Here is a 230,686-nt window from a genome sequence, read left to right as displayed (position 1 = left end):
TAAAGAAACGGCAAAAAGCGGCTCCGAACCGGAACCGCTTTAATGTTCGTTCGGGCTATCACGCTCTGCATTGCTTCTGTACCTGCTCGGGGTCATGGCCGTCCAGCGCTTAAATTGGCGGCTGAAGTGGGCGCTTGTTTTATACCCGAGCATCAAGGCTATATGATCTATGACCAGGTCCGTCTGAAGCAACAGGCGCTGGGCCTCACTTAACAAAATTTCCGACATATATTTGCGGGGAGCTTTCCCGTAAACCTGTTGAAATATCCGATTCACCTGGGACGGACTCAATTTTAAGGATTTGGCAATATCTTGGACGAGTGTTCTTTCGCTGTCTTCCATTTGGCCATGAAGCAGGCTGCTGCGGATCGAATCCTCAATATTTTCGGCGATGCGACCGGCCAATAATTCCTTTTTCGTAAGCACGACGTTGTCGGTTTGTGACAGCTGCTCCACCAACGTTCCCAAAAGCTCAAAGACGGCTGCGTACACCTTCATGCTTTTTGCGGCAGAAAGCGAACGACTCTTGTATTCAGTCGCAAGATTGCATAAGTCAGTTAGGAAGGGGGCCAATTCCTTGACAAGGGGAGAGGGGGCGTCGAAGCAGACGGCTTGATGGCGCTCCAGCTCCTTGGAGAATGCGGGATCTGCTACGCTGAAGTGCACGCAAAAATAAGTGAAGCCATGCGAGCCTGCCGACCTGCACGAATGGATGATTCCCGGACGTATGAAAAGCAGGTCTCCCTTTTTTTGATCATAAATCTGGCCTTCGACGACCATCTGCATGTCCCCATCGATCATCCAATGAAGCTCGTACATAGGGTGTTCATGGGATGGATATGTCCACCGAGGATCCACTTCGCGAACATGCAGCCCCATCAGATGAAAGGACATTCGAACGTCGGAAAGCCTGCCAAGTTCAATTGAATCGGCGATCATTACAGACATAGTATACATCCCCCTTGTTCATCCAATCTATTCCCAAACTCATTATACAGCGTTTTCAATTGTGAGGAAATGCAAGAAATGGGTAAATGTTTTTCGCGATAAGCACATCGTCAACTCCTCTGTAATGGTGGTATGTTAGTATTATCAATAAACAAAGTCAGCAAAAAAATCTATCCGCAAGTTGTCATCAGCATATGGTGGCTGGAAGAATGAATCCATGCAAAGAGGATGGCCGTTTCAGCTTCATAAAGCTATCCGGTTCACTCCCCTTAAGCTAGTATACTAGGGTAACTAGTCATCCTATTTTTTTTGTAAGCGCTTAAAGGATGGGTGGGACTCGTCTTTCCGCGGGCGGGAGGGTCTTATGAGTATTCAGATTGACGCTTTAAGAGACAAAAGAGGACTCATACGGGATTTCGTTTACGAAACCTTGAAGAAAAACATCATGGAGCTGCGACTCGAGCCGGGGAGGTTTATCTCGGAAAAAGAACTCGTCGAAATGCTCCAAGTGAGCAGGACGCCGATTCGTGAAGCATTGGTTAAACTCACTCAGGAGGAACTAATCGCAACCACTCCTCAGAAGGGCTCCATCATATCGCATATCGATTTGCAGCATGCGGAAGAATCCCGGTTTGTCAGAGAAACATTGGAATCCGCCGTTGTTCGGGAAGCATGTGAGCTGCTCAGCAAGGAACAGGTGCTTCATCTGCAAAATCTCATCTCGCTGCAGGAACTGTGCGAATCCGAACAGAATTACGGGCGTCTGTTTGAGCTCGATGAAGAGTTTCACAAATCGATTATGATCGGCTGCGGCCGGGCCCGTACGTGGGGACTTATTCAACAAATGGCAACGCATGACAATCGCATCCGGTTCTTACGGCTCGCTTCCGATTCCGATTGGCAAATCATTCTTGCCCAACATCATGGAATTGTTCGCGCCATCAAAGAGAAGAATCCCGACCAAGCGGAAAAAGTACTGAGGGATCATTTGGAGCTGGTAGTGATTGAAAAAGAAAATTTAAAACAGAAGTACGCCAAATTTTTTAAATAAATCTAAGGAGTGAAAGACGATGATTAAAGTAGCTGTTATCGGTACCGGCGGAATCGCAAATTCGCATCTAGAGGCGTATGTGTCCTCGTTTAAGGGAAGATGCCAAGTCGTTGCGTTATGTGACATTTACGAGGAAAAGGCAGTCCGGTATAAAGAGAAATTTCAGCTCGACTGTAGGGTCGAACATGACTACCGTGAACTGCTGGACAGCGATATCGATCTGGTGTCGATCTGTACTCCGCCGTATACGCATGCTCAAATCGCTATCGACTTTTTACGCTCCGGAAAGCATGTATTGGTAGAGAAGCCGATGTCTTCTTCCTTGGAAGAATGTGACCGCATGTTGGAAGCGGCTTCAGAGTCGAAGCGGATTTTGTCAGTAATCGGGCAAAACCGGTTCAGGGATCCGATCATGAAGCTGAAGCGCACGCTCGACACCGGAAAGTTAGGTAAAATCGTGCATGCACAGGTCGATTCCCACTGGTGGAGAGGGCACTGCTATTACGATCTGTGGTGGAGAGGCACTTGGGAAAAGGAAGGCGGCGGCTGTACGCTGAACCACGCCGTTCATCATATTGACATGCTGCAGTGGATGATGGGGATGCCGGACAAAGTCCATGCGGTAATGAGCAATACGTCGCATAATAACGCGGAAGTCGAGGACATTTCCGTAGCCATTCTTTCTTATGGCAACGGAAGCCTGGCGCAAATTACAAGCTCTGTCGTGCATCACGGAGAGGAACAGCAGCTTATATTCCAAGGGGAAAAGGCAAGAATTTCCGCACCCTGGAAGGTATATGCATCCACCTCCAAGGAAAACGGATTTCCGTCTCGGAACACGGCGCTCGAGGAGGAGCTTGAGAACACGTACAACAGCATGGCGGATCTCCCGTATACCGGGCACGCCGGACAAATCGATGATGTGATGAAGGCGATCGAAAGCGGCTCGCTTGAGGTGCTCATTGACGGCCGTGAAGGACGCAAAACGCTGGAGCTGATCACAGCTGTTTATGAAGCGGCGGCTACAGGCAAGAGCGTAAACCTGCCTTTAACGAAGGACAGCCTGTTCTATTCTAGAGACAGCTTGCTCGCGAACGCTCCGCATTTTTACGAGAAGACCTCGTCGGTAGTTTCTTTCTCGAAGAACGAGATTACGCTCGGTAGCAATTATAATAAATAACATGCAGCATGGTGGGCGACAACGGTTACACGGGATACTTATATGTCGATTGGTTGCTTTGCTTGACGGCGCAGCGTGATGCCAAAATGATTGAAGGCGTGTAAAACAATAATACTTGAGTATTGCGGACGATAATATGTCCGGTTTTGTAACCGGTATCACGGTGCCATTGGTTGGGAGACCTTCATTTTACAATTCCTCTCTACGGTTTTTTATCCCATCTTATGAGCTGCTTTTTAAACAGGCTCTATAAGAGTTTTATTCTAATTACATGATTACTTTCTGTGCGAGTTGAGAAACAAGTAAAATGGAGGTTGTAGTTTATGAAAGCAATGAATAGTAGTGTTGCTCTGGATAAAAGGGATAGCGTTGGAAAGGCTTTGGAGAAAAAGAAAGGATTGTTTTACTACATCAAATATGATTTTATACTTTACCTTATGTTGATTATCCCTGTTGCATATATATTGACATTTAAATACGCTCCCATGTATGGCATACAGATTGCATTTAAGGATTACAACATTTTTCAGGGCGTCAACATGAGTCCTTGGAATAATTTTGAAACCTTCAAGCAAATTTTTTCATCCGTACAATTCTTTCAGGTTGTTAGAAACACGCTGCTGCTTAACGGTTTGGATTTGCTTGTGGGATTTCCAGCGCCGATCATTTTGGCTATTTTAATAAATGAACTGGTATGGAATAAGTTTAAAAAGGTGAGCCAGACAATACTGTATCTGCCGCATTTCCTTTCCTGGGTTATTATCGGCGGAATTGTTGCTCAGTTGCTTTCTCCCACAGGCATGTTAAACTCCTTAATTAGCGATATGGGGGGTCAACCGTTACCGTTCCTCACGAACAAATTTGCATGGGTTGCAACTTATTCTTTAGTTGGAGTATGGCAGAACGCAGGATGGGGTACCATTTTGTATCTTGCCGCAATGACGGGAATTGACAAGCAGTTGTATGAAGCTGCAGATGCAGATGGCGCAGGGAGATTCAGGAAGATTTGGCATGTCACGTTGCCAGGTATCAGACCAACCATTGCGATCCTACTGATACTGCAGCTCGGTAATATTATGGCTATTAACTTCGACCGTCCATTCAACATTCAAAACAACCTGGTTATGGACTTTGGTGACGTTATCAGCACCTATGTTTATCGTGTCGGTATACAATCTGCGAACTTTTCAGTTGGTGCAGCTGTCGGACTGTTCCAGTCTGTTATTTGCTTAATATTCTTGGTAACTTCCAACTACATTACCCGCAAATTGGGCGAAAACGGAATATGGTAAGGAGGTACTGACAATGAAAATGTCACAAAATTCAAGAAATAGAATTGTTGACTATACAGCAGCATTTATTATTTTAATTGCGGTTTTTATATGCCTGGTTCCTTTTCTCTATATTCTTTCGCAATCACTAAGCTCAAATAGGGCGATTATATCCCATGCTGTTACCATCTATCCTATAGACTTTAATATAGAAGCCTATAAAGTTGTATTCGGGGATGCCGGTATGTTGTACTCGTTGTTCTATACGGTGATCCTGACGGCTGTATTTGTGCTCCTTGCATTGACCGTTACCATATTGGCGGCGTACCCGTTAACTAAAAAAAGACTCAAGGGCAGAAATGGTTTATTGCTAATGATGCTATTTACCATGTATTTTAGCGGTGGTTTGATTCCGGATTATCTGAATGTAAAGAATCTGAGTCTTTTGAACACTCCATTGGCATTGGTTCTTCCGGGTATGATGAGCGTCTACTATATGATCATATTGAAAACGTTCTTCCAAAGCTTGCCTGAGAGCCTAGAGGAAGCTGCACACCTGGACGGATGCAACGAACTGCAGATTCTGCTTAAGATTGTGCTGCCTCTTTCCAAGCCGGCACTTGCCACAGTCAGTTTACTATATGCCGTATTCAGGTGGAATTATTTTCAGGATGCTCTGTTCTACATTACAGACCAGAATTTATATACGATACAGCTTAAGCTGTATAACGTTATCAATATTTCGCAGCAAATGTCTGGTGAGAATGTCAATGTCAATCTGCCCTCAGAGGCATTGAAAGCGGCAAGTATTATGTTTGGTACCGTTCCGATTCTTCTTGTGTATCCGTGGCTCCAGAAATATTTTGTATCCGGTATTATGATTGGCGCTGTTAAAGGCTGATATAGGTACGTGAAATGGGATATTTAATCTATTTCGCGAATTTATAAATCAATTTGCTAAATATTAAATTTCAAAAGGAGTGGTTTCTTTGAAGACAAAGGCAAAAAGATCTATCAGTGTTTCTTTGGTGGCGCTAACTTTCGCGTCTACATTGGCCGCCTGTCAGAGTAATTCAAATTCATCAAGCAGCACACAAAACGATACAGCAGGCACTACAAAAGAACATCGAACATTAACTGTCGAAGTTTTCGACAGAGGCAAACCCGGACAGCCGGATTTGAATAATAACTTCTGGACAAAGTATATCAACGATAATTTTGGCAAGCAGTTTAATGCCACAGTAAACTTTGTTTCAGTTCCTAGGGCCCAGGAAGTAGACAAGTTGAACGTATTGATGGCAGCCGGCCAGGCACCTGACATTTCTTACACCTACACGCAGGGTGTTGTTTATAATTATGTACAGCAGGGTGGTTTGGCAGAGCTGGATTCAGTTCTCAAGCAGCATGGAACTACTCTTACAAAGTATCTTGGTGATGATGTATTAAAGTATGGTAAATTTAATGGCAAACAGTACTCTGTACCGGGCAAGAGGACTGTTCTTGCAGGTTCGAATACGTTTATCCGTAAAGACTGGCTTGATAAACTGGGACTTCCTGTTCCTACGACACCAGAACAGTTCTATAACACCATGGTTGCATTTAAAGAAAAGAATCCCGGAAATGTAAGCGGTGTCATTCCTTATGGTTATTCCCTGCAACCTTCAGGTCCCGGGTTGGGCTATATACCAGAAGCCTTTAAGCCATCTAATCTTACTGAAGAACAGTTTGCTACACTTCAGCCGCAAGCTATCTGGTCGACAAACTGGAATATGCCAGGGTTTGATAAAGCTGTTCAATATATGAACAAGATGTTTAATGCAGGCTTGATTAGCCCGAATTTCGCAACTGACAAGGATGGAAAACTGCTGGACGCGGATATTTCCAATGGAAAAGTCGGAGCCTTCCAGACTAACTGGGACGGTCCGTACAGGACAGCTCCCGGCACCTATGCCAACCTTACAAAGAACGTTCCTGGTGCTCAGCTTATTCCTATCGATCCATGGCAGAATGATGCAGGTAAACATCCTAAGAACGTGTACAGCCCGAATGGTATGTATATCATTATTCCTAAAACAAGCAAGAATGTTGACCTTGCAATACAATACCTCAACTGGATGGCTGATCCCAAGGTAACGCTCTTTCTCCAGAACGGTCAGGAAGGCGTGGACTACAATTTGGTTAATGGTGTTCCGAAACAGACAGGAACAACAAATTCCGGGGATAAAATGATGACCGTTGCAAACAACCTCGACTATGATATACTCTCAAACGGTATCGAACTTGGTGATCAGCAGAAGAATACTGCAGCCATTTCTGCAGGATATCCCGGTTATGAAAAAGATGTAGAGAATGCTTTAAAGGTAGGTATGGTGGACAATTATACTACCTACTTCTATTCCATACCGAATGCAGCTGATGCCAAAAGCAACACAGAGCTTAAGAATCTTTCAGCTCAAATGCTGGCAAAACTAATTGTTGCTAAGCCTGCCGAAGTGGATAGCCTGTATAAAACACTGGTTCAACAGTACATGGGTCAGGGTGGCCAGGCAGTTCAAGACGAGTATGTAAAAAATTACAAGACTCAGAATGGTAAATAACAAGTTAATAAATAATCTAGAAACTGCTTCATTATGAAGCGGTTTCTTTTTTTCAATAAAGCAAGAAATTATCACACTGTTAAAAGATGTTATGATTATTGTTTCCACGGCGCGACCGCCTAGAGCGGCTAATCAATTTGCCCATTTTTGCGCTTTTTACATTCCTTTAAATAGGCAGTTGCATAGGATAAAGCGGTAAATAATGAAATAAATAAGAGGAGAATGCAAATGTACAGTAATTCTTGCCGTCACTATCAGCAGCATAATCCACTGCATAACAACTGGAATAATTATTTGAGTAATAATTGGAAACCTCATTATTACAATTGGAACATTAACAACTGGAACTCTTATTATAGAAACATCACATTACAAGATTATGGAACAAGACCATTTGTAGTAAATATTAACCAAACAACTAAGTCAAACAATAATTATCGCACCGCTTTATGGACAGGGAAAAACTTACAGGTGACTCTGATGAGTATTAACGTTGGAGATGACATCGGTTTAGAGGTCCACCCGACAACGGATCAATTCATACGTATTGAAGAAGGTCAGGGACTTGTACAAATGGGAGATAGCAAGGATAAATTAGATTTTCAAGAAATGGCCTATGATGACTATGCGATTATGATACCTGCTGGGAAATGGCACAATGTAACCAATACGGGAAATAAACCACTTAAAATTTATGTTATCTATGCGCCGCCTGAGCATCCATATGGTACAGTTCACGAAACGAAAGCAATTGCAATGGCTTCTGAGAGAAATTACTAACATTAATCTAATGATTGAACTAACAGGTACGATAGCTCAACATAATCATCATAAGGCCGCCACGAATCAATCGGGCGGCCTTCTTAAGTTATAGGGTAAATCAGTGCAACCTTCCATTATTTGGCGCGTCTAAGTAATTGAAACGGATGGGACGAACGGTTAAATAGTGATGATCGAGAAAACGTTTAGGAGTGAACAAATGTGAGGATGTATTCTAAAGGCAACAAAATATTGATTGGTGTGGTTTTGATTGTTTGTATAATGGGAGGTGCAATAGCATTCCAAAGCACATATGCTAAAAGTGCGACTAATCAAAGCCATACTCACACCTATCCTGAAAATAAAAATGGACAAACTTACGGTTCTAAGGAAGAAGCCACTCCCGATGAAATGCTACCTGACTTAATCCATGCAGGAAGTGTGGATGGCATTGCAGGATATGTGTTGAAAAAAGATTATCTCGAAAAACTTGGCCGTGATGTCCCGCTATATGATGTTGATGGGAAAACCATAATTGGTTCTGTTCATATTAGCGGTGCTAAGAATATGAACTTCTATCCTAAAAATAAAAACGGGCAGACATACGGTTCTGCCACAGATGCTACTTCTCCAGAAACGGAACCTGAATTAATCAGTGCTATAGGTGTGGATCGCACACAAGGATATGTACTGAAAAAAGACTTAGACGGTGAGCAACCAAAATCACCCGAGGAAGCCATTGCGATACAGAACAGCAGGTCACCAGGTGGTCGTGATATTCCCCTGTATGACGTTGATGGCGAAACCGTAATTGGTGTGTTTCATGTTGGAGGAAAGTAAGTATGTTCAAGTGTTATGCTAACGGGTACGATAATGGAGGAGATTTAGCACTTAGCAAGTTCCTCGGTTTTGTTTATTAAAGTATTGGGAGGATTGTTTAACCAATAGTAGAAAGAGGAATACCCATGAAAACCTACCGATTCTTAGCATTCTTATTAGATCATTTGATACTCTCATTTGTTTATTCTGCTGTGTTAATTTTTCTTAGTTGGGAGTCTCTAATAACTCCCAATGAATCTAATTTCAATAAACCGTTTGAAATTTTTTATCCGTTGTTAGCTGTAACACTACTTACTTCCTTCATGAAGGATATTTTTAACGGGAGAAGTATTGGTAAGAGGATTTTTAAACTTGCAGTAAGAGATGCTGATAATTTAAATCAAGTACCAAATAAGTTTAGGTTATTTATACGAAATATTCCACTAGTTATTTGGCCTTTAGAAATAATCCTTTTACTTATTATTAATAAGAGGATAGGGGATCTAATTGCAAGAACACAAGTAATTAGAACGGAACATAAATGAAGCGGAAGAGTGGATAGTGTTCCGCTAACGGGTACGATAGTATGGAGCTGCCGCAAAGACAGCTCTTCTTCGATGTTCATTGAAGTAACGGGCAGTTATGCAGAATACGTTAGGGGTATAATGAATTTAGTCGAATTTAGCTTTTAAAGAAAGGAAGTCTAGAATGGATAACAAAACCGAGAAAGAAAAAATGTTAGCAGGAGAATTATATCTTGCTTCCGACCCACAGTTAACCAAAGACCGTGAAAATGCCAGGAGAATGACTCGATTATTCAATCAAACCTTTGAGACCGAGTATGAAAAGCGAACAGAAATCCTCAAGCAGCTTTTCGGATCAACAGGCATGAGCCTCTATATTGAACCCACGTTTCGTTGTGATTACGGCTACAATATCCATGTAGGTAATAATTTTTATGCAAATTTTGACTGTGTGATTTTAGACGTATGTGAAGTCCGTATCGGTGAAAATTGTTTTATAGCACCAGGCGTACATATCTATACAGCCACACACCCACTAAACCCTTTTGAACGGATTTCTGGTGCTGAATTCGGGAAGCCTGTAACGATCGGTAACAATGTTTGGATAGGAGGGAGAGCGGTAATAAATCCTGGTATAACAATCGGTGATAATGTAGTTATAGCGTCGGGAGCAGTAGTAATAAAAGACGTTCCCAATAATGTTATCGTAGGAGGGAACCCTGCAAAAGTTATTAAGAACATTGATGTATAAATTGACCCTTACTATCTGGTTGTTACGCTAACAGGGTACGATAGTGTTGAGCTGTCGTCAGGATAGCTCCTTTTGAAGTAACGGGAGGAAAGTTTAAGATCAAGTGAACAGAACAAGAAAACCGATTCCTTACGCGAAAAAGACGGGTTCCGTTTTTTCCTGATTACTCGACATAGCTGCCCAAATAATTTATAAGGGGTGCAGGCCCATAGCCATCAAGCTAGGAATTTACTATACACCCCCAAACGAAAACAAGCTATTCTTTTTGTGAATACAAGATAGCTTGTTTCGTTTAGGACATTCAAAAATTTTCTACCAACCATTTCACTACGTAAAAGCTTTTTGATAAAGAAAAGCAGCGCTCTTATAGAGATTGAAGAAGGTTCAATATTTCATTAGGCTCCGTCCGTTTTGTGTAATCTGGGTCCACACTCGCAAAACGGATAACCCCCTGCTTATCAATGATAAAAGTGGCAGGTACAGGAAGCTCCCATGAATCGTCGCCGTTATGTTCATCTAATGCAGCGCCGAGTGATCGATGAAAATCATGCAGATCGTCCCGGAGCTTGAAATTAATCTTATAGTTCTTCGCCACCTGATTGTGCAAATCACTCAAGACATGAAAGCTCAATTCGTTCTTTTCATGGACGCTTAACGAATGGTCCGGTGTTTGAGGACTGATGGCCAACAGTTGAGCGCCGGCTTCATGAATGCGGTCAATGATTCGCTGATAAGCTCTTAATTCTAAATTGCAGAACGGGCACCATCCCCCGCGGTAAAAGGTAAGGATAACAGGACCCTTCGCGATTTTTTCTGATAAAGTAATATTATTCCCTATTTGATTACCTAAGGTGAAGTCAGGCGCGATTGCTCCAATAGCCAAACCTTTAGCGGTACCCGATTCCCGAAGCTCCTGGGTCGAATGCACGAAGGCCTCAACGACCTCCCTAGGTAGAACCTCCAGACCATGCTTCGCCTGCGCATCCAACTCATCTTGCAATTTTAGATATTTTGCCACTGTCCATCTCTCCTTCCCTAATATATGTAAATCGTAACATTCTCCTAACCTTGCTTCTACCTGTAGGCGGAGACAAGTGCTGGTTAGCGGGATTATTTGCATCATTACAAACAAAAAACTATTTCAAGGAGTGTTTGGGGAAGAACTTAGCGGACGTCGAACAAACTGGCCTGGGTTGAAGCCATATTTCTCACGAAATACTTCCGCAAAATAACTGGGATTCGAATAACCCACGGCGTAAGACACCTCAATCACGCTGGTGCTACCATTCTGCAGCAAGCGATACGCTTTTTCCAGACGTTGATCCTTTAAGTAGCCGAACACCGTTCTGCCATACATTTCTTTGAAGCCAATTTTTAATTTATAGTCATTCAGGCCAATCAATCGAGACAGATCCATAAGTGAAGGCGGGTCCGTCATCTGCTCCAAGATTATTGCCCGAGCTTGTTCAATTTTCGCCATATCGGTCCTGGATAACTTGGTTGATGCTGGCTTATCGTCCATTAAGAAGGAGCCAAAGGCTAAAGACATCAATTCGAGCATTTTACACTCTATCTCAAGGTTTCGTATGCCTTGACCTCTGGCGGATTGCATCATATGTTTGAGGAGGACGAACGTCGCCGGATCTATAGTTTCCTGGAACATGCGGTATGGCTTCTCACCGATGATTCGATTAAATTCGACCGATCGAGCACCGCTTGTCTCTTCCACAAAGTGATGAAAGGTAGACACGGAGATACCAATACTCAGCATATTAACTGATTGATCTTTGTTAAAATACATGCTTGCCTCTGCAGGATTAGCAAATTGCAGAGTGTAGCTGCCAGGGGCTACCTCGTACTGCACACCAGCGACTTGGATTTCTCTAGTGCCTTCCAAGCAGTAGCTCAGCTCCACCATGGGTACCTCTGTGTGAAAGTTCACTTTACTGTCGTGATGCAGCTTGAACTCAGCAATTGCTAACCCAACATCAGAACGGGGTACAAAGCGATGAACAGAGCCCACGCCTATCCTTGAATGGAGCTTCATCTGTTCAGTTCGGTTATCCGTATGCCTGTGCATTTGAAGACCGTCGAAGAGAAGATTAAAGTTCTGATGAAAGTCAGTAGTACCCATAGCTCAGTCACCCCTCATGCAAATAATTATTAATAAATTATAAGTGTTAGTTAGCAACATGACTATGGCGGGTTGACGGACATTTGGATGGGCCTTGCTACGCTAACGGGCAGTTATATTATGTTGGACGACAAGAACATGACCCGTAAAACCAGTTCCTGAATACTTATTTCTTGGTTATAATTTGGAGTATCAAAAACAATGTGCTTCTTTTGCTAAATGTTTGATTTTATTTGATGGGGGTGTTGTTTATAAGGGACCAAGAATTGAGCATGTGGATGTCGACTTAAACGAACAAGAGGTCAACCAATTTCGTTCTTTATTTAACTCTGTGCCAGCGGATAGCTTAAGAGCTTGTACTAAGCTTGCTACCAAAAGTAGAACAGAACACTCTAACAGCTCAGGTTATGAAATTATGATGAAATTTCAAATATCTTCGTAAAAAAGATGTTTTACAGCTTCCAGTTTTAATACAAGACATGTAGGAGGGAGTTTCATTGCTTCTTCGCAGATTTCATGAGACGGATATTGACCAGATAATCACTTTATTTTATGAGACAGTACACACGATCAATAAGCAAGACTACACTCAAGAACAAGTAAATGCATGGGCTTCCCCGGCGGATATGAAGCAGAGGAAAGAGGTCTGGTTGAAAGCTCTAACTACCAATATTTCATATGTTGCTGAAATGAATGGTTATATCGCGGGCTTTTCTGACATGAGTCCGCAAGGTTACCTGGATAGACTATTTGTTCACAAAGAGCATCAAGGGCAAGGAATTGCTTCTGCGTTAGTAGACACGCTTGAATATGAAGGCAAAAAACTAGGTTTAATCGATATAGAAACCGATTCGAGTATTACCGCTAGACCCTTTTTTGAAAGAAAAGGGTACATCTTAGTAAAATCGCAAATCGTTGAACGCAATAACACTCAGCTAATGAATTTCAGAATGAAGAAGTCTTTACTTTAACAGGCACGATAGCTCAGTAATAATCCTGCCGAAATTGCGGCCATCCGGAGCGTTTTCGAACTGAAGCTTCAGCCCATCGGCTTTCACCCATTGTACATTTTCCTCCTTCCTCATCTGTTTATAACCGCTTACCAACCTCCCATTGATTAATTTATATGGAGCAGTTTGCCGACGGCAGCTGCTCTATTTCATTTAAGCTAAAGGGCAGTTTAGAGTGGAAGACATCAGGATTCTTTGAAGGAAAATAGGGCTGACTGTAGAAGAGACATTGGAAACGGAGAGAGTTTACTTGAAGAGGCGCTTTTCGGTAGGTAAGGCCGAATGGTCGGACACAAGAGAAGATCCGTTTCGAACAGACTGTCTGGACATTGTCTTTAGGATCGGTGACTTACTGGAAAGAACGGACACTACTGTTTTTATAATAAACTACGGGGTTTAGCGTTCAACTTACAGGTACGATAGTTGCAGTCATTGCTCGCGATAACCCTGATAATGACAAATTCTCGAGGTAAACAACATTAGATATTCTAATGGTCGTTTACTAAAAAAGTATATAAAACGAGGTCATTACGCTAACGGGTACGATAATTTAATAAACAATAAGGACGCGGTTCCCGGCATAAATCGCAGCCGCGTTATGCTAGTGGGCATTTTTCGCAACAACTTGGAGTTAACTTGAGTTGCCGCCGGAATCGTGATTCGTGCGCTGCTTATTAATTATTTTATTCATATTATGAAATTTTTTCCACCATTTGTCGTCTAAATTTATGAATCTAATATAGTTAACTAAATAAAGTTAAGGAGTTGAAGAAATGAAAAAATTAATCGTTGGACTTACGGCAGGGATAATGATCGGCTCGGCTGCAACGGCGTTTGCTGCGGAAGATATCGACAAGGAGGTGAAAGCACTGCTGGGATCGTTCAACTTTAAAGTGAACGGAGTGGAGAAGAAGCTGGAAAAGACACCGCTTGTTTATGAGGGCACAGCTTACTTGTCTGTGCGGGAGGTTGCAAAACTAACGGGGTATGAGGTGGATTACACGGAAGAGACTCGTACTATTGATTTGAACTCTAACCCCCCGAGTTCTCCTCCATCCGCAGATGCTGCGCAAAAAAAGCCGGAGCCCGCTTCTGAGGAACAGGCGAAGGGCAATAGTCAGGAAAACAAGCGGGTACCCAAGGCTGGAGAAGCCAACTGGGTCTATGCTTCCTATCTGGAAAAGGCATTTATAAGCAATAAAATTTCTTTTGGACTTGGCCCAGTTAATAATGAGGAATTCTTTGTCAGTTTTTCGCTTTCCGAAAGGCTAGGTATGTTTAAACTGGAACATTCTTCTGATTTGCTCGATATAACACCATTAATTAGAGCGGGTATAGTGAAATTGGAAGCCGGAAAAATCACGGATGTGGGGTTGGACAAGGCAGCAAAAATAGAAGATCGGCCAGAAGCTAAGGTCGGTAACGGCAATTGGGTCGAATTCTTCGATCTGATGAATACGTTAGATCAAAAAAAAATTAAAAGTTTTGGCGGCGGAGGAGGCAGAACAACCACCTATACAATTAACGGAACCGAATATAAGCTGCAGCAATCGCAAAGCGGCGACGATACTATTTTGTTCGATATTACTCCATTAATTGAAGCGAAAATTGTTACATTAGATGAAGTGAAAAACAAACCGGTACCCCAAACAAATCATTTGCCGAAAGTCAAGACTGGTGAAGGCAACTGGATACTTTATTCTGATCTGCAGGATGCAATCCGGAGAAAGTTTGCAAGGGCCGGAGGCAGCGGAGGCGGTGGAGGCGGTGGAGGAAATGTTATCCCTGAGTTTATCTCCGTAGGTATTGATCGTAAGGAATTCAAATTAAAAACAGGACTCAACGAGAAGGGGGAGCTCATGGTCGATATGACTCCTTTGATCGAAGCAGGAAAACTCTCATTATTTGAAGTGGCGGGCAGAAAATAACGTTACCTGTCTTGGCGGTCATCTTTTTGGCCGCCTTTTCGAGAAAAAATGATTTTTCATTCGCAGTGACTCGAAATATGTTAGTTGTCAGACGGCACAAACATTATCCGTTTTTCAACATGTAATCAGGATCCATCAGTTCACCGATCGACGGGATCGTGTCCAAATGAAGCATTCAGCCAGGGGAGTTCACTCAGACGGGAATTGCACTGCTGACCAATGTCAAGATGGACCAGGTTCAAGTAGAGCTTAGCGTACCAGAGGTACAGAACAGCAAGATCAAAACCGGCTACAACATCGAAGTGGAAGTCGGCAATCTGCCTGATAAAACATTCACAGGAAAAGTTACGGAATTCAGTAGTACAGCTGGAGAACGCTGTTTCTTTATAAATGTGCCGGTTGATGTCCTTGCTGCAATACCTAGCTTCTTTTTCCTAAGTCTATGTTAATCCTGATGTAGATTTTTACGATAAGAAAACCGCCTCGTTGAAGAGGCGGCTTATTGAGCTATCGTATCCGTTAGTTGAGTCCCTTTAATTTGGTTTTGCATTGATTTCCATTAAAGTTCATGCATCACGAAGTCCCATCCGAGTTAAGGCAGCTTGCTGCCGGCCGCGATGCGGTTAGTCGTTGCGGATATGTCCCGGCAGTTACTTCCTCGTTCCTTGTTTCCTGGACCGAGGGTCACCAAGACCCGGAGCGTGAATGTGGTGTTTTTTTTGATGCACCCGACTTCTTAAAGATACTTTCACACTGTATTTATGTTTCTATTTTATTTTTTACCGAGTTGTTCCGCCAAACCGATTAGAAGTCCTTCATTTCCACGAATGTAGCAGAGCCGATACGAGTCCTCGTACTGAACCACTTCGCCAACGAGCTGAGCACCATACTTAGTGAGTCTGGATACCATTTCGTCAATGTCTTCAACGGTGAACATGACGCGTAGATAACCGAGGGCATTTACAGGAGCAGTTCGGTGATCTGATATTGTAGGCGGGGTGAGAAATCGTGAAAGTTCAAGTCGGCTGTGGCCATCAGGGGTAACCATCATAGCAATCTCTACACACTGTGAACCCAGCCCGGTTACGCGACCAGCCCATTCCCCTTCGATAGTAGCCCGCCCTTCGAGCTTCAAGCCAATCTCCTCGAAGAAAGAGATTGCTTCATCAAGGGATTCTACAACAATGCCAACATTATCCATTCTTAGTAATTTGTTTTCTGCCATAGTTTTATCTCCTTATGTGTACAAATTTATTACCTGATCATCTTCAAATTTATTCTATCAAGAATTACACTGACGGTCACGGGCAACGAGTACACATACTTGGTCATTATTACTAATACCACGAAATTTGGCTTTTCCGCCGCGTTTACGTGGATTACGTTCGGTAATATTCCGTTTGCCCTTTTCGGAGAATAAGAAATACGTTTCGTCCAAAATCCATGGGTAAATCATCTCCGAACAATGATACCCCCTAATTATAGAACAAATGTTCGTTTTTATCAATATCAACAACAAAGTTTAAGATAGCCTTTCCTAAAAGACGGCGTGAAGCAGACCAATCTGAAATTCGATACGCTTGGAGCTGCAATGTCGGTCATTGGGGATCTCTGCTGCTTGCCTTGAGTAAAGGACAGACGGAAGGATAGACTTCGCAGTATCTCGTCACCTTATTCTTCATTTCGGCAGTAAGCTTTGCACTGCTATTATTGGTTGCTTAATTTGAACTTACGGATATCTTGACGCTCACCGTGGTTACCCCGCAGAGCAAAAACAAGGACGCTGCCATGAAAGTCGTGGAAGTGATGACCTCCGATGAGGTCCAGCTTAAGATTGCACGGAAGTACGGCAAGATGTCGCCGCTCAAAAATCCTGAAATCAAGAAGCAGTTGGCGGCAGATATAACGGGTATGATAACTCAAGGTGCCTTCCAGGAGCGATTGCAGATCGGCCCTCGTACGGTTTATATGAGTTGTTAGCAACAAAAGCTGAGATTACTTAAAAGTGGATAGAAGGCGCTCTAATTGTAATCGGCGTGCCTTTTCTTTATAGATACAATATCTTCTTTTTTAATGAGTAAGCACTAATTCAAACTTTAGAGATTGCTTGATTACACATGAAGAAAAAATGAAAAAGCGTCTTGACATTAGAGGTTACTCCAATGTTATTTTTAATTCATGGAAAAACATTATTCGATACAAGAGGTTTCGCAGAAGCTTGGGATCCCGAAGGATACGCTTCGGTACTATGATCGGATTGGAATCGTTTCGCCGTCCCGTGATGGCAATCGATACCGCAAATATTCGACGAACGACCTCATCGACTTGATGAATATTCAAATCATGCAGTATGCAGATTTTTCTCTTGACGAAATCAAGGGGAAGTTTGCGTTCCACAGGCTGGGGAATGTAGACCCCGATTATTGCAGGGAGGTTGCTGAATTCATCGATGCCAAAAATGCGGAAACTCGCAAGAAGATTGCCCATCTAGAAAAGGTTAGTCAGTTGCTCGACTTAGCAGCCGAGACGCTAAGGGACTATAACCATGAAAGCGATCAGCGTCTGGCAAAGACCGTTCGAGAGATTTACCTGGATATTCGTAAGAAGGAACCTGAAATACCAGAGGAGGGATGTCATGGGCATCAGGGTTAGAAATTTATATTATCTGTTTGCCGGGGTTCTTGCGGTACTGTTTGCCATTACACACGTATGGAACGGGCAATCCACTGTGCTGCCGGCGCTTCAGATGAGCTCGATAGCCATGGATACCCGGATAGTATTCATGTACGTCTGGCACATGATCACGGCGGAAAATCTGGTCTTTGGCATTGTCTTCATTTTCATGTCATTGCAACGCGAGCAATCGAAAATCCGGTCTGCCGCATGGACGATCGTGTTGCTTCTGCTCGTTAGGTTAATGGTCATTCTTGGTATTACAGCATATCAGGATGCTTCGGCACTTATGGATACGTTAATTGATTCGATTGCTATCGTAATCTATGTCGTTATCATTTTACTGGGTATAAAAACGAAGAAAGAAAAGTTTAGAGAGTTACCACAGTCCAATACGGTAAAGTGAAGATAAGACAGATCGAGAGGAAAGAGAATTGCGCCCCTCTGCTGCAGACTGGTTATACGAAAGACGGATTTCGACAGCTAGAATATCGCTAGCCGGTGAGGAATTTATGATATTTTTGCGAATCCTTATAATAAAAAAATAAGGGATGGTGTACGATGAGCTATGAAGCGAATAGTACCATTTTGATCGTTGGTGATGTTGAAACCGTATGGAACGCTTTAACGGACCAGCGCAAACTTACCCAGTGGTATGTGCCAGGCTCACCATGGGAAATTCCCAAATTGAAATCTGGAGAAAAAATGACTTTTACTTTAAAGCCTAATGCTCATAACAAGCTAACCGAGAAGCTGCCAATGTCCTTAACCATTGAAAAGGTCATCCCATTACATGAATTTTCGTTTTATGTGGATTCCAATCAAACGCTTATTTCCTTCGTTCTAGAAAGAGAAAACGGCGGAACCCGAGTTTCGACCAACATGAGGGGCTTCGATGAGTCACTAGCCAATTTAAAAGCTTTAGTAGAGGGAAAGGAAATTCCCTATATTTAGGCAAAAAGCTTGGTCGAAAAGTGTAAGGGTCATCTGCGTTCTGCTGATTCTTCACATACTGCGAATGGCTATATCGTCTAAGAATCCGACGCAAGACCGGTCAAGTTACTTGTTTGGCAATGAACGGTACTTTGCTGTATTCCCTTGGAGGTGCATCAGTGAAACGTAATGACCAATATGAATCAATGATAAAAGATCAGTTCCCCGATATGAGCATTCAATCCGTTGAATCGCTTGGCGAAGGCTTCAGGAACTACGCAATCCTGGTTAATGGAGAGTGGGTATTCCGTTTTCCGAAAAGTCAACAAGGAGCAGATGAGTTGAATAAAGAAATTCAATTGCTACCTCTGCTGGTCGGTTGTGTTAAGGTTAGCATTCCACAATTTGTATATATTGGAAGACAAAGCGATGGATCTCCCTTCGTAGGCTATCGGAAAGTCCAGGGCGAGATATTGGGGGAGGACGGAATGAACACTCTCCTTGATTATGTAAAAGATCGATTCGCTCTGCAGCTTGCTGACTTCATGAATGTATTGAGCTCATTTCCCGTTGAAATTGCGCTTCATGCTGGTGTACCTATTCGTAATCCGATGAAAGAAATTCTCTTGCTAAAAGAAGCGGTGGAGCGGCAGGCGTTCCCACTTCTTAATGATTCTTTACGAGACTATCTTACCCTCCGCTTCCAATCCTATTTGAAGCATCCGGGATTTCATCGATATACACCGGCGCTTATTCACGGCGACTTGTCGCCGGATCATTTTTTGATGGATCCACATCTGACATCATTAACTGGCATCATCGATTTCGGAGATGCCGCGGTAAGTGATCCTGTTTACGATTATGTATATCTTTTGGAGGATTGCGACGAGCCGTTTACACGGCAAGTGATGGCTTGCAGAGGTGAGGTTGGCTTGGACGAGCTGATGAGAAAAGTCTCCCTTTTTGTAACATTCGATCAAGTAAGTTATCTGATAGAAGGCCTAAAGGCCGGGGATCGTGACTGGATTAACGAAGGGTTGGATCTATTGGAAGAAGATAGGGCTACCTGTAAGGGCTAATTTCGAGACGAATGACGTGATGAGAAACTACCTGTTCAATTTTACATTAAAGTAACCGGCAGATTGCTTCAACAACAACAAGAATCACAGCTACTGTAATAAACTTGAAATAAACTTGAAATCATTTATTCACGTTGCTTTAATAAATACAGCCTATAATAAAAGTTAACCCCCTTTTTAAATATAAATCTTAGCCCCACAGCCCGTTGCTGTGGGGCATTTTTTTCATAAAGGCTAGCAATATATTCATTGGATCAGAATATGGGAAAATTGGTTCGAACGCCGTTAGCGGGAGTTACAAGCCGTGCTCCTTCCTGTACTGCATAGGCGTCATCCCGCAGTTGTTTTTGAACACGCGGCTCAAATAGAAACCGTTCTGATAGCCGCAGCATTCCGAAATTTGATCCAGCGTCAAAGTTGTCTCCGTGAGCAGCTTTTTCGCTTTGTCGAGACGAAGCGAGGTCAAATATTTGCTCGGTGTCGTTCCGAGCTCATCGTGAAATTTTTTGCACAGCTGAAACCGGCTTATTCCAATCGAAGCGGCAATATCATACAGATGAAGCCGTTCGAACGCTTGTGATTGCATTTGCTTGACTGCCTGCTGAATGAGCGGATCGATCGGTCGGACTTCCGTCACGGTTGGAACCGGCTCTTCCTGTTCACAAATCATCATCCATATATGATGGAAATAGTGATTTCTGCTGATCATCCCCCGTCTGTCTTCTTCGGCGAATGGCCTCTTTAGATCGGCGTAGTCTTGAGTGAGACGTCCAGTATCGTGCAAGCTGATTTTGCCGATCGGAAGACGGTTGAGTGTTTCCGGACGAAAAGGATGCCCGCTATCGTCTTCCCAGTTCATCCGCAGCACGAACAGTGTAACGGGAGAAATAACAACCCGGCGGAACGGGACGTCCGGCGGACAGAAGACGAGATCGCCGAACGAAGCGTTTCCTTGCCGATCTCCGATTTCGTAATAGAACGAACCATCCTCGACAGCAAACGCCAGCCATTCCTTCTGCACGCTCTCATACTCGAAAAATTGTTCGCGCCGCACATGACGACGGTAGTACGTTAGCTTCGGAATATGCTCGTACAACGCATAGCTGTTCATCAATATTAACCTCCACTCGGCTGCGCTTTTCAAACAGATCGGGCTCCGATACATCGCAAGCACAATCGTATATAGTTCAGTTTACAATAGTGCATGGCTAAACGAAAGCGCTTCCCGCTACAATAAGGATGGGAAGCAGGCCTGCGGACCCCGATAATCGTTAGGGAAAGGGAATGGTCGAATGAATAAAATAGGGGCGGTCGCATGCGGCTTAGGGCTGCTGCTGTCTTGCGCAGTAACTGGATGTTCCGGGGGCGGCAGTGCCGGGAATTCCGTAGTCAAGCCGGCAGAGAAGGACAAAGAGGAAGCGGCTATAGCGAATGCCAACGATCCGGCTGAGCTAGTTATTTTCGGTCAGGTTGGCAACACGGAGCAAGTGTGGAACGAACGGTTCGGCGCGGCGTTGAAACAGAGGTTTCCGAATTATACGTTTAAGTATATTCAGAGGAACAGTCAGAACACGATCCAGAACATGATTGCCTCTGGTCAAACAATCGACCTCATCCACGATTCGATCGGCGGCATCAATGCCGACATTGTCAACACCGGCTACGGCTACGATTTGACGGAGATGATCAAGAAGCATCAGGTCGACTTGAACCGGCTGGAGCCTTCTGTTCTGCAATCGGTATCCGTGCAGGGGAAGATTTACGGTCTTCCGCTTCATGACGGCGGATTAGTGCTTTATTATAACAAAGATATTTTCGATAAATTCGGCGTGCCTTATCCGAAGAACGGTATGACATGGGACGAAGCGATCGAGCTGGGCAAGAAGCTAACCCGGTTCGACGGGCGTCAATATGTTGGTCTGGGTATTTCCGTCGATCATATGCTGATGATGAATCCGTATTCGCTTCCGTTCGTGAACGAGACGACAGGGAAGGCAGCGTTGAATAACGAGGTTTATCGTAAGCTTGTCAGCAAGTCGATCATCGACCCGATTTCCGGAGAAGGCTACCAGCAGCATTTGGCAACGCTCAAACGGACGTTGAACAACGACGATTTTATGAAGGAAAAAAATGTCGCGATGTTCGTCATGAACTTTTATTTACAGCTTCAGCCCGACTTCGATACGTTCAATTGGGATATGGTTTCTCTTCCGGTATTCCCGGATTTGCCTGGTGTCGGCACTCAGCCTTACCCAAACGGCTTGTTCCTGACGAATAACAGCAAATATAAGGACCAGGCGATGGAAGTGTTGAAATATACGGTTTCGGATGAGTTCCAAACGATGCTGTCGCGCAAAGGGTTCGTCCCTGTCGTCAAGAGTGAGGCGGTCAGGAGCGTGTTTGCCAAAGATACGGCATTCAAGGATAAGCAGCTAATACCGGCGATGTTCACGAATAAGCCGGCTCGTCCGATCTACCATTCCGATATGGAAGGGCTTGTTACCGCTCCTCTCAAATCCAATTTAATGAAGGTCATGATGGGCGAAATCGATTTGAATACGGCGCTCCGAGACGCCGAAGAACAGGCGAACAAGGCGATGGAAGCGGTGAAGAAATGATTCGGATTAGCAAGCAGCCGGTAACGGCCGGCGATTCAATTACACGTTTCGCAATGGACGTAACCGTTCATGAAGAGTATGACGTTATTGTGTTCGGAGGCGGCAGTGCAGGCTGCACGGCGGCTGTACAGGCGGCCCGGGCAGGTAGACGAACCGCGCTCGTCGAGAAAAACGGCGTGCTTGGCGGTACGACAGTCGTCGCCTCCGTTAATTTCCCCGGACTGTTTCATGCCTGGGGGAAGCAAATTATCGCCGGCATCGGCTGGGAAGCGATTGAGCGAACGGTCGAGCTGGGCGGTGCTGAGCTACCGGACTTCACCGTCGTGCCGGCCAAACATTGGCAGCATCAAATATTGGTCAATCGGTTTATCTACAGCACGGTGTTGGATCGGCTGTGCCTAGACGCAGGCGTCCATCTGCGGCTGCATGAGATGCCTTCGCTCATCGAAGAGACGGAAGACGGCGTCTATGTCGCAGTAACCGGCAAGTCCGGATTGAAATGGCTGAAAGCTCTCAAGCTGGTTGATGCGACCGGCGATGCGGATGTGACAGGCATGATGGGCTACGCGAGAAAGAAAGGAGACGTTCTGCAGCCGGGGACGCTCATAAACGATCTAACCGGCTTTGAACTGGCCGATATCGATCCAAAGCTTCTTGATCAGATATATGAGAAGGCGCTGCGCAGCGGTCAATTAGGCGCGAGTAGATTCGGATTGTACAACGAGCTGAAGGCGGGAAGAATCAGTATGCATGTGCAAGGGATAGATGGCTCGAGCTCCGAATCGAAGACGATGGCGGAAGTTCAGGCCAGGCGTACGCTGTTGGACACTGTTACGCTGCTGAGACAAGTTCCGGGATGCGAGCGGCTCGTCGTCCATTATTTCGCAAACGAATGCGGTATCCGCGAGACGTGGCGCATCGAAGGAGAAACCGAGGTCGACGAGCAATCTTACACGAGCGGATATGTATGGCCGGACGCGATCAGTTACAGCTTCTATCCGATCGACCTGCACCATCACAGCGATCTTCGTATCGAGCAGAAAAAGATCGCTCCGGGCATCGTGCCGACGATCCCGTACGGGGCGCTTATTCCAAAGGGAAGCGACCATCTGCTCGTAGCCGGCCGCTGCGCAGCGGGAGATCGGATGGCTAATTCCGCCTTTCGCGTGCAAGCAAGCTGTATGGCGACCGGCCAGGCGGCGGGAATGGCTGCGGCAATCGCAGCGGATAGAAACATATCTGTACGCGATGTGCCGCTCAGTGAGCTTCGCGAGCAACTAATGGTTTTCAGGGCTATAGTCCCGGGTGCGACACACAGCGGAAAGTAATTTTGTTGCCATAATAAATGGAAATGGATAATTTTGAGGCGATGATGGCTCGCAAAGAACTAACATAAAAAGCAGAAAGCAGATGTTTTCTGCTTTTTTTTGCTATTGAACTAAAGACTTCGAAAAAAAGTTCTGGAGTGACAAATATCACATTTTAAAAATAAATATCCAGTATAATGATGTTAAGCAGCACAATATACATAATCAAAAATGTTCTTTTCTAAGGGGGGGTATGAATGGCTAAAAACGAAATTTTGATTCCTGAGAACCCGGTATCGAGCTTTTTATTCAGCAGCACCAGAGCTGGAGTGATATGGCTGATAGTCCGCTTATATGTCGGATATTCGTGGGTTACTTCAGGCTGGGGTAAAGTGACCAATGAGGCTTGGACGGGTGCTAAGGCAGGTACTGCATTGCAAGGCTTTATAAAAGGGGCTTTGACCAAAGCAGAGGCTGGCAAGGATGTTACAGGCTGGTATGCACATTTTCTTGAGAATGTGGTGCTTCCTAATGCGAAGATAATGGGATTTGTAGTCGCCTTTGGGGAGCTGCTTGTAGGACTAGGGTTAATTTTAGGGCTTTTAACGGGAATAGCGGCATTTTTCGGCGGAGTAATGAATGTCAGCTTTTTATTTGCAGGTGCCTTAAGTACGAATCCGATCCTGTTCATCTTGGCAACCTGGCTCGTGCTTGCATGGAAAAATGCCGGCTGGTACGGTCTGGACCGTTGGGCATTGCCTTATCTCGGAACGCCTTGGGGACGTAAAGCAACAACTCCTGGCAGTCTGGAAAGACCCTCAATACCTAAATAACACCTTGTGAAAGCAGATCCACTATAACTTTTGTGTTGCAGGATTAGGTCAGCCAGAGGCTTCTGGTTGGCCTTTTTGTTTATCGCTCCACAACCCCAAGCAATAAAGTCAAACAGCCCCTACATGAATGTAAGCAAACTTATTTGATGCTGTGTTATGACTGCTGACGGTAATGAGCCGGAAGCGATGCTGACCATGGCATGAAAGGCTCCATCTCCTGCGATTCGAGCGGGCCTGTTAGCTGAGGCAGCTGCTCAAAGAGAACCATTAAATAGTCGAATGGTATTAATCCGTTTTCCTTAGAAATGAAAATGAAGCAAGGATAGGTAAAAAGGACAGGGCTGCCGCCACAAACCGGCGGCCTTGTTCCGTTAACGGGCCGCTAGCCAGCATGTCCCATGCACTTGTAAGGCCAGTCAATGCGGACATTCCCGCTATATCCGTTTTATTACTTAAACAAAAATGAAACTGGATGCGATTTGAAATATGCATATAAAATGAGTAACAGATGAACGAGCAATTATTCAAACGCATAGCAGCTTTACGGCAGATATGAAATCACAGTATACGGGAGAGTGTATCGACTATGATTCAGCAAGCAGATTTGTTCGTATATGGCGGAACACCAGCGGGTATCGGTGCGGCGATAGCGGCCGCAAGACGCGGGAAGCAAGTTCTCCTAGTTGAACCATCGGCTTTCATCGGCGGCTTGATGACAAGCGGTCTGGGAGAGACGGACATTCGCTCCGTCGATACGTCCGGATCGATATTCGGGGAATTTCTGTCTCGAGTTTACGGGCACTACGTTTCCGAATACGGGGAGAACTCGCATCAGGTGGAGGTATGCAACAGAGGGCTCAGATTCGAACCTTCCGTAGCAAGAAAAGTCATGCATCAGCTTCTTGGCAACGAGCCGCGCATCGAAGTGCTTTGTTTAAGGGAGCTTGCCTCGGTGCAAATGGAGGATAACCGGATCGTACGTGTAGAGACGGAGAATCTTCAGTCCGGGGAGAGGGCGGTCTACGAAGCGAATCAGTTTATTGACGCTACGTATGAGGGGGATATGGCTGCTATGGCAGGCGTCCCGTACCGGCTCGGCCGCGAATCGCGGGACGAATGGAACGAAGAATTCGCCGGAACGCTGTACTGTGAGTACCGCACCAAGGAGGTGCTGCCGGGAAGCACGGGCTATGGAGACGATCTGCTGCAGGCGTACAATTTCCGGCTGTGCATGACGGATCAAGCGGACAATCGCGTGCCTTTTTTCAAGCCTGACAATTACGACCGCAGCGACTATACCAGCCTATTGGACGATATTGCAGCTGGCCGACTAACTTCTTTCGGCGAGATCGTCAAGCTGTCGCGGATCCCTAACGGCAAAACCGATACGAACAATCATCATAACTGTTCGTGTTCGACGGATCTGCCCGGCGAAAATCTCGGTTATCCCGAAGGCAATCGAGAGGCAAGGGAGCGGATCGTAAGGCGTCACAGAGAATATATTCAAGGGCTGCTCTGGTTCTTGCAGGAGGATGAAGCGCTGCCGGATACAATCCGGGCGCAAGCGCGACAGTGGGGCTACGCGGCGGATGAATTTCCAGAGAGCGGCCACTTTCCGCCGCAAATTTACGTGCGGGAAGCGCGACGAATTGTCGGTCGGTACGTGTTTACAGAGAATGACGCTCGCCTTGCTCCCGGCATGCAGCGTTCGCCCGTTCATTATGACAGCATCGCAACCGGCGATTATGCGATCGACTCGCACGCGACACGCAAACGGGAACCGATTGGACAAGACCGTTCGCTTGAAGGGTTCCTCGGCTTTGGCGCACTAACCGAGGTGTATCAAATTCCTTACGGCGTCATGGTGCCGGAACAAGTAAGCAATCTGCTCGTACCGGTAGCTGTATCCGCAACCCATATGGGCTTTGGAACGATTCGTATGGAGCCGTTCTGGATGCAGCTGGGCTTTGCTGCGGGAGTTGCCTCATCCATGAGCCAAACGTCAAATGTACCGATCCAACGACTGTGCATCGACCGGCTTCAGGACGAACTGATCGAAGCCAGTCAGCTCATTACTTTCTTCCGGGATGTGAAGGCCGATCAGGAAGCACATCCGGCGCTGCAATACTTCGGTACGAAATCGTTTTTTACCGGCTATGAAGCAGAGCCTAATGCCGCTTGCACCGTCGCCGATGCCTCGATATGGTTAAACATGGCCAGAGCGCTGCCGGGCGGTACCGGTTTGCCTGCCCTTCCGGCTACGGATCGAATAGCTCCGGCTGGAGTGGATATCGGGCCGAGAAAGCTGGCGGATGAACAACCGTACCGATTGTACTGGGCGGAGAAACCGGAATTATCCCGAACTATGGCTGCTCGTTGGCTGGCTGCAGCGTGCCGAGCGCTCGGCGTCGATTACCACGGACGGCTTGAAGAGCAGAGCGAGGCCGCGGTAAGCCGGGGCGAATTCTTGGCAGCGTTGTACGAGCTGCTGAAGCTTTCGCGCCGGAAGCAGGCATTTGGTTAACGGCATCCGCAGTGTATTCAGAGCCTATACGACGGCAAAAGTGTCATGAGCGAAGCACTGAGAAAATGTGAATGAAGCTACGCAAGTCAACAAAGTACCCCTCCATAGTTCGAGAGAACCGGGTAAACCGGTTTTTACGAGCAGGAGGGTTTTTGTATATAGGGCTCTCGGATGACAAGAGGAGACTAACTGACATGATGGGCTAGAAATACTCAGTAATCTGGGATACGACATTTATAGCTTAATACCATTGATCATTCAAAAACGTTTGACAAACTAATTGCAATTTGAGATGATATCGTAATTTCTATTTGTCAGTTACGAGATCATTTCATTAGGTTTGACTCAATTGCTTCGTGCTGCTACATTACACCAATAAAGGGAGTGAAATTGGGGATGGGAATTGATGAGATTATTAGTGTAATTCCTTATGATGAAAGGTGGACTACTTTATTTCAAAACGAAAAAGTAAATCTTCTTAAAGCTTTCGGAGACGATGCTATCGATATACAGCATTTCGGCAGTACCTCGGTACACGGGATGTTTGCAAAACCGATTATTGATGTATTGATAGGCGTGAAAACGCTTGAGTTGAGCAACTCCGTAACTGATAAACTAACACAGCTTGGTTATGAAGGATTCGGAGAAACTGGTGTAAAGGGAACTTAAGAGAAAACCCGCATGTAGCCAAGCAATATTGTGAAAGAAAACTCAACGCCATCAAAAAAGGATATACTACACTGCTGTCTTATTCGGACGAAAAAGCAGATTATGTATCCTATTTACTCGAGCAAGCTAAGAAAAGTATTGGATAGAGGCAGACAGAACAGTTATTCCATTTTGAGAAATAAATTAAAAAATGGAGAGATCAATAAACTATGGGGCGTTGATGCTTTTTGAAGTCTGCTGCCTCTTTTTTCCGAAGCATCTGCTCTTCATGCACGGCCACTGGTTTATGCGTGAAATTGTGGAATATGAACCGGAAAAGTTAGGCAAGAAGCAAGATCAAATAGGGTAGGGTATCATCTTGCATATGCAACAAGGATATTCAGAGGCGCAATCTCACCACAAATAAATAATATAGTAAAACAGGTAATCCTATTGCTGATAGTATTGTGATTGCAGTACGCACATTTTTCCCATCTCGTAATATAAACAATAAAAAATTATACCCTAAAATACCAACGAATCCACCCAAACAATTTAAAATTATGTCATCAATGTCTGATGCTCCAATGCCTAAGAGACCCTGAATGATTTCAATAAACAAACTAACTATGAATATATATAGCAGATTGGTTATTACTTTTTTATCGTTTTTGAATAATGATAAATATGTGCCAAGAGGAATAAAGATAACTATATTGCCAACCACATTAGCAAAAGCGAAATTTTTTATAGTGGCAGAGTTGCTAAATATATATTCCTTTATACTATAAAAAGGAATGAGATTGATTGACCTTTCTAAAGTCCTTTGACTATTTAACAAATCCCAAAGTGAAGCTCTTGATAAGAACAATAATTTAATTAAAAAAAGTATGTAACAAATGAAAACTCCATATAAAAAGACGGTTTCTATTCTCTTTTGTTTATCCATAATACTTCCATTTTTCATTTCATTCCGCCTATTCTCTGACGTTCAGTTTATAAATTCGCAACGGCATTGACTATAAGCCGACCTAACGTGTAAAATCAGGGCGGTCGAAAACGGTCCTTATCATACAACCCCCATCAAACAGCACTATTATAAAGACGGATGAAGGACGCTCTTTATATCAGGGTTAGGCGGCAATTTGTCTACTGTCTTATAAAGATGTATTACGAACGCAAGTTCTGATATAGCTGCAAAAGGAATTATGAAAAAGCTGCAGAATGGATCTGCAGCTTTTCGGATTTATGCTTTATTTTTGGGATCCAAGTTCTTTAAGTGCTTGTTCAACGAACTTGCTTTCCAGTACCTGAGACGTATCGAGCTTTTTATTAATCGCTCCTGAGGAATAAAGGAAATCAGCCTGTTCCTGATGGGCTTTGGCAAAATCGGGAGTGATAGGCGACAGCAGAGGAAAGGAGTTTTTTAGAACCGTGTCGATAATCGGCCGATCGAGCTTTTGCGTCTTGACGAATTGCTCCGCCACTTCGTTTTGATGGTCCAAATAATATTTGCGTGCTTGCTCATACGTTTTAAGAAACAACACAGTCAAATCAGGATGCTCCTGTGTGAATTTACTTCTTGCAATCAAGAAGCCAGGGGCATTAATGTTTAAATCCTCACCGGATACTAAGATTTTCGCGCCGGTTTGAAAAACAGCTATTGTTGCATACGGATCCCAGATCGCCCAAGCGTCGATGGCACCACTATCCAGAGCTGGCCTTGCCTCATCTGGCTGAAGCTGGATCACCTTAATGTCGTCGCCCTTAAGGCCAGCTTTATCGATAGCCATATATAAGAAGTTATAAGCGCTGCTTCCTTTAGCCACGGCGATTTTTTTACCTTTCAAATCTTTAGGATCTTTAATGGGGCTGTTCTTCGGAATGACGATCATATTGCCTCTCTTACCATCTCCCGTAACGGCAACCGCCCGGAAATCAATGCCGCCGACCTGCCCAGAAATAACCGGTGTGCCTCCTACGCTGCCGAAATCGAGCCTACCAGATGCCAATGCTTCAAAATGCGGTGGTCCACTGGCAAATTCATTCCACTTGACATCAGCTCCTACAGCTGCAAAAGCTTTTTCAAAAAATTCGTTTTCACGGGCATAAACAAGAATCCCGGTTTTGCCCTGTACTCCAATATTGACAGTGATTTTTTCCTTCGGTTTGGCATTGACATTATCTGCTTGAGTCGAGATGCCTTGAGTTCCTCCGGGTTCTGTTGAAGCAGTTGAACCTACTTTGCCGCAAGCTGCAAGTACCAATCCCAGCACAAGAATGGTTAGGAAGGGGAAGCTGATTCTGAACAATTTTGTCTTCATTAGTACATGACTCCTTTTAGATCATTTTGTGTTGAAATCTGAAAAACTTCTATCGAAGTCCTTCGAGGGTGAGCGACCCGCTTTAGCAGCAGTTTTTCTTGGTTATGAAATTTCTCGTTGTCGCTTTTGCAAACTGAAACTTTCTTTAACACTAAAAAAGACTCCGCACACGTGCCAGACGATTGAAGCCGGCAGTGGGAGAGCCTTTGGTGGACCAATGGGCCATAGTTGCTGTTAGAAAATTATGTTAGCAGTTTTAATCCTATTATACAAGTGGGAAAAATGAGAAATATTTTTTTTTTTACAAATAAGGGTATTGACCTATTCACAAACAGGGTGCTATTATTCTCAATAAGATTTTTAATAACCAAGTAATTCAATTAGAATTTACGATTTTAAAATTACATCCATGTCTACCGGGCCACTGGAGACTTCCTCTTCGTTCCTTTAAACGAAACAGGAAGTCTTTTTTGCTTGGTGAATCAAAGGGAGGGATTTGGCAATGAGCATCATTTCTCTTGACATCGATTTACCGCACAAATGGTTTCAGACGCCGAATGGCGGTCGTATTGAAGCACTCAGAGACATTAAGTTGGCCGTCAAGCAAGGGGAATTTATTACCGTCATTGGACCAAGTGGTTGCGGGAAAAGCACGCTGCTGAAAATCATTGCCGGGCTGGACACGGATCATGAGGGAAAAGTCCTTCTGGATCAAAGACAAGTGACCAAACCTGGCATCGATAAAGGATTCATTTTCCAGGAGCACCGCTTGTTTCCTTGGTTGACGGTGGAGAAGAACATAGCTGCCGATTTATCGCTTGCCGATGAAGCGGTCCGCAAAAGAGTGGACGAACTGATTGAACTCGTTAAGTTGAAAGGATTCGAGAAATCATATCCCCGCGAGCTGTCCGGCGGTATGTCGCAGCGGGTGGCAATCGCACGGGCACTGCTCCGGAATCCGAAAGTGCTGCTGTTGGATGAACCCTTCGGGGCCCTTGACGCATTTACTCGTTCTCACCTTCAGGAAGTGACCTTGAACATTTGGGAGGCGAACCGAACGACGATGGTGCTCGTCACACACGATATTGATGAAGCCGTCTTCCTTGCGAACCGCGTTGTTGTGATGAATGCACGACCAGGTACGATCCGGAACATTATTTCAGTCGATCTTCCATATCCACGGAGAAAAACGTCGTCGTCGTTTCAGGAGCTGCGGAAACTGGTGATGAGCGAATTCGAGCGTGTCGAAGAACTAGAGCTTATAGACAGCTCCGGTATTTAATCTACAAGGAAAGGGTGAGTTTATGAGTCAGACAGATACGGTCATTGGATCGGGAGCAGGGACTGGACAAAGCCGAATACAGAAGAAGCGGATAGAGGATCAAGTGCCTACACTTCAAGAGGTGCGCACCAAGACGCAAAGAAGGGAAAGCAAATGGCAACTTGTTGTGAGAGGAGCAATCCTGCCAGTAACAGTGCTGGCAGTATGGCAAATTTGCGGCTCGATGGGTATTGTTTCCAAGACGCTTTTGCCGACTCCTTTTGAAATATGGCTTGCTTTCTACGATTTACTGGTCAGCGGTCAGCTGTTCACGCATTTGGAAATCAGCATTTGGCGCGCTGCCGTCGGATTTTTGATTGGTGGAAGTTTAGGATTGATGCTCGGCACGGCAGTCGGTTTATTCCGCAAATTCGAGCAATCTGTTGATCCGTCTGTTCAAATGCTGCGCACCATTCCCCATCTTGCCATCACACCGTTGTTCATCTTATGGTTTGGATTCGGGGAATTTTCCAAAGTATTGCTTATCGCCAAAGGAGCCTTTTTTCCTCTTTACGTCCAAACGTTCCTTGGCATCCGCAATGTCGATTCCAAACTATTTGACGTCGCTCGTGTTTTGGAGTTCAGCCGATTCAAACAAATTACGAAGCTTGTATTACCGGCGGCGCTGCCCAATGTGCTGTTAGGGCTTCGTCTCTCGATCGGAGTTGCATGGCTTGGTTTGGTCGTTGCGGAAATTATGGGCTCAAGCGAAGGCATAGGATATTTGATCATGGATGCCCGTCAGTTTTCTCAAACGTCCGTTGTCTTTGTAGGAATTTTGATTTTTGCGTTTGTTGGCAAGGGCTCAGATTCGCTGGTGCGCTTTCTGGAGAAAAAGCTGCTCAAATGGCGCGACAATTTTAACGGATAATCAAAGAAATCATGGGAGACTCAATATTTTGGAAAAGTTAATAATATTATATCAGGAGAGGTGTAGTCATGAGTAAGTCTAAACGTCAATTGCATTTGAACGCTTTTTTGTCCGGAACTGGCCATCACGAATCTTCTTGGCGCCATCCCGAATCGCAGCCTGAACGGGGTTTCGATATTCAATATTATAAAGAGCTGGCGCAGACCGCCGAACGTGGATTGCTCGATTCCTTGTTTTTGGCTGACGGCTACACGGGGCGTTTCGGAAAGCTGGAGCCGTTCACGATGTTATCCGCGCTCGCAATGGTGACCGAGCGCATCGGTCTCATCGCGACTGTTGGAACGACGTATAACGAGCCATTTCATGTGGCTCGGAAATTCGCCTCACTCGACCATATAAGCGGAGGCAGGGCGGGCTGGAACATCGTGACTGGCGCGGGGTCAGCGGCTTTCAACTTCGGGCGGACGGAGCATCCGGCGCACTCTGTACGCTATGAGTATGCGGACGAATTCGTCGAGGTCGTCAAGCAGCTATGGGATAGCTGGGAAGATGATGCGCTTATTAATGATAAGAGAGCCGGTATACAGATTCAGCAAAATAAAGTGCACGAAATTAATTTTAAAGGAAAGGCATATTCCGTGCAGGGACCGCTAAATATTCCAAGGCCTCCTCAAGGATATCCGGTGCTCGTGCAGGCCGGTTCCTCGGAAACAGGACGTGAGTTTGCGGCACGGACGGCAGAAGTGATTTTTACGGCACAGCAGACACTGGGGGATGCACAGGAGTTTTACCGCGATGTCAAATCGAGGCTGGCGAAATACGGCAGGACGCCGGATCAGCTCAAGATTATGCCAGGGCTCAGTCCGGTCCTTGCAGATACGGAGGCGGAAGCCCGGGATAAGGAAGCGGAATTGCATGCCCTGACGACACCGGAGCAGGGGGCTCGCTCGCTGTCCTCATGGCTAGGAATAGATCTGACTAAATATCCCGTGGACGGACCACTTCCTTACGATGATTTGCCGGGCGTGGAAAACATTAACGGGCACAAGGCTCGATACGAAGTTATGGTAGATCTGGCGCGAAGGGAAAATCTCACCATCCGTCAACTGTCTCTTCGCATAGCCGGCGCCAGGGGGCATGTCACCTTTGCCGGAACTCCTCTGCAATTTGCGGATTTTATCGAGCGATGGTTCAGGGAGGGAGGCGCCGACGGCTTTAACTTGATGCCGCAAATATATCCCGGCGGGCTCACAGAAATCGTAGATAAAGTAATCCCTGAGCTGCAAAATCGCGGATTGTTCCGTACAGCATACGAAGGCTCGACACTTCGGGAGCACTTGGGACTGGCGCGTCCGCTTAATGTACTTCATCAAACGGCACAATCAATCTAATAGTATGGCAGTATATGTATGTAGCCACATTGACAATTGACACTGGTAGGAACTAATACTGTCATCCTGCAGCTGCATGAAAACAATGTTCAGTTAAGCACAACAGTAGAGCAAAGAAATTTATTTTTATAATTATTTAAAAGCGATACCACCTCTCAGCCCTGTAACATGGCTATGGGGTGGTTTTTTCACATCGTATATTAAAGCGGCTGCATAAAAGATTCAAATGGAGTAAATTAACATTATTTCAGTTAAGAATAGACATAGTTATTTATAGAAAGAAATGGTATGTTTGGGAAGTAAGCGCTTTAAAACACTGTGTTAAGAAAGGTTGTGAAAATCGAAGGACACGAACGAAGGAACCGTGGTTTATTATTATAACTCGCAAATTTAAAATGCTCCAGCCAATGGAGTAAGCAAGGGGTGGTATTTATATTTACGTATTATGTAATTATGGTATGTGTTAGTGTATTGCTCGTATGGATAATAGGAAGGAAGCAAACTTCGCTCTTCTCGGAATCCCGCTTAGCGGTCGCCTCCGGTCGGGTATCTGCACTGCCCAAAAAGCAATTGCTGTACAGTGCATTAATTGCCGGTTGTATCGGTTTTTTGCCTGGAACGCAAGCTTTGGGAGCGATGGTGGTCGAAGAATATCACGGTCCTATCACACAGAACGATATTAATTCCTTCAAAGAGCACATGATGATCGAGAAGCCGAAGGTTTGGGCCGCACCAATGGATCCGACTACGGAAAGATTTCAGACCGAATATGCTCAAGGAAAAAGCGGTGAAAATATTAAAGCGCTCGGCCTGATGTATGAATTAACCGGCGACACGGAAATTCTCGACCGGATGATTTATTTCACGGGCACACTTTTAACTCAGCGCAACGACATTCTTCCGGCTCCATACGGACAAAGAACGATATGGACGGGCACGATTGCGCCGGTATGGCCTGGCCCTGTTGAAGAGTGGGGAGTTGCCGCTGACTCCGCCCAGGGAGATTCGATCGGACATTTGGCTTATACGGGCAGACTTATTTTGCAAACGCCATGGATTTTAGATACAGTCGTGCCTGACGGCGATCCATATGGACACGGAGCGACTTATCGGGAGCGCGCGTCTACTTTCGTTAGAGAAGCTGAATACGTTGTTGACGAATTTATTTTCCCTTATCTCATTGATCTTTCGAGAGACAATAAGCTTTATTTTTCAGGCTTATCGCCTTACATGAGTAACGGGGTTATGCCTTGGAATCAAATTATGATGATTTTGTATCCGTTCCAAAATTTGGCGGCAGCTCATGAGATTTTGGGCGATAATCCGTCTCTTGTCACTAAGTATGACGGCATCGTTCAAAGAAACATCGATTGGTTTTTCAAAGACGATACGACGAAAGCAATCATTCCTAGTAACAAAGGAAATCCATCTTACTCATGGGGATATAATCCGGGAAGATTGCCTCGGCCTGGAGTTAGTCCTGAAGACTCCAGCCACGGTCAACTGGATGTAGCGGGCTTTTACCGGGCGTACTTGATCGGCCGTTACGGTGTTACGGAAGACATGCTGAAGCCGTTTGCCAACACGTTTGCTGATAACATTATGCGCTCGCCAACCGACTACGCCGGCCGTATTGACGGAACGGACGGTTCGGGCAACAGTGCAAAAACTTCAACTCCTCGTTCAGGCTATTTGTTCTTGGCTGCGCTTCGTCCGGATAAATATGACGATTTGGCAGGCACGGTTATGAAAGCGAACACAAGTATGGATATGGCATCCGTATCCCGGTTTTATTGGGCAAAAAACAAACTGAGCAATAACAACGATACCGGCGCTCCGACCGTACCGGTAAATGTGAAAGCCGTAGCGGCATCCAGCAGCCAAATCATTTTGAGCTGGTCGGAGTCAACAGACGACACGATCGTAAGAAACTACAATATTTACAGGAACGGGACGTTAGTCGGAACTTCGACGACAACGTCATTCACCGATAAAGGACTAAATACGGAAACGGCATACAGCTATACGGTGAAAGCGAAAGATGCGGCGGGCAACTTATCCGCAGCGAGCAGCATAGTTAGCGCGAAGACATGGGATCTGAATCGCCGTGATACGGAAGCGCCGACTGCTCCCACGAATTTGAAGGCTGCCGTTCCATCCAACATGCAAATCGATTTGAGCTGGAATGCCTCAACAGACGATGTTTTTGTTGCGGGCTACGAAATATACCGGAATCTCACAAAAATCGCGACGGTAGATACAACTTCCTTTAGCGACAATGGTCTTACCGGCGGAACAACGTACAATTATGAAGTCAAAGCGATCGATTTGGCAGGCAACCTATCGGCAGCCGGCACCATTAGCGCAACGACGCTAGTGAATTTAGCTTTAGGCAAACCGGATGCATCGTACTTTGCTTCGTCACAATGGAGTACGACATATATTCCGAGGAAGGCATTTGACGGAAGCGTCTCAAATTCCCGCTGGTCCTCGGTAAAAACGGGCATCAACAACCAGTATCTAGGGGTTAATTTCGGTACGTCTACCACATTCAATCAGGTAGTAATTAAAGAAATTTCATACCCGCGAGTATCGTCGTACGTATTGCAATACTCCAACAACGGTGTGACGTATACAGATATTGAAGGTATGGTGGGAACAACGCTTGGAGCGAATAAAACGCTTGTTTTTGCTCCTGTTACGTCCCAGTATTTCCGGCTAAACATGATTAAGAGCAGCGCTGAACCTACAATCGATGAAATAGAAATATACTATGTTACAGGCGGTCCGTCGCCGAGCACGGCTCCAGCGGGTTTAAGCGCAACAGCGGGAGACAAGAAAGTAACGCTTGGTTGGAGGAAAGTTCCGGGAGCCACGTACTACGACGTAAAGCGCAGCACGTCGGCAAACGGGCCATTCACAATCGTTGGTCTTCAATTGAATTCGATCAGCTTTACTGATTCAAGTGTACAAAACGGCACAACGTATTACTACACGGTCACAGCCGGTAACGTTGGTGGCGGCGGTCCGGCAGCAGGGCCGGTGAACGCGATGCCTAAGGCTCCTCCTCAAGCAGCGCCTACAGGCTTGACAGCCGTTGCGGGTGACGGGCAAGTAACGCTCACTTGGGATACGGTAACGGGAGCAACGTATTCCTACAACGTGAGCCGCAGTACGGCAGCGACAGGCGGATTTGAAGAAATCGGTTCCGATTTGAACACAAACAGCTTTACGGACGAGGAAGTAGAGAATGGCAAGACATACTATTACATCGTTAGAGCGAGCAACGAAATTGGCGAAGGCCCGGCGACAGCGCCAGTAAGCGCGACGCCAATGGATTCGACTCCTCCGGTTACTACGGCGGTCGTTGAAGGGACGCAGCAAAACGGCTGGTATTCGGGTGCTGTCAGTGTAAGACTGGAAGCAACGGACAACTCCTCGGGCGTACCCTCGACCTTTTATAAGCTGACCGTTACCGGTGCGACGTACGGTTCGACCGTTACGCAAGCGACGTATGGATGGCTGCCGTACACCGGTCCAGTCTCGATAACCGAGGATGGAAAATTTACGTTCCATTATTACTCGCAAGATAAGGATGGCAACGCCGAAACGGAAAAAACGTTAAACATTCAGCACGACGCAACCGGTCCTGCGATTCAGTCGATCGCACCGGTGAACAACGGACGTTACAGCGATTCGGAGCAATTGACGATTCAAGTGAATGTCGGGGACACCGGTTCAGGATTGAATCCAGACTTGACCGTCATTACTCTTGACGGCAATCCGGTACAACAAGGAGCGGTAATCCAGATGTACACATTGCCGTTAGGAGCGCATACATTGAACATTACGGCAAAGGATATGGCGGGCAATACAAGAAGTGTCGCCGTTCCATTCACGACAGAGACGAGTATCGCTTCGCTGAAAGCAGTAATAGCTAAATTTAGGGCAAACGGTTGGATCGACAATGGAGGCATTGCGAACAGCTTGGAGCAGAAGCTTGAACACGGTAACCGGGACAGCTTCATTAACGAAGTGGAGGCGCAAAGCGGCAAACATATTTCTGCAGCAGCAGCTGCAATTTTGCTTAGGGATGCGAACAAGCTTTACAGTCAGCAGTAGGTTTGAAGCTTGAGTTCAGACAGTAATATAGTTAAGCTCCAAACGGCATGAGTTCGGTATTGCACCTTGCTCATGCTTTTTCAAATTTCATGTCGAGTGTCAAGAATATAGTCCGATCAAGATCCGCTAATGCGACAATAGCTTAATAAACAAGCAAGACGCGGCTTGTGGCATCGATCGGCAGCCTTACGCTAACTGGCAGCTTCAATAAAATGTTATATTAAAGTCAGAGGAATTGATAAATAAGAATTAATCATAACAAGGAATTGCGGTGGGTTTGATGGAAATTCATTACCGCCAAATATTAGATATTACTCATGATGGAACCAACTATCTCGATAGTACTGAGCAAACACAAACAATAAGTTTTATTGAATGTTGGAAGTATTGGGTAGCTTACTGTTATGAGACAGACGGGATAAAACGCACTTTCAAGGATTCATTTTGCGTTGGTTGGCGAGATTGGTTCTGTCAAACTCAATATTTTGAATTCTTTTCAGAACCAAAAGTTAAGGTAATGTTCCCGTATAGTAAAAAATGGTTTTTAATATTTAGGAATGAAAGAAAGAAACATAGGGATGAATTCATTAAATTACAATGGAAGATTATTAATTGTGGACATACTACATATGATTTAGGCTAATTCTATCATTTCGCTAACGGATACGATAGCTAAATAAAAACTAAAACTGCCGGCATTGATCGCAGCCGGATCATGCTAACGAGCATTGCCTAACAATTTCACTAATACTCTTTTCATTAAGTGAAAATTCGGAAGCCTCTATGTTAGTTTTTTTGAAAGGAGAATTTGAATGGAAAGAGTCTCTATCTTTTCAATTCATACAATAAATCCTGGTTCAAGCCCTGAACACAGAATTATAAGTGGTAGAGCTTTTTGAGGGTAGGAAGTAAATTATTTATTTCGGATTCTGCCTTAGATGAAAAGTACTGCACTGTTGAGGAGATTGAGAGTGAAACCAAAAGTGTCTCATCACTTGAAATTATGATAGTTCAATCAGACATGACGGCAGCCGGCTAAACGATCGGTTGCCGTTTTCGTTGAAGTAACGGACAGATTAGTTTAATGGGTTAAAGCGAAAATATGGTAATCTGTATTTAGACATTAAATCATGAGGAGTTAGAATCATGGGAAGAGTTAGTGCTGTAATACAAGATCCATATTTTGAGCAGCCCTCTTGGATATCAAAAGTTGAATACAAGGAAACCACTTATCTTTCCAGATTTTCTACGTCGGAAGAAGCCGCCCTGTTTTTGTCGTTGGTTTGCGGGTATAACAACATAGAAGTGGATAGAGAGCCTGCTGAGGTATTAAATGAACTTATAACCTTTGGTGAAATTGCATTAAGTGGTGGAATAGCCTTTGCGGATAAAAATAAAATAATACTTCCGAGTTGTTGTTGTGGACTTGAGAATTGGAGAGACGTACTAGAAGCAGTCCAAAGTAAAAAGGATGTATGGCTTGGTCATGATCCATTCCCCACTTTGGAATACTTAAATGATTCGGTAAGAGTTTGGTCTGACGATTATACTGGCACATTTAGAAAAGATTTGTCGGAGCGAGAATTACAGAAAATGTTTTATATAGAATACAACCGGAATGATTTAATTATTAAGCTACAAGCCATTGAGACAGATTTGTTGGAGTTGAGCATTCATTGGAAAAGGTATTATGCATGACTGATGATAATCTTAAAGAAATGTTATTTCTGAAATATTGAAGGTGGTTCAATCTGAAGGTAAGTTAAAGACCTCAAATGATTGAGTTAACGGGTACGATAGTCAATAGAATCCATCGGGCGGCCGCAGCGGATCGAAACGGGCATTCTTATAAAGTTATAAGCAGGGTAGTTTTAATAATTTCTCGAATACTCTAAATAAGAAATAAATTACGAAATTCAAAAATAAGACGTTAGGCGAAATATCGCATTGATCTATAAAAATCGTAAGTAGTCAGGGTGAAATATGAGGATATTTTCAAGTAAAGATAATGAAATTAATCAGGATATATTATCTATTGATATGGAGATAGAGACTAGAAAGGAATACAAAAATATAACAAGAGTAAAAGGGAGAATGGTTCCTGTTGTTGATTGGAGAATCTCCCTATATATCAACGGTAATAAGTTGAATGAAGACGAAGTGTTTGTAGAAGAAGAGTTTTTTAAGTCTTTACTTAATCCAGGGAAATACCCTTTGTTCACATGTACCTGTGGAATATTTGGTTGTGGAGGTTATTATGTTCAAGTAATCCACGATGGCAATAGTTGATTTGGGTAACAGAGCAATCCCCTTTTAAGGATCGAAGTTTCAAAAGTTCGAATAAGTTTGTCTTTTCATGGGATCAAATTATTAGTTTCTCTGAAGAGTTAATACAAAATTTTGTGAATCTCAAAAGTATAATGAATATTAATGACTTAGATTTTAGTTTTGATATTGAAAGATATAACGGGATAATAAACAGAACTAAAGAAAGAAAAACAATCAATAAAAATTGTTAAAGGAAATTGAAGAGTGCTACATTGGGCTGCCGCAGTAAAAATTTGGGCGACTCCTTATGCTGTCGGGAGGATACTTGAAGTATAAGCATACGGATTTAGGGAGATAGGAAATGACGATAAACAATAAGAGCTCTAGAAAAAAATTGTAGTGAATGAAGAACATTTCGTTTGGACTGTTTCCCCTGGAATTGGATATATCATCATGATAGCAGAGCTTGAATCCTGTAAAAGGAAGACGGCTTGAAGTGTATATCGCTTCAGATATAGATAACCTTTAGGTTAACTTCCCTAACACAGAACATCTGAACATAAAAGTCTTTAGACCTAAAGATGAGACAAGCGTTTGAACAAGGATGGAATCCTAAAGAAAAAGGTGCACCCATAGTTTTGAACGAGTAGTTCAAAGTTGAGTTAAGAACTTGTTACGCAAACGAGTACGATAGCTGAATGTGACACTGCAGCAGCTGGTCCCACGATCGGCTACTTTTTCATTGAAGTGACGGGCAGAATAGTTTAGTTGTTCGTCACCTGAGATTGCATTTATAATGATGGGTATTAGTAATAGTTAAGAGGTGCTTTAATGTCCGAATATTCTCAAATACAAACTTATATCAAGAGTATTCCGGAAAATTTCAAGGACGTTATAAGGCAATTTGCAGAAGTGTTAAACTCTCTTGGACTTGATTCTAAATACTTTACATCTGAGCAGAAATGGGAACACTTACACACTCTGTGGGTAGGTGGTGATGCGGAGGAACAGATATTTGATAGTGGTGGGTACCAACTTCATATTCGTCCATATGTGACGGGGTGGAGCCCAGAGGAAAGAAAAGAACTCCAAGATACTTGGTTAGAATTAAGTTTACTATTCTTTACAGTAGAAATTGAAAATCGAATAGGAGGGTTAAAAGATGAACACAAATCCCTCGTATGGGTATTCATGCAGAAGTTTTCAGAAGAGTTTACCGATAGTGGAGTGTATTTCACAAACGAAGTTACGGATGGAAAACCGTGGGAAGCATTAATTTGTGGAGAAGAAGAAGGGATGCTGCCATTCTGCCTAAATATTTGTCACATGAATTTAAGGATTATTCTGCTGAAATGTTCTTTAACTTTAACGAGAATTCAATATTTGTTGCCAGGAAGGCTTTCTGGCGAACTGAACCTTGGTTGATAATTGATTAAACTAACGGGTACCTTAGCATAATAAACCTATGACGGCAGCCGCGATCGGCTGCCGTTTTCTCAACTAACCGGCAGGTTTATCCAGTATGTGGTATAGTGTTATCGAAGTGAAAAAAGTGGGGTTAGAGGAGGATACGCAGTGGTGAACAGAGACGATATTGTAATTAATCAAATGACGGAGTTAGATAAATTGGAAGCTATAAAATCATTACAATCGACAATCAGTAAACTCGAGAATGCCTTGTCCCAGATGACTCAAAACGGAACAAGTACAACCCTAGTAAAGAAGCGACTCAAAGCTGTTAATATCGGCTTAGCCACGCTAGAAAACGTTTGGATTCAAAAACCCCATAATTACAGTCAGGAAGATCTAGCAGAAGCTCGTAATGTTATTACCGGTTTATTTCCATCGATTGAAAACAGTTATGTTAAGTCAAAGGATGGTAGTCCGCAAAGAACGCTTTTAGAAAGTAGAATTAAAGCGTTGGAACTAGCTGTTCAAGCGATTGATGAACTTTCCGCTAAATAATTCATAATGAAAACGAGGAGTTAGGAACAACCTTAGTTGACCCACTGAAGGTCTACAATTAATTAAGTTAAAGGGCAGGATTAGTACTGGATCATTTGCTGATGCAAAGGAGATAAGGACCGCGTGTAGATCACTGAATACCAGTACACCTTCGGAAAGTGACTTCATTGACGCGAACGGTTCAAACACTTTGACCAATTCCCCTTTGGATGAAAAAATCTTGTCGACATACCCCATCGTCGATACCGAATTCGACCGTCGAAACCGGTTCATTTTCAGCTTGTTTAACCGCGTTAAGCAAACGCTTTCGGTAACTTTCACAGCGGGTTACAGTGTATCATTGTACTTGTTCGATCGCGATCGCAACAACCATCCTAATATGCCGGAGGTGTACGGAACTCATGCGCGCTGCTAAAGGAATCGGCTTGAAGTTAACGGCGCTTGTTCTCATGCTTATGCTAACTCTGACTTCGTTTGGGGCTGATGATTCGTCCGCCGCATCCACTTCGACCTACTCGAATCCGATCAATACTGCCGGTGCGGACCCTTATGTGATGCTGCATAAGGATGGATATTATTATTATACCCGCACGTTAGGCAACAGATTGGATATTTGGAAATCGAGATCGCTGACCGCAATCGATCTGGGACAACGGAAAACGGTATGGACACGCCCTTCCGGATTAAAAGACATCTGGGCACCGGAGATCCATTATATTGCAGGCAAATGGTACATCTATTATACGGCGAATACGGGCTGCGGAGATAATTGCCGTGGAGTGTACGTCTTGGAGAATGATTCCCCGGATCCGTTGCAGGGGGAATGGACCGACAAAGGAAAGCTGAATACGCAGTATGCTGGTCTGGATGGCACGGTATTTGACCATAACGGCCAGTTGTACTTCCTGTATGCGGCATACGGGAATTGGTCCGGCGCACATGGAAGTGCGATCGCCATTGCGCCGATGTCCAATCCGTGGACATTGGACGGCGACAACGTGATTTTGACGAAGCCCGAATACGGCTGGGAAAAGAAAGGAATGCCGGTAAACGAAGGGGCAGTCATCCTGAAACGAAACGGAAAAATATTCCTCGTTTATTCCGCGAGCGCCTGTTGGGAGGACGATTATTCGCTCGGTATCCTGACTGCGAACGATACAAGCGATTTGCTTGATCCCGCATCGTGGACGAAGAGCGCGAACCCAGTATTTGCCAAATCTCCGGAAAACGGTGTATTCGGCCCCGGCCATAACTCGTTCGTCCAATCCAAGGACGGCACGCAAGATCTGATCGTATACCACGGCAACAGTGGTCCCGGCCAAGGTTGTGGCGCCCGTCCGACCCGTGTGCAGCCTTTTACATGGAACGATGACGGTTCTCCGATTTTCGGCGTTCCGACGAACGGTCCGCTTTCCGTTCCGTCCGGCGACTACCGGATAGAAGCGGAGGAAGGCACTACGGTTAAAGCGGAACTGAAGGACAAGGCAACCGCTTCCGGAGGTAAAATCGTTCGTCTGAATAATGCGAATAGCTCCTTGACGCTCAAGGATGTCATCGTACCGGAGGAAGGGGACTACACATTATCGGTTCGATATTCGAGCACCGCCGGCCCTGATGCTACAGTACAAGTTTCGGTGTACGGCCAGCAGACGACGATGTCCTTCCCCCATACGGGAAGTAACCAGTTCGCAAACGCTTCAATTCAAATCAATCTGAAAAAGGGCAACGATAACCTCATCGAATTCACGAAGGGCAAACATGCCATCGATATCGATTATATCGAGATAACGGGCAGTAACACGTTCTTGGTCAAGTCCGGTGCCGAATATAAGCTCGTTAACCCCAATGGCGGCAAAGCGCTCGATGTGACCGGAGCGGGTACGGCCGATGGGACCTGGACCCAGATGTCGAGTGATACCGACGGCGGGGCAGCACAGCGCTGGAAAATAGTCCAGAACTTGGACGAAACTTATTCGTTGATCAATTCAAACTCCGGCAAAGCACTGACTGTTATGGATCCAGCTGCTTCTTGGGGAAGAGTGGCAGTATCAGAGGATAAGGGACTCGACACTCAAAAATGGAAACTCGTCGACACCGGCAACGGGTATTGTAAGCTGCTAAACGTGCGGACGGGCAAAGCACTAGATGTAGGCGGAGCCAGCATCGACAGTGGAGCAAGCGTAGGGACTTGGCAGGAACTCCCCAACGGGATCGCGCAATTTTGGCTCATGTACCGGTTAAACTGAAGTTGTAAGCGCGTCCAGAATCCATTACAATTAGGGGGAAGCCATTAACTTTAAAGGTATGGGATTCCCTATGAGCTACGGATTTATGGAAAGCGTCGAACATTTTGCCCCTCATTGCTTTACGGGAGAGCAGGGAGCAGGGTTGTTTCGTTCTCATTCGCATGGTGCCGACGAAATTACGCTTATTCTTGAGGGAGAAGGCTATTACACTTCAGCGGGTCAAAACGTATCGGTCGCGGCAGGCGATCTGATCCTGATTCCGGCCGGCATTCATCACGGATTCGTGTGCCTGAAAGCATGGGCAGGTATCTCGGTACACTACGATTTCCGCGAAATCCCGGCCTACTGCCAATATTTGCTTCAGCATGCATATAAGCAGCGTCCGGATCAGATTTTGAAATCGCGATTATGCGGGACTCATCTCCATAGAGCCAAAGCGGCATTGCTGCAATTGGAAGAGGAAGGCATGCGGGAGCGGCTGAACGAATTTTCGGACGATCTGATGCGCAATGCGCTAGAGACACTGCTGCTAACCTATCATTCAAACGCGCTCAGCGCTTCGGAACCAGCTCTTACTGATGGGGATAGCGACGAACGGATGGTCCAGGACGTACTGCAAGAGATTCACAGGACTTTTTTTACCTCCTTGAAGATAGCCGATTTGGCGGCGCGCCGCTTTCTATCCGAAAGCATTTTTCGCAAAAAATTTACGGAGCGGGTCGGTGTACCACCGAAGCAATACATCATCACTCTTCGCTTGAACGAAGCCAAAAGGCTGCTGAGAAATACCGACAAGTCGGTTGAGTTCATCGCCTCCGAAATCGGATTTACTTCCTCGAGCCGCTTTCACGATTTGTTCATCAAACATGTTGGCAAGACACCTCTGGAGTGGCGCAAGAACTTCGATGCAAAATAGCTTGGTCTGGATGTGCGTCGGACTGAGCTATTTTTATTGCTCTACAATATCAATGGCAGGATGAACGAAGACAAATTAAACCGAGCGGCGGTCTCATTGGTAGATGCCCCAAATTTGTTCATGTAACTGCACGCCCAATTGTTAGACTGTGTCCCACACCACAATTGGGGGTGCAGTTCCAGGGACAGCTCCTATTTGATTTATAGAAGTAACTGGCAGGATAACGTGTTTGTCTAGTGTTTGAAAAAATGTTAATATCCAAATGATACGCATACTTACGAGTCTAAGAGGCTGATGTTATGCCTCACTAGAAAACTTGAGAGGTTGCCACATGTCAAAAACTATACTGATTGTAGAAGATGAGCGTATATTACGGGAAATCATGAAAGATTATTTGCTTGAGGAAGGTTTTAAAGTATTTGAGGCGGACGATGGCAAAAAAGCTCTGGAGCTATTTCAAGAACATGAGATAGATCTGATCATTTTGGATATCATGCTCCCTGAATTGGACGGATGGTCCATATGCAAACGCATCCGAAAAGTGTCAAACGTTCCGATTATCATGTTGACGGCCCGTGCGGATGAGGATGATACATTGATGGGTTTTGAACTGGGAGCCGACGACTACGTAACCAAACCATACAGCCCTCCAATACTGCTGGCACGTGCGAAACGTCTTTTGGAAAGCAGGCAAATCAGGGAACAGGAGGATCACACAATGTCCAGCAATGGGATTTTGGTCCATTTTCCGTCCCGATCCGTTTCGGCCGATGGGGAAAATTGCAGCTTAACGCACACGGAATTCGAAATGTTGGCTTATCTAATGAAGAATAAAGGAATCATCATAACGAGGGAACAGTTGATTACAAGAATTTGGGGATACGATTTTGTCGGTGATGATCGCACGGTCAACAGCCATATTCGCAATCTGCGTTCCAAGCTGGGAGAGCATGCCAAGCATATTGTCACGGTCGTTCGCTCAGGTTATAAATTTGAGGAACAACCATGAAAAGAGGCATTGTATTTAAGCTGTTTCTATTTACGACGGCATTATGCATGTTCATGCTTGCCGTCATTTTTATCGGGCAAACTATATTTTTCAAACAGTTTTATGTCAATCAAAAAGTAAAGGACGTTAAAGCAGCGTTTCAGACTTATAAACAAGACTACCTTAATCATGCTACGAACACGCAGGCTATGGCAGAACTGGAGCAAGACTTTTACCAAAAATATAACACCTGGATTACAACGTTGGACGCCGAGGGGAATTTGAAGCATACGGACGATTTTTTCATGCAAGTCAAGCTGAATCGTTCGAATGATTCTGAACTTTCCAATAAAACGATAACCGTACCTCTGTACACTGTTATTAATGTTGAGGACTTCAGTACGGAGAATCCGTTCCACAAACCTTGGATTCAAGAAGGTGAACCGATTGCTATTGAGGGCTTGATCATGAACAACCAGCCGGTTATCCTGCGGATGGGGAGGAACGTATCTAATCTGAGAGAGGAAAACCAACTGGAAAATCGTCAGATGGTGAACAAAGAGTATGAGGTCGTCACTCGATATCCGAAGCCGAACCAATATCATGAAAAATACCCACCATTTCTGGTCACCGGCACCATTACAAGAGTTCTGACACCAGAAGGTGCGGGTGTTTCACGCTATACAAACCACTTGTTTCTGGACCGCATTCAAGCCTTTCAAGCAGACGTGCTATATGGTGACTATGATCATACTGCAAATACAAATCTAACTGAAGATTATGTAGAAAATCAGGTGAATTACAAAGTTTTCGTGGAACGTATCCAAGATCACGACGGTAAACATGCATACCTATTTGCAATGACCTCACTTCAGCCGGTAAGTGAAGCTGCTGGGATGATTCAAGAATATTATGCGTATATCGTTATAGCCACTTTGCTTCTTGCACTGCTTGCATCGTATTATTATTCTCGTCGTATCGCTCGCCCGTTGCTTCGCATCAACCGAACGACGCAGCAAATGGCAGGTCTTGATTTTTCGGAGAAAATCCACATTACAACGAAGGATGAAATCGGCGACTTGTCGCGCAACATAAACGAGCTTTCCGAGCGTCTGCAAGCCCATATCCTTCGGTTAGAGAAGGACATCGAGAAAGAAAAGCAGCTGGAGCATACGCGAAAAGAGTTTATATCCGGTGTGTCGCACGAGTTGAAAACCCCGCTGAGCGTTATTCAGAGCTGCCTTGCGATTCTGAAAGACGGGGTTGCCAATCACAAGCGCGATTATTACTTTAATGCGATGGAGGACGAAGTCAAGCGGATGGATCTGCTGATCGTCGATATGTTGGAATTGGCAAAATATGAATCGGGAACGTATAAAATGAATATGAATTCTTTTTGTATCGACGATGTCATCGCGAGGACATGTTCCAAATTAGCTCCGGAAATCGAAGCGAAGCAATTGCAGCTTTACACTTCCCTGAAACCTGCCGAGGTTATGGCGAACGAGCTTCGGATTGAGCAAGTCATTGTCAATTTTCTCACTAACGCGATTTGTTATACTCCAGAGCAGGAGGCCGTTCTTATAACCACTATGGAGGATGGCGACACCGTTAAAGTATGCATTGAAAATAAAGGAGCCCACATTCCCGACGAACAGCTTGAAAAGATCTGGGACCGGTTCTATCGTGGGGAATCTTCCCGCCAACGGTCGACCGGGGGCACTGGGCTTGGCCTCGCTATCTCCAAAAAGATTCTGGAAATGCATAGCGTCCCTTATGGTGTAACCAATACTCCCAATGGAGTCCTGTTCTATTTTTATTTGAATAAGAAAGCGTAGAACCCGGTTCTGCGCTTTTTTTAATTTATGTTTATTTCATCTGCACCTTTTCAGCATCTTCCCCCATTATTTTTTTTGAGAGAGGGGATAGGATCGAAAATGACAGCAGGGACAAATCTTGGCCAGAATCAAAGATAGATGCATGGAAAGCCGCAAACGATACAAGTTCTTCCGGAGATCATCGAATTTTACCGAGGAGAAGGCTACCAATTTAGTGTTTACGACGATAACAAGCATTTTCACTTGATTTTTCAGAAAGATCATTGCTTGTAGACATTAGCACTGCAGCATTCTTGGAACAGGGAGCTATCTTTGAAGGTCTTTTTCGAACCTTCCAAGAACAGCTCCTTTCTGTTGGTATGCAGCCTAATATTAATTCTATACGACAATTTGATATCATCTGCATCTTATCTTTATCTCCAGCAATTACACTTTTTCAGGAGGAGGAGAGAACGTATGAAGAAAGGCCGCTCGATTATAATCATCCATTTGTCTGTGCTGGTGATCGTTCTGCTGAATCACCTTGTTTTCGGGAAAGGGACAACAAGCGACCATAAAGCCAGCCGAAGATTTCTTCGTCTTGAAGGATTTCGAGCATGCCAGCGCTTCTAATCGAAATGGGATTCTTGACGGAATTAAAGAAGCTCTATATTTAAAATAATGAGAGGAACATGAATATGAAAAAAATCGTTGCAACACTACTCCTTGGGAGTATTACACTTGCCTGTGCAGCATGCGGAAACGAATCCAAAAGCTTGAATCTGCAGCAATCGGCCCTTCAAAACCAAGAAAAGACAACGGAATCTAAAGGTTCAGTAAAAACTGCGTATCAGGCACTCTTTCAGAACAGCGTATTTTTGGGGGATTCTATTACGGAGGGTTTATCTTTTCATGATGTGCTTAAAGCGGGAAATGTTCTGGCAGGCGCAGGAAAAACGGCGGAGTTTGCACTTCAAGATATTGATGAGTTGATCAAGCGGCACCCGGAACATATATTTATCCAATTGGGTTCGGATGACATTTTATGGCCTACGGATAATCCCAAAGAATATTCCATGAAAAACTATGCGAAGCTGATTGGTACGATCAAGGAAAAACTTCCACAAGCAAAAATTACGGTTTTAACGGTAACCCCGGTAACGGCGGAAGCGGAAAAACAAGAACCCAGATACAAAAATATCAAGGATTATAACCAAGGTTTAAAAGAGCTGGCGAAGGAGAAGAACATTGGATTTGTTGAATTGTCCCCAATATTTTCAAACGGCTCAGATGATTTGTACGACTCGGACGGCATTCATTTTAAACCGAAGTTTTACACAAGAATGCTGGAACTGCTGAAAGATCAAGTGCAATAGCTTATAAATGGGTCAGCCAAGAGGGGGTGTAACTATTGGTCTTTAGCAGTCTTATATTTCTGTTCCTATTTCTGCCGGTTACCATACTGATCTATTACGTATCTCCGATGAAGCTTCGAAATGCTATCCTGCTTGTCGTCAGCCTAATCTTTTATGCATGGGGCGAGCCGCTATACATTTTCATCATGATATTCTCTACTGTCTTCGATTATTTCAACGGGCTGCTGATTGACAAGTATAGGCATCGGAAGCTGATCGCCAGAGCTGTATTTATCGGTTCGATGGCCGGCAGTATGGGAATTCTCGGGTTTTTCAAATATGCCGATTTTGTCGTGGTCAACATCAATCAGTTGTTTCATATGAATATCCAAGCGGCTGATCTGCCGCTGCCTGTGGGCATATCCTTTTATACCTTTCAAACGATGTCTTATGTCGTTGACGTTTACTTGGATAAAGTACCGGTGCAGAGGAATATCATCTCTTTTGGGGCATACGTAACGATGTTTCCGCAGCTTGTTGCCGGTCCCATTGTCAAATACGACGATATCGCGGGACAGCTTGTTTCCCGTAAGGTATCGCTGGACCGTTTTGGCGAAGGGGCGGGGCTGTTCAGCAGAGGTCTTGCTAAAAAAGTGCTGTTGGCCAACAATATCGGATTATTGTGGACTAGTGTTAAAGCGACGCCGATCGAGGAGTTGAGCCTATTATCAGCCTGGCTTGGCATTACCGCATTTACACTACAAATTTATTTTGATTTCAGCGGTTACTCTGATATGGCACGTGGACTAGGCAAAATGTTCGGATTTGATTTCATGGATAACTTTCGTTATCCCTACATCTCTAAAAGTGTAACAGAATTTTGGCGCAGATGGCATATTTCGCTCGGTAGCTGGTTTCGAGAGTACGTATATATACCGCTTGGGGGTAATAGGTCAGGGCTCATGAAGCAGCTCCGGAATTTACTGGTCGTATGGTTTTTAACCGGCTTATGGCATGGAGCCAGCTGGAATTTTATTGTGTGGGGCTTGTATTTCGGTTTCTTTGTGCTCATCGAGAAACTATTTCTTTTGCAAAGTCTTGGACGGAGACCCGCTATTGTCTGTCATGTCTACACGCTTCTGGTCGTTATGATCGGCTGGGTATTGTTTGAAATGGAGCATTTGGCTTCCGCGTGGCGTTTCATCGGCGTGATGTTCGGTTTCGGCGGGCAAGGTATTGTGGATCAGCAGGCGCTCTATGATTTGTCTACGAATGTTGTATTGTTTGTCGTACTGGCAATCTGTGCAACTCCGCTTCCGAAAAAGATGTTAACCTGCATAATGGGAAAATGGAGAACTGCCGGCGTGATTACTGTTCCACTTATCTATTTTCTATTCATGGTCCTGTCCACGGCTTATCTAGTTAATGAGACCTATAATCCGTTTTTATACTTTCGATTTTAAAGGGGACAGCCATGGAAAATGAAACACAACTCACAAGTAAATTGTTGTCCTTATTGTTGCTCCTGTATATAGGCGTAATCGCAGTTCTTAATCTTTTGGCATCGGATCGTTCATTTTCGGAGTCGGAGAACCGGATGCTGAATCAGCTGCCGCATTTCTCGCTGAAAGCATTGCTGTCAGGGGGTTTCACGGCTGATTTCGAGAAATATGTGTCTGACCAATTTGTTTTCAGAGACTTTTGGATTGGAGCAAAAACCGATACGGATCAGCTAATGGGAAAAAAGAAAAGCAATGGAATTTATCTGGGAACAAACGGGTATCTAATTCAGGATTTTATCCCCCCGGCGGAAGAGAATTTGAAGGAGAAGCTTGATGCCATTCATGCGTTTGACCGGGCCACGCCGGAAATGAAAAAAAATGTGATGCTGGTACCAACGGCAGCAGCTCTATATAAAGACAAGCTCCCGAAATATGCTATCATCGGCGATCAAGTAGCATACATGAAAAAAGTACAGCAATTGCTGCATCCCAATATACGTTATATCGATGTTTTTCCAAGTTTATATACTGAGCGAGATCAACCTATTTTTTATAAGACCGATCATCATTGGACAACCCTAGGTGCATATGCAGCCTACCTGGAGCTTTGCAGGCAAATGGGGCTGACACCACAAAATGAGGAAGAGTTTACTATCCAGCAAGTAACTGATGAGTTTTATGGCTCACTTTATTCGAAAAGCGGTTTCAGACATATACAGCCCGATCGTTTGGAGCTTTATTTGCCAAAGGATCAAGAGAAATATACTGTAACATATTTCGATGAAGAGAAGACCACGGATTCATTGTATACGACGGAGCAGCTGCAAAGGAAGGATAAATATGCGGTGTTTCTTAACGGTAACCATGCATTAATCCAAATTAAAACGGCTAATCCGAGCGGTAAAAACCTGCTGGTGGTCAAAGATTCATACGCTAACAGCTTCATCCCTTTCTTATTAAAGCACTTTAGCGAAATTGATGTGGTTGACCTTCGGTATTATGAGGAAGATTTGGCGTCGTTCGTGGAAGAACAGGGGATCCAGGACATGCTATTGCTTTATAATGCGAATACTTTTTTTGAAGACCCATCCATACAAAATTTAACGGAGTGATAAAATGAAAAAATACTGGAGAGGTAAAAGAAGCTTTTACCCCGTTATACTTGCATTAGTCGTTATGATTAGTGCTATGTCCGGATGCTCGGGCAAGGATGACAAAACTTCGGAACAACTGTCAGCCACTCAAATCGGAAAAAGTATCGAACAGGTAGTGAACTTAAAAGAAATGAAAAAGGGAGATCTGAATAAGCTGCAGAAATTGTATAAGATTGATGCTGACAGTGTTGATGATTTTATTCTCTATACGTCTACATCGAATGTAAAAGCTGACGAATTGGCCGTCATCAAGCTGAAGGAAGAGAGTCAGGTAGAAAGCGTCAAAAAGAAGATTAAGCAGCGAATCGAAGAACAAAAAATGAAATTCAAGGACTATCGCCCGGATGAATATTTTCTGGTCGAAAATCATTTGTTAAAGACGAAGGAGCAATATGTCTTCTTCGCGGTTTCTAAAGAGGTCGATTCAATGGAACGTACATTTGACAGCGCATTTTAACGAAGCACAATTCAAGATCCTATGTGTTGGTTGGAATACAAAAACATCAAAACAATGGGATGATTGGAACCTTGCAATAATAATTATCGGATCTTTACAATGTACTACTTTGTTCGTTATAATGAACATGCGGTCCAACTTTACTACTTGATGGAGGGATTCCTATGACAAAAGAATCATACGAAATGAAAGAGTATGAAAGTCCTAAAGTCCTGAATCACCAGCCTATTCGTTTTGAAACAGCTCAAAGCTGGAATAAAGGCCGCGGTAACCTCGATCACCCTGGTACAGGGAATGGTGGTATCAATTATCCCAACCCTCCATACAGTGGGCCACATAACGGAAATGGTGGCGGGAACGGTAAGGGAAACGGTAAGGGATAGGGGAAGCAAATGTTTCAAAGAGGTCAATGGAAGGGAAGCGCCATTGACCTTTAATTTCAATCAATTAAACCCCGAGGGGTGAACGAATGGAGCCCATCCTTACAACAATTGGCGAATATGATATTCAAATAGTATGTCAATCAGATTCGTTGATGACCTGGATTCAAAGGAACTTTCCAGCCAATGTTCTGGCTAAGGCTAAACCCGATCTTTTTATTCATCTTATTGAAGGGTATGGGGTTCCTTTTGTTGATTATAACGTAGAGATAGTTAAAACTACGAGTAACATTTCCTTTCATAGAGCTGATTATTTGATAGAGACGGATTTGGATTATCATCATGCCAAGGTTTCAGTACATAATGAATTGGCTTTAAAGCATGCATTGATGAATTTATTCAGTTCCTTCCTAGTTCGCCGTCAATGGGGACTGATCATTCACTCCTCTTGCGTAGTTGAACAAGGCAAAGCACATATATTTGCCGGTCATTCAGGAGCAGGCAAATCCACCGCCGCCAAATTATCCTCCCCGCGGGAGCTTCTTTCGGATGAAGCCACCCTGGTGAAAATATCGCCTAATGAAATCGTGGTATATAATTCTCCTTTTCGAAGCGAACTCGATGTTACTCATGCAGGGGCATATTGCCCGCTAGCAAGTATCCAACTATTGAAGCAGTCGCAAACCAATTCCAGAACAAGCATGGGAAAGTCAAGCGGACTCCTTCATTTAATGGATAAGGTGTTTTATTGGACACAAGATCCTGAAGAAACAAGGACCATTATGAACCTGCTGGCGATTTTAGCGGAAGCAATACCGATTTATGAACTCCGGTTTCAAAAAAACGATACGTTTTGGGAGTTGATGTCATGATGACGAAATATGTTAGAAAAAACGATTATGAGGCTATCCAATTGGATGGAGAATGGATCATTTTGGATGCGGATAACTATACCGTAACGAAATTAAATGAAACGGGCGGTTTTTGTTGGTCACTCTTTACAGAAGCCCAAAGCATAGAAACTCTAATGCACGCCGTTCGAAATCGGTATAAGCAGGTTGACGAAACGATCGAACAGGATTTGGAAGCGTTCTTATCCGACTTGTATCAATGTGGACTGATTGAAAATGCAAGCTGACGAAGGAAGCCTCCGTCTGATCACCAAGGTGATCATCGAGAAAGGGTTTATTGACATCCCGGCAGAAGGAACCAGTATGTTCCCGTTGATTGGGCATGGGGATATTTGCCGGTTCGTTTCATGTGAGACTTCCATGCTTAAGAGGGGTGATGTTGTTTTATTTCTCGCCCCATCCGGTCCCTTCGTTGCCCACCGATATTATAAAACGTTAACTGAGGGTAATCGTACACTGTACATGTTCAAAGGCGATACGAATATTAGCTTTGACGAGCCGATAGTTCGGGAACAGATCATAGGAAGGTTGGAGTTTGTTCGGAAAGCAAAGAGAACGATTTATACAGCCCGCTTAGCCGCAAATCTGTGGAGCTTCCTCATCCTTTTCTTTCCGTGGTCGTCGCGATTATTAAGGGTGCATCTGATTCGGAAAGGACGCCTGCAGTCATAGACATAAGGAGAAACTGAACTTTTAAAACGTACACTTATACTGGAGTGTCCCTTACATGGAACAGATCAGACTTCGCATCATCGGTTTAGTGAAGCCTTATTTTTCGATGGACAGCGTCATCAGGATGTACCGGTTTTTATGGCCGTACCTTCTTCGTCGTTGGAAAGCCTATTCGGTGCTCTTTGTCATCTTTTGTTTGGATGTTACCTCAACCCTTGTCTTCGCCTGGTATTTTGGCGCTCTAACGGATGCGGCCATACGTACCGATTTTGATCAGTTGAAATGGCTTGTTGCTCTGGGAACAGCGCTAATAACGGTTAGTGTAGGGATAACCTTTCTGAATACTTTTGCAGAAACGGTCGCCACGAACGGGGTCAAAAGAGACTTGGAGGTTCGACTATATAAGCACATTCTGCTGCTAGCCACACCCAGCATGACAAAATACCGTTCGGGAGATCTGATTTCACGTTTCACTAATGATATTCATAGTCTAGACGGTGTGATCGGAAGCAGCCTGATCGAGTTGGTCAAGCTTCCGATCATCTATTTGGCCGTATTTATTTATTTGTATCAGTTGAACAGTACTATTGCTTTATTTAGTATTTTCGTAGCCCCTATAGCTCTATCCTCAGGGGTAGTGTTCGGTTTTCTTCTCCGCCGCAACGGTAGACTCATTCAGCAATTACTCGGGAATATGAGCAGCCTGCTTAACGAAACGTTCCAGAGTCATATTGTCGTTCGCTCGTTCATTATGGAACGATTATTTTATAAGAAATATGGCGATCAGAACAATCAACTTTATGGGCTGGAATTACAGAACGCCAAATTGCGGGGATGGTTTCAATCGGGAGGGTACGCGGTCAGCTCCATTGTTTTTCTGAGCAGTCTCTGCTTAGGTGCCTATTTCATTTCTAACGGCACGATGTCGGTCGGTTCATTATTGACCTACTTAAACCTTGTCAACCATTTGGTCTACCCGCTTACAGGCTTTGCCGGGCTATGGGCCGGTTTCCAAAGATCCGTATCGGCGATGGAGCGAATTTCTACGATTTTTGAACAGCCTGTCGAGTGTACCGAGCTGCCGGAATACTTGGCGCCCATACGGTTAATGAAGTTCATCCGATTACAGAATCTTTCATTCGGCTACGAAGAACAGCACCGTTTGTTCGATCGTTTCGATTTGCAGATCCCGGCAGGGAAAGTAACAGCTATCGTAGGCCGAAGCGGCGCAGGCAAAACAACGTTGTTTCACCTGCTTCAAGGGTTTTATAAGCCTCAATCAGGTAGCATATGGATCGATGATCGCCAGGCGGCATCGCTTAGTTCTTCAGAGCTCAGAAGCATCTTCGCTCATGTCTCTCAAGATCCCTTTCTTTTCGATGGGACGATAAGAGAAAACCTGTCCTATGCCCGACCGGGTGTAACGGACGAGGAAATGAAGCAAGCGGCCGTACATGCCCATATTCATGATTACGTGGTATCCCTCCCGGACGGCTACGATACACAAATTGGGGAAAGAGGAGTCCGTTTATCCGGAGGACAAAAGCAAAGATTAACCATTGCCCGTGCCATACTGAAAGATGCTCCTGTTCTGCTGTTGGATGAGGCGACATCCGCTTTGGATACGGAAACCGAACAGCGAGTGAAGTCAGCCTTGGAGCAATTAATGAAAGGCCGTACTACACTTGTGATCGCTCATCGATTAACCACAGTTCAGCATGCCGATAACATTATCGTCTTGGAGAAGGGGAGCATTGTCCAAACCGGCTCCCATAAGGAGCTCATGGCTCAGGATGGACTGTATCGCCAGCTGCATCATATGCCGCTTTTGGCGGAGGAAGGGGCGACAATCTTTTGATTATTCCGATGCTTCAAGCATTATATGACCCGCGATCGATGCTACCCTTGCCGACCGATTCAGCCTTCTATGAGCAAGCCAAAGAGGATATTGCCTTCTTCGGAATAAGTTCACAAGTTTATTATTTGTTAAAAAAGCGGGGGCAGTTGGACCAAACGCCACTATTCTTTCGAACTTGGTTGGAACAGAGCTATACAGAAGCCCTGTATTTAAATCTCTTTATTGAGCGCCAAATGCATCAAATCCTGAGTCTCTTTGAGGAACAAGGGATCGAGGTCATTCCGCTTAAAGGAGTCTTATTGGCCGAACGATACTTTGGACATGTGGGGGCAAGAGCAACCTCGGATATTGATTTGCTAATTCATCCTTCCGATCTTGAAAGGGCAGTCAATTGGATAAAATCACTCGGATTTATATTGGAGCAGGAGAGGATCCCTTCACATTTTCATATAAGCTACAGTAAACCTCTGCCTAACAGTCCGATTCCTTTGACTATTGAGCTCCATTGGGATTTACTGAAAGAAAGAACAGCCAATTTAAATATCAATGAATTCTGGGAAGAGGCACGTCCCTTAGAACCATATAAGCATATCAAGGAATTATCATCATATCATACGTTTTATTTGATTTGTCTTCATGGCTGGAGACATAATTTGGATTCTTTAAAGTACTTTATCGATATGATTCAAATGATTCATGTTCTGCAGGATGAATTGGACTATTCGATTTTTTTAAAAAATGCCGCTTCCCATAAAACTCTGAAAAGAATCACCAGGACAATAGCGATTGTCTATCACTACTTTCCGCATTTGACACGAATCAAAGAATTCCCTGTTAAATCAACGAGGCTATGGTGGGAATACGAAGCAGTAAGACAACAGAATGACAGAACTTTGAAGCAATATGTGAACTGGATTTATTACGAATTATTTGATTTTGATTCGATGAAACATACATTGTGGGCCATGGTTGGATTAATTTCAAGGTAGTTTCTCCACAGCATAAACTGTCGTTTCGGAGAAACCGCAGCCGAGGAAGCCTTCCTGCAGGATGGCGGCTAATCAGCTCGCATATAAATACGCCCTAGCAGTGTGGGGTGAAAATACCGAGGAGTTGGAGTTGACATATGGGGTATTAAGTGATATTTTTATAAAAATTACATTATTCCATAAAAAGGTTATGATATAAAAGGCTGGCCGGTCAACCGGAAGCGTGGAGCTGGAACAGTTCCATGCTTTTTTCTTTTTTACAATGCAGTCGGTCGATTTTCATTCTTTAGAAGGACGGTGATTTCGTTTGAATATTGTATTTGCTTTTGCGGATGATTGGGGCCGCTATGCTAGCATTTATGCGGAGCACGAAGGACCGGAATCTATCAATCGATTAATTCATACGCCGCATATTGATCGGATTGCTAGAGAAGGCGCGCTTTTTAAGAATGCTTCAGTCCCCGCACCGAGCTGCACTCCATGCCGCAGTTCGATACTATCAGGCCAGTATTTTTGGCAGACAGGATTGGGAGCGATATTGATTGGAGCAGTGTGGGATGAGCAAATACCCTCATACCCTCTTGAACTCGAAAAGACCGGCTACCACATCGGGCACACCTATAAAGTATGGGCACCAGGCAAAACAAATAATGCACCATATGGTGGCCTGCGTACGGCTTACTCTTCGTACGGTAATCGTTTCAATCAGTTTTCCCATCGAGCGACAGCGCGAGCCATAGAAATCGGCGTGGATGCTGCAAAGAGAGAGCTGCTGGACGAGGTTCGTAAAAATTTTGATTCCTTTATCGACTCACGTCCGGTAGGTAAGCCGTTTTGTTATTGGTGGGGCCCCACCAATACTCATCGAACTTGGGAACAGGGGTCAGGCAAGGCGTTATGGGGACTGAATCCGGATGATTTGCAGGGACGCATGCCCGTTTTTTTGCCGGATGTTCCTGAAGTGCGGGAGGACTTCTGCGACTACCTCGGCGAGTGTCAGGCGTTTGATGCCGGACTCGGCGTCATTCTTCAGCGTTTGGAGGAAATAGGGGAGCTGGATGACACACTTGTTGTCGTGAGTGGCGATCACGGGATTCCAGGGATGCCGAGAGCTAAGTGTAACCTGTACAATATTGGATGTGAAGTCGCACTGACTATGCGCTGGCCGGGTCATATTCAAGCAGGCCGAGTGATCGAGGACTTCGTGAATCTAATGGATCTCGCCCCTACGTTTATGGAGGCGGCAGGAGCTGATGTGCCGAAATCCATGAGCGGACGAAGCTTAATGAAGATTTTGCTTAGTGAGCGGAACGGTCAGGTTGACAGTAAACGTACTTTTGTTATCACAGGGCGAGAAAGACATGTTAACAATGCTCGGGAGGGAGACCTGCCCTATCCTCAACGGGCTATTCGAACACAAGATTACCTTTATATAATAAATTTTGAGCCGGATCGGTGGCCTATGGGCGACCCGAAGGGCTTAGATCAGCACGATGCCGTCGCCCCCACGTATGAAGAGCTAACAAATAACACCCGGATAGCCTATGCTGATATGGACGCAAGCCCAACCAAAGCTTGGATGATTCACCATCGTAATGAGAATCAGGTTAATTCACTCTTCAAACTTGCGTTTGATAAGAGACCAATCGAAGAACTGTATGACTTGAAGAAAGATTCTTACTATATGCACAACGTGGCCGAAGAGCCGCAATATGCAGAAGTGAAACACATTTTGAAAACAGCATTGATGACTGAGTTGTTCCACCAGCAAGACCCTCGAGTAATCGAGTCGCCTTGCAGATTCGAACAAGCGCCTTATGCCGGCAAGCTCCAGTCTTTTCAATTATGAGCACCATGATACCAGCTCAGTGGTAGGGGATTATTCGATTATCACGGATTAAGGAATAGTGCCTTATACGATAAAGTTGATTGAGTAGTAATAGAGCAGTTGTCTCGGAATCCTGTAACCAAATATTTATTTAAACGCGGCTGCCGGTATGAATCGGCGGCCGTTTTACGCATAAGGGCAGTTATTTGAGCGGAGCATTTACCGGCTGCCGGAGTCTAGAGGCGGAAAAGTTAAGAGCTTCGGTCTTTTTTGTAATTCAGCGGGGCTTCAATAATTTGAAAAATAGCATTGACAAAAACGAGGTATGGGTGCTATGATCCATTTATCAAATTCATAGTAAACAAATAGGATTAAAGTGTATTTAACAAACTTCATATGCCCGACAGTCTACTGGTCAACCAGAGACACGACATTATCTATCCAATGTTGTGTCTTTTTTTGTTCCTCATACTGGCGAAAGCATAAGCTTTTTACTTACAAGGGAGGGATGGACGGCGTGTCCATGGTCAACAGTAATTATCGGGTCGAAACCGCAAAGCGCACCCCGAGCCAAGAGATAGGCAGCAAGAAGAAGCTTTGGCGTTACATATGGTTCCATCGTTATTTATATTTAATGCTGGTTCCGGCGCTGGTGTATTACTTGATATTTCACTACATTCCAATGTACGGCGCGATCGTCGCGTTCAAAGACTTCAGCATTACGAAGGGCATTCTCGGCAGCGACTGGGCGGGCTTCAAGCATTTCGCCTACTTGTTCTCTCAGGATAAGTTTTGGCAGGTGATCGAGAACACCGTCATCATTAGCCTGTATCGGCTTACCTTCGGATTTCCTGCGCCGATTATCGTCGCTTTGCTTCTGAATGAAGTCCGATCCAGGCTGTTCAAGCAGACGGTTCAGACCGCCATATATCTGCCGCATTTTATTTCATGGGTCATTCTCGGAGGCTTGTTGCTCAATCTGTTATCAACTGACAATGGGGTCATTAATAACATCATCAAAGCATTCGGCGGTGAACCCGTCGGCTTTATGAGTGATGAATCTTATTTTCGCAGCACGCTCGTATTCTCGATGATTTGGAAGGAATTCGGATGGAACACGATCATTTACATGGCGGCATTGGCGGGAATAAATCCCCAGCTGTATGAAGCGGCATTGATCGATGGAGCGAACCGGTGGCAGCGGCTGCTGCACGTGACGCTTCCGCTGATGCGGGGTACGATTATCCTGCTGCTGATCTTGCGCCTCGGCGGCATTATGGAAGCCGGCTTCGAGCAAATTTTCGTGCTGTATCACCCCGGCGTCTACAGCGTCTCGGATATTATCGATACGTACGTATATCGCATCGGTTTGACCGAAGGACGGTTCAGCATTGCGGCGGCGGTCGGATTATTCAAGTCGTTGATCAATTTCGTACTGCTCATCCTGGCGAACCGGTTAGCAAGGATGATGGGAGAGCAGGGCGTATATTAATGAAGAAAGAGGAAGCGATATGCACCGTACAGGAACCGCAGGCAAACTGTTTGACTCCTTCAATTACGTGCTGCTAGCATTGCTGGCACTCATTACGCTTTATCCATTCTGGGATACGCTCATCGTTTCGATAATCCCGCTGGATGAATATTTGAACGCGAGCATCCATCTGATTCCGAAGAACCTCACCTTCGGATCGTATGAATACTTGTTTTCCATGAAAGAACTATGGAACTCCTACGGCGTGACGCTATTCGTAACGATTGTAGGCACAGCCGTCAATATGCTGCTTACGGTCACGGCCGCCTATGCGCTGTCGAGAAAGGAGCTCAAGGGCTACCGCGTCATCATGTTTCTCATTGTATTTACAATGATGTTCAGCGGAGGTATTATTCCGACCTACCTTATCGTCAAAAACCTGGGAATGATGAACACCGTCTGGGCGTTAATTATTCCGAGCGCTATCAATACCTATAATTTGATCATCATGAGAAACTTTTTTTCTTCGCTGCCCGACGGCTTGATCGACGCTGCACGAATCGACGGCTGCAATGACTTGGGCGTATTGTTCAAAATTGTCATTCCGCTTTCCATGCCGGCCATTTCGACGATTACGCTGTTCTACGCTGTGTCGCGCTGGAACGAATTTTTTAACGCAGTGTTCTTTATAAGCGACAAAAATTTATGGCCGCTGCAGCTGTTCCTGCGAAGCATGCTGTTTGAGAACGAATCGTCTTATTCCGGCGGCGGAGACAGCCTGTTCCTGCTGGGGCCATCCATTAAGATGGCAACAGTGATGGTGGCGACAATCCCGGTTATGCTCGTGTATCCTTTTTTTCAAAAATATTTCGTTAACGGGGTCATGATCGGCGGGATCAAGGAATAACCAGCCAGATCAACATCAATAAAAAAATGAAAAGTGATGGTGGAGGAAACGTACTATGGGGACTAACAAAGGAACGTGGAACAAATGGATTGCAGGCGCAAGCGCAGCTTCTTTGCTGCTGGCGGCAGGCTGCTCGAATAAGCCGGCGAGCTCCGAGGCGGGCAGCGCGAACGAGCCTTACGAGCTGACGTACTTGACGACGGGGGACCAGGGCGCAAAACCCCTGCAGCCGAACGACCGCATAATAGCGGAAATTAACAAACGGCTCAACATTAAGCTTACCGTGAAAATCGTTCCGGAATTTTCATATGACAAAATCAATGTAGCGATCGCGAGCGGTGACTTGCCCGATGTCGTCACGACGCAATATCCGTCCGAATCGGTATCGCAGTGGATCAAGGAAGGCATTATTGTGCCGATCAACGATTACTTGAAGGATACGCCGACGTTAAAAGGAAAGCTGGAGGGTGACTTGAAATGGACGGCCATCGACGGCAAATTTTACGGCTACCCGTTCATCAGTGGCGTGGAGAAGTCGAATTACACGCTGCAGTTTAGGCAGGATTGGCTCGATAAGCTCGGACTAAAGCCGCCACAAACGCTCGAAGAGCTGCATACCGCACTCAAGGCGGTCGTGGAGAAGGACCCGGACGGGAACGGCAAGGCGGACACTTATGGCTTTATTACGAATAAGCCTAACGCAGGAGACGCGCTAACGGCTTTCGATTTTGTGTTCTACGCTTATGGCTTGCCTTATGGAGATTATGCCAAGGATGACAATGGAAATATCATTCCTAAGTTTGAGCACCCCGCTTTCAAGAAAGGCTTGGCCGATTTGAGAAAATGGTATGACGAGAAACTGATCGATCCGGAATTTATCGTATACGATCGGCCGACTAAGGAGCAGAAGTTTTTCCAAAGCAAGGCGGGCTTTATGGACGGACCGTTGTTCCGTCATGTGAGCCGAATCGAGGGCAGCCTGCAGCAGGTCATTCCATCGGGAAAACTCGGCTACACGGCACCGCCAACCGGACCGGAAGGGAAGCAGGGGATGGCGACGAAGTCGAAAAACGCCTTGTTTACCTCGGTAACGAAGAGTGCGAAAAACCCGCAAAAGGCGGCGCAATTTATCGACTTCTTACTGTCCAAGGAAGGGCGCGAACTGCTTCAGCTAGGTATCGAGGGCGTCCACTATACGAAGCAAGGCGATAAACTCAACTACAACGAGCCGGAACGTGAAAAAGACGGCTTTGCCCCGAACGGCTGGGCGCATCCGATCGCCTGGGGCAACGTCACCTGGCCGATCGACGAGAGCTATTTGCCGCAAACGGAGCCTAGAATCGAACGAGCGCTCGATTCGGTACAAGTAGCTTCCAAATACATTATGCCGAATCTGGTTAACAAAAAGACCGACGCCGAAATCGAGTTCGGCAAAGCGGCCAACGAGGTTTTCAACCAATATTTCGTAAATTTGTTAAACGGCAAGCTCGACGTCGACAAAGGCATTGCCGAATTGGGACAAAAATGGCGTCAAGCCGGCGGAGACAAGATTTTGAAGGCCGTCACAGAAGAATACAAGAAAAACGGCGGCAAATAGACCGGATGCAAGATAACAGAGTGTGACTGTGTGTTTACTGCCGAAAGGCATAATATAATCGTCTATTTGAGAGGAGAATTTCATATGAGTGAAGTAGTAGCTAGTCAGGATCGCCCCTTGCAACTGCCTGATCGAGGCCTGAAGAGCGGCCCGCGCATCGTTCGCCGTCTGCCGGAAGGGGTAGAGCCGCAGCCGTACACGCTGTTCACCGTTAAGCCGCTCGGTCCGATCATCGGCGCGGAAATCGAAGGAGTTGACCTAAGAAGTCCGGTAACGCCGGAGCTGCAAAAGGAATTGAACCGCGCTTTGCTCGAATGGAAAGTGATCTTCTTCCGAAATCAGCATATTACAAGCGAGCAGCAGCGGGCCTTCGCCCAGCTGTGGGGCGAGCTGGAAACTCACCCGTTCCTGCCGGCAGGGGATTCGGAAGAAGTCGTCCGATTCGCCAAAAACGAGAATGCCGTCGGCAGGGAAAACAGCTGGCACTCGGACGTGAGCTGGCGGCTCAACCCTGCGCTTGGCGCAGTGCTTCGGCTCATTGAAGTGCCGGAGGCGGGAGGAGACACGCTGTGGGCAGACATGGGAGCCGCTTACGACAACTTGCCTGATGAAGTGAAACAGCGCATCGACAGCCTGACGGCGATCCATGATTTTACACATGTCTTCGGCGTGAGATTGCCGGAGGATCAACTTGCTGTGAAACAAATCGAGTTTCCCGCAGCCGAGCATCCGGTTGTACGTACTCATCCGGAAACCGGGCGGAAGACGCTGTACGTGAATCCGAACTTTACGGTGCGCATTGTTGGATTGGACGTCGAGGAAAGCGAAAAGCTGCTGCAGTATTTATTCCTGCAAGCGCAAATTCCCGAATACCAGGTGCGTTTCCGCTGGGAAGCGAACTCTATCGCATTCTGGGACAATCGAGCCACGCAGCATTATGCCGCATCGGACTACTATCCAAGCCCCCGCATTGCGGAGCGGGTTGCTATTGTCGGAGATCGTCCTTATTAATAGAAGCAAGTAATATGAGCAGGGAGCTGGCGGTATGCTGGTTTCCTTTTGCTATTGAGGGGAGCGCTTAACATTGACGAATTCTGCAAGAAAACCGAACATCATTTTTATCTTGATTGACGATATGGGCTGGACCGATCTTGGATGTTACGGCAGCACATTTTACGAAACGCCGCATCTGGACGCGCTGGCCGCCGAAGGAGTGCGATTCACGGAGGCGTACGCCGCCTGCCCGGTATGCTCCCCGACACGGGCAAGTATTATGACGGGCAAATATCCGGCAACGCTTGGCGTAACAAACTGGATCGGAGGAAAGGCGCAGGGCAAGCTGATCGATTCGCCTTACGTCAACCATCTGTCCTTGGAAGAAAAATCGATCGCCACAGCACTCAATGAGGGCGGCTACCGTACATGGCATGTGGGCAAGTGGCATCTAGGCGGACGTGAGTATTATCCCGACAAACACGGATTTGACGTAAACATCGCGGGCTGCGATTGGGGCGCACCGAAAAATGGATACTTCAGCCCATACGGGATCGAAACGCTGGAGGAAGGGCCGGAAGGCGAATATTTGACAGACCGGTTGACGGACGAAGCCATCCGGCTCATTCGGCAGAACGACGGTTCGCCGTTCTTCCTGAACTTATGGCATTATGCGGTACATACGCCAATCCAGGCGCATCCGGATCTGAGCCGGAGATTTGCAGCGAAAGCGAGAGAACAGGGACTGGACGAAACTGAGTCGGTCGTGCAAGGGGAACTGTTCCCGTGCGAGCATAAAAAGCATTTGCATGTGCAGAGGCGAATCGTCCAGTCCGACCCGGTCTATGCGGCAATGGTGCACAATCTTGACGCAAACGTCGGGAGGCTGCTCGAAGCGTTAAAGGAAACAGGGCAGGACGAGAATACAGTGATTATCTTCACCTCGGATAACGGCGGCCTATCTACCGCGGAAGGGTCGCCGACCAGCAACCGTCCGCTGCATGAGGGGAAGGGATGGATGTATGAAGGCGGTGTCCGGGAACCGTTCATCGTCAAGTGGCCCGGTGTCAACAAGCCCGGGACGGTTTGCGACATTCCGGTGACAAGTCCTGATCTGTACCCGACGCTTCTGGACATTGCCGGATTAGCACCGCTTCCCGAGCAGCATGTGGACGGCTGCAGCCTGGTTCCTTTGCTGCAGGGAGAAGGCTCGTTAGAACGTGAAGCGATATACTGGCATTACCCGCATTACGGCAATCAGGGAGGAACCCCGGGTTCGTCCATTCGTATGGGCTATTACAAACTCATCGAGTTCTTTGAAGATGGACGGCTTGAACTGTATGATTTGAGAAACGATATCTCCGAGACGCACGATTTGTCATCACAGCTTTCAGAACGGACACAGCTTATGCAGGACAAACTCAGGCAATGGCGTGAGCGCGTCGAAGCTAAGATTCCGCAGGAGAATCCGGATTTCATTCCGTGGCTTTTGTAGGCTAATGGTGTCATGCTCATAGCCTTTCGGAATTTGGCAGTCGCGTTGTGCGGCTTTATCATCCCTGGAATCCATAAGCGCAGGTGAAGCTTGATCAGTTGAACATTCAAACAGCGATAAGACTTCCTTCCTAAAAGCTAAAAAACCATCGAAATAACATTTCGATGGTTTTTATAATTAGCTAACCCAGAAAAGCGATAGAACGTTTTACTTTCTTTGCAAATTCAATAGGATTATCAATCGACTCCCAATGAATATACATAAGACGCGGATTTTCGAACAGCCAGTGATTATGAACCGCTGTTACTTTAATCCCGTTATTGCGAAGATTTGAGAGCAAGCGGTTTACTTGGTTTTGGAAAAGAGCCGTTTCCCCTAAACAGAGTGCGCGCCCCGACTTGTCCAATGATTCAAACGAAAACAGCTGATAACGGACTAAAGGAGATGTTGTACGTCTTCCTAAAATAGCTGCGTTTACTCTTCTATTTCTAGTAACAAAACAAACCGGACCTTTGGTAATTTCATGCTCGGTTCCACCTAGTATGGTTGAAAATTGATCACATAGTCTTCTAAAGGCAGGACTTACCTTTACTTGCTCCGTCATATGAAATCATCCTTTCATAATAAGATACGAACAAAACTCAAAAGCAATTAACCCAAGAATGCAATGGACTCTTTGGTTCTTCTCGCAAAGACGACTGGATTCATGATTGCTTCCCAGTGCATATACATTAATCGAGGATTTTCTTTTAACCAGTGATTATGAATTGCTGTCACTTTTATCCCGCGTTTACGGAGGTTCGTTATTAAACGATTAACCTGATCTTGATGAACGGCAGTCTCACCCAAGCAAAGAGCACGACCCGAACTATCTAGCGATTCAAATGAGAACATTTGCATTTGAACTAGAGGGGATTGCGTTCTTCTTCCTAAGATCGTTTCTTTTAAATTCGTCATTCGCGTCACAAAACAAACCGGACCTTCTTCAATTTCCGATTCGCCTCCTAAGATTTTGCCAAATTGCATACAAAGTTTTCTAAATTGCGGACTTACTTTCACTTGTTGTGCCATATAAATCCTCCTTTAGTCATGTTCACCATAACGTATGATCAAAGTAGTAGAGAGAATTGGACCAATCACTATTGTTTAAAAAAATGTACGAATTCCATAGACCAGAAAAAACACGGAAAAAAGCACTCTGAGCGTAGAGTGCCTTTATGAATACTGAACATACTTATTCTTCGTTATTTTCGCATCCCTCTCGAAGCTTCCTTCGTTGTTTCCTTTTATCTATCCATATGACTTGTTTAGCGATCGTATATCCGATTAGATAGGCTGCCGCTGAAGTATTTCCATCCACTGTAAATGGGATGATTGAAGCATCTGCAACAATTAAATCTTTTACACCGTGAACGTTTCCCCGCCGATCAACAACCCCTCCATTTTTTAAAGGAGCCATACGAAGCGAGCTTTGTTGGTGATGATTGTGTTCGAAATTTTCTTTGATAAATTGCTCAAGTTCGGTATCATCATCTATCGTTTCAGGAGTTGGTGAAATGAGTCGGTATGTTGGATCAATGGAGAATAGCTCAGCAGCTATATTCTTTACATAGATCTTATAAATGTTTTTTACGGCTTCCATATCAATTGGATTATCGAGAAATCCTTCATCTGCGAGCACAATTTTAAGCGGGTCTTTGTTTTGGATTCTAACGGAACCGCGACTCTTCGGACGCAGATAAATCAAACCTAACGTTAACGTATCACCCTCAGAACCAATACCCAAAATTTGAACCGCTCGACGCTTTCTATCTATTTCTAAAGGGTCAGGCAGGAAAGCGCCGCCAGCATAAAGGGCATTTGGATCATTTGAAGGTAAAGGTCTGTCGCTCGGATTCGATTGAAATACTGCAAAATTAAGTGTGTGGTTTCTTAAGCTTTTCCCCACGTTTGGATTATGAAAGATGCAGCGAATACCAGCTTCCTTAAGTATTTTTGCAGATCCTATCCCGGATAGCATTAAGAGCTGAGCGCTGTTAATACCTGCTGCAATAATGACCTTTTTCCTTGCGTGTGCGGTTATGCGCTTACCATTTCTTAGACATTCCACTCCGCGGGCGCGCTTATTAGAAAATAGTACCCGTAAAGCGGTCGAATTAGTTAATAATCTTAATTTACGACCATTTACTCCCCGACCATTCAACGCTAAGACATCCGAAGACAAAAATGCAGTGGAGGAACTTTCTCTTCTGCCATTTGGTTTCTGATATAATTGCCATCGAGTAAAGGGGCCAATAGTGGTTTTCGGGTTATTATAATCGAGAATTTCAGGGAAGCCGGTAGCTCTCTCGATTGCTGTAACTAATTTTTTTGCCATGGATGTCGGATTTAGAGGAGCCTGACGAATGTCAATGCGCCCACGATACCCGCGTGCAGAGGCATTATTTGTTTTCCCATTATATTTTTCAAGTCTTTTGAATCGCAGAACTGCTCGATCAGGAGACCAGAGAGGCCCGAGCAGCCTTTCCCATTCTTTAAATACCTTGCCTGTTGGGCGCACGTACTGTTCTCCGTTAATCGATGAACCGCCGCCTAAGAGACGTCCTGTTGTCCATTCAAACGTTCGATCGTCCAGCCCCGCTTGCGGGACACCTTCTCCTTGCCAAAAATACTGAGGGAAGAACTGTTCTTCCAGCTCGGAAGCCATCGTCGAGTCGCTAATTGGTTTGTCTTTATCGTTGTTTCCGCCCGCTTCTAAAACAAGGACAGATGTTTTTTTATCGTCGGATAGGGTTTTCGCGATTACCGCTCCTGCGGGTCCTGTACCCACAATAATGTAGTCAAACATTAATTTTCTTTCCATCAAAGCTCTCCTTTAAATAATGGGCTAATGTAGGATATTAAGTTTTGTTGTCTCATGTGTCGAAAAAACAACTTGCCCTGTACACCCTACACCCAGAGGGAAGATAGACTTTGAAAAGTAAAGTGCAAAAAGGAGCAGTTAGCCGATGGCTTGCTGCTCTAAGACGCGGCTGTCGGCATTGATCGGCAGCTTGCCAAACATTAAAGATAGCAATCTAAAAGAAACTTAGAAAGATTTAGTTTCATATTATTGAGGTAATAATGACAATCCCAAAGGGAAATCTTGAATTTGAATAATACAGAGACGCTTCAGGACACAGAGGAGGCTTGAACATGAGCGATGGAAAAAGCGGTTATAAGAAGGTAAATGGACTCAATATGTACTTTGAAATCCACGGGAGCGGTAAACCGCTACTTTTGCTCCATGGCCAGTTTGCGACTGCCAGCATGTTCTATCCAATATTGCCAGAGTTAACTCATCATCGTCAGGTAGTTTTGATTGAACAGCAAGGACATGGCCACACTGCTGACATTGACCGTCCTTTAAGTTTTGCGCAAATGGGCCAAGATACCGCTGAATTATTGAGACAATTAGGAATCACTGGAGCGGATGTATTCGGATACAGTGGCGGCGGAACAGTCGCATTGCAACTAGCAAAATCGAATCCTCAACTTATACGTAAACTGGCGCTAGCGTCAACTGTTTATAGTATGGATGGCTATTTTCCCTATATTGTTGAAGGCCTTAAACATGCTTCAGCCGAAGCTTTTCCATCTCAGATGAAGCAAGAATACGAGCGTGTAGCCCCGCATCCTGAAAACTGGCCCAAGCTTATTGCCAAAGGCGCACAGATGGCTAATAAGTCGAATAAAGAGGATTTTCTGGAACCGGCGCAGCTTCAGCAAATTACTCTGCCCGTCCTGCTCATCATCGGAGACAATGATATTATTCGCCCAGAGTACGCCCATGAAATGGCAAAGTTGCTTCGAACCAAACCAGTAGTAGTGACTGGAGATCATGCTTCTTATATTACTAATCAACCTCAATCTTTACTCGATCATCTGATTAAATTTTTCGAGTTTCCCGTTAACTAGTAATTCCATTTAGATTATGAATGTACACAGATATTCCAAATGCTAAGCCTACAAAGGATTAAACAACGGGTACGATAGTTTTGCGCAACATTGTTGTCTTCAAAAAAATTCAGATTTCCATTTGAACCTTACGTAACGTAATGATTTATAATGAACGCATAACAGCAGGATGAAACGTGAGCCAACGGCCAAAAAAATTGAACAAAATAAATTCGAAATCGGAGGAGAAACGGACATGAGAAAACTCGTATTGTTCATGCATGTGTCGCTGGACGGGTATGCGTCGGATTCGAACGGAGGACTCGATTGGATTCCGTACAACGAGGAATTAGAGAAATACGCCGAGGAGATCGTAGCCGAAGTCGGAGCTCCCGTTTACGGACGCACGACGTATCGCATGATGGAGAGCTACTGGCCTACGGTGCTGGACAATCCGAATGCGTCGAGGCACAGTATGGAGCATGCCAAATGGCTGCAGGATGTTAAGAAGATCGTCATTTCCGGCACGATGGACAAGGTGGAATGGAACAATACGATGCTGATCAAGGACAATATCGCAGAGGAAATCAAGGTACTCAAGGAGCAGCCCGGCAAAAATCTCGTTATCTTCGGCAGCCCGGGAGCGGCGAAGACGCTGCTTAAGCTCGGCCTGATCGACGAATTCCTGCTTACAATTTGTCCGGTCGTCCTAGGCGGCGGAAAATCGGTATTCGACGGCGGCGGCGAGAAAATCAGGCTCAAGCTGCTGTCCAGCCGAACGCTCAAGTCGGGCATTATCGCGGCCCGCTACGAGTTGGAGAAATAGCCGTACAAGATGTTCCGCTAACGTGTGCGATAGCTTAATTAAAAAACGCGGCTGCCAGCATGGATCGGCAGCCGCGTTAACTTAATAGGCAGCTTGGCATTTTTGAAAGGAAGCATACTGTTACGGTTGTAATGACCTGGGGAAATACTTCCCTCCGCAATGAGACGTTTGATTAGTTTCAACGTTTCGGCTCGTTATCCTATCCTGAAATCAAGCATGTGTCGGAGTTCTGGATTACGCCGCGGTCGGGGTTATATCATTCAGCATAAAATTTCCAAACCAGGGTAGTCTAAATAAGAAAAACTGGAGGAGGTAATTTTATGACTGAGAAGACTCAGAAAGACGTACATCGCGAAACATTGACGACTCGCCAGGGCCATCCTGTAACGGATAATCAGAATATCAGGACCGTCGGTAATCGGGGTCCAGCCACACTGGAGAATTATCATTTTGTTGAAAAAATTTCTCATTTCGATCGGGAAGAAATACCGGAGCGGGTGGTCCATGCTCGTGGGACGGGGGCATTTGGATATTTTGAAACATATGGGAAGGTCGGGAACGAGCCAGTAGAGAAATATACACGGGCGAAAGTCTTCTCCGGGGCCGGAAAGCGAACGCCGTTAATGGTCAGGTTCTCTACGGTAGCAGGGGCGAAGGATTCGCCGGAGACTGCAAGAGATCCGCGCGGCTTTGCTGTAAAAATGTATACGGAGGACGGTAACTGGGATCTGGTAGGAAACAATTTGAAAATTTTCTTCATTCGCGATGCGATGAAATTCCCAGATATGATCCATGCATTTAAGGCGGATCCAGCTTCGAACGTATCCAATCCTCAGAGGATGTTTGACTTCGTTTCCCGTACACCTGAGGCTACGCATATGATTACATTCTTGTTCTCCCCCTGGGGGATTCCCGCAACATACCGCCATATGCAGGGGTCTGGCGTAAACACCTATAAGTGGGTAAATGACAAAGGCGATGCGGTGTTGGTAAAGTATCACTGGGAACCGAAGCAAGGGATCCGCAATTTAATCCAAGAAGAGGCTGACACCATACAGGCGACAAACGTTGGTCATGCGACACAAGATTTATATGAGGCCATTGAGCGAGGAGATCTTCCGGAATGGGAACTTTTTGTGCAAATCATGGAGGACGATTACCATCCGGAACTCGATTTTGATCCGCTTGATGATACGAAACTTTGGCCGGAAGATAAGTTTCCATGGCTGCCGGTGGGTCGAATGGTTCTTGATCGCAATCCGGTGGATTTCCATGCGGAAATTGAGCAGGCCGCTTTCGGTACAGGAGTTCTTGTTGATGGAATGGACTTCTCCGATGATAAAATGCTACAAGGCCGTACCTTCTCTTACTCTGATACGCAGCGCTATCGTGTTGGGGCCAACTATTTAAAATTGCCTGTGAATGCGCCGAAAGTGCCAGTTCGTTCGAACCAGCATAGAGGACAAATGGATTTCCGTGACCCGAGGGAGTCTGGAGAAAATCCGCATATTAACTATGAACCGTCCATGATCGGCGGCTTTGAGGAAGCAAGTAAAGAAGATCGTCCCCCGCACAGACCTTCTTATAATGCGGCGGTGATGAGTGCACCTATCGATCGTCCGAACAACTACGGTCAAGCGGGCGAGACGTACCGTAAACTTGAGGATTGGGAACGCGAGGAATTGATCAAAAATCTGTCCAAAGCGCTTGCGGTATGTGAAAAACGTATTCAAGATGCCATGATCGAACACTTCACGCAAGCGGATGAAGACTACGGTCGACGTGTGAAGGAAGGCATCGAAAAGAAAATGAAAGAAGCCGAACAAATGAAAACGGAATACAAAGTTCCAGGCCGTGATGCGGGTATTTCAAAATATGGCCAAGGTTCGTTAGATGCGAATCAAGCGGTAAAAGACGCGGTGAAAAAAAGCCACGCAGCAGATCCTTATTAATATCAAGTCTATGATAGCGAAAGAAGGTTACCCTATTGACTCGTAAGGAGCATCAACAGGTAACCTTCTTTTTCACTGTTTGAAGGGTTACGGAGAACCTAATCACAATTACTTGGCTTTCTATTTAGCAATATTGTCCGTTTAGTCCATAAATCGAGGATATTAAATTTGAAATCAATAAATGGTTAAAAGCTCCTTAGAATATTAAAAAGTAGCCACGATTCCCGCTTCTTGTAAATCTACCGTATTGGAACAACTTGGTGGACGGACGTATGCGATTTCAGTGTTTTGAAAGACTACCGGTAACCGGTAGTGGGGAGCTTGCCACGCTGCAGCTCCTTTTCGTTCATTAAAGTAACGAGAAGGATAATACAGTATTTAGTAGAATTATTTAGAATATTCAATGTTTTTAATATCGGTAGCAGCGAAGATTAATCAATTTAATATCACGAGAGGATTGAAATAATGAAAAAAGTGTTACCGAACACAAAAGTGCTTTGTGAGGGTAAGCATGGTCAAAATTACTGGTTCCACGGCTGTATGGAATATTTGATGGATTGCCTTGGTGAAAGTAAAGAATATAATTATTGGTTTTTCTCTGGGATTACGGGTGACAGTTTTGCTCAGCTGTATAGTAAAAATATCTATACCACTGCTTGGTATTATACGTACAATCTATTTAGCTATGATATCGTCAAAAAAGCTTTTGATGCCTGCGGTTATGATTTTGAATATATTAGCGGCATAACAAACGAAAACCGCCTTACCTACATCCCGCGAATAAAAAAGTACATCGACAAAAACATACCGGTTATTGCGCGAGGCGGAAAAGACACGTGGGAGTTTTGCAATATCTGCGGTTATGATGACAACGATCTATACTTTCTTATATGTGATTGTGCTGAACCTAAAAGCTATTCGAATGAATTTTGTGAGTTGATTTTCGTTGGGAATAAAAAAGAACAGCCAGCATTGGCCGATGCTTATAGACAAGCGATTTTAAATATACCCTCGTTAATGACAATGCCCGCAACATCCGAGTATTCTTTTGGCAAACAGGCCTTTTTGGACTGGGCTGACAGTTTTCAGACCGGAATATTTGACTACGTTCCCTCCGAAAAAATCAATGTTTGGAACGTTCACGGAACCTATCTTTGTATTTCAGGGACAAACGGTTGTTCAAGGGGATTTTTAAACAAAGCATTAGAATTAAACCCTGATATGATCTTTATTAATAAGCTTGAGCCGCTTTATGCAAAACAATTTGATGTTTTTGAAGTGCTAGCCTATCGCGATCAGAATGGAAATAACGATTACCAGAATGGTGGAATGCAGAACGGATTCAAGATTAAGCCCGAAGTCATCTCAAATATAGAACTTATGAAGCCAATCAGTGATAAGATTATGGAGTCGGTTAAATATTGTGACGAAATACTTAAGATATTTTCCGAGTGTTTTCATAGGAAGATCCATCCGAATGGATAGTTCAGGACAGGGGACAGAAGACCGATGCGGTCCTGATCCCTGTTCCATATTAAACATGGCAGCACTGGAGGAGCAATCAAAGATGGGCCTCTGGTGTATCCGAAGGGCCTAATGGTTGAATCATGCGATATAGATAGTAGAGACCTTGCATCTGCAGTCTGATCGATTTGTGCAGGTAAGTTTTGATACTTACAGCAAGCTTCATCGTATGCTCGATGTTCTGTAATTCTAAACTTGCAATCGATTGTTTTAGGTTCACGGTCTCCTCGGAATAAACAGAGCTTTGCAGAATCTGAATCATCCTTATTCTAAAGAGATGCGCTTCATTATAAAGACGGTATTCGTTATCAGGGTCTCGCTCAGTTGTGATCAGTCCTATTTTCTCCCAATAACGAATTGCCGATTTAGGAGCTCCCGTCCGTCTGGAAACCTCGTGGATGCTGAAGCGTTGGTTAAAGTCTTGACTGCCTTCAGCGTAGGACTTCAACTCCCCTATCAGTTGATCTATACTCACTTTATCCCGATGCAGCATAACCTCGCGATCTCGGACGATCCACAAGGCGTCATCCAACTCATTTCGCCTAATACAATGCAGTACCTCGCTCGTCACTTCCATCCCAAATGCGGGGGTCATGGCTTGAATACATGCCAGATACGCATCGTGCCGCTGCGTATATATGCGGTATCCATTTGAGGAGCGAGCCGCAGGAGGAATTAGCCCTTTCGCTTCATAGTTCCGTAAGGTGTTAGCGCTCAATTTATATTTATCTGCCAGTTTTTTTGGCCCATAGTACATGCTATCCCACCTTAGTGAATTATGCGTAAACATTAAAACCATTGTAAGGTTATTCTGGACAGTTTATAAATTCCCTTCAAGAACTATCCCGAAAGCTTCCAATTGGCTTGCATGTTGTATGATGGAGTTAATCCAAACTCAAGGAGGAATAAGTATGACAGCAAAACCAGGATTCCGTTACGACATGACCATTGAGGACATTGGCGAGGCAGGCAATCAGTATATTGAGTTGGTATGGAAATCATTATACGATTCGATGCATGATCAGTTAACGATCGCTTTTCGTGAAATCGAGGATGCTGCCTATGGGCTGTATCTGGACCAGTTGATGCCAACGCTATTTGATAGCCTTGAGGAGTCTGGATTCGAAGCAGCGGAGCCCCTCAAGGAGGACGATTTCGTCATCGGGAAATGTTTGCTATTCCGAAACTCGCTTGAGAAATGGGGAACCGAGGAAAAGAGGTTCAGGATTTTCTGGAATGTTATACGTCGTAAAAATAGTCAGCAACCCATTGGAACCTTGTTGACAGAAATCCCTCATTCTCATCTGAAGTTCGACATTCCTGTGGCACCTGTGCTCTATTCGTTGAGAGAGTGGGAGAGGGAACAGATCGCTCAAGGGATTCGACGGATCAAGGAATAAGAATAACGTGAAGGAGAGATTGCCAATGTTAGGTCCAAATCCTGAGCCAACTGGAAATTGCAGTTGGCTCTTTTCGTTCAATAAACCGAGATTTGATCATATTTTTCTTATATGCTAAACATTATGAAAATTGTCAATTTTCAAATAAATTTGACGCTACGTTAATATCAGATTAACTTGTCCATAACAAAGTGAGCATAATATGGTCCTTGTGACACAAAACATCCAAGGCGATGCGTTTTGTAACTTTGACCCGATCCATGGACAAGGGATGACCGTAGCTGCGATTGAAGCTGAAATATTAGACATTTGTTTGAGCGAACAACGTCATACCTCGCAACCAAACTTTGAACACAAAGTACTGCAACGCATGCAAGAGGCGATTGAACCGGCATGGTGGTTGAGTTCGGTTGCAGATTTACGTTGGAACGGAGTCACACATGTGGGAGCTGAGCCATTAAAAGGTATGTCATTTGCGCAAAAATATTTCGATTTGTATGTCAAACAGGCCGTGAAAATGGCAAACGAGGACAAAAATCCTTCTCTATTCATACGATATTTTATGATGAACGCATTAGTCCTTTCGCCTCGTGAAATCATCAATCCACATATGCTGAACATGCTATTGACAGGGGATGGATCTCTAGAGGAGAAGCAATTGTTAGCTGAACTAGGGAATGTAAATGAGCAACAAATACAAAAGAAATTAGATGAACTGATACCTTCCTTTTCGTTGGCATTTGATTCGAAGGCACCCATTTCATTCTCTTCCATTTGTCCTTCTAGTATCGAGGCAAGAAATGAAGAAAGAGGATAGAATTAATAGTATAAAACAAATCCATTGAAGTAGGTTGTCGATGCAAATCGGCAACCTTTTTACATTAGCAGGAAGTTCACTCAACAATTCCATGTGTAAATGCGTCGTTACCAATGCAGTTATTTTGGAAATTCTGGTGAATGGTTACATTGTTCAACGAAACTTTTCCCATGATATGGAAGTATATATGGTGGGGGTGAATGATTTGAACAACACTAAACGAATTGTATTGAGTCTGATCCTTGGACTCATAGTCATACTGTTCATGTCAGGAGCGACTTGTTATGCCTGCAGTTGTATGCCGCTAACTTTAGAACAGAAGATTGCGCGTGCGGATCGGATTTTCACAGGTAAGGTGGTGGGCATTTGGCACAATAATCAGTTGAATCAAGCTGCAGTTGAGTTCGAGATTTCGAGTGTTTATAAAGGGGACGTCCCATCGGTTACGCGCGTTATTTCCAATACTATTAGTTCGATGTGTGGCATCTCTTTTCAGTTTGGCAACACCTATCTTGTATTTAAAAGTTCCGATGGGACGACTTCGTTATGTTCAGGTACTGGAGCCTTAGATGAGAAAAAGCCGTTGGACGAAAGCTTGGGCAATCCACTAAAAATGTATGAGCAGGTCTCCTCGAGGGCGGTTAAAGACGTCAAATTGCGCTATTATGATGAAATAATAGGTGCTGTCCATATCGATTCGAGAAGTAGGGCGCTCATACCTCTTCAGGATAGCTTGTTAATGGAAATGAGAATTGAGCGATTAAGTCCTCAGGAAGACCGAGAGCAAATTCGTTTAACCAAAATGAATAAAAGGCAAGCATCTTTACAGGAAGTAACATCCTCTTGTTGAACCATGGTCCGATCTATATGGACACGATAACCTTTCGGGATAGCGGTACGGTTTATGCTCCGCTTCGTGACCTTTTGGAGGCACTGGATTTTAGCGTGATCTGGGATGAACAGGATCGATCTATAACACTTAAAGACAACAATGCGGTTTTCAGCACGATAGGTAAAAAAGAAAACTATCGCAAGCTGGAAGCATTTCAGAAACATGTGAGTAATCAGGTGCCCGATACCATGCGTATAATTCGTTATTCTATAGATTCTGGCCCCATCTATATCGACCTGGACTATCGGAGAGATAGTGACAGCATCTGGATGCAATTTGATCCTTCTCGGGACCGAATGACTGCCGAGAAAGCCTATAAGGTCTCCTGTAAATCCATGATATGGGAGGAGGACCCATGGGGAGGAAAAGTGCTTTATCTAGACAAATGTAGTGATGGCCAAAAGCGATACTTACTCAGTATTCATCCTAATTTATATGTCAATTGAAAAACCCTGTCTAAGTAATTATGAGACATAAAGCTTGTTAAGGAGGAATCAAATGAATATCTATGTTATCTCTGGCCCACTTGGAGTAGGGAAATCGACCGTCTCCAAGTCACTGGCGGATGGGATGAACCAGTGCGCATTGATTGAGGGTGATCTCCTTCTCCATGTATACCGCGGGGAAAACGAACCGCCCTGGGAAGAACGACTCCGACTGGCTTGGCTTAATATAACTGCAGTAACCCGAAATTTTCTACGCCACGAACTTAATGTGATTATCGATTTCGTCGTTGAAGATGAGCTGCAATGGCTCTATGACCAACTGACGGATCTTGACGCGACTATCCACTACGTTGTCCTGCATGCTGAACCGGAGACACTCGCCGCTCGCCTCAACCAGCGAGGAGATGCTCAATACATCCAACGTTCGCTCTTCCTTCGGAACAAGTTAATGACATCACCGACTAATAAACCATTCCTGCTGGACGCCAACTGCAAGCGTCCAGAGGAGCTCGCTGAGGAGATAGTAAAGGATGCCAAATTTCGGATAACTCTAAGTCAGAAATTATCTTATGACAATTGAAGTAACTGGATATGATGGCTATAAGACATAGATTGGAAGCCGCGTTAAGCTAACGGGGACATTATTTAGTGCTATGGAAATGGAATGTGCACCAAGGTCATTGGGGTCAGACTAACGGTAGGATTCGCGACACATAGTTGATCGACCTTCCTCACCAGCCGTAAGAATAGTATAAAATATTTTCATCATTTGGTGGTGCTCCGGCAGGGGCATGGATAGCTAACGGGTACTGATAATGTGGAGCTGCCGCATAGTAGCTCCACTTTTTTTCTCATTGAAGTAACGGGCAGGATACAAATAAAAGCAATAACTGCAACATAGCAATCCAGAAGAAACTACTATATTCATCATATGTTATCGTAAACATCAAACATAAATTATTGCAGTTAGAAAGGAGTTAAGCATGGCAAATATCGAGCACTTACAAACCGTACATGTCCCAGCGTCGAAGGTGTATGAAACTTTAACCACCGCTGAGGGACTGTCGGAAGTATGGACAAATGAACTCATAATTAATAATCAGATTGGCTTTATTAATGAATTTCGATTCGGCAGCAATGACATAACTAAGATGAGAATAGAGGAATTGATCACTAATAAAAAAGTTGTTTGGCAATGTATAGATTCAGATCCAGAATGGATTGGTACGATTATTTCCTTTGATATTGAAGAGAAGAAAGGGAAGTCTTTTATTACTTTGCGTCATTCGAATTGGAAAGAAGTAACGCCATTTTATCGCTCCTGTAACTACAACTGGGCTATTTTCCTTTATAGTCTCAAATCCTACTGTGAAGATGGCGATGGTATCCCCTATCATAAACGTAAGTTTTAATAAATTGAGTTATATTGCTCATTTCGCTAAAGGTGAACGTTAGTTCAACCGATAAATGGGGCAGTTTGCCGATGGTAGCTGCTCCATTTTCATTAAGCTAAAGGCAGAATGGCTTGACTTGATGTAGAAAGTGTAAGTATATGGAACTTTTTGATTTTGGAAGGAGACGTGAGATCAAACAACCCGCAATCAGCCATATTCAAGTTCCGGTAAGATTTGGAACTAGCAGCCCGATGGTACTCCGACGTTTCTACTGCCGTCTGGAAGGGAATTTCGGTGTATTTGTTCAGGAACAACGTTAACCTGTTTCCATGGAAGACGGAAGATAAGACGACTTTAGCTATCACGATTGAAGGATTAGGCTAACGGGTACGATAGCTTAAGAAACAACTATGACGCGGCTGCCGGCATCGATCGACTGCCGCGTTACGCTAACGGGCAGGATAGTTCAATCATTTCGCGAATACATTTGGAAATGACATATTTACGCAGTTCGTAATTAATATTTTATTTTAAACCTCAACAAGAATGAATAAAACCAAGAAGTTCGGAGGGAATCATTTTGATTACGGTCCCTGAGATTCGAAAATTTATCTTTTCTCTACCTGAGTCAATTGAAATTGAGCATTGGGGGAAGCCTTCTTTTCGGATTAATAATAAGATTTTTGCTGTACTACAAGAAGATGGGGTAACTCTAACAATAAAAACTTCACATGAAGACAGAAATATATATACACAAATGGATCCTAAAATATATAGAGTTCCAGAATCATTTTCGAGCTTGAATTACATGCATATGAACATAGAACTGGTAGAAAAGTTAGAAGCTCAGATGTTGATCTATAAAGCATGGAGTATCGTGGCACCGAAGAAATTAGTAAAGACATTTGATGGCGGGAAATTCGAAGATGGCCGAGGCATCACATAACACCGTATTCACGCTTCAGGACATTCGGCACTCGGTCCGGCCGGGTTAGAAGAGGAATCGGAGAGACATTTCGTGATAAAGCCTAACGGGTACGATAGTTTAATTAGTTTAAATACAACTAAGACGCGGCTACCGGCATAGATCGGCAGCCGCGTTACGCTAACGGGCAGGTTAACGTAACCATCACCTAGATTTAGATGGTTATAAATCTACTTTCGAATAATTTGGCACTAATTAAAATTTATCACTAACTTTTCTAATTAGATGGATCAAAACAAAATTGAGGGTGATCAATCTGAGTCAGCAATATGTGGAGAGATTAATCTCGAATTTCGGGAATTTAGGTTTCTTTATCGGAGAAACGATTAGTGAGCAGATTTTAGAAATAGATAAGGCCTTAAAAACAAAACTTCCGGATAGTTACAGGTGGTTCGTTAGGAATTATGGCTATGGTGGAATTTCGGGTCGTTGAGCACGTGGGTTACCAGAACACCTTGTAGTAATAGAAAATTGCGATGAGTATGTAACTTGCTTAGATCTAACAACAATAAATAATGGTGATTGTAAAGTTGTGTCGTGGTCAAATCATGATAAAGATGGGATTCTACCTCAGACATCATCCTTTTATGATTACCTGTTATGCATTCTATAGTGAAGACGATATGGATGATGACGAGTTGTATAGTGAATGGTTAAGAATATTTAATGAAAGAAAGTGATCTTAGCTAATGCGAAACTTCAACTAAATTGTGGATGTTGATTAAGCTAACGTGTACATTAGTGCACTGACTAGGAAGCAGACCGCCGCGGCAGCTGTTTCCTTTTTCGTTGGCTGGTATACTGAAACATTGCCACTGGCTGTTCCATTACCTTCAGAATCACACGAAGTACACACTACTTTTTTTAATGGAGTGCGGATCGATGTATTACTGTCTACGATGTGAGAAGGTTCTTTCAATTACTAATCGAAAGGGTGAATTTATCTATTCATCCGGATTTAGCTATGTAATGGAATATTTAAGCTTAATTGCTGTCATTGTAAAATCCTCAGTCAACCTCAGCCAACGGGTACGAAATAGCGTAGAAAAACATCTTGAGGACGCTGCGGATGATATTCGGGCGGCCTCATTAGCTATCAGGCAGGAACGAGATGAAAGCATGGAGTACGAAGGGATTGCTGATCTCAAGCAGAGGAGAGTAAGCCAATGGAAAATATTACAATAGATGCGTACAAACCCGAAAGGGATAAAGCCGCTATTAGAATAATGTTATCTGGAGATGAATACTTTGGTGAGACGTTTCAAGAGAACGAAGCAAATTTTCAAGATGGTATATTTGTTGCTCGTTACAACGACTTAACAATTGGCTTTCTTTCCTTAAATAATTATAAGCGAGGGCGAGGAGCCGGAACAACAATATTTGTCAGCGAGGAATACAGAAGAGTGGGTATTGGTACCAAACTTATTAATAAGGCGGATAAATTGCTTTCCCAATACGATGCAGTAGAACGTTCGATAGGTGCATGTATAGATGGCGATCGTTTCTCTTTGCAATTTTTATATAAGAATGGTTATTATATAAGTCATTCTATGTACTTCATGGAACGTAAAGGGGGACCTCTCACAGAGAGTATTTTTTTAATTAGGCACTATGAAGATGATGATTATCTGACATGGCATAGTATTAGCCAAATGGCTTTTTACAAAATGCGTGAACACGTAGGTATTCTTCCTTCATTTTATTATACTTCTTCAGAAAGTGAACGGAAGAGTTTTTTAGAAAACAAAAACAACAGATTCGTGATGCTTGTAGACGGTGAAATCGTGGCAGTCGGAGTTATTGCCGGCAATGAGGTGCAGCTTGTTGCTGTTCGGATTGATCTTCAATCGCGAGGATATGGAAGAGCTTTTGTATCTTTTCTTGTAAATGAAATTATACGTCGCGGCGAAAAAGTCGTAAAGCTCGGGGTTGTCAAAGGCAATCCTGCGAAAAAATTATATGATCATCTTGGTTTCAATGAAAAGTCACTCTATCATATTATGAATAGATACTACAAACCAGAAAGTCGAATGAGCAGACCGCCGAACGAGAACATGTGATGACTAGCATACATGCTAATTAATGCTCAATGAGAGATCTGAATGATATTCGCAAGTGAGATAAGATAGTTATTTTTATTAAGCTAACGGGTACGATAGCTTAATAAATAACCTTGCTACGAGCGTTATGTTCATTAAATGAGGTTTCTCTCATTTAGTTATCAGTCGTTTGTAATAGCACTAATATTCCATTTATGGAATTATATCTTATATGGAGACATTTCTTAAATAGTAGCGATGATTGCACTCATCTTAAGAAAACAGGGGGAGGATATGTTTGGCCTTTAATGACACTTTTAGATTCGGCGCTCATGCAATTATATTTAATTCTAAAAGTCAGGTACTATTACTAAAGAAGACATATGGGGATATGGGATGGAGTTTACCCGGTGGTAGTGTTGATCCTGGCGAAACCATTCATCACGCATTAATTCGTGAATGTCATGAAGAACTTGGAATAGAAGTTCAAGACATAGTATTAACGGGATTTTATTATCATAGTAAAATCAATGCACAGGTTGGTATATTCCGTTGCTCCATTCCAGTAGAAGAGGAAATAAAACTTAGTTCTGAACATTCGGAATACAAATGGATGTATTTATCGGAATTAAGCGAGGTTCACAGAATTAGGGCATTAGATGCACTAGAGTTTCAAGGGCAAGTAGCAAGTCGTGTTTTTTAATATTCTAAAATTTACAATGGGTGGAAAGGTAATGAAGCCATTTGCTTTTAGAAGAGGAGGTTCCCAAATTATTGAGGGTAGGCTTACTTGTTGTAATGCTCCCTGTATTTGGAATATTAATTAGCTTCTGTTTTAAATACAGAAGACATGGGTATGGTTGGATTCTTAGTCATTTGGTACTTTTCACAATGTGTGCATACTTTTTTACTAGAATACTCGAATCAAGAGCGTTCACTAGCTCTGCATATAATTCGTTGGCATTTGCGACGATAGGGATAATCTGGGCTATAAGCATATCTTTTGATTAAGGATCATCTCGGGATAAGCAAGAGAAGTAGAAGCAATAGTGATTAAGCTAACGGGTACGATAGTTCAATCTGAGCAGGGAGCGGACCGCCGCGGTGTTTCATTAAAGTAACGGGCAGTTTACTTAATCTTGACAGACAGTTTGATAAATGTTATACAACATATAACCGCATAATTAACCTCATAGGACGGGGGCAGTTTTCACCATTTTTGGTGTTAGTAGTCAATCAGTGGTGACACTGATAATCAGTGGTGACGCTGATTCAAACTGGGATTTAGGCCTATGTATGCACTCGCATACATCAGGCCTTTTTTATTTGTATCTTAAAAATATGCGGATTTTATAAGAAGGAGATGATAAAGGATATTGATGAGAAGAGGTGAGTAGAAAACACGAGAAAGGCAGGTAATCGAATTGTTAACAACAATCATTTCATCTGTTGTCGCATTTGCTTCTACGAACGTTGATGATATCTTTATTCTTATGGCATTATTCTCGCAAGTGAGGGCGGCTAAAGTTTCTGGGGGAAGTGGAGAGGCGGCTGTTCTTATAAACACTGGCTTACAGAGCCGGCATATTGTAACTGGTCAATACCTTGGTTTTATTTCATTAGTTGTTTTAAGCATTATTGGTGCACTTAGCTCGTTCTTCATCCCTGTTCCATGGATTGGAATTTTAGGTCTGGTTCCAATTTACATGGGGGTAAAGGGGTTGCTGAACCTTCGGAAGGAAGAAGAGGATGACGACGATGGTAACAAAATATCAGGAACTGGATCAGCATTAAAGGTAGCAGCCATTACATTTGCAAATGGTGGGGATAATATTGCGATATATATACCGATATTTGCAAGTCAGTCAATCGTTAATAATGCAATCACTCTAGTTGTGTTCATTATCATGTTGGCGATATGGTGTTTCCTTGGCTATAAACTTGTTAAGGCGCCAGTAGTAGCAAAAGTCTTGGAGAGATACGGACATGTCGCAGTTCCGATTGTATTAATGGGTCTCGGATTGTTTATTCTTTATCATAGCGGTAGTTTCGATTTATTAGGTTTGTAATTACCAAGATCATTCAACTAACGGGTACGATAGCGAAACAATAAATCCGTAGTTGCCTGCATTAATGGCAGCCGCGTTGTACTAACGGGCAGGATAATAGAATAATCAAATAGAAATCCCTATTAGTGGAGAAATATTGTTTGATCGAAGAGGAGAGTCCGGAATGTCATTAAGACCTAGTGTATGTGCTGCAATTATTATAAAGAACCGTATATTAATGGTTTTTCAAGATCATGGGGATCGTAGTTTCTGGACACTTCCAGGGGGAGGGGTTGAGAATGGAGAATCGCTCGAGGAGGCAGTTCTACGTGAAGTCCGAGAAGAAGTAAAACTGAATGGCCGAGTCGAGCGTCTTTTATTCGAAGCAACCTATGCAAATGGACCTGATTATTGCTTCTTGGTAACAGTTGATCATTATGAAGATGCGCAATTAGGCGAAGATCCTGAATTATTACCTAATGAGCAAGTTCTAAAAGACATCTCATGGTTTACACTTGAAGAAAAGAAAAATGACATTCAGATTAGTGAGGTAATTAAGAGTTTGAACTATACTAATTGAAAGATCGAACTAACAGGTACGATAGTTTAACTGACATATTCGTTATACTTAACAACGTATCCGTATGCCACAGCGATTTGTGATCGTATTACACCTAGAATGTCTGGACATGTTCGCTGTTTCATCATGGCGCGCCTGTGGCAGCCGAACAACTGAAGCTCGTCATCCTATAAAGATTTCTCGGACTAATTAAGTAATTTCATATAATGACTTTTATGACGCATTTACTGAATTTCTTGAAGCAAAGGGATGGGGCTTTGGCGGTGAAATTAAGCAAAGAAGCACCCTGATTGAAAAACCAAAACGTTAATGGGATAAATGCATGATAGATCGGAAGTTATTGAACAAACGGGTACGATAGCTGAATAAACAGCTTACACGGCTGCCAACATATCATTGTATCGGCACCGAATTATAAATCGAATATGCGTGCTAATGATCACAGCCTTCATCTAACACACATCGTGTCATAACATATTAAAGTGACGGTGAAAGCAAGCATTATTCGCTGTTAACTGGTAATGAAAGCGTATACGCCCATAGTTTAGCTCTACCATCAATTCAATTATGAAATGAATTCATATGAAAGCCTGCTTTCCGTTTTCTATTTTCGTCTTCCAAGTAATGATATATATACCTGATATTATCCCTACTATTTGGTGGTGATTACTGTTAGTTTTAAATTCGTATCAGTAATGATATTGTCCTTGATATTAGTTATAGGGTGTAATGAATCAGGAAGTGAGAAAAGCTTTAACTTTGATATCATGGAAATGAGAAGAATAGCATGGAACAGCATATCGGAAACGCAAAAGCAAACGGTGCTTACTTCGGTTGATCTAGCAGAGGTATTAATGTACAGACCGGAAGATAGACAAAATATTGTATGGATAGATGAACCATTCAAAAATAAAAGGGATGAATTTATATCCGTGACTTTTAAAACCAAGGATGACGGAAGACTTGGGCCAATCATTATATTTATCGACCCTAAAACGAAGGAAATTATTGGGCGGCAACTTAGGTTTTAGGCAAAACATGGCTTATAAGAACATTATCTAGCGATTGCTAGAATGAGCGATATTAAGCTAACGGGTAGATTTGCTTAATCTAATAATTCGAAAAAGATGGCATTTACATAAGAACGTACGTACGATATGATGGTTCTGCATATATATCCCATAATATTGTTCAAATTGGATTATTTGGTTATATTCAGTAAATTTTATTTGGGGAGGGCGACGGCATAGACAAGAATTCTGTTTATAGAAGAAATATTATAAGCGGTGGTGAGTTTGACGCCATCTCGGTCGATATGGATAAGAGTGTTGTTCATGAAACAAACAGCTTATTCTGGGATACAAAAGGAAATGATGTATTAGGAGCAATCGTACTTCCGTTCTATGGAGCATTTGTCTCGGAAGAAAAGTGCCAGCTTTTGGGCGATGTCTCGGGAAAAAAGATGCTAGAAATAGGCTGTGGAAGCGGTCAATCCTTGCAATATTTGGGGGAACGCGAAGCATCTGAACTATGGGGGATGGATCTATCGGAAAACCAAATCGAAAAGACAAAGCAGCATTTGACGGCGTGCGGTCTTTCAGCGACATTAATCTGTTCTCCCATGGAAGAAGAATGTGGCATCCCAGAGGATTATTTTGACTTTGTTTATTCGATTTATGCTATAGGCTGGACCACTGACCTTGAGAGTACTTTTCGCCGAATTGCTTCTTACCTAAAAAAAGACGGTGTATTTATATTCAGCTGGTCCCACCCGATACACAAATGTGTTGCTGCAGAATATGATAGGCTTGTTTTTAAAAAATGTTATTTCGATGAATCATGGTATTCGGTATCTCTTGACGGAAGTACGCTAACATTATCGGACCGTAAACTATCAACCTATGTGAATGCGTTGGCAAAAACGGGATTTGTCATTGAGCAAATGATTGAGCAATCAGATGATGAAATTATAAAATCGAGTAACAGTGATTTTGCAAAAAAAGCAATGATGCTTCCTGTAACTTTTGTAATCAAGGCAAGAAAACTATAATATCCGTTAGTTCAATAAACAAGCGGCAGTCTAGGACATTATTTTCATTCAAGACTGCTGCTTGTTTTATATTGAAATCAGTCTAATACTTTTTTTCTTCAATAAACAACAATTACAAGCGGCAGCATGCATTAATCAGTAGCGGCGTTAAGCTAATGGGCAGGATAGTTTAATGCCAGCATAGAAGTTATGTCAGTGTTAATGCGCGAGGAAAATAAAGCTTTAGACTGGACTCGTAGATTTTAGGCTATTTATATACACATAGAACCGTCAGCTTTTTTAATAAATAAGTGTTAGACTATTCTCAGCAATAACTAAAGGCAGTCTGTTGACTTGGAATATAAAGTCGTAGACTGCCTCTTATTATTGAGAAATAACGAGAGTTTGAAGTTCTAGAGAGAATTATCCATAATATACCATTTCTGGCTATCGATCCCTCCTGAAATTCCTATTTCTTTTTGTAACTCTGGATCTCGCCTCTATTTGTAACACGGAGAGGATGATTAGAAGAATAAATGGCACTACAAACACCAACCAGACATAGATGGGTTTGTTGTAATCTTCAAATATGTTCATCAATGTAAAAACAGCCGAAAACAAAATGACGCTTGCAATTAAACTTGAGAAACTTAGGATTGTACCCAGCACTGAGTTCCTCCTATGGGAGTTTTCGAATATCGTATTTACACTGTACGCCATCAATGCAACGGATAGAGTGGGCAGCAGCAGAAAAGCCGTAGGATAAACCTGCCCCAATAAAAGGGGAACGATACAAATTATCCAGCATATTACTAATCGCTTCATTGGATTCTTCATTATTTAACCCCCAAGTAGATCGCAATAACATAATTGTAACAATATTCCATAAATTTGTGTACTATTAAAAGATACTGCTCGTCCCTCGGTTTAGCTTAACGCCTAAGTCGGTCTAATACTTAATTACTCCGGAAGTTAATTGGGTAGGAAAGAGCAACTGGTTATAATTTAAAACCGTGTGATTGCAGAGCGAATTAAATATGAAAGAGAGAAAGGTTGAAGTGGTTCAACTAACGAGTACGATAGGTCAATTCCATCCAGGAGCCCGCCATCATAAGTTTCCGTTCTGGTGATTGTCGGATGACAAGAACTTGATATCATTCCCATCTGGTGACAAGAACCTTATAACATTCCCGACAAAACAACGGATTCTGTAATAGGAACTTCAAGCTTGCACGAATACTTCTGTTAAAGTACTTAAAGAAGCTAAAATTGATTAAGCTACGGGTACGATAGTTTAATCAGCCAGGGACCTGTTAGCCGCGGCAGTTGCGTAACTGGCAGGATACTTCCAATTGGTGGTATTTCTACATTAAAATTTAACTATCATTTTTAGAGTTGAAATAGAGGAGGCAATCCATGAAGAATGAAGCTGAAATTTTGAAGAATCATATTGAGCGTGAGACTAATCCATTGATAATCGCTAATAAGATATCGTATTTTCTATCCGATTGTTTAAGGGATGGTAATATTAGTCTTTACGAAGCATTCATGCTCAATAGCGAAGAAATTAAATTCAGAAGAATGGGCTATACAAGACCAGCGTGGAACGGCATGGTAAGAATAGGGACTTGCCTTGCGATCCTAAATCAGAAACTCATAGCACATATTTTCAAAGAACAAACTGAAATTAATAAACTTAAAGCATGGGGACAAGAAGCATATAACCAAAATACTGAGGTAAGAGCACATTACATATTGGACAGATACGCTCAATATCTTGACGAAACTGATTCACCAGTATACCTGGAAAACTTACTGTCTATTAGGAATAGTTATGATCAGTTAATTCCTGATGCTGGACCATATCACACTGAAATGTTCCCATATCATTTCTTCAGTCCTGAAGAAATACTACTCAAAAAAAACAGTAAGGATGAATATAAGAAGGATCTAGTAGGAGAGATTGAAGACATGATTGTTGAACTTAACCTCAAATCAGGGGAAATATGAAACGAGTAAAGGTGATATTTTCACTAGACACATTGAGCTAACCGGTACGCTAGCTTAATGTCAGTCTAAAACCCTCCATAAGAAGCAAACTAGATTTAAGCTATCTTACTGATTTGATTTTTTAAAAGCAGTAACGAATGTTTCAACTATACGATAAGTTAACGTTACTTCTCTTTGGAGGAGCAAGTATTATTGGGAACATTTTCACAGGAAAGCTGCTTACTAATAGTCCAACAAAATCTATAATAGCGTATCCAATAATATTAGGCGCGGTTTACTTCAAGGTCCTTTTGCAACAAATCTGATAATGAATGCCAAATGCTACATAGCGATAATGGCGTAATATTGCTGCTTGCATCAGGTTTCCAAAACGCGTATTTAATCAAGCACTAGACAATATGATAAGTCGACTCAACAAAATGATTATTCTAATATGAAGAATAATAGAGTATACTCAGATTAATCCAATTATATTTGTAGGAATAGTTGTCTTTGATAAATATATATCCATAACATTTTAACGGCCAACCGGACAGCCGGAGACCCCCCCATGAAATATTCATAGGGGAGGTCTCTTTTTTTGTCCAATTTGAGATTTCACGCATAGGAGATGATCATGGTGCTTAACGAAAGACCCAATATTCTTATTTTTATGACTGACCAACTACAGGCGCAAGTGATTTCGCCGAGCCATCCTTGTCAAATGCCCCATGTGAACCGGCTCGCTTCAGACGGGATTACATTTTCTCATACTTATACAACCATGACCCATTGCTGCCCATCAAGGGCATCCTTTATGACTGGCAAATATCCTTCCCAGCATGGAATATTTAACAACGTCAGCAACAGAGCGGCACTTCGACGCGGACTGCTGCCAGGAGTAGAAACATTTGGAGAGAAAATGAGAACTGCAGGATACGACCTTTATTTTTCCGGCAAATGGCATGTGTCTGCAGAAGAAAACCCATCCGATCGAGGCTGGGAGGAATTATTCGTGGTAGCCTCGAAGGACGTTCAGATGGGACTGACCATCGACCAGTGGCGAGGCAGAGATAAGGATGAAGTGCCGGTCGAAACAAGAACTCAAGGATTGGTGCTCCGACCTGGCTGGGGACATTACAAGCTATACGGAACGTCTGGTAAAACGTATGAGGAGACGCGTGATTACCAAGTGGTGCAGCATGCAGTGAACAAACTCCACGAAATTAAGGATGATTCGAAACCATGGTGCATGTATGTGGGGGTGACAGGACCCCATGATCCGTTTATCATTCCGGAACGATACGCAACTTTGTATGATCCGAAAGAGATTCCTTTGCCGCCTAATTACTATGATTCTTTGGTTAATAAACCAGGGGTATATCGCAGGATGAGGAAAGTATGGGATCAATTATCAGAAAGGGAAATCAAAGAAGCGACTGCACACTACTGGGGTTACTGCACAATGGTCGATCATATGCTTGGAGAGGTGCTAGACGCATTAGAAGCGAACGGCCAAGCGGATAATACACTGGTCGTCTTTTTGTCTGATCACGGGGAAAGCGGCGGAGCACACGGTCTTTATCTAAAGGGGATTAGTCCTTACGAGGAAACATACCGGCTGCCATGCGTCGTCCGTTGGCCGAAGGGAATATGTGAGCCGGGAAGAGTGGTCAGTGATCTTGTGAGCATCATGGATTTTGCCCCTACTTTCGCAGTGCTTGCCGGTGCTGACCAGCTTCAAGGCGTAATGGGGCAGAGCTTGACGCCTTGGTTCAAAGCGGTGCGACCAGAATTATGGCGGGATGCGGTATTCAGCCAGTGCAACGGAGTGGAGGTGTACTATACACAGCGAATGGTTAGAACGTCCCGTTACAAGCTGGTGTATCATCCTACTGATGTTGACGAACTATACGATTTGGTTGAAGACCCCTATGAGCTTCATAATTTAACCGAGGAGGCGGATAAGCTTGAGGTGAAGCGGTCATTGTATTTGAAATTGTGGGAGGAGGCGGCGCGTGCCGATGATATTATCTTCAACCAATATCCGACCGTAGCAACAGGAGATTGGGGACCGGCATTAGCAATCGGGAAAAAGGCATAGCACTAATTTGACCGGAACACAGTTTGGATCGACACATCACTAGGCTCAATTAAAATAAACTTTTTTAGCAGAAAGGAAGTGCCGCTTGATGAGCAATAGGCCGAATATTTTGCTGATCACGAGCGATCAGCAGCATTGGAATACAATAGGAGCATTTAACAATGAAATATCCACGCCAAACCTGGACCGCCTCGTCCGTGAAGGCACTACTTTTAACAGGGCTTATTGCCCGAATCCGACCTGCACGCCAACACGCAGCTCTATCATTACTGGTCAGTATCCGAGCCAACACGGAGCATGGACGCTGGGAACCAAGCTTTCGGAGAAAGCGCGAACCGTTGGAGAAGAGTTTCTCGATGCGGGCTATGAAACCGCCTTGATAGGGAAGGCGCACTTCCAACCGCTCGTCTCCACGCCTGAATATCCGTCTCTAGAAGCTTATCCTGTTCTGCAGGATCTCGACTTCTGGAAGAAGTTTGATCAGACCTATTATGGCTTCCGTCACGTGGAATTGGCTCGCAATCATACGAACGAGGCGCACATCGGTCAACATTATGCCATATGGCTGGAGGAAAAAGGGTGTACCCATTGGCGGGACTACTTTCAGGCACCAACCGGGACGATGGATAAATCCGTGCGGCATAAATGGACGATTCCGGAAGAGTATCACTATGACGCATGGATCGCCGAACGGACCAATGTGCAGCTGGAACGGTATAAGCAGGAAGATAATCCGTTTCTGCTATGGGCGAGCTTCTTCGATCCGCATCCGCCGTATCTGGTGCCGGAACCATGGGACACGATGTACGATCCGGAAAAGCTGACCATTCCAAGAGTTCTTGCCGGGGAGCATGACGTCAACCCGCCGCATTTTCAACTAGCGCAGCAGGAAAAGCCTGATTTCTCCGCTTATAAAGAATCGGGCTTCGCCAACCACGGATTGCACTCGCATAAGCACAGTGAGGCCGGATTGCGCAGAAACATCGCAACTTACTATGGCATGACCAGCTTGATGGATAAATATATCGGACGTATTCTCGATAAGCTGGATGAGCTCGACCTCGCAGACAATACGCTGGTAGTGTTTACTTCCGATCACGGTCATTTTTACGGTCATCATGGCTTAATTGCTAAAGGGCCGTTCCATTACGAGGATTTGATCCGTGTGCCTATGCTGGTACGCTACCCTGGGCACGTTCCGGCGGGACATGTGAATGCTTCGATGCAATCGCTCGTCGACTTTGCGCCGACCCTGCTCCGGTACGCGGGGCTGGCGATCCCATACACGATGTCCGGTAAGGATCAAAGCGAAGTTTGGAATGGACGGCAGGATGCCTTACGCACTCATATTTTATGTGAGAACCATCATGAACCAACGACCATTCATCTGAAGACTTATGTAGACGAACGTTACAAGCTAACGGTTTATTTCAACCAAGAATACGGGGAAATGTTTGACCTCCATCAGGATCCAGAAGAGCGATATAATTTGTGGGACAAACGGGAGTACGCTGATTTGAAATCAAAGCTGTTATTGAAATATGTATGGGCTGAGCTCGGAAAAGAACCGCTGTTCATGCCCCGTGTAGCGAATGCGTAAGGAGGTTGGACAGGATGTCTTCTTTCATGCAAGCGGATGATCAAGCCGCAAATGACATCACATCGCCGCTTCGTTTGACTCTCAAGCCACCCCTCGGCTGGAACAGCTTCGATAGCTACGGATGTGCGGCATCGGAGACGGTACTGCTGGCGAATGCCGAAGCGATGGAAAAAAGGCTGAAGCCTTCGGGCTATGAATATTTTGTCGTGGATAACGGCTGGTTTGCTGAATACGAGCTGGAGACGGGATCGTATTACCCGAAGGTTCGCCATGCGGACGATGTTCATATCGACGAATATGGCAGATACCAGCCGTCGAAGGTGTATTTCCCTAACGGCTTGCAGCCGCTGATCGATCGAGTGCATGAGCTTGGTCTCAAGTTCGGCATCCATCTTATGCGCGGCATTCCAAGAAAAGCGGTTGAACGGAATGTAGCGATATACGGAACCAACGTACATGCAGCGGATATTGCCAATATAGACGACACGTGCTCGTGGTGCCATTATAACTACGGTGTCGATATGAGCAAACCTGGAGCGCAATCGTTCTATGATTCGCTCATTCATATGCTGGCCGCTTGGGGTGTTGATTTCATCAAAGCCGATGATATAACGGGGCATCCGCAGGAGATTAAGGCATTAGTTACTGCGATTGCTTCATCCGGCAGAGATATCGTGCTCAGCCTGTCGCCAGGAGGGCAAACGAACCCCGTCCATATGAACGTGTATCAGCAGGCGAATATGCTGCGAACGACAAAGGACATTTGGGATAACCGGTCCGACCTGGATAAAGCGTTCAACGCCTGGCATGCTTATAACGATTATCGGAAGGAAGGCTTCTGGCTTGACTTGGATATGATCCCGTTCGGTCATCTGCAACTTTGGAAGCCGAGAAGACCCGGAGAACAAGCGGAGACCTCACCCGAGAAGGAACTTAGCGGCAAAGGATTCGAACGAATGGACGGACTGAGCATCCATCAGAAATATACGTTCATCACGATACGTGCTCTTGCTGCGTCTCCGTTATTTATGGGCGGCGATCTGTTAAGCTCCGATGAATTTTCTTACGAGTTGATTACTAACCGTGGCATGCTAGCGTGCAATCAAAACGGCGTTATGGGAGCCAGAGTTTACGCAGAAGACGGAGTCGAGGTGTGGGCGGTATCTCATAGAATAAGCCCGGACGATGGCTGGATCGGCATTTTTAACCGTCATCAGGAAAAAAAGTCAGTTCGGTTTACTCTAGATAAGCTGTCCCTGAAGCAGGGGAGGGATTACACTCTCGACAATATTTGGAACACGCCTGACTTTCTTCTGACTGATAGGGTATTGTCAGCCGTCATTGATGGGGACGGCGTCTTGTTTCTACATTACCATTCATCGACATAGTGGGAGAAGAGCCGATGAAGGAATACAGTCATGAATTTGCCGAGTATTTATTTCATACGCCAAGTGATTTCGAAAAAACAGGCGGATTATGGATAATTCGCGCCGGTCGAAACAAAGCGAAGGCGGATTATCAGGTTGGCCCCAGAATGATTGAGTGTTATTCACTTCACTTTATCATCAGCGGGTCCGCCACCATCCTGTATGGCAATGATACAGTAACGTTGTCCAAAGGCGATTTGTTCTGCTTATTTCCACACCAGCGATACAGTTATCATGTGAATGCTTCAGCATCCGATTCCGATCTTCGCATGTATTGGCTCGCTTTTGATGGAGGGCAGGCTCAGTCTGTCCTTAAGCGGCTAGGGCTTACTCCGGAGCTGCCCTACCTAAGATCTATCCAATCCTACGAGCACGAGCCGGTGATCGTGCGCATTCATAATTTGCTGCGCGAGAAGAAGAAAAACGCCGGCGAATTGGAGCTGGTCTCGCTGCTCTATCAATTATTTGCGCACCTTTCTGAACAGCCTTCCAGCTCTTTGAGCACTTTCGGGAGCGTTGACTGGCTTAAACGAGCGGTACAGTATATGGATACACACTATATGGAAGGGATTACAGTTGCTGATGTTGTGGAAGTAGCCGGGGTGCATCGCTCGCATGTTTACAATGAATGCATCCGTCTGCTTGGACTTAGCCCGCAGCATTACTTGACCAAGCTGCGGATGAATCGGGCACTGGAGCTTCTTTTCGATCACAAGCTGAGTGTTACGGAAATTTCATTATCGCTTGGGTATCCCGATTTATTTGCCTTCTCCCGAGCTTTCTGTAAGTACTACGGTAAGTCGCCAACCCGCTATATAGCGGATCGGCGTTGAGTCGACTAAATGACAAAAGAAACCGACAACATGATATTCACATTGGTATGGAAAGTCATATAAGATAAGCATATTAATTCCGGTAATTTTTATTGGAATAATGCAATATTGAATCTTGTATAGCTGACCAGCCGTCTGGAGGCCTCGGAACATTCAACGTTGTTCCAGGCTTCTTTTTTCCAAATGGCGGCGGATGGCCGAATAACAACCATCCTACGATCCAGTATTTGAACCAAAAGTTCAATACGATTCTAATCGAGCAGTCTCTGGCCGCTGCAAGTATTTTTACGTCAAATGCTGATTCAGGACGACACTAACGTCGGTCGATCACGGGTGCTGCTTGGATCGGTTAAGGGCTGACAATAAGTTCAAAGGAAGGAGTACCACGAATTGAGTAGACCGAATTTTTTGCTGATTACGAGTGATCAACAGCATTACAGTACGATCGGCGCTTTCAACCCGGAGCTGCGGACACCGAACCTAGATCGGCTCGTGCGGGAAGGAATGACCTTCACGCGCGCATACTGCCCGAACCCGACGTGTACGCCAACACGCAGCTCTATTATCACCGGACAGTATCCAAGCCAGCACGGAGCCTGGACACTAGGGACGAAGCTGCCGGAGGATAGCCTAACGGTAGGCGGGGAGCTTCTGGACGCCGGCTACAGGACTGCACTCGTCGGCAAGGCGCATTTTCAACCGCTGGGACAGACGGAGGAATTTCCTTCTCTGGAATCGCGAGCCAAGGTACACGATTATGAGTTTTGGCGGTCGTTTAGTGAAGTTTATTACGGCTTTCAGCAGGTTGAGCTGTCGCGCGGGCATACGAATGAAGCAGCCGTAGGGCAGCATTACGTCCTCTGGTTGGAGGAGCAGGGTTGCGCGAACTGGCGGGATTATTTCGTAGCGCCGACCGGGACGATGGATGCCGAAGCCCGGCATCAATGGCCAATTCCGGAACGATATCACTATAATGCCTGGATTGCAGAACGGACGAACGCATTGCTTGAGCAGTATAAGTCGGAGGGGGAGACGTTTTTCCTCTGGGCCAGCTTTTTCGATCCGCATCCAAAATATTTGGCTCCGGAGCCGTGGGATAGGATGTATGACCCGCAGGCAGTTAACGTTCCGGGATTGTATCCAGGAGAGCATGACCGTAATCCGCCGCATTTTGCCTTAACCCAACAGAAACAGCCTGATTTCGGGGCTTATCGGGAATCAGGATTTTTCAGTGCCGGACACCGTACTCATGTGCATGACCCGGAGAAGCTACGAAAGGACATCGCCGTATATTACGGGATGATCAGCCTGATGGACAAATACATAGGCCGTATCCTCGATCGGTTGGAGGAGCTGGGGCTAGCCGAAAATACGGTGGTCGTCTTCACCTCCGATCATGGGCATGTGTATGGACACCACGGATTGACATCGAAGGGACCGTTCCACTATGAAGATTTGCTTCGGGTCCCTTTCATCGTCCGGTATCCGGGCAGGGTACCGGCTGGCGCCACGTCGGATTCGCTGCAATCGCTGGTAGACTTGGCTCCAACCTTTCTGTCGATCGCCGGACTATCCGTTCCCCGGAGGATGACGGGAATAGATCAGTCGTCTGTCTGGAATGGAAAGCAAGCAGCCTTGAGAGACCATGTCATTTGCGAGAACCATCAGGAGCCGACTGTAATGAACTTGCGAACCTACGTGAATGAGCGTTACAAACTGACGGTATATTTTAATCGTACCTACGGAGAGCTATTTGATTTGTGGAAGGACCCCGGCGAGGTGCATAACCTATGGGACGATCCCGAACATTTAGAAGTCAAGCAAGAGTTGATGATGCGGTATATTTGGGCTGAGCTCGGCAAGGAGCCGCTTTGGATGCCGCGTATATCAGGTGCTTAAATAAGCTTCGAAAATTTGAAGGGCATAACCATGAGAAAATGGAGAATGACGCTGCTTTCCTTTGTTATCGTATTCACTTGGAGTCTTGGGTACGGTGCCCATTCCGCTTATGCTGTTCTAACGTTCAAAGGAGCGGGTTTGGACGCCGGTGGCTTTAAGTCGTGGGAGATCCGCAGCACTGCGGTGAAGTTCGTCGGCAGCAACACGGACGGATCGCTACCGAGCCTGCATCCACGCTCCACGGGTAACCTGATCGCCCTCGATGAAGCCAACGGAATCATTTACACGGGCACCTATAAAGACGACGTATACCGGATTTCCTATGGATATCAGTGGAGGCGAAAATGGCAAAGTGTATGTCTCGCTGAACGGTCAGGGAATCATGGTGGGAAATTAAAAATCGGAATTGAAACAGATCGACGGCCCTTGAGTTCGGATGCTTTACGCCGAAGCAAGGGCGTCGATTATATGGATCTTATAATCCATGAATTAGTAGCAGTGTGGGCGGAATCGTTCTGAATAAGCATAGTTCAGCTTTTGTCCCCGGATTTCAACCGCAAACCCCGTGTAAAATGAAATGAATCTGAGGACAACAGCGATCGATAGAATATTCGGTTTACATATTCAGCAGTCATCTACTTACAGAGTCAGGAGGAGACCTATGAATCGGAAAATTCAAGCGGCCTTAGTAGGAGCCGGCAAAAGGGGAAGGAACGCCTACGGCACCTACGCTTTGCAGCGACCGCACGAGATTGAGTTTATAGCGGTTGCGGAGCCTGATACAGAAAAACGCGAGCTGTTCGCTAAGCAGCACGGCATTCCGCCGGAACGACAGTTCGCCTCATGGAAGGAACTGCTGGCACAGCCTAAACTGTGTGAAGCACTGCTCATATGCACGATGGACCGGGAGCATTATGCGCCGGCAATGCTCGCCTTGGACATCGGTTATCACATTTTGCTTGAGAAGCCGATGTCACACGACCCGTTGGAGACGCTGAGTCTTGCGGACAAAGCGGAACAGAGCGGCCGCATTCTGAGCGTATGTCACACGATGCGTTACAATCCGTATTATCATGAATTGAAACGGCTGCTCGATTCCAAAGTCATTGGCGAGCTAATCTCGATTCAGTGGGCGGAACACGTCTATTATGAGCATTATGTTACAAGCTTTGTCCGGGGGAATTGGAGGAACGCCGGGGAATCGAGCCCGATGATTTTACAAAAAAGCTGCCATGACTTGGATCTACTGCAGTGGCTAATCGGTTCCAGCTGTATCTCCGTATCTTCCTTCGGTAAACTGACATACTTTCGCAAAGAAAACGCACCCGTCGGTTCGAAGGAACGGTGTACGGATGGCTGCGCAGTTGAAACGACCTGCCCGTATTCGGCTATTAGGAATTATTACCATACAAAGCAGGGGGGCTGGTACAATGCGGTTAGTCTACAGCCGTCCTTAGAGGCTCGGTTGAAGGCGATTCAGGAAGGTCCGTACGGACGATGCGTATTTCACTGCGACAATGACGTCGTGGATCACCAAGTGGTGAATTTGCTGTTCGAGAATGATGTTACCGTCTCGTTCACGATGACCGGTTTTGCCAGCGAGGGAACCAGGTCGTTCAAGCTTATGGGGACTTTGGGTGAAATCCGTGGTTATCGAAAGAAAAACGAAATCACCTTAAACTACTATAACGGCAAACAAGAAACGATCTTTCCGGAAAAGGTTGAAGGAGGACACGGAGGCGGTGATTTTCTGATCATGCGCGATTTCTTGACCCAAATTCGTACCGGTAATTTGATAAGCAAATCTGGTGCAGCAGTATCAGCCCAAAGCCATATGATCGCTTTTGCCGCAGAGCACTCTCGGGTGACTGGACATACTGTAAAGCTGTCCGATTATGCTCACTCGATAAGATCAGGCAGACCGGATGATGGTCGGGAACCTAACCGGGAGGAGGTGCGGGTATGAGCAATCCGGTAGAAAAGCAAGCTGAGAAGCGTACAAATGTGCTCATTCTATTCACCGATCAGCAGCGATTCGATACGATTCAGGCAGCAGGGAACCGCCATATGGAGACGCCGAATCTGGATCGTCTGGTTGCTCAGGGATGCCTGTATACGCATGCACACAGCTCCAATCCCGTGTGCATGCCGGCCCGGCACGATCTGCTGACCGGACTCCCGGGAAGGGCCCACGGCTATTTCACGAACGACAAAAGCCGTCCTATTAAAGACTACAGTATGCCGACCGTCGCCCGTATTTTTTCTGAAAATGATTACAGAACCGCAGCCATCGGCAAAATGCACTTTCGTCCGAGCCGGATGCATCATGGGTACAATGAGTTGATTCTAATGGAAGAAATCCCAAAACGTCGTCAAGACGATCAGTACGCTTCTTACTTGGCAGAGCAAGGTCTAGGGACAATTCAGAACATTCACGGGATCAGAGCAAATTTGTACCATATTCCCCAGCAACCGCAGATGGAAGAAGCGCATCATCCGAACCGATGGGTAGCGGACAGAGCGATGGATTGGTTGGAACAAAACGGAGAGGAACCATTCTTTCTGTTCTGTTCATGGATCCATCCTCATCCGCCGTGGGCCGTGCCTAACGAGTATCGCGAACTTTACCGGGACCGAGAGATTCCTCAGCCTTCTCCAGTAACGCGCAGCTATCCGTTTGAGGAGCCTGGGAGTGTCTGGTATGGGGATGATGAGAACCCGGAAAACATTCGGGAAATCCGAGAAGCCTATTATGCTTCCGTCACGCACGTGGATTTTCATATTGGACGACTGCTCGATTACTTGGAAGCGAAACAAATTCTTGATAACACGCTCGTTATTTTTGCATCAGATCACGGAGATATGTTGTATGATAAAGGTTTTTTTCAAAAATCGCTCCCCTATGACGGCTCCGTGCGCATCCCGTTCATTGTCCGCTATCCGGAAAAAGTAAAAGCCGGGACCAGTTCGGAGGCGTTTGTCGATTTGTTGGATATAATGCCCACGTGTTTGGATGCGTGCGGCTTGGCGTATCCTGACTCACCTTATGAGCTTCCCGGTGAATCGCTCTTTGCCCTCCACCCTCGACGCAATCGAGAACTACAAACTAGTAGTTTCGGTGAAGGGAAGAACCGCTGGGTGATGGTACGGGAACGACAGTATAAGTATGTTTATTTTTATAATAAAGGAACCGAACAGCTATACGATTTGGAGAACGACCCGCAGGAGCTTCACAACCTTATTGGCACCGGGAAGGAACCGGAGTGGGTCATAGCTCGACTGAAAAACGAAGCGATTCGTTATGAAGAGAGATGGGGGCCGGAAAACGCGATCCGGGAAAATAATTTCCTCGCTGTGGATGGCCAAGGAATCAGGACTGGTGCGAAGTACGGCAATATCCAATTCCATACTATGGACGAACGAGGACCGAGTGAAAGAGGGGAGCAGTACATCCGCGAATGCCGATGGGCGCTTCAAGGTGAAAACGGTATACAACTTAATGAGATATGCAACGAGCCAGAATATGTGGAAAAGTTTTTGCGGGCATGGGAAGCTTTTGCCAAGGATAAGGAACTTGCGGTTCGGGAGCTCTTCAAGTAGATTTAGTTTATTTGTTTCAACAGGAGAGGAGTCTGACCATGGCTTAACATGATCATAAGCGTTCCTGCTTATCCATAGGCCGCATTGGAAGAACTGGGAACCACGTACGTGTGATGGAGGCGTCACCCGTTGATTATGGGCGGGCACTTCCACACTTAGTCCAGTTGGCTCGTTACGAAAATTCGGAAATGCTCGCCTGCAACCAGAACCGGGTCATGGGGCCAGAAGAAGGGACTAATATGATTAATGAAACGAATCAGCTTTTACGAAGGAAAATAGACATTGTTATTATCGATATGGGTATTTTGGAGGAAAAGCAATATTGCGAGGATCACAGGATAGAAAACACCATTGTAAATACTCCGATTATTGAGCGGGTTGCGGAAAACATATATTATATGCGGTACTAAGGGAGGAGTCACAGAAATGGCCAGTACAGCGAAACAAAAAGGGTGGAACATTTTGGTTATTACATCAGATGAGCATAATGCCAAAATCATGGGCTGCACGAACCACCCCATCATCCGAACGCCGGGATTAGACCGGCTCGCCAGCGAGGGAACGCTGTTTACGAAGGCTTACTGCGCGTATCCGATCTGCGCCCCGACTCGGCAAAGCTTTATCACCGGACAGTATCCGTTGGAGCATGGGCAGCTCAGTAACTCGCACGTGTTTGATAAACGAAACCGGACTTGGGCGCATCATTTTAAGCAGCATGGCTATACGACGGCATGTATCGGGAAAATGCACACCAACCATGAGTCCTACGAATACGGCTACGATTATCGCTATAGTACGGAGCACATTCCACAGGAAATCAAGACGCGAAAAGCATTGAATCCGCCCATATTCGATCCGGACGACAAGCTTATTTTCGATTCGATAACGGACATTCGTAACGGCGGAAAACAGCCCTCGCGGTTACAAGGCAAAGTCGTCAACGATGAATCGTTAGAAAACGATGTCATTATGCTGGAAGAAGCGATTCAATACTTGAAGACGCATCGGTCAGATAAGTTTTTCCTGCACGTATCGTTCGTTCAGCCGCATTGGTATTGGAACACGCCAGAAAAATACTACTATATGTATGATCCTGAACAGATTGACCTGCCGGAAACCGTTCCCGGTGAGCTCGAGAGCAACGCGGTGGTTTATAAAATGGCGGAGAAGGCCGGGTGGTTTCAAAATACGGAGAAAATGCACAGACTGGCGCGGGCGCGATATTACGGGAGCATCAGCTGGATGGACAGCAATGTGAACCGTCTGTTGGATACGCTTGACGAGCTTGGTCTTAAAGAGAACACGGTAGTTGTTTACTTCTCCGATCACGGTGATATGGCAGGTGAAAAAGGTCTGTGGCTTAAAAACCAGATGTACGATTCCTCTTCTCGTGTTCCCCTTATTATCCGGATGCCGGGTATCGTTCCGGAAGGTGAAGTCAACGACATGCTGATCAACCATGTAGATTTGTTTCCAACCCTTGCCGGCTTGGCGGGAGCGCTAGAACACCTGCCTGATCACCTATCCGGTGCAGACTTATCCGACTCCATTGTCAGTAGAGAGGACGGAAAGGAAGCTCGTAGAGCGAAGAAGTTCACCTTCAGCATACAGGGATTGAAGAGCGTAGATAGTGTGCCTCAGCAGGTGATGGCGCGTTCCGAGAACTGGAAGCTCATACAGTATACAAATGAAGAGCCCGAGTACCGCTACGTATTGTACGACATGAAAAACGACCCGGATGAAACGCAGAACGTGGCCTATGAAGAACATTTATGTTCTGTCGTTCAGGAACACCTGACTGCAATTGAACAATTTCTTAGCGGATTACGAAAGCCGGTCTACGAGGTGAAGCTCAAAGAGCAAACGGGTACAACGCTGATTTGATGGAACTCGAACTCCATTCAGATTATTTCCTGTTCAAGGAGAGTTAACTGAAGTGACTGTCAAAGATACAACCTTCGAACGCCTTATAACCGGCTCCATTAACCGGCAGACGAATTTTACCCATGAAAGGAAAAAGTCGTTCAGGACACGCGGCTATGACGTCCGCTCTTCAGAGCATATCTGAAAGCCGCTGTCCTCTTCAGACAGTGCCATTCCCAGAGAAAAATGTACTAAACGAAATGATAAAAAATACAAGACGATATGATATGTACTTCTATCGTCAAATTCTTTATTCTGAATTAAACCAACTAAAATAATATGATTAATATGATTTAAGGTTCATTTTGGATTATTTAATATAAAATGGGGGCATCGGTTTATGGTTACTAAAGTTTTGATCGTCACGACCGTCTTGACTACTTTGATCGTTTCAGGATGCAGCGAAAGAACGGATAAGTCTACCAGTTCAGTTGAAACGGTTAAGGAGGTACCTGAACCGGTCAAATTAACGTTGTACCAGAGGGGTGCGAACATAAGCGATGAAGAGTTTCGAGCTTTGATCGCAGAACCGGTTCAAAAAAAATATCCGTACATTACGGTAGAATTGGTCCGTTCGACGCAGGATGCATCGCCGGAAAGTCTTCTGTCCGGCGGCAATCTGCCGGATTTATTGTTCGCCAATCCCGGAACGCTACGGGAGATCAAGGAATTGAAAGCCGTCGAAGACTTGACGGAACTGGTTCGTTCGACGCGATTCGATCTGAGTAGGTTCGAATCGTACACGATCGATGCCATCCGAACGAACGGCGGAGATCCGAACAAGTTGTACGGAATTCCATTCTCCGTCAACTTCTCCGTGCTGTACTACAATAAAGATATTTTCGATAAGTTCGGCGAAGCTTATCCCGTGGACGGCATGACCTGGGACGAGGTGACTAGTCTTGCCCGAAAAGTGACCCGATCGGAAAACGGCCAGCCTTATTACGGTCTTCACCCCGCCGATGTGGATCGAATGGCGGGACAGTTATCGATTGGGGCTTACGATCCGAATACGAGAAAAGCTACGCTGACTTCCGAAGGCTGGCTCCGGGTGTTCGCGGCGAATAAAGCTGTTTGGGATATTCAGGGCAACCAGCCAGGCAACAACATTACGGCGTTTATGAAAGACCGCAACCTGGCGATGATGCCGCAGCTCGGAGCAAGGCTCGGTGAGCTGGAAGATTTGCATAAACAGGGTGTCCCGCTGAACTGGGACATGGTTTCCTATCCCACTTTCCCGGAAGCTCCCCAAACGGGCAGCGAAACGGACGTCCATACATTATCAATTACGTCCACCAGCAAACATAAAGAGGCGGCATTCAAAGTGATCGAAGTTGTATCGGAGGATGCGACCCAATTGGAGAAGACCCGGCGAGGAAGGCAGTCGGGCTTGAAAGACCCGAAATACAAAGAAAGCTTTGGCTCTGGACTCCAAACGCTGCAAGGAAAGCATGTTGCCGCTATTTTTCAGATCATTCCCGCAAAACCTCGATTTAGCGATAAATATTCCGATATTGCTAAAAACCAGATCGCAACGGCTATGAACAAAGTGATTAAAGGAGAAGCAGACATTAACTCTGCGCTGCGGGAAGCAGAGGAGCTGGCTAACAAACAAATCGAAGCGGCAATCAACAAATAAAGATCACTTCAAGATGAAAAAATGGTTTGAACGCTGGTGTTTCGTGAGAAACCAGCAAGTTTCTCTGGATTATTAACAAACAGCAGCTTAGAGAACGTTAGGAGGTGGTACGGGATGGCCACAATAGAGATTAATCATCTGTATAAGAGATATGCCAAGAACAAGCATACGGTCGTGAAGGATTTCCATCTTGAAATAAAAGACAAGGAATTTCTCGTGCTTGTAGGCCCATCTGGATGCGGAAAATCTACAATGCTACGGATGATTGCAGGCCTTGAGGACGTGACCGAGGGTGAGATTTATATCGGGGATACGCTAGTCAACGATTTACCGCCAAAGGACCGGGATATCGCCATGGTATTCCAAAATTATGCGCTATATCCCAATTTGAACGTTTACGAGAATATCGCTTTCGGTCTTCGATTACGTAAGTTGCCGAAACATGAGATTGATCTTGCAGTGAAGAGGGCTGCGCGCATTTTGGAAATAGAGCCTTTTTTGGACCGAAAACCGAGACAGCTTTCCGGGGGACAAAGACAACGTGTGGCTTTGGGACGCGCTATCGTCCGTAATCCGCAAGTTTTCCTGATGGATGAACCTCTATCCAATCTTGATGCGAAGCTTCGCATGCAAATGCGTACTGAGATCATTAAGCTTCATAAGTCACTTAAAACGACGATTGTTTATGTTACCCATGATCAAGTTGAAGCCATGACGATGGGGGATCGTATTGTGGTCATGAAGGAGGGGGTAATTCAACAAGCTGATACGCCAGAAAGTATCTACTCCAAACCGAACAATACTTTTGTAGCCAGCTTTATCGGGTCGCCACCAATGAACTTCATTAAGGGCCGCGTTCTGGAGAATATACCCGGAAAGCTCGAATTTCACACCCCACGTTTTTCTCTAAATATTCCTGAAATTGCATCGAATATGCTGATCAAAAACAAAATGGTGAACCGTATCGTAACACTAGGAATACGGCCGGAGAATATGGAATTGGGGAAAGCAGCTGAAATCGCAGGAATTCCAGGTTTTCATAAGTACAACGAGCTGATGGGGGCAGACCGCTACCTGCATTTGGACATCGGTCAGGAACAGTTACTTACCATCCGAGCTAGCCCTGAGATTCAGTATGTTGAAGATGATTTAGTATATGTTACTCCAAATGTATCCGAGGCGTTGTTTTTTCATTTCGATACCGGAGAACGATTGAGTTAAATACCAGTAGTAAATAACGTGATGTCCGATGTAATGGGATTGCTTTTGGGTAAATTTTATAAAAAAGAGGTTGACAAACATTCTCCAGTGGTGCTAACATCCGTTTATACTAATTTCCAACTAAACATACTGGAATTAACGACTTTAAAAAAAGTGCAGTTGACCGGACCTCCGGAGACGCGCTTCCCATAGAGGAGCTGCGTCTTTTTTTTTTGACTTGCTCGTAGGGAAGGAGACATCTTATGGTTTACGCAGCGGAAAAAAAGGGAATGCGCGGGAAGCGGGAGCGTGTGGATTATCGTACACGAAAACAGTTATGGTGCCTACTGTTCATTGCACCGCAGCTTGCTTTATTTTTACTCTTTACGTTGTATCCGATCATCATGAGTTATGTGTACGCATTTTTCCATTGGAGCGGATTCGGGCCGCTGCAGGACTATGCAGGCTTAGCAAACTTCAAAGAGACACTTTATGATCCGATTTTTTGGAACGCGTTCCGCAACAGCTTGACATTTATGGTGTACGTCGTTTTGATACAGGTGCCTCTCGCGCTGCTGATGGCATTGCTGTTGAATGCCGATTGGCTGAAAGGAAAGGCGTTTTACCGAATGCTCTATTTCTTGCCTGTCGTGACGACGACGGCCGTTGTGGGCCTGGTCATGCGTTTCGTTTTCGGCGCCTATAAAGGGCTCGTAAACGAGGTGCTTATCCGGGGCGGGATACTAAGCGAACCCGTCGATTGGCTCGGCTCGATCGATACGGCGTTTTTGGTCGTCGTGATCGTTGGCATATGGAAAAGCTTCGGGATGAAGATGGTCTATTGGCTGGCCGGTATCCAGTCTCTTCCGAAGGAGATATTTGAAGCGGCGAAAATCGACGGTGCGGGTCCGCTTCAGATGCTCCGGTACATTACTGTCCCGTTGCTATTGCCGGTCGGAAGCGTCATTTTGCTGATGTCCGCTGTCAATGCACTACATGTATTTGATCTTGTCAAGGCAATGACGGACGGAGGACCGGCGTTCAAGACGGACATGGTCGACGTGTATATATACCGCTATGCGTTTTCCGGCAAAGGGGAGGCGAGGGTCGGCTTCGCATCCGCTGCAGGCGTCTTGTACGGTATCGTCGTCATGGCGATTTCGCTCGTGCTGGGACTGCTAGTGAAGATGACCGGGGGACGTAAAGGCGGGAAAGTTTAGGGAAGGGGAGAGCTATGTCGACCAAAAAAATCAAAAAACGCTCGCCGTTCGTGCTGCTCGTTCATTTGCTGCTGACCGGACTTGGGGTTGTCTGGATTTATCCTTTTATTTGGATGATCATGGCTGCCTTTAAAACGAACAAAGAATATATCAGCTCGGGCATTTCGCTGTGGCCGGAGCAATTCCAATTCGCAAATTACAAACGGGCCTGGGAGACGGCGCATTTTTCCGTTTACTTCTGGAATACCGTGATCGTTACGGTCGCCGTTGTCGCCATTGTCATCGTCGTATGCTCCATGGCGGGCTATGCAGTGGGAAGATATCACTTCAAAGGCAGGCTGCTCTTTATTTCGGCGATCACCGCAACGATGTTCATGCCGAAGGGCTATACGATCATTCCAATTTATACACTGGTCAATCAGCTTGGGCTCAACAATACGCTGTGGGGTGTTATTTTGGCGGAGGCCGGGGGTGCGCACGTCTTATTTATATTGTTGTTCGTGGCCTATTTCCGCGGTTTACCTAAAGAACTGGGGGAATCGGCGGAGGTGGACGGGAGCGGATTTATTCGAACCTTCGCGCAGATTATGCTGCCGCTTTCCAAACCGATCATTGCAACGACAGCAATCATGCAGTTTATGTTTACTTGGAACGCATTTTTGATGCCACTCGTATTTACGCTCGGCAAACCGAAGTTGCGTACGCTCGGGGTCGGTATGTTTCAATTCGTAGGAGAGAATACGCTGGATTGGACAGGGATGGCGGCTGCGGCCAGTATTTCTCTCATTCCGATTCTGATCGTATTTCTGCTGCTGCAAAAATATTTTATCGAGGGCGTCGCTGGCGCCGTGAAATCTTAACATCAAAGCGAAGGACAAACAAGGAGTGAGCAATATGAAAAAGAATTACTGGAAATCAGCAGTGGCCGGAACTATTGGCGCAGCACTGCTGGTAACGGCAGGCTGCTCGGATACTTCGGATCTAGGTAGCCAAACTGCCGGTGACGGCAAAGAAGCGGTCCTTACCGTTTGGGGCTTAAGCGACTTCCTAAAAGGTGAGGAGAGTCCCGGACAGCAAATGGTCAACGAATTTAATGAAAAGTACAAAGGGCAAATCCGCGTGGAAGCAAGATATATGCCTGCAGCGGAATACAATACGGCGATTCAGGCCGCGATTGCCTCAAACGATTTGCCGGATATTTACCAGACGCCATCGAGCTCGGATATACGTACGTTTGTCGCCAACGGACATGTGCTTCCATTTGATGGTCTCGTATCGGATAGCTGGAAAAGCCGGTTTTTCGAGGGGAGCTTTGTGGAAGGCGTCAACGTGATCGACGGCAAGACGTACAGCTGGCCGCTTACGGGTCCGCAGCTCGGTTCGATTCTATATTATAACAAGGACGTGTTGAAACAAACCGGCCTTGATCCGGAGAAGCCGCCGAAGACATGGGATGAGCTGATAGAAATGGCGCGGACGGTCACGGCTAAAGGAAAAGGCGATGTGTTTGGTGTCGTGTTTGGTGGCGGGGAATCCGGGGGCAACTCGGGTGTCGTCAACTTCGTGAACGCCTTGGCGGCTGGAGCTTCTCCGGAAGCAGCCGGCGGCTTCAACTATAAGACAGGCAAGTATGCCTATGATTCCAAGGCGACGCTGGATTCATTCAATCTTCTGCTCAACCTGAAGCAGGACGGTAGCATCCTGCCTTCATCCTTTACGCTGAAAGGAGCGGAAGCGGGCATCATGTTCGGGCAGGGGAAGGCGGCGTTCTTGATTGACGGCCGTGCCCGGATGTGGATCGTCAAACGGGATACGCCGGATGCAAAATTTGGTCTCGCCCAGGTGCCGACGCCGGACGGCAGCAAGCCGACCTACTACTACGTTCCGGTTAATCCGTCGGGATATATGATTTCATCGAAGACGAAGCATCCGAAGGAAGTCGGCATTTTCCTTGAAAACGGGTTTACCGCCCCGATATTCTACGAGCGCTACCTGAAAAGCGGAGTCGCACTAACGCCAATCGAGAGCATTAATAACAATAAATCGCTGTATCCGTATCCCGAGTTCAATACGTTTATGCAGCTTCATAAAGATTTATTGAGGGTAAGGCCAGATTATGCGGTAAAAAATGCGCAAACCGCCAAGGTCGTCGTCGAACTGGGAACGCTCGACCAGCCAAAGGTGAAGCCGGGATTCAACGATATTTTGCAGTCCGTGCTGTCCGGGACGCAAAAGGATGCGGCTGGCTTGTTAAAAGCATATAACGATAAGCTGAACAAAGGACTTGAGGAGGCTATAAACAAAGTGAAGGCGTCCGGAGGAAATGTTAGCCCGGATGATTTCAAGTTTCCGAACTGGGATCCGAAGAAGGATTACACTGGCGATGATTATAAAGCGTTGAAATAACTGCAAGGGACGGAGAGGAGCACATTCGATGAGTTCAATGAATTCTAATGGTAAGCCGAATATCGTATTTATCGTATCGGACCAGCACCGGGGAGATTTTATGGGCTGCGCGGGCAACCGAGTGGTTCTCACGCCGAATTTGGACCGGCTGGCTGAAGGCGGCGTTCAGTTCACACAAGCCTATTGCAATTCGCCGTTATGCGTGCCTTCCCGCATGTCCATGCTAACGGGACGTTATCCGCACCAGACCGGCGTGTTCGGCAACAGCGATCATCTGGCGTCGGACATACCGACCTTTGTGCATGGACTTGCGCTGGGCGGTTACGAGACGGTGCTGTGCGGCCGGATGCACTTTGTCGGGCCGGACCAGCGGCATGGGTATAAGCACAGACTTGTCGGCGATATTACTCCGACGTATTTGGGCGGGCCTTCCACAAAGTATGGTGCCTTGAAAGGGACGTCCGGTCAAGGGCTGCGCTCAATCGAGACGGCAGGTCCGGGAAGCAGCCCGGTGCAGCAATATGACGAGCAGGTGACGCAGTCGTTTGAGCGGTTTGCCGCGTCCCGAGATGGTTCCGGCACAGATCAGCCGCTGTTCATCACCGTTGGGCTGTACGGTCCGCATCATCCGTTCATCAGCCCGCAGGTGAATTACGAACAGGCAGTTCGGGCAATGGCGGACGGCGATGCGCCGATCACTCTGGACAGCTTGCCTCGCCATCCGTGGCATGAGAATTGGTTTAGTCGGTTAAAAGCGGAGCAAATTACGCCGGAGCAGCTCACAGAAGCAAGGGCGAACTATATCGGCCTTGTAAACCGGCTTGACGAACTGGTCGGGCGAATCGTCAAGGCGGCAGAGGCACTGCCGGGAGATACGTGGATCGTATATGTGTCCGATCACGGGGAAATGGCCGGGGACAAGGGCATGTTCTGGAAGCGAAGCTTCTACGACGGCGCGCTGCGTATACCTATGATATGGCATCCGCTGCGTCATGGCGGACCGGGCGGCATCGTCCGGGGCGCCAAGGTGGATACGCCGGTCAGTTTGATCGATCTGGCGCCGACGTTCCTTCAAGCAACACAATCGCCGGTGCCATCTTTTCTGGCCGGGAACGATTTGTCCCCACTGTTGTATGGCCGGGGGATTGAAGGCACCGTATGGGAGAACATGCCTCCGGTGTACAGTGAACTGCTGACGCCGCAGGATTCCGCGATTCGGATGGTCCGGCAGGGAGACAATAAGCTTATTTATTACCATAACTATCTGCCGGTACAGCTGTTCGATCTCCGTACCGATCCCCATGAAACGACCAACCTGGCGGAAAGCGATGAATACCTTGGGCTCGTTCAGAAACTCAAAGGCCTTGCGTTGCAAGACTGGGATCCGGATGCGCTGATCGCTTCTTCTTTACGGCGTCATGAGGATCAAGCATTTATCGCAAAGTGGGGCAAGAAGGTCGGACCGGATTGGCATGAGGTGTGGAACCCGGAAGATCCGGGCGGCAATGATCCCGTATTCGAGACGCAGAGGGAGATCGCGGGTGCAAAGGAGGGACAGCAATGAATCCTATTAAAAAACCGTCCTGCTGCTCCATAAGCCGGCAAAGCCGTGAAGAGGTGGCGTTCGCCCCTGTGACAGCCGAAAGCGTAAGCGGGGGGAACACGGCTCCGTACACTGACGGGGCGCCGGGTTCCGGAGCAATCGGACGCAAGGAATGCGATTTCGACAACGAGGTTGGGATGGAGACCGCCAGCGGAATGATTTTCCTGCAGGGCGGCACGTTCCTTATGGGGACCGACGATGCGGAAGGCTTTCCTGCCGATGGGGAAGGACCGGTTCGAGAAGTGGAGCTTTCCCCTTTTTATATCGACCGAACGACCGTGACCAACTCGGAATTCGCGGATTTTGTTGGGGATACCGGATATATTACCGAAGCGGAACGGTTCGGGTGGTCCTTCGTGTTTCATTTATTTGTTGAGGATCCCGTTCGCAAGACGGATACGAAGAATGTCCCCGGCGTGCCCTGGTGGCTCGCCGTCCAAGGGGCGAACTGGCGTCAGCCGGAGGGTGAAGGCTCCTCGATCCGCGACAGGCTGGATCATCCGGTGATCCATGCTTCCTGGAACGATGCGGCTGCATACTGCAAATGGGCCGGCAAACGGCTGCCGACGGAAGCGGAATGGGAGTATGCGGCCCGGGGCGGATTGGTGCAAAAGCGGTATCCGTGGGGCGATTTGCTGAAGCCGGACGGTAAGCACCTTTGCAATATTTGGCAGGGAAAATTCCCCGATAAGAATAATGCGAGTGACGGCTATATCGCTACGGCGCCGGCGCTATCTTTTCCGCCGAACGGTTACGGTCTCTATAATACAGTAGGTAATGTATGGGAGTGGTGTGCCGACTGGTTTAGTCCAAATCCGGCAGCCATCGGCGTAACGAAAAATCCGCAGGGACCTAGGAGCGGCACGAACCGTGTGATGCGGGGCGGATCGTATTTGTGCCACAAATCGTACTGCAATCGTTACCGCGTCGCTGCGCGTAGTTCCAACACGCCGGACAGCTCGACAGGCAATCTCGGTTTTCGATGTGCAAAAGACGCATAACGCATAATTTTCAATAGAAACGGTGTAATGATCGACACCGAACGGTTCGTACAATAATGGTTAGAAGCGTTCATAAACGGACTAGAGGAGAGTGAAAGGGTCATGGCCAAACGAAATTCACAACCGAACGTCATTGTCTTTTTTACCGATCAGCAGCGCTGGGATACGACAGGAGTGCACGGCAATCCGCTGGGGCTCACTCCGAATTTCGACCGTATGGCGGCGGGCGGCACTCATTTGTATCATTCATTCACCTGCCAGCCGGTGTGTGGTCCTGCACGATCAGTGCTGCAAACCGGACTGTATCCTACGACAACAGGCTGCTTCCGTAATTCAATTCCGCTGCCAGAGAGCTCCAAGACAATTGCCCATTATTTCCGCGAAGCCGGATACACGACCGGGTATATCGGGAAATGGCATTTGGCGGGTGAAAATCCGGTGACCGAATCGAAGCGGGGCGGATATGAATATTGGCTGGCATCGAATGCGCTCGAAAGGACATCGGATGCGTATGATACCATTGTGTACAATAACGATAACGAGCTGGTGAAGCTGCCCGGCTACCGGGTGGACGCGCTGACAGATGCGGCGATTCGTTATATCAATAAGCGTCAGGATGAACCCTTTTTCCTGTTTGTATCGTATCTAGAGCCGCACCATCAAAACCACCGGGACGACTATCCCTCCCCGGACGTATATGCGAACACCTATACCGGCAGATGGACGCCGCCGGATTTGGCGGCGCTTAGAGGAACGAGCGCGCAGCATCTGGACGGTTATTATGGAATGGTGAAGCGTCTCGATGAAGCGCTCGGACGCGTGTTTGACGCCGTAAAGAGCCTTTCGCTGACGGATGATACGATCATCTTGTTTACCTCTGACCATGGCAACCATTTCAAGACGCGTAACGGCGAGTACAAGCGTTCCTGCCATGAAAGCTCCATCCGAGTTCCAACTGCTTTGACCGGACCGGGCTTTACGAGCAGAGGACAAATCCGGGAGCTGGTCAGCCTGATCGATTTGCCGCCGACGCTGCTCGATGCCGCGGGTATTCCGGTTCCGGAATCGATGCAGGGACGCTCCATCCTGCCGTTGCTGCGCCGGGAGACGGCCGACTGGCCGGACGATGTGTTCGTGCAAATCAGCGAAGCACAAACCGGACGCGCGATCCGTACACAGCGGTGGAAATATTCGGTATCTTCACAGCAGCATGACCGCAATAAAGCTTCATCCGATACTTATGCAGAGGAGTTCCTATACGATCTGCAGGCCGATCCGTACGAACTGACGAACCTGATCGGTTTCCAGTCGCACCGGCAGACCACCGAAATATTGCGGGAGCGCCTGTTGCGACGCATGGCCGAAGCAGGTGAGGCGCCTGCGGTGATCCTCACTGCTGAGGAGAAGATGAGCGGCCAGCGCCGCGTATCGGAGCTGGAAGCCCGAAATTAGACGTTTGATCAAAGGAGGAACACCGAATGAGTAACAGTATCGTTTTAATATCTGACGAGCACAATCCGTTCTACTCCGCCGTGTACGGCCACAGCTTCCTTCGAACACCGAGCATGGAGCGTCTGGCCGCCGAGGGTACCGTGTATGAGAATGCGTATTGCCCTTCGCCGCTCTGCACACCGAGCCGTTCTGCTTTCATGTCGGGCCGGCGGGTGCACGAGCTGCAGGTGTACAGCAACTGCAATGTCGGGCTGCGTACTGATTTCCCGTCCTACGGCAAGGTGCTGCATGACCAGGGTATATACACCGCGCATTTCGGTAAAATCCATGTGTACGAGGCGGCCAAACGGCTCGGATTTACAGAAATCCATCACCGGAAGGAGCATAAAAAACCCGGCGATACGAATTTCAGCCGCAGGCCACTTGCGATCCGAAAGGATGCAGCACAGAGGGCGGACGGCTACGGCGTAAAAGAAGACGCGTTTGATGGTGATTTAAAGGTTATCAATGAAGCATTGAATTGGCTGCGGGAGGTGGCTCCGACCTTAAACCAGCCATGGACGATGACAATCAACCTGCTGAATCCGCACTTTCCGCAATGGAACACGCAGGAGTATTGGGATTTGTACCCGCAGGGCGGAGATCTTCCCCGTTACGGCAAAGAGGAGGAAAGTGCGAACCATCCGTATGCACGCGATTTGCGAATGCACTTCCAGACAGATTTATTTACGGAAGAACAGGTGCGGGGGCTGAGAAGAGGATATTTGGGTAATGTCGCCTTTATCGACGACCAGCTCGGCCGACTGCTTGACGCGCTGCAGGAGAGCGGACTCAAGGAAAGCACGAATGTCATTTACACGTCGGATCACGGGGACATGCTCGGAAAATTCGGTATGTGGTGGAAATGCTCGCTTTACGAAGATTCCGTTCGCATTCCGTGCATCGCGGCCGGGCCGGATTTTGCTAAAGGCAAACGGGTGGAAACGCCGGTTGACTCGCATGATATCCAGGCGTCCCTGTTCCACGCTGCAGGCGCTCAGCGGCCGTCGCATTGGGCGGGCGAGCCGCTTCAGACGGTGAAGGAGTGCGATCCTGAGCGCGTGGTGTTCTCTGAATACCATGGGCACGGTACAAGATCCGGCGCTTTCTTGATTCGCAAAGGGGACTGGAAGCTGATCTATAATGCCGAGGCGCCGCATCAGCTGTACCATTTGCGTGAAGATCCGGATGAGCTGAATAACGTGTTTGCGGATTATCCGGAAAAAGCGGTTGAGCTCGAGACCGAACTTCGCCGCATTTGTTCCCCGGAGCTGGAAGATGAGAGGGCGCATCGGTTTCAACAGGAGCAGCTGCGTCTGCTGCGGGACAAAGCATTCGAAAATGAAACCCCGGCAGGTGCTTGATGATAAGTCAAGGAGTGCAAGCAATGAGGCATGTTGTGCTTTCCTTTTTTAGCAAGATTTCTAATTAGCTGTCTCCATACACTAAATAATTTACAGGAATTATCTTCTAGTCAGCCGGAGACGTCATTCCATGGGATGTATTGCTCATGCGAGGCGTCTCTTTTTTATTCAAGCTTATCATACGATATGCCGGTGTTTTACACAGGCCAGAAAAGTCGGAACGCAATATCGCGGGCTGGATGTCAGTTATGAGGTGCTGACCTCGCAAAATAACCACTCTTATCAGAAACAAATACAACATAATGATAAGCAAATCCCAACATAATGTTATTTCCATCTCATGAGCAGTCCGTGCGGCATAAATACCATTCATTGAAATCGGAGGGAAACAGGAATGAGTACTAAACCGAATATAATTGTAATATTAAATGACGATATGGGGTATTCGGACATCGGATGCTATGGCGGTGAAATCGATACGCCGAATTTGAACTCGTTGGCGGAGAACGGCATCCGGTTTGCCCAATTTTATAATACAGCCCGATGCAGTCCGACGCGAGCTTCTTTGCTCACCGGCTTGCATCCCCACCAGACCGGGATCGGAATATTGGTAAACGATGACGGACCTGAAGGCTACGCCGGCAATTTGAATGGAAAATGCGTAACAATTGCGGAGGTTCTTAGAGAAAATAACTATCGGACTTATATGAGCGGCAAATGGCACGTCGCTACAAATACGAAAACCGTGAACGACACATGGCCGATTCAGCGGGGATTCGACCGTTTTTACGGGATACTTGGCGGCGCAGCAAGTTATTTTCATCCGGGCACGCTTACCCGAAATAATGAAAATATTGAACACGAAGCGGAGCGCGACGATCAATACTATATTACAGATGCCATCAGCGGGCATGCGGCACAGTTCATTAAGGAGCATGTAAAAGAGCATCCGGATCAGCCTTTTTTCCAATACGTAGCGTATACTGCGCCGCATTGGCCTCTTCACGCGCGGGAGGAGGATATTGCGAAATATGCTGGAAGATTCGAGAAAGGCTGGGATCGGCTGCGGGAGGAGCGATTGGAGAGAATGATCGAAAAAGGCCTTATCGATTCATCGTGGAAGCTGACGGATCGAGATTCTGGACAGCCCAAATGGGATGATGTGGAGGATAAGGCATGGCAGCTTCGGCGAATGGAGGTTTATGCTGCGCAAATCGACCGGATGGATCAAGGTATAGGCACGATTTTGCAAACATTAAAGGAGACCGGCCAGTGGGAGAATACGATCATCTTCTTTCTTGCCGATAATGGTGGTTGTGCAGAAGAACTGGCACCAGGGGCGGGCGAGGCTCGAATCCGGAGAGGGATCGGCCGGGGGGAACGGACCAAAAATAACGAGCTTGTAGCCTTTGGAAATCGTAACGACATCCTGCCGGGAGCCGAAAATACGTATCAAAGCTATGGGGTAGCCTGGGCGAACTTGTCGAATACGCCGTTCCGCCTGTATAAGCATTGGGTACATGAAGGCGGGATCGCAACTCCACTGATTGTGCATTGGCCTGAGTCGATTACCGATCCAGGCGCTATCAGGCATACTCCGGGCCAGCTAACGGATATTATGGCGACGATACTTGAAATTTCGGGCGCCAGTTATCCGGCGACATATAAAGGCAGACCCATTTTACCCTTGGAGGGGAAAAGCCTCATTAACATCATAGAGGGGAACACGTGGCCAAGCCGTCCCCTCTTCTGGGAGCATGAAGGAAATGCCGCCGTCCGCTTAGGCCAGTGGAAGCTGGTAAAAAAGTATCCAGGTGCATGGGAGCTTTATGATATGGAAACAGACCGTACGGAAACGAATGATCTTGCCGGCGTGCATCCCGGGAAAGTAGCGGAGCTAAGCAAAGAATATGACAAATGGGCTGACCGTTGCGGTGTCATTCCAAGAGATAAAATATTAGCTTTGAAAAAGGGCAGACCATCGGATCGAAAAGTAAATTCCTGATCGCTCTGTGATCTGAAGCAGACATTTAATACGTTTCCTAAAGTGGATTATGAAAGTGGGGGATTTACCTTTGATGAATAAAAGGAAAGCCCGAATAGGAGTAATATTTCTATTCGGTGCTATGACTGTGGCGTGGCAGCTACAAAGAAAATAAGATCGAAGCGTCGCCGAACAGACGATGAGCTTTATCGAACGAGGTACAGCGTAGGAAGCGTGTGGAACGCATTGACACTTCCGACAGAGCATGATACCATTTTTATACATACAGCATATATTGTGTTCAACCGGAACTCCGGAGACGCAGCTTTCCTTTCTTTTTTAAGGAGAGCTACGTCTTTTTTAGTTTCTTACTACCCTCTAGATATTTGGGCACGAATTAATGCGAGAGGTGAGCGTATGAAAGAGTACTTACAAGAATTTAGGGAGAGCTATCGCTACACACCATCGGATTTCGAAAAGCTGGGAGGGATTTGGCCGCTTCGGGTAGGACAAAACAAGGCGAAATCGAACTATATCGTGGGACCGCGGGTAATTGATTGTTATTCCCTCCACTTTATTATCAGCGGCTCACTTTTCCTTTCGCACGGAAATGAATACGTCAAATTGACACAAAATGATATCTTTTGTCTCCATCCCCATATAAAGTACAGCTATTCTATTGTTGAAGATGACCCCGATACGCCATTGCGAATGTTTTGGATGGCATTTAACGGAACCCAAGCTTCTCCCATGTTGAAGTATATCGACGTCTCAGAAGAACGACCCTATCTTCGGAACCGCATGACACCGGAATTGTTGACGTGGGTCAAAACATTGTTTCAGCTTATTGCGGAAAAGGAAAATAACGCGGTGATTAGACTGCAAGTCACTTTATACAATATTTTCAACATGTTAACTCCACTCACTGTGAATTCACCTGAGAAGGCGCATGCCAATGAATGGCTAAAAAAAAGCGTTGATTTTATCAACACGCATTTTACGGAAGGAATTACGGTAGCAGAGGCTGTTAGGGTAGCGGGCGTGCACCGTTCGCATTTTTACAATGAGTTTAATCGTCTGCTCGGTATGAGCCCTATGCAATATTTGATGAAGCTTCGTATGGAAAGAGCCAGCGGGATGCTCAAGAATACAAGGTTGAGCGTTACGGAAATATCGCTCTCTTGCGGGTACCTCGATCTGTATTCGTTTTCCCGAGCTTTTTATAATTATTATGGTCTGTCCCCATCCGAGTATAGGGCTGGCGTACCCGTTAAGGTTAATCCGATAGACGTCAGAAGTACAACAAAAAAACGAAATAAACAAAATGTCATTTTCTTATGATGTCGGACTGTTTATGTATCCGACTAATAACATGGGATTTCTATATGCAGCAGACAAAATGCCAAATCCAATACTACAAAGTGATATTACCCTTTTGCCATAGCTCATGTATGATAGTTTTGTCAATTATTTCCTACTATACAAATATGATTTAGCGGAATAGATGTGTTGACTGGACCCACCTGAAACACAAGAGGGAGAATAAGTTTCGAATTGGAATGAAGGGAGAGGATCCATTTGTTTCATAGAAGTAGAGTGCTTGTGCCTATACTGGCGCAATTATTAAGGAGGTGTTTTTCATAGTCATGGTCAAACGAATTGGTATACTGCTTATTATTACTGGGATTATCCTTTCATTGCTCGGCTGCGGAAACGAGGAGACGGTCCAAGGCAAGGGTGAGGAGCCCTTTACAATCTCTGTATACAAGACCGGGCTCAATTTAACCGAGACGGAATTCCAAACCTTTTTTATAGAACCGGTCAAGAAAAAATATCCTAACATTACGTTGAAACTGATTGTGGATGAGAAAGGCGCGACACCGGAGGAGCTTTTAGCTGCGAATTCGTTTCCCGACATCATTTTCACGAGCAATCCGTCGTATTTTCGGCTGCAAGGCTTGAACGTCGTGAACGGGCTCGACGATTTGGTGAAAAAAAACCATTTCGACCTAAATCGGATTAAACCGGTAATTACCGATTCGATCAAATTGTATTCAAGCAATAACGAACTGATTGCACTACCGTTTTCCCTTAATGTGGCCGCTCTTTTTTATAACAAGGACATCTTCGATAAGTTCGGCGTGGAATATCCGAACAAAGTCATGACCTGGGAGGAGACGTTAAGACTGGCCAGACAGCTGACCCGAACTGAAGGCGGGATAAATTATGTCGGTATCGATTTGACCGGGCCGACGAATATTGCACGCGGTCTGTCGTTGCCTTTGATTGATCCGCAAACCGGAAATGCGGCTGTGCAAAGCGAGCCTTGGGTGAGGGTGTTTCAGTTGCTGAAGGAATCTTACGAAATTCCGGGGTATATCGGAGAAAATGACCGTCATACTTATGGTAATAAAGCTTTCTTGCAGGAACGGAATTTGGCGATGCTGCCGAACTGGCTCGGGGGCTTAATCGGACCTTTGCAGGAGCTGAGCCAGCAAGGAACCGGGCTTAATTGGGATGTGGCACCTCTTCCGAATTTTCCGGAAGCTATCGGAACGGGCAGAGAGATCGACATCCACTCAATGATGCTTTCCAAACTGAGTCCGCATAAGGAGCAGGCGTTCCAGGTGATGACGTATATGCTGTCGGAGGAGGTTCAAAGGATCATCGCCAAATCGGGACGGATGTCCGTTCTCGATAATCCGCAGCTGGAGAAGGAATTCGGGACTGAACTGGAAAGCCTGAAAGGCAAGCAAATCGAGAATGTGTTCAAAGCGCTACCCAGAAAGCTTCATATTCCGAGTGAATTCGACAAGGACGTGGCTACCAAAAAGCTGGAAGATGCCGCCAAAGAAGTCGCGACCGGTAAGGCGGATGTCAATTCCGCGCTGCGAAATGTACAGTCCGCGATTGATAAAGAGATTCAATCGCTGAAGGCAACCGATCGCACTATATCCGTTCCGGCGGAGGAAAAGAAACCATAAGCAAATAACTTAACCAACCCTCCAAACCGAAGGTAATGCGCCGACGCTGACTTAGGCAGGGTTCATAACAAGGAGGAATGTTCTTGGCTGCCGAAAACCGAAACTTTATCTTTTTCTTTCCTGACGAGATGCGTGCCGAAAGTTTGTCTTGTTACGGTCATCCTCTCGTGAAAACGCCCAACTTCGACAGACTGGCCCATGAGGGAGTGCGTTTCGAGCAGTGCCATGTGCAGCATACGGTATGTTCTCCGTCCCGCTGCAGCCTGATGACCGGCTGGTATCCGCATACGGCGGGCCATCGGACATTGTGGCATTTACTGCGACCTCATGAACCCAGTTTATTCAGGTATTTGAAGCAAGCAGGTTATCGGATCGAGTGGTTTGGTAAAAACGACCTGTATTCAACGGAATACTTTCGGGAATTGGGATGCGACTTCAGTACAACCGGGAAAAGTACCCTAACCGATTCAAACCCATCCGATAGCTTCGTGAGAGAAAATACGTTCGATCCGGAAGATCCGGCGTACTACAGCTTTTTGTTCGAGCCGAAGGGAGGCAGCGGAACGGAAACAGCCGTGAAGGTTCAAAAAGCAACTCAATTCCTCCGTTCGCAAGATGCAAAAGAACAGCCGTTTTTTCTCTACTTGCCGACGGCGATGCCGCATCCGCCATATGCGGCACCTGAGCCTTTTCATAATATGTACGATCCGGATGAGCTTCCGGAGCTGCGTCCGCCGGTTGCGGGTAAGCCAGGTTTTTATGAGAAAATTCGATCGTATAGACGACTGGATCAATTACCGGGGGACGTACTGAAAAAAATTCAGGCGGTCTATTTAGGTATGATCAGTCATGTGGACTTTTGGCTCGGCGAGCTGATGAACGCACTTGAAGAGAGCGGCCTGGCCGATTCAACGACGATTATTGTTTCTTCCGATCATGGGGATTGGGCTGGCGATTACGGTCTTGTCGAAAAATGGCCAAGCGGACTGGACGATACACTTACGAGAGTTCCGCTGCTGGTCCGCAGTCCGGGATGCACGGCTAGTCATATCGTGAAGGAACAGGTTGAGCTGTTCGATATTATGGCAACCGTGCTTGATATGGCTGGAATTGAAGCAAAGCACAACCATTTTGCCCGTTCTCTCGTTCCTCAACTTCACGGACAACCTGGCGATCCGAGCCGGGCGGTGTTTGCCGAGGGCGGGTACGATTTGCGGGAGGAGCACTGCTTCGAGGGTCGGCCCGATCGAATGTTTGACGGCTTTTTTCGTGACGAGAAGCATATTTATTATCCGAAAGGAAAGCTGCAGCAAGATTATCCGGAGTCCGTATGCCGTGCTTCGATGATCCGTACGCAAGACTACAAGCTGGTACGGCGCACGGCAGATTTGAGCGAATTATACGATTTGCGCAGAGACCCCCGCGAACTGAATAATGTGTATGGCCACACATCTTATAGGACGATACAGGCGGAGCTGGAATCACAGCTGCTGGACTGGTTCATCCATACGGCCGATGTGGTGCCGATGGACGAAGATCCCCGCGGTTTTCCGAAAGCAAGTCGCGAAAGGAGCAGATCCTTATGAATATCGTTTATATCCATACTCACGATACCGGCCGCTATATCGAGCCATACGGACATAAGGTACCGACGCCACGGCTGCAAGCTTTTGCCGAAGAAGGGATTCTGTTCCGGCACGCTTACAATGCGGGCCCAACCTGTTCGCCAAGTAGATCCGCTTTGCTGACAGGCATGGCTCCCCATTCGTCGGGAATGCTTGGCCTTGCCCACCGAGGATTTGAGCTAAGCGATCCAAACCGGCATCTAGCCTCGTTTCTAAAAAACCATGGATTCGAAACGGCTCTGTGCGGCGTTCAGCATGAAGCCCGGCAGCCCGAACAGCTCGGATATGAGCGTATATTGACAACTCCAGGAGGAAGCAGCAAAAGAGAAGGACAATGGGATATGGAGAACGCGCATAAAGTAGCTGAATATTTGAAGACTCGAAAGCCAGAAACACCGTTTTTCCTATCGTACGGCATGTTCAGCACACATCGGGAGTTTTCTGAAATCGACGGAGCTATTAATCCGAACTATGTGCTTCCGCCTTTTCCACTCACAGACACAAAGCAAAACCGGGAGGATATGGCTGCCTTTATAAGCTCTGCCATGACGGTAGACCGGTGTGTAGGCATCGTCCTCGATGCACTTCGGGAAGCCGGGCTGGAACGAGATACGTTAATCATTTTTACTACGGATCATGGAATTGCGTTCCCGCGGATGAAATGCAATTTGTACGATACGGGAATCGGCGTATCACTGATCCTCAAAGTTCCAGGGATAACCAATGAAGGTGGCCGTGCGATTGACGCGCTCGTTTCACAGCTCGATCTCTTCCCGACGATTTGCGATATGCTGTCAGTCAAAAAGCCTTCGTGGCTGCAAGGACATTCACTCCTCCCGCTGTTAAAGGGAGAATCAGAAAGCATACGGGACGAGATTTTTTCGGAGGTCACTTATCATGCCGCCTATGAACCGATGCGGTGCATACGGACGAATCGATTCAAATACATCAAGCTATTCGACGACCACAACCGCCACGTGCCTGCGAACATCGACGACGGCCCGGGCAAAACGTTTATGCTGGACAATGGGATGCTGAAGGAAAAGAAGGAGCACGAGATGCTGTTCGATCTAAATTTGGATCCGGTTGAACGTGTGAATCTGATCGGTAATGCCGAATACGGATCCGTTTATCGCGACTTGTCGGAACGTCTTCGTACCTGGATGGAGCGTACGGACGACCCGCTGCTGCTCGGGAAAGTACCCGCTCCAGCAGGGGCGAGAGTAAACCTGCTAAGCAGTATAAGTCCGAGGCAGCATGAATACGAATGATACCTAGGCGGAGATGCAGCGTTTCGCGTACCGTTGTCGCTTGAAAAATTCAATGATTTCCAGGTTAACAATATAAAATAAAATATATTAAAAAAACACCGCTTTTGGTGTTTTTTTGTTTTGTCAAAAAACAACCAACTGGAAACCGTCGAGCGATCCACAAAGCAGATAGACGTACTCGAAGTTTTCAACTTCGGCACACGGAGTCAACAAAATGAAAAACGCAATCCAACATAATGATATTTTCATCATTGCATGAAATGATTTATGATTTCATTAATTCCGATAATTATTATAGGATTAATTAAATTGGAGGTAAAGCTCAAAACGGAAGCGTATGAAGCAGCGGCCTGATGGAAATACACCGAATTTCCGAGGCCTTAACATGTGAAGATCAACGTTTTGGTCTCTTTACTTTTCAACTTGTTTCTATAAAGGAGTGAAAGATGAAATGTCAATCAAGTCATTGCCGAATCTTGTTTTTATTTTCGCGGATCAATTTCGAGAGGAGTCTTTACCTACCCGGGATCCGGATGTCATTGCGCCTAATTTGCAACGACTGATTGACGAAGGGGTCTCTTTGACTCGAACCTATACGTCCAATCCTGTTTGTACGCCTGCCCGGGCTTCGATCATTTCCGGTCTCTATGCTCATACTCACGGTCTCATTACAAACAACCTGCGTTTGCGCACCGATATAACTTCAATTGCGCATATATACCGCAATCATGGATACCAGACCGGCTATATTGGCAAATGGCATTTGGACGGGGAGGAGAAGCCGGGCTTTGTACCACCGGGCCCGAGAAGGCAGGGCTTCGATTACTGGGCTGCATTTAACCGCGGGCACAACTATTGGAATTCGGTCTATTACCGGAATGAGGCCGAGCCGATTCACGAAAACGGTTATGAACCGGATTATCAAACCGATCTGGCGGTCAGCTTCATAGAAAATAACAAGGATCGGCCTTTCTGCTTATTTATGTCTTGGGGTCCGCCTCACACTCCTTTTTATCCGGCACAAGGGAGAGACGCCCGCTGGGGAGATCTGCGGCCGGAGAGCATTCATTTGCGGCCCAATGTACCCGATACGGAAGCGGAGAAGGCAAGGGAGGAGCTGGCAGGCTACAATACGCATATTACCGCCTTGGACGATAATTTGGGGAAAGTCATCGATAAATTGGACATTCTTGGCTTGAGCGAGAATACCATTCTGGTATTCTCCTCCGATCATGGAGATATGCTCGGTTCCCAAGCATTGTACCGTAAAGGACAGCCGCTCGAGGAAGCGATACATATCCCGTTTATTCTCAAATATCCTGACAAACTCGGACGGGGATTGGAGAATGACGTGTTGTTCCATACCGTTGATTTCATGCCGACGCTGCTTGCTCTATCCGGTCTTGAATGGCCCGATGCGGTTCAAGGCAATGACCTCTCACAAGCCCTTATACACAACGATCCGACGCTCGGACCGGAGGCGGTATATATACAAGGGAAAATGGGCAAGGCGGAAGAATTCCGCGCGGTCCGTTCGAAGCATCATCTGCTCGCGGTTAAATTGTCCGATTTGCAAACCACGCATCTGTACGATACTACAGAAGATCCTTTTGAACGAAGCAATAAAGCCGGTCATCCTGACAATGAGGAATTAGAACGGCAATTACGTAATCTTCTTTTTCAATTTGCCTCTGAAACAAAAGATAAGCTCGTCACCGAGCGCATAGAGGAGACCTCTTCATGAAACACACATCTTTGATCGCAGTATTATCTGTCCTTATCCTGGCCAGTTCCGGATGCAGCGGTCGCGTGGAACCGTCCGGCGGCTCCGGTGGTTCCGTCGTTGCCGATAATGAGCCGGTCAAATTAACGATGTACCAGCGCGGCGCCAATATCAGCGATGAAGAATTCCGCGTCTTGATCGCCGAACCGGTGAAAAAGAAATATCCGTATATCGACATTGAACTCATTCACGCGGACAAAGACAAAACGCCGGAAAGCTTAGTTTCCAGCGGAGTTATGCCGGATCTTGTCTTCACGAATGCATTAGGGGTTCGAACATTCAATGAATTGAATGCAATGGAGGATTTGTCCACGTTGATCAAAGCGAACGGCTTTGATTTAAACCGTTTTGAGCCCAACGTTATCGAAACGATCAAATCGCTTGGAGCGCAAGGACAATTCTATGCTGTTCCGTTCTCCATTAATTTCACCGCACTTTTTTACAACAAAGATCTATTTGACAAGTTTGCCATTCCATATCCGAAGGACGGGATGACCTGGGAAGAAGTGATCGATTTAGCCAAGCAATTGACACGGCTCGATAACGGGCAGCAATATTATGGCCTTCACCCGGGCGGGGTCGAGCTTAAATCCGAGCAGCTTTCTCTTGTCTCCTTCGATCCGAATACGAAAAAAGCAACGCTTAGCGGTGACGGATGGGTGCGGATATTTCAAGCCCACAAAGCCGTTACGGATATTCCCGGCAACCAGCCGCCGAACAATCTCGCAGCATTTCAGATAGATCAAACATTGGCCATGTCTGCAGCGAAGGGTGCAAGGATTGGAGAGCTTGAGGACTTGTATAATCAAGGGAAAGCGCTCAATTGGGATTTGGTATCGTTTCCGACGTTCCGGGAAGCTCCCAGAATCGATGCAGAGGCGGCAACGCACATGCTGATGATGACTTCTACCAGTAACCATAAGGAAGCGGCATTCAAAGTGATGGAGGTTGTAACGGAGGAGGCGAACCAGTCGGAAATGAATAAACGTGGCCGCCTAACGAGCTTGAAGGATCCTAAAATTAAAGAGAACTTCGGCGCGAATCTCCATTCGTTGAAGGGAAAAAATGTGAAAGGCATTTTCTATAATACACCGGCGGTGAACCGCTATAATGACAAATTTACGGATCTTGCTAAAGGTCAAATTACGACGGCCATCAACAGGGTCATAAAAGGGGAAGCAGACATCAATACGGCGCTGCGCGAAGCGGAAGAGTTGGCGAATAAGCAAATTGAAACGGAACTAAAAAAACAGTAATCACGGTGGGGAGGTTACATGAAAAAAACGAATTTGGAGGACAGATGATCAATGAAAAAAGCCAATGTGCTTTATGTCTTTGCCGATCAATTAAGTATGCTGGCATTGAATATATATGGCGCCCATAATCGGGTATATACGCCGCATATTGATCAGTTGGCGCAGAAAGGCGTACGGTTTAAAAAAAGCTATTGCGTAACGCCGCAGTGCTCTCCTTCCCGGTCTGCCCTATTGACGGGTCTGTATCCGCATAAGACCCAGGTGATCGGAAATATGGGCACGATGCATACGGAACCGTTGGACCCGCAGCTTCCGAATCTTGGGAATCTGCTGAAAGCGCATGGCTACCGGACGGCATATTTCGGCAAATGGCATCTGGGACGTACACCTATAACGGAATATGGCTTCGATGTGACCGCCGATTTCCATAGCGATGATGAAGAAACGACCGACCATGCGCTGAGCTTTTTGGAACAACAAACCGATGCTAAGGATCGTCCATGGCTCTGCATGGTTTCTTATAACAATCCTCATGATATTTATCACGTCGTTCGAAATAAGCTGGACGGGAAACCATTGGACACTTCCCTTATTCGCCTGCCGGATAACTTTACGGACGATTTGTCGACAAAGCCTGCCGCACAGCGGTTGTTTCGGGATGAGGATCAAGGGAAACCGCTTAAATCATATGCGGATAAAGATTGGAAATATTATTTGGCCTATTACTACCGGCTTGTCGAGGAGATCGATCGTCAATTCGGCCGGATCGTAACGAAATTGAAACAAACAGGACTGTACGAAAGTACGTTGATCGTATTTACGTCCGATCATGGTGACTTGATGGCAGCTCATCGTACGCCATATAAGGGTCCTATGATGTATGAGGAGTTGGTAAGAATTCCGCTGATTTACAGCTGGCCGGGTGTTCTTCCCGAGGGTGCGAGCCGGGATCAACTGACGGTGAATGCCGATCATCTGCCGACGATCATCGATCTGTTGGGTTTTGAAGCTCCCGCACAGCTGGACGGAGTCTCCTTGAAGGCAAGCTTGTTTAACAGGGAAGCTCCAAGCCGTGAATATGTTGTCATGCAATATTATTCCAAACAAAAATGGATCAATCCCATTCGTAGTGTGACAGATGGAAGGTACAAATTCAATAGATACCGCAGTGGTGAAGAGGAGCTCTACGATCTGTCAACCGATATCGCCGAAGTAGATAATTTGGCTAATCATCCAGAGTACAGAGATATCAAAAATCGATTCGCACATGAAATTTCACGTTGGATGGAGCTTCATCAAGACCCGTTCACCCAATATGTCCGGACGGACAGGGAAGGAAATCGGGTGGAGGAAACGAACAGCATCACACAATCCTGCGTAAGATCGTTGAAAGGAGCGATTGATCGATCATGACCAGACCTAATATATTGTTGATTACAGCGGACGACCTGAACTACAACTCACCGGGCGTTGCAGGCTGCGGAATACCCGGTGTTACGCCGAACATCGACCGCTTGGCTCAGGAGGGCATCCGGTTCGTCCATGCCCATGTGAACATCGCTGTTTGTCAGCCTTCCCGTTCAGTGCTCATGACGGGTAAATACCCGCATCGTAACGGGGCGATAGGCTTCGGGCCCATTGATTCGGACGTCGTCACGCTGCCGGAGCTGCTCAAACGTGCAGGCTACCGCAACGGAATTATCGGGAAAGAGACACATCTGGCACCGGCCGAAAAATTTTATTGGGACGCATCGATTCGCACTGTAGATGAGACGGGCGGTTATGGCCGCAATCCGCAAGTGTATTACCGGCACTCGAAGCAGTTTATCGAGGAGGCCGTTCGGGAGGACGTACCTTTCTTTCTCATGGCCAACTCTCACGATCCCCATCGGCCTTTTGCAGGAAGCGAACAGGAGATCAAAGCCTTTGGCCGGCATACGGAAGCAACCCGTCACTTTACTCCGGAAGAGATAGAAGTTCCGGGATTCTTGCCGGATCTTCCGGAGGTTCGCAAAGAGCTCGCTCAATATTTTACATCCGTTCGTCGGTGCGACCAGACGGTCGGTGAAATTTTAAGAGCGCTCAAGGAATCGGGACAGGAGGATAACACGCTGGTCATGTTTTTAAGCGATAACGGCATGGCCTTTCCTTTTGCCAAAACGAATTGCTATTTGACAAGCACCCGTACGCCATGGATCGTTCGATGGCCGGGCAAAATCAAACCGGGAACGGTGGATGATCAGCACTTTATTTCCGGGATCGATTTTATGCCGACGATTCTGCAGGCAGCCGGCCTGCCTAAGGAGAGGGGGGGAGACGGCCGTTCCTTCAGAGATCTGTTGCTTGGCAATACGCAGCCGTTTCGCAACAAGGTGTTCACTGTATTCAATCAGACCTCGGGGAAACGCAATTATCCGATGCGCTGTGTGCAGAATAAAAAATATGGCTACATCTATAACGACTGGTCCGATCAGGAAAATGTGTTCGTGAACGAATCGCAAAACGGCTTAACCTTTAAAGCGATGCAGCGTGCTGCGGAGATAGATGCAGCTATATCCGCGAGGGTCCGTCTATTTCAGTATCGGGTAAAAGAAGAGCTATATGATTTCGAAAAGGACCCCGATGCATTGATTAATTTGATCGATGATCCCCAATACGGGCATATCGTGAACGATATGAGACAAGAGCTGCTTTACACCATGAGCTCGACATACGATCCCGTTGCGGATTCCTTCCGGGCCTTCTTAGCGGACCAGACGCCGAAATTTGGAATCCATTGACTACACAGAAAATACGAAAGGAGAATCATTAAGCTGCAACCGGATCGACGATCCCGGGTATCAAGAGGAAGTTAAGGAGTACGTCGAGGCGCTGTCTCGCTGGATTCTGTTCGAGGAGCCGCCCCCGGTTCATACGGACGAATCCGCAGCTACGATTGTTTAATCCGAATTGTTTTCTATTTCGATCAGCAGGATCGTATGATGTGAAAGAGGCATACAAATTTCATAATAAGAGGCGATCTGATTGGCGAAGCCGAATGTGATATTGATCATGACCGATCAACAGCGATGGGATACATTATCGTGTGCCGGAAATCCGGTGATTCAAACACCGAACCTAGATTACTTGGCTTCCGAAGGAACATTGTTCGATAATGCGTATAGCTGTACGCCTTCCTGTATACCGGCCAGAGCCTCCTTACTTACGGGGATGAATCCCTGGAATACCGGCATCCTGGGAATGGGACGAGGGCAAGGGCCAATGGGAACAGGATTCGAGCATACGCTTCCCGGTGAGCTTGCTCAAGCGGGTTATCATACGCAAGGCGTCGGTAAAATGCATTTTTCGCCGCAGCGGGCGTTAAACGGCTTTCACAGAACGGTATTGGACGAATCAGGCCGCGCAGAGGATCCGGGCTTTGTCTCGAATTACCGCCGATGGTTCGAACAGAATAAAACCGGCGATTACGATTATACCGATCACGGGATTAGTTGGAATTCATGGATGGCCAGGCCAAACCATGCACCGGAATACTTGCATCCGACGAATTGGACGGTGAACGAATCGATTCAATTCTTAAAGGAGCGGGATCCCCGGAAACCGTTTTTTCTGAAAATGTCGTTTGCAAGACCGCATTCGCCGTATGATGCGTTGCCCTATTATTTCGATTTGTACATGAAAAAGAACCTTCCGTCCGCCGTTGTCGGCGAATGGGCATCGATTCACGACGATAAAAGGACAGCCTTCAACCCGGATGCTTGGCGGGGCAAGCGAACAGGTGAGGACATCCATCAAGCCCGCGCGGGATATTACGGCTCCATCAACCATATCGACCATCAGATCGGACGACTGTTCCATTACTTGAAGAAGCAGAAGCTGTGGCAAAATACGTTGATTATTTTCACATCGGATCACGGGGATATGATGGGTGACCATAACCTTTGGCGAAAGACTTACGCTTATGAAGGATCGGCCCATGTGCCAATGATCGTCAAATTGCCGCAACAAGCGGGAGTGCCGGTCGCGGAAAGAGTAGATGCTCCGGTGGTGCTGCAGGACATCATGCCTACGATTCTGGACGCGGTCGGGCTGCAAATTCCGGATACGGTCGACGGGAAAAGCGTTCTGCCGCTTATGATGGAGGAGAAGCCGCTGTGGCGCGATTATATTCACGGGGAGCACAGTACCTGTTATTCCGAGGAACAGGAAATGCAGTATGTGACGGACGGACGCATCAAATACATATGGTTTCCGCGTCTTGGAACGGAGCAGCTTTTCGATCTGCGGCAGGACCGCTACGAGCTTATCGATCGATCCACTGATCCGAATTACTCCGACACGCTGCTCCACTGGAGAAGGCGCCTTATTGCAGAGCTTGCGCCCCGTGATGTGGGACTGACAGAGGGAGACCGATTGATTAATCAGGCCGGAAAGCCGCCGATCGTGTCACCCCGTTACCGTGAGCGTCTTGAGAGGGCGGAGCGGGGAGATGGTGTATAACTTGCAGAAATCAGGAATCGCAATAGGTCAAGCAGACAAATACAGGAGGCACATTTTCGATGAACCAAGCAGCAAGCAAACCTAACATATTGTTTATCATGGACGATCAGCACCGATTCGATTATTTAGGCTGCATGGGTGCGGAGTACGTCCGTACACCGAATATCGACCGTCTGGCCCGGCGCGGGATTCGCTTCACCCACTGTTACACCAACTCCCCGCTCTGCGTGCCCGCCCGCATCTCGCTGGCTACGGGACTAGACCCGGCGCGTCTCGGTCTGGTCGATAACTCACATGTGCTCAGCAAGCAGCATGAGACGATGTATCAGCGATTTCGCGATAACGGCTATCGCGTTCATTGCGTCGGGAAGCTCGATTTGAACAAGCCGGATCGTTACAACGGCAGGTTCGGCGACAGACCGAATACCTATCAATGGGGCTTCACCCACCCGGAGGAATGTGAAGGCAAGGCGCATGCCGGCTCTTCACCGACGCCGATTGGTCCGTATACCCATTATCTTGAGCAGCACGGACTGTTGCAAACCTTCTATGACGATTATCGAAGCCGGGGCAAGAAAAACGGCTACTCCCAGTCGTTCCGTGATTCGGCGCTGCCGACGGAAGCGTTTGAAGACTGCTACATCGGCCGCAGAGCGGCACATTGGATCGATACGATACCGGACGACTTCCCATGGTTCTCCTTCGTCAGCTTCGTTGGGCCGCACTCCCCGTTCGATCCGCCGACCGCATACGCCGATAAGTACCGTCACACACAGGTGCCTGAAGCCGCTGATGGGATTGACGGGAAGCCGGCATGGGTCCGGAAGAAGGGAGAGCCGATTCAACCGGACGAAATCACCCTATCCCGCCGGCAATACTGTGCCGCCATTGAGGTGATCGACGATCAGATCGGGTTGATTCTCGATGCGCTGGAGCGACGGGGAATGATGGACAATACGTACATCGTGTTTACGAGCGATCACGGGGAAATGCTGGGCGATCACCGCTTGTACGGCAAAACATTGCCTTACGATCCGTCCATACACGTGCCGTTGATCGTGGCCGGTCCGGGGATTGAAGCGGGGCAGGTTTCTGCGGCGATGGTAGAATTGATCGATCTGAATCCAACGGTGGGCGAGCTGGCGGGCCTTCCGCCGCAAAGCGGAATCGACGCGCTTTCGCTCGCGGAGCTGCTGCTCGAAAGCCCCGGAAGCCATCACCGCAGCGAAATTATAAGCTCCGGCAAACATTTCCGATGCCTTCGCAACGAGAAATATAAGCTGATAGCTCATCACGACGAAACGATAGAATTGTATGATATGGAGTCGGATCCTCTCGAGCTTCGCAGCATCGCGAGCGATCAGCCCGAGCTTGTATGCAGCCTGCACGCGAAGCTGGAGCAGCGGTTCGCCGAAGTTACCGTTGACGATGTGCAGCAATCGACTTTCTCATCCTAAGGAGGCTCGCTTAATGACCCAAAGAAGACCGAACATTGTCTACATCATGAGCGACGATCATGGCTATCAAGCGATCGGCTCCTATGGAAGCCGAATCAATGAAACGCCGAATCTGGACCGGATCGCGAATGAAGGCATCCGCTTGAACAACTGCTTCTGCACCAACTCGATATGCGCGCCGAGCAGAGCGGTGATTCTGTCCGGTAAATACAGCCACCACAATGGGGTAAAGACGTTAGCGGACAAACTTGACGGAAGACAGATGACATTTCCGAAGCTGCTGCAAGCATCCGGCTACCAAACGGCGCTCATCGGCAAGTGGCATCTCGGGCACGGCGGCGAACATGATCCGACGGGCTTTGACTATTGGAACGTCGTGCCCGGACAAGGCCGCTACTATGATCCCGAATTTATCGAAATGGGTGAACAACGGACCATAGAAGGGTATGTGACGACCGTAACGACCGATCTTAGCCTTACATGGCTTGAAGAGCGGGATAAAGACAAACCGTTTCTGCTGATGTGCCACTTCAAGGCGCCGCACGGACCATGGCAGCCGGATGAGAAGCATGCGCAGCTGTATGAGGACTTGGAGATTCCGGAGCCGGTCACGTTCTACGACGATTACCGTAATCGGGGAAGCGCCGCCGGAGCCGCCTTAATGAGAATTGACCGGGATTTGCCGAGGAATGTGCCAAAGTACGCTGCACCGGAGGGGTTGACAGCGACGGAGGCGAAGAAATGGTTGTATCAGCATTTCATTAAAGATTACTTGCGCTGCGTCGCATCGATTGACGAGAATGTCGGCCGTCTGCTCGATTATTTGGATGCCGAAGGGTTAACGGAGGATACGATTGTCGTGTACACGTCGGATCAAGGCTTCTACCTGGGCGATCACGGATGGTACGATAAGCGGTTCATGTACGAGGAGTCGCTGCGCATGCCGTTTATAATGCGATATCCAAGGGAGATCGCCGCCGGCAGCGATACGGATGCCTTTGCACTGAACGTCGATTTTGCTCCGACCTTCCTGGACTATGCCGGATTGGACATCCCGTCCGACATGCAGGGATGCAGTATCCGCCAGGTCGTACAAGGCGTTGTACCGGACCACTGGCAGACGTCCGTTTATTATCGGTATTGGATGCATATGGATAAAATACATGCCGTCACCAGCCATTACGGCGTCCGTACCGAGAAGCACAAGCTGATTTATTATTATGGCGAGGCGCTCGGTTGCAAAGGCACCAACGACATTCCCACGCCGAAGGAATGGGAATTGTTCGACCTGGAAAACGACCCGCACGAGTTGAACAATGTTTACGATCTTCCGGAGTATGCCGATGTTATAGAGCGCTTGAAAGCGGAGCTGAACCGGCTGCGCGAGCAAGTGAAAGATTATGAGTAGCGAGGTGTTAACAATGAGTCAAGCAGGTCAAGCGCCTAATATCATCATGATCGTATCCGACCAGCACCGCGCCGATTGGATGGGCTGCACGGGAGCATCGTACCTGAACACAGCGAACCTTGATCGGCTCGCGGAAGGCGGCGTAATTTTCACGAATGCTTACTGCAATGCGCCGCTTTGCGTGCCTTCCCGCATGTCCATGATCAGCGGACGATACCCTTACCGCACCGAAGTGTGGGGCAACGAGCATGAGCTCGCCTCCGATGTTCCGACCTTTGCGCATGCATTGGGGTTGGCGGGCTATGAGACCGTACTGTGCGGGCGGATGCATTTTAAGGGGCCGGATCAGAGACACGGCTACCAGCAGCGGCTCGTCGGAGACATTACGCCAACCTACAGCGGAGGACCATCCGCTCCCTACGGCAGACTAAAAGGAACCGCGGCGCAAGGCATGTTGTCGCTGGAGCATTCCGGTCCGGGAGACAGCCCGGTGCTAAGGTACGATCAAGCGGTGACGGATGCTTGCGTAGATTTTCTTGACACCCGCCTCCGCAGCGGCGAGAGCCGGAGCTTGTTTCTTACGGTAGGCTACTACGGTCCGCACCCGACATTTATATGCCCGCCGGACATATATGCAGGCACTTCTGAGGCATTGCAAGGCATCGAGCCGATTTCACGAGATGAAGAACCTTTACACCCTTGGGTCGCGGATTGGTTCAACCGGTTAAAGATAGATCAAGCGACCGCCGAGGATGTCCGAAGAGTACGAGCCAGCTACGCGGGACTTGTTCAGCAATTGGACCGCCACATCGGCCGAGTGGTGGAGGCGGCGCGTTCGCTGCCCGGCGACACCATCGTCGTATATGTGAGCGACCATGGCGAAATGGCAGGTGACCACGGCATGTTCTGGAAGCAAAGCTTCTACGAGGGCTCGGCGGCCGTTCCGATGATCTGGCACCCGCTGTCCCAGGACACCGCCGAATTTCAGCTCGCCAGGGGCCGTACGGTCGATGTGCCGGTCAGTCTGATCGATCTGGCGCCGACACTGGTCGGGCTATCCGGTGCCCCCGCAATGCCGGGACTCGACGGCAATGATCTGCGGCCGCTGCTGGAGGCGGGCGCCAGCGCGGACAAAGAGGCCTTTTGGACGGAGCGTCCGGTTTATTGCGAACTGCTGCTGGGGCCTTCCCGTATGATCCGTTTTAAACAATACAAGCTGAACTATTACAGCAACCACGCGGCGCAGCTGTTTGATCTGGAGAGCGACCCGCATGAGAAGCGTGATCTGTACCCGCTGGAAGAATACGCTGGTATCCGCGATCAGCTGCTCAAGCTATTGCTGGAAGATTGGAATCCGGAACGGATCAAGGAAACAGTCGCAAGCAAAAAGGCCGACTTGCAGTATTTGACCCAGTGGGGAAAACAGATCGGCTTGGGCAATAAGGATTTGTGGCCGTCGAATTACTCGGATTATTAAACGACGCGGACGCCGCAGAAACGGAGGGGTTATGAGCAAACCGAATATTCTGATCATTATGGCCGACCAGCATCGATACGATTGCATAGGCGCCTACGGGAACCCGGACATCCGGACACCGAATCTGGATGACTTGAGTCAAGATGGCGTTACGTATGACAACAGCTTTTGCAGCGCGCCGTTCTGCACCCCTTCGCGCTATTCGTTTCTTACCGGATTATATCCTCACCAGCATTTGGGGTGGAGCAATCGGAGCACGATTCCGAAGGAAATCGATACGTTCCCCCGATTGCTGCGGCAAGCGGGCTACCGTACCCAAGCGGCGGGAAAGATGCATTTTACCCCTACCTATCTGGATCTTGGGTTTGATTCGATGCAGCTGGCAGAACAGAATGGTGACGGCCGATACGAGGATGATTACCACCGTTACTTGCGAGAACGCGATCTAATGGACCGGATCGACCTGATGGATCAAGTGAAAGTGTACAGGGAAAAAGCGCCGCAGCCGTATTGGGACTCGTGTGGCGCATTAACGTCCGACTTGCCGGAGGAACACCATTCGACGACATGGATCGGTAACCAGGGGCTGGCAGCACTGGAGTCATGGGGAGAGCATAGCGAGCTGCTGATGGTAAGCTTCATCAAGCCGCACCATCCTTTCGATCCGCCCAAGCCGTGGGATGCCATGTACGATCCCGAAAAGCTTCAACTGCTGCCGGGCTGGACCGAGCAAAATTTGCCGGCGGATTTGCGTATGAATGAGGGCTTCTTCCCGCATGCGAAGCTGACGGAGCCGGTATTGCGCCAAGCGATGGCGTATTATTATGGTTCGATCAGTCAGATCGACCATAAGGTCGGACAAATGATCGAGACGCTCAAAAGAAAAGGGCTCTACGAGAATACGCTGATCCTGTACACCAGCGATCACGGTGAATATATGGGGTACCACCACATGCTGCTGAAATCGAATTACATGTACGAGCCGCTCATCAAAGTCCCGCTAATCATCAAATATCCGAACAACGAGCAGGCGGGGGAACGATCCGCTTTACTGGTGAATAATATCGATGTTTCCGCTACGCTGCTTGAGCATGCGCAGGTGGACAAAGCGAAGTTCATGGCCGGTAAAAGCATTAGCAGCTTAGCCGGGAACCCGGGGGCCTTCGTCATTGGCGAGAACGGGCGAGGGAAGCAGTATATGGTGAGAACGGAGCGTTACAAGCTGATTTTGACGAGCGACCCTGGCAAATCCGCATTTTTCGATCTGGATGCCGATTCGTACGAGCTGAACAATCTCATCAACGACTCTGCCTATGATCAAGAGATCCGAGCTTGCCGCGAGCATCTGTTCCAAACGCTGCTGTTCGATGCGCCTGCACCGGTCTATGTCGATCCGTTGGCCGAAACGATCAAGGGTGACAATGTTCCGCCGGATCGGTCGGTGGGGACGAATTTAGCGGACTGGATCGCAAGCAATTGGAATGAGAGGTTATTAAGGAGATAACGACAAAGATAACCGTTGACTGGACACTCCGGAAACGCTATTTCCCTAGGGGAGACTGCGTTTCTTTTTGTTTTCAAACATTAATATTGTGAGGGGAGACAAATGAACAAAAAGCAAATCGCCATGTTATTGACTATCGCAGCCATGACCGGTACCGGATGCAGCACAAAAAGCTCTGATATACCCGTTACAAGTAATGATGAGCCTGTACAATTGGTTCTGTATCAACGGGGAGCCAACATCTCCGATGAGGAGGTTCAGGCTCTGATTGTCGAACCGGTCAAAAAGAAATATCCGAATATATCGATCACGCTAGTGCGAACGGACACGACCAATACGCCGCAAACCCTTGTCGCCAACGATAATTTGCCTGACATTGTATTCGGAAGTCCCGATGTGATCCGTCAGTTCAAGGAGCTTAATGCCCTGGAGGATTTGACGTCCTTAGTGAAACTTAACAATGTCGATCTAAACGCTTTTGAACCGACGGCGGTTGAAACGATCCGGGCTTACGGAGATCAAGGACAATTGTATGCCATCCCGTTCTCCATCAACTTTCCCGCGCTGTTCTATAACAAAGATTTGTTTGATAAATTCGGTGTGCCCTATCCCAAAGACGGCATGACGTGGGAAGAAACGACGGAGCTAGCGAAGAAGATGACGCGAATGGAGAACGGGCAGCAATACTACGGCTTACATCCTGCCGGGGTCGATCGAATGGCTGGACAGCTTTCACTGAGTACATATAATCCGACTACGAAAAAAGCAACCTTGACCGGAGACGAGTGGATTCATATTTTCAAAGAGCATAAAGCCATTTGGGATATTCCGGGCAATAAACCCGGGAACAATATTAAAACGTTCGAGGTCGATCGTACGCTGGCGATGATGGCAGCCATGGGAGCACGGCTGGGTGAATTTGAAGAGCTGCATAACCAGGGGAATCCGATGAATTGGGATATGGTATCGCACCCGACCTTTCCGGAAGCGCCAAGGATCGGCGCGGAGCTCGACGTCCACGTCTTGATGCTTACGGCAACGGGGAAAAATAAGGATGCCGCCTTCAAGGTGCTGCAGGTAGTAACGGATGTGACCAATCAGCATGAAATGAATAAAAGGGGCAGGCTGACGAGCTTGATCGATCCCAAGGCGAAACAGGATTTTGGCGTTAATCTGAAATCTTTGAAAGGGAAAAATATTGATGCGATTTTCTACAATAAAAACGGAGTCAGGAGAGGAATAGACAAATATTCACAGATCGCAAGTACGCAAATCGGCCCGGCCATGAACCAAAAGGTGCTGGCCAATAATGTGGATATTATAACGGCGCTCCGTGAGGCGGAGGAATTGGCCAACAAGGAAATAGAAAAAGAGCTGGCGAACAGTAAATGACCGGCGACTCCAAAGTATGCTGTGCTGCCCGACAAAATGCCAAGCCGCAAATGACATAATGATATTGTTAAAAGTAAAAATCCAAGTAAAATGGTATGTATTGTTAGGTATTTTAGATTGCACCATTTGACCGGACAGCCGGAGACAAAACGTTCTTTCCCTGTAGGGAAGCTGCGTCTTTTTTGTTTACACTTATTTCGAGTACATGAGGAGGGAAGCGGATTTGACGAAACAACCGAACATTCTGTTTATTATGAGCGACGATCATGCAGCCCACGCCATGAGCTGTTATGGCAGCAGAATCAATCAGACGCCTAATATTGACCGCATTGCGAATGAGGGGATTCGCTACGACAATTGCTTTTGCACCAATTCCATTTGTGCACCCAGCAGAGCTACGATCTTAACCGGAATTTACAATCACCTTAACGGTGTCCGGACACTGGGGGACAAGCTTGACGGCAGACAGCCTAACTTCCCTAAGCTGCTTCAAGCCAGCGGCTATCAAACGGCCATCGTCGGGAAATGGCATCTTGGGCAAGGCGGGGACAACGACCCGACTGGGTTTGATTATTGGAATGTACTGCCGGGACAAGGGAAATACTTTGATCCTAATTTCATTGAAAATGGCGAGAAAAAGACGTATGAAGGCTATGTAACGGACCTGATTACAGACTTGTCCCTGGATTGGTTGTGCAGAAGGGACAAGGAACAGCCTTTCATGCTGATGTGCCATCATAAGGCGCCGCACCGTCCATGGGTCCCCGACGAGAAGCATGCCCATTTATATGATGATATCGATATTCCGGAACCGGAAACGTTTCATGACGATTATGCGAATCGTGCCAGTGCGGCCGCTGCAGCCACAATGAGAGTCGATCGCGACTTGAAGGAAGAAGACGTCAAAGGAATACCTCCCGAAGGACTGAAGCCTGCGCAGCTAAAAAGCTGGAACTATCAGCGGTATATTAAGGACTACTTGCGATGTATCGCTTCGATTGATGATAATGTAGGACGTCTGTTGGACTATCTGGATCAGGAAGGCATAGCTGACGATACGATCGTCGTGTACACGTCCGATCAAGGCTTTTTCCTAGGTGATCATGGATGGTACGATAAACGTTTTATGTATGAGGAATCGCTGCGCATGCCTTTCGTTGTTCGTTATCCGCAAGAGATCAAGCCGAGATCCGTCCAGCCCGCAATGGTGCTGAATGTTGATTTTGCCGCCACATTCCTGGATTACGCCGATGTACCGATTCCCGAATCGTTCCAGGGAACGAGCCTGCGTCCGTTAAACGGGGGAAATGTGCCTGAAGGCTGGAGAACCTCTATGTATTACCGCTATTGGATGCATTTGGCGCATCATGGCGTATATGCGCATTACGGAGTGCGTACAGACAGGTATAAGCTTATTTATTACTACGCGGAAGCCCTCGGATCAACCGGCGCGATTGACGATCCCAAGCCGCCGGAATGGGAGCTGTTCGATCTGCGGAAAGATCCGCACGAGCTGAACAATATATATGCCGATCCGGCTTATGAAGCGATCGTTAAGGATCTGAAGGATGAGCTTCACCGATTGCAGCATGAAGTACAAGACATAGGAGTTGTAGAGATATAATAGCCATCTTAAATCTAGAGACGCTCTCCCATTGTGGATCCGCGTCTTTTTTGCATTCCATGCTCGTAGGCAGGCAAGGTGTTTTCGCATGGTGATACAACTTAATGATAAACATTTGAAAACATTTTGATATTCCAAATGGGCGGAGAGTCTTTTAAAATAAAATAAATCCTATATAAACAATAGGAATTATGGGTTATATAATAATTTAAAAATGGGGGCATCGCTTTATGACTAAAAAATGGTTGTTATACTCCGGTTTGGCAAGTTTGCTGCTAATCCCTTTGGGATGCAGTAATCATGCAGAAACCGTGAATTCCTCGCAGTCAAATAAAAAAGAAGGAATTGATCAACCAGTCAAGTTGATCGTCAATACGGCGGTCGGTATGAGTGATGATGATTTTGACAAATTGGTTGTTCAACCTGTGCAAAAAAAATACCCGAATATTTCTTTTGAAAAGGCAGCCAAAGCGGAAGAGTTAATTGCTGCAGGAACGGTCCCCGACCTTGTATTTACAAGTAACGCCCAAATCAATCTTTCTTTGGACCTTGGACTCGGTGAAGATTTGTCCCCAATGCTGAAGCAATACAACATTGACTTGAACCGTTTTGAGCCCGAAGTGGTCAGCAGCCTGAAACAAATCGGAAAAAATGGCGAAATCTACGGAATTCCATTTGACGCGAATGTCGGCCTAATGCTGTACAACAAAGATATATTCGATAAATTCGCCGTTCCGTATCCAAAGGATAACATGACGTGGAACGAAGTGATTGAATTAGCGAGAAAAACGACGCGTTCAGACAACGGCGTTCAGTATATCGGCACGGATCCCGGTACGGCTCAATCGATGATTCGTCAATACTCGCTTCCAGTTGTTGACGCCAATCAAGAGAAAGCTGTATTGCAGTCGGAAGGGTATAAGAATGTATTTTCGATCATTAAGCAATTATACGATATACCCGGCTATATCGGTCCGAAAAAGGAATTCAAATACGGTGCCGACACGTTTTTCAAGGATCGAAGATTGGCGATGCTGCCAGGCTGGATCGATGGGACATCCAAGCCGTTGATTGAAATGGAGAAGTCAGGAAGCGCGTTTAACTGGGACGTTGTATCGTATCCTGCCTATGACGACCGTCCCGGCTTGAGCAAACAGGTAGACATTCATCTGTTTCTTGTTCCTCCGACAAGTAAAAACAAAGAGGCAGCCTACCGGGTGCTCGAATTGTTGGTTTCGGATGAGGCGCAACGCGCGATGAACCGCAGCAGTACGCGGCTAACGGTTCTGAAAAATCCGGAAATCAAAAAGTCGTATACCGAAGAACTCGGCATATTCAAAGGGAAAAACCTAGAAGGGCTATTTAAGGTGAAACCAGCGCTGCCGCCGGTTAATACGGTGTATGACAACAAAATTTACGCGGTACTCAGTGATGCGCAAAAAAATATTGGACAAAACGGCATGGATGTTAACACGGCACTTCGAACTGCAGATGAGCAAGCTAATAGCATCATTACGGAAGTAAAAAATGCCAACAAATGAATTCCATCATAATAGGTAAACCAATCAAATTGGAGACAACGGAGCAGCAAGCCGTGTGTTGGAGAGCCTTCATATTAATTTGAAACACAATCCCGTACGGTTGTGTTGAATTCTTTAACGATTAGCCATATAGCCAAAACCAATTGTTGAAAAGCTATTGGGATGTTCAACATCATGTAGGTTGCATCCAGACCGATGAAGCGAATCATAAATAATAAGCTTGCCGATATGGACAATATAGAACCAATAAGACCCCAACCTGACAACCAACGTGGAACTAGTTTTGTTTGGTAAAATATGCAGTTAAACAAGAGCATCGCCAATACAAATGCCAGTGTTATTGCCACATGGTTCACCAAATCACGTCCTACCTTTAACAAGCCACCTAAGGTCTGAAAATACGATACATCCAGAGTTCCAACTTTTGAAAATTCGTGGCTTAATGTCAATAGCAAAAGAAGAATGATTACACCGATAATAATGAACACACCCGCAATAATGCCGAAAGAAACAGATCCAAGAGCTAAATATTTATTATGCTTACTTAAAATCGGATACATCAAAATTGGAATCCCGACATATGAAACAACCATTAACAACTGGAAAAAGGCTCCCATTAGTACCTGGTTTTCATTTGTAAAAGCTTTTACAATGTAGTCTGCTCCATCTATAACAGGAACAACGCTAAATATCCCTGCAACCATGCCGGCAATGAATAACACTCCAGTAATTACTGCAGAACTTCTACCTGAATTTGTACTACTCCTCAATATAAATAACCTCCCCCAAATAGCTGCTTTTTATAATATGACTGGAAATTATAAGAAAAAACAGATACTTTAGTATGGAAGTTATTCCGGTTTGTAAAGGCTTAACGGCATAAGCAAAAAAGCCTGCTGCGAAAATAAGCTGTAGGCTTTTTAGGGCATATTAGACTGCGATCGACTTTCAATATTAAACAAGATGATTTAGCAATGAAAACTGTTGAGCTAAAAATTGCGGCGTATAAGGCATGTCATTTCTCACCCAAGCCACGATCGTACCGATTAGCGCAGCTGAACCATACCATATGGCAATGTCTTTTTGAATACCGGCTTCGGAGATGAAGGAATTTCTTTCATTCTCCACTATTTGTGTAACGGTCTGCGACAACATCCTTAGCAAACGCTCCGTAAAAATGGGCGTACGTTTCGAGCCTAGCACAACTTTATAAAATTTTGCATGTTCAGCAATGTGCTCAAGCAAACTAACCATCACAAAGAAAGCTTTCTCTTCTTCTAAACCTGGTTGAGATGGATTGCGGTTTAAAGCATTTTGTATGTCCTCAATCATATCATCGGCCATCTTCTCCAGCATATCCGGGATATCGCGATAATGCAGATAAAAGGTTACTCGATTTATGGTTGCCCGCTCTGCAATCCGATTAACCGTAATTTTCTCAATCTCCATTTCATGCAATAAATCGATTAGGGCATCTTTCAGCAGTTGGCGTGTTCGAAGGATCCTTGGGTCGATACGAGGCTTGTCTTGATTCATGCGGATAACTCCTTTCCATATTTAATTTACACTTTAATCAGTATTGTATTATAAGTAAGACTTAAGCGACACAATTGCAATAAACGATAACTAAATTACACTTTGTCCTGTAATCGTTGCTTGTAACAATCCTCTTAATGACTATAATATAAACTACAACGTGTTAATTATAAAACACTTTGTAAATTAAGTATAGAGAAATATGGAGAGGATGGAGGACATTGGGGAATAGTGAAGAGACAAGCAATAGTTTAGTAAAAAAAGGTCCCATTTTGTTTGTTATGATTTTGGGTGCATTTCTTGCGACACTGAATCAAACCATAATGAGTGTTGCGACCCCGGAATTAATGACAGACTTTAATATTTCTGCAACAACAGCTCAGTGGCTAACCACCGGCTACATGTTAGTTAACGGCGTACTGATTCCTATTACGGCCTACCTCATGCAGCGGTTTAGTACAAGGCAGCTTTTCCAGGCTTCCATGATTCTTTTCCTAATCGGCACAGTTGTCTCCGCGATGGCGACGAGCTTTCCGGTTCTGCTATCCGGTCGTATGATTCAAGCAGCTGGTGCGGGTATTATTATGCCGCTTCTTACAAATGTCATTTTAGCGCTGTTCCCGCCGAATAAACGAGGAGCCGCGATGGGGATGATGGGACTGGCCATTATTTTTGCCCCTGCGATTGGCCCGACGCTTGCCGGATATATTTTGGAAAACTATGCATGGCAGACGATGTTTTATGGCATGATTCCGCTTGCCCTTATTGTCATTGCCTGCGGATTCATATTTTTGGGGAACGTATCTGAAAGGGTTAAAACAAAACTGGATATCCTCAGTGTCGTAGCTTCTACCATTGGCTTCGGGACACTGTTATATGGATTCAGCCGTGCGGGGAGCGAAGGGTGGTCAAGCTCAGAGGTTCTTCTATCTATCGCTGTAGGTATAGTAGCCCTCGCGCTATTTACATGGCGTCAGCTGATTTCCAGAGAACCATTGCTAGATTTGCGGGCATTCAAATATAATATGTTTTCCTTGACGACGATTATCAGTATCGCGGTAACGATGATCATGTATGCGGATATGATGCTGCTGCCGCTCTATTTACAAAATGCCCGCGGGTATACAGCTTTAGAATCCGGGCTGCTAATGCTTCCTGGCGCCCTTGTGATGGGCTTTCTCATGCCGGTTACCGGTAAGCTTTTCGATCGATTCGGTGCCAAATGGTTGTCTGTCATTGGGATGGTTATTACGATTGCGACAACGCTTGGTTTTATTAACTTAACTGACTCGACTAGCTACACTTATCTCCTTCTTATGTCTACTGCTCGCCGAATTGGGATGGCGTTGCTGTTGATGCCGATTCAAACCGCAGGCTTGAATCAACTGCCTAACCGATTAAATGCCCATGGTACAGCAATCTCTAATACCATTCGACAAGTTTCCGGTGCGATGGGTACTTCATTGCTTGTTACCATTATGGCCGATCGAACCAAAACTCATATGAAGGATATGCTGGCTTCTGGCGGAACAAAGGGCGCAACACAGGCTCAGATGACCACAGAAGCTACCATACAGGGGATCAACGACGCCTATCTCGTTATTGTTGCAATCGGTATTATTGGATTGGTGCTCACATTCTTTATCAAGCGTGTCAAACAAATTTCTGAAGAAGTACAACCTCAACAAGAGAAGGACGTAGTTCACGAGCATATAAAAAAAGAACAGGCTGAGACAAACGAGCGCATGGATCAGCAAAGTGCAGACGATGAGTTTCGGAGTGCACTTAGGGACTTTATAAAGAAACCTCGATCCGCTAAAGAGCATGAGCGTTTTAGTGATAGAGAATATAGGATGGCACTTCAGAGGATAAAGGGAGATTTTATCGATGATAACAATGAAGAAGAAATGAACGATAAAGGTTATCGAAAGGCTCTGAAGAAACTCCAGCAAAGACCGGATCATTAAGATTAAAAATGATAAGCAATTTCATAGATTAATAGATTTAATACCGATAAGGGAGGAGATCATACGATGAAAATTTACATCGTTTATGATAGTGAAGCGGGTCATACGGAACAGCTTGCCCGTTCTATCGCTAAAGGGGCTAAAAGTGTAGAAGGGACAGAGGTATTTATCAATCACGTCAATCATGCAAATATTAAGGATCTCGAACAGATGGATGCTATTATCTGGGGATGTCCCGGTCACTTCGGTTCTATTAGTTCCGGGTTAAAAGCATGGATTGATAAGCTCGGTTATTTATGGGCAAATGGGAAATTAGTTGATAAAATCGGTGCCGTATTCTGCACGACAGCAACCGTTCATGGCGGTATCGAAGCAACCTTGCTTAACTTGATCACTCCGATGTTGCATCAAGGGATGATGATCGTCGGGTTGCCGGCTAATATTCCGGATAATGCGCTATACGGCAGTTATTATGGTATAGGGGTTACATCTCCTGATGAAGATACTGATGATGTGCTAAGTCATTCACTTTTTGAGAAGGGTCTTGCACTAGGCGAGGCTCTAGGGAAACGCGTGGCCTATATGACAAACACATTTGTGAATGGAAAGAAATTTCAGAGCACTCAAGCCTACAGCTAAACCTGTTCCATAGCTCGAATCATTATTGGAATGAAACGCTTGAGTTTGTAAATGCAAGAAGGGCGTACCGCCAGCGGTACGCCCCTTTTTGAACCTGACGGAACTGAAACAGGTATAATCCCAATCCTTCACGGAACCGGATCCGCTGAAGCTTTCGTACACGTAAAATTCTGCCTTCTTGTTATCACCGTCTTAACCGGTCACGATTTCATCCACATCGCATTGCTACCCGGATCGTATTCCCGCAGCTGATACCAGGCGCCGCCGCCGGAGTGAACGTAGTTGGACGGGTTTTGCGAGGAAACCGTCGAGCGCTGACCGAGGTAATCCTCTAGTCCGACAGCATGTGTCGGATGATTAGAACTTGATTACATTACAAGCCGCTAAAAACGCCGCTTATTTTTTTATGTTATAAGGTTCTTAGAAACTTTTTAATTCCTAAGGAATGAATGGGTTACGTTTGGGTTACCTTAACTCTAAAACGGAGGTTTTTTATGGAACTGTTCAGAAATGGGGAACCTCATCCTTTGTATGATGAGCTTATGAGTTTGAAAGATGTAAAGATGCGAAACGTTGCCATTAAAGCTGTCAATGGAGTGATTTTAGTATCATACATTGATGATAAATGGATTATTACTTTAAATGATCGCTTCCAGTTAGAAAGTGCTAATATTAACGAAATCATCGATCATGTGGACAAGCTGCATAAAGATAATTCCAATGTTTTAATTCAGTAAAACCTATAAATCCGAGAGGTATCCATGTATAGAGCTCCCCGTATATTTGCTAATTCGAAACCTGTACAGGAGATCAACCTGTTTTATCGCTCTTGGATCCCTGTAAACCCCATAGGACTAGTCCTTCTCATTCACGGAGCAGGAGAACATTCAGGATTTTACACCCATATAGGTAAGGAATGTGTAAACAGGAAGATTGGATTCATGGCACCGGATTTGCGCGGATTTGGAAAATCGGGAGGACAAAGGGGACACGTCGATCGGTTCAAAGAGTACTTAGATGACTTGGATGACTTGGTCACTCAACTGCAAATCCGATATCAGGGATTGCCATTATTTTTATGCGGTCATAGTTTGGGCGGCTTGATCGCAATCCGGTTTGCTCAACAGTTAGAAAGCAAACCGGCCGGTGTCATTTTGTCTTCACCTGCGCTGGGCACCCGCCTTCCAACTACGATTCGAAAATGCTTTGATCTTGTTTCCTTGTTAACCCCGGCATTGCCGCTTGAACTAATAAAATGGAATGAATCGCTGAAAAAGTGGAAATGGTTGCAATCGCGTCTGCCTGGTTGGACTTCCGATTTGTTGGATGATCCCTCAGCTACGATTCAGTATACCCCCCGATGGTTCGCCGAGCTATCGCGTAATGGAACAAAAGCTTTATCAGAAGCAAATAGATTTCATTATCCGACTCTATGCCTTTATGACCGGTTTGACCCCATCGTGAATTCAGATCTTATTGAGCAATTTATTCAGATGATTGTTTCCGAAGATAAAACATGCGCTGTCTTTACGGAAGGAAATCATAGCCTTCTGCAAAACGGAGAATTATTGAACCAAATGTTTCATTGGTTATCCACTCGACTAACTTAATCTTCGAAGTCTGGTTCTCCTCAGACTATGAGTCACAGTAAGTGTGTTTGTAAGCTTGCGCGGCCTGTTCAGAGCCAACTGAACGTCTAGCAAGCTTGTCCCATAAAATTTGCATTATTTGGTGTTTTTATCGGATCAAATTTGTGTCGTTATTCGATGGTAAGCAGCCTATGCATATTCACGAGACGATTAAGAAAGAACTCAAATCAGGCTAACGTATTCTTGTCGCTAGGAGAGTGCCATCCATATATGGATGGTTATATGACAAAAACCACCAGTGTTCGGTGGTTTTTTGGTGAATGTCCAGCGTGTAAAGCATCAAATATCAAAGGCTAGGCTTCTACTAGCTCAGGTCTTTTTATTTGAAGTGGGGGTGGTATAAGCCAACCTTTTTCTTTGCTCATTCTTAAAATTTTCAAACCTAGAGCAGTCTTTGTAACATGATACTTTGCAAACAGAGCCCCAATATCCTCACGAATGGACATACCCATTATTTGTGAACATGCCACCAATCCCATAGATGTATCGGCTCCAATCATTGCGGCAATTTCTTGATCTGTAAAACGTGCTCCAACCGGGATATCCTCAAGCTTAGCTTCCGGTCTATCGGGAAGTGAAGGGGAAGGAGTGATTCCATTTTGCGAGAGTATTGTATCACATTCGCTCACTTCCAATTCTGCTTGATCAATTAGCTCTTCTAATGTTTTTTTAAGTTCTTTGTCTCCAGCATGGTATTGATATGCCCGATACGCAGAGATACACCCTTTCGCTTTCGTAGAGAATTGCCATACACTAGAGATTTCGCCATAATGCAACGGTTCATCTTTCGGATTTCCACTTAAAATACCCACTGTAACAGCTCCTCGTTGTAGTTGTTAATTGAAACGAAATTTATTTTGTCTAAGGGGTGTTCCTTTTATTCCTATAGAATTACAGTTTTCATTCTAGTTCACTTGCTTTTCGTACGTATCAGTTTCATAAAAAGTATTTAATTATGAAATAATAAATGAAACTAAATAACGGAGGTGAAGATGTGTCTAAATCATTTATAACCCCTCAAATTATCGCCGGTATTGTAGGTACATTAGCAGCTTTTACCTTTCCAGTTTATTTTGCAATTAAGGGTAGATAGCACAAGAAAGCCACCGTACATATATTATACGATGGAGCAAGGTTGGTAACACCCATCGAACGATAATGAGCAACTGCGGCTGGACTTGCCAATATCGAAACGGCATTGAATGCTCCAATGTTGTAAGTAAGTTTTTTGTAAATAATATGGTTATTATTAAGCTTGAGGAGTCAGAAGTGTCAAATTATGTGTTCTGCGTGGCCAGTTCGAATAAGGGACCTCTCTTTACTGTAACGCTTCCTCATCTGTAACATGTTGTTCATTCTCCGTTCATTCTCGCTTCCTATACTTAAATCATAAAGAGCTGGGAAGCAAAATGTATCTGAGGAGGAACTATACCATGTTAGCATTAGCAGTTATTTTTATTAACTTAGCACTAGTTGCTTATACAATCGGTGTTTGGGGCGAAAAACTTTCTGGCCGATTAAAACCGAATCATTTAGTTTTCTTTTTTGCCGGGTTATTGTTTGACGGAATAGGTACTAGCTTTATGCAACAGCTGAATACAAGCAGAGAAATCAATTTGCACGGTATTACTGGAGCGATTGCCCTGATTTTGATGTTTATTCATGCGATATGGGCAACAATTGTATTATGGAGAAAAAAAGAAAAACAAATCCAGCAGTTTCATAAGTTCAGCTTGGTGGTTTGGGGTTTGTGGTTGATTCCTTATTTGATCGGTGTCGCTTTAAGCATTTTTAAATAAGGCTTATGAGATGTGGAGAGTTGCCATGCTTCTGTAGTACCGCAAATTGAAAGTTCGTGAAGATTCAACGATAGTAAGCCGAGTTGAAATTATTTTTTGAATACCCCTTTTGAGAAAGTACAAAAAATTATTGAGGCGATGTCAGTTATACTGATGTCGCCTCATTTTGATATGAACTTATCCATTCAGCATCTGTAATCTTACATTCATTTTCAGCCATCCAACTTGGGGCCGCCGTCATTCAAAAACTAATCCGAAGTACGAACATAGAGGATTCTTTGGTTCAAGAAGTGCTGATGGGCATCTATTGGCAGGATTGTCCACTTCAAAACTTTATTTGTCACCCAACACCGACTGTGAGGAAATAGAGTCGATATCGGGGATCATATGCTGCACGCTGCGCCATTGGATGACAAGAACATTATTCGACGACTCCAATCTGTCTTGATGAATGACCAATTAAGCAGTATGATAAAGCCAAAGAAATAGAACTATGTTGCGAAATGGAGAACAATATGACGGAGGATATCAAAGTAAAATCATTGTTCAAGGCGCTGCGGATATTGGAGTGCTTCACCGTTAATGACCCCGAGCTCGGCATTACGGAGATCAGCGAACAGATGGGGTTGTACAAAAGCAATGTGCATAATATTGTAGCTACCTTTGTGAAGCTGGGCTACCTGGAACAAAATCCGGAGAATGATAAGTATCGGCTTGGGTTTAAAATCCTCGAGCTTAGCCATGTCATCTCCAGTAACATCAGTATCCGAAAAGTGATTCTGCCTTACATGCAGGAGCTTGCCGACCATGCGAATGAGACGGTTTACCTGGGCATACCAAGTGATACCGAGGTCATATATCTCGAATCGTCCTCACCGAAAAATCAGCTGTCCACGCGTTCCATGCTCGGTCTCAAGGCCCCGCTTTATTGCACGGGGATCGGGAAAGCGATGCTGGCTAACTTACCGGGTGAGGTGCTTGCCAGTATCATCGCGAAAGGACCGACCAAATTCACCGATCAAACCATCACGGATGAAGCAGCGCTTAGGGCTGAATTGGACGCGACGCGGACTCGTGGCTACTCCATTGATAATATGGAGCATGAATATGGGATTAAGTGCATTGGGATGCCGATCCACAATAAGAAGAAGCAGGTCGTCGCAGCCATTAGTCTGTCCGGACCATCGTTACGTTTTACTCAGGACAAGATCGAAGAGCACGTACTGAAAATGAAAGAAATCGTACATGCCATTGAAGATAAGCTGTAAAGAAAACTGATTCCGTATAGAAAAATATGGTTGTCATAAGAACTTTTGTATTATAAAATAATTGTGAACAACGTTCTTCTATGAGGAACTCTTTTTTAAATAATAATTAGAACGCGGTTCTGTATTAAAGAACATACATCGACTACAAGGAAGGGGAGATGCAGCTGTGAGCAAGGCGATTCCTACCGGCGTTTGGCCTACCATGTTGACACCATTTACAGTATCGGGCGAGGTCGATTACGCGGCCTTGGAGCAGCTAATGGAGTGGTACATCGGTCGCGGTGTTCAGGGACTGTTCGCCGTGTGTCAGTCCAGCGAGATGTTCTATTTGAGCCTGGAGGAGAGGGTGGAGCTCGCTCGTTTTGTGGTGCACAAGGCCGCCGGTCGAGTGAACGTGATCGCTTCAGGACATACCTCGGAGCGTCTGGAAGATCAGATCGAAGAATTAAGACGAATCGCGGAGACAGGAGTTGACGCGGTGGTCATCGTCAGCAATCGCTTGGCTGCAGATGGTGAGGACGATGCGGTTTGGATCCGGAACATGTCGAGCATCCTGCACGCCATTCCTGAGATTTCCTTCGGTATTTACGAATGCCCTTATCCTTACAAAAGACTGCTTTCCCCGGAAGTCTTAAAGTGGTGCGCGGATACGAGCCGGTTCCACTTCTTGAAGGACACCAGCTGTGATCTTCAGCAGATGGAGGCGAAGCTGGCTGCCGTGAAGGGCAGCGGGCTAAAGCTGTATAACGCGAACTCAACGACGCTGCTGGAATCATTGAAGCTTGGCGCTGCGGGCTTCAGCGGCGTCATGGCGAACTTCCACCCGGAGTTGTACGTCGAGTTGGTACAAACTTGGAGCCACGATCAGGCCAAGGCCGATAGGCTGCAAACCTTCTTGTCCGTCGCGTCTTTAATTGAGCTTCAGATGTATCCGGTCAACGCCAAATACCACTTGCAGCAATTGGGATTACCGATCCAAACCACTTGCCGTGTAGCGGACGCTTCCCGATTGAAAGCGAATCAACGCCTGGAAGTCATCCAGCTGGAACGTCTGGCCAAGGCGGTTTCCCGGGAGGCGATCTCATGAGCCAATCGGTTCCGAATCGGTCTTGGAGCTACCTCAGTACTCAGGAGCTCACTATAGCAACAAGCAGTGATGAGACGAAGGCTAGCCGCTTAAACATCGTGAGATTGGCTCCGGGAGACCGGCAGCTCGAGCTTCAGTGGCAATATGAAGGGGCAGAACGCAGCGGTGACATCAAGTACGAGATTCAATGGAGCGCACTTAATGAGGAGAGGAATGCAGGAACCCTCCAGTTGCCAGGAAGTGCTAACGGAACGGTGGTTCGGAACTTGGACCATGCTAAGGACTACCGTATTCTCATCAAAGTCATTTCCGACGGAACCGGAGCCATCCTCGCGGTAAGTCCAATCCGATTGTTCCGTACCGGAGAGGTGCCGGGGACCGTCGTCAACTACATACACCCAGAGGATTACACGTATAACTATTCCGGGAGATCTACGGCGAGTCCATCCCTTGTTCATCTGCCGGACGGTGCCTGGATTGCATCTCATGATGTATTTTGGGGTAATGGGGGGCAAAATGTTACGAAGCTGTTCCGGTCCGAAGACATGGGAAAGACATGGACTTTCCTGTGCGATCTGTATCCGTGCTTCTGGGGGAAGCTCTTCCTCCACCGGGAACGGCTGTATATGCTCGGTACGAGTACGGAGTACGGCAGCCTGCTGATTGGCCGATCGGACGACGGCGGCCGCACATGGTCCGCCCCCAGCGACTTACTGCCGGCCGGCAGCCGGGAGCAGGGAGGGCCTCATAAGGCGCCAATGCCGGTTGTTGAGCATCAGGGCAGGCTCTGGACAGCCGTGGAGCACGGCTCCTGGCGGATTGGCGGCCATGCCACCGGGGTGGTGTCCGTACCGGCCGACGCCGACCTGCTCGATCCAGCACAGTGGAGCGTCACACCTTTTCTCAAGTACGACAAGGGATGGCCAGGGACGATCGAAGGCGGAGAGAAGCCTTCCTTGCTCGAAGGGAATGTCGTCATTACGCCGGACAATCGCTTGGTGAACCTGCTCCGTTATCATACGAAGGGCGGTCATCCCGAGTATGGCAGGGCAATCCTACTTCATGTTGATGATCAAGATCCTTCAGCGCCATTAACGTTCGGCAGTGTCATCGATTTTCATGGCAACATGGCGAAATTTACGATCCATTATGATCCAATGACAGGCAGATACTGGTCTCTTGTGAACCGTGTGACAACCGCCAATACCAGTCAGAGAAATATTCTCTCCCTGGTCTCATCGGCCGATCTGGCGCACTGGCAGCTGCATCAAGACGTCCTGAACTATGAGGATAACGGATGGCCGGAGGATAGCACGAAGGTCGGTTTTCAATACGTAGATTGGCAGATAGAGGGGCCGCATATCCGATTCTTAAGTCGGACCGCCATCAACGGAGCCTACAATTACCATAACGCGAACTATATTACGTTCCATACGATTGAGAACTTCCGAGATTGCCTATAAACGGACGGAGGAGGGAGCTTGTCTTATGTCGGAACTGCTGCAAACTCGCTGCTTAAGTTCATTATCGAAAGTATTCGCCGATGAAGAGATCCAGGATTTAGCTTGCACTTCAGGCACCGCCTTGGCGAACGAAGCTTATTCCTTCCAGGTTGCCTATCGGGCAGAGCAAATCCTGAAGGACCTGCAGGTGAGCATTGAATCCGAGCTATCCGAGGTCATTACCGTCAGAACCGTCGGTCTTGCCCCCAGTGAGCTCGCAGCCTATCCGCATCATGATCAACACTTTCTACGGAAGACGCCTGGACTATATCCTGATCCGCTCTTTGAACTCGACGAAGATTCCGTCATCCCAGCCTTACCTCAGTGGCGCAGCTTATGGATTACGTTGAACTTGAACGAATCGCTCACACCGGGGCTTCATAGCATTCATGTGAAGCTCGCCACCAAGTCCGGGAGCCTGTCGGTCACCGAGCACTTCGAGCTGACGATCGTTCCCGCTTCACTGCCCAAACAGCGGCTGATTCATACGGAATGGTTTCATGTCGACTGCTTATCCAACTTCTATCACGTCGATATTTTCAGCGAAGCGCATTGGTCATTAATAGACAAATACATGGACACCGCGGTTCGACACGGCATGAATATGATGTTAACCCCCTTGTTCACACCGCCTCTGGATACGGCGATAGGCGGCGAGCGTCCGACGGTGCAGCTTATCGATGTGACGAAGTCCGGTGACGAATATACGTTCGGATTTGGACGGCTAGATCGGTGGATTCAGCTATGTGAGGCCAAGAGAGTGGAGTACTTGGAGTTTTCCCATTTGTTTACCCAGTGGGGTGCCAAGCATGCTCCTAAGATTATAGCGACGGAAGACGGCGTTACGAAACGGATATTCGGATGGGAAACGGATGCGGCGAGCAGCAGCTATCATACGTTCTTAGCCCAGTTCCTGCCTGAGCTGGTAGCGTTCATTCACAGCAGAGGGCTGGAGAAGCGCTGTTACTTCCATGTTTCGGACGAACCGATTAAGAGTCACTTGGAATCATACGGGAATGCAAGCAAGCTGATCAACACGTACCTTGAGGGTTTCCCGATCATCGATGCGTTATCGAATTACGACTTCTATGAACAGGGTCTTGTCAAAATCCCGATTCCAGCAAATAACCACATCGAGCCCTTCCTTGAGCATCATGTTCATCCGCTGTGGACCTACTACTGCAGCTCCCAGGGAGTGAACGTATCGAACCGCTTCTTCGGAATGCCGTCCGCACGCAATCGGATTCTCGGCATGCAGCTTTACAAATTCCAACTGACGGGCTTCCTGCACTGGGGCTACAACTTCTGGAACAGTCAATATTCCAAGCGTCCGATCCATCCTTTCCAAGATACGGATTCCAGCCGGGCACATCCATCCGGTGACGCATTCCTAGTCTATCCGGGTGAACAGGGACCGATTGAATCGATCCGACTGGAGGTGCTGACGGAAGCTCTGCAGGACTTAAGAGCGCTTGAGCTGCTGGAGCAGCAGATCGGCAGGGAGCGAACGCTGGAGGTTCTGGAGGAAGGACTGGCACATCCGCTTACGTTCAGTGAATATCCGAGAGAGATGGAGTGGCTCTTAAACAAACGAGAGCAAATTAACCGCATGATCGAAAGCCTGCTGTCATTGCCATCTGTAAGTGATTAGGATCATTATCTCGTTGGGGGGGATTTGAATGGTTACAAAATCAACAGCAGTAAAGCTCGGCAGTAGCGTCATGGTCTTAGCGTTATTAGCCGCATGCGGTGGCCAGCCGCAGCAAGCCGTAAAAGGTCCTGAGTCGTCAACGCCGACGCCGGCCAAGCCGCCAGAACCCGTAACACTTACATTTTATACGAAGACGGTACTGGACGATTTCGAGAAATACATTAATCAATATGTGAAAAAGAAGTTTCCCCATGTCACACTGAATCTCGTGAAGAATGAGAAGGGGAGCATGATCGAGGAGTTGGTAGCCGCCGGCAACATTCCCGATATTATCTGGGAAGGCGTCACGAACATTCAGACGCTAACGCCGCTTGACTTGCCGCTCGACTTAAGACCGCTCGCACAGAAGCACGGATTGGATCTAGGCGTCTATGACTCCAAGCTGCTAGACAGCATCAAGTCCTATTCCAAAAACGGCGAGCTCTACTACCTGCCTTACAATACGCTAGCCTTCGCCCTTCATTATAATAAAGATATTTTCGATAAATTCGGCGTACCCTACCCAACGAACAATATGACCTGGAGCCAAGTCATTGAGCTTAGCAAGAAATTAACCCGCTCTGAAGACGGTGTGAACTATATCGGCATGCGCCCGCCCCTCGGGCTGAACCGCATGCAAATGCAAATGGGCTTATCGTATGCGGATCCGAAAACAGAGACGGCAGCGGTGACGACCGAAGGCTGGAAGAACTTATTCGAAACGGTGAAGATGATGTATCCACCGAGTGTGGATCCGCCGATCAAATCGCTCTTTGCGGCACGCGATGAGTTTCTGGCGAACAGAACGGTGGCTATGCTGCCCGACATTCTACTCTTGCACAATACCGATATGGCCAAAATGGAGAAGGAAGGACTGAAGTGGGACTTTGTGTCTTACCCTACCTTCAAAGACAATGTTGGTCAAGGGCTGTTCTCGGACGGCTTCATCCTGCCGAAGGGCGGCAAGAATACCGATCTGGCCTTCCAAATTATCGCGTATTTAAGCTCAAATCCGGACGTTCAGCTCGATGCCACCAAGAACGGACGTCTGACCGGCTTGAAGGATCCGGCGATCCAGAAGCAGCTGTTCGCCAACAATGAAGCGGCGAAAGGGAAGAATTTCACGGCTGTCCTCAGCCAAAAGTATCCCGACCCGGCTCAAGCTACGATCTATGACCGCGACGGCTCCAGCATCATGAACGGGAAACTGTTGAATTATATTAACGGGACCGCGGATGTGAACACGCTTCTGCGTGAAGGTCAGGAAGCGCTGGATAAGAAAATCACCGAGCTGAAAGCGTCCAAAAAATAAGGAGCATTGGAGGCACCCGCATGTCCATGTCCGATGAAAAGCAAAAGGCTTCATCCCCTGAACCCGATGTGGAGGCTGTACAAGAACCGGATAGAAGCGTCTTAAGCCGCAGAAAGTTTCTGGCTACGCTGGGCATCACCGGGGCGGCGACGTTACTGGGTGCAGCCGGACCATTGAACGGGGCGCCTCTGAAAGAGAGCTCCGTGTCCGATGCCGTATATGGCAAGGGTCCAAATGGCCCGAGGCTCACATCGCTGACTACTTCCACTTATGTGGAAACGATCAGCAGTGCAGCGCAGCTAACCGGGTATCAAGGCGGGTGGGACGGCCAGCAGGTGTTCGTGCAAGGCTTTTATCCCGGCGGGACGGCCGGTTACGGCTTATTTTACTATGATGCGGACCGGGCGAAGTCCGAGCACAACGGCGGTACGATCATCAGCTGGACCGTCCCTTGGGACGGCACAACGGCTTCATTGAGCAGCTTCCTCTCCGGGGCAGGCGAGACGGATCCTACGGGCCAAGGCTGCTGGATTCGCCAGCACAACCCGCACGAGGTATATGCGGAATGGTTCGGCGTTATAGGCAACAACGGAGATGAGACTGCGGCATTTTTAGCAGCCAAACAGGCAGCAGAAGCATCGCCGTGCATCCGTCTTTATTTGCCTGCCGAAATTGTAACGATCACCTTGAACAGCCCGCTCTTCTTCAGTAAACAAGGCTTCGGACTGCACGGAACCGGCGTGGATCCGCATCTGTATTCCGCCAATGAAGACCATGTATCCGGGCTTAGGATGAACGGCGGCACGGCAGGGGAAACCTATCAAGCCGCTCTCATCTTCGACGGCATCGGACAGTCTGCAAGCGATTTTGTTCTTATTGCGGGCACGAGCTGTAACTGGTATTGGCCATTGGATACGTGCACCTATTCAGGCGATTTTCAGCGTATACGGTCCAGAGGCTTTAACGGCGGACAGCGACTCTATAATTCGCCCACCTACGGACACGAAGCGATTGCCAACAAATTCGAGCGACTCGAAATGTACGCCGTCCGCCGAGGACTCCAGCTAGGTCGCAATCCGGTCACCGGAGCCGTACAAGGCGCTTGCAACGAAAATACATGGATTAACTGCCGGTATCGCGGATATGAGGTTATCCTAGATTTGTACCGGAATACAACTCCACGTTCCTACGGCAATGTATTTATGAATTGTATCTTCCAGGAACGCGCACCGGTCGGAGAAGGCGACTTTGAGCTGCTGAAGACGGAAGGCTCGAATGTCGAGGGCGTTACGTTCATTAACGGCCGCTTCGAATGCACACTGGAAGCAGGCAGGAAGCGTCCTGTATTGAACTTGAACGGCGTTTCGAGCAAGTCGCTCTGCACATTTATCGGTACCTATATCCATACTTCGATTACGATTCTCGATACGAATAACCGGCTGCGCAGTCTCGGTACCGTTCTTAATCCGAACTGGACAGCCGATGCCATCGAAGCCAATTCCCTTCTGGCCCGTGGGACGACGGAGATGGTGAATAAAATGAACACCAGCAACTCGCTTCGGTGGTCCGGTACAGGAGCGGTCACGACGCCGACGCGCCATTGGGTCGAATCGCCTTATATCGCCAACGGTCAGACGAGTGTCGGCTATGGTGGGAAGTACAGGAAGGGCACCTTTTGGGCGGAAAATGTGATCGAATATACGGCGTCCTCAAGTACTACGCGAGAAACGAAAGTATGGGTGGACGGCGTCCCTATGACCCGGACCGTGCTGGAGGGTTCCGGCAAACTCTATGTTCCCGCCTCGGATGGCGATACGATGCTAGGATCGTCCACGGCAAGGTGGTCTGACGTCTACTCCGTCAACGGTGTGATTAATACGTCCGATCGTAACCAGAAGCAGGATATTCAGCCGATTACGGATCGCGTCCTGGACGCTTGGGCGGATATGCAATACCAGATGTTTCGCTTTAAGGAGGCTGTCCGGGAGAAGGGCGATGCAGCGCGCTGGCATATCGGACTCGTGGCGCAGGACATCTATGATACATTCAAGCGGCATGGCCTTGATGCTCTGGCTTATGGGTTGGTATGTGTCGACGAAAAGGTGGATGAGAAGACAGGCAAGCGGGAGCAGGTATGGGGGATCCGATCCGATGAATGCCAGTTTCTTGAGATGGCGCTCGTGCGCCGAGAGCTGAATAAGCTCAAAGCTTAATGATATGTAAGTGAAAAACCTGTCGCCTCGTAAGAGGTGATAGGTTTTTAGCTATTCCAAGAGGATGGATTAGTCATAACCGATAAGTTGTCATGGTCCCTATGACTGATTCTGATTGGATTCGCCAAGGCATTGCGATTGCGCTGTTTGCCGACATTGCTCGTAATGGTTTGCGTATTGAGGAAGGTATTACGTCGAGAAGGCTATTTAGGATAACACAATCCGCGTAGCCGTGTGGTAAAACATTTCATAGGACAATAATAGGATTATGTTTGTGTCGTCCGATGACGGATGACAAGAACTTGATAACATTCCCATTTTATAACAAGAAGCTTATAACATTCCCGACAAAAACAACGGATTCAGTATAGTAACTTTGATCTGGTACGAATACTGCTGTACTTAAAGAAGCTAAAATTGATTAAGCTAACGGGTACGTTAGGTCAATTCATCCAGGAGCAGTTTGCCGCCGCGGCAGCTGCTCTTTTTTTGATTAAGCAAAAGTGCAGGATAGTTTAAATAATACAGAAGCTTGTCCCTATGTCATAGGAAAACTATGGTATAATTATGTCTTAGCCCTCTGGCTAGAGGGATCGGATGGCACAAGAAATTTGGACGAGTATTCCGACATTGATTTGGTATGCTATACCAAAGAAGGCTACACTGAAGATGCGTTCAGAAGATTGGATGAATGTCTGGGTGAATTAGGAAAAGTTTTACTATCAAAAGTATGTTTTGAATCCACTCGTGATAGTAGAAGGAATCAATTTGGCTGACGAATTGTTTCGTAAAGCCGTTAATGAGGCTTATTCCATGCTCTCGCAGTCTTAACTGGGAGATTCTACACGAAGTGTGGCATTTATCTGTTGTGCTAACGGGTACGATAGTTCAACGCATCTTGGAGTAGCTTGTCGACGGCAGCTGCTCCATTATGCTAACAGGCAGATTTACTCAACAACTGGCACGAAAGAACAGTTGATTAAGCGGACTCGTTTCCGAATTCACAAAGCTGCGGTTTTCCGTTCTGTCCAAGAAAAACCCCCTTTTAAAAAAAGGGGGGCTTCAAGGAGGATGAAAAAAGGTTATGTCTATAATATAAAGCCCAAATATAATCATCCCTTTACCATACTTTTAAAAATTTATAAAGGAAACAATAGGAAATCATGTTATATGAATATTTGCTGTTTTAGGTCATAGGATTAAATAGAGTAGGTAACATGCTCGATTTGGAAAACGCTTACATTTTGTTCCTTCTCAAAAAAATTAAAAAGGAGATTGAAATGAAAAATATTTTGCTATTGATGCTTCTTGTTGCATTTCTAGCACCCTTTAGAGAAGTGGTCCAGGCCTCGGCAAACAACAGTCAGTCAATACGAGCGATGTGGGTGTGGGATTACTATGCGTCAGTTTCGAACGAAAAGCAGAGAAATGAATTAATACAGTTTTCCACCTTGCATCAGATTAATATGCTGTTCGTGTATACAGGAGAAGAGCTTTCAGCATATCCGGATGCTTTTAACAATCTAATTCGACTGGCTCACTCAAAGGGAATCCGTATCTTTGCACTGGAAGGTGACTCATTATGGGCACGGGAAGAGAATCATTCGATTGCCATTGGTCGAATTGAGGGAATTTTGAAATACAATAATGAGCATCCTGACTCGAGTTTTGATGGTATTCAACTCGATGTCGAGCCTTATTTATTGCCGGATTTTTTTGATCAAGTTCAGAACATAGGAACTCAATATTTGACTCTTCTGCAGAAAAGTAGAGATTTAATACATAAACAAAGCATGGTATTTGATGCGGCAATTCCTTTTTGGTATGAGGATCCGGAGCCAACCGTATCCGTCACATTTAATGGCCAGGAGAAGCCGTTAAGTTTCCATATACTGGACGTCGCGGATTCTGTTTCTATCATGGCTTATCGAGACAGCTCAGAAGAACAAATCCGAATATCCCAGCAGGAAATAACATATGCAGGAAAAATAGGCAAGAAGGCATATGTTGGAGCGGAGACGAACCCCCCGGATGGCGTCAGTATTCCGGAATTCATAACATATTATGACGAGGGAATCCGATTCATGGAAATCGAGTTAAGGAGGATAGAAAGGTACTACAAGGATATGCCCGGTTACGGTGGAATCGGCATTCATTGGTACGGTTCGTTTAAAAAGATGGCGAAAGCCGCTATATAAAGCGGAATTGTTTTCGAAAATGGCCGGTGCATACCGGTCTTTCTTCTTTACTATCGGAAATTATGCGGTAAACGTCTTCCAGAGCTTGCACCACTTCTCTTAACAGCCTTGGGTCAAAGCCAGAACGGATCTCAATATGGGCACCGAAGTAAACGACAAGGGAAGGCTGCTCTCATTCTCTCACGTAAATTTGAGCTCTTGAAGGTGTGTAGGGTTTTACGCTTACACATATATCATGTTGGTTTATAAATTAAGCTAACGGGTACGTTAGTTCTATGTTCAATGGAGCAGTTTGTCGACGAGGCGACTGCTCCATTTTCATTAACCTAAAGGACAGATTAGCGAAATAAACTCTATTCCATATTTCGGTAAATCCATACAACCGGCAGTCAAAGTATCTCCGACGATCTCATTAAAGAACTTTATATTTCCTCATCAGCTGCAGGCGACGCGACGGAGGCAAAATAAAATAGAGCGAGGTTTTGCGGTGACTAATATGGTGGGATTTTTCATAAAATTAGTTGCAATAGCATCCTATATGGCTTATCATAAAAATAGTTGCAATAGCATCCTATTTAAGGAGAGAGTAAATTGAGCGAGCATTGGAGACAACCTGATAAGGGCGCAACGGAATCGCATGGCCAATACATCTCAGCCATCTATCGCCACATGCAGATATTGATCTCAGCCGAGCTGGCGCCATATCGAATCGGAAGCGGGCAGTATATATTTCTGATGGCGATTGCTTTTCAGCAGCCAATTACGCAGAAGGCGTTAAGCGAGAAGTTGCTCATTGACAAGACGACTACCGCCAAGGCAATTACCAAGCTGGAAGCAGAAGGATACGTTCGGAGGGAAGTCGATCCCACCGATAACCGTTATCAGCTGCTCTATTTGACAGAATCGGGACGTGAGGTGGTTCCGAAGGTACAGGAAGCGCTGGACCGCGTTAAGAACAAAACTCGGAAGGGCATTACCGATGAGAAATATGACTTGTTGGTAGACCTGCTTAAAACCGTGCTTCGCAATCTGAGCGAGTAGGAGGAGATGAAGAGATGAGCGGGAACAGAGGGGCAGGTTTGACCGAAGAGCTGTTGACTTTGGCTGGCGTTACTATGCACCCTCATTGGCTCGGAGGGTTAGAATTTCAGTTGAACGGTAATGAAAGCATCTTCAAGGCAACCGCTTGTTTGACCTGCTCATCCCGAAAACGGAACGTGATCGATGGATTGAAGAAGGGAACGCAAGGTCGTATCGTATGTATCCCGATTTGGGCTGGGTATCCGTTTATTATTTAAATATCGAGCAAGAAGTCGCTCATGCCATTGAAATCGCGCGTTCCAAATAGGATCAAATAAAATTTAGGGGGATGTAATTGATGATAGCAAATCCGTTTATCGTAGTGGAGAATTGCAAAGACGAAATCAAGTATTATCAAAGCGTGTTTGGTGGCGAGATTGCCATTCTTCGAAAGCAAGGGGAAGAGGTGCTTAACGCGGACCTGCATGTAGAGGGGGCAACCCTTAAGTTTGCTGATACTCAAGCGGCAAAGCCGGTAATGAAAGGCGATTACGTGAGAGTTTTCTTGAGAATCGAGACGGAGGAAGCGTTCCAAAGGATCTACGAAGAATTCGCGGCCGGAGGGATTATTAATTCGGAAGCGTACGAAGCTCCGTTTAACGGACTGCTGGCCATCGTTACCGACCGAAACGGCGTGTGCTGGGTGCTGTCCTATTATCGAACTTAATGCTGAGAAGTCCAGATGCGGAGTCGTCCTATTTGGGCGACTCGTAGACTCTTTTGTATTTGGAACAAAATCCACAGCTCTCATTGCGTTAACGGGTACGATAGTTCAATAATGATACGAAGCAGCCGTTCAGCAAGATCGGCTGCTTTTTCATTAAAGTAACGGGCAGGATAGTTCAATCGTTTGTCGAACACCTAGGCATTAGGGAAATTACGAAGTTTACAAACGCAAATGAATGTTTGATTGGAATCCGCACCCTCGTTTGAAAAGTCTAATGGAATAAACCTCAGACGCACACAAAGAAAAGGAGTGAAGTTATGAAATTTCTGCTTACATCTGGTGGCATCAATAACAAAAGCATAAACGACGCGCTGGTTGGCATGCTGGGCAAGCCGATCGCCGACTCCAACGCCCTGTGCATCCCCACCGCGATGTACGGACACCCCTGGGTCGGCCCCGGGGTCAAAGCCTGGGAATTCATCAGCGGGAAAGAAGAGAATCCCATGGTCGACCTGGGCTGGAAGTCCGTCGGTGTGCTGGAGCTCACAGCGCTGCCAACCATCGGCGAAGACCGATGGATACCGCTGGTCCGGGAGACGGACGTCCTGCTGGTGGCGGGCGGCGACGCCCTCTACCTGTGCTACTGGATGCGGCAATCCGGGCTGGCAGATCTCTTGCCGTCGCTGCAGGCAGTCTATGTGGGAATGAGCGCCGGGAGTATGGTGATGGCACCTAACATCGGGGAATTCTTCGTTGGCTGGACTCCACCCAACGGTGGCGATGAAGCACTGGGACTGGTTGATTTTGCAATGTTTCCGCATCTGGATCACGAGATGCTGCCGCATAACACAATGGCTGCTGCAGAGAGATGGGCGGCCGGGATGCAGGGGCCGGCGTATGCGATTGATGATCAGACCGCCATCAAAGTGATCGACGGAACAGTCGAAGTTGTTTCTGAAGGGCATTGGAAACTTTTTTCGCCCTGATATTACTCCGCTGTTAACATATAAGGTAACTTGCTTGAATGGTGGGGGTACGATAGCTGAATAAACAACTGACGCGGCTGCCGGCTTGGATATCGGGAGCCGCGTTGTGCTAATGGGGAGGTTAGTTATTACCATATGCACTGAACAGTAGCATAAATATCGCCAAGTTTTTTTTTTATATTAACCGGCCGAATCTACTCCTCTTAATAGTTCTGCCCCATATGGGTGATCAACGATATAGAGCCATCTGCCGTCCTGCTGTTTTCTCAGTATCTCAGAAGTGTGACCTAGGATTTGTATTGGATTCCCATCCTTACCTACAGTTTGAAGGATAAAATGTGCCCGGAGCAAAGCGATATTTTCAAAAGGGATACAGTATATATTCTTGGATATCATGCTGCCTTGTAGTCGCAATAGTTCTTCTAGAGTTTTTCGGATTTGTTCGATTCCTTGATCATAGCCGCCGTTCGGATTAACCAGAATACCGTCCGGTTCGTATAGAGCAAGCAATTTATCGATGTCACCTGAGTTGTAAGCTTCTGCAAACGCAGCATTCATATCTTCTGGATTCATGACCGTTATATCACGAATGGGGGGTTTCATAGAATCGCCTCTTTCTATATGATGTTTATATATGCTAGCTTATCTGAATACCAGCAATAAATTAAGTACGCAGAATAAGATGACATAGTCATAAAAAACTGACCTATGTGGAGGTAAAAGATGCCTTATCAGAACGAAACCTTTGGTTGCCCTGTAGAAGTGGGGCTACAAATGATTAGTGGGAAGTGGAAACCCAGGATCATATTTGAACTGCTTCAGCAGACCCGACGTTTTGGTGAACTTCAACGGTTAATATCCGGCATATCCAGGCATGTTCTTACTACACAACTGCGGGAGCTGGAGGAATGCAATATCGTTAAACGCACCGCTTTTTTGACCGTCCCACCGAAGGTTGAATATAGCTTAACCGATTTTGGGAAAAGCCTGGAACCCATTCTGGAGCAAATGATAAAGGTGGGGGAGCATTACATTTCACTTCAAAAAAAAGAAGTTACAGAGAGTTGAAACTTGGGGTTATATCGATCGCAGGTATCAATTATCAGGGATAGATCATTGAGCTAACGATAGTGCAAAGACCAGGAACAGATCGTCGCAGCTGGCATCTGATCCTTTTTTCTTTGAAGTAACGGGCACGCTAACCTGGTGACCGCCTTGAAATAAATGAGTTTAATAGAAATAAATTGATCCAAGAAGGTGAACAGAATATTTACCATCAATTTAGGCATGGCCCGTACTGTGCACATTAGCAATCCATGAGAAACCGGGCCTGCTTTTGGATGATAAAATGTAGACTTAAGGAAGCTGCATATGAGGACGTTTAATCCTTATGACGAATGTGATACTCGGCGGTTGCTGTGACCACACGCAGGTGATTCCGGATGAGGAGCTCCACCAGGTGCACCTGATGGACCAGTCCGATGGTCTGCTTGTTGGACGTAAAATCTACTAGCTGATGGAAAGGCTTGGCCAGCCATTGCCAGCAGCGTCGACGATCGAAACCCAAGTACGTCTTCTCGCAGAAGCAGGATCATGTATCGTGGCAGAACTCTTCTTGTTGAAGGGGCCAGTTTACGCTGCATGAAAAACAAGGAGGATTTTCATGGATAACAATCTGAATCAATCGTTCGAAACTGCAATTACGCGTGTATTCGATGCCCCTCGCGAACTCGTATTTAAAGCATGGACAGAACTCGGGCATTTCGCGAAATGGTGGGGACCCAAAGGGGTCACCCTTGAAATAGTTAAAATGGACGCTCGATCAGGTGGCGAGTTTTTAGGTATTCAGACGTCTACTGACGGAAATCAGGTTATGTGGGGGAAATTTGCATACCAAGAGGTTGTCGAACCTGAGAAAGTGGCTTATATTCGATCTTTTTCCGATGAGCAAGGCAATACGGTCCGGGCGCCTTTTAGCGTGAGCTGGCCTCTTGAAATTATGAATATCATAACGCTAGAAGATGACGAAGGTAAAACTGTTTTAAAACTGAAAGGTTACCCTATGAACGCTTCAGCTGAGGAACAAGAAACCTATAAAGGTATGGCTCCAAAGCTTCAACAAGATCTTGAGGGTACCTTCGATAAACTTGCCGACTATCTTGTCTCCCTGAATTAGAATGCGATAAAAAAAGTTAATCAGTCAAAAAAACTTTAATCACTTTGAACATTACGTTTCAGTTGGGAATATTTGTTCAATAAAACAGCAGCAGTCTAGGACTTTATTTTCTCGTCCATGGCTGCTGCTGTTTCGTTTATCGCGTCAGTCTAATTCTTTATTTTCATCTGACAATTGGAATTATTCAATAAAAAACATCTTGCCGTCAACTTCGATGGATACGGAAGATTGCAAAAGATCCTCTTTCATTTGCTTCGCATAGGTAACGACTCGATTCACATCCTCTTTATCCAGCTTATCAGCGAATGCATATACAATCGTCACTTTTTCTTTGATCAATTTTTTATCTTTGTCCATCCAAGCGCCTGTTCCCTCGACAGCCGTAGCGCCTCCGAACCACTCTGAAAATTGCGTAAGCGCCTGATCTACGAGCTTTTCATGCGCTTCCTTACTGATGGGTATATCTCCTTTGATCGTGGAAGGAACATAAATTTTTACGACATTATCCAGATGATATTGCCCATTCAATGCGCTGCCGGAGATGCTGCCCGCATTGGCAGAGGGTTCGGGTGCACTGAATGATTGCTGTACGGGTACGATCAATAAAGCCAATAAAAATGCGAATGATAATCCAATGGTCCAGAATCTCTTCTTCATTAGCCGATCTCCTTTGCTTGTGTGATATTCAAATACCTGTGATATTATACAAGTGGTCGAAGTTGTGATTCAATGGGAATTCCGAATTAAAAAAGGGGGATTTTGTTAAAGCTACCTCAGTCTTAATGGACCATTGAGTGAGGATGAAATCAAGGGTTTTGCAAACGGGATTTGCCAAAAGGGATCGTTATCTCCATTCAATTACAAGGTTTTTGCCACTTACTTTAGTCCAATAGATATGATCCTTAATGTCTACATTATAGACTCCAGGTAACACGTTATAAAATTGTACCCGTCCATAACCTGATTTAATTGTGTTGAATGTTTTATATTCTGTACATTGTTTTGAACTAGCATTACATAAGCGAACGGATAATTGAGTAGGACGAACTGCAAATGGGTTGTAGTTATCTGATATTCTCGTTAAATTCCAAACATCAACTTGTACATTCTTTTCTACAATATTCGTTCCTGGCCAGTAAGTAAGATAAGCAGTATTGTCCCATAAACCATCCTCAGTAGTAAAAGTCCGAGTTCCAGAAGCTTCTGCTTTGGACTGTGGAAAAAATGCAAAAATCATTGAAAAGCATAAAACAAATAATAACATCCACTTCTTTGCATTATTTTGAGATAATGTCATTAAACCAACTCCTTAATTAGATTATAGACAAAATCATACTAACCGGTTAGAATGTTTTCATGATATACAGAATTATCCATCCAGTCAATACCCAAATTTACAAATATTTTGATTTAGGAAAAAGGGTTCATTATTATTAGGCAATTCTTGAACCCTTGTTCGTACTATTAACTACAGGATTGGTAAAGGAGAGCTAATTTTTATATGAAGTACTCAACTGGTGAAGAAACTAAAAAGAAAGTTATCGATTCTGCATTTCAACTTCTTGCAGATAAGGGGTATGATGCAATGAGCATTGATGACATTATGAAAGGAACGGGAAAAACAAAGGGTTCATTCTATGTCCATTTTAAGAATAAAGAAGATCTGTTGTATGAAGTTATACAAAATCGATTAGATCGAGATTTTGATCACATCGTAGAAGAGACTTTAAAAGAATTATCGGATGAAACATGCAATGTTCAATTGATATTAAAACGATTAATGCATCTAGTACATGTAGGTACGGGGGGAGTAGATCGGGAGTTATGGACTGCTGCCTATTATCAAATGGTCGTTCTTTCAAGGAAAAATCAAATTGTTCGTGAATGGATGATAAAACAATATCGTGCTTGGGTTGATTTTATGTCAAAGATTATTATTAGAGGACAAGAGCTTGGACAAATCCGTACTGATATAGATGTTCTTGTAATGGTCAATATGCTAATCAGTTTATTAGAAGGGTACGAACTTCGATCAATGGTTGATCCAGAAATTGATGTTTATGAACAATTAAAACTCACCGAAATGTTCTGTATCAATCAATAAAAATGAATTAACTCATAAAATTAGTTTTAGATGCCGGTACTACGTTAACAAAGCAGGAGATGGTATTTCTACGAGGATTGGTTAAAGCGCTTCACGAGTCAGGTGTAATGACCTGCATGGTCAAGAATACTTTATGAAAAAGAGAAGGAGACCCGGTAGTTTGCGGGTCCTTTTTTTCAACACAGGAAGGGGTCTGTCTGAGCGGAAGCGCAACTTGAAAATGCGGCCAACGTGAAGTCTGTCTGAACAAGTCACTCAAACAAAAAACTATGCGGGACTGCTTCTCCAGAAATGCTTGAATGGATGGTTCCATGCACAGTCCGATGGCCTGAGTGTATCAAAATAAAGAGAAGAAGACTAAAATAAATTGTCTGAAAAAAATATGTTTTAATAATGAAAAAAAAAAACAGCTGAAAAATATCTTGCTGGATTAAAAGTTTTTTCAATTGTAAAATAATGTTGCGATATCAAGTGTTGTGATATATTGATTGTTAATGTAGGGAAATTAGTGTCATTAATGTAGGTGGATTTGCGTCATGATTGAGATTTAGGATAGGTAATGTGAATAGTTGAAAGTAGGTGAGGGTGTGGAGAAGAAAAAGAAATTAAATAATGCTATTCAACTTATGTCTGGACGTTATAAAGCTGCTGATACACCAGAGCTAGAATTGGGTGCAGATCTATTTGCTGTAAGAATTAAAAAGCAGTTGATTAAAGAAGGCTTTACAGAAGAAGAAGCCGAAAAGGCACGAGTTAAAGCTAAGCTTTTAAACTAATAAAAGGGATGCAGAAATGTTACGGAAATAAGATGCAATGTAACAAATAAAAACAACTAATGATGGCTACTATGGCAGTCTCCGACTAGGCTGCCTTCTTTATATTTTAATTCGTCGGAATTGGTTCCTCATATGATGTTGTGATTAGGAGGATGTTAGCCGTTGATTTTTTATTGGCTGGTTCTTGATACGTAGGCATAGGATTTACTCTAATGAATTAACTCTTCGATAATTGGGAAAATTAGTAATATAGTTAGGAATATTAGTAGTAGGGAGCAATTTATTTAAGTCGATCTATGGAATTGAGAGTCGAAAACTCTAATGTAAAAGAAACCATAAAGATGATGGACGAAATTGGCTTCGAACGAAAAAACCAATGGGCTTCTATGCATTTAAAAGATCATACAGTAGTAAGCTTTTGGAAGAAAGAACTAGACAAACCCTGATCGACCCGTTATGATGTGATCTCGGTGAAGTTTTTTATTACGAGTATCACGGCGGAAGTTAGAGGTAGCGCTTGGATTGTCGGAACCAGATGGATTTTTAAAGTGTGTAGAAATCATTGTCGTATAAAAAAGGTACTTAGTAAGGTAAGTTATAGGTAATATTTCAAGAGAGCAGGATCGTATAAATGACAGGTACTAACAAACAACGTTACCGCTTCAGTGAAGCGCCTATATGGAATGTCCAGCGACAATATTATGAAGAGGAAGGAACGAAGGCCTGGAACAATGACCAAGTTCCTCAATATATAACGAGTAATCCGATGATCGCTAATGCATATGCAGAAATGATCTTTGGGTTTCTTCAAGATCGCGCGAATAAGGAATATTCTTTAGATCCTGTTTTAATTGTAGAGCTTGGAGCAGGAGCAGGACGCCTTGCGTACCATGTTTTGCATGAGTTGTGTCAACTAAGAGACTACGCTGGGATATCACTGCCTCGGTTCCGCTATATCATGACGGATTTGGCGATGAACAATGTTATGGCTTGGAAGGAACATCCCGCTCTACAATCTTTTATCACTGAGGGAGTACTTGATTTTGCGCGATTTGATGCTGTCCATGATAAAGTACTGAACCTCATTGTATCAGGTACAACCGTTAGTGAAGGAGATTTAAAACAACCATTAATCATTGTTGCCAACTACTTTTTTGATAGCATTCCACAAGAGTTGATTTATGTTGGTGATGGGCAAATTTATGAAACAGATGTTTATATCGAATATCCCGAACATAGTGATTCACTTAAACCATCAGAATGGTTAGATCAAATAACTTTACACTATGAGCACCGACGAGCGCCTGAGTACGAACAAGAGACCTATCCTTACCGTAATGTCATTTCCCTTTATCAGGAACAACTAGAAGACTCGCATATTTTATTTCCAGCCGCTGGAATAACTTGTTTAGAGCATTTAAACCTGTTGTCTCAAGCGGGATTCCTATTAATAACAGCAGACAAAGGAGATCACTTACTAGATAACTGGAAATTCGCAGAACCGCCGGTATTGGTCTTACATGGAAGTTTTTCTTTAACGGCAAACTACCATGCGATTCAGCATGTCTTTGAACAAAGAGGAGCCGCGGCGTTATTCCCCCCACATCATTATAAAAATATAAATGTTGGCTGTATCCTCAATTTAGAAAAACCAATGGAATATCCAAATATGAGATTAGCTTATCGTCGATGTGTTGAACGCTTTGGTCCAGACGAATTTTTTGCTATGAAAGGTTGGGTAGATCGCAATCTAGATAGCATGGAACTAGAGCAAATATTAAGTTTTTGGCGTTTGGGTGGATATGACGCGGAATTTTTCATTCAAAGCACGAAGCAGATCTCCAGATTGTTGCCAGAGGCAAACGATGAAGAAAAGCAGGATATCTTAAGAGGCATTCAACTGATGTGGTCTTCATACTACGTCATGGAGCAGCGTTATGATCTAGCCCTTGATGCAGGATTGGTACTGTTTGAGATGGACATGTACGAACACTCCAAACGGTATTTGGAAATATCGGTACATCAAGAACCGAATGAGGTCATTTCAACCGTATATTACTGTCTAGCCATTTGTTGTTTCGAGTTAGACTTAGTCGAAGATGCATGGAGGTACATACGAAAATTATTAGATCTTGAGCCTGATCATGAGGAGGCATTGGCGTTGATAAGCCATTTTGATGAACAATTTGAGTTGCGTTGATAAAGTTCAATCAAAAAGGCGAACTAGACGTTGTATTCTCTTCCAAAGCTGTTGTCTTTTGGGGAGACAAATCAGTTAACTCCTTCAAAGTAGAAAAATGGTTTTACCGTGGAATTTGTGTTAGTATATAGACCTATATTGAAGAGGATGTGAACGATCGTGATAAACATTACCATTCCCACACCGGATGTTACCATTACCAAACAGAATAGTCCCGAGCTAAGCAATATTTACGGGTTTACTGATTTCCACTTAATTACCAGGGAAAAGGGTGGCATCTTTATGTTTTACAACGACAAAGAGGAGATGTTATTTGTCGGTAAAGCGAGGAAGTTACGGCCAAGGATAAAAAAACATTTTGAGGATACTGTATCACCAATCAAAAATCATAGAAACGAAATTACTAAAATAGAGGTTTGTATAGTTGAGGACCCGGTCGATAGAGAAATTTACGAAACCTATATCATTAATAAGTACAGGGCTAAATACAATATAGACAAAGTGTTATACAACTAAATGTATGGATGTTCTTAATGCATAATGGGAAGCTTTATAGTCAGCAGTAGGTTTGAAGCTTGAGTTAGACAGTAATATAGTTAAACTCCATATGGCATGAGTTCGGTATTTGCACCGTTCTCATGCTTTTTCAAATTTTTCATGTTGAGTGTCAAGAATATAGGCCGATTAAGATCCCGCTTCATAAAGTGATTGTCCATACACTCAGGAAGATTGTCATGAAAAACAGACCCTTTACCCACTTAAGGAAGACAAGTAAAAGGGTCTGTGTATTACTGGCGAATAAATCTTCCACGTCCTCAACGTTATACTGGTAGAACCCCTAGCAAGCGATACAACTATTAGTTTTTTCCTAAGTTTTTATTTTGTGTAGTTGTCATACCAAAGTATTTTTTGAAGGCTTTGCTGAATTGCTCTAGCAATGAAAAACCCATCTTACCGGCAATGGCACCAATTGTCATGTCTGTTGATGTTAGAAGACGTGAAACGGTGTTCAACCAGTGTTTAATGGATAAATGGGATAATGTTTGTTTCGTCGTCTTGTGGAGGATGCGTTCCATCTATCCATTTGGTCTATTGGTTTCAGGATCATTAAATTAATGGCTACTATAATTGAATACACATCAATGGACGAAGCTACCGACACGATTGGAAGCTTCTTTGCATTAACGGGAGGGTAGCGAAATAAAAGATGCTTGCGGAAGAATATCGAAATTCAATGTTAATCAATCCCGAGTGGAGTTTTTGATGATACTTGGTAAATATAAAGGTATGGGTCCGAGTTAGGTTTGAATATCGGAACTGCTTCTTAGTCGGGGAAACGAATTCGAATACATTCTCGAACATAGAGGAGGGAGGATTGGGTTTAAGGTTGCTTTGATCGATGTGTTGGTTATTGTATTATGGATAATAGAACGAGTGCCTTAATGGGTATTTTATAAAAAATAGGAGGATGAAATGGCCTGGAGCAAATTGAAGCAACATCTGGAGAGCTTTCTCAGTCCTGCGTTATATGGAAGGGTCGAATATCTTTCAACAAGCTACCGCTATTTACCAGATAAAGCAGGACTTTGTTATATTGCGGTAGATAAAAAGAACGTACTCAATATGAGTGATACCTTAATCAAATGGTATCAGACGGAGTTGGAAATTAAGAATGATTCAGATATCCAGCTTCCTATCAACAATGAAGAAATTGAAGCGGTTAGAAAAGATACCAAAGGGAGTGTTCCGGAGGATCGTTTAATAGTAATCGCAAGAAGTAGAAAAATATCAGAACATGCAAAGGAGCTTTTGTCAGCACAGTCATCATTAAGTAAATCAAATTTTATCGTTGTAGCTAATAAGTTTTTATCCATTTCTATAGAGGAAAGCATAGAGAGCAACGATATCTTATTGAATATTCTAGCTTTGGTTGACAGACGAGTTGGAAAAAAGCGAATTTTAAACTTGACCGAGAAGATGAAGTTAAAGCATCCAATTGTACAGTATTTTTTTGAACTACGGCTTAGTACATTATGAAAAAAATAAACAAAAAAAGAGTCGAACTAGCGATTACGCTAACGGGTACGATAGCTTAATAGTCAACTACTACGCGGCTGCCGGCATTTATCGGCAGCCGTATTAAGCTAACTGGCAGTTTATTTCGTCATGCAAGAATGAACTAGGAGAGGTACAGATCACTTAACCCATCTATCTTTTTAACAAATATTTTGGGTTTATTTGACTCAGCAAAAGCGGATTTTTTGATCCCTTAACTACTGTGATATAAAATAATCAATCAACTCCGAACCAATGAACTGACAAGCATATTAGATGCAGGGTGTGGGGAAGGCTCTCATTTAAGTAAGATTCAAGAAAAGTTATTTCGAAAAGCAACCAATTCTCTATTGGCGGTCGGAATCGATAAATAATGAAGAACCTAGATAAAATGAAGAGACCATAGCTCGTTGCTATGGTCTGTCTCTTTCTATGAAGCGATCAGCAAATTACTAACTACGAAATTCGCCTCACACACTTCAACTGTGCGTCAACGTCTACCGCTGAACCGTTTGATCGCTTCCTCGGTAACCGGGGCGAAGAGGTTAACCAGGTTGCCGTCGGGATCGCGAAACATCACAGCACGGTTCCCCCACGGCATCGTGGTTGGTTCCTTTACCCACTCGTCGACAAACGGCTTCAGGCGCTCGTATTCGGCATCGACATCGTGGACGCGGAACTCGATGATGACAGAGTGATTGTCGGCCGCCACAGCGGAACCAGCTCCGAACAGTTGCACCGTCTGGGAGTGGCCGATCGCCAGGGTACACGATGGCACAACGAGTTCAGCAAAGACGGGTGCGGGGCGTTCCGCGGAAACACCCATGACTTTCTCATAAAACTCGACGAGACGATCCACGTCGTCGGTAATGATGCGTACAGAAGCAAAATTCACGAAATATCATCCTTCCTTTAATAAATGATACAATACCATATCATATCAATTAGAGCCTAAATACTTTACGGTTACTTACTCCGATTATAAATAAACGCTACTGACAACAGTATGTCAGTAGCGTTTTAAATTTTTTTGCTTCCTACTGAATTTGTTTTCGGAATGCGTCAGTACACAAAATAAAACATTGGGGTGTAATATGGACGATTTATTCAAGATCATTCACGACTGTCGGGTGACAAGAACATTATCTCATTCCCGACGGATGGTGGGAGGGATATGTGGATTGATAAATCGGCAAAGGGATTTTGTGGAAATAACATTAGCAGTGAATAACGTCTAAATAGATGTTGAGGTGTATTTGAATGCGATGCCAAGATGGTTAAAGGTTTTTTATTACTTATTGTTTTATCATTGAAGAAAAGAGCGTAATCAAGTGTCAAAACTATAGTCAGATAATGATCCTCTGATGTAACGGATTTTTTGTTTAATCGGAACAGAATTCTTGTCAATTCTGTGTTGTTCCGATGGCCGATCTGTGCCAAGAATCTGTTCCGGGCGGTCTTAGTTTTTATGCCTGTACTGATTTGGCGGCATACCCACATATTTTTTGAACGCTTTCGAGTATGTGAATAGATCCGGATAGCCAACGGAGTGAGCAATTTCAGACAGCTTGTGCTCCGTTTCCTTGAGCAGCGTCTTGGCCGCATTCATTTTCAACTGCTGCAAATATTGGACCGGCGACATGCCGTACGTTTTGCGGAACGATTTGCCGAAATGAGTGCGGTCTCCCCCGGCGTAATTGGATATTTCCTTGATGGTGATCCCTTCCGCAAAATCCATGGTCGGGCCGATCGGTTTTAACATCAAAGGCCATCGAGAATATTCTTGATGGTCTTTTTAATTTCTGAACTATGGTGTGATGACGAAATGTAATAAATACTAAAAATATCTAGTGATCACAAACATGCGCAGGAGCTAACATGCAGCCCTTTGGGCCGATTCCGTTTAGGCGTTTAGTAAACGGGCAAATCACCGCTACCTAAGTCGCAAGCCCAGAAGGATTGTTAGTTAAGGACTAGAGACTTCTCCCCAACAAAGCTCCGACTTGTTTAGCCATTACTTGAGGCGGATAGGGCATCCCGTTTCTGATCCACCATTCTATTACACCTACATAAGCGGTACCGGCATATTGTAGCATCACATCTTCTTGTAAATCTGCATTTCTTCCGCTATCTCGGTCAATCTCACCTTTGAATCCTTCAATAAAAGAAGCAAGAAGCCTCGTTCTAAAAGCTGACGGCACCCCTTTGCTTGCTAACATGGTCGAAAAAAATAAATAATTTTTCTCAAAATATTCAAAATAAGGTACAAGAGCCTCGTTCCAATCCATCTCACATGCCCATTCATCCATCTCTCCTAATTCATTAAGGTGTGTTTCTATGAGTTTATCCAATAAATCAAATTTGTCCTGATAATGAAGGTAAATGGTCCCGCGGTTTAGGTTGGCCCGGTCTGCGATATCCTGAATGGTTATATCGTCGAAATTTTTTTCAGTCATTAGTTCAATAACAGCTTTCTTCAAAGCTTCCTGTGTTTTCACAATTCTACGATCCACATTAGCCATCGTACTCCCACCAAACTTTCTAAGTTACTTAACAATTTCGGTTGTTTCGTTGATATATCAACAAATCACAGTTTTTTAACCATTGAATTTGCGTTCTAAATTATATAATAATAGACACAAGTTGATTAATCAAATGAATTTGATTAATATTTTCGATCCTCTTTGCAATGAATGGTCTTGCTATTATGATTGGATCGCAGGTTGTCAAACAATCGGCTGGTCGGCTGACGAACGCACTATAATTCGTATTGGATTATTGCTATCCTTTATTTCTGCTTCTGCGATCCTGGCAGCAGTACTTTCTATGGGATCTTTACCGGCGATATTTATTTCAACCTTCTTATTTGCTGTATCCATTGGGATCATTGGTCCAGTTTCCGTTACTTTAGGGATGGAATCGCATGGACATATTGCGGGGAGTGCGTCTGCTGTACTGGGCACCCTTCAATTTGCATTGGGTGCAGTTACTTCTCCGCTTGTGGGACTTCGCGGGCGAGAATTCAGCCATCCCTTTTGGAATCGTTATTTTTACAACCAGTTTACTGGCCATCTTATCCTACATCGTCTTCATCAGGAGGGTGGAGACGGTAAGCGGCGGGAGTAACAACGCACAAACAAATACGTGATTCTAACGGAGGGACCTAGAAAATGGAAATCCGAAGAGTTGGATCCCAACCATCCGGAAAAGGACTATCAATATTTTACCGGCACGGTTCGCATTGATCCACTATTTGAAGCGGTAGATCCTGCACGCGTTGCTGGAGCCAGCGTCACTTTCGAGCCAGGCACACGGACAGCATGGCATACTCATCCGCTGGGTCAGACGCTGATCGTAACGGCAGGCAAAGGACTTGTTCAACGATGGGGAGGTCAGTAGAATGCTACCTCAAGTAATAGCTTAACGAATTGGAACTTTGTGCGGATAAGTCTGCTGTAATCTGCCAGTTACTTCAATGAAAGAGGATTAAAGTCGAAATGAGGGAGATACCATGTCGGGTAATAAGAAAGTTTGGTTCATCCCAGATGCTGCGCGTGGAAAGGGCGTTGAGCTCGCAAAAGCAACCCTTGCCGAAGGCAACCAGGTCGTTGCCACTAGTTGTAATACAGATAAGTTAGCCACAATCCTTGGTGATCACGAAAATCTATTGATAGTGAAACTTGATATTACTGATCCAACTAATGCAGAGGCCGCCGTGAAGTTGGCAGTCGACCGATTTGGACGTATAGACGTATTAGTCAACAACGCTGGTAGCTTTTATGATGGCTCCTTCGAGGAACAGACCTTAGAACAGATCGAACGTCAATTCTCAATCACTCTTTTCGGTCCGATGAACGTAACCCGCGCCGTGTTACCTGTGATGCGTAAGCAACGTTCAGGGCATGTTATTTCAATCTCTTCACTTGTTGGGCTGGTCGGATTTGAATACAACGTTGCGTACGCTTCTTCGAGGTTAGGTTTAGAGGGTTGGATGGAGGCGTTACATTTTGCACTAGCTCCATACAGCATCAAAACGACTATTGTCGAACCAAGCTGCTTCACATTCTGGGCTGAGCTATCTATAGATGACTACGCCGAGCGTAATCCACAATTCCGGGCTTTCATTAAAGTAAAGAATGAAGGACACGAATGCGCTCCGGCCAAGCTTGTAACGGCGCTAGTCACCATCTCAAACCTTAGGGAACCACCGTTCCGTTGGATTGCAAATACTGATGCCATCGCTGGTGCAGAACAGAAGGAAGACGAACTTCAGCAAGGGGTAAATGCCTATCCTGGACGGAAGTTAATGAGTTTTTTCGCAAGAATTCGTAAAATGGTAAGACGATACACTAGAATAGTCCAGACAAGGTTGTTATTTCCATTTTTTCGATCAAAGAACTGTAATCCATGAAAAAGCTTTTTTGAAAATATGGACTCTTGGTCCGTATATTCTAGGGCTAATATCTACATAGTTATTATTACATTATGGAGGTAAATTTTTTATGGACCGTTTAGAAAAGATCAAGGAAAAATACAAGCAGAAATTTTGTTATTTCAAGGAGAACCTGTGCTGCTACTTTTTGGGGGAGGTTTATTTTCAGGTTAATGACAAGCAACGTGAGCAAATGATCTTTGTAGTTGCTTCAAAGCTATTTTTTTAGTGGTAGCCCAAGTGAAGGTGCGGGAGCGTTCTTTTTATTGAACTAACGGGCAGTATTGTTCAACAGTTTTACTCGCACCTCGGTGGCTTGTTTCTGGAATTGAGATATTAGCAATAGCTCAAGCAAGGCTAGACTATCACTGACTGTATCTGTCAACTATATTGAAGTACACTACAAGTAGGAGGCGATTCAAGTGATCAATAAGTCCAATGAATTACCGGTTATGTTTTTTGGCGAACAGCAATCTCTCGAGAATTGGCTTGAGAACAATCATGACACTTCACCGGGAATCCGGTTGCAAATCTCGAAAAAAAATTCCGGTGTGGCTACCGTATCCTACGATGAAGCACTTGATAGTGCATTGTGTTACGGATGGGTTGACAGCCAGAAGGAAAAGTTTAATGAAAAAATGTGGGTTCAACGATTTACTCCGCGTAGGGCTAAGAGCATCTGGTCGAAAGTAAATAAAGAAAAAGCAGAGCTTCTCATTACAAATGGAAGAATGAAGCCCTCTGGGTTCAAAGCGATTGAAGTTGCCAAAAAGAATGGACAATGGGATAAGGCCTACGAATCGCAAAGTATCGCTTCTATGCCTGAGGATTTCGCAATTGAACTTGAGCGTAATGTCAAAGCGAAGGCATTTTATGATACGTTGAATAGTCAAAATAAATATGCAATCCTGTTCAGAATCCATAATGCCAAGAAGCAAGAAACCCGGGCGAAACGAATTCAACAGTTTGTAGCGATGCTTGAAAAAGGTGAAAAAATATATCCCTAATCAGTCCCTATCGATTTTGAACTAACTGGGAACGATAGTTCAACTACAGTTGGTGGATCCAAAAATCAACGATATAGAAAACTAATCAAATCAAAGAAAAAATAAGCTCGCTCCACCCGGTTCGAGCTTATTTTTTCAGTGTTTCACGGAAAGTAAATCAGCCGCCAGGGGCAAATTTGGCAGTATCCATTGCGAAAAGGGCTTGTGTATTCAGTTAAAGGGTACGATAGTTCCAATAATGTTACGACGCAGCCGTTCAGCATGATCGGCTGCTTTTTCATTAAAGTAACGGGCAGTTTAGTTCCAATATGTGTTAATCTAGTTTATGTAAGACCAATAAATTAACATCGGCTAACCCAGGTGATTTGTAATAGTTTCACCAACGAATATTACCTTCTAAGCAACGTTTTGAGTTGAATGACAGATATGAGGTTATACGGGGTGTAAAAAACGCCGGTGACCTTAAGCAGGTGACCGGCGCTTTCATATTAGCGTTTCGGCATTTTGCTCTTATCCATATACAGCAAATTCCAGCGGTGACCGTCCAGGTCGGCAAATCCTGCGCCGTACATCCAGCCCTCAATTTCACTCGGCTTGCCAAAGATGCTTCCTCCGGCAAACTCTACTTTTTGAATAAATGCATCTACTTCTTCTCTGCTTTCAGCTCCGATGGAAAATATTACCTCTGCGCTATGTGAAGTATCTGCGGTTTTTGAACCTGTAAATTTCTCAAAGGCCGCATCCGGGAACAGCAGAATCGTTGTTTGGCCTATGGTAAGCTTGGCTCTCTCGTTACCAACGCTCACCGCATGGAATCCAATCTCATTGAAAAAAGCAGTTGACCTCTCAACATCTTTGACCGGCAGGTTAATCCAAATCTCCTGTGACATGGCTGTAGCCTCCTAAAATATATTTTCAACTCCTACTATACTCTACTTCTGGCAGCAGAAGCGAATCTTATAAAAGAAACCGCAACATAAATGATACAAGGACCATTTAATCATTATCAAAGAAGTCGACTGGGAGGTTTACCAACTGATGATGAGTTATTATTAAGCTCACGGGTACGATAGTTCAATGCCGAAGGGCTGCCGCGTGGCAGCCCTTCGCTCAACAAACGGGTAGTTTAACGTAGGGAATTCAGTGCATGCAGGCATGTTTGATTCTATTGTCATCAAGCATAATGTGAGACAGACTTCCGTTTTTACGGGGTCTATTTTCATTTGAGGAATTGAGCGATTAACTATAATCACTTGTCCATATCCATCAATCCATAAACTCATATATATAATATAGATTCGCTTATACAAAGGGGGACGCATGAAATGTACAAAAGAACAGTGATAAAAAAGGCAAATTATACGGTCAAACAAGTAGAATCAACTGTAAGACATAAGGGAATCCGGACGAATATAGTTGCAAAAGTAATGAGAATGATGGCTGCCACACAAAGATCATTGGATGGACAAAAATCGGTTATTATTACTCAAAGTACTAGAAGAATAAGTACGAATCGAAATTGGGTAAACGCACTTGAAATCGAGCGAAATCCGGCATGGGTAGCGCCGCAAGCAGGTGAATCGTACGTTTGGGGAAGAAATGACCCTAATGGTCCTGCTGCTGTGGTCGCCAGAAGATTTACGATTAGAGACGATATTGAGAGAGCTAGATTATTCCTGTCCGTTGATAACTTTGCCATCGTTTTAATAAATGGACGGTCGGTAGTTATCGACAATCCGCAGGGCAATGTTTCATTCTTTAATCCGGGAAGATCGTTTAATATTAGGCGTTTCCTTCGGAGAGGTACGAATGATATTGTGATAGCCGCTTTTAATTTCCCGTCAAATGCAAACAGAAGCGAAAATAATCCCGCTGGTGTCCTTGCACGTATCGAAATTCAATTAGAAGATTAATCCGGTAGTGCTTGAAGACACCACAATGGGGTGTCTTTTTCTTTACGTTCATCAGTCGTACTCATCGCTATGTTCGACCTTAATTCACCGCAACTGGTATGTTAAACATAAAACATCGGCGTAGACGGATATTCGTGATGACCGAATTACAGTTTATAAATACACAACAAATGAAATTATTGAATTAAATACAGCTGATTATTTTACGAAAACAGAGTACGAAGAGATATTGATTGGAAGTTCAGGTAACTTAACATATAGGGGGCCTTGTTGATTACTGTCCATCGTAGTTATTGTTTAGCTAACGGGAGTTTAGTTATGGAAGTATCGGTGGTATATAGATTCGGTCCACCGATAGCAGTTTTACTATTTTTACAATCTAAGTAAAGAAGGACAGGGAGATTGCCCTGTCCTTTCTTTACAGATGAGGATAAATGCATGATGAGTTTACGCTTAATCAAGTTTACAGATCGACTTTCCAGTTCCCCATCATCTTGGCGACTTCCGGATCGCGGTACGATAAGAAAAGACTTTTCCGCGTATCGAGAGTGGAAATTTGTTCGATGTTGTCCGCGCTCAATTCAAAATCGAAAATGTTAAAGTTTTCGACGATCCGTTCTTTTTTCACCGACTTCGGAATTACAACGACTCCACGCTGAACAAGCCAGCGAAGCACGACTTGGGCGACGGACTTGTTGTGTTTTTCTGCGATGGAGGCCAGCACTTCGTTCCCAAACAAGTTGTTAAGTCCTTCAGCCAAAGGCGCCCAAGACTGGTGCTGTACTCCCTGCTCTTTCATAAAAGCGGCGCTCTCGATCTGGTGGTAGAACGGGTGCGTTTCGACCTGATTGACGGCAGGCACGATTTCGTTATGCACGATAAGGTCCATCAAACGGTCAGGCAGGAAATTGCTGACCCCGATTGCCTTGATTTTGCCTTCACGGTACAGCTCTTCCATCGCACGCCAAGCGCCGTAGTAATCACCGAAAGGCTGGTGAATAAGGTATAAATCCAGATAGTCGAGCTGGAGCTTCTTCAGGGATTTGGCAAACGCCAGCTTGGCGCTCTCGTAGCTGGCATCCTGAACCCAAAGCTTGGTTGTGATGAACAGCTCCTTACGCGGTATACCGCTGCGCTTGATCGCACGGCCCACCGCTTCCTCATTCAGATAACCGGAGGCAGTATCGATTAGGCGGTAACCAGCCATCAGCGCTTCGTATACGGCTTTCTCGCATTCTTCAGCATCAGGAACTTGGTAAACACCGAAGCCGATGATTGGCATTTTCACACCATTGTTTAATGTTACGGATTGCATTGTAATTCCTCCCAGTGTTCAAATGTATAACAGCAAACGGCGCTAACCCTAAATCGGGTGCTGCACCGAGGATTCCAGTTACGCCCCGTTTGCGTTACACTAAGCTTAGAACCTTCGTGTTACACGAAGTCAAGTTCGTTTTACTATTTATTTTCCAAGGGGGATTTCACATGCATACAGTCAAAGAAGCCGCTCGAATTACGGGACTCACCGAGCACGCAGTACGCTTTTACACGGATAAAGGTCTGGTGCCAAGCGTACAGCGTAATCAAAACAATATTCGGATGTTTGACGATGAATCGATCAACTGGTTGTATGGTATCAAATGCCTCAAGCAATCCGGAATGCCGATTGAAGTTATCAAAAAGTACATTGATCTCTGTCTTGAAGGGGATACGACCCTCCCGCAGCGCTATGCACTCATGATGGAGCATAATGAGGAGGCAATCGCTAAACTTGAAGAAGCCAAACAGCACGTTGCCCATTTGGAACAAAAAACCCTACTATATCAGGCCATTCTGGAGCACCGCTCACCAGACATGATGAATCCTGGCAACTGGGACAAAATCAAGCATATGCATAGTGACGTATTTTACTCGCATGCTTTTCAGAAAGCTTAAGATATCACGTGAGACCTAACCGCTTTGAATAATACTCGGATTCAAATTTCTTATTGATTAGGCAATAAACAAGATTTACATCCGTCTAGATTGAACTAACGGGTACGACAGCATGGAGTTGCCACGTAGGCAGCTCCTTTTTGATATGTATAATATTAACAATTGTTGTATAATAGGGGAGTTGGGTAGTCGTTGGAATAGGGTTCTTAGCCTTATTAGGTGTTGCCGCGAGTGTAGGAATGTGGTTCGGTAAAAAATGGGGATGGTGGGTAGCCCTCTTTTATTTTGCATATGCAATAACACGTAATATTAATGTAGTAACAACGATTCCAAGTATTGCTGAACACTTCAGAACTCTACCGCAGGAACTATGGACTTACTATTTGAAATATGGAATAAGAATTGTATGGAATGGGCTATTGATGTATTATCTTTGCAGTGAAAATCCCTCATTTTACTTTATAACAACAGAAACAAATAAGTGGAAAGCAGTTCTCATCAAAATTAAAACGAGGATGTCACCTGAAAATGACGACCTTTTTCGCCTGCGTATCGCTGTTCCGGTTCTGTCTGAAACGCCTCCATGTGGAAGCGGGACAACTCCCGGATATCGTTCTTTCCGATCGCCGCCACATTCTGCAGGAAGGTGAGGAGCACTCTAATACTCAAGGCATGGGTTTACTGCATCCACAACCCTCTTTGGGTTTATGCGGGCAGTAAGTAATATCATCAATCTTCGCTTCAGGTAACCCTTCAACATATCCTTTTGTAAACGCTCTTGAATTCGCTGCAGCATCTCCTCATAGACCAACACCACTCTGATTAGTGACGATAAGTATCATATACCCCGTTTCTCGTAATAAAGATATACACTCTCAATAACTGCTCATTCAGATAGGAATAGCTGAGGCGTATCCATGTTTTTTAGGACCCTGTTGGCCGCAGCTGCTCCGAAGGAAGACAGTCCAAGCACTTAATCATTAAAAGTAGAGAAGATGGTTGAGGTTCTAATGCACAAAATGATTACGCTTACATTATGACAAGATTTGGTAAGTAAAGTAAAGAGTTGTACATTGTTTGGATGATGTGCCGACCCTATAATGAAAACATGAACAGCGTCACTGTAGTGATACTTTAGAAAATCGATATAGGGGGATGTACATGAAGCTAAGTAAACACAAAATGAAAGCGGTGTCTGTTTCCTTACTCGCCTTCACAACACTTTTATCGGCATGCAGCAGCCAAGACGATTCAACGAGTACTGGGCAGAATGAAGCGGTGAGCACGGCCGGAAATAACGATGTGAAAGTTGTACATGCAGAACCGCTTGGCAAGTATGATCCACCGATTGAAGTGTCGTTTGTCAGGAACCTCAGTGACGTTGTAGAAAATAACGTACTCGGTGTGCTAAAGGGAGAAACGTTCGAAGACAACCGCTGGACCCGTTTATATAAGGAGCAGTTGGGCATCAGTATTAAAAATAGATGGGTCGTAAAAGGGAGCGATACCTCAGAGCAATATTTGCAAAAACTGAATGTAACACTAGCCTCCGGCGATCTGCCCGATGTTATTCCAGTGAACGCGACCCAATTAAAGCAATTGGCGGATTCCGGCCAAATTGAAGATATGACAGCCTTATATAAGCAGTATGCTTCTCCCCTAACAAAAGAAATCTTATCGCAAGAGGGAAACAGCCCATTCGATGCCGCTACGATTGAAGGTAAGCTGATGGCAATCCCGCAGGTCGATTCCTCACTTGAACGAGCTATGTTTATCTGGATTCGTACGGATTGGCTTAACAAGTTGGGATTGCAGCCGCCAAAAACAATGGTTGACGTACTAGCAATTTCTAAAGCTTTTGCAGAGAAGGATCCGGATGGCAACGGAAAAAAAGATACATATGGCCTCGGTTTAACCAAAAGCTTGTGGGGTGGAGCAATAGGGTTAGAAGGGTTCATGGCCGGGTATAAGGCTTATCCGAATATGTGGCTTACCGATGCATCCGGAAAGCTGGTTTTTGGCGGTATTCAGCCAGAGGTTAAGAAAGCGCTTCAAGCACTCCAGAACATGTTTAAGAATGGAGAATTGGATCAGGAATTCGGCATTAAAGATGGCGGTAAGGTATCAGAGCACATAGCCGCAGGTAAGATCGGAATGGAATACGGCGAACAGTGGAATTCCATCTGGCCACTTCAACTGAACCGCAACAACGACCCGAATGCACAATGGCGGGCATATCCGATTGTTTCGGAGTCCGGCGATACGCCTAAAGTTCCTTTGAGGTTCAGCACAAGCAAGTTTTTTGCGGTTAAAAAGGGATTCAAGCATCCTGAGGCGGTTATCAAGCTATTTAACCTGCATCTGGAGAAAAATTTTGGCACGACTGCGGAGTTTGACAAATACTATGCACCGCCTGAAGCAGAGAGCGTATGGCAACTTTCACCGGTGACCCCGAGCCCTGTAAAGAAAAATGTAGAGGCATTCAGAGCGATCGATGCGGCACGTAAAGCGAATAACTTCTCGACCTTGAAAGGGGAAGCAAAAACCATTCAAGGAAAGATAGAAGCTTTTAATTCGGGCTCTAAAGAAGGGTTTGCACTGTGGGGTTGGGAACGGATTTATGGCCCGGAGGGCTCAGAAGGGGTTGTTGACCAATACGATAAAAATAACCAGTTTCTGATGGATAAATTTGTTGGCGCGCCTACGCCTACGATGGTTGATCGGAAATCGACTTTAGAAAAATTAATGAATGAGACGTACACCAAAATCATTATGGGTGGCTCTATGGATGAATTCGATAAGTTTGTGAAAGACTGGACCAAGCTGGGCGGAGAGCAAATTACGAATGAAGTAAATGAATGGTATAAATCAACGAAGAAGTAGAATCGGGCAGAGGATGGGTTCATTATCCTTCCTCTGCTTTTTATGCATGACATAATGGAGGTTGGATATGGGAACAAAAAAAATGTGGAGAGAGCTTCCACTGCATTTGATGATGTTACCGGGATTAGTACTAATCGTGCTATTCTCATATGTCCCTATGGCGGGTATCATCATCGCATTTCAAAAGTTCATTCCTGCAAAAGGCTTGTTTGGTGACCAGCGATGGGTAGGATTGGATAATTTCAGATATGTTATGAACTTGCCTAGCTTTAGTCAGGTCTTGTGGAATACCCTCTTTATTTCAGGTCTTAAGCTTATTCTAGGCTTAATCGTGCCGATCATATTTGCCATTCTTCTCAATGAATTGAAGAATGAGGTGATTAAAAGAAGTGTTCAAACTACTATTTATTTACCTTACTTTCTTTCCTGGGTAGTTCTAGGCGGCATACTCATCGATATTTTATCGCCTTCTAGCGGTATTGTTAACCAATTATTGGGCGCTTTTGGCATAAATAAGATATTTTTCCTCGGGGACAATCAATGGTTTCCGTTTACGCTGGTATCATCGGATATATGGAAAAATTTTGGTTATGGCACGATCGTCTATTTGGCGGCTATTACGGGAATTGACCCTGGTTTATACGAATCCGCTACGATCGACGGCGCAAACCGCTGGCATAAGATTTGGCATATCACTATTCCCGGAATGCGTATGGTAATCGTACTGTTGACTGTTCTGAGTCTAGGGCAGCTTCTGAATGCAGGCTTCGAACAAGTGTTCAATTTGTATAGCCCTCAAGTGTATGAAAGCGGCGATATACTAGATACTTTTGTATACAGAATCGGATTGTTGGATGCTCAATATGGTGTGGCAACGGCAGTTGGATTATTTAAGTCATTAGTATCGCTTATATTGATTTCAAGTTCGTACTTTGTGGCTTATCGGTTTGCAAAATATAGAATTTTCTAGGAGGAAGGAAGACAGTGGTCCAACCATCATCAAGTTCTGTGTCTGACACATCTATCCGGATACCTGACAGTCGGAGACGATTCGAGTGGTTTTCCGTTCTGAATGTATCTTTTCTCATCTTCGTATCGTTGATTTGTGTCCTTCCGTTAATACACGTCGTTGCCGTTTCGTTTAGTTCAAGTACAGCAGCGGCAGCAGGTCATGTAAAACTTTGGCCGGTAGATTTCACATTAGCCTCTTATAAATATACGGCCAGTCGGGAAGCATTTTGGCAATCCATGCTTGTTTCCATGGAGCGCATTGCAATCGGGACGCCCTTAAATTTGGTCCTGACTATCCTCGTTGCATTTCCGTTATCCAAGGAATCGAAGGTGTTTCGCCTGCGAATGGCATATGCTTGGATCTTCTTCTTGACCATGCTCTTTCACGGCGGTTTGATCCCTTGGTACTCGACGATTAAGCAGTACAATCTCCTTGATTCGATTTGGGCGCTCGTGCTGCCTGGCGCGGTCCCAGTTTTCAGCGTTGTCCTACTACTTAATTTTTTCCGAGAGGTGCCAAAGGAGCTGGAGGAGGCAGCGGTCATGGACGGTGCCAGCTACTGGACAACACTCTGGAAAATTTACGTGCCGGTATCCAAACCTGCTCTCGCAACGCTAGCCTTATTCTCCATGGTGGAACATTGGAACAGTTGGTTTGACGGCCTTCTCCTTATGGGAGACCCTAGTCATTACCCGCTGCAAAGCTATATTCAGACGATTGTCATTCAACAAAATTTAACTAATATGTCACGCGACGAAGCATTAAATATGGCCCTCATTTCCGATAGAACGCTGAAAGCATCACAGATCTTCTTGGGCTCCCTTCCCATTATTTTGGCGTACCCATTCCTGCAGAAGTATTTTGTTAAAGGGATTGTCCTTGGTAGTGTTAAGGGGTAAAGGTTGGATGGCTTCGTATCGAAAATGCTTAGGAAACTTATAAGCTTCAGGCTATAATGGAAGAAAAAAAGTTGGGAGCTTGTACCTTGATCAACCACCAACCATTCGCTCTGCGAAACACGATTTTCCTTCGGCTGCTCAGTACTTTTTTGATTATCATTCTGCCCATTCTAATATTTGGCGTCTATCTTTATAACTGGATCGTACAGACTGCAAGCGAAGATATCTCAAAAACGGCGGTATCCCAGCTCACCTTCTATGTAAGCGACCTTGAGAAAGAGGTAGAACGGATGAAACTGCTGCAGTTTGGGGTTATTGAGGATGAAGATCTCAACGAGCTGACGCTGACCTGGGATACGATGGATGTGTTTAAACGTACTGAAAAAATTAACTCGCTGCGTAAACGGCTCTATGCAATTCAAAACAGTAGTCCATATATCAGAAATGTTAGTGCACATATTTACACGCTATCCAAAACGATCTCTTCTGCTAATGGCCCAAGCGAATTTGATGCAGAACGGCATAATGCCTTACGCTCCGAATTAAGCAGTAGAAATAACCAGATGATTGAGTGGAATGGCCGCTTATTTCTAGGTGCGGCAAGGCAAAGTGTGACCAACGGGAATCAACCATTGTTTATCATTGAAATTGAGCTGGATCAAGAGAGGCTGCAGGAAGCCCTTAACCAGTTCAACACCTATCCCGGCAGCGGGACATTGATGACTACTGACAAGTCTGGTGTCATTCTCACGAGTGGATCTTTAGAACACTTATGGCTGGATATACCGGCTGCCATTAAACAAGTAAGAGAAAATCCAATTCATGGTACGGGGACTTTCACCATCTCGGGAAATCGCTATTATACCGCATTTGCAAGCTCTGATTATTTAAATATGTCCATTTACCGATTTATTCCAGAACAAATTATTAAAAAGCCGCTGGAGAAATTTTATATATGGGCATGGTTATTTGTTTTTGTAGCAATTATCATCATTGCGATTTATGCAATTTCCACCTATAAATTTATTCACAAACCGTTGTTAACGCTTGTTAAAAGTTTTCGGCGTATTGAAAATGGGGATCTTGATGTGAACATCCAGCACGAGTCTAAGGATGAGCTCGGATACTTGTATAACCGATTTAACCAGATGGTTAGTAATCTTCGTTCTTTGATCGATCAGGTCTACAAGCAGAAAATTATGACTCAACGGGCAGAGTTGAAGCAGCTTCAATCGCAGATTAATCCTCATTTTTTATACAACAGCTTCTTCATCCTGAGGACGATGGCAAAGATTAAAGATGTTGAACGAATCGGGCAGTTCGCAACACAGCTTGGCGAATATTTTCAGTTCGTTACCCGGAATGCTTCTGACGAAGTACTGCTGAAACAAGAAATTCACCATGCCAGAATGTACACGGAGATTCAGGAATTGCGCTTCTCACGGCGTATCCGGGTGCAATTCGACCCTCTCCCGCTGGAAATCGAAAAGGTGTCAGTACCACGTTTAATTGTGCAGCCCATTATAGAGAATGCATTTGAACACAGTTTGGAACAAATGAAGCGCAGCGGATGGATAGTCATTCGCTTCGAGTTGGATGAGACAGAGATACGTATTGTTGTGGAAGATAACGGTGATAGCTTGACGGATAGGGCATTGGAGTGTATCTCGGATACTCTGGATAACAGTGACGAGCATGCGGAGACGACAGGCTTGGTGAATATTCACCGCCGACTTAAAATAACATTCGGTGAAGCATTCGGTCTGCGATTAAGCCGAGGTGAGCTTGGGGGATTGAAAGCAATCATTTCTATTCCATTGAAAGGGGCTGACGCTCATGATAAGGATGCTGATTGTTGATGATGAGGAAATTATTACAGACGGGCTGTTTGATGTATTTAGCCAACTGAGTCTGAATCTTGATTTGTATAAAGCCTATTCCGGCGAAGAAGCGCTGGATTTGCTGAATACAACGAGAGTTGATATTGTGTTGTCCGATATCCGAATGCCCGGGATGGATGGCCTTGATCTAATGAGAAATATAAGGAGTAATTGGCTGCATTGTAAAATCATTTTTCTAACCGGGTATAATGACTTTGATTATGTTTACCAGGCGATACAAACCCCCGGAGTTACTTATCTCCTAAAGAGCGAAGAATACGATAAGATTATTAAAGCGGTAACCGATGCGATTCATGAGCTGGAGAACAGTCTAAAGTTTCATAATTTAGTCCAGCAATCGAGGGAGCAGCTTACCACACTCGAAACGCTTGCTCAAGGCAATTATTTCCGCTATTTGCTTCAGGGAACACGGGCACCGGAGGAGCTGAAAGTTGATTTCTGCAAGTTAGGTATTATACTTGACCCGGCTTTGCCCATCCTTGTGGCCGTAGGCGATCTGCAACGTACGAATATGCACCGTTCGTTTGCTGAGAGTCAAGAGGCGGCGCTTGCAGTCAAATTTCTGGCAGAGACATTCCTGGCAGAACGAACGGATAGTCTTGGAATTATAGATCAATTCGGCCGCCTCGTTTGGCTCGTTCAACCGAAGCCTACTTGTGGAAAGGAAATGGAAGAAGCCTATGCCCGCACGGTAAAATTTCTAGAAGGGCAATTCGAGCTTATCCAGCAAGCTTGTCATGATTCAATGGGGATCACTTTTGCCGTTACGCTCTGCACCGATTCCTGCGAATGGAAGGGGCTATCAGAGATGTACGACCGAATTAGAAGCCAGCAGTACAGGCGAGCAGGAGACGGTGCCCAGATGGTACACACGATTAACATCGAAGCGATTGAAACCGCTGCCAGCTCAAGGACACTGAAAGACAAGGCGGAGTTGCTCGCCATTCATCTTGAAGGTGGAAATCGAGAGGGGTTTTTCTATCTGTTTAGCGAATTGACGGAAACGGCGTTCGATGAACGCGGGAACGTGAGCCCCTTTGCCTTGGAACTGTACTACACGATTGCGCTCTTATTATTATCTTACATTAACCGTTGGGAGCTTCACGATAAGATTGGAACAACTGGTCTTATGCAGAGAGACAGGCATTCGTCTTGGCAAGACAGCTTTGCATTCTTGAATCAGATCGCAGAGTCTTTATTCGATCTGCGATTGAGTGTAGAACGCAATAGAGCGGCTGCAGTGATAGGGAAGGTCCGCTCGTTCATTGAGGAGCATCTAGGTGAAGATTTAACTCTTGTACGTTTAGCCAGCGTGACCCACTTCAATCCGTCCTATTTATCACGGCTTTTTAAACAGGAAAGCGGGGTCAATCTATCTGAGTACATCGATGAAGCTAGAATCGATAAAGCCAAATATTTGCTCAAGAAAGACGAGCTGAAGATTGCGGAAGTAGGCGCACAGGTAGGGTATGAAACCCCGCACTCGTTTACTCGATTTTTCAAGAAATCTACCGGAGTGACGCCTATGGAATATCGTGAGACTGTAAGGAAATAATAGGGGAATGTGTTGATAACGAATCCGATCATCGGATGTTCCTGATCTTTGGCTCACTCAAGAAATACATTAATGAGGCTAGTGTTGAATAACAAAAGAGGTTAGTGGGAGCCTCTTTTAAATTAAAATCACCTGTGAATCTCCACCTGAGCATGCCTTTATGGAGTTTTATATTGTACTGGAATCGTGTCGGAGAGATGCATAGACTAAATGGAACATTATTCAGCTATAGTAAACGGAAAAGGCTCAAAACAAAAAGAGATTTATTTTACAACAGAATGCAAGGTCTGGCTTAATAGGTATCTCGAGATGCGAGAGGATTCATGTAAATCTTTTTGGGTTACTCCCCTCTTAAAGTAATCAATCCGACGCTCGGCGTGTTAAAGAGGCGAAGCATTGCAAAAGCGGTGCCGCTTAAGCCGAGTCCAGGGGTAAGATACTGCGTATGTCCATTTATGGTATTAACGCCCGCTACATTTACCTTGCCGGGAAAGAAGCCATAGCTCGGTGCAAATAAAGGGCCGATGAACGGCAAATAGATTTGTCCTCCGCGCGTATGTCCATTAATGCTGAGGCCCAATCAATCCACTCCTTATCGGTTTCTTTTAGAATTCTCGTACGGTAATCATGAACGAAATCTTCCTCGACATCAATATCCGTCGGCCGGTGGGATACCTCGATCGTAAACGGATCGGAAGTGGTGTTATATTCCTCATCAAACGCTTTTTTAGCGTCAATTAATTCCTGTGACGGGTTACCGTCGAAGATTTCAGTTATGCCCGGATAGGGATTGGTCTTTAGCCAGATCGATTGTCCGTTTTTCGTGATTTTTTGACCGGGCTATAACGGTTTAACGCCGTACAGTGTAAATAGATCATAGAATCGGTTGCCTGCGACAAGCGGCGTAATACTATTATTTTCATCCTTATCGCCGAGGATATAATACATTTCTTTGCCTTTCGGCATACCCTTGGGTAAATCTTCAAGCGGTTTTAGATTATCACTATCATCTTCTATATAATCCCCTGTAAAAAGTACGACGTCATATTCCTGTTTCCTAATTAAATTGATTAGCACGTTTTGCTCAGAACCAAATGTTTTTTCAATTAAGTCTGAAATCTGAAGGATTTCATAACCGTCAAAGCTCTCAGGAAGTTCCTTATGGGAAAGTGTCACAGCATCCACTACCAAGTCCTCGAAGGCCCATGATAAATGAACCCATAATCCTGCCTATTCATTCTATTGCGGCTGTCCGCTTCATTGCATATAATGAAGGTACTTCCCTTCGGGGAGATCTTTAAGGGAGGCCGCGATGAACGAGACCGCATTTGACGAACCATTATTTGCAAGCTTGAAGCCAGGCTTAACCTCGTTCTGTTACCGAATGCTGGGCTCCATGGACGATGCGGATGATGCTGTTCAGGAGACGAGTATTCGGGTCTGGCAGAGCTGGAGCACGTTCAGACAGGATTCCTCGTTCAAAACTTGGGTCTATCGGATTGCCTCCAACCTGTGCTTGGACAAGCTGAGACAATCCAAACGCCGAGCGCTTCCCGTTGACCTGTTCGATCCGGCCGTCGCCATCGTCGAGCCGCGCGACACGCTTCCGGACTCTGCCTGGATCTGGCCGTCTCCCGACTTTGGGGGCAATCCGGAGGATCGGCTCGTCCGCAGAGATACCCTTCAACTGTGCTTCATCGCTCTCCTGCAGACCTTGCCTCCGCGGCAGCGCGCGGTACTCATTTTGAAGGATGTATTTGAATGGTCCTCCAAGCAGATCGCGGAAACGTTGGCGATGTCGCCGGCAGCGGTGAACAGCGCCTTGCAAAGAGCCCGAGAGACGATGGACCGGGCGCAGCTTCGCTCGGATGAGCTCAGCAGCATGGACGTTCAACCGGAGCAGCAGCTGCTGTCCCGGTATGTGGAGGCCTTCGAGCAATTCGATATTGCTGCGCTCGTCGCGTTGTTCCACGAGGAAGGCTGCATGTCGATGCCGCCCTTCGAGATGTGGATCCGCGGCAAGGAAGATTTGTCCGCCTTCTATTCTCTTACTCGCTGGCATTGCGAAGGTTCGCGATTTGTGCCCATTACGGTGAATGGCGGTTATCCGGCGTTGGCCCAGTATATGCCGTGCAAAGAGGGCTCTGGCCTGGTACCCTGGGGCATCCACGTCATCGAAACCAAAGAAAATCAAATCCTGCACGTTCAAAACTTCATTCATACGCCATTATTTTCGCGATTTGGGTTGCCTGAGCGAATTGACCAATGAATTTCGAGTCAACCGACGAAGGTAACCGTGCAAGCCGTCATTCAAACCCATGTCGAGAAGGTATGGCGCTATTGGACCGAGCCTGATCACATCACGAAGTGGAATCAAGCGTCCGAGGACTTACATGCGCCGATAGCCGAAAACGATCTGCGGGTCGGGGGCAAGCTTCTGACACGAATGGAAGCGAAGGATGGCAGCATGGGCTTTGATTTTGGCGGCGTCTACGATGTTGTGAATCGGCATGAGGCGATCGGCTACACCATGGAAGACGGAAGAAGAGTGGATATTGCTTTCGTCGATAAAGGAAAATAGACGAAGGTCATTGAAACGTTCGACGCGGAAAGCTCCAATTGTCCGAAGAAAATATAGTTTTAGACTGGATTTGTTGAACCTACGCGGAATTCTGAATTGCAAAACCGTTAGGCTCCGAAAAATAAGTATTAGACTGACTCCATTATAAAACCAGCCGAAGCCTTGGACCGGAAAAATAAAGTCCTAGACTGCTGCAGGTTTATTGAACTATCGTATCCGTTAGGTCAATCGTCAATCCCATAAATAACTATGTCATTTCGCATAACTGAACAAATTTCAAAGAATAAGGGATCCTCTGACTGCCGCTACAGCCGGAGAATCCCTATTAAAGTAACGTGCCCTTTAGGTCGCTGGGTCAACCGCACAACTAAGCTGGAACGTAGGTCAACCTGATCACCTTCTCGCCAATTCGATCGCTTGCCACGAGGCGCAGCGGCGGCCGCGGACCGGCGAAGAACGGCTTGCCGTGACCCAGCACGACTGGATGGAGATAGAGTCGATACTCGTCAACAAGACCGAGCTCCGTTAGACTGTGCGCCAACTCCGGCCCGGCAACTTCAATCTCCCCTTCATGCTGAGCCTTCAGCCCACGTATGGCCGCTGCGAGGTCGCCCTCGATCAGAGAAGCGTTCGGACCGACGGACTTTAATGTCCTCGACACCACCCACTTCGGTTTGCTTTGCCACGCCGCTGCGTATTCCCGTTCCGGCGCACCCCATTCAAACTGGTCTACGTCCCAATACCGCATAGTCTCGTACATGCGGCGCCCGTACAGGATGCCCGCCAGGCCGCGCACGTCGTCGATGAAATGACGGAATAGCACGGGGTCGGGCTGAAATGCCGGGTGGTCGTGGTCGACGAACCCGTCCAGAGACTGGTTCAACGCGAAAACGATCTTTGCCATGCGACTGACTCTCCTCCTTGGTTTTCTCGCACATTCATCATCAGGAATACACGCTCCATATGCATCCTCCTTTATGTCTACATTTTATCATCCAACATCATGCCCGGTTTCTCATGGATTGCTAATGTGCACAGTCCTGGCCTGACCTAATACAAATTTAATTTAACGAAGGATGGTAAATTAAACAATTCTGCCCTTTAGCTTAATGCCGTTCCCAGTCTAATACTATATTTTTCATTAATTATACTATAATGATTAGAGGTTAATATGTTCAATATGAGAGCATACATCCTCTATTTTTATATATGATAGATTTGTATTTAAGTTTTAAAAAAAGTATCTACTATGTATATAATGTGAGAATTAATGCTATTTCGCGTCATGATGCCGCTGGTAGCAAAGAAACGTGCCTTTAAGGCATTGCATCAGTATTACACAAAACGGCTAGCCAACCCGTTGAAAAAATGCAATCGCTCATTGCGCTTTGCGGTAAGCTGGTTCGAATTCTCTTTGGTGTTCAAAATCTAAGAAAACAAGCGTATTTAAGAGAAAAACGATTCTCCATAGAGGGAGGATAGTTTAAGATCAAACGTGGTGAACCGTATTATAAATAACCGTGATGCTAACGGGGAACGATAGCTTAACAATAGTTTTTAAATTTAAATCTTGATAATTTTCAGTCTGATGGTTTATTTTCTTTTTACACCAATCCCGTCGAGTTCCAGCAAGCAGGCTCGCAAGCGATCATGGACAATTTCAAAGCCTATACCGAACAAAACTAATCATCGCGAAGAAGACGCCGGGAAAGATGCCCGGCGTCTTTCTTTTTGAACCCTAGTACGAGCGTGCTCTCCGTTAGCCTTAACCTTGTGCCGCATCCATGTTCATGTAGTTAATGGCCCACAGATGGCCGTCCAAGTCAACGAAACCCCAATGATACATGAACCCATGATCTTCAGGTTCAGCGTGCAATTTCCCGCCCAAGGAGACCGCGGTATTCACGATTTCATCGACCTTTTCCCGGCTCTCGAAGGCCAATGCGATCGTCATCTGCGCATACTTGCTCGTATCGACGGATTCCTTCTCCGTGAGCGTATTAAAGAATGCTTGATTGATCAGCATGACCTGCAGGTTGTCGCCGATCACGATGGCTACGGAATTCTCGTTCTCAGGGAATTGCGGGTTGAGCTCGAATCCGAGTCCGGTGAAGAACGCTTTCGATTGTTCTACGTTTTTTACAGGCAGGTTGAAGCTCGTGAATGTGGACGTTAATGCCATTTTCAAAACACCTCTTCGTCAAATTAGTTTGTGTTCATTTATGCCTTCGTTTATATAGACGAAAGCCGATCCGGGAATTCATCGGTCTCATGGATTCGGAAGCGTAAATTTTGAAAAATAACTTGATATTGAGTTCGGATACCCGCCATTCCCGTAAGGTTGCTTATTCTTATTGTGCAGGGATAAAGATGGAACCTCTCTAAAAAGGAATTCGTCTAAATATATGACTATTAAAGGGTGGGTATCGAGTGACGGAATGAGGAACGGTATGGAAATTAATGATTAGCTTTAAACGGCATGCTAGCATTTGTTATTTTTGATCTTAAGAACTACACTACATTAGACTGAAAAATAAAGTGCAGAATAGCGTAATAACTAAAGGAATACGCGTTATTAGCAAAACATCGTATAACGGACATCTTTCTGATAGAATAGATTTATTGAACCATCCATATTATTACATCGAAGGGTCATTATCAGTGAGGTCGAATTCGTTATGAGTACTTTCAATTTCACGGTTTTACCGCCGCCCGAGTCGCTAAAACGCGATATCGAATGCTTTCGCATTACGACGTATCAGGGATACGAATCGCTAGACGTAAAGGTCTGTCCAAAAGGATTTCCCGGCATTGTATACCAGATTGCTGTCGATGGATTGTCTGCCATCGATAGCATTTCGGTTCGCACTGCTCAGATTTCTAATATTCCTTCATTCTTCCTGCATGGACAAGGCTCCGAACCAAGTATCATGCGTTTTAAGAACAAACCGTTTTCATCGATACAGGTTGTGTTAAAGCCGCATGCTCTTTATTCTTTGTTCGGATGGGAAGCTAACTCCCTCCATCAAGGCTTCCTGCTTTCCGGTCAATTCGGTGCAATTGAACTCGAAAATCAGTTGAAATCGGCATCGACGGACGAAGAGCGGACTTCCTATCTTTGTACATTTCTAAAGAAGAAAATGGAAGGAACGAATAAACGAGATGAATTGATTGAACAGACGTTGGAATTTATTCGAGAACGGGTTTCTTCCATTTCAGTGAAAGATATCGTGGCCGCTTTTCATATCTCGGAGCGGCAGTTACAGAAGCGATTTTCTCGTGTTGTAGGTATGTCACCTCAACTGTATATCAGGATTGTGCGCATTAATGAGGCGTTGCAGATGATGAAGTCGGGGGGCTTTGAGCGGCTTGTAGATATAGCCTGCGCGCTTAACTATTTCGACCAGTCACATTTTATCCGTGACATCAAAGCGTTTTCCTGGGTAAGTCCAAAAAGCATTATGATGAAAGTAAGCGAATTTCATAGTGACGAAGCAGGCGCTTCTTATTTATAGCATAGTGACGGTTTAACACAATTTTGCAGCTCCTATCTCTTATGATTGCATAAGGATAGGAGTTTTTTATTGGAGGTTAAGGAGTTCTAAGTTGATCGTCCTGTACGTCCAAAATGGAAAAAGTGATTTACCTTCGAAGCGTGCAATCATGCTTGTGAAGTGGCAGACGTGAAGCGGCAAATATGATGGGCATCGCAGCACCGAAAACTCACTGAAACTCTCGAATTCATCTTAATGTTTTAGAATGAATGGACGGCTTTTTACAAGTATAAACAGCGTAAATAGAAGTACAATTTAATCAACTTAAAGTCAAGGAGTGACAACAAATGAGAAAAATCAAAATGTTAAACAGGGTTTCGATTGATGGCTATTTCGCCAGCTTGAATAATGCAAATTTTGGAATGGATTGGTTTGTACACGACCCGGAGGTGGATAAAGCCGTTCATGAAAGCGGCGGCAGCATGGATACGCTAATATTAGGGAGAATCACTTATCAGGGCTTTGAGCGCAGTTGGGTGCCGTTTTTGAATGATCCCAATGCCCCTGTGCAGTTGAAGGCAGTTGCCGAAGAATTAACGCAAATGAAAAAAATCGTATTCTCCAAAAATCTAAAGGAAGCGAACTGGGAGAATACGAAAATTATAAATGGAGATCTCTTGAATAACGCCCGTCGTCTAAAAGAAGAAGACGGTTCGGACATTCTGGTAATGGGAAGTGGGTCTATCGTACAGCAACTTGCAGAAGCTGGTTTGATTGATGATTATCTTTTTATCATGACACCTGTTGTCGCTGGGGAAGGTAAACCGTTATTCCAGCATGTAAACCAGTTCGGTCTTTCTCTTGTAGAGGCAAGAGCATTCCAATCAGGTAACGTTGTGCTCCATTACGAACTCAAGAAATGAACGCTTAAGCGTTGTTTAAAAAAATGCTATCGTCGTTAAGCTAACGGGTACGATAGTTCAATAAACAACTGCGACCAGCTTCCGGCACGGATCGGCAGCCGCTTCGTAACTACCTATAGTTTGGAACGTATAAACATTAGAAAACTTTGGAAATCACAAAGCTGGCGGTATACTTGCGGTTGTAATTATAATCATTTTGTTAATTTTCGGTGGAATAATATGGTTTATTGGCTTGCAAATGCATAAAAATGAGATCAATAAAATGATAGATTCTAAAAACGGGAAAATCTTATTAAAAAAGGAAGTAATGCTCGAGGATAGCCCATTCTTAGACACAATAGAAAGTCGAATTGGAAAGAGAAGAGGACACGACAACACATTTTACAAAGTTGAATACACAATAAATGAGTTCAATAACAATGTGGATATAATCGCTAAGAACAAGCACAAAATAGTATTTGTAGGGGGGCCTTTTGATAAGTACTATCTAAGTACCGATCCCCTCGTCACCAATACCCTGTCCAAGAAATCAGACAGAAAAAAGGGCACAATCTCATGAAAAAGATGAGGTTGTGCCTTTTTCATTAAAAGCACTCTAACGTGCAGTTTAGTTTAATTAGGAGTTATTGATTCTTAATAACACACATTCTTTAGCTGGATTCCTCTTCCCAAAAAGTGCCACCCTAATGGGTTACTAAGCTAGTCTTGATGCCTCAAAGTGAGTACCCCTCGGTTCTGCAGCAATTATACCATTGGTGGTAGGGAAGAGGGAGATTGTCACTTTGTCACATTTTTTTAATTTTAAGATACCAGAAACACTTATTTGATCACCGGTTGGAACTGGATTGGCACCAAAAAATTCGTCATCAGTTACTACAGGATTATTGTTTACGCGAATATTTAATACCAATCTATAGTTTGTCGACACATCAGCAGGGAAAAATGAAACACTAGCAATAATTAAATATTTTCCATCTTGCTTTGGAGTAAAGGTCGATGTAGCTGGGTTATATTCATTGTTTAAGTCAAATATTTGATTTGGATACTGAACTGGGGCTACAGGAGTATTGGCAGTAACTGTTTGGTCAGCAGTAGCATTGACAGCCCTAAACGCTGAAGGTTTTAATTTCATCTTTATAACATGACGTTTTTTCTTTGATTTTTTCTTCTTCCAAACAATAATCGTTTTCTTTTGACCCTGCTTGGTTTTTATACCCATCCGCAAAACACCTCCCATGATTTTAGCACATCTCATCTTATGCTTAGAGTCTATTGGAGGGGTTGGACAGATAACTAAATACGGACTAGACTGAAATCGTATTTATAAAAATAGGTGAATCCCTTACTAAATTACCAGAACGGATTAACTTTCATGCTCTGCAAACGCGGAGGGATGCAGGACACGATCTTCCAGATGTTATAACTGGGTGGTGGAAAGGTGTCGGGTGACAAGAACTTGATGTCATTAAGAGCCGCGTAGGTCGCGGCTTTTTCGTTTTATGATTGACCGTCGGGGATTAAGCTAACGGGCAGTTTAGCGCGGGGAGGTGAAACTAATAGAAGGAATCGGCTCGCTAACAATCTACAGAGGTTTCTGGGTTCACCAGTTGTTCTTTGAATAGTTATTGTAGTTTGTTACACTTAACAAATGAGAGTAAAAATACATATATGTAGAAAGGAACGTTAGAAGTGACACAACGTGAAAATATAAAAAATGGTTTATTGTTTACGGACATGGGAGAAGGCTTGCCAGAGGAACGACTCAGGGGAAAAGAGCTGGTATATGACTTTAACCAAACAAGACCGTCCCAGGTGGCCAAACGTGAAGAATTGGCTAAGCAACTTTTTGGAAGCTTGGGCATAAATTGCTGGATTGAACCACCTATCCACTTTGCCTATGGCTCTAACACGTTTATTGGTAACAATGTCTATGCAAACTTTAATCTTACAATCGTGGATGATACAACGGTTAAGATTGGAAATGGAGTCTTATTCGCTCCTAATGTGACGATATCTACGACCGGACATCCCATTGATGCAGAATTGCGTGCAACTGGGCAAATGTATGCATTTCCAGTTATCATTGAAGACAATGTATGGATTGGGAGCGGTGCAGTCATTAATCCCGGCGTAACTATAGGAAAGAACAGTGTAATAGGCGCAGGTAGCATTGTCACAAAGGATATTCCTCCAAATGTGGTTGCAGTAGGCAACCCTTGTAAAGTACTGCGGCAAATTACGGAAGAAGACAAAATTTACTATTACAAAAACCGGAAGGTGCAACCATAATCTCAAGTTAAAGGGGCTATTCTGATGTATCCACATCACCAAACTGCTATCGAAATGGTTACAAATAAACTCAAAGTTAAGGAAGAAATATTGGCTGTCATTGTAGGCGGCTCCGTTGCGCATGGTTTTGCAAAAGAAGATTCGGATATAGACCTTATGTTGGTCGTTTCGGATGAGAGATATTATGCGTTATTAGAAAGCGGGGATATACATTACCATGAAACGGAGTCAACGCCTTATGATGGTGGCTATGTGGATGGAAAATACACTTCGATTTCGTACATTAAAAAAGTAGCCGAATCAGGTAGCGAACCAGCTCGGTTTGCCTTCAAGGATGCAATAGTGAGTTATAGCGAAATAATTGGCTTAGAAGAGTTGGTACAAGCGGCATCTCGCTATCCAATTGAGCGGAAAAACGAAACGATGGAAAAATTCCACGCACAATTTGAAGGTTGGAGATGGATGTTCTATGAAGGTTTAAAAAAGAACGAGCCCTATGTGATTGAATTCTCAGTGACTAATTTCGTTTTATTTGCGGGGCGGCTCATTTTGGCCTATAACGAGGTTGTCTATCCTTATCATAAATGGTTTATGAAGGTGCTGGAAGGCGTTAATAATCAACCGAATGATCTTATTCTCATTATGAATAACGTGTTGAAAAACAAATCGAAGGAAAGCGTAGAAGTTTTATATGAGTGTGTCGCAAAATTTTATCAATGGCCTAGGTCAGAGAAAGGATGGCATATTCGATTTATGCTTGATAGCGAGCTAAACTGGATGACGGGACATGTACCAGTAGCTGACCTCTAATGCCTTTATAGTTATTCAGATAACGTAAGAACGTTGGAGCAGTTTGCCCTGCGGTACAATTACCATGACATCATAATAATGTGAAGATTTCAGAGTAATCGATAATGTCAAGCATTGATATAATTTTGAGATCGATCGTTAAGCTAACGGGTAGGTTAGCTGAGTGATCTAGAGCAGTTTGCCTCTGTGGCATCTTCTCCCTTTTTTCATTAAAATAACAGTCAGGACAGTTCCAATTTATGGTATGATTATGGTTGTTATTAAGTAAAAGAAATGTTAGTGTCTCCTAGATGGCGTATCCATCTCAGATAACACCATATTCAAACATTGGGGCTATCGCCCCTCGGTCTGCCCGAGGGATTTCGGAATTAAGCTAACGGGTACGATAGTTCAACGCTTCATAGAGGCCGCCACTGTCCAAGCGGCTACCTCATTAAGCTAAAAGGCAGGATGGTTTAAGATCATGTACGGTGAAAGTATCATTCTAATGCCGAAATTCCTTGATTGCGGTATCCTATAAGAAATCGATGGCCATTGACGCCTAGTCCAATTTCAGATATCAGTAGTTCTAGTAAAACAAAGAGGCTTCCACTTATCGGGGAGCCTTTTCGTATTTCCATGCCGTTCAATACCCCAGTGATCAGACGGCTGATTTCTTAGAATATCACGTCACCACACACTCTACACGATGAAAACAAGAACTCTCTGCCAAACACCAGTAGGCCGTTTACCCACGTAGTAACGGCTATCACGGCGTTTTATTCTCTCCAACTTTTCCTCTTGGTACCTCAAATAGTGGAAAAACTCCAGCTTCTATTTATCGGATTCACTTGGCAATTGTTTAGGCTTTTTCAACAACGGCGCAAGCTGCACAGCAACAATGGCCGTTCCGGTGATACATAATGAGCCTGCTTGCAAATAGGTAATACTGCGTCCGAGAAACAAAATATCCATCAGGGCAACTTCCAGTAGCATTAAATTATTAATGAGGCTACTTTCATAGGCGCGCAGCTGCTTTTGGGACCAAGCCCAAAGTGTAAAGGCTAGTGCTCCATTGATGGGTCCAAGCCATATCAGAATGAGCATCAGCTTTAAAGAGTAAGGCGGGATACCCTCTAGTATGAATCCAGCTAATAGCATACCTGCAGCCCCGATTAGCATTGGTGTAAGAACGAGTGCAGAAGGGGCTGTTTGTTTTCGGGTAAGCAAATAACGGGAATAGGTCAAGTGCACAACGTTACCAACACAGGATATCAGGATCAAGACGATGCCGATCAGACTGCTTTGGGCTAAATGCCATGGATAATAGTAAATGACGATGCCGGCCATAGCAGCGAGAACAGCCAGGAAGGTGGCGCGGTTATTCAACTCACGCAGCCAAAACGCGTCAATAAGGAGCAGGAACAGCATATTTCCCACCGATAAGAACATGTTGGATTGCATAGGGGTCAAATAAAACTGGCCTGCATACTGAAGTCCTTGTGCCAGAATAAACCCGGTAATTCCGAGAAACAAATTGTCTTTCCAGGTCAGCTTCCATTTCCCTTGTGATAATTTTCTATTAACGCTTTGAACCTCATGTCCTCTTTTTCGCTGAGCGTGCTTTTGATCACGAAGCCGCAGCACCACCCATAAGGTAAATGCCGCTGCGCTGTAGCGCATGCCTGCAAGGGTATAGGGACCTACGCCCTCAACAAACGCATATTGATTCAAAATGTAAGAGGAGGACCACAATAGTGTTACGAAGACGGCTGCTGTAATCGAAAGCGCACGAATCATCGACAGTACCTGTTTGTTGCTATTGTTCTTAACTTTCTTTTCTGCATCCATAATAGTTACTTCCCTTCTCTAACAAGGCTGTTGGTAGCTCCATAGTAACCTTGTAAAAAGGGGTTAAAAAGAGTAGTATTTTAATAAAATAATTTCCCCTTTTTAAATCATCACCCTGTTTAAGGAGATCTATATGCAAATTGCTTATCACTACTTGAAGTTAAGGGAGTTTTATGGCTATGCAGAAAAAGAGCCTGTAGAGGTTTCACTAGAGCAGCTCGCAGAAGTGTTGTGCTGTACACCACGTAACGTGAAGCTGATTGTGAAGCAATGTCAGGAGCTAGGGTGGATCGAGTGGCAGCCTGGGCGGGGTAGGGGGAATCGTTCCATCATTACATTTAACATGGAATCGAATAACGTAATAAGCTCATGGGCCCAGACCAAAATAGACAAAGGTCAGTATTCACAAGCGATGGAGCTTATGCGCAAGTATGATCCGAGCTCACCTCTTCAACAACAAATAACAGAATCGATCTATAAGCATTTTGGCATCCAAACCACGGCATATAAGAAGGGGCACATCGATTTGCTGCGGCTTCCTTTTTACCGGGAAATGCCTTTACTGGATCCGATCAACGCAACCCTCAGGACAGAGCTACATATGATCGGTCAGCTTTTTGACACACTTGTTGAATGGGATTGTTCACATGCAGTTTTTGTACCCCGGCTTGCTGTGCACTGGGAGCAGAATAGGGATGGAACCGTATGGATGTTTTATTTGCGCAAAGGCGTCCTTTTTCATAATAAAAAAGAGCTGACCTCAGCAGATGTCCATCATACGCTCATGCGCCTTAGCAAGTTGGATTCGCATTGCGTAAATCAGGAACGGGATAATCTGTGCAGTGAATGGAAGCTACTTCATATTCGGAATATAGAAGCCACACATCGGTATGCAGTGCGTATTCAACTGGATGCACCAAGCTCTTTACTGCTGCATTATCTAGCTGCACCCAAGGCATCCATTATTCCATGTCAGACTCACGGAAATAATGAGCGGTTACCGATTGGAACTGGACCGTTTAAGCTGTTACGTAATGACGCGGAGATGGTGGTTCTGGAGGCATTCGCGGACTACTACCGGGAGAGGGCACAATTGGATAAGGTTGAAATTTGGATATTGAAGGAGCTGCTCACACAAAAAATGCCCGATGGTGGTTTAGGTGGAGAACCTATTCTCTACACGCACCCGTTCCAAATTCATGCGCTTGCTCCAACGGGGACCACGATTATGGAGCAAACGGAGGGAGGCTGCACGTTCATGATCATGAACGGCCGCAAGCAAGGACCATTACAGGATCCTGCTATGCGGCACAGGCTGCGTAAACTTTTGCAGCCCGAACAGTGCGTGGCGGAGCTTGGAGGTAATCGGATCGGAGCAGCTTACAGCTTTTTTCCAGATTGGAGTGCTGCTATTGCGGCTCATTTATCGGTAGAGAATGAGACCGAGAACGAGAACGAAGAGACAGAGCAGGAAATGGATACAGTAGATACGATGGTTTCTTTACGAACCGATGGTTATCAAACCTCGCTTCAGCTGTACACGCACTCCATCTTGAACAATTCGCTTGAGCAGACGGCTCAGTGGATTCAGCAACGGTGTGCATCCGCAAGCATCACTGTACACATTCACGTTCTGCCTTATGAACATTTCAGTCGACCTGGAGCGATAGATGCTGCGGATATTGTGCTGCTTAACGCTATTACAACGAATAATCGGGAGTGGTCGCTGCTGCATGTACTGCTCCATGAAAACTATGGGGTTCAACGCTTCGTTGAACCGGTATTGTTAAACGAGCTTGATCAAAGATATGCTGCCATCGCCCATGAAACGGATTCTGCTGCCCGATCCGTACTTTTGCAGGAAGTGGAAACTTTACTGCTGCGTCATGATGCGCTGCATTTTCTTTACCATTTGCGGCATGCTGCCTTTTACCATCCGAGCCTGCTCGGAACAGAAAAAATCAACCCCTATGGCTGGGTTAATTTTCGTGATCTGTCACTGCGTCCTGAATAGTTTTAACAGCGTAGATCAACGTATACTTCACCACTAATGGGAGTTGAGCGGCACTTTAGATTAATAAACAACAATTAGAGTATTTAATGGATAGTGAAAAAATTAAAGCCTTCGATAAATATCTCCACTTTGACTATTATGAGCACTCCGTTCCCCAAAGAGAAGAGAGTTCTTTTCTATTATTGTTAGATAAGAAAGGTGTCTTAATCAAAAAGGGCCATCCGCGTGTGTTTCGGGGTGGCCCTTTGGTCAAATCCAATCCTACTATTTTTTAACCACAGGAACCCAAAATTCGCCGTAGAAAGTGCCGTCACCGTTTTCTTTGCGATAAGTCGCATTGGGACCGCCGATGTAAGCATAGTCAGTGATTTGAGACAAGACTTCGCCAAAAGCACGATAAGTCAACTGATCAAACAAAGTTTCCTTGTCGCCGGTTCCTGCGAGCACTATGTACTCGCTCTCTGGAAACTCGATGATGCGTGTTGCGTCAGCCACCGATTTGCTAGCTTCTACCGCGAAATAATTCCACGGTCTGCCTTGATAAACCTCGTTGACTGACCATTCGCGATCATCTTTTGCGGCCGCTTTGAGCTTATCAAAACGCCCGTCAGCCTTGAGTCCACCCCAAAACTCTGCTTTTTCCTTCTGCAAAGCTGGCGCGTCTTGGAAATTGGATTGAATTGAAAAACCATAAGCGGTCAATGTAAATGATTTCTTATGTTCAACTGTGTAATTTGCCATGGGAGTGCTCCTTTGACTGAGATTAGCCTGCTACTTTTTTTGCACGAAGCCACATTTCGCCGTAGAATGTACCGTCTTCAGCTGCTTTGACGAAAGTTGAGTTACCAGGACCAACGTATTTGTAGTCTGTGATTTCTTGCAGCAGGCCACCGAAAACTTTGCCTGTTATTTCGTCAGTAATGCGGTCTTTGTCAGCGCCTGTGCCAGGCACCACGAGGTAGTCCCCAGCAAGGAAGTCAAGGACGACCGCACCTTCCACGTCGTATGCACCCATCACGCCGAAGCCGCGCCAAGCCTTGCCGTCGATGACGTAGTTGATTTGGTATTCTTGCCCGTCAGCGAGCGCGAGAAGTTCGGCAAGCTTGCCGTTTTCAGTGATTTCAGCTTTTTTTGCTGCAGTTTTTGCTGCATTGCCTGCCCAGTCGTTGTAGTCTTCAAGTAAAACACCGAAAGCAGTCATTTTGTAGTTTTCTGAGATGGTTTGGATGGAGTAGTTAGACATCTTAATCTCTCCTTAGCGGATTTGTTTTTACAAGATTGATACTATTCTCTAAATGTATCAAAAGACGATACCTTTTATCGAATATCAAAAAGTATTGCAAAAACAGAATCAAAATCGGTACTGATGCTACATTTCTGATACAATAAAATCATGAAAAAGACAGAACGAGTGAACCTGATCATGCGCTTCATCAATAATCGCGCGCATTTTACGATTGCAGAGATTCAGCGGGAGTTCAAGATTTCTCGCGCGACGGCGATCCGCGACATAAACGAGATTCAGGCGATGGGTTTTCCGCTGACGACCGAGCTTGGGCGCGGGGGCGGCTACAATGTCCTGCAAAATCAGTATCTGTCCGCCGTCCGTTTCACGCCAGAAGAGCTGAAAGCGATATTTATCAGCTTTATCGCCTCGAAAAATTCGCAGCTGCCTTATTTGCAAAATCGCCGCTCCATCACTGAAAAACTCATCGGCATCGCGTCGCAAACCCAGCACGACGAGCTGATCGAGCTGAATAATATCTTGCTTTTTGAAAATACAAATCCTGCTAATCCGAATCTTTTGGAACTCGATGATGCGGCGCCTGCGGAGTTAAACCAGCTGATTTCGCTTGCCGCGCGGGACAAGCACTTGCGCTTGACGTATGAGCAGAGTCCTGGATGGCCGCAGTTGATGGATGTTTTTTTGATTCATATTTTTAACTCAAACGCTCGTTGGCTGGTCGAGGTTTATGATCTTGATACCGATGAGTTTCGTTATTTGCCTGTTGAGATGCTGCGGGATTCGGCAATTTCTGAGCAGAAGATGAGGCGGTCTGAGCAAGAGATTTTAAGCAAAAAACGGTTTGGCGGACGTGAGTCCAATCTGATTGTAAAGCTTGATACGACTGGGATTCAGCGCTTTAAGCGCTTGCACCCGCCGGGGATTATTTTGTCCTTTACAGGGATGTTCCAGTCGAGTGGGATTTTCAATGCTCAACTGGATGTGACCGATGTTGAGGCGCTAGAGTATTTTGCGGATTGGCTTTTGTTTTTGGGGAAAGGGGTCGAGTTTGAACGGATTCCTAATGAGCTGCGCTTGATTTTGGAAGAACGGTTAAGGGGAAGTGCTGACACTTTAACAAAAATACGTTAGGCCAATAACCGGGCTGCAGCGTTCGCTACCCCGAGTTGCAGTATCATCAGCGTTAGGGTTCATTACGTTGTTAGTTCTTTCGTCTTATCATGTTTTACCTTAATGTTTTCAGAATTAAACTAACGGGTACGAGGTTTGCACAATGGAGGTACCATTGAAATTATTGAGTTGGCATTTCGATGATGATCCTATAGGTTCGCGTGATGAATGGAATTGGGTTGAAATAACTATGACTTTCGACGATGGGAGCAATCGCTGGAGTATCTTGTATACGCCTGACAGATTAAAAAATAATCTTTCCCGGGCTAATATTGATCCTCCTGGCTTATTCATCGCTCACATGATAATTGTACGAAGTTATAGTGAAGAAGATATTGAACGGACTCTTAGGTACTTAGAAAGTGAAAATGAACTACTCACGGCATCGAAACCATGGAAGCAGGCATTGAGCTAACGGGTACGTTAGCGTAACTTACTGTTGCAAATTAGCTTATCCGGCTCCTCTCAAGGATTTACAGTCGATAACTGGTCCATGCTTTGATTGAAGCAAAAAGTCTTAGAATAAGTCCGATGAAATTATTGACTGCTAGGAGCCCATAGCATGACGGATACACCTACAATGCAAATGACGACTCCATGAAGTGCACCCCTTAGAATACACATTGAAAAGCCCCTAGGTTAGTCCGGAGATTTTCGAAGTGACCCCAAAAAGTTAGACATTAATGTTATGCAGCCTGTAAGGCATGAGTTCGGTACTGTACCCGGCTCATGCTTTTTAGTTTTTCTTGATGCGCCCGTAAAACGTGATGTAGTAAAGCAAGAAACTGGTCAAAAAATGGTATGTTAAGGAGTCCGTGTATTTGAACTTTGTTTTATAGAGATGAAAATAAAAGAGCCGTGCTATAAGAATTTCTTTATTGTTCCTATTGTTGTTAATAAGGAAATATATTACAATAATGAATGATTATACTAATTGGAGGTGTGCACTTTTGTTAAAGAAACTATTAGTTCTCTCATTATGTGCTGTAATTCTTACTCTTCCAAGCGCTGCTTTTGCAAAAAACAACACAGTTACACAACAATCTTTTAGTTCAGGCTGTAACATTTGGAAATTTTTTGTGACTGCATCAGATTCTGATGGATATGTTGAAACTTTTGGTCCATATAATGATTGGGCAGAGGCAGAAGCTGCTCAAGAACGCATTCTTAAAAGCAATTGGCGTTTAGATGCTTATATACACGAAGAAGAATATTGTTTCTAAATAGGTGAGGGGGGTACTACGTATGTGCCCCTCTTTATTATAATAAAAGTGATTATCACCTGGAAATATCTGACCTCTATGTTAAATAAATTATCCTTCAACAAAGTTTTTAGGAAATACATGGCATCCCTCCTGAGCAATTCCGTAATCATGTCCTGTTGCAAATAGAGAAAGCATCAAGGTAAACAAATCGTGGTTTATGGGAATCCAATGGATAAAAATTAGTTGATCATTAAAAATATCGATCAATATGTTTCCAAGTTGAAAATTTAATGGTAAAAAGGCGCACACGAAACACCTTCGTTTATTCGATGGTATTTCGTGTTTGTTTCCTTTTTAGCGTCCAATCGGGTAGAAAGCTATGCTGTTTTCATCTCAAACCGCGCAGCAAATTGAACCCTAATGATGATCTAACTGTTTGTACTAAGCGCCAACAAGCGTTTTAGGTTGTCATCAATAAATTTATTATCGGAACTGTTGATTCCGCGACCTGCAAAATGGCCCCAGATCGATTCGATAGGATTAAAAACTGCATTAGGTATAAGCTTAGCCTCGTATTCGTTATCGTCCGCCGTACAGAAGAGATCCGTGCTCCCTGGCATAATGCAGGCAAGCGCTTTAATACTTTTGAGCGCCTTATCGAAATCTCCATTATAGGTAGAGTTTGCACTAATATCTGCAAATTGGCCTGTCCATAACATGGCTAGGACATTGTGCGGATCCATCTTCATAAAGCTATCTTCCCAGACGCCAGCCACAAAATCCGCCAATGAGTCATATCCCAGTTCACGGTAAAGTTCCTCTCTATAAAACGCCTGCGATAAGCCCCATCCCGCATAGGCACGGCCTACGGCGCGCATGTCTGCAGAAGTCAACTGGTTTAGTCTACTTGAATCGAAGCCAACTGCGGCCATGAGCGGAGCTTTCATTCCGTCCAGGACCACAAACGTATGGGGCCAAGTCTTGGCAACTCCGGCGAAAGGTGCAATTCGTTCCACCATATCGGGATAACTTGCTCCCCATTGAAATGATTGAATGCCTCCCATTGACCATCCAACCACGAGAGCAATCTTTTGAATGCCGAATTTTTCGGTCACCAGCCGATGCTGTATTTTAACGTTGTCAAAGATGGTTACCTGCGGAAAATTAGCCCGGTCGAATGGGGGAGGCGTGTTACTAGGAGATGAAGATAATCCGTTACCCAGCAAATTTGGAACGATTATGAAATATTTCTGCGGATCTAGTGCCATGCCGTCTCCAATCAACCATTCATTCTGAACATGCTGGTCGCCAAAAGCAGTTGGATAGACGATGACATTATCTTTCTTTTCATTCAAGCTTCCATAAGTCTTATAAGCAAGAAAAGCATTCGGTAACATCGCTCCTGATTGCAAGGTAACGTCACCCAAATCGAAAATCTCATAATCCATCGTATTGTCGCTCCCTTCAAAATGAAACCATTTAGTAAGAATGTATTTCTTGTACTTAGTATAGACCCGTGATATTCTCAATAAAAGTGAATGAAATTCAAAGCTATGTTCAATAATATTGAAAGTAAAAGGAGGGTTGTATGATGGAATTGCGCCAACTGCATACATTCCGCACAGTTGCATCAACTTTAAATTTCAGTCGAGCTGCGGAAGTGCTGAACTACGTACCCTCCAACGTCACGATGCAAATTAAAGGATTGGAGGATGAGCTTGGTGTTCGTCTCTTTGACCGGTTGGGCAAGCAGCTCGTTCTCACAACTGCGGGTAAACGCTTTTTAATTCATGTCCAAGGCGTTCTAAACAAATTGGATGAAGCTCGCAGCATCGTTCATGACAATGAAATTCTAAGCGGAACCTTAACGATCAGTGCCAACGAGGTTATTTGCGCCTATAGGCTTCCAGCTGTCTTTCAACTATTTCGTTCACAGCATCCGGGTGTTCGTCTCATCTTCCGCTCCGTTTCCAACCAGCATCTCAAGCAAACGCTCTTTGAAGGAGCCGCGGATGTTGTCTTTATGCTGGACGAATCCATTCGCTCAACGGGACTTGAAGTGGAACCATTGCTGGAAGAAACGTTCTGTTTTTTCGCCGCTCCAGACCACCCACTTGCAAAGCTAACTGTACTACAGCTGGAAGATTTTCATGGAGAAGTGTTCCTGACTAACGAAAAGGGTTGTCCCTATCGAACCATGTTTGACCGGTCATTCGAGAAAGAGGGCATTGATACTATTACTTATTTAGAGTTTCAAAGTGCAGAAGCCATTAAACAATGTGCAATTTCGGGGATCGGTATTGCCTTTCTTCCTGAAATAGTAGCTAAAGCCGAAGTTGAACGGGGCGAACTTGTTGCTCTTCCATGGCAAATTCCGGACTTACACGTGTATACACAGATGTTATGGCATAAAGACAAGTGGCTTTCACCAATCATATTGTCTTTCATAGAAGCAGCAAGGGAGGTTATCGCTAAAGAGGAGGAGAATAAAACCGCTTAGCTTATTCAGCCATAGGAAAACACTTATCCCTCGATCCGCAACAGTTGGAGGACAAGAACATGTAATGTTAACTGAATCTCTCTGGAGAGCGGTAAGCCATATTTGGAGGTTTCCATGATTAGGTACATAATAATTGATACCGAAAGTGATCTTATGATAGGGGATTGCACTGATATTTTAGGATTTTCAGAGGAAGGAATAAGCAGAGACTACAACGAGTACGACCTAACTATAGCAGGATTAAAATTGTCTGATACTTACATACAGCATTATTTAGCTACGAAGTCTAGTATGAAAGAAATTAACCTTTATATGTTGGATCAAGAAGGCAATAAATTAAACTCACATTCCTTTTTTCTGCATAAGCCTTATTTCTTTCATAAGCGCGCTATTCCTCAAGAAAGGTTTAATCTGGAAGTATCTGGTGGATTCTCTAATTTACCATCTGATGAGGCCATGAAAATCTGGAAGCAATGGGTAGTTGCAAAACCAACAATGAAAAACACATGGGAAAATCTATCATCGGAACAACTATTAGGATGGTTAGAAGTAATCCGGGTACACAGTGGTTTTAATAAGCCGCAAGAGGAAGATCAGAAAAAAATGATTTTTATTTGGATATGACTTATGTAACGGATGTAAAGACCTTCTATTGTGCATTAGGAGAAGCTATGAACGGCCCAGGTGGTTATTATGGTACTTCCCTAAATGGAGTTGCGGATCATTTTTATGGACGTAATGGGGCCGAACCACCATTTAATCTGCACTTTATTAATGGAAGTCTGAATAAGTTAATGAGTGGGTATGAACATGGCGCAGATGATCTGTTAATATTACAACAAATTAGAGAGTTGTTAATCTCGAACCAAGTGTCATTAATTGAATAAAACATAAAAACGAATAGACCACAATGCGACTAACCATCGTGTTGTGGTTTTCTTTTTATTTTCTTGCCTTTTTACGATAAAGTTAGGACGAAATTATCCGATACATATGTCGCGGCAAAATCTAAAATTATTATCTAAAACCATCATAAAAGAAAGCGAATTTGTTGAGAAGAAAGAATCTATAAAAGTATTTACTTCGCAGAATAAGGGTTCTGCGAAGTATTGTTCTTAAAGCCAACTTTTTTTTTTAACAATGTCATCATTCCATTTTAAAATAACCTCATGTGCCTTTGGCAAGCCGGTTTTAGTTTTGGTATAGTTCCCATTTTTAAAATCGAAAACAACCACCTGAAAAGTCGGGTCAGGATTTTGGGTTGTTATGTTAGGTATATGGCATTCCATAACATAACCGATGAAAATTATTAACTACTAGGAGCCCCTAGCATAATGGATACACCTACAATGCAAATGGCGTTTTCAATCCAATCGTACAAATCGGGTGTTTTCTTATCGATAAGCCAACCCCACGGCACCGCGAGAATTACAAGTACCCCGCGATGATCCCATTTATTAAGAACGAAGCTTCAGCACCAAATATCTTCCATAACCAGCTGTGAGCAATGAAGCAGGAAAACAGCCAATCCCCGTAATCATGGCAAAAAACCCAATAGCAGTTCCTTTACTTTCCGGATTCGCAAGATCAACAACCAGAGCCTTTTCAACTCCTAGGGTAAGGGCGGAATACAGTCGTAAAGCGTAAATAGAGTAACGAGGCCGATCGTTGTATTTACTTCGGCAAATCCTATATATACAAGTCCGTATAACCCATATCCAGCGGTTAATAGAGCTCTTCGGCCGAGCCGGTCGGAAAATACACCCGAGATACCGACAGTTGTGCAGACGACCTTGTCGTCGCTCATTCAAGCAATTGAGGAGAAGCTGGAGAATACCCTGCATCCACGAAAACGCGAATCGTACTAAAAATTCAAGCAGAGAAAAAAAACGGATTGACAATATAGGGTAGGGGGCTATACTATAAAGTTGTCAGCACGGGAAATTTTGGAACAATTTTGATCTCGCTTTTGACGGCCGTCGGAGCAAATTAGCTTCCAAAATTAACTGGACGATTCGTAATTAAAGGAGGGTATATTTATGAAGAATCAAGCTCAAGCACTTTCTCAACCGGATCCAAGGCGTTGGAAAGCACTGGCTTTGTTATGCCTTGCAAATTTTATGGTTATTATGGACACCTCGATTATTGGAGTTGCGCTACCGGCCATTAAAGAAGCTCTCGGATATACGCAGGCTAGTTTGCAGTGGGTATTTAATGCATATGTCATTTTCTTTGGCGGTTTGTTATTACTGGGTGGTCGTTTGTCCGATCTATTTGGGCAGCGGCGCATGTTCATGTGGGGTTTTTCGATCCTAACGTTAGCCTCCTTACTTGCTGGAGTGGCTTGGAATGAGGAGTCGCTTAACATCGGGCGTGCATTACAAGGATTCGGTTCCGCATTAATTGCCCCCTCAGCATTAACCATCGTCATGATGCTGTTTAGTGGAAGCCCCAAAGAATTAGGTAAAGCATTAGGGTTTTGGGGCGCTTCGGCTGCTGCCGGCGGATCGGCTGGCGTATTTCTAGGAGGTGTCATAACCGAGTGGTTAAGCTGGCAATGGACGTTTCTGATTAACGTACCGGTCGGCATCCTCGCCTTGCTTGTATCCCCTGGACTTTTATCGAAAGGGATACGAAGAAAAGGGAGTATCGACATTATCGGATCTATTTTCGTAACAGCATCATTGGTATTGGTGGTGTACGGCATTGTAACAGCAGAGCACAATGGATGGAGCGCACCGTCCACCATATGGACACTAGTTTCGGGGGCCGTGTTGTTTATCCTGTTCTTAATCATTCAGGCCGTAAAAAAAGAGCCACTTGTTCCGCTCGGGATCTTTAAGGCACCAAACTTGGCTGCAGGTAATATCGCACTCATTATGCTATCCGGCGGATGGATTCCGTTATGGTTTTTCCTCAATCTCTACTTGCAACAAGTATTGAAATTTTCTGCTTTCGCCGGTGGGCTCGGTTTATTGCCTATGACCATACTCATTGCCATCTTCATGGTTTTCATTACCGGCAAATTAATCGGAAAGTTTGGCGTGAAAGCCAATTTGGTCATCGGATTGATTGCCCTTGGAGGATCGTTATTACTTTTTGCAGCAAATACGCCGGTTGATGGTAATTTCGTAACACACGTACTCCCAGCCTCACTGCTAGGTGCGCTCGGTATGTCGCTTGCTTATATTCCGGCAACCATGTCTGCCATGTCGGGAGCCAAGCCGGAAGAGGCAGGGCTCGCATCCGGGCTTGCCAATACAAGCTACCAGATCGGCTCTGCGATAAGTCTGGCCATCATGGTTGCGATTGCTGCATCAAGTACAGCTTCCCAAACTGGTGCTGACCAGATTGCTGCATTGAATGAAGGATTCCAGCAAGCGTTTTTATGGTCTGGTATCGTAGCATTTGCAGGTGCTATCCTGGCATTTCTGTTTATCCGTTCTCCCAAACAGGGGGAAACAAACGAGCCTGTAGCTATGTAATTGAAAGCTCGCACTCCAGCCAAATTGGATTTGGCTGGAGCTTTCCTTATTAATGGGCATTCCAGTGTATACCGCAGATCCATTAATGCCTTTGTATAGGGGTAAGGGGTATGTTATAATAGCAATAAAGGGAGGGAATGATATGAGCGAAGAAACTATACTTTTGGACCATACTACAGATCAAGAGTCGGGTTGCTGCTCTCATGGAGAGGGCGCGCGGAAGAGCCATCATTCCGAGAAAGCAAAGCACAATTTGATCAGCCGTTTGAATCGGATCGAAGGGCAGGTTCGTGGCCTTAAGGGACTCATTGAAAAGGACACCTACTGTGACGATGTGCTGAACCAGATTGCTTCGGTTCAATCGGCTCTGAATGGCGTTGGAAAGCTCTTGCTTGAGCATCACATGAAAAGCTGCGTCGTTGAGCGGATACAAGAAGGCGATATAGAAGTGTTGACGGAACTTATGACCACAATGAATAAATTGATGAAATAACTTGAAAACCATGATCGAGCAGCAGAAATGCTGCTTTTTTTATTTTCTAAATTATACAGTACGGGGGTATACTAAAATATTTATTGACTATATATAGGGTACTGGAGTATACTACAAACGTGGAGGTGATGGAAATGAATTCAAATGAATCAATGGCATCGCCTCAATTACGTAAACGAAAAATACAACTGAATCTGAAAGAAATATCGGCTATTCAAATTAGATTGAACCGTATCGAAGGGCAGGTACGCGGCGTACAGAGGCTAGTAGAACGAAATGATTATTGTGATCATGTACTCACTCAAATAGCTGCTATACATAATGCCCTTAATGGGGTAGGCACACTGCTTCTGTTGAATCATTTGAAATGCTGCATCATCCATCGTACACAGCAGAGTGACGAAGAGAAGAACGTCGTCGATGAAATGCTTGAAATCATGAGCAAATTGATCAAATGAAGGAGAGACGAAATAATGGCCGTTCCATTCATATTAAGGAGTGATAAGCGATGACAGAACCCTTAAAAATTTATACGATACCGACGTGCAGCGACTGCAATCACGCCAAACGCTACTTCAATGAACATCAGGTTCCTTACATCGAATATAACTGCGAAGAAAATGAAAATTATCCAAGAGAAGTCTTTGACTTAACGGGAAAACAGATTGTTCCGACAATTGTGATTCAGAGTAAGGTATTTGTTGGCTTTGCAGAAAATCTAACAGAAATAAGTGAATTACTAAAGTAATATTTTTAATAAACCGGTCGCTCTGGCCGGGTTTATTTTTATTTAATACAAACCTTATGGATGAGCGGGAAGGAGAAAGGAATCATCATCAGGTAATTTTTCGTTGGCTAAGATTTTGTAACTTGAATGGAAGCGCTCATTCCGGCTTCTTTATGGCCTGGTAGAGTGCAGATCACTTGATAATATCCTGCTTTATCAAGACTTATAATCATTGTGCTTTTATTACTGGGTGCTGCGTGAATATGTATGTTCGTTCCAACGATTTCAAAGTCATGTTCAACTTGGCCTGTATTATCTAATGTAATTCTAAATTTCTGACCTGCTATAACACGGATGAAGGAACGGCGCAAGGTCCAGCCAGCACGGTATCAATGCCGCAAATTGCTTCGAAAACACGACTCGCATCAACACAAGCGACTCGATGGAGGCTGCGTGCTGATTTCGAAAACGTGGATGGCAACCAGTGATGCAAACAGACCTGGCGGCGTTGTTCTTGCGAACCCGAAAGATTGGCAAACGGCCCTAGTAAGCTCAGATTTGATTCATCACCCGAATAATGGACCGGTTCTGTTTGTGAATAAAGATGGCGTACCTTATTTTTGAGGGATCAAATCATCTTTCTCACAAGATCTACACAACTGTTTATTACAATAGTATTGCAACAAAAATCATCGCTGTGAAAGGGGTTAATGTAATGAAAAAGAAGATAGCTTTACTCGGTGCCATTGTGATACTGGCTGTTGCTCTTAGTGCTTGCGGTAAAAGTTCAGATCAAGGACAAGCTGCAAACAACAGTCAACAAGGAACGAATATGAATCATACAGGAATGGACATGGAACATTCATCTTCAGACAAGCTTCCTGAAGGTCTTAAAGAAGCTAAAAATCCGAAGTTTAAAGTGGGAAGTCAAGCGGTCGTACTTAATGACCATATGCCCGGTATGAAAGGTGCGACTGCAACCATTGTTGGCGCATATGATACTACGATTTATACCGTTTCGTACGTTCCGACAACAGGGGGGGAAAAGGTTACGAATCATAAGTGGATTGTTCAAGAGGAAATTAAGAATGCGGGTGACAAGCCATTTGCCAAAGGCTCAGAAGTAACGTTAATGGCTGATCATATGAAGGGCATGAATGGGGCCAAGGCAACGATTGATTCTGCGCAGCAAACAACTGTTTATGTGGTGGATTATATGCCGACAACCGGTGGATCCCCAGTTAAAAATCATAAATGGGTTACTGAAAGTGAGCTTTCCGCTAAATAAACTTAAAACTATCCAATTTAACGAAGCAGCTCATACACGTGGGCTGCTTTTTAGCATCGAATAAATTGTGGTATCTGAATGGATTTTATTATTGCATAAGCATAAAAGTATAAATGACTCGTTTTTTTTGTGAAGGGTGAGCGAGTGCAAATGTCGGGTGACAAGAACATTATCTCATTAATTGCCGAAGTAAATCGCGATTGATATGTAATAGAAACATCTTGAAAGTGGGGCTCTTATATGTCACCAGGCTTCGCTTCTCTAGGGAGTAAGTGTAAAAAAAGGCACAGAGAGGATAACTTGATGAGCGAAATCATAATTAAAACTGTTCTATTATAAGCCGCTGAAGAATCTCTTCTAAAAAGTTGCGAAACTGAGGTAAGTTATAGGAAACCGACTCGATTCGCCGATACAAGAATATGTTCCGATTAAATACCGCGTGAACGGGACTGTTGACAAAGTACGGCTAGGGTAAATAATCCCAGCCTTAGTTTGTCAACAGTCCCTAAATCGCGGATTTTTTGTTCTTGTCATTACTACGTGTAATACGGTAGAGGGACGGTAGGGTGTATACTTTTCCTGATATTCCACATACTACCTCTTGAGTAAAAACGATGCAGGGGGTATCCATGTGGCGAAAAGACCGATATCCGTTCTTCAAGTCTTCATGATGCTGATGCTGGTCATCGGTGAGAACAATCACGTCCTCCTGCTGCCTTTCTTGCTGGAGACGGCCAAGCGCGATTCATGGATGGTCGTCATTATCATGATCATTCCGGCTTTTCTATGGACTGCCGTATGGAATGGCATATTGAAGAAAACGGATAGTCATCTGTCCATCACGTGCTGGATTCAGAGGCGTTATGGAAAAATGGCATCGATAACCGTTGCCATCCCTATTCTGCTCTTTTTGCTAGTATCCATTTTCGCATCGATAAGAGATACGGCTATGTGGACTCATACTACTTATTTACCTCTGACACCGATTTGGGTAACCGTCCTTTCGTTTGTGATTCTTTGTTTTTTTGCTGCAGCTGCTGGAATCGAGGCAATCGCCATCTGCGCGGGAATCCTGCTTCCTTTTGTTGTCGTGCTCGGATTTTTTGTGATGACTGCCAATGTTCAAAATAAAGATTATTCCTTTCTGACTCCGCTATTTACACACGGAATGAGCCCGACCCTGCATGCCATGCCTTATATGGGTGAAGCCATAGGGGAGCTAATGCTCTTGTTGTTTTTCCGGCATCATGTAAAAACCGATATAAGGCTGATCCCGTTTTTAGTCTTGACTTTTATTTTATTAGGTCTAACCATAGGGCCTCTCATGGGCGCTATAGCGATGTTCGGACCGTTCGAGGCCGCTCATATAAGGTACCCCGCATTTGAGCAATGGCGTATGGTTTCCATCGGCAAATTCATTTCTCACTTAGACTTCTTTTCAGTTTATCAATGGATGTCTGGTGCCTTTATAAGGGTTTCGCTGATGTTGTTTCTTGTTGCCGATATCATTTCGTTCAAACAGAGGCGGAACCGGATACGTTTCCTGGCGGTTGTAGCGGGTATCATGGTTCTGGTCAATTTAATCCCGCTGAGTGACATGGTATTCATGCGGCTGCTCAAGCAAGTGTTTTATCCAGGAGCGTTAGCTGTCTGGCTGTTTCTGACCGTTGTGATAGGGATACTTGTCTTGGCAGGCCGCAAGGAGAAAATAAAAACCTCTTCATAGGCTGCGATGCAGTAACACATGGGGGACTGACGATGGAACATTGGAATGAGCAAAACCTTCGCACGTTTTTTTCAAAGTCGGCAGATGTCAAAATTCATCTACATACGTTAGGAGAGCCGCCTAATCTTCATAAGGTGCTGCTTATCTATTGCGAAGGGATGGCAGATACGAAGCCAATCAACGATTATGTGCTTCCCGCTCTCGAAACCTCGTTAAAAGTTCAGGTTCCGGAGGGAGAAGAGAGACATTTGCCGGAGAAAATACTCGATCTGGCATCCATATCTCTCGATAGGTTCGAGGACGCGGTTACCCTTATATATTCCGGGCATTTGGTTTTGTTTTTTACCGCTGAACGCGAATTGTACTCTTTGGATGTGGCAAACCTGCCGCATAGAACGCCGGAAGAATCAAGCACCGAGGTATCGGTTAAAGGACCCCGGGATGCTTTTACCGAGGAGCTAAGCATGAATGTTGCGCTAGTCAGGAAGCGGCTGCGCAGCAATAATTTATGCAACGAGTCGTTCGTGGTTGGAAGGAGAAGCAAGACACGCGTTTCCTTGCTGTATATGGACGATGTGATTCGCCCGGCTATTGTAGAAGAAGCGAGACAAAGGCTTCAGAGCCTTGATATCGACGCCTTGTTTGGTAGCTCTCAACTGGAGGAGCTGCTGGCTGATACGAAATATCCGTTATTTCCCATGTTCGATTATATTGGGAGACCGGATTTCATCGCTGACTGCCTGGTTCGTGGGCGATTTGCCATCGTAGTCGACGGCTCGCCGATGGCTATTATCGGCCCAGCTAATTTGACCCTGTTAATAAAATCCCCAGAAGACCTGTATTTGCCGTTTTATTTTGTCGTTTTGGAGCGCATTTTGCGAATAATGGGGCTCTTCATATCCATCCTGCTCCCAGGCTTTTGGGTAGCTGTGTCTTCGTTTAACCTGGATCAGATTCCTTTCCCGCTGCTCGCAACCATCGTTTCCTCCAAGCTGGGCCTTCCGGTGTCTGGAGCCTTAGATTTTTACTTTATGCTAGGGTTATTTGAGCTGTTCAGGGAAGCTGGTCTGCGGCTGCCTAGAGCCGTTGGGCAGACCGTAGCGGTAGTTGGCGGTCTCATCGTAGGAGATGCGGCTATTCGTGCGGGAATAACCGCACCGACCACCTTAGTCATTTCGGCAATAACGTCAGTGGCTTCCTTTACTCTGGTAAACCAATCGTTAAACGGGACCGTCTCTGTTCTGAGAATATTCATACTAACATTTAGCTCGATGTTGGGCATGTACGGTTTTTTCCTCAGCATTCTCGCAACCGTGTTGTACTTGTCGGTTCAACGGTCGTTTGGAGCTTCCTATCTCTCTCCGCTTTCCCCGCCAATTTTCCGCGAATGGCTTCAGGCCTTACTGACGAAACCGTTAAGATTGCAAAAAAAGAGGCCCGGTATTCTGGAAACAAAGGATCCGACCAGGTAAGGAGGCGCCTTATGCGAAACGTTTCTTTAAAGCTGGCAGCAATGATGGGCTGCCTTCTAATGCTTGCCGGCTGCTGGGATGTTAAGACGATTCAAGATATCAACTATACGACGGCGGTCGGACTGGATTATGAAGAAGGACAATATATCGTGTACGTGCAGTTGCTCGATTTTGCGAACGTTGCCAAACAGGAAGGGGGAGGGAAGCCTACCCAACAGTCCCCGGTATTCGTCGGTCGAGGCGAGGGCATTACCCTTGGAGCCGCATTTAATGAAGTGACGAAAGCGGCACAGCAGCAAATGTTTTGGGGCCATGTATCCGCTGTTGTGATTGGAGAAGGGTTGCTTAAGAGAGGCCTGAAAAAAGAGGATTTCGATAGCATGATTCGTTTCAGGGAAATCCGGTTTTCCCAATGGATTTACGGAACCAGGCAGCCAATTACGAACATTTTCAACAAGAATTCATTTTTTAACCTGTCCCCACTATCCACCATTTTACATCATCCGGAGATGAACTATGCCCAGAACTCGACGATAAGGCCACTGAGGTTTCAAACCTTTGTATCACTTTTGCAAGAGCCAGGTAAGATGGTTCTCTTGCCTTCGATCGGGATTACGAGCGAGTCATGGATAGAAGATCGTAAACCTCAGCCCATGCTTTACAACGATGGGGTGTTCGCCATCAATAAGGAAGGAAGTGCAGCTTTTTTCGAAGCTGACAGCATGATGGGCGTAAGATGGACGGAAACCAAGACGATGCGGATCACATTGACCGTTTCTGGCGATGGCAGACCTATTGGCTCTTTAGTTTGTAAAAATCCGGATTCCGTTTTTAAAACCAAAATGGAAGGTGAGACACCGACCTTCACCGTCAGCGGCAGCGTCGATTGCCGTATTAACGAGTTGATAAAGGAGGGGGAGCCCGATCTGATTAAGCAAATGGCGGAGAAGGAAATCAGGCGTCAGGTCGAATCGTCCTACAAATCCGGCAAAGAAAAAGGACGGGATGTGCTTGGACTGGAGCACGTGCTCTATAGGCAGGATTTCGAATCATGGAGCAAGCTTACGGATAACGGAAAGCGTCCGCTGCCAAACTATACACTCAAATCCGTACAGTTCAAAGTAGATCTGATACATTCCGGCATGTACAGGGAAGAAAGGACTGAGGACAATTATTGAGAACAGGGCTAACGCATTCATATCGATCCGACCGGCATCAAAACCCTTAAAATCGACCGGAGATTATGGGATAATGTTTGTGTCGTCCAATGGACACAAACATCATCCTTTTCATAGTCACATATATCGCGGCTTTTTTTTATTAATGGGAGTGTCATACAGATTATACCAAGCAATTTAACGGAGATGATGTGCAACCCCGATCCAGAAAACCCGACGATAGTTACATAACATGGAATATCAACCAATATTTGTACCGGAACAGTCCCAAGCTTCGAAGGGAGATTTCACCAATAAAATTCGATTCCCTCAAGTCACTGGAAAATACCGGGTGAATTTTCTTTAATCATTTAAACTTCGATCTAAATAACCCGGGCGGAAAGCCCGTCTTTTTTTTGAACAAAGCCCAAAAATAAGTGGGATCGCTGTATCCGAGCTGGTAGGAGATTTCACTTATCGTGAGCTCGGTTTCTTGGAGCATCATTTTTGCTGATTCGATTTTTTTCGAAAGCAAATAGTGATAGGCTGTCGTGCCGACCTCCTTTTTAAACAGGCGGTTGATCTGCTTGAAGGACAATCCGATCTGCTTGGACATGACCAACGAATCAAAGGAATGATATACCGTATTGTCAAGATAATTTTTGATTTTATTGACATCGGCGGAATATGAAAGGATCCTGTGATTTTCCATCGTGGAAAGAGTTATGGCGATCTGATGGAAAAGGACAGGCAGTTCGTTGTGCATCTCCCTATCATTCTTGATTTGGGCGAGATTCAGGCTTTTCTGGAATAGGTGCTCAACAGGCGTATTTGGGATCACAATCCTGTCCGACAGCTTGTATGCGTGAAGCAGCTCAAGAGCTAGTTTGCCTTTGATATTGAACCAAATATAAGACCATTGCTCTTCGCTCCCAGGATCTGCGTTCACTTTGTGATAAGCGCCTTCGGGTAAAATAAATACATCCCCTTTTTTCGCCTCGAATGCTTCCGAATTGTTCACTGCCGTCCTGCCTTTTCCCGATAAAACATATGCCAACACAGTGATTCTTGCCCGTTTACGGATTCTTTCATAGTCCGGACGACAATAGTTGGTACCAATAAATGAGATATTGATCGGGTTTTCATCGGATACCGGAAAATGGTACATTGGCCCATTCAGCCCTGTCAGCATCACCACATTAATCACCGCCATATATAAGCTGTTAGTGATTGATATTTTAGCATACCGCACATTCTCCGCGAAACATAATGTCCATAATTCTCAATACAATATCCTTATTGCTCATTGTTCACCCTGTAATCCTCCCATAAGATGAATCTATAGGTAAATGCCGCTGAAATAATGATGCTGGAGCAAGAGGTGCACGATGAAAAAGCGGTATCTCATTTTATTATCCGCAGGGATGATGTTGACTTCTATAGGAATTGCCGTTACCCATTTTGACATTAACGTTAACTTATTTGAAAAGCACATTGAATCGGAGGGAGTGAAGAGGATAGAAGATGTTTTAATTGGGAAGCAGCAAGCGGCCGCAGGGTCCCAGTCCAAAATTCTCGACAATTTGTTCGTCATCGCCTCCGGTCCGAACAAGGGGAAGAAGGTGCCTCTTTATGACGGGACTATTGAAAAATATTATTATGCGGCTGGAACAGGAACGGAAGGGAATTTGTACCGGTCCAAGGATATGGTGCATTGGGAGGGCCCGATCCGCTTTATATCGACGGACCGTAAAACGCTTCCCGGGTATGCAGACCAAGATGCCACCTTCTCCAGTTATGGAGCATCCGATTTCCTGTATCATAACGGCGTCATGAATTACGGCTTCAACAGCAATAATTTGCTGCATGGCAACCCTGCAACGATGCATACGGAAAAACCTGACTTCAAGCACAGTTTTCTGGACAGGCAGTTCGACACCGGCATCGATTTGCAATTTTTTGTGGCGCATAACGGGGATTTGATTTATATACGAAAGCGCAATCCGAATGAACCGGATCCGAACACGGGAGACAAGGTGGTCGAGTTTAAGGCGGCGGCTTGGTTGGGGAAGGTGCAGTCCTTTTTTAATGAACAGGGAAATCAGGCGCGAGGCATTGGAAAAGAATTGCTCCATACTCAGCCGGGTCATTGGGGCAATTTGAACTTCGTCAACTTTGAAGGTCCGGAGATGTACTATCATAACGGCCAATATTACTTGCTGTACGCTGCAAACCAGATGTTCCCGGAATCCGGGCTATATGAAACGGGCGTTGCCCAAGCGGATCATTACGACCGCTTCACAAACGCAAGCAAGTACCCCGGCAAGCTGCTTGCCCGGAATATCGAGCGGCTGATCCTGAACTATAAAGTGATCCTGCCTACGGCCGAACACGGCTCTCAGCCTTACGTATACACCTTTGAGGCTCCCGGTAAGGGCTGGAACGAGACGGAGTACGATGCTTCCAAATGGAAAAAAGGGGAAGGCGGCTTCGGCTACCCGACCCAATACCGTGCCCGCATACCGACCATCTACAACGGAGGAGCGACGAGCAACAGCCCGATTTGGGGAGCGCTGACAGGGCCAAGGCAAATTTGGGTGAGGCGCACATTTACACTGGATCGTGTTCCGGAAACGGCTGTGCTCAGACACCGGCTTCAAGGCGAAGGAAAAATATATATCAATGGCAAGGAAATGGTGAGCGTGAACGGCTCGAACCGTGCTTATCAATTTATAGAAGTGCCGGCTGGCGTCTTGAAAAAGGGTAAAAATGTCATTGCGGCGGAAGCAGGAAAGAAAGGTGAATTCAACCATCTAGACTTCGGCTTGTATGATACGAACGGCGAACCGGTCGAGGCTGACATCGTCGGTCCAACGCAGCCAAACGTGATCAAAGGCCCGAACGGGTTTGAAACGTGGGGCGTGTACAAAGCTTTCTGGAACAGCATTAACGGCCAAGGCAAGGACCGCATTTATTTCTGGGGAGACGAAATGGTCACGGACGGGGTAACCTCTGGCAATTCGCCAAACCTTCATTTCGACGCCTTCATGCCGACCTTTCAGGATCACTTTGATTCAGCTGAAAGCCTGAAGATTTACTCGGATGTGTCGAACAGTGTCGATATAGACAAAGACGCTTTGCATATCAATGCCGCAGGCGGGAGGGAGGAGCTGCTGCTGCGTAATTTTGAGCCCGAGAACTACTTTCTGGAGACGAATATCCGGTTCGATGAGGGGCAAGCGGGGAAGCAAGGCCGTGCTGGGATTACCGTTTGGCACAAGAACGAGAACAACAAAGCGCGTCTTTACATCGATCGAGACGAAAGCAGCTTGATCCTGGAGAGCACGTTCGACGGAGTGTCCGAACTGATACGGATGGAGTTGCCGCATACGTTCAGGTTTTTGGAGAACGACGAAAGGGTAGCGGGCTTCGGGGAGCAGTACCATACGCTGAAGGTTTATAAGAATAGCTCGAGGCTGTATGCGGAGCTGGATCACTATAAGTTGAACGACGACTTGCCCGTACTGGAGGACAAGCGAATCGCAAGCCCCGGCAGGCTCGGGCTCGTTGCGCAAAATTCTCATGTGCAAATGGACAATGTCACCTTGACGATCGGCTGGAGTGAATATAAAAGCCGAATGGACGGATGGAAGGGCGATTCTTGGTCCGTGACGGACAAGGGATTGAAATCTGCTCCAACCGATAAATCGATTGCGGTCAAAGGCGACCTTGTCCCGGAGCATGAGTTCTCGGCATATATCGACACCGTCAAGTTGCCGGAATCCGGCAAAGCCGGAATAGTTCTCAGCTACATCGACGAGAACAATTACGTTGCCGCGTATACGGATTATGCAGCCAAGAAGTTTGATGTCCTGCTCGTCAAGAATGGCAAAGAGAAGCTGCTGCAATCCGCACCGGCCGCCCGGTACACCATATACGGACACTCGAATTATGAAGGCAAACTTCAAAAACGATACGAATACAACTTGCGTGGCGCTGCGGAAATATCCGAAGCGAAAATATTATGGACCTCCGGAAGGTTCGATTATCTGGATGCGTCTTTCCAGCTGCCAGACCCGGCTTCGAATGCTTTCGGGTTTAACCGTTGGGATGATGCGGCTGAAAAATGGTCTGAAGCAGAGTTTGAATATGAGGTTCCGGCGTCGAATAACCGCCCGTTCTCGTTTGCGCTGCGCGAGGAGATCAGCTCTCAAAATTTTTTCAGGACGGTCCGCATGGATGGCCGCATTAATATGTGGGTGAACCATGAGCTGAAATTCAGCCTCGAGGACCCGTTTGCCGGCAAACCAGGAAAAGTTGGATTTTACTCGAGCGGTTGTGTTGTCGTGTACGATGCTGTGACAGCTTTTGATATCAGCAGTTCGAAAGCGAATTTGTATGATGTGAGAGCTTTGAAAACTTCGTTCAAAACGGACCAGAGCGGTTCTGACTCCAGCGATGAGGGCAGCGGCGAGTAAACGTCGTGAAGAACGCGACCAAAGAGGATGGAAATACATTTAGTTAAAGGAGCTTACTACTATGATAGACAGGGCAAAAATTAGCGTGAATTGTGGCAGGGTCGGCGACAATCCGGTGAATCCTTATATTTTCGGACATTTTGTGGAGGACATTCGCGACCATATGGAAGCGATGCTGGCCTATTCAATTAAGGATATGGATTTTGAAAGCGGGGAAAAGCACGACGGGGTATCGGGCAGCTGGTATCCTTACACGAACGGCAGAAATACGAAGTATAGGCTCGAGCCGGCGGCCTCCAAGCATTCCGGTCACAGCCAGACGATCCGGATATTTAGCGAGGATGGGTGTTATGCGGGGATCACCCAACGGATTGCCGTAAAAGGCGGAATCTCTTATCAGCTGAAAGTGGGCGCGAGAGCTTCAATCGAGCTTCGGACGCTTTTGGTGGAAATCGCATCCTGCAAAAGCGGAGAGATACTCGGAGGCTGCCAGCTTGAATTGAGTAGCCATAACTGGCAGGAGTACGACGCAACCTTCGAGGTAACGGATTCCTGTATGGACGCGGAATTGCGGATATACGTCCCATCGACGCACGAGCGTTGGAGAGACAGCATTGCGACTGGATACTTGTGGCTGGATCATGTGAGCCTATTGCCTTGTGACAGTGTCGGAAACGTAAAGCGGGAAGTATTCGAGATGTCCCGCGAGCTGAATGCCGGCATGATGCGGCTTGCGGGCAATTATATAAGCGCCTACCACTGGCGGCACGCAGTCGGACCTGTCCTCGAACGGCCGAATATGATCAATGAGGCCTGGGGAGGCTGGACGGCCAAAACGTTCGGCACAGACGAATTTATTCAGTTTTGCCGGGATTTGAATGTGGAGCCGCTCATTTGCGTAAACGCTGGATCCGGTACTCCGGAAGAAGCTGCCCAATGGGTGGAATATTGCAACGGAGGACCGGAAACGCCGATGGGGGCATTGCGCGCAGCGAATGGGTATCCGGAGCCGTACGGTGTAAAATATTGGGAAGTCGGGAATGAAATTTACGGCCCTTGGCAGGTCGGGCATTGTACGGCGGAGAAGTTCGCCCATCGCTACGTTGAATTCGCTAAAGCGATGAAAGCTGCCGACGGGTCTATTTGCCTGATGGCTTGCGGGGATACAAGGTCGGAATGGAACAGGCCGATGCTCGAGATTGCCGGAGAGTTTATGGATTTCTTAACGATCCATATTTATCACGGATACAATCGGTTTGGCATGAATGCGGCAACCCCGCGCGAAGAGAGATTCAAGGCGATCATGTCTTTTGCGGAGCGTACCCATGAGGTTATCACTCGGGCGGCCGATCTGATTCGAAGCAGCCAAAGACATAATCATGTCAAGCTCGCCTTGACGGAGTACAACACGATGTACTATCCGAACACAATACGCAAAGGCTTGCCGATGGAGCATACGCTGGAAGCCGCCGCCGCAAACGCCGCGAATCTGAACACGTTTATCCGCAACAGCGATATGGTGCAAGTCGGCAGCTACTCCGATCTCGTAAACGGCTGGCTGGGCGGGTGTATCCGAGTCGGCGACTTTTATGCGGACCAGTTCAGGGGCAAAGCTCCGGGCTGGAGCGGAAAGCCGCTTACCGTTTATGGCACACCGACTTATTATGTGATGCAGCTGTACGCGAATCGGGATATTCGTTTTGTGGCGCATACCGATGTGCAATGCGGCGAGTTCAGCGTCAAAGCTCCGAACGCCCGAGTAAATATGGACGGATTGCCAGTACTTGACGTCGTTGCATGCATGAACGAATCGATGGATAAAGCCACAGTGTTTGTCGTAAACCGCAGCCTTCAAGCTGTCAGGACAGAGCTCGAGATAAACGGCCTTGAAACGCATCACACCGCGCAGCTTTATGAAATAACCGGAGAAAGCATCGACGATATCAACTCTGTTTTTGAGCCGGAGTTGATCAAGATTGCCCATACAGAAATTCAACGCACCGGCTCCAGCTGGGAATTCGAGTTCAGGGCATCGTCGGTTTATGCCATTGAATTTCAAAAACGTGGACATTAATTTCGCTCTGCGTAAGTTGGAAGAGACTATGAATCTAGCGATTCAGGATATAAAGTAACCGCATATACAGAACAGGAGAGAAGCTATGCTCGACAGCAAAAGAAATGTAATCGTTATTATGACTGACCAGCAAAGGGCGGATGCTCGAGCATTAGAGGGTTATCCTCTCGATACAACTCCGTTTCTTGACCATCTTGCCGGTGAGGGGATTTGGTTCAACAAAGCGTATACAACGATGCCGATCTGCGGTCCTGCCCGCACCAGCTTCCTAACGGGCCGTTATGCAAGCGCACATCGGGTGAACACGAATATGCATTTAGGTAAAGCGTTGTTTACCAAGGATTTGTTTGATACCGCCAAGGAGCAAGGCTATTCAACGGCACTCATCGGGAAAAACCACAGCTACATCGATCCGAAGGAGAAAGCGGACTTTAGTCTGCTTCTCGGGCACTGGGGCGGCTTCGGACCGAACCGTACCGAGGAGGAAATGGCGTATGACGCATGGCTTAAAACGTTGTCGCAAGTAAGCATGGAGCCGACGCCATTTCCGCTCGAATGCCAGCTTCCTTACCGCGCTGTATCCTCTGCTCAAAATTGGATTCAGAGCTTGGACGGCAACCCGTTCTTTATGTGGCTAAGCTTTCCTGAGCCACACAATCCTTACCAAGCGCCCGAGCCCTATTATTCGATGTTCCCGCCGGAATCGCTGCCACCGCTTGTAGCCGGAGAAAAGGAACGTATGGGTAAAGGGGCGAAATGGACATTTTACGGCGCGCAGATTGAACATTTTCTGCCGGATTACCGGGAGCGTATTCCGAGAGCCCGCTCCAACTACCTGGGAATGATGCGTTTCATCGATGATCAAGTAAAACGTTTTGTGGAATTTCTACAAATGCACGGCCTGCTCGATCAAACGCTTATCGTGTTTATGTCCGACCACGGCGATTTTCTAGGAGAATATGAGCTAATCAAGAAGGGACCGGAGGCGCCTGACATCTTAACCCGTATACCGCTTCAATTTTATGGCGCAGGTATAAAGGCATGCGACGGGCCGCACCCGGCTCATATATCTTTGGCGGATGTAATGCCCACGTTGTGCGAGGCGATGGGAGCCTCCATACCTGCTGGCGTACAGGGCCGCAGCTTATGGCCAATGTTGACCGGCGGGGCTTATCCGCAAAGGGAGTTCGCCAGTGTATACGCCGAGCACGGATATGGCGGGCTTTATCATGCTGACGACGAGACGTATGATTTTAGCGGCACAGGGAGCATTACGAACGGCGTAGTGGAATTCAACGAGTTGAATTTGTATACCCAATCCGGCTGGCTGCGTACGGTGCGTAAGGGGAAATGGAAGATCAATCTCGATATGTGCGGAAATGGAGAATTGTACGATATTGAGAACGATCCGTTGGAGCTGGACAATTTGTATGGACGTGTCGAGTACGGAGAGGTTGAACGTGAAATGCTCGCTGAGCTTTGCACGTGGGTGATACGCACTCAAGATCCGACTTTGCCGGAAAACGACAAATATCCGGTGAAACGCGCGGCCCGAAACTATTTGTTCCAACAATAGATCCAAGAGGTCTTAAAATAGAGAACGGCCGATACCGCACAGCAAATCAACGAGTGGCGAAGCGGTCGACGGCGAACCCGCTTGGAAGACTTACAGCGTAGAGGCCGAGATTACGGCTGCGCAAGGCCCAGTCAACATCGGCGTGCTGCTGCACGCTCTCCGATGTCGGCGCTGGGCCGCTGAATTCATTTACCGGAAAATTATAAGCCTCGGCGAATTCCGAGAGGCTATAAACAATTTAAGGAGGTAATTTACATATGTATGGAAAACTGTGCAAAATAAGTTTGGCTTCTGTTATGCTTATTGGTTTGGCAGCCGGCTGCAGTGGTAAATCGAGTGAGCCTGCTGGAGATGCTGCTGATAAGCCCAAAAGCACGGAACCGGTAACGCTGACGCTGTACTCCATGCCTGCATTCGATAAGGATGCTATTCAGAAGAATATTATCGATCCGGTTACACGCAAGTTTCCTCATATTTCGTTTAACGTGTTGCCGTCGGAAGGTCTCAATCAGGATGCGACGTTCCAGAAGTTTATGTCCGCTGGAGTCATTCCCGATATTACGATGACCAATTACGCTACGGTCCGAATATTGCAGGATATGAAAATTTCGATGGATTTGTCCGAGCTGCTCAAAAAGAATAAAGTGGATACATCGAAATTCAATACGCAGGCGATTGAAGCATTAAAGATGTACAACGGCGGCAAAGGTCTGGTGGCTCTTCCCTATTTTCTAAATTTGCAAACGCTCATGTACAATAAAGATTTATTCGACAAGTTCGGGGTTCCATATCCCGTTGACGGGCTTACCTGGAAAGAGGCTGCGGAGATGGCAAAGCGATTGACAAATACGATTGAAGGAATTCAATATTTGGGGCTAAATCCGGGACGCCCGTACGTGCTATCAGCCCAGCTTGACCAGCAGTGGGTCGATCCGAAGACGGGCAAGTCGGCTGTCAACACCGAAGGCTGGAAGACGATTTTTGATACGATGAAGGACATCTATTCGATCCCGGGCAACCTTCCTGCGAACATTAATGAATTCTGGAACATTAACCCGACTATGATGGATAAGAAGGTTCAGGCGATGTCGATGGTTTGGTGGGACGCTCTCCAAAAGAATGTTAACATAATGCAAAGAAATGGGAATAGCTTCAACTGGGATATTGTAACGACGCCGGTTTTTGACAGCGGTTCCAAAAAGGGTCCTAATTTGGATCAGTTCGTCTGGTCCATATCCGCACAGAGCAAGCATCAGGATGCGGCATTCGACGTCATCAATTATTTGACCTCGGAGGAGATGCAAACAACGCTAGCCAAGAGCGGCTATATTCCATCGCTTACCGACGATAAGGTCAGGAAAAGCCTTGGCGGCGACAATCCTGCGCTGCAAGGGAAAAATATACAATCACTGTTCAAGATCCAATACTCGATGCCAATGGTTCCTGTGATATTCGATGCTAACATGCTGATGAACGTAACGTACGAAGATGTCATGTATAAGAACGTGGATGTTAACACAGCGCTTCGGAAACTGGATGAAGCGATGAACAAAGCGATCGAAGAGTCTACAATCAAGAACGGCTCCTAAGCTGAAGTACGCATCGACATTTATCATCGCAGGGGGAGCTGCTGAATCGAGATATGGATACATCGGCAGGTGCCCCGAAATCAGTAGAGTCTTTCCGTATACTGGGCTATGTGCCGGAAAACGTATCCTACACGCTGGAAATGTGTTTGCCGACTGGTGTATTTCCGTTTTTGCAGAGTAAATCGGTGATGTAGAGACGGCTGCTCTATTCCGGCAACGATCTCAGAACTACCGAAACATATATGACCCATCCGTAGACATTCGGGCATTAGACGCATCATTATTTTAATTACGTAAAATAATAATTTGACGAAATGAGTGTCAACACCTCCAAAGGAAGCGGTCCGACTTTGATCTGGTCAGCATCAGGAGCGACGGCTGCTGCCACGGTCTCCAAATTGAAACAACGTAAGCTTCCCCGCGCCAGTCGTTCATCCATGGAATCTGAGACAACTGGAGTAATGCAACTTTTTTAAGGTAGTGTTCGAGTTATTTTCCTTCTTCCTCGATAGACGCCCCTTTTTTATTGAATTGAGGGCGTCTTCACCTTGTTCTTCTAATACCCGTTTCCACTGTAAAACGGTAGACGGAGCCGCTTTCCCAGTTAAATAAGCTTGCGGTTCCAGAAATTTCCCTTTCGGAAAAAACTTGCCAATAAAAAAGTTCCTCCAATTGTTAGATTGTGTCTAATAATTGGGGTGCAGTTCAAATAGAGGAATTTTTCGACAATCCGACTGACCTTAAGAGGTCAGTTTTTCATTGTTATCCACTCCTTAATAATGGATTATGGAGCTCAGGAAATACAACGCTTGTTTAAGATTCGGTTTTAGAAAACGATTAACCGATGTTTGTTGATTATAACCGGACAATATTCCCAGTACCATTCCCTGAACTATCGGAATGAGCATTATGGTAACATAAATGTATAGCCGGGAGCTATGAATTATCATGGATGTCTTGTTTTTGACTTTATAAACTCATATAATGGCGTCGTGTTCTTCGACTATTTAAGGATTAAAGATCATGCACGGTAAAAGGGGATACTACATGATAATCAAAAAAAATATTTTTTCAAAAATGAACGCCGTTATCTTCATTTTTCTAATACCCATCTTACTCCTTTATGGCTTATCGAATCAGGTTAGCGTTCGTGTCGTAGAAGGGCTTCTGCAAAAAGAAAAGAGCAATCAGCTGGAGTTTTTCCGTAAACAATTGGATTCGATAGCTTTAAGCTTAGCTATGAATGCGATTACACTTACTAGAGATACAACGATATTGGGTATGGAAAGAACCATGTTGAACGGCAAACAACAGCTATCCAGTCAGATCGAATCGACTGTTCAGGAAAAACTGACTCTTCAGAGCTCCGCCAGCAGTTGGTATAACGATATTACACTGTACTTTCCCTCTGTACAAAAAACTTTATCGACCACGTTACGACAAATCCCTTATGATGAGCAGCAGCTAGACAAAAATATAAGAAATACCAATTGGAGCTACAGATCGGACCCTGACCGCCCGGATATGTCATCTTTTGTTTACTATGCAGGGGGGCCGATAAATGAAAGCGGGAAGCTGGATCAAAGTGTGGTTATTGTAGAAATGGCGTTTTATGAGCAAAATATTACCTCTCTATTGGATCAGTTGAAGACGGGCAGCAAAGGCGATCCCTTCATGGTTGACCGACAAAATCATATCAGCTATAACCGTACCTCGGATAAACAAACTACCGATGCTGTGGTGAATTTTCTTTTTCAAAATACTTTGGGGGAAAAGGGTGACTTTGTTACGGAAGTAGGTAAAAAAAGCTATCTTATAAACTACGTCTATTCACAAGCGCTTGGGTATTATGTTGTCGATTACACACCGCTGGAGCAAATATTAGCTCCCATCACCAAGATTCGAAACTTTTTCTATGGTTTTATTATCCTCTTGCTAGCGGTAGGAATACTGGTTTCCTTCCTGCTGTATAAGCATGTTCAGGCTCCCCTTCACGCACTCACTGCTGTCTTGAAAAGATTTCAGAACGGCGACTTTAACGTGAGGCTGAATCGATGGTTTCATAATGAATTTGATTTTGTGGTTGTTCGATTCAATGATATGGCAGGGCAAATTCAACACCTGATTGAGGATGTATATGAAGAAAAAAACCGGTCCCGCCTGGCTACATTGAAACAGCTGCAAGCTCAAATTAATCCACATTTTTTGTACAACTGTCTTAACTTCATCATTAGCTCTGCAAGTCTTGGCCGCAATGAGCCTGTTATCGCCATGGCTTACAATCTCAGTGATTATTATCGTTATATCACCCGGCTTGACGACCCCCATACCTGTCTCGTAGATGAGCTGAAATTAGTGAAAAACTATTTGGAAATTCATTTGTTAAGAATGCAGCGGATTCAATACGAAATGATAATTCCTGAGGAAATGATGAACTTGCGTTTGCCAAGGCTCCTTATACAGCCCATTGTAGAAAATGCGATAGTTCATGGCTTGGAACCCAAGATGGGGGGAGGCGTCATTCAGATTACCGGAGAGCTTACAGAGGATTACACCCGCATAACGATTGAAGATAACGGCGTTGGTCTTACAGCAGATAGGCTGCATCTGTTAACGGAACAACTTAATAGTCCTATGGATGAAACAACCGGATATGGACTTTGGAATGTGCAGCAGCGTTTAAAGTACTGGTTTGGTGAACAATCCGGACTGGAATTGCAACCATCATCAAATCTGGCAGGACTTAGTGTGACTATTTAC

199 protein-coding genes and 7 pseudogenes (1 of these 206 cut by a window edge) are annotated in these 230,686 nt (G+C 45.4%); 170 read left to right on the top strand and 36 right to left on the bottom strand.

The window, feature by feature from the left end:
- Positions 1-39: 39 nt before the first annotated feature.
- Positions 40-948 carry a helix-turn-helix domain-containing protein gene (locus ACFQ88_RS06770; protein WP_379453152.1) on the bottom strand — a complete coding sequence of 303 codons (909 nt, stop codon included), beginning with the start codon at positions 946-948 and terminating at the stop codon, positions 40-42.
- Between the two features lie 364 nt (positions 949-1,312).
- Here ACFQ88_RS06770 and ACFQ88_RS06765 point away from each other — a divergent pair, with 364 nt between their 5' ends.
- The 9 genes from ACFQ88_RS06765 (at position 1,313) to ACFQ88_RS06725 (ending at position 9,900) form a co-directional block, all read left to right on the top strand.
- On the top strand, positions 1,313-1,999 hold the full coding sequence (locus ACFQ88_RS06765; protein ID WP_239624818.1) for a GntR family transcriptional regulator: 687 nt from the start codon (positions 1,313-1,315) through the stop codon (positions 1,997-1,999).
- 19 nt (positions 2,000-2,018) lie between these two features.
- A complete protein-coding gene (locus ACFQ88_RS06760; protein ID WP_379453150.1) occupies positions 2,019-3,179 on the top strand; it encodes a Gfo/Idh/MocA family protein in 1,161 nt (386 codons plus the stop codon).
- 323 nt (positions 3,180-3,502) lie between these two features.
- Positions 3,503-4,471: an ABC transporter permease gene (locus ACFQ88_RS06755; protein WP_239624812.1), complete on the top strand. Its 969-nt coding sequence runs from the start codon at positions 3,503-3,505 to the stop codon at positions 4,469-4,471.
- A gap of 19 nt (positions 4,472-4,490) precedes the next feature.
- Entirely contained in the window at positions 4,491-5,351 is an 861-nt protein-coding gene (locus ACFQ88_RS06750) for a carbohydrate ABC transporter permease (RefSeq protein ID WP_379453665.1), read from the top strand.
- An 88-nt stretch (positions 5,352-5,439) separates the two neighbouring features.
- Positions 5,440-7,047 carry an extracellular solute-binding protein gene (locus ACFQ88_RS06745; protein ID WP_379453147.1) on the top strand — a complete coding sequence of 536 codons (1,608 nt, stop codon included), beginning with the start codon at positions 5,440-5,442 and terminating at the stop codon, positions 7,045-7,047.
- Positions 7,048-7,269: 222 nt separating this feature from the next.
- The gene (locus tag ACFQ88_RS06740; RefSeq protein WP_379453145.1) at positions 7,270-7,827 is read left to right on the top strand and encodes a cupin domain-containing protein; all 558 of its coding nucleotides are present in this window, start codon (positions 7,270-7,272) and stop codon (positions 7,825-7,827) included.
- A gap of 201 nt (positions 7,828-8,028) precedes the next feature.
- A complete protein-coding gene (locus tag ACFQ88_RS06735) occupies positions 8,029-8,646 on the top strand; it encodes a hypothetical protein (RefSeq protein ID WP_379453143.1) in 618 nt (205 codons plus the stop codon).
- Between the two features lie 125 nt (positions 8,647-8,771).
- Positions 8,772-9,170, top strand: coding sequence for an RDD family protein (locus tag ACFQ88_RS06730; protein WP_379453141.1), 399 nt, complete (start codon positions 8,772-8,774; stop codon positions 9,168-9,170).
- 163 nt (positions 9,171-9,333) lie between these two features.
- Positions 9,334-9,900 (top strand): maltose acetyltransferase domain-containing protein, encoded by a 567-nt coding sequence (locus ACFQ88_RS06725; protein WP_379453139.1) that lies wholly within the window; start codon positions 9,334-9,336, stop codon positions 9,898-9,900.
- Between the two features lie 364 nt (positions 9,901-10,264).
- Here the strand turns inward: ACFQ88_RS06725 and ACFQ88_RS06720 are convergent, their stop codons facing one another.
- Together ACFQ88_RS06720 and ACFQ88_RS06715 are read right to left on the bottom strand one after the other, a co-directional pair.
- The gene (locus ACFQ88_RS06720; protein WP_379453137.1) at positions 10,265-10,918 is read right to left on the bottom strand and encodes a peroxiredoxin-like family protein; all 654 of its coding nucleotides are present in this window, start codon (positions 10,916-10,918) and stop codon (positions 10,265-10,267) included.
- Between the two features lie 123 nt (positions 10,919-11,041).
- Positions 11,042-12,034, bottom strand: a complete 993-nt coding sequence (locus tag ACFQ88_RS06715; RefSeq protein WP_379453134.1) for a helix-turn-helix domain-containing protein — start codon at positions 12,032-12,034, stop codon at positions 11,042-11,044.
- 497 nt (positions 12,035-12,531) lie between these two features.
- Here ACFQ88_RS06715 and ACFQ88_RS06710 point away from each other — a divergent pair, with 497 nt between their 5' ends.
- From ACFQ88_RS06710 to ACFQ88_RS06700, 3 genes are all read left to right on the top strand, one after another.
- The gene (locus ACFQ88_RS06710) at positions 12,532-13,005 is read left to right on the top strand and encodes a GNAT family N-acetyltransferase (RefSeq protein WP_239624792.1); all 474 of its coding nucleotides are present in this window, start codon (positions 12,532-12,534) and stop codon (positions 13,003-13,005) included.
- A gap of 812 nt (positions 13,006-13,817) precedes the next feature.
- Positions 13,818-14,972, top strand: coding sequence for a stalk domain-containing protein (locus tag ACFQ88_RS06705; protein ID WP_379453132.1), 1,155 nt, complete (start codon positions 13,818-13,820; stop codon positions 14,970-14,972).
- A 227-nt stretch (positions 14,973-15,199) separates the two neighbouring features.
- A complete protein-coding gene (locus tag ACFQ88_RS06700; RefSeq protein ID WP_483875127.1) occupies positions 15,200-15,421 on the top strand; it encodes a hypothetical protein in 222 nt (73 codons plus the stop codon).
- Between the two features lie 323 nt (positions 15,422-15,744).
- On the opposite strand, the gene ACFQ88_RS06695 is transcribed toward ACFQ88_RS06700, so the two are convergent.
- Positions 15,745-16,197, bottom strand: a complete 453-nt coding sequence (locus tag ACFQ88_RS06695; RefSeq protein WP_379453130.1) for a VOC family protein — start codon at positions 16,195-16,197, stop codon at positions 15,745-15,747.
- Between the two features lie 69 nt (positions 16,198-16,266).
- A pseudogene (locus ACFQ88_RS06690) lies at positions 16,267-16,410 on the bottom strand (IS1595 family transposase); the annotation flags it as partial.
- A 350-nt stretch (positions 16,411-16,760) separates the two neighbouring features.
- Between ACFQ88_RS06690 and ACFQ88_RS06685 the strand changes: the two are divergent.
- The 5 genes from ACFQ88_RS06685 to ACFQ88_RS06665 all read left to right on the top strand — a co-directional run bounded on the left by ACFQ88_RS06685 (position 16,761) and on the right by ACFQ88_RS06665 (position 19,657).
- Positions 16,761-16,952 (top strand): hypothetical protein, encoded by a 192-nt coding sequence (locus ACFQ88_RS06685; RefSeq protein WP_379453128.1) that lies wholly within the window; start codon positions 16,761-16,763, stop codon positions 16,950-16,952.
- Positions 16,953-17,150: 198 nt separating this feature from the next.
- Complete coding sequence (locus ACFQ88_RS06680) at positions 17,151-17,624, top strand: MerR family transcriptional regulator (RefSeq protein ID WP_379453126.1); 474 nt, start codon at positions 17,151-17,153, stop codon at positions 17,622-17,624.
- The gene (locus tag ACFQ88_RS06675) at positions 17,608-18,051 is read left to right on the top strand and encodes a hypothetical protein (RefSeq protein ID WP_379453124.1); all 444 of its coding nucleotides are present in this window, start codon (positions 17,608-17,610) and stop codon (positions 18,049-18,051) included. Before ACFQ88_RS06680 ends, ACFQ88_RS06675 begins: the two co-directional genes overlap by 17 nt.
- A 155-nt stretch (positions 18,052-18,206) precedes the next feature.
- The gene (locus tag ACFQ88_RS06670) at positions 18,207-18,599 is read left to right on the top strand and encodes an SRPBCC domain-containing protein (RefSeq protein ID WP_379453122.1); all 393 of its coding nucleotides are present in this window, start codon (positions 18,207-18,209) and stop codon (positions 18,597-18,599) included.
- Between the two features lie 185 nt (positions 18,600-18,784).
- Positions 18,785-19,657 (top strand): phosphotransferase family protein, encoded by an 873-nt coding sequence (locus ACFQ88_RS06665; RefSeq protein ID WP_379453661.1) that lies wholly within the window; start codon positions 18,785-18,787, stop codon positions 19,655-19,657.
- Between the two features lie 295 nt (positions 19,658-19,952).
- Here ACFQ88_RS06665 and ACFQ88_RS06660 read toward each other — a convergent pair whose 3' ends face one another.
- Positions 19,953-20,768, bottom strand: a complete 816-nt coding sequence (locus ACFQ88_RS06660; RefSeq protein ID WP_379453120.1) for a helix-turn-helix transcriptional regulator — start codon at positions 20,766-20,768, stop codon at positions 19,953-19,955.
- Positions 20,769-20,949: 181 nt separating this feature from the next.
- Between ACFQ88_RS06660 and ACFQ88_RS06655 the strand changes: the two genes are divergently transcribed.
- The 5 genes from ACFQ88_RS06655 (at position 20,950) to ACFQ88_RS06635 (ending at position 27,608) form a co-directional block, all read left to right on the top strand.
- Positions 20,950-22,275: an ABC transporter substrate-binding protein gene (locus ACFQ88_RS06655; RefSeq protein ID WP_379453118.1), complete on the top strand. Its 1,326-nt coding sequence runs from the start codon at positions 20,950-20,952 to the stop codon at positions 22,273-22,275.
- On the top strand, positions 22,272-23,603 hold the full coding sequence (locus ACFQ88_RS06650; RefSeq protein ID WP_379453116.1) for an FAD-dependent oxidoreductase: 1,332 nt from the start codon (positions 22,272-22,274) through the stop codon (positions 23,601-23,603). The genes ACFQ88_RS06655 and ACFQ88_RS06650 overlap by 4 nt, the downstream gene beginning before the upstream one ends.
- A 236-nt stretch (positions 23,604-23,839) precedes the next feature.
- The gene (locus ACFQ88_RS06645) at positions 23,840-24,415 is read left to right on the top strand and encodes a DoxX family membrane protein (RefSeq protein ID WP_379453114.1); all 576 of its coding nucleotides are present in this window, start codon (positions 23,840-23,842) and stop codon (positions 24,413-24,415) included.
- Between the two features lie 586 nt (positions 24,416-25,001).
- A complete protein-coding gene (locus ACFQ88_RS06640) occupies positions 25,002-26,939 on the top strand; it encodes an FAD-dependent oxidoreductase (RefSeq protein WP_379453112.1) in 1,938 nt (645 codons plus the stop codon).
- A gap of 396 nt (positions 26,940-27,335) precedes the next feature.
- Complete coding sequence (locus tag ACFQ88_RS06635; protein ID WP_379453110.1) at positions 27,336-27,608, top strand: GrpB family protein; 273 nt, start codon at positions 27,336-27,338, stop codon at positions 27,606-27,608.
- A gap of 379 nt (positions 27,609-27,987) precedes the next feature.
- Here the strand turns inward: ACFQ88_RS06635 and ACFQ88_RS06630 are convergent, their stop codons facing one another.
- Both ACFQ88_RS06630 and ACFQ88_RS06625 read right to left on the bottom strand, forming a co-directional pair.
- Positions 27,988-28,554, bottom strand: a complete 567-nt coding sequence (locus ACFQ88_RS06630; protein ID WP_239624757.1) for a VanZ family protein — start codon at positions 28,552-28,554, stop codon at positions 27,988-27,990.
- A gap of 286 nt (positions 28,555-28,840) precedes the next feature.
- Entirely contained in the window at positions 28,841-29,911 is a 1,071-nt protein-coding gene (locus tag ACFQ88_RS06625) for an aliphatic sulfonate ABC transporter substrate-binding protein (RefSeq protein ID WP_379453107.1), read from the bottom strand.
- Positions 29,912-30,413: 502 nt separating this feature from the next.
- Here ACFQ88_RS06625 and ACFQ88_RS06620 point away from each other — a divergent pair.
- The 30 genes from ACFQ88_RS06620 to ACFQ88_RS06475 all read left to right on the top strand — a co-directional run bounded on the left by ACFQ88_RS06620 (position 30,414) and on the right by ACFQ88_RS06475 (position 65,385).
- Positions 30,414-31,193, top strand: coding sequence for an ABC transporter ATP-binding protein (locus ACFQ88_RS06620; RefSeq protein ID WP_239624752.1), 780 nt, complete (start codon positions 30,414-30,416; stop codon positions 31,191-31,193).
- Between the two features lie 22 nt (positions 31,194-31,215).
- Positions 31,216-32,103, top strand: coding sequence for an ABC transporter permease (locus ACFQ88_RS06615; protein WP_379453105.1), 888 nt, complete (start codon positions 31,216-31,218; stop codon positions 32,101-32,103).
- 68 nt (positions 32,104-32,171) lie between these two features.
- Positions 32,172-33,494 (top strand): LLM class flavin-dependent oxidoreductase, encoded by a 1,323-nt coding sequence (locus ACFQ88_RS06610; protein ID WP_379453103.1) that lies wholly within the window; start codon positions 32,172-32,174, stop codon positions 33,492-33,494.
- A gap of 423 nt (positions 33,495-33,917) precedes the next feature.
- Positions 33,918-37,616 carry a fibronectin type III domain-containing protein gene (locus ACFQ88_RS06605; RefSeq protein WP_379453101.1) on the top strand — a complete coding sequence of 1,233 codons (3,699 nt, stop codon included), beginning with the start codon at positions 33,918-33,920 and terminating at the stop codon, positions 37,614-37,616.
- 280 nt (positions 37,617-37,896) lie between these two features.
- Positions 37,897-38,259: a hypothetical protein gene (locus tag ACFQ88_RS06600; RefSeq protein WP_379453099.1), complete on the top strand. Its 363-nt coding sequence runs from the start codon at positions 37,897-37,899 to the stop codon at positions 38,257-38,259.
- 503 nt (positions 38,260-38,762) lie between these two features.
- Positions 38,763-39,314 (top strand): hypothetical protein, encoded by a 552-nt coding sequence (locus ACFQ88_RS06595; protein ID WP_379453097.1) that lies wholly within the window; start codon positions 38,763-38,765, stop codon positions 39,312-39,314.
- Positions 39,315-39,599: 285 nt separating this feature from the next.
- Positions 39,600-39,905, top strand: a complete 306-nt coding sequence (locus ACFQ88_RS06590; RefSeq protein WP_379453095.1) for a hypothetical protein — start codon at positions 39,600-39,602, stop codon at positions 39,903-39,905.
- An 810-nt stretch (positions 39,906-40,715) separates the two neighbouring features.
- The gene (locus ACFQ88_RS06585) at positions 40,716-41,309 is read left to right on the top strand and encodes a hypothetical protein (RefSeq protein ID WP_379453093.1); all 594 of its coding nucleotides are present in this window, start codon (positions 40,716-40,718) and stop codon (positions 41,307-41,309) included.
- 183 nt (positions 41,310-41,492) lie between these two features.
- Entirely contained in the window at positions 41,493-41,849 is a 357-nt protein-coding gene (locus ACFQ88_RS06580) for a hypothetical protein (protein WP_379453607.1), read from the top strand.
- 220 nt (positions 41,850-42,069) lie between these two features.
- The gene (locus tag ACFQ88_RS06575; protein WP_379453091.1) at positions 42,070-42,264 is read left to right on the top strand and encodes a hypothetical protein; all 195 of its coding nucleotides are present in this window, start codon (positions 42,070-42,072) and stop codon (positions 42,262-42,264) included.
- The gene (locus tag ACFQ88_RS06570; RefSeq protein WP_379453089.1) at positions 42,251-44,095 is read left to right on the top strand and encodes a family 43 glycosylhydrolase; all 1,845 of its coding nucleotides are present in this window, start codon (positions 42,251-42,253) and stop codon (positions 44,093-44,095) included. Before ACFQ88_RS06575 ends, ACFQ88_RS06570 begins: the two co-directional genes overlap by 14 nt.
- An 85-nt stretch (positions 44,096-44,180) precedes the next feature.
- The gene (locus ACFQ88_RS06565; RefSeq protein ID WP_379453087.1) at positions 44,181-45,011 is read left to right on the top strand and encodes a helix-turn-helix domain-containing protein; all 831 of its coding nucleotides are present in this window, start codon (positions 44,181-44,183) and stop codon (positions 45,009-45,011) included.
- A 331-nt stretch (positions 45,012-45,342) separates the two neighbouring features.
- Complete coding sequence (locus tag ACFQ88_RS06560; RefSeq protein WP_379453085.1) at positions 45,343-46,020, top strand: response regulator transcription factor; 678 nt, start codon at positions 45,343-45,345, stop codon at positions 46,018-46,020.
- Positions 46,017-47,837: a sensor histidine kinase gene (locus ACFQ88_RS06555; RefSeq protein WP_379453083.1), complete on the top strand. Its 1,821-nt coding sequence runs from the start codon at positions 46,017-46,019 to the stop codon at positions 47,835-47,837. Before ACFQ88_RS06560 ends, ACFQ88_RS06555 begins: the two co-directional genes overlap by 4 nt.
- A gap of 456 nt (positions 47,838-48,293) precedes the next feature.
- Complete coding sequence (locus ACFQ88_RS06550) at positions 48,294-48,449, top strand: hypothetical protein (protein WP_379453081.1); 156 nt, start codon at positions 48,294-48,296, stop codon at positions 48,447-48,449.
- Positions 48,450-48,514: 65 nt separating this feature from the next.
- Positions 48,515-49,192, top strand: a complete 678-nt coding sequence (locus tag ACFQ88_RS06545) for a GDSL-type esterase/lipase family protein (protein WP_379453079.1) — start codon at positions 48,515-48,517, stop codon at positions 49,190-49,192.
- Between the two features lie 35 nt (positions 49,193-49,227).
- Positions 49,228-50,634, top strand: coding sequence for an MBOAT family O-acyltransferase (locus tag ACFQ88_RS06540; RefSeq protein ID WP_379453077.1), 1,407 nt, complete (start codon positions 49,228-49,230; stop codon positions 50,632-50,634).
- Positions 50,635-50,645: 11 nt separating this feature from the next.
- The gene (locus tag ACFQ88_RS06535; RefSeq protein WP_379453075.1) at positions 50,646-51,785 is read left to right on the top strand and encodes a DHHW family protein; all 1,140 of its coding nucleotides are present in this window, start codon (positions 50,646-50,648) and stop codon (positions 51,783-51,785) included.
- Between the two features lie 4 nt (positions 51,786-51,789).
- A complete protein-coding gene (locus tag ACFQ88_RS06530) occupies positions 51,790-52,284 on the top strand; it encodes a DUF4358 domain-containing protein (protein WP_379453073.1) in 495 nt (164 codons plus the stop codon).
- 164 nt (positions 52,285-52,448) lie between these two features.
- Positions 52,449-52,667 (top strand): hypothetical protein, encoded by a 219-nt coding sequence (locus ACFQ88_RS06525; protein ID WP_239624731.1) that lies wholly within the window; start codon positions 52,449-52,451, stop codon positions 52,665-52,667.
- Between the two features lie 86 nt (positions 52,668-52,753).
- Positions 52,754-53,536 (top strand): hypothetical protein, encoded by a 783-nt coding sequence (locus ACFQ88_RS06520; RefSeq protein ID WP_379453071.1) that lies wholly within the window; start codon positions 52,754-52,756, stop codon positions 53,534-53,536.
- Entirely contained in the window at positions 53,533-53,802 is a 270-nt protein-coding gene (locus ACFQ88_RS06515; protein ID WP_379453069.1) for a PqqD family protein, read from the top strand. The genes ACFQ88_RS06520 and ACFQ88_RS06515 overlap by 4 nt, the downstream gene beginning before the upstream one ends.
- 500 nt (positions 53,803-54,302) lie before the next feature.
- Positions 54,303-56,105 (top strand): ABC transporter ATP-binding protein, encoded by a 1,803-nt coding sequence (locus ACFQ88_RS06510; RefSeq protein WP_379453067.1) that lies wholly within the window; start codon positions 54,303-54,305, stop codon positions 56,103-56,105.
- Positions 56,102-57,094 (top strand): nucleotidyltransferase domain-containing protein, encoded by a 993-nt coding sequence (locus ACFQ88_RS06505; protein ID WP_379453065.1) that lies wholly within the window; start codon positions 56,102-56,104, stop codon positions 57,092-57,094. The genes ACFQ88_RS06510 and ACFQ88_RS06505 overlap by 4 nt, the downstream gene beginning before the upstream one ends.
- A 307-nt stretch (positions 57,095-57,401) precedes the next feature.
- Positions 57,402-58,943: a sulfatase family protein gene (locus ACFQ88_RS06500; protein ID WP_379453063.1), complete on the top strand. Its 1,542-nt coding sequence runs from the start codon at positions 57,402-57,404 to the stop codon at positions 58,941-58,943.
- Between the two features lie 502 nt (positions 58,944-59,445).
- Complete coding sequence (locus ACFQ88_RS06495; RefSeq protein ID WP_345774072.1) at positions 59,446-60,414, top strand: ABC transporter permease; 969 nt, start codon at positions 59,446-59,448, stop codon at positions 60,412-60,414.
- A gap of 19 nt (positions 60,415-60,433) precedes the next feature.
- A complete protein-coding gene (locus ACFQ88_RS06490; protein ID WP_239624709.1) occupies positions 60,434-61,300 on the top strand; it encodes a carbohydrate ABC transporter permease in 867 nt (288 codons plus the stop codon).
- Between the two features lie 55 nt (positions 61,301-61,355).
- Positions 61,356-62,897: an extracellular solute-binding protein gene (locus ACFQ88_RS06485; protein ID WP_239624706.1), complete on the top strand. Its 1,542-nt coding sequence runs from the start codon at positions 61,356-61,358 to the stop codon at positions 62,895-62,897.
- A gap of 84 nt (positions 62,898-62,981) precedes the next feature.
- Positions 62,982-63,908, top strand: coding sequence for a TauD/TfdA dioxygenase family protein (locus ACFQ88_RS06480; protein ID WP_379453060.1), 927 nt, complete (start codon positions 62,982-62,984; stop codon positions 63,906-63,908).
- Positions 63,909-63,981: 73 nt separating this feature from the next.
- On the top strand, positions 63,982-65,385 hold the full coding sequence (locus tag ACFQ88_RS06475; RefSeq protein WP_239624701.1) for a sulfatase: 1,404 nt from the start codon (positions 63,982-63,984) through the stop codon (positions 65,383-65,385).
- Between the two features lie 181 nt (positions 65,386-65,566).
- On the opposite strand, the gene ACFQ88_RS06470 is transcribed toward ACFQ88_RS06475, so the two are convergent.
- The 3 genes from ACFQ88_RS06470 to ACFQ88_RS06460 form a co-directional block, all read right to left on the bottom strand.
- Positions 65,567-65,989: a DUF1259 domain-containing protein gene (locus tag ACFQ88_RS06470; protein WP_239624698.1), complete on the bottom strand. Its 423-nt coding sequence runs from the start codon at positions 65,987-65,989 to the stop codon at positions 65,567-65,569.
- A 47-nt stretch (positions 65,990-66,036) separates the two neighbouring features.
- Positions 66,037-66,456: a DUF1259 domain-containing protein gene (locus ACFQ88_RS06465; protein WP_239624696.1), complete on the bottom strand. Its 420-nt coding sequence runs from the start codon at positions 66,454-66,456 to the stop codon at positions 66,037-66,039.
- Between the two features lie 163 nt (positions 66,457-66,619).
- A complete protein-coding gene (locus ACFQ88_RS06460; protein ID WP_379453057.1) occupies positions 66,620-68,248 on the bottom strand; it encodes a GMC family oxidoreductase in 1,629 nt (542 codons plus the stop codon).
- A gap of 332 nt (positions 68,249-68,580) precedes the next feature.
- Here ACFQ88_RS06460 and ACFQ88_RS06455 point away from each other — a divergent pair, with 332 nt between their 5' ends.
- From ACFQ88_RS06455 to ACFQ88_RS06440, 4 genes are all read left to right on the top strand, one after another.
- Entirely contained in the window at positions 68,581-69,342 is a 762-nt protein-coding gene (locus ACFQ88_RS06455) for an alpha/beta fold hydrolase (protein WP_379453055.1), read from the top strand.
- Positions 69,343-69,577: 235 nt separating this feature from the next.
- Entirely contained in the window at positions 69,578-70,147 is a 570-nt protein-coding gene (locus ACFQ88_RS06450; protein WP_379453053.1) for a dihydrofolate reductase family protein, read from the top strand.
- Positions 70,148-70,467: 320 nt separating this feature from the next.
- Positions 70,468-72,099, top strand: coding sequence for a catalase (locus ACFQ88_RS06445; RefSeq protein WP_379453051.1), 1,632 nt, complete (start codon positions 70,468-70,470; stop codon positions 72,097-72,099).
- A 465-nt stretch (positions 72,100-72,564) separates the two neighbouring features.
- Complete coding sequence (locus tag ACFQ88_RS06440; RefSeq protein WP_379453049.1) at positions 72,565-73,584, top strand: hypothetical protein; 1,020 nt, start codon at positions 72,565-72,567, stop codon at positions 73,582-73,584.
- A gap of 76 nt (positions 73,585-73,660) precedes the next feature.
- On the opposite strand, the gene ACFQ88_RS06435 is transcribed toward ACFQ88_RS06440, so the two are convergent.
- Positions 73,661-74,380, bottom strand: coding sequence for a MerR family transcriptional regulator (locus ACFQ88_RS06435; RefSeq protein WP_379453047.1), 720 nt, complete (start codon positions 74,378-74,380; stop codon positions 73,661-73,663).
- A gap of 154 nt (positions 74,381-74,534) precedes the next feature.
- On the opposite strand from ACFQ88_RS06435, the gene ACFQ88_RS06430 reads away from it, so the two are divergent.
- The 52 genes and pseudogenes from ACFQ88_RS06430 to ACFQ88_RS06175 all read left to right on the top strand — a co-directional run bounded on the left by ACFQ88_RS06430 (position 74,535) and on the right by ACFQ88_RS06175 (position 139,358).
- Positions 74,535-75,023 carry a DUF6022 family protein gene (locus ACFQ88_RS06430; RefSeq protein ID WP_379453045.1) on the top strand — a complete coding sequence of 163 codons (489 nt, stop codon included), beginning with the start codon at positions 74,535-74,537 and terminating at the stop codon, positions 75,021-75,023.
- A gap of 223 nt (positions 75,024-75,246) precedes the next feature.
- Positions 75,247-75,840: pseudogene (locus ACFQ88_RS06425) on the top strand (FAD dependent oxidoreductase); the annotation flags it as partial.
- 40 nt (positions 75,841-75,880) lie between these two features.
- The gene (locus ACFQ88_RS06420) at positions 75,881-76,690 is read left to right on the top strand and encodes a hypothetical protein (RefSeq protein WP_379453043.1); all 810 of its coding nucleotides are present in this window, start codon (positions 75,881-75,883) and stop codon (positions 76,688-76,690) included.
- Positions 76,684-77,178 (top strand): stalk domain-containing protein, encoded by a 495-nt coding sequence (locus ACFQ88_RS06415; RefSeq protein WP_379453041.1) that lies wholly within the window; start codon positions 76,684-76,686, stop codon positions 77,176-77,178. Before ACFQ88_RS06420 ends, ACFQ88_RS06415 begins: the two co-directional genes overlap by 7 nt.
- Positions 77,179-77,230: 52 nt before the next feature.
- Positions 77,231-77,758 carry a P-loop nucleotide/nucleoside kinase family protein gene (locus tag ACFQ88_RS06410; RefSeq protein ID WP_379453039.1) on the top strand — a complete coding sequence of 176 codons (528 nt, stop codon included), beginning with the start codon at positions 77,231-77,233 and terminating at the stop codon, positions 77,756-77,758.
- A gap of 403 nt (positions 77,759-78,161) precedes the next feature.
- Positions 78,162-78,590 (top strand): SRPBCC family protein, encoded by a 429-nt coding sequence (locus ACFQ88_RS06405; protein ID WP_379453037.1) that lies wholly within the window; start codon positions 78,162-78,164, stop codon positions 78,588-78,590.
- Positions 78,591-79,152: 562 nt separating this feature from the next.
- On the top strand, positions 79,153-79,518 hold the full coding sequence (locus tag ACFQ88_RS06400) for an MmcQ/YjbR family DNA-binding protein (protein ID WP_239624665.1): 366 nt from the start codon (positions 79,153-79,155) through the stop codon (positions 79,516-79,518).
- A gap of 286 nt (positions 79,519-79,804) precedes the next feature.
- Positions 79,805-80,170: pseudogene (locus tag ACFQ88_RS06395) on the top strand (SMI1/KNR4 family protein).
- A 553-nt stretch (positions 80,171-80,723) separates the two neighbouring features.
- A complete protein-coding gene (locus ACFQ88_RS06390) occupies positions 80,724-81,617 on the top strand; it encodes a GNAT family N-acetyltransferase (RefSeq protein ID WP_379453034.1) in 894 nt (297 codons plus the stop codon).
- A 277-nt stretch (positions 81,618-81,894) separates the two neighbouring features.
- A complete protein-coding gene (locus ACFQ88_RS06385) occupies positions 81,895-82,299 on the top strand; it encodes an NUDIX hydrolase (RefSeq protein ID WP_379453032.1) in 405 nt (134 codons plus the stop codon).
- Positions 82,300-83,020: 721 nt separating this feature from the next.
- Positions 83,021-83,665, top strand: coding sequence for a cadmium resistance transporter (locus ACFQ88_RS06380; protein ID WP_379453030.1), 645 nt, complete (start codon positions 83,021-83,023; stop codon positions 83,663-83,665).
- Between the two features lie 163 nt (positions 83,666-83,828).
- Positions 83,829-84,224 (top strand): NUDIX domain-containing protein, encoded by a 396-nt coding sequence (locus tag ACFQ88_RS06375; protein ID WP_379453028.1) that lies wholly within the window; start codon positions 83,829-83,831, stop codon positions 84,222-84,224.
- 707 nt (positions 84,225-84,931) lie between these two features.
- The gene (locus tag ACFQ88_RS06370) at positions 84,932-85,255 is read left to right on the top strand and encodes a hypothetical protein (protein WP_379453026.1); all 324 of its coding nucleotides are present in this window, start codon (positions 84,932-84,934) and stop codon (positions 85,253-85,255) included.
- Positions 85,256-85,470: 215 nt separating this feature from the next.
- Positions 85,471-86,274: a class I SAM-dependent methyltransferase gene (locus tag ACFQ88_RS06365; RefSeq protein WP_379453605.1), complete on the top strand. Its 804-nt coding sequence runs from the start codon at positions 85,471-85,473 to the stop codon at positions 86,272-86,274.
- Between the two features lie 1,395 nt (positions 86,275-87,669).
- On the top strand, positions 87,670-88,263 hold the full coding sequence (locus ACFQ88_RS06360; RefSeq protein WP_379453024.1) for a hypothetical protein: 594 nt from the start codon (positions 87,670-87,672) through the stop codon (positions 88,261-88,263).
- A 610-nt stretch (positions 88,264-88,873) separates the two neighbouring features.
- A complete protein-coding gene (locus ACFQ88_RS06355; protein WP_379453022.1) occupies positions 88,874-90,346 on the top strand; it encodes a sulfatase family protein in 1,473 nt (490 codons plus the stop codon).
- A gap of 88 nt (positions 90,347-90,434) precedes the next feature.
- Positions 90,435-91,946 carry a sulfatase family protein gene (locus tag ACFQ88_RS06350; RefSeq protein ID WP_379453020.1) on the top strand — a complete coding sequence of 504 codons (1,512 nt, stop codon included), beginning with the start codon at positions 90,435-90,437 and terminating at the stop codon, positions 91,944-91,946.
- Positions 91,947-91,960: 14 nt separating this feature from the next.
- The gene (locus ACFQ88_RS06345; protein ID WP_379453018.1) at positions 91,961-93,334 is read left to right on the top strand and encodes a glycoside hydrolase family 27 protein; all 1,374 of its coding nucleotides are present in this window, start codon (positions 91,961-91,963) and stop codon (positions 93,332-93,334) included.
- 14 nt (positions 93,335-93,348) lie between these two features.
- Positions 93,349-94,206, top strand: coding sequence for an AraC family transcriptional regulator (locus ACFQ88_RS06340; RefSeq protein WP_379453016.1), 858 nt, complete (start codon positions 93,349-93,351; stop codon positions 94,204-94,206).
- 390 nt (positions 94,207-94,596) lie between these two features.
- Positions 94,597-96,105: a sulfatase family protein gene (locus ACFQ88_RS06335; protein WP_379453014.1), complete on the top strand. Its 1,509-nt coding sequence runs from the start codon at positions 94,597-94,599 to the stop codon at positions 96,103-96,105.
- Positions 96,106-96,135: 30 nt separating this feature from the next.
- Positions 96,136-96,624, top strand: coding sequence for a hypothetical protein (locus ACFQ88_RS06330; protein ID WP_379453012.1), 489 nt, complete (start codon positions 96,136-96,138; stop codon positions 96,622-96,624).
- A 142-nt stretch (positions 96,625-96,766) separates the two neighbouring features.
- Positions 96,767-98,071 (top strand): Gfo/Idh/MocA family protein, encoded by a 1,305-nt coding sequence (locus ACFQ88_RS06325; RefSeq protein WP_379453010.1) that lies wholly within the window; start codon positions 96,767-96,769, stop codon positions 98,069-98,071.
- A complete protein-coding gene (locus ACFQ88_RS06320) occupies positions 98,068-99,705 on the top strand; it encodes a sulfatase family protein (RefSeq protein WP_379453008.1) in 1,638 nt (545 codons plus the stop codon). Before ACFQ88_RS06325 ends, ACFQ88_RS06320 begins: the two co-directional genes overlap by 4 nt.
- Before the next feature lie 426 nt (positions 99,706-100,131).
- Positions 100,132-101,589 (top strand): sulfatase-like hydrolase/transferase, encoded by a 1,458-nt coding sequence (locus ACFQ88_RS06315; protein WP_379453005.1) that lies wholly within the window; start codon positions 100,132-100,134, stop codon positions 101,587-101,589.
- 52 nt (positions 101,590-101,641) lie between these two features.
- Positions 101,642-101,773: a hypothetical protein gene (locus tag ACFQ88_RS06310; RefSeq protein ID WP_379453003.1), complete on the top strand. Its 132-nt coding sequence runs from the start codon at positions 101,642-101,644 to the stop codon at positions 101,771-101,773.
- 195 nt (positions 101,774-101,968) lie between these two features.
- On the top strand, positions 101,969-103,267 hold the full coding sequence (locus ACFQ88_RS06305) for an ABC transporter substrate-binding protein (RefSeq protein ID WP_379453001.1): 1,299 nt from the start codon (positions 101,969-101,971) through the stop codon (positions 103,265-103,267).
- A 114-nt stretch (positions 103,268-103,381) separates the two neighbouring features.
- A complete protein-coding gene (locus ACFQ88_RS06300; protein WP_379452999.1) occupies positions 103,382-104,488 on the top strand; it encodes an ABC transporter ATP-binding protein in 1,107 nt (368 codons plus the stop codon).
- Positions 104,489-104,730: 242 nt separating this feature from the next.
- A complete protein-coding gene (locus ACFQ88_RS06295) occupies positions 104,731-105,687 on the top strand; it encodes a carbohydrate ABC transporter permease (RefSeq protein ID WP_379452997.1) in 957 nt (318 codons plus the stop codon).
- A 14-nt stretch (positions 105,688-105,701) separates the two neighbouring features.
- Entirely contained in the window at positions 105,702-106,547 is an 846-nt protein-coding gene (locus tag ACFQ88_RS06290) for a carbohydrate ABC transporter permease (RefSeq protein WP_379452995.1), read from the top strand.
- 34 nt (positions 106,548-106,581) lie between these two features.
- Positions 106,582-108,093: an ABC transporter substrate-binding protein gene (locus tag ACFQ88_RS06285; protein WP_379452992.1), complete on the top strand. Its 1,512-nt coding sequence runs from the start codon at positions 106,582-106,584 to the stop codon at positions 108,091-108,093.
- Between the two features lie 28 nt (positions 108,094-108,121).
- Positions 108,122-109,657 (top strand): sulfatase-like hydrolase/transferase, encoded by a 1,536-nt coding sequence (locus tag ACFQ88_RS06280; RefSeq protein ID WP_379452990.1) that lies wholly within the window; start codon positions 108,122-108,124, stop codon positions 109,655-109,657.
- On the top strand, positions 109,654-110,697 hold the full coding sequence (locus ACFQ88_RS06275) for a formylglycine-generating enzyme family protein (protein WP_379452988.1): 1,044 nt from the start codon (positions 109,654-109,656) through the stop codon (positions 110,695-110,697). The genes ACFQ88_RS06280 and ACFQ88_RS06275 overlap by 4 nt, the downstream gene beginning before the upstream one ends.
- 102 nt (positions 110,698-110,799) lie before the next feature.
- The gene (locus ACFQ88_RS06270; RefSeq protein ID WP_379452985.1) at positions 110,800-112,149 is read left to right on the top strand and encodes a sulfatase family protein; all 1,350 of its coding nucleotides are present in this window, start codon (positions 110,800-110,802) and stop codon (positions 112,147-112,149) included.
- A 26-nt stretch (positions 112,150-112,175) separates the two neighbouring features.
- Positions 112,176-113,552 carry a sulfatase family protein gene (locus ACFQ88_RS06265; RefSeq protein ID WP_379452983.1) on the top strand — a complete coding sequence of 459 codons (1,377 nt, stop codon included), beginning with the start codon at positions 112,176-112,178 and terminating at the stop codon, positions 113,550-113,552.
- A gap of 394 nt (positions 113,553-113,946) precedes the next feature.
- Positions 113,947-115,557 (top strand): arylsulfatase, encoded by a 1,611-nt coding sequence (locus tag ACFQ88_RS06260; protein ID WP_379452981.1) that lies wholly within the window; start codon positions 113,947-113,949, stop codon positions 115,555-115,557.
- Between the two features lie 396 nt (positions 115,558-115,953).
- A complete protein-coding gene (locus ACFQ88_RS06255) occupies positions 115,954-116,877 on the top strand; it encodes an AraC family transcriptional regulator (protein WP_379452979.1) in 924 nt (307 codons plus the stop codon).
- A gap of 305 nt (positions 116,878-117,182) precedes the next feature.
- Positions 117,183-118,520 carry an ABC transporter substrate-binding protein gene (locus tag ACFQ88_RS06250; protein WP_379452977.1) on the top strand — a complete coding sequence of 446 codons (1,338 nt, stop codon included), beginning with the start codon at positions 117,183-117,185 and terminating at the stop codon, positions 118,518-118,520.
- 83 nt (positions 118,521-118,603) lie between these two features.
- On the top strand, positions 118,604-120,106 hold the full coding sequence (locus ACFQ88_RS06245) for a sulfatase family protein (RefSeq protein WP_379452975.1): 1,503 nt from the start codon (positions 118,604-118,606) through the stop codon (positions 120,104-120,106).
- Positions 120,103-121,416 carry a sulfatase family protein gene (locus ACFQ88_RS06240; protein WP_379452973.1) on the top strand — a complete coding sequence of 438 codons (1,314 nt, stop codon included), beginning with the start codon at positions 120,103-120,105 and terminating at the stop codon, positions 121,414-121,416. The genes ACFQ88_RS06245 and ACFQ88_RS06240 overlap by 4 nt, the downstream gene beginning before the upstream one ends.
- 451 nt (positions 121,417-121,867) lie before the next feature.
- On the top strand, positions 121,868-123,160 hold the full coding sequence (locus ACFQ88_RS06235) for a sulfatase family protein (RefSeq protein WP_379452971.1): 1,293 nt from the start codon (positions 121,868-121,870) through the stop codon (positions 123,158-123,160).
- Positions 123,157-124,455 carry an ABC transporter substrate-binding protein gene (locus tag ACFQ88_RS06230; protein WP_379452969.1) on the top strand — a complete coding sequence of 433 codons (1,299 nt, stop codon included), beginning with the start codon at positions 123,157-123,159 and terminating at the stop codon, positions 124,453-124,455. The genes ACFQ88_RS06235 and ACFQ88_RS06230 overlap by 4 nt, the downstream gene beginning before the upstream one ends.
- A gap of 51 nt (positions 124,456-124,506) precedes the next feature.
- Positions 124,507-125,868 (top strand): sulfatase family protein, encoded by a 1,362-nt coding sequence (locus tag ACFQ88_RS06225; RefSeq protein WP_379452967.1) that lies wholly within the window; start codon positions 124,507-124,509, stop codon positions 125,866-125,868.
- Positions 125,865-127,235, top strand: coding sequence for a sulfatase family protein (locus ACFQ88_RS06220; protein ID WP_379452965.1), 1,371 nt, complete (start codon positions 125,865-125,867; stop codon positions 127,233-127,235). The genes ACFQ88_RS06225 and ACFQ88_RS06220 overlap by 4 nt, the downstream gene beginning before the upstream one ends.
- Entirely contained in the window at positions 127,222-127,398 is a 177-nt protein-coding gene (locus ACFQ88_RS06215; protein WP_239624593.1) for a hypothetical protein, read from the top strand. Before ACFQ88_RS06220 ends, ACFQ88_RS06215 begins: the two co-directional genes overlap by 14 nt.
- 81 nt (positions 127,399-127,479) lie before the next feature.
- Positions 127,480-128,955 (top strand): arylsulfatase, encoded by a 1,476-nt coding sequence (locus ACFQ88_RS06210; protein ID WP_379452962.1) that lies wholly within the window; start codon positions 127,480-127,482, stop codon positions 128,953-128,955.
- A 59-nt stretch (positions 128,956-129,014) separates the two neighbouring features.
- On the top strand, positions 129,015-130,412 hold the full coding sequence (locus ACFQ88_RS06205) for a sulfatase family protein (RefSeq protein WP_379452960.1): 1,398 nt from the start codon (positions 129,015-129,017) through the stop codon (positions 130,410-130,412).
- A gap of 13 nt (positions 130,413-130,425) precedes the next feature.
- On the top strand, positions 130,426-131,820 hold the full coding sequence (locus ACFQ88_RS06200; RefSeq protein WP_379452958.1) for a sulfatase family protein: 1,395 nt from the start codon (positions 130,426-130,428) through the stop codon (positions 131,818-131,820).
- Positions 131,821-131,833: 13 nt separating this feature from the next.
- A complete protein-coding gene (locus ACFQ88_RS06195) occupies positions 131,834-133,297 on the top strand; it encodes a sulfatase-like hydrolase/transferase (protein WP_379452956.1) in 1,464 nt (487 codons plus the stop codon).
- 31 nt (positions 133,298-133,328) lie between these two features.
- A complete protein-coding gene (locus ACFQ88_RS06190; RefSeq protein ID WP_379452954.1) occupies positions 133,329-134,801 on the top strand; it encodes a sulfatase family protein in 1,473 nt (490 codons plus the stop codon).
- Positions 134,802-134,903: 102 nt separating this feature from the next.
- Entirely contained in the window at positions 134,904-136,193 is a 1,290-nt protein-coding gene (locus ACFQ88_RS06185; protein ID WP_379452952.1) for an ABC transporter substrate-binding protein, read from the top strand.
- A gap of 223 nt (positions 136,194-136,416) precedes the next feature.
- Positions 136,417-137,817 carry a sulfatase family protein gene (locus ACFQ88_RS06180; protein WP_379452950.1) on the top strand — a complete coding sequence of 467 codons (1,401 nt, stop codon included), beginning with the start codon at positions 136,417-136,419 and terminating at the stop codon, positions 137,815-137,817.
- A 230-nt stretch (positions 137,818-138,047) separates the two neighbouring features.
- On the top strand, positions 138,048-139,358 hold the full coding sequence (locus ACFQ88_RS06175) for an ABC transporter substrate-binding protein (RefSeq protein ID WP_379452948.1): 1,311 nt from the start codon (positions 138,048-138,050) through the stop codon (positions 139,356-139,358).
- A 74-nt stretch (positions 139,359-139,432) separates the two neighbouring features.
- On the opposite strand, the gene ACFQ88_RS06170 is transcribed toward ACFQ88_RS06175, so the two are convergent.
- Entirely contained in the window at positions 139,433-140,131 is a 699-nt protein-coding gene (locus tag ACFQ88_RS06170; protein WP_379453603.1) for a DUF4386 domain-containing protein, read from the bottom strand.
- 181 nt (positions 140,132-140,312) lie between these two features.
- Positions 140,313-140,894 carry a TetR/AcrR family transcriptional regulator gene (locus tag ACFQ88_RS06165; protein ID WP_379452946.1) on the bottom strand — a complete coding sequence of 194 codons (582 nt, stop codon included), beginning with the start codon at positions 140,892-140,894 and terminating at the stop codon, positions 140,313-140,315.
- Positions 140,895-141,175: 281 nt separating this feature from the next.
- Here ACFQ88_RS06165 and ACFQ88_RS06160 point away from each other — a divergent pair, with 281 nt between their 5' ends.
- The 4 genes from ACFQ88_RS06160 to ACFQ88_RS06145 all read left to right on the top strand — a co-directional run bounded on the left by ACFQ88_RS06160 (position 141,176) and on the right by ACFQ88_RS06145 (position 145,110).
- Entirely contained in the window at positions 141,176-142,861 is a 1,686-nt protein-coding gene (locus ACFQ88_RS06160) for a DHA2 family efflux MFS transporter permease subunit (RefSeq protein ID WP_379453601.1), read from the top strand.
- A 66-nt stretch (positions 142,862-142,927) separates the two neighbouring features.
- A complete protein-coding gene (locus tag ACFQ88_RS06155; RefSeq protein WP_379452944.1) occupies positions 142,928-143,500 on the top strand; it encodes an NAD(P)H-dependent oxidoreductase in 573 nt (190 codons plus the stop codon).
- Positions 143,501-143,994: 494 nt separating this feature from the next.
- A complete protein-coding gene (locus ACFQ88_RS06150) occupies positions 143,995-144,237 on the top strand; it encodes a hypothetical protein (RefSeq protein ID WP_379452942.1) in 243 nt (80 codons plus the stop codon).
- Between the two features lie 24 nt (positions 144,238-144,261).
- Complete coding sequence (locus tag ACFQ88_RS06145; protein WP_239624561.1) at positions 144,262-145,110, top strand: alpha/beta fold hydrolase; 849 nt, start codon at positions 144,262-144,264, stop codon at positions 145,108-145,110.
- A 332-nt stretch (positions 145,111-145,442) separates the two neighbouring features.
- Here the strand turns inward: ACFQ88_RS06145 and ACFQ88_RS06140 are convergent, their stop codons facing one another.
- Entirely contained in the window at positions 145,443-145,961 is a 519-nt protein-coding gene (locus ACFQ88_RS06140; protein ID WP_379452939.1) for a DUF3231 family protein, read from the bottom strand.
- Positions 145,962-146,582: 621 nt separating this feature from the next.
- On the opposite strand from ACFQ88_RS06140, the gene ACFQ88_RS06135 reads away from it, so the two are divergent.
- The 12 genes from ACFQ88_RS06135 to ACFQ88_RS06080 all read left to right on the top strand — a co-directional run bounded on the left by ACFQ88_RS06135 (position 146,583) and on the right by ACFQ88_RS06080 (position 160,951).
- A complete protein-coding gene (locus tag ACFQ88_RS06135) occupies positions 146,583-146,948 on the top strand; it encodes an HsmA family protein (RefSeq protein ID WP_239624557.1) in 366 nt (121 codons plus the stop codon).
- Between the two features lie 515 nt (positions 146,949-147,463).
- Positions 147,464-148,216 carry an IclR family transcriptional regulator gene (locus ACFQ88_RS06130; RefSeq protein ID WP_379452937.1) on the top strand — a complete coding sequence of 251 codons (753 nt, stop codon included), beginning with the start codon at positions 147,464-147,466 and terminating at the stop codon, positions 148,214-148,216.
- 166 nt (positions 148,217-148,382) lie between these two features.
- Positions 148,383-149,303 (top strand): dihydrodipicolinate synthase family protein, encoded by a 921-nt coding sequence (locus ACFQ88_RS06125; protein ID WP_379452935.1) that lies wholly within the window; start codon positions 148,383-148,385, stop codon positions 149,301-149,303.
- A complete protein-coding gene (locus ACFQ88_RS06120) occupies positions 149,300-150,766 on the top strand; it encodes a hypothetical protein (RefSeq protein ID WP_379452933.1) in 1,467 nt (488 codons plus the stop codon). Before ACFQ88_RS06125 ends, ACFQ88_RS06120 begins: the two co-directional genes overlap by 4 nt.
- Before the next feature lie 25 nt (positions 150,767-150,791).
- Positions 150,792-152,456 (top strand): DUF4091 domain-containing protein, encoded by a 1,665-nt coding sequence (locus ACFQ88_RS06115; RefSeq protein WP_379452931.1) that lies wholly within the window; start codon positions 150,792-150,794, stop codon positions 152,454-152,456.
- A 28-nt stretch (positions 152,457-152,484) separates the two neighbouring features.
- Positions 152,485-153,807, top strand: a complete 1,323-nt coding sequence (locus ACFQ88_RS06110; protein WP_379452929.1) for an ABC transporter substrate-binding protein — start codon at positions 152,485-152,487, stop codon at positions 153,805-153,807.
- Positions 153,808-153,827: 20 nt separating this feature from the next.
- Positions 153,828-156,020 carry a tail fiber domain-containing protein gene (locus tag ACFQ88_RS06105; protein WP_379452927.1) on the top strand — a complete coding sequence of 731 codons (2,193 nt, stop codon included), beginning with the start codon at positions 153,828-153,830 and terminating at the stop codon, positions 156,018-156,020.
- A 1,217-nt stretch (positions 156,021-157,237) separates the two neighbouring features.
- Positions 157,238-158,218: a glycoside hydrolase family 18 protein gene (locus tag ACFQ88_RS06100; RefSeq protein ID WP_379452925.1), complete on the top strand. Its 981-nt coding sequence runs from the start codon at positions 157,238-157,240 to the stop codon at positions 158,216-158,218.
- A gap of 591 nt (positions 158,219-158,809) precedes the next feature.
- Positions 158,810-159,259, top strand: coding sequence for a MarR family winged helix-turn-helix transcriptional regulator (locus tag ACFQ88_RS06095; protein WP_239624555.1), 450 nt, complete (start codon positions 158,810-158,812; stop codon positions 159,257-159,259).
- 145 nt (positions 159,260-159,404) lie between these two features.
- Positions 159,405-159,566 (top strand): luciferase domain-containing protein, encoded by a 162-nt coding sequence (locus ACFQ88_RS06090; RefSeq protein WP_379452922.1) that lies wholly within the window; start codon positions 159,405-159,407, stop codon positions 159,564-159,566.
- A gap of 30 nt (positions 159,567-159,596) precedes the next feature.
- Positions 159,597-159,965: a VOC family protein gene (locus ACFQ88_RS06085; protein ID WP_379452920.1), complete on the top strand. Its 369-nt coding sequence runs from the start codon at positions 159,597-159,599 to the stop codon at positions 159,963-159,965.
- A 317-nt stretch (positions 159,966-160,282) separates the two neighbouring features.
- Positions 160,283-160,951 carry a Type 1 glutamine amidotransferase-like domain-containing protein gene (locus tag ACFQ88_RS06080; RefSeq protein ID WP_379452918.1) on the top strand — a complete coding sequence of 223 codons (669 nt, stop codon included), beginning with the start codon at positions 160,283-160,285 and terminating at the stop codon, positions 160,949-160,951.
- A gap of 180 nt (positions 160,952-161,131) precedes the next feature.
- On the opposite strand, the gene ACFQ88_RS06075 is transcribed toward ACFQ88_RS06080, so the two are convergent.
- A complete protein-coding gene (locus ACFQ88_RS06075) occupies positions 161,132-161,554 on the bottom strand; it encodes a YybH family protein (protein ID WP_239624548.1) in 423 nt (140 codons plus the stop codon).
- A 120-nt stretch (positions 161,555-161,674) separates the two neighbouring features.
- Between ACFQ88_RS06075 and ACFQ88_RS06070 the strand changes: the two genes are divergently transcribed.
- Together ACFQ88_RS06070 and ACFQ88_RS06065 are read left to right on the top strand one after the other, a co-directional pair.
- Positions 161,675-162,019: a winged helix-turn-helix transcriptional regulator gene (locus ACFQ88_RS06070; RefSeq protein WP_239624546.1), complete on the top strand. Its 345-nt coding sequence runs from the start codon at positions 161,675-161,677 to the stop codon at positions 162,017-162,019.
- 595 nt (positions 162,020-162,614) lie between these two features.
- A complete protein-coding gene (locus ACFQ88_RS06065) occupies positions 162,615-163,127 on the top strand; it encodes an SRPBCC family protein (protein ID WP_379452915.1) in 513 nt (170 codons plus the stop codon).
- Between the two features lie 180 nt (positions 163,128-163,307).
- Here the strand turns inward: ACFQ88_RS06065 and ACFQ88_RS06060 are convergent, their stop codons facing one another.
- On the bottom strand, positions 163,308-163,784 hold the full coding sequence (locus ACFQ88_RS06060; protein ID WP_379452913.1) for a DUF3574 domain-containing protein: 477 nt from the start codon (positions 163,782-163,784) through the stop codon (positions 163,308-163,310).
- Positions 163,785-163,971: 187 nt separating this feature from the next.
- Positions 163,972-164,424: a hypothetical protein gene (locus tag ACFQ88_RS06055; RefSeq protein ID WP_239624538.1), complete on the bottom strand. Its 453-nt coding sequence runs from the start codon at positions 164,422-164,424 to the stop codon at positions 163,972-163,974.
- A gap of 204 nt (positions 164,425-164,628) precedes the next feature.
- On the opposite strand from ACFQ88_RS06055, the gene ACFQ88_RS06050 reads away from it, so the two are divergent.
- The 4 genes from ACFQ88_RS06050 to ACFQ88_RS06035 all read left to right on the top strand — a co-directional run bounded on the left by ACFQ88_RS06050 (position 164,629) and on the right by ACFQ88_RS06035 (position 168,723).
- Complete coding sequence (locus ACFQ88_RS06050) at positions 164,629-165,231, top strand: TetR/AcrR family transcriptional regulator (protein ID WP_239624536.1); 603 nt, start codon at positions 164,629-164,631, stop codon at positions 165,229-165,231.
- A 569-nt stretch (positions 165,232-165,800) separates the two neighbouring features.
- Positions 165,801-166,007 carry a hypothetical protein gene (locus tag ACFQ88_RS06045; protein WP_379452910.1) on the top strand — a complete coding sequence of 69 codons (207 nt, stop codon included), beginning with the start codon at positions 165,801-165,803 and terminating at the stop codon, positions 166,005-166,007.
- Between the two features lie 631 nt (positions 166,008-166,638).
- The gene (locus ACFQ88_RS06040) at positions 166,639-168,207 is read left to right on the top strand and encodes a tetratricopeptide repeat protein (RefSeq protein ID WP_379452908.1); all 1,569 of its coding nucleotides are present in this window, start codon (positions 166,639-166,641) and stop codon (positions 168,205-168,207) included.
- A 159-nt stretch (positions 168,208-168,366) separates the two neighbouring features.
- Positions 168,367-168,723 carry a nucleotide excision repair endonuclease gene (locus ACFQ88_RS06035; RefSeq protein WP_379452904.1) on the top strand — a complete coding sequence of 119 codons (357 nt, stop codon included), beginning with the start codon at positions 168,367-168,369 and terminating at the stop codon, positions 168,721-168,723.
- Between the two features lie 341 nt (positions 168,724-169,064).
- Here the strand turns inward: ACFQ88_RS06035 and ACFQ88_RS06030 are convergent, their stop codons facing one another.
- Positions 169,065-169,283, bottom strand: coding sequence for a helix-turn-helix domain-containing protein (locus tag ACFQ88_RS06030; protein ID WP_379452894.1), 219 nt, complete (start codon positions 169,281-169,283; stop codon positions 169,065-169,067).
- A 397-nt stretch (positions 169,284-169,680) separates the two neighbouring features.
- Here ACFQ88_RS06030 and ACFQ88_RS06025 point away from each other — a divergent pair, with 397 nt between their 5' ends.
- Complete coding sequence (locus ACFQ88_RS06025; protein WP_239624528.1) at positions 169,681-170,244, top strand: SF0329 family protein; 564 nt, start codon at positions 169,681-169,683, stop codon at positions 170,242-170,244.
- Positions 170,245-170,752: 508 nt separating this feature from the next.
- On the opposite strand, the gene ACFQ88_RS06020 is transcribed toward ACFQ88_RS06025, so the two are convergent.
- From ACFQ88_RS06020 to ACFQ88_RS06010, 3 genes are all read right to left on the bottom strand, one after another.
- Positions 170,753-171,157 (bottom strand): VOC family protein, encoded by a 405-nt coding sequence (locus tag ACFQ88_RS06020; RefSeq protein ID WP_379452891.1) that lies wholly within the window; start codon positions 171,155-171,157, stop codon positions 170,753-170,755.
- Positions 171,158-171,721: 564 nt separating this feature from the next.
- The gene (locus ACFQ88_RS06015; protein ID WP_379452889.1) at positions 171,722-172,024 is read right to left on the bottom strand and encodes a helix-turn-helix transcriptional regulator; all 303 of its coding nucleotides are present in this window, start codon (positions 172,022-172,024) and stop codon (positions 171,722-171,724) included.
- Positions 172,025-172,235: 211 nt separating this feature from the next.
- On the bottom strand, positions 172,236-172,784 hold the full coding sequence (locus tag ACFQ88_RS06010; protein WP_379452887.1) for a TetR/AcrR family transcriptional regulator: 549 nt from the start codon (positions 172,782-172,784) through the stop codon (positions 172,236-172,238).
- A 133-nt stretch (positions 172,785-172,917) separates the two neighbouring features.
- Here ACFQ88_RS06010 and ACFQ88_RS06005 point away from each other — a divergent pair, with 133 nt between their 5' ends.
- The 4 genes and pseudogenes from ACFQ88_RS06005 (at position 172,918) to ACFQ88_RS05990 (ending at position 175,701) form a co-directional block, all read left to right on the top strand.
- Positions 172,918-173,388 carry an MFS transporter gene (locus tag ACFQ88_RS06005; protein WP_379452885.1) on the top strand — a complete coding sequence of 157 codons (471 nt, stop codon included), beginning with the start codon at positions 172,918-172,920 and terminating at the stop codon, positions 173,386-173,388.
- A 44-nt stretch (positions 173,389-173,432) separates the two neighbouring features.
- Positions 173,433-173,655 (top strand): annotated as a pseudogene (locus tag ACFQ88_RS06000) (cupin domain-containing protein); the annotation flags it as partial.
- 118 nt (positions 173,656-173,773) lie between these two features.
- The gene (locus ACFQ88_RS05995; protein ID WP_379452883.1) at positions 173,774-174,673 is read left to right on the top strand and encodes an SDR family NAD(P)-dependent oxidoreductase; all 900 of its coding nucleotides are present in this window, start codon (positions 173,774-173,776) and stop codon (positions 174,671-174,673) included.
- Positions 174,674-175,116: 443 nt separating this feature from the next.
- Entirely contained in the window at positions 175,117-175,701 is a 585-nt protein-coding gene (locus ACFQ88_RS05990; protein ID WP_379452881.1) for a YdeI/OmpD-associated family protein, read from the top strand.
- 488 nt (positions 175,702-176,189) lie between these two features.
- On the opposite strand, the gene ACFQ88_RS05985 is transcribed toward ACFQ88_RS05990, so the two are convergent.
- The gene (locus ACFQ88_RS05985; protein ID WP_379452879.1) at positions 176,190-176,591 is read right to left on the bottom strand and encodes a VOC family protein; all 402 of its coding nucleotides are present in this window, start codon (positions 176,589-176,591) and stop codon (positions 176,190-176,192) included.
- A 435-nt stretch (positions 176,592-177,026) separates the two neighbouring features.
- Here ACFQ88_RS05985 and ACFQ88_RS05980 point away from each other — a divergent pair, with 435 nt between their 5' ends.
- Positions 177,027-177,614 carry a hypothetical protein gene (locus ACFQ88_RS05980; protein WP_379452877.1) on the top strand — a complete coding sequence of 196 codons (588 nt, stop codon included), beginning with the start codon at positions 177,027-177,029 and terminating at the stop codon, positions 177,612-177,614.
- 463 nt (positions 177,615-178,077) lie between these two features.
- On the opposite strand, the gene ACFQ88_RS05975 is transcribed toward ACFQ88_RS05980, so the two are convergent.
- On the bottom strand, positions 178,078-178,929 hold the full coding sequence (locus ACFQ88_RS05975) for an aldo/keto reductase (protein ID WP_379452875.1): 852 nt from the start codon (positions 178,927-178,929) through the stop codon (positions 178,078-178,080).
- Between the two features lie 170 nt (positions 178,930-179,099).
- On the opposite strand from ACFQ88_RS05975, the gene ACFQ88_RS05970 reads away from it, so the two are divergent.
- The 7 genes from ACFQ88_RS05970 to ACFQ88_RS05940 all read left to right on the top strand — a co-directional run bounded on the left by ACFQ88_RS05970 (position 179,100) and on the right by ACFQ88_RS05940 (position 187,799).
- Positions 179,100-179,549, top strand: a complete 450-nt coding sequence (locus ACFQ88_RS05970; RefSeq protein ID WP_379452873.1) for a MerR family transcriptional regulator — start codon at positions 179,100-179,102, stop codon at positions 179,547-179,549.
- 528 nt (positions 179,550-180,077) lie between these two features.
- Entirely contained in the window at positions 180,078-180,269 is a 192-nt protein-coding gene (locus ACFQ88_RS05965) for a hypothetical protein (RefSeq protein ID WP_379452871.1), read from the top strand.
- A 441-nt stretch (positions 180,270-180,710) separates the two neighbouring features.
- The gene (locus ACFQ88_RS05960) at positions 180,711-182,432 is read left to right on the top strand and encodes an extracellular solute-binding protein (protein WP_379452869.1); all 1,722 of its coding nucleotides are present in this window, start codon (positions 180,711-180,713) and stop codon (positions 182,430-182,432) included.
- A 67-nt stretch (positions 182,433-182,499) separates the two neighbouring features.
- Complete coding sequence (locus ACFQ88_RS05955) at positions 182,500-183,402, top strand: ABC transporter permease (protein WP_379452867.1); 903 nt, start codon at positions 182,500-182,502, stop codon at positions 183,400-183,402.
- 14 nt (positions 183,403-183,416) lie between these two features.
- Positions 183,417-184,343, top strand: a complete 927-nt coding sequence (locus ACFQ88_RS05950) for a carbohydrate ABC transporter permease (RefSeq protein ID WP_379452865.1) — start codon at positions 183,417-183,419, stop codon at positions 184,341-184,343.
- A gap of 86 nt (positions 184,344-184,429) precedes the next feature.
- The gene (locus tag ACFQ88_RS05945; protein ID WP_379452863.1) at positions 184,430-186,202 is read left to right on the top strand and encodes a sensor histidine kinase; all 1,773 of its coding nucleotides are present in this window, start codon (positions 184,430-184,432) and stop codon (positions 186,200-186,202) included.
- Positions 186,180-187,799 carry a response regulator transcription factor gene (locus ACFQ88_RS05940; RefSeq protein WP_379452861.1) on the top strand — a complete coding sequence of 540 codons (1,620 nt, stop codon included), beginning with the start codon at positions 186,180-186,182 and terminating at the stop codon, positions 187,797-187,799. Before ACFQ88_RS05945 ends, ACFQ88_RS05940 begins: the two co-directional genes overlap by 23 nt.
- 340 nt (positions 187,800-188,139) lie before the next feature.
- Here the strand turns inward: ACFQ88_RS05940 and ACFQ88_RS05935 are convergent, their stop codons facing one another.
- Positions 188,140-188,379: a hypothetical protein gene (locus ACFQ88_RS05935; protein ID WP_379452859.1), complete on the bottom strand. Its 240-nt coding sequence runs from the start codon at positions 188,377-188,379 to the stop codon at positions 188,140-188,142.
- A 260-nt stretch (positions 188,380-188,639) separates the two neighbouring features.
- A complete protein-coding gene (locus tag ACFQ88_RS05930) occupies positions 188,640-188,984 on the bottom strand; it encodes a hypothetical protein (RefSeq protein ID WP_379452857.1) in 345 nt (114 codons plus the stop codon).
- A 127-nt stretch (positions 188,985-189,111) separates the two neighbouring features.
- Here ACFQ88_RS05930 and ACFQ88_RS05925 point away from each other — a divergent pair, with 127 nt between their 5' ends.
- Together ACFQ88_RS05925 and ACFQ88_RS05920 are read left to right on the top strand one after the other, a co-directional pair.
- Positions 189,112-190,068 carry a sigma-70 family RNA polymerase sigma factor gene (locus tag ACFQ88_RS05925; protein WP_379452855.1) on the top strand — a complete coding sequence of 319 codons (957 nt, stop codon included), beginning with the start codon at positions 189,112-189,114 and terminating at the stop codon, positions 190,066-190,068.
- Positions 190,069-190,377, top strand: a pseudogene (locus tag ACFQ88_RS05920) (SRPBCC domain-containing protein); the annotation flags it as partial.
- A gap of 370 nt (positions 190,378-190,747) precedes the next feature.
- Here ACFQ88_RS05920 and ACFQ88_RS05915 read toward each other — a convergent pair.
- Entirely contained in the window at positions 190,748-191,284 is a 537-nt protein-coding gene (locus ACFQ88_RS05915) for a dihydrofolate reductase family protein (protein WP_379452853.1), read from the bottom strand.
- A gap of 384 nt (positions 191,285-191,668) precedes the next feature.
- Between ACFQ88_RS05915 and ACFQ88_RS05910 the strand changes: the two are divergent.
- Positions 191,669-191,862: pseudogene (locus ACFQ88_RS05910) on the top strand (hypothetical protein); the annotation flags it as partial.
- Positions 191,863-192,145: 283 nt separating this feature from the next.
- Here ACFQ88_RS05910 and ACFQ88_RS05905 read toward each other — a convergent pair.
- Positions 192,146-192,562 carry a VOC family protein gene (locus ACFQ88_RS05905; protein ID WP_062524540.1) on the bottom strand — a complete coding sequence of 139 codons (417 nt, stop codon included), beginning with the start codon at positions 192,560-192,562 and terminating at the stop codon, positions 192,146-192,148.
- Between the two features lie 496 nt (positions 192,563-193,058).
- Here ACFQ88_RS05905 and ACFQ88_RS05900 point away from each other — a divergent pair, with 496 nt between their 5' ends.
- The 3 genes from ACFQ88_RS05900 to ACFQ88_RS05890 all read left to right on the top strand — a co-directional run bounded on the left by ACFQ88_RS05900 (position 193,059) and on the right by ACFQ88_RS05890 (position 195,356).
- Positions 193,059-193,895: a helix-turn-helix domain-containing protein gene (locus tag ACFQ88_RS05900; protein WP_379452850.1), complete on the top strand. Its 837-nt coding sequence runs from the start codon at positions 193,059-193,061 to the stop codon at positions 193,893-193,895.
- 326 nt (positions 193,896-194,221) lie between these two features.
- Complete coding sequence (locus ACFQ88_RS05895) at positions 194,222-194,797, top strand: dihydrofolate reductase family protein (RefSeq protein ID WP_379452848.1); 576 nt, start codon at positions 194,222-194,224, stop codon at positions 194,795-194,797.
- 262 nt (positions 194,798-195,059) lie between these two features.
- Positions 195,060-195,356, top strand: coding sequence for a hypothetical protein (locus tag ACFQ88_RS05890; RefSeq protein ID WP_379452846.1), 297 nt, complete (start codon positions 195,060-195,062; stop codon positions 195,354-195,356).
- A gap of 135 nt (positions 195,357-195,491) precedes the next feature.
- Here ACFQ88_RS05890 and ACFQ88_RS05885 read toward each other — a convergent pair whose 3' ends face one another.
- Positions 195,492-196,016, bottom strand: coding sequence for a C1q-like domain-containing protein (locus ACFQ88_RS05885; RefSeq protein ID WP_379452844.1), 525 nt, complete (start codon positions 196,014-196,016; stop codon positions 195,492-195,494).
- Positions 196,017-196,486: 470 nt separating this feature from the next.
- Between ACFQ88_RS05885 and ACFQ88_RS05880 the strand changes: the two genes are divergently transcribed.
- Positions 196,487-197,086, top strand: coding sequence for a maltose acetyltransferase domain-containing protein (locus tag ACFQ88_RS05880; protein ID WP_379452842.1), 600 nt, complete (start codon positions 196,487-196,489; stop codon positions 197,084-197,086).
- Between the two features lie 24 nt (positions 197,087-197,110).
- Positions 197,111-197,896, top strand: coding sequence for a nucleotidyltransferase domain-containing protein (locus tag ACFQ88_RS05875; protein ID WP_239624450.1), 786 nt, complete (start codon positions 197,111-197,113; stop codon positions 197,894-197,896).
- 813 nt (positions 197,897-198,709) lie between these two features.
- Here the strand turns inward: ACFQ88_RS05875 and ACFQ88_RS05870 are convergent.
- Complete coding sequence (locus ACFQ88_RS05870) at positions 198,710-199,726, bottom strand: DMT family transporter (RefSeq protein ID WP_379452839.1); 1,017 nt, start codon at positions 199,724-199,726, stop codon at positions 198,710-198,712.
- 133 nt (positions 199,727-199,859) lie between these two features.
- Here ACFQ88_RS05870 and ACFQ88_RS05865 point away from each other — a divergent pair, with 133 nt between their 5' ends.
- Positions 199,860-201,740, top strand: a complete 1,881-nt coding sequence (locus ACFQ88_RS05865) for an ABC transporter substrate-binding protein (protein WP_379452837.1) — start codon at positions 199,860-199,862, stop codon at positions 201,738-201,740.
- Positions 201,741-202,004: 264 nt separating this feature from the next.
- Here ACFQ88_RS05865 and ACFQ88_RS05860 read toward each other — a convergent pair whose 3' ends face one another.
- Together ACFQ88_RS05860 and ACFQ88_RS05855 are read right to left on the bottom strand one after the other, a co-directional pair.
- Positions 202,005-202,481 carry a GyrI-like domain-containing protein gene (locus ACFQ88_RS05860; RefSeq protein ID WP_079911345.1) on the bottom strand — a complete coding sequence of 159 codons (477 nt, stop codon included), beginning with the start codon at positions 202,479-202,481 and terminating at the stop codon, positions 202,005-202,007.
- Positions 202,482-202,503: 22 nt separating this feature from the next.
- Positions 202,504-202,983 carry a hypothetical protein gene (locus tag ACFQ88_RS05855; protein WP_379452835.1) on the bottom strand — a complete coding sequence of 160 codons (480 nt, stop codon included), beginning with the start codon at positions 202,981-202,983 and terminating at the stop codon, positions 202,504-202,506.
- A gap of 150 nt (positions 202,984-203,133) precedes the next feature.
- Here ACFQ88_RS05855 and ACFQ88_RS05850 point away from each other — a divergent pair, with 150 nt between their 5' ends.
- From ACFQ88_RS05850 to ACFQ88_RS05840, 3 genes are all read left to right on the top strand, one after another.
- Complete coding sequence (locus ACFQ88_RS05850) at positions 203,134-204,117, top strand: helix-turn-helix transcriptional regulator (protein WP_379452833.1); 984 nt, start codon at positions 203,134-203,136, stop codon at positions 204,115-204,117.
- Positions 204,118-204,259: 142 nt separating this feature from the next.
- A complete protein-coding gene (locus tag ACFQ88_RS05845; RefSeq protein WP_379452831.1) occupies positions 204,260-204,571 on the top strand; it encodes a hypothetical protein in 312 nt (103 codons plus the stop codon).
- Between the two features lie 535 nt (positions 204,572-205,106).
- Positions 205,107-205,379, top strand: a complete 273-nt coding sequence (locus ACFQ88_RS05840; RefSeq protein WP_239624438.1) for a hypothetical protein — start codon at positions 205,107-205,109, stop codon at positions 205,377-205,379.
- A 410-nt stretch (positions 205,380-205,789) separates the two neighbouring features.
- On the opposite strand, the gene ACFQ88_RS05835 is transcribed toward ACFQ88_RS05840, so the two are convergent.
- Complete coding sequence (locus tag ACFQ88_RS05835) at positions 205,790-206,809, bottom strand: alpha/beta fold hydrolase (protein ID WP_379452829.1); 1,020 nt, start codon at positions 206,807-206,809, stop codon at positions 205,790-205,792.
- A gap of 143 nt (positions 206,810-206,952) precedes the next feature.
- Here ACFQ88_RS05835 and ACFQ88_RS05830 point away from each other — a divergent pair, with 143 nt between their 5' ends.
- Both ACFQ88_RS05830 and ACFQ88_RS05825 read left to right on the top strand, forming a co-directional pair.
- On the top strand, positions 206,953-207,861 hold the full coding sequence (locus tag ACFQ88_RS05830) for a LysR family transcriptional regulator (protein ID WP_379452827.1): 909 nt from the start codon (positions 206,953-206,955) through the stop codon (positions 207,859-207,861).
- A 114-nt stretch (positions 207,862-207,975) separates the two neighbouring features.
- On the top strand, positions 207,976-208,485 hold the full coding sequence (locus tag ACFQ88_RS05825) for a hypothetical protein (protein ID WP_379452825.1): 510 nt from the start codon (positions 207,976-207,978) through the stop codon (positions 208,483-208,485).
- Between the two features lie 685 nt (positions 208,486-209,170).
- Here the strand turns inward: ACFQ88_RS05825 and ACFQ88_RS05820 are convergent.
- Positions 209,171-209,302 (bottom strand): annotated as a pseudogene (locus ACFQ88_RS05820) (YnfA family protein); the annotation flags it as partial.
- Positions 209,303-209,900: 598 nt separating this feature from the next.
- On the opposite strand from ACFQ88_RS05820, the gene ACFQ88_RS05815 reads away from it, so the two are divergent.
- The 4 genes from ACFQ88_RS05815 to ACFQ88_RS05800 all read left to right on the top strand — a co-directional run bounded on the left by ACFQ88_RS05815 (position 209,901) and on the right by ACFQ88_RS05800 (position 212,587).
- The gene (locus ACFQ88_RS05815; protein WP_379452823.1) at positions 209,901-211,346 is read left to right on the top strand and encodes an MFS transporter; all 1,446 of its coding nucleotides are present in this window, start codon (positions 209,901-209,903) and stop codon (positions 211,344-211,346) included.
- Between the two features lie 142 nt (positions 211,347-211,488).
- Positions 211,489-211,839 carry a metal-sensitive transcriptional regulator gene (locus tag ACFQ88_RS05810; RefSeq protein WP_239624430.1) on the top strand — a complete coding sequence of 117 codons (351 nt, stop codon included), beginning with the start codon at positions 211,489-211,491 and terminating at the stop codon, positions 211,837-211,839.
- Between the two features lie 134 nt (positions 211,840-211,973).
- On the top strand, positions 211,974-212,297 hold the full coding sequence (locus tag ACFQ88_RS05805) for a metal-sensitive transcriptional regulator (protein ID WP_379452820.1): 324 nt from the start codon (positions 211,974-211,976) through the stop codon (positions 212,295-212,297).
- Positions 212,298-212,347: 50 nt separating this feature from the next.
- Entirely contained in the window at positions 212,348-212,587 is a 240-nt protein-coding gene (locus ACFQ88_RS05800; RefSeq protein WP_379452818.1) for a glutaredoxin family protein, read from the top strand.
- Positions 212,588-212,694: 107 nt separating this feature from the next.
- Here the strand turns inward: ACFQ88_RS05800 and ACFQ88_RS05795 are convergent, their stop codons facing one another.
- Positions 212,695-212,937, bottom strand: coding sequence for a cupredoxin domain-containing protein (locus tag ACFQ88_RS05795; protein ID WP_379452816.1), 243 nt, complete (start codon positions 212,935-212,937; stop codon positions 212,695-212,697).
- Positions 212,938-213,281: 344 nt separating this feature from the next.
- Between ACFQ88_RS05795 and ACFQ88_RS05790 the strand changes: the two genes are divergently transcribed.
- From ACFQ88_RS05790 to ACFQ88_RS05775, 4 genes are all read left to right on the top strand, one after another.
- Entirely contained in the window at positions 213,282-213,854 is a 573-nt protein-coding gene (locus ACFQ88_RS05790) for a YdhK family protein (protein ID WP_379452814.1), read from the top strand.
- Between the two features lie 631 nt (positions 213,855-214,485).
- The gene (locus ACFQ88_RS05785) at positions 214,486-215,580 is read left to right on the top strand and encodes an endospore germination permease (protein ID WP_379452812.1); all 1,095 of its coding nucleotides are present in this window, start codon (positions 214,486-214,488) and stop codon (positions 215,578-215,580) included.
- Between the two features lie 32 nt (positions 215,581-215,612).
- Positions 215,613-217,052 carry a spore germination protein gene (locus tag ACFQ88_RS05780; protein WP_379452810.1) on the top strand — a complete coding sequence of 480 codons (1,440 nt, stop codon included), beginning with the start codon at positions 215,613-215,615 and terminating at the stop codon, positions 217,050-217,052.
- An 11-nt stretch (positions 217,053-217,063) separates the two neighbouring features.
- Positions 217,064-218,230 carry a Ger(x)C family spore germination protein gene (locus tag ACFQ88_RS05775; protein WP_379452808.1) on the top strand — a complete coding sequence of 389 codons (1,167 nt, stop codon included), beginning with the start codon at positions 217,064-217,066 and terminating at the stop codon, positions 218,228-218,230.
- A 346-nt stretch (positions 218,231-218,576) separates the two neighbouring features.
- Here the strand turns inward: ACFQ88_RS05775 and ACFQ88_RS05770 are convergent, their stop codons facing one another.
- Positions 218,577-219,377: an AraC family transcriptional regulator gene (locus ACFQ88_RS05770; RefSeq protein WP_379453599.1), complete on the bottom strand. Its 801-nt coding sequence runs from the start codon at positions 219,375-219,377 to the stop codon at positions 218,577-218,579.
- A 220-nt stretch (positions 219,378-219,597) separates the two neighbouring features.
- Here ACFQ88_RS05770 and ACFQ88_RS05765 point away from each other — a divergent pair, with 220 nt between their 5' ends.
- From ACFQ88_RS05765 to ACFQ88_RS05745, 5 genes are all read left to right on the top strand, one after another.
- A complete protein-coding gene (locus ACFQ88_RS05765) occupies positions 219,598-222,687 on the top strand; it encodes a hypothetical protein (RefSeq protein WP_379452806.1) in 3,090 nt (1,029 codons plus the stop codon).
- Positions 222,688-222,748: 61 nt separating this feature from the next.
- Complete coding sequence (locus ACFQ88_RS05760) at positions 222,749-224,761, top strand: alpha-L-arabinofuranosidase C-terminal domain-containing protein (RefSeq protein ID WP_379452804.1); 2,013 nt, start codon at positions 222,749-222,751, stop codon at positions 224,759-224,761.
- 85 nt (positions 224,762-224,846) lie between these two features.
- On the top strand, positions 224,847-226,337 hold the full coding sequence (locus tag ACFQ88_RS05755; RefSeq protein WP_379452802.1) for a sulfatase-like hydrolase/transferase: 1,491 nt from the start codon (positions 224,847-224,849) through the stop codon (positions 226,335-226,337).
- Positions 226,338-226,594: 257 nt separating this feature from the next.
- Positions 226,595-227,926: an ABC transporter substrate-binding protein gene (locus tag ACFQ88_RS05750; RefSeq protein ID WP_379452800.1), complete on the top strand. Its 1,332-nt coding sequence runs from the start codon at positions 226,595-226,597 to the stop codon at positions 227,924-227,926.
- A gap of 1,047 nt (positions 227,927-228,973) precedes the next feature.
- On the top strand, positions 228,974-230,686 hold the 5' portion of the coding sequence (locus ACFQ88_RS05745) for a sensor histidine kinase (protein ID WP_239624422.1). The gene runs 42 nt beyond the window's last position; the window shows 1,713 of its 1,755 coding nt (coding positions 1-1,713); it begins with the start codon at positions 228,974-228,976; its stop codon lies off the right edge, out of view.

Origin of the sequence: Paenibacillus sp. NPDC056579 (genome assembly GCF_042793215.1) — a bacterium.
Classification (GTDB): Bacteria; Bacillota; Bacilli; order Paenibacillales; family NBRC-103111; genus Paenibacillus_S.
The sequence above is the reverse complement of the archived record's forward strand: the minus strand, read 5'-3'. Positions and strand labels throughout refer to the sequence as shown.

What these genes read in the sequence shown, in the direction of transcription:
- ACFQ88_RS06220 (WP_379452965.1), top strand. Translation starts at nt 125,865, where the DNA reads ATGACCAGACCTAATATATTGTTGATTACAGCGGACGACCTGAACTAC.
- ACFQ88_RS06620 (WP_239624752.1), top strand. Translation starts at nt 30,414, where the DNA reads ATGAGCATCATTTCTCTTGACATCGATTTACCGCACAAATGGTTTCAG.
- ACFQ88_RS06275 (WP_379452988.1), top strand. Translation starts at nt 109,654, where the DNA reads ATGAATCCTATTAAAAAACCGTCCTGCTGCTCCATAAGCCGGCAAAGC.
- ACFQ88_RS06315 (WP_379453005.1), top strand. Translation starts at nt 100,132, where the DNA reads ATGGCCAGTACAGCGAAACAAAAAGGGTGGAACATTTTGGTTATTACA.
- ACFQ88_RS06250 (WP_379452977.1), top strand. Translation starts at nt 117,183, where the DNA reads ATGGTCAAACGAATTGGTATACTGCTTATTATTACTGGGATTATCCTT.
- ACFQ88_RS05850 (WP_379452833.1), top strand. Translation starts at nt 203,134, where the DNA reads ATGAAAAAGACAGAACGAGTGAACCTGATCATGCGCTTCATCAATAAT.
- ACFQ88_RS06495 (WP_345774072.1), top strand. Translation starts at nt 59,446, where the DNA reads ATGGTCAACAGTAATTATCGGGTCGAAACCGCAAAGCGCACCCCGAGC.
- ACFQ88_RS06625 (WP_379453107.1), bottom strand. Translation starts at nt 29,911, where the DNA reads ATGAAGACAAAATTGTTCAGAATCAGCTTCCCCTTCCTAACCATTCTT.
- ACFQ88_RS06050 (WP_239624536.1), top strand. Translation starts at nt 164,629, where the DNA reads ATGAAGTACTCAACTGGTGAAGAAACTAAAAAGAAAGTTATCGATTCT.
- ACFQ88_RS06650 (WP_379453116.1), top strand. Translation starts at nt 22,272, where the DNA reads ATGATTCGGATTAGCAAGCAGCCGGTAACGGCCGGCGATTCAATTACA.
- ACFQ88_RS06355 (WP_379453022.1), top strand. Translation starts at nt 88,874, where the DNA reads ATGATCATGGTGCTTAACGAAAGACCCAATATTCTTATTTTTATGACT.
- ACFQ88_RS05750 (WP_379452800.1), top strand. Translation starts at nt 226,595, where the DNA reads ATGTATGGAAAACTGTGCAAAATAAGTTTGGCTTCTGTTATGCTTATT.
- ACFQ88_RS06465 (WP_239624696.1), bottom strand. Translation starts at nt 66,456, where the DNA reads ATGGCACAACAAGTGAAAGTAAGTCCGCAATTTAGAAAACTTTGTATG.
- ACFQ88_RS06205 (WP_379452960.1), top strand. Translation starts at nt 129,015, where the DNA reads ATGAACCAAGCAGCAAGCAAACCTAACATATTGTTTATCATGGACGAT.
- ACFQ88_RS06435 (WP_379453047.1), bottom strand. Translation starts at nt 74,380, where the DNA reads ATGTACTATGGGCCAAAAAAACTGGCAGATAAATATAAATTGAGCGCT.
- ACFQ88_RS06445 (WP_379453051.1), top strand. Translation starts at nt 70,468, where the DNA reads ATGACTGAGAAGACTCAGAAAGACGTACATCGCGAAACATTGACGACT.
- ACFQ88_RS05915 (WP_379452853.1), bottom strand. Translation starts at nt 191,284, where the DNA reads ATGGCAAAGATCGTTTTCGCGTTGAACCAGTCTCTGGACGGGTTCGTC.
- ACFQ88_RS06645 (WP_379453114.1), top strand. Translation starts at nt 23,840, where the DNA reads ATGGCTAAAAACGAAATTTTGATTCCTGAGAACCCGGTATCGAGCTTT.
- ACFQ88_RS05760 (WP_379452804.1), top strand. Translation starts at nt 222,749, where the DNA reads ATGATAGACAGGGCAAAAATTAGCGTGAATTGTGGCAGGGTCGGCGAC.
- ACFQ88_RS06025 (WP_239624528.1), top strand. Translation starts at nt 169,681, where the DNA reads ATGGCCTGGAGCAAATTGAAGCAACATCTGGAGAGCTTTCTCAGTCCT.
- ACFQ88_RS06610 (WP_379453103.1), top strand. Translation starts at nt 32,172, where the DNA reads ATGAGTAAGTCTAAACGTCAATTGCATTTGAACGCTTTTTTGTCCGGA.
- ACFQ88_RS06055 (WP_239624538.1), bottom strand. Translation starts at nt 164,424, where the DNA reads ATGACATTATCTCAAAATAATGCAAAGAAGTGGATGTTATTATTTGTT.
- ACFQ88_RS06655 (WP_379453118.1), top strand. Translation starts at nt 20,950, where the DNA reads ATGAATAAAATAGGGGCGGTCGCATGCGGCTTAGGGCTGCTGCTGTCT.
- ACFQ88_RS06165 (WP_379452946.1), bottom strand. Translation starts at nt 140,894, where the DNA reads ATGAATCAAGACAAGCCTCGTATCGACCCAAGGATCCTTCGAACACGC.
- ACFQ88_RS06525 (WP_239624731.1), top strand. Translation starts at nt 52,449, where the DNA reads ATGACAAAAGAATCATACGAAATGAAAGAGTATGAAAGTCCTAAAGTC.
- ACFQ88_RS05830 (WP_379452827.1), top strand. Translation starts at nt 206,953, where the DNA reads ATGGAATTGCGCCAACTGCATACATTCCGCACAGTTGCATCAACTTTA.
- ACFQ88_RS06110 (WP_379452929.1), top strand. Translation starts at nt 152,485, where the DNA reads ATGGTTACAAAATCAACAGCAGTAAAGCTCGGCAGTAGCGTCATGGTC.
- ACFQ88_RS06360 (WP_379453024.1), top strand. Translation starts at nt 87,670, where the DNA reads ATGAAGAATGAAGCTGAAATTTTGAAGAATCATATTGAGCGTGAGACT.
- ACFQ88_RS05765 (WP_379452806.1), top strand. Translation starts at nt 219,598, where the DNA reads ATGAAAAAGCGGTATCTCATTTTATTATCCGCAGGGATGATGTTGACT.
- ACFQ88_RS06280 (WP_379452990.1), top strand. Translation starts at nt 108,122, where the DNA reads ATGAGTTCAATGAATTCTAATGGTAAGCCGAATATCGTATTTATCGTA.
- ACFQ88_RS05800 (WP_379452818.1), top strand. Translation starts at nt 212,348, where the DNA reads ATGACAGAACCCTTAAAAATTTATACGATACCGACGTGCAGCGACTGC.
- ACFQ88_RS06765 (WP_239624818.1), top strand. Translation starts at nt 1,313, where the DNA reads ATGAGTATTCAGATTGACGCTTTAAGAGACAAAAGAGGACTCATACGG.
- ACFQ88_RS06115 (WP_379452931.1), top strand. Translation starts at nt 150,792, where the DNA reads ATGTCGGAACTGCTGCAAACTCGCTGCTTAAGTTCATTATCGAAAGTA.
- ACFQ88_RS06330 (WP_379453012.1), top strand. Translation starts at nt 96,136, where the DNA reads ATGAGAAAATGGAGAATGACGCTGCTTTCCTTTGTTATCGTATTCACT.
- ACFQ88_RS06535 (WP_379453075.1), top strand. Translation starts at nt 50,646, where the DNA reads ATGGAAAATGAAACACAACTCACAAGTAAATTGTTGTCCTTATTGTTG.
- ACFQ88_RS06520 (WP_379453071.1), top strand. Translation starts at nt 52,754, where the DNA reads ATGGAGCCCATCCTTACAACAATTGGCGAATATGATATTCAAATAGTA.
- ACFQ88_RS06685 (WP_379453128.1), top strand. Translation starts at nt 16,761, where the DNA reads ATGAAAGTCGTGGAAGTGATGACCTCCGATGAGGTCCAGCTTAAGATT.
- ACFQ88_RS06190 (WP_379452954.1), top strand. Translation starts at nt 133,329, where the DNA reads ATGAGCAAACCGAATATTCTGATCATTATGGCCGACCAGCATCGATAC.
- ACFQ88_RS05775 (WP_379452808.1), top strand. Translation starts at nt 217,064, where the DNA reads ATGCGAAACGTTTCTTTAAAGCTGGCAGCAATGATGGGCTGCCTTCTA.
- ACFQ88_RS06230 (WP_379452969.1), top strand. Translation starts at nt 123,157, where the DNA reads ATGAAACACACATCTTTGATCGCAGTATTATCTGTCCTTATCCTGGCC.
- ACFQ88_RS06375 (WP_379453028.1), top strand. Translation starts at nt 83,829, where the DNA reads ATGTCATTAAGACCTAGTGTATGTGCTGCAATTATTATAAAGAACCGT.
- ACFQ88_RS06185 (WP_379452952.1), top strand. Translation starts at nt 134,904, where the DNA reads ATGAACAAAAAGCAAATCGCCATGTTATTGACTATCGCAGCCATGACC.
- ACFQ88_RS05845 (WP_379452831.1), top strand. Translation starts at nt 204,260, where the DNA reads ATGGAGGTACCATTGAAATTATTGAGTTGGCATTTCGATGATGATCCT.
- ACFQ88_RS06420 (WP_379453043.1), top strand. Translation starts at nt 75,881, where the DNA reads ATGCAAATCGGCAACCTTTTTACATTAGCAGGAAGTTCACTCAACAAT.
- ACFQ88_RS06405 (WP_379453037.1), top strand. Translation starts at nt 78,162, where the DNA reads ATGGCAAATATCGAGCACTTACAAACCGTACATGTCCCAGCGTCGAAG.
- ACFQ88_RS06075 (WP_239624548.1), bottom strand. Translation starts at nt 161,554, where the DNA reads ATGAAACCCCCCATTCGTGATATAACGGTCATGAATCCAGAAGATATG.
- ACFQ88_RS06005 (WP_379452885.1), top strand. Translation starts at nt 172,918, where the DNA reads ATGAATTTGATTAATATTTTCGATCCTCTTTGCAATGAATGGTCTTGC.
- ACFQ88_RS06135 (WP_239624557.1), top strand. Translation starts at nt 146,583, where the DNA reads ATGTTAGCATTAGCAGTTATTTTTATTAACTTAGCACTAGTTGCTTAT.
- ACFQ88_RS06680 (WP_379453126.1), top strand. Translation starts at nt 17,151, where the DNA reads ATGGAAAAACATTATTCGATACAAGAGGTTTCGCAGAAGCTTGGGATC.
- ACFQ88_RS05835 (WP_379452829.1), bottom strand. Translation starts at nt 206,809, where the DNA reads ATGGATTATGAGATTTTCGATTTGGGTGACGTTACCTTGCAATCAGGA.
- ACFQ88_RS06150 (WP_379452942.1), top strand. Translation starts at nt 143,995, where the DNA reads ATGGAACTGTTCAGAAATGGGGAACCTCATCCTTTGTATGATGAGCTT.
- ACFQ88_RS05805 (WP_379452820.1), top strand. Translation starts at nt 211,974, where the DNA reads ATGAATTCAAATGAATCAATGGCATCGCCTCAATTACGTAAACGAAAA.
- ACFQ88_RS06510 (WP_379453067.1), top strand. Translation starts at nt 54,303, where the DNA reads ATGGAACAGATCAGACTTCGCATCATCGGTTTAGTGAAGCCTTATTTT.
- ACFQ88_RS06760 (WP_379453150.1), top strand. Translation starts at nt 2,019, where the DNA reads ATGATTAAAGTAGCTGTTATCGGTACCGGCGGAATCGCAAATTCGCAT.
- ACFQ88_RS05855 (WP_379452835.1), bottom strand. Translation starts at nt 202,983, where the DNA reads ATGTCTAACTACTCCATCCAAACCATCTCAGAAAACTACAAAATGACT.
- ACFQ88_RS06285 (WP_379452992.1), top strand. Translation starts at nt 106,582, where the DNA reads ATGAAAAAGAATTACTGGAAATCAGCAGTGGCCGGAACTATTGGCGCA.
- ACFQ88_RS06255 (WP_379452979.1), top strand. Translation starts at nt 115,954, where the DNA reads ATGAAAGAGTACTTACAAGAATTTAGGGAGAGCTATCGCTACACACCA.
- ACFQ88_RS06755 (WP_239624812.1), top strand. Translation starts at nt 3,503, where the DNA reads ATGAAAGCAATGAATAGTAGTGTTGCTCTGGATAAAAGGGATAGCGTT.
- ACFQ88_RS06630 (WP_239624757.1), bottom strand. Translation starts at nt 28,554, where the DNA reads ATGAAAAATGGAAGTATTATGGATAAACAAAAGAGAATAGAAACCGTC.
- ACFQ88_RS06730 (WP_379453141.1), top strand. Translation starts at nt 8,772, where the DNA reads ATGAAAACCTACCGATTCTTAGCATTCTTATTAGATCATTTGATACTC.
- ACFQ88_RS06350 (WP_379453020.1), top strand. Translation starts at nt 90,435, where the DNA reads ATGAGCAATAGGCCGAATATTTTGCTGATCACGAGCGATCAGCAGCAT.
- ACFQ88_RS06130 (WP_379452937.1), top strand. Translation starts at nt 147,464, where the DNA reads ATGACGGAGGATATCAAAGTAAAATCATTGTTCAAGGCGCTGCGGATA.
- ACFQ88_RS06665 (WP_379453661.1), top strand. Translation starts at nt 18,785, where the DNA reads ATGATAAAAGATCAGTTCCCCGATATGAGCATTCAATCCGTTGAATCG.
- ACFQ88_RS06410 (WP_379453039.1), top strand. Translation starts at nt 77,231, where the DNA reads ATGAATATCTATGTTATCTCTGGCCCACTTGGAGTAGGGAAATCGACC.
- ACFQ88_RS05995 (WP_379452883.1), top strand. Translation starts at nt 173,774, where the DNA reads ATGTCGGGTAATAAGAAAGTTTGGTTCATCCCAGATGCTGCGCGTGGA.
- ACFQ88_RS06290 (WP_379452995.1), top strand. Translation starts at nt 105,702, where the DNA reads ATGTCGACCAAAAAAATCAAAAAACGCTCGCCGTTCGTGCTGCTCGTT.
- ACFQ88_RS05810 (WP_239624430.1), top strand. Translation starts at nt 211,489, where the DNA reads ATGAGCGAAGAAACTATACTTTTGGACCATACTACAGATCAAGAGTCG.
- ACFQ88_RS05780 (WP_379452810.1), top strand. Translation starts at nt 215,613, where the DNA reads ATGGAACATTGGAATGAGCAAAACCTTCGCACGTTTTTTTCAAAGTCG.
- ACFQ88_RS06100 (WP_379452925.1), top strand. Translation starts at nt 157,238, where the DNA reads ATGCTCGATTTGGAAAACGCTTACATTTTGTTCCTTCTCAAAAAAATT.
- ACFQ88_RS05890 (WP_379452846.1), top strand. Translation starts at nt 195,060, where the DNA reads ATGATAGATTCTAAAAACGGGAAAATCTTATTAAAAAAGGAAGTAATG.
- ACFQ88_RS06440 (WP_379453049.1), top strand. Translation starts at nt 72,565, where the DNA reads ATGAAAAAAGTGTTACCGAACACAAAAGTGCTTTGTGAGGGTAAGCAT.
- ACFQ88_RS06725 (WP_379453139.1), top strand. Translation starts at nt 9,334, where the DNA reads ATGGATAACAAAACCGAGAAAGAAAAAATGTTAGCAGGAGAATTATAT.
- ACFQ88_RS06010 (WP_379452887.1), bottom strand. Translation starts at nt 172,784, where the DNA reads ATGGCTAATGTGGATCGTAGAATTGTGAAAACACAGGAAGCTTTGAAG.
- ACFQ88_RS06030 (WP_379452894.1), bottom strand. Translation starts at nt 169,283, where the DNA reads ATGGAACGCATCCTCCACAAGACGACGAAACAAACATTATCCCATTTA.
- ACFQ88_RS06105 (WP_379452927.1), top strand. Translation starts at nt 153,828, where the DNA reads ATGTCCATGTCCGATGAAAAGCAAAAGGCTTCATCCCCTGAACCCGAT.
- ACFQ88_RS06565 (WP_379453087.1), top strand. Translation starts at nt 44,181, where the DNA reads ATGGAAAGCGTCGAACATTTTGCCCCTCATTGCTTTACGGGAGAGCAG.
- ACFQ88_RS06430 (WP_379453045.1), top strand. Translation starts at nt 74,535, where the DNA reads ATGACAGCAAAACCAGGATTCCGTTACGACATGACCATTGAGGACATT.
- ACFQ88_RS06715 (WP_379453134.1), bottom strand. Translation starts at nt 12,034, where the DNA reads ATGGGTACTACTGACTTTCATCAGAACTTTAATCTTCTCTTCGACGGT.
- ACFQ88_RS05970 (WP_379452873.1), top strand. Translation starts at nt 179,100, where the DNA reads ATGCATACAGTCAAAGAAGCCGCTCGAATTACGGGACTCACCGAGCAC.
- ACFQ88_RS06615 (WP_379453105.1), top strand. Translation starts at nt 31,216, where the DNA reads ATGAGTCAGACAGATACGGTCATTGGATCGGGAGCAGGGACTGGACAA.
- ACFQ88_RS06195 (WP_379452956.1), top strand. Translation starts at nt 131,834, where the DNA reads ATGAGTCAAGCAGGTCAAGCGCCTAATATCATCATGATCGTATCCGAC.
- ACFQ88_RS05905 (WP_062524540.1), bottom strand. Translation starts at nt 192,562, where the DNA reads ATGGCATTAACGTCCACATTCACGAGCTTCAACCTGCCTGTAAAAAAC.
- ACFQ88_RS05870 (WP_379452839.1), bottom strand. Translation starts at nt 199,726, where the DNA reads ATGGATGCAGAAAAGAAAGTTAAGAACAATAGCAACAAACAGGTACTG.
- ACFQ88_RS06590 (WP_379453095.1), top strand. Translation starts at nt 39,600, where the DNA reads ATGAGGATATTTTCAAGTAAAGATAATGAAATTAATCAGGATATATTA.
- ACFQ88_RS06260 (WP_379452981.1), top strand. Translation starts at nt 113,947, where the DNA reads ATGAGTACTAAACCGAATATAATTGTAATATTAAATGACGATATGGGG.
- ACFQ88_RS05885 (WP_379452844.1), bottom strand. Translation starts at nt 196,016, where the DNA reads ATGGGTATAAAAACCAAGCAGGGTCAAAAGAAAACGATTATTGTTTGG.
- ACFQ88_RS06515 (WP_379453069.1), top strand. Translation starts at nt 53,533, where the DNA reads ATGATGACGAAATATGTTAGAAAAAACGATTATGAGGCTATCCAATTG.
- ACFQ88_RS06670 (WP_379453122.1), top strand. Translation starts at nt 18,207, where the DNA reads ATGAGCTATGAAGCGAATAGTACCATTTTGATCGTTGGTGATGTTGAA.
- ACFQ88_RS05825 (WP_379452825.1), top strand. Translation starts at nt 207,976, where the DNA reads ATGATTAGGTACATAATAATTGATACCGAAAGTGATCTTATGATAGGG.
- ACFQ88_RS06345 (WP_379453018.1), top strand. Translation starts at nt 91,961, where the DNA reads ATGTCTTCTTTCATGCAAGCGGATGATCAAGCCGCAAATGACATCACA.
- ACFQ88_RS06490 (WP_239624709.1), top strand. Translation starts at nt 60,434, where the DNA reads ATGCACCGTACAGGAACCGCAGGCAAACTGTTTGACTCCTTCAATTAC.
- ACFQ88_RS06700 (WP_483875127.1), top strand. Translation starts at nt 15,200, where the DNA reads ATGGACCAGGTTCAAGTAGAGCTTAGCGTACCAGAGGTACAGAACAGC.
- ACFQ88_RS06580 (WP_379453607.1), top strand. Translation starts at nt 41,493, where the DNA reads ATGACGGAGTTAGATAAATTGGAAGCTATAAAATCATTACAATCGACA.
- ACFQ88_RS06200 (WP_379452958.1), top strand. Translation starts at nt 130,426, where the DNA reads ATGACCCAAAGAAGACCGAACATTGTCTACATCATGAGCGACGATCAT.
- ACFQ88_RS06640 (WP_379453112.1), top strand. Translation starts at nt 25,002, where the DNA reads ATGATTCAGCAAGCAGATTTGTTCGTATATGGCGGAACACCAGCGGGT.
- ACFQ88_RS06485 (WP_239624706.1), top strand. Translation starts at nt 61,356, where the DNA reads ATGGGGACTAACAAAGGAACGTGGAACAAATGGATTGCAGGCGCAAGC.
- ACFQ88_RS06060 (WP_379452913.1), bottom strand. Translation starts at nt 163,784, where the DNA reads ATGAAGAAGAGATTCTGGACCATTGGATTATCATTCGCATTTTTATTG.
- ACFQ88_RS05985 (WP_379452879.1), bottom strand. Translation starts at nt 176,591, where the DNA reads ATGTCACAGGAGATTTGGATTAACCTGCCGGTCAAAGATGTTGAGAGG.
- ACFQ88_RS06695 (WP_379453130.1), bottom strand. Translation starts at nt 16,197, where the DNA reads ATGGCAGAAAACAAATTACTAAGAATGGATAATGTTGGCATTGTTGTA.
- ACFQ88_RS06705 (WP_379453132.1), top strand. Translation starts at nt 13,818, where the DNA reads ATGAAAAAATTAATCGTTGGACTTACGGCAGGGATAATGATCGGCTCG.
- ACFQ88_RS06455 (WP_379453055.1), top strand. Translation starts at nt 68,581, where the DNA reads ATGAGCGATGGAAAAAGCGGTTATAAGAAGGTAAATGGACTCAATATG.
- ACFQ88_RS06040 (WP_379452908.1), top strand. Translation starts at nt 166,639, where the DNA reads ATGACAGGTACTAACAAACAACGTTACCGCTTCAGTGAAGCGCCTATA.
- ACFQ88_RS06600 (WP_379453099.1), top strand. Translation starts at nt 37,897, where the DNA reads ATGGAAATTCATTACCGCCAAATATTAGATATTACTCATGATGGAACC.
- ACFQ88_RS05875 (WP_239624450.1), top strand. Translation starts at nt 197,111, where the DNA reads ATGTATCCACATCACCAAACTGCTATCGAAATGGTTACAAATAAACTC.
- ACFQ88_RS06635 (WP_379453110.1), top strand. Translation starts at nt 27,336, where the DNA reads ATGGGAATTGATGAGATTATTAGTGTAATTCCTTATGATGAAAGGTGG.
- ACFQ88_RS05925 (WP_379452855.1), top strand. Translation starts at nt 189,112, where the DNA reads ATGAACGAGACCGCATTTGACGAACCATTATTTGCAAGCTTGAAGCCA.
- ACFQ88_RS05965 (WP_379452871.1), top strand. Translation starts at nt 180,078, where the DNA reads ATGACGACCTTTTTCGCCTGCGTATCGCTGTTCCGGTTCTGTCTGAAA.
- ACFQ88_RS06325 (WP_379453010.1), top strand. Translation starts at nt 96,767, where the DNA reads ATGAATCGGAAAATTCAAGCGGCCTTAGTAGGAGCCGGCAAAAGGGGA.
- ACFQ88_RS06015 (WP_379452889.1), bottom strand. Translation starts at nt 172,024, where the DNA reads ATGTTAAAACCGATCGGCCCGACCATGGATTTTGCGGAAGGGATCACC.
- ACFQ88_RS06450 (WP_379453053.1), top strand. Translation starts at nt 69,578, where the DNA reads ATGAGAAAACTCGTATTGTTCATGCATGTGTCGCTGGACGGGTATGCG.
- ACFQ88_RS06675 (WP_379453124.1), top strand. Translation starts at nt 17,608, where the DNA reads ATGGGCATCAGGGTTAGAAATTTATATTATCTGTTTGCCGGGGTTCTT.
- ACFQ88_RS06305 (WP_379453001.1), top strand. Translation starts at nt 101,969, where the DNA reads ATGGTTACTAAAGTTTTGATCGTCACGACCGTCTTGACTACTTTGATC.
- ACFQ88_RS05770 (WP_379453599.1), bottom strand. Translation starts at nt 219,377, where the DNA reads ATGTACCATTTTCCGGTATCCGATGAAAACCCGATCAATATCTCATTT.
- ACFQ88_RS06070 (WP_239624546.1), top strand. Translation starts at nt 161,675, where the DNA reads ATGCCTTATCAGAACGAAACCTTTGGTTGCCCTGTAGAAGTGGGGCTA.
- ACFQ88_RS06530 (WP_379453073.1), top strand. Translation starts at nt 51,790, where the DNA reads ATGAAAAAATACTGGAGAGGTAAAAGAAGCTTTTACCCCGTTATACTT.
- ACFQ88_RS06770 (WP_379453152.1), bottom strand. Translation starts at nt 948, where the DNA reads ATGTCTGTAATGATCGCCGATTCAATTGAACTTGGCAGGCTTTCCGAC.
- ACFQ88_RS06660 (WP_379453120.1), bottom strand. Translation starts at nt 20,768, where the DNA reads ATGAACAGCTATGCGTTGTACGAGCATATTCCGAAGCTAACGTACTAC.
- ACFQ88_RS06270 (WP_379452985.1), top strand. Translation starts at nt 110,800, where the DNA reads ATGGCCAAACGAAATTCACAACCGAACGTCATTGTCTTTTTTACCGAT.
- ACFQ88_RS05980 (WP_379452877.1), top strand. Translation starts at nt 177,027, where the DNA reads ATGTACAAAAGAACAGTGATAAAAAAGGCAAATTATACGGTCAAACAA.
- ACFQ88_RS06560 (WP_379453085.1), top strand. Translation starts at nt 45,343, where the DNA reads ATGTCAAAAACTATACTGATTGTAGAAGATGAGCGTATATTACGGGAA.
- ACFQ88_RS06320 (WP_379453008.1), top strand. Translation starts at nt 98,068, where the DNA reads ATGAGCAATCCGGTAGAAAAGCAAGCTGAGAAGCGTACAAATGTGCTC.
- ACFQ88_RS05755 (WP_379452802.1), top strand. Translation starts at nt 224,847, where the DNA reads ATGCTCGACAGCAAAAGAAATGTAATCGTTATTATGACTGACCAGCAA.
- ACFQ88_RS05860 (WP_079911345.1), bottom strand. Translation starts at nt 202,481, where the DNA reads ATGGCAAATTACACAGTTGAACATAAGAAATCATTTACATTGACCGCT.
- ACFQ88_RS06235 (WP_379452971.1), top strand. Translation starts at nt 121,868, where the DNA reads ATGTCAATCAAGTCATTGCCGAATCTTGTTTTTATTTTCGCGGATCAA.
- ACFQ88_RS05815 (WP_379452823.1), top strand. Translation starts at nt 209,901, where the DNA reads ATGAAGAATCAAGCTCAAGCACTTTCTCAACCGGATCCAAGGCGTTGG.
- ACFQ88_RS06470 (WP_239624698.1), bottom strand. Translation starts at nt 65,989, where the DNA reads ATGACGGAGCAAGTAAAGGTAAGTCCTGCCTTTAGAAGACTATGTGAT.
- ACFQ88_RS06555 (WP_379453083.1), top strand. Translation starts at nt 46,017, where the DNA reads ATGAAAAGAGGCATTGTATTTAAGCTGTTTCTATTTACGACGGCATTA.
- ACFQ88_RS06300 (WP_379452999.1), top strand. Translation starts at nt 103,382, where the DNA reads ATGGCCACAATAGAGATTAATCATCTGTATAAGAGATATGCCAAGAAC.
- ACFQ88_RS06570 (WP_379453089.1), top strand. Translation starts at nt 42,251, where the DNA reads ATGCGCGCTGCTAAAGGAATCGGCTTGAAGTTAACGGCGCTTGTTCTC.
- ACFQ88_RS06145 (WP_239624561.1), top strand. Translation starts at nt 144,262, where the DNA reads ATGTATAGAGCTCCCCGTATATTTGCTAATTCGAAACCTGTACAGGAG.
- ACFQ88_RS05940 (WP_379452861.1), top strand. Translation starts at nt 186,180, where the DNA reads ATGATAAGGATGCTGATTGTTGATGATGAGGAAATTATTACAGACGGG.
- ACFQ88_RS06460 (WP_379453057.1), bottom strand. Translation starts at nt 68,248, where the DNA reads ATGGAAAGAAAATTAATGTTTGACTACATTATTGTGGGTACAGGACCC.
- ACFQ88_RS06085 (WP_379452920.1), top strand. Translation starts at nt 159,597, where the DNA reads ATGATAGCAAATCCGTTTATCGTAGTGGAGAATTGCAAAGACGAAATC.
- ACFQ88_RS05900 (WP_379452850.1), top strand. Translation starts at nt 193,059, where the DNA reads ATGAGTACTTTCAATTTCACGGTTTTACCGCCGCCCGAGTCGCTAAAA.
- ACFQ88_RS06160 (WP_379453601.1), top strand. Translation starts at nt 141,176, where the DNA reads ATGATTTTGGGTGCATTTCTTGCGACACTGAATCAAACCATAATGAGT.
- ACFQ88_RS05865 (WP_379452837.1), top strand. Translation starts at nt 199,860, where the DNA reads ATGCAAATTGCTTATCACTACTTGAAGTTAAGGGAGTTTTATGGCTAT.
- ACFQ88_RS06585 (WP_379453093.1), top strand. Translation starts at nt 40,716, where the DNA reads ATGTCCGAATATTCTCAAATACAAACTTATATCAAGAGTATTCCGGAA.
- ACFQ88_RS06740 (WP_379453145.1), top strand. Translation starts at nt 7,270, where the DNA reads ATGCAAATGTACAGTAATTCTTGCCGTCACTATCAGCAGCATAATCCA.
- ACFQ88_RS06120 (WP_379452933.1), top strand. Translation starts at nt 149,300, where the DNA reads ATGAGCCAATCGGTTCCGAATCGGTCTTGGAGCTACCTCAGTACTCAG.
- ACFQ88_RS06340 (WP_379453016.1), top strand. Translation starts at nt 93,349, where the DNA reads ATGAAGGAATACAGTCATGAATTTGCCGAGTATTTATTTCATACGCCA.
- ACFQ88_RS06065 (WP_379452915.1), top strand. Translation starts at nt 162,615, where the DNA reads ATGGATAACAATCTGAATCAATCGTTCGAAACTGCAATTACGCGTGTA.
- ACFQ88_RS06550 (WP_379453081.1), top strand. Translation starts at nt 48,294, where the DNA reads ATGAAGAAAGGCCGCTCGATTATAATCATCCATTTGTCTGTGCTGGTG.
- ACFQ88_RS06240 (WP_379452973.1), top strand. Translation starts at nt 120,103, where the DNA reads ATGAATATCGTTTATATCCATACTCACGATACCGGCCGCTATATCGAG.
- ACFQ88_RS06175 (WP_379452948.1), top strand. Translation starts at nt 138,048, where the DNA reads ATGACTAAAAAATGGTTGTTATACTCCGGTTTGGCAAGTTTGCTGCTA.
- ACFQ88_RS06595 (WP_379453097.1), top strand. Translation starts at nt 38,763, where the DNA reads ATGGGAAGAGTTAGTGCTGTAATACAAGATCCATATTTTGAGCAGCCC.
- ACFQ88_RS05790 (WP_379452814.1), top strand. Translation starts at nt 213,282, where the DNA reads ATGAAAAAGAAGATAGCTTTACTCGGTGCCATTGTGATACTGGCTGTT.
- ACFQ88_RS06225 (WP_379452967.1), top strand. Translation starts at nt 124,507, where the DNA reads ATGAAAAAAGCCAATGTGCTTTATGTCTTTGCCGATCAATTAAGTATG.
- ACFQ88_RS06265 (WP_379452983.1), top strand. Translation starts at nt 112,176, where the DNA reads ATGAGTAACAGTATCGTTTTAATATCTGACGAGCACAATCCGTTCTAC.
- ACFQ88_RS06480 (WP_379453060.1), top strand. Translation starts at nt 62,982, where the DNA reads ATGAGTGAAGTAGTAGCTAGTCAGGATCGCCCCTTGCAACTGCCTGAT.
- ACFQ88_RS05955 (WP_379452867.1), top strand. Translation starts at nt 182,500, where the DNA reads ATGGGAACAAAAAAAATGTGGAGAGAGCTTCCACTGCATTTGATGATG.
- ACFQ88_RS05960 (WP_379452869.1), top strand. Translation starts at nt 180,711, where the DNA reads ATGAAGCTAAGTAAACACAAAATGAAAGCGGTGTCTGTTTCCTTACTC.
- ACFQ88_RS05895 (WP_379452848.1), top strand. Translation starts at nt 194,222, where the DNA reads ATGAGAAAAATCAAAATGTTAAACAGGGTTTCGATTGATGGCTATTTC.
- ACFQ88_RS06545 (WP_379453079.1), top strand. Translation starts at nt 48,515, where the DNA reads ATGAAAAAAATCGTTGCAACACTACTCCTTGGGAGTATTACACTTGCC.
- ACFQ88_RS05975 (WP_379452875.1), bottom strand. Translation starts at nt 178,929, where the DNA reads ATGCAATCCGTAACATTAAACAATGGTGTGAAAATGCCAATCATCGGC.
- ACFQ88_RS06390 (WP_379453034.1), top strand. Translation starts at nt 80,724, where the DNA reads ATGGAAAATATTACAATAGATGCGTACAAACCCGAAAGGGATAAAGCC.
- ACFQ88_RS06080 (WP_379452918.1), top strand. Translation starts at nt 160,283, where the DNA reads ATGAAATTTCTGCTTACATCTGGTGGCATCAATAACAAAAGCATAAAC.
- ACFQ88_RS06750 (WP_379453665.1), top strand. Translation starts at nt 4,491, where the DNA reads ATGTCACAAAATTCAAGAAATAGAATTGTTGACTATACAGCAGCATTT.
- ACFQ88_RS06295 (WP_379452997.1), top strand. Translation starts at nt 104,731, where the DNA reads ATGGTTTACGCAGCGGAAAAAAAGGGAATGCGCGGGAAGCGGGAGCGT.
- ACFQ88_RS06155 (WP_379452944.1), top strand. Translation starts at nt 142,928, where the DNA reads ATGAAAATTTACATCGTTTATGATAGTGAAGCGGGTCATACGGAACAG.